Source organism: Pseudomonas sp. KH_046_1 (assembly GCF_057839025.1).
On the sequence record NZ_CM174481.1, the window covers coordinates 342,392 to 573,077 of the forward strand.

Annotated in this window: 197 protein-coding genes, 1 tRNA gene, 3 pseudogenes and 1 riboswitch (2 of these 202 cut by a window edge); of the genes and pseudogenes, 105 read left to right on the plus strand and 96 right to left on the minus strand. The window is 60.6% G+C overall.

What is annotated here, in order from left to right; translation table 11 throughout:
• On the plus strand, positions 1-1,124 hold the 3' portion of the coding sequence (locus AC3IT9_RS01520) for an acyl-CoA dehydrogenase C-terminal domain-containing protein (protein WP_489271802.1). It extends 655 nt beyond the left edge of the window; the window shows 1,124 of its 1,779 coding nt (coding positions 656-1,779); the start codon falls outside the window, past its left edge; its stop codon occupies positions 1,122-1,124.
• A 78-nt stretch (positions 1,125-1,202) separates the two neighbouring features.
• On the plus strand, positions 1,203-3,323 hold the full coding sequence (locus tag AC3IT9_RS01525; protein ID WP_489271804.1) for a 3-hydroxyacyl-CoA dehydrogenase NAD-binding domain-containing protein: 2,121 nt from the start codon (positions 1,203-1,205) through the stop codon (positions 3,321-3,323).
• 742 nt (positions 3,324-4,065) lie between these two features.
• Here AC3IT9_RS01525 and AC3IT9_RS01530 read toward each other — a convergent pair.
• The 15 genes from AC3IT9_RS01530 to AC3IT9_RS01600 all read right to left on the minus strand — a co-directional run bounded on the left by AC3IT9_RS01530 (position 4,066) and on the right by AC3IT9_RS01600 (position 15,415).
• The gene (locus tag AC3IT9_RS01530; RefSeq protein ID WP_489271805.1) at positions 4,066-5,871 is read right to left on the minus strand and encodes a DUF927 domain-containing protein; all 1,806 of its coding nucleotides are present in this window, start codon (positions 5,869-5,871) and stop codon (positions 4,066-4,068) included.
• Positions 5,858-6,820, minus strand: coding sequence for a toprim domain-containing protein (locus AC3IT9_RS01535; RefSeq protein ID WP_489271806.1), 963 nt, complete (start codon positions 6,818-6,820; stop codon positions 5,858-5,860). The genes AC3IT9_RS01530 and AC3IT9_RS01535 overlap by 14 nt, the downstream gene beginning before the upstream one ends.
• Positions 6,821-6,823: 3 nt before the next feature.
• On the minus strand, positions 6,824-7,132 hold the full coding sequence (locus AC3IT9_RS01540) for a hypothetical protein (RefSeq protein ID WP_489271807.1): 309 nt from the start codon (positions 7,130-7,132) through the stop codon (positions 6,824-6,826).
• Complete coding sequence (locus tag AC3IT9_RS01545; RefSeq protein ID WP_489271808.1) at positions 7,129-7,371, minus strand: hypothetical protein; 243 nt, start codon at positions 7,369-7,371, stop codon at positions 7,129-7,131. The genes AC3IT9_RS01540 and AC3IT9_RS01545 overlap by 4 nt, the downstream gene beginning before the upstream one ends.
• The gene (locus AC3IT9_RS01550) at positions 7,368-7,577 is read right to left on the minus strand and encodes a hypothetical protein (protein WP_223473849.1); all 210 of its coding nucleotides are present in this window, start codon (positions 7,575-7,577) and stop codon (positions 7,368-7,370) included. Before AC3IT9_RS01550 ends, AC3IT9_RS01545 begins: the two co-directional genes overlap by 4 nt.
• A gap of 296 nt (positions 7,578-7,873) precedes the next feature.
• Positions 7,874-8,350 carry a Rha family transcriptional regulator gene (locus AC3IT9_RS01555; protein WP_489271809.1) on the minus strand — a complete coding sequence of 159 codons (477 nt, stop codon included), beginning with the start codon at positions 8,348-8,350 and terminating at the stop codon, positions 7,874-7,876.
• Positions 8,347-8,652, minus strand: coding sequence for a helix-turn-helix domain-containing protein (locus AC3IT9_RS01560; protein WP_489271810.1), 306 nt, complete (start codon positions 8,650-8,652; stop codon positions 8,347-8,349). Before AC3IT9_RS01560 ends, AC3IT9_RS01555 begins: the two co-directional genes overlap by 4 nt.
• Positions 8,653-8,877: a helix-turn-helix transcriptional regulator gene (locus AC3IT9_RS01565; protein WP_353741894.1), complete on the minus strand. Its 225-nt coding sequence runs from the start codon at positions 8,875-8,877 to the stop codon at positions 8,653-8,655.
• A 113-nt stretch (positions 8,878-8,990) separates the two neighbouring features.
• Positions 8,991-9,791 (minus strand): hypothetical protein, encoded by an 801-nt coding sequence (locus AC3IT9_RS01570; protein WP_489271811.1) that lies wholly within the window; start codon positions 9,789-9,791, stop codon positions 8,991-8,993.
• Positions 9,788-11,014, minus strand: a complete 1,227-nt coding sequence (locus tag AC3IT9_RS01575) for a tyrosine-type recombinase/integrase (protein ID WP_489271812.1) — start codon at positions 11,012-11,014, stop codon at positions 9,788-9,790. The genes AC3IT9_RS01570 and AC3IT9_RS01575 overlap by 4 nt, the downstream gene beginning before the upstream one ends.
• A gap of 174 nt (positions 11,015-11,188) precedes the next feature.
• Positions 11,189-11,264: transfer RNA gene (locus AC3IT9_RS01580), tRNA-Phe, on the minus strand.
• Between the two features lie 103 nt (positions 11,265-11,367).
• Positions 11,368-11,640, minus strand: a complete 273-nt coding sequence (locus AC3IT9_RS01585; RefSeq protein WP_007989188.1) for an oxidative damage protection protein — start codon at positions 11,638-11,640, stop codon at positions 11,368-11,370.
• Entirely contained in the window at positions 11,637-12,704 is a 1,068-nt protein-coding gene (gene mutY, locus AC3IT9_RS01590; protein ID WP_150755631.1) for an A/G-specific adenine glycosylase, read from the minus strand. The genes AC3IT9_RS01585 and mutY overlap by 4 nt, the downstream gene beginning before the upstream one ends.
• A complete protein-coding gene (locus AC3IT9_RS01595) occupies positions 12,701-14,932 on the minus strand; it encodes an AsmA family protein (protein WP_150755632.1) in 2,232 nt (743 codons plus the stop codon). Before AC3IT9_RS01595 ends, mutY begins: the two co-directional genes overlap by 4 nt.
• A gap of 78 nt (positions 14,933-15,010) precedes the next feature.
• Positions 15,011-15,415, minus strand: coding sequence for an acetyl-CoA sensor PanZ family protein (locus AC3IT9_RS01600; RefSeq protein ID WP_150726515.1), 405 nt, complete (start codon positions 15,413-15,415; stop codon positions 15,011-15,013).
• 232 nt (positions 15,416-15,647) lie between these two features.
• Here AC3IT9_RS01600 and AC3IT9_RS01605 point away from each other — a divergent pair, with 232 nt between their 5' ends.
• The 7 genes from AC3IT9_RS01605 to AC3IT9_RS01635 all read left to right on the plus strand — a co-directional run bounded on the left by AC3IT9_RS01605 (position 15,648) and on the right by AC3IT9_RS01635 (position 21,461).
• Entirely contained in the window at positions 15,648-17,312 is a 1,665-nt protein-coding gene (locus AC3IT9_RS01605) for an OFA family MFS transporter (RefSeq protein ID WP_489271814.1), read from the plus strand.
• A gap of 269 nt (positions 17,313-17,581) precedes the next feature.
• On the plus strand, positions 17,582-18,175 hold the full coding sequence (gene hisB, locus AC3IT9_RS01610) for an imidazoleglycerol-phosphate dehydratase HisB (protein ID WP_003218037.1): 594 nt from the start codon (positions 17,582-17,584) through the stop codon (positions 18,173-18,175).
• On the plus strand, positions 18,175-18,813 hold the full coding sequence (hisH, locus tag AC3IT9_RS01615; RefSeq protein WP_057712412.1) for an imidazole glycerol phosphate synthase subunit HisH: 639 nt from the start codon (positions 18,175-18,177) through the stop codon (positions 18,811-18,813). The genes hisB and hisH overlap by 1 nt, the downstream gene beginning before the upstream one ends.
• A complete protein-coding gene (locus AC3IT9_RS01620; RefSeq protein ID WP_489271816.1) occupies positions 18,814-19,074 on the plus strand; it encodes a DUF2164 domain-containing protein in 261 nt (86 codons plus the stop codon).
• A gap of 42 nt (positions 19,075-19,116) precedes the next feature.
• Positions 19,117-19,854: a 1-(5-phosphoribosyl)-5-[(5-phosphoribosylamino)methylideneamino]imidazole-4-carboxamide isomerase gene (hisA, locus tag AC3IT9_RS01625; RefSeq protein WP_027617356.1), complete on the plus strand. Its 738-nt coding sequence runs from the start codon at positions 19,117-19,119 to the stop codon at positions 19,852-19,854.
• A gap of 9 nt (positions 19,855-19,863) precedes the next feature.
• On the plus strand, positions 19,864-20,634 hold the full coding sequence (hisF, locus tag AC3IT9_RS01630; RefSeq protein WP_007972752.1) for an imidazole glycerol phosphate synthase subunit HisF: 771 nt from the start codon (positions 19,864-19,866) through the stop codon (positions 20,632-20,634).
• A gap of 71 nt (positions 20,635-20,705) precedes the next feature.
• Complete coding sequence (locus tag AC3IT9_RS01635; protein ID WP_150755634.1) at positions 20,706-21,461, plus strand: substrate-binding periplasmic protein; 756 nt, start codon at positions 20,706-20,708, stop codon at positions 21,459-21,461.
• A 3-nt stretch (positions 21,462-21,464) separates the two neighbouring features.
• Here the strand turns inward: AC3IT9_RS01635 and AC3IT9_RS01640 are convergent, their stop codons facing one another.
• From AC3IT9_RS01640 to gpmI, 5 genes are all read right to left on the minus strand, one after another.
• A complete protein-coding gene (locus tag AC3IT9_RS01640) occupies positions 21,465-22,700 on the minus strand; it encodes a trypsin-like serine peptidase (protein ID WP_150755635.1) in 1,236 nt (411 codons plus the stop codon).
• Positions 22,701-22,804: 104 nt separating this feature from the next.
• On the minus strand, positions 22,805-23,596 hold the full coding sequence (locus tag AC3IT9_RS01645) for a divergent polysaccharide deacetylase family protein (RefSeq protein WP_489271817.1): 792 nt from the start codon (positions 23,594-23,596) through the stop codon (positions 22,805-22,807).
• 1 nt (position 23,597) lies between these two features.
• On the minus strand, positions 23,598-24,917 hold the full coding sequence (locus AC3IT9_RS01650) for a S41 family peptidase (protein ID WP_150726520.1): 1,320 nt from the start codon (positions 24,915-24,917) through the stop codon (positions 23,598-23,600).
• Positions 24,918-24,948: 31 nt separating this feature from the next.
• Positions 24,949-26,244 (minus strand): murein hydrolase activator EnvC family protein, encoded by a 1,296-nt coding sequence (locus AC3IT9_RS01655; protein ID WP_150726521.1) that lies wholly within the window; start codon positions 26,242-26,244, stop codon positions 24,949-24,951.
• A gap of 252 nt (positions 26,245-26,496) precedes the next feature.
• Positions 26,497-28,026 (minus strand): 2,3-bisphosphoglycerate-independent phosphoglycerate mutase, encoded by a 1,530-nt coding sequence (gene gpmI / locus AC3IT9_RS01660; protein ID WP_150755638.1) that lies wholly within the window; start codon positions 28,024-28,026, stop codon positions 26,497-26,499.
• 152 nt (positions 28,027-28,178) lie between these two features.
• Here gpmI and AC3IT9_RS01665 point away from each other — a divergent pair, with 152 nt between their 5' ends.
• From AC3IT9_RS01665 to secB, 3 genes are read left to right on the plus strand one after another with little or no spacing between them, the layout of a single operon-like run.
• A complete protein-coding gene (locus tag AC3IT9_RS01665) occupies positions 28,179-28,592 on the plus strand; it encodes a rhodanese-like domain-containing protein (RefSeq protein ID WP_008047735.1) in 414 nt (137 codons plus the stop codon).
• A 1-nt stretch (position 28,593) separates the two neighbouring features.
• Positions 28,594-28,848 (plus strand): glutaredoxin 3, encoded by a 255-nt coding sequence (gene grxC, locus AC3IT9_RS01670; RefSeq protein ID WP_150726523.1) that lies wholly within the window; start codon positions 28,594-28,596, stop codon positions 28,846-28,848.
• Positions 28,849-28,904: 56 nt separating this feature from the next.
• Positions 28,905-29,390 (plus strand): protein-export chaperone SecB, encoded by a 486-nt coding sequence (gene secB / locus AC3IT9_RS01675; protein WP_057397192.1) that lies wholly within the window; start codon positions 28,905-28,907, stop codon positions 29,388-29,390.
• Positions 29,391-29,522: 132 nt separating this feature from the next.
• Here secB and AC3IT9_RS01680 read toward each other — a convergent pair whose 3' ends face one another.
• Positions 29,523-29,978: a tRNA (cytidine(34)-2'-O)-methyltransferase gene (locus AC3IT9_RS01680; protein WP_150755639.1), complete on the minus strand. Its 456-nt coding sequence runs from the start codon at positions 29,976-29,978 to the stop codon at positions 29,523-29,525.
• Between AC3IT9_RS01680 and AC3IT9_RS01685 the strand changes: the two genes are divergently transcribed.
• A complete protein-coding gene (locus AC3IT9_RS01685; RefSeq protein ID WP_489271818.1) occupies positions 29,977-30,417 on the plus strand; it encodes a hypothetical protein in 441 nt (146 codons plus the stop codon). The genes AC3IT9_RS01680 and AC3IT9_RS01685 overlap by 2 nt on opposite strands.
• Before the next feature lie 555 nt (positions 30,418-30,972).
• Here the strand turns inward: AC3IT9_RS01685 and ntrC are convergent.
• The 6 genes from ntrC to glnA all read right to left on the minus strand — a co-directional run bounded on the left by ntrC (position 30,973) and on the right by glnA (position 36,885).
• Complete coding sequence (gene ntrC, locus AC3IT9_RS01690; RefSeq protein WP_046040882.1) at positions 30,973-32,409, minus strand: nitrogen regulation protein NR(I); 1,437 nt, start codon at positions 32,407-32,409, stop codon at positions 30,973-30,975.
• A complete protein-coding gene (gene glnL / locus AC3IT9_RS01695; RefSeq protein ID WP_057712404.1) occupies positions 32,406-33,491 on the minus strand; it encodes a nitrogen regulation protein NR(II) in 1,086 nt (361 codons plus the stop codon). Before glnL ends, ntrC begins: the two co-directional genes overlap by 4 nt.
• Before the next feature lie 228 nt (positions 33,492-33,719).
• Positions 33,720-34,340 carry a DUF4124 domain-containing protein gene (locus tag AC3IT9_RS01700; RefSeq protein WP_489271819.1) on the minus strand — a complete coding sequence of 207 codons (621 nt, stop codon included), beginning with the start codon at positions 34,338-34,340 and terminating at the stop codon, positions 33,720-33,722.
• Positions 34,337-34,852 carry a DUF4124 domain-containing protein gene (locus AC3IT9_RS01705; protein WP_489271820.1) on the minus strand — a complete coding sequence of 172 codons (516 nt, stop codon included), beginning with the start codon at positions 34,850-34,852 and terminating at the stop codon, positions 34,337-34,339. Before AC3IT9_RS01705 ends, AC3IT9_RS01700 begins: the two co-directional genes overlap by 4 nt.
• Before the next feature lie 25 nt (positions 34,853-34,877).
• Entirely contained in the window at positions 34,878-35,300 is a 423-nt protein-coding gene (locus AC3IT9_RS01710) for a cupin domain-containing protein (RefSeq protein WP_150726634.1), read from the minus strand.
• Positions 35,301-35,478: 178 nt separating this feature from the next.
• Positions 35,479-36,885 (minus strand): type I glutamate--ammonia ligase, encoded by a 1,407-nt coding sequence (gene glnA / locus AC3IT9_RS01715; RefSeq protein ID WP_008002929.1) that lies wholly within the window; start codon positions 36,883-36,885, stop codon positions 35,479-35,481.
• A 328-nt stretch (positions 36,886-37,213) separates the two neighbouring features.
• Here glnA and thiI point away from each other — a divergent pair, with 328 nt between their 5' ends.
• Together thiI and typA are read left to right on the plus strand one after the other, a co-directional pair.
• Entirely contained in the window at positions 37,214-38,668 is a 1,455-nt protein-coding gene (thiI, locus tag AC3IT9_RS01720) for a tRNA uracil 4-sulfurtransferase ThiI (RefSeq protein ID WP_489271822.1), read from the plus strand.
• 139 nt (positions 38,669-38,807) lie between these two features.
• The gene (gene typA / locus AC3IT9_RS01725; protein WP_046041316.1) at positions 38,808-40,628 is read left to right on the plus strand and encodes a translational GTPase TypA; all 1,821 of its coding nucleotides are present in this window, start codon (positions 38,808-38,810) and stop codon (positions 40,626-40,628) included.
• A gap of 220 nt (positions 40,629-40,848) precedes the next feature.
• On the opposite strand, the gene AC3IT9_RS01730 is transcribed toward typA, so the two are convergent.
• The gene (locus tag AC3IT9_RS01730; protein WP_489271823.1) at positions 40,849-41,286 is read right to left on the minus strand and encodes a YkgJ family cysteine cluster protein; all 438 of its coding nucleotides are present in this window, start codon (positions 41,284-41,286) and stop codon (positions 40,849-40,851) included.
• 256 nt (positions 41,287-41,542) lie between these two features.
• On the opposite strand from AC3IT9_RS01730, the gene AC3IT9_RS01735 reads away from it, so the two are divergent.
• From AC3IT9_RS01735 to AC3IT9_RS01755, 5 genes are all read left to right on the plus strand, one after another.
• On the plus strand, positions 41,543-43,993 hold the full coding sequence (locus tag AC3IT9_RS01735; protein WP_489271825.1) for a glycogen/starch/alpha-glucan phosphorylase: 2,451 nt from the start codon (positions 41,543-41,545) through the stop codon (positions 43,991-43,993).
• Between the two features lie 171 nt (positions 43,994-44,164).
• Positions 44,165-47,356 (plus strand): DUF2339 domain-containing protein, encoded by a 3,192-nt coding sequence (locus tag AC3IT9_RS01740; protein ID WP_489271827.1) that lies wholly within the window; start codon positions 44,165-44,167, stop codon positions 47,354-47,356.
• Positions 47,353-48,726: a DUF3999 domain-containing protein gene (locus AC3IT9_RS01745; protein ID WP_489271828.1), complete on the plus strand. Its 1,374-nt coding sequence runs from the start codon at positions 47,353-47,355 to the stop codon at positions 48,724-48,726. The genes AC3IT9_RS01740 and AC3IT9_RS01745 overlap by 4 nt, the downstream gene beginning before the upstream one ends.
• A gap of 274 nt (positions 48,727-49,000) precedes the next feature.
• A complete protein-coding gene (locus AC3IT9_RS01750; protein ID WP_015093094.1) occupies positions 49,001-50,011 on the plus strand; it encodes a class 1 fructose-bisphosphatase in 1,011 nt (336 codons plus the stop codon).
• A gap of 3 nt (positions 50,012-50,014) precedes the next feature.
• Entirely contained in the window at positions 50,015-50,617 is a 603-nt protein-coding gene (locus AC3IT9_RS01755; RefSeq protein ID WP_489271830.1) for a DUF924 family protein, read from the plus strand.
• A 117-nt stretch (positions 50,618-50,734) separates the two neighbouring features.
• Here AC3IT9_RS01755 and AC3IT9_RS01760 read toward each other — a convergent pair whose 3' ends face one another.
• Together AC3IT9_RS01760 and AC3IT9_RS01765 are read right to left on the minus strand one after the other, a co-directional pair.
• Entirely contained in the window at positions 50,735-51,499 is a 765-nt protein-coding gene (locus AC3IT9_RS01760; RefSeq protein ID WP_371318464.1) for a methyl-accepting chemotaxis protein, read from the minus strand.
• Between the two features lie 93 nt (positions 51,500-51,592).
• Positions 51,593-52,699: pseudogene (locus AC3IT9_RS01765) on the minus strand (HAMP domain-containing protein); the annotation flags it as partial.
• A gap of 208 nt (positions 52,700-52,907) precedes the next feature.
• Between AC3IT9_RS01765 and AC3IT9_RS01770 the strand changes: the two are divergent.
• Positions 52,908-53,162, plus strand: a complete 255-nt coding sequence (locus tag AC3IT9_RS01770) for a hypothetical protein (RefSeq protein ID WP_007975531.1) — start codon at positions 52,908-52,910, stop codon at positions 53,160-53,162.
• 31 nt (positions 53,163-53,193) lie between these two features.
• Entirely contained in the window at positions 53,194-53,763 is a 570-nt protein-coding gene (locus AC3IT9_RS01775) for a lipocalin family protein (RefSeq protein ID WP_150726537.1), read from the plus strand.
• Positions 53,764-53,884: 121 nt separating this feature from the next.
• Here AC3IT9_RS01775 and AC3IT9_RS01780 read toward each other — a convergent pair whose 3' ends face one another.
• Positions 53,885-55,249, minus strand: coding sequence for a formimidoylglutamate deiminase (locus AC3IT9_RS01780; protein WP_489271831.1), 1,365 nt, complete (start codon positions 55,247-55,249; stop codon positions 53,885-53,887).
• A gap of 146 nt (positions 55,250-55,395) precedes the next feature.
• Between AC3IT9_RS01780 and hutC the strand changes: the two genes are divergently transcribed.
• The 18 genes from hutC (at position 55,396) to mdoH (ending at position 78,588) form a co-directional block, all read left to right on the plus strand.
• Positions 55,396-56,106: a histidine utilization transcriptional repressor HutC gene (hutC, locus tag AC3IT9_RS01785; RefSeq protein ID WP_173677901.1), complete on the plus strand. Its 711-nt coding sequence runs from the start codon at positions 55,396-55,398 to the stop codon at positions 56,104-56,106.
• A complete protein-coding gene (locus tag AC3IT9_RS01790; RefSeq protein ID WP_489271832.1) occupies positions 56,103-56,672 on the plus strand; it encodes a HutD/Ves family protein in 570 nt (189 codons plus the stop codon). The genes hutC and AC3IT9_RS01790 overlap by 4 nt, the downstream gene beginning before the upstream one ends.
• A gap of 475 nt (positions 56,673-57,147) precedes the next feature.
• The gene (gene hutU, locus AC3IT9_RS01795) at positions 57,148-58,830 is read left to right on the plus strand and encodes a urocanate hydratase (RefSeq protein ID WP_150726540.1); all 1,683 of its coding nucleotides are present in this window, start codon (positions 57,148-57,150) and stop codon (positions 58,828-58,830) included.
• Positions 58,831-58,986: 156 nt separating this feature from the next.
• On the plus strand, positions 58,987-60,456 hold the full coding sequence (locus AC3IT9_RS01800) for a purine-cytosine permease family protein (RefSeq protein ID WP_353741910.1): 1,470 nt from the start codon (positions 58,987-58,989) through the stop codon (positions 60,454-60,456).
• A 69-nt stretch (positions 60,457-60,525) separates the two neighbouring features.
• Entirely contained in the window at positions 60,526-61,494 is a 969-nt protein-coding gene (locus AC3IT9_RS01805; RefSeq protein WP_353741911.1) for an ABC transporter substrate-binding protein, read from the plus strand.
• 70 nt (positions 61,495-61,564) lie between these two features.
• Positions 61,565-62,416, plus strand: coding sequence for an ABC transporter permease (locus AC3IT9_RS01810; RefSeq protein ID WP_150726542.1), 852 nt, complete (start codon positions 61,565-61,567; stop codon positions 62,414-62,416).
• On the plus strand, positions 62,413-63,243 hold the full coding sequence (locus tag AC3IT9_RS01815) for a quaternary amine ABC transporter ATP-binding protein (RefSeq protein ID WP_007975542.1): 831 nt from the start codon (positions 62,413-62,415) through the stop codon (positions 63,241-63,243). The genes AC3IT9_RS01810 and AC3IT9_RS01815 overlap by 4 nt, the downstream gene beginning before the upstream one ends.
• A 150-nt stretch (positions 63,244-63,393) precedes the next feature.
• On the plus strand, positions 63,394-64,917 hold the full coding sequence (hutH, locus tag AC3IT9_RS01820; protein WP_489271833.1) for a histidine ammonia-lyase: 1,524 nt from the start codon (positions 63,394-63,396) through the stop codon (positions 64,915-64,917).
• A gap of 113 nt (positions 64,918-65,030) precedes the next feature.
• The gene (gene hutH, locus AC3IT9_RS01825; protein ID WP_150726544.1) at positions 65,031-66,563 is read left to right on the plus strand and encodes a histidine ammonia-lyase; all 1,533 of its coding nucleotides are present in this window, start codon (positions 65,031-65,033) and stop codon (positions 66,561-66,563) included.
• Between the two features lie 88 nt (positions 66,564-66,651).
• On the plus strand, positions 66,652-68,058 hold the full coding sequence (locus AC3IT9_RS01830; RefSeq protein ID WP_150726545.1) for an amino acid permease: 1,407 nt from the start codon (positions 66,652-66,654) through the stop codon (positions 68,056-68,058).
• A 17-nt stretch (positions 68,059-68,075) separates the two neighbouring features.
• Positions 68,076-69,281, plus strand: coding sequence for an imidazolonepropionase (gene hutI / locus AC3IT9_RS01835; RefSeq protein ID WP_489271835.1), 1,206 nt, complete (start codon positions 68,076-68,078; stop codon positions 69,279-69,281).
• Between the two features lie 10 nt (positions 69,282-69,291).
• Complete coding sequence (gene hutG / locus AC3IT9_RS01840; RefSeq protein WP_489271836.1) at positions 69,292-70,095, plus strand: N-formylglutamate deformylase; 804 nt, start codon at positions 69,292-69,294, stop codon at positions 70,093-70,095.
• Positions 70,096-70,361: 266 nt separating this feature from the next.
• Positions 70,362-71,318, plus strand: a complete 957-nt coding sequence (locus AC3IT9_RS01845) for a choline ABC transporter substrate-binding protein (RefSeq protein WP_489271838.1) — start codon at positions 70,362-70,364, stop codon at positions 71,316-71,318.
• Between the two features lie 155 nt (positions 71,319-71,473).
• A complete protein-coding gene (locus AC3IT9_RS01850) occupies positions 71,474-72,379 on the plus strand; it encodes an alpha/beta hydrolase (protein WP_489271840.1) in 906 nt (301 codons plus the stop codon).
• A 104-nt stretch (positions 72,380-72,483) separates the two neighbouring features.
• Entirely contained in the window at positions 72,484-73,455 is a 972-nt protein-coding gene (gene pip / locus AC3IT9_RS01855; RefSeq protein WP_150726550.1) for a prolyl aminopeptidase, read from the plus strand.
• Positions 73,452-73,889 (plus strand): D-aminoacyl-tRNA deacylase, encoded by a 438-nt coding sequence (dtd, locus tag AC3IT9_RS01860; RefSeq protein WP_223446469.1) that lies wholly within the window; start codon positions 73,452-73,454, stop codon positions 73,887-73,889. Before pip ends, dtd begins: the two co-directional genes overlap by 4 nt.
• 321 nt (positions 73,890-74,210) lie before the next feature.
• Positions 74,211-76,025: a glucan biosynthesis protein G gene (locus AC3IT9_RS01865; protein ID WP_489271842.1), complete on the plus strand. Its 1,815-nt coding sequence runs from the start codon at positions 74,211-74,213 to the stop codon at positions 76,023-76,025.
• Positions 76,018-78,588, plus strand: a complete 2,571-nt coding sequence (mdoH, locus tag AC3IT9_RS01870) for a glucans biosynthesis glucosyltransferase MdoH (protein WP_489271843.1) — start codon at positions 76,018-76,020, stop codon at positions 78,586-78,588. Before AC3IT9_RS01865 ends, mdoH begins: the two co-directional genes overlap by 8 nt.
• A 191-nt stretch (positions 78,589-78,779) precedes the next feature.
• Here mdoH and AC3IT9_RS01875 read toward each other — a convergent pair whose 3' ends face one another.
• From AC3IT9_RS01875 to ubiE, 12 genes and pseudogenes are all read right to left on the minus strand, one after another.
• A complete protein-coding gene (locus AC3IT9_RS01875; protein WP_489271845.1) occupies positions 78,780-79,628 on the minus strand; it encodes a PI-PLC domain-containing protein in 849 nt (282 codons plus the stop codon).
• Positions 79,629-80,077: 449 nt separating this feature from the next.
• The gene (locus tag AC3IT9_RS01880; protein ID WP_435827128.1) at positions 80,078-80,950 is read right to left on the minus strand and encodes a methyl-accepting chemotaxis protein; all 873 of its coding nucleotides are present in this window, start codon (positions 80,948-80,950) and stop codon (positions 80,078-80,080) included.
• Positions 80,933-81,994, minus strand: a pseudogene (locus AC3IT9_RS01885) (methyl-accepting chemotaxis protein); the annotation flags it as partial. The gene AC3IT9_RS01880 and the pseudogene AC3IT9_RS01885, both read right to left, overlap by 18 nt.
• Positions 81,995-82,130: 136 nt before the next feature.
• Positions 82,131-82,838, minus strand: coding sequence for a 16S rRNA (uracil(1498)-N(3))-methyltransferase (locus AC3IT9_RS01890; RefSeq protein WP_489271847.1), 708 nt, complete (start codon positions 82,836-82,838; stop codon positions 82,131-82,133).
• A complete protein-coding gene (gene tatC, locus AC3IT9_RS01895; protein ID WP_103397258.1) occupies positions 82,835-83,629 on the minus strand; it encodes a twin-arginine translocase subunit TatC in 795 nt (264 codons plus the stop codon). The genes AC3IT9_RS01890 and tatC overlap by 4 nt, the downstream gene beginning before the upstream one ends.
• Positions 83,626-84,078, minus strand: a complete 453-nt coding sequence (tatB, locus tag AC3IT9_RS01900) for a Sec-independent protein translocase protein TatB (RefSeq protein ID WP_150755665.1) — start codon at positions 84,076-84,078, stop codon at positions 83,626-83,628. Before tatB ends, tatC begins: the two co-directional genes overlap by 4 nt.
• 10 nt (positions 84,079-84,088) lie before the next feature.
• Positions 84,089-84,361 carry a twin-arginine translocase TatA/TatE family subunit gene (locus AC3IT9_RS01905; RefSeq protein ID WP_150726557.1) on the minus strand — a complete coding sequence of 91 codons (273 nt, stop codon included), beginning with the start codon at positions 84,359-84,361 and terminating at the stop codon, positions 84,089-84,091.
• Positions 84,362-84,386: 25 nt separating this feature from the next.
• Positions 84,387-84,719: a phosphoribosyl-ATP diphosphatase gene (locus AC3IT9_RS01910; RefSeq protein ID WP_007975564.1), complete on the minus strand. Its 333-nt coding sequence runs from the start codon at positions 84,717-84,719 to the stop codon at positions 84,387-84,389.
• Positions 84,712-85,113 carry a phosphoribosyl-AMP cyclohydrolase gene (gene hisI / locus AC3IT9_RS01915; RefSeq protein WP_007989281.1) on the minus strand — a complete coding sequence of 134 codons (402 nt, stop codon included), beginning with the start codon at positions 85,111-85,113 and terminating at the stop codon, positions 84,712-84,714. The genes AC3IT9_RS01910 and hisI overlap by 8 nt, the downstream gene beginning before the upstream one ends.
• A gap of 92 nt (positions 85,114-85,205) precedes the next feature.
• Positions 85,206-86,810, minus strand: a complete 1,605-nt coding sequence (gene ubiB / locus AC3IT9_RS01920) for a ubiquinone biosynthesis regulatory protein kinase UbiB (protein ID WP_489271849.1) — start codon at positions 86,808-86,810, stop codon at positions 85,206-85,208.
• On the minus strand, positions 86,807-87,430 hold the full coding sequence (locus tag AC3IT9_RS01925; protein WP_007989283.1) for a ubiquinone biosynthesis accessory factor UbiJ: 624 nt from the start codon (positions 87,428-87,430) through the stop codon (positions 86,807-86,809). Before AC3IT9_RS01925 ends, ubiB begins: the two co-directional genes overlap by 4 nt.
• Positions 87,430-88,200 (minus strand): bifunctional demethylmenaquinone methyltransferase/2-methoxy-6-polyprenyl-1,4-benzoquinol methylase UbiE, encoded by a 771-nt coding sequence (gene ubiE / locus AC3IT9_RS01930; RefSeq protein ID WP_007975568.1) that lies wholly within the window; start codon positions 88,198-88,200, stop codon positions 87,430-87,432. Before ubiE ends, AC3IT9_RS01925 begins: the two co-directional genes overlap by 1 nt.
• A gap of 155 nt (positions 88,201-88,355) precedes the next feature.
• Here ubiE and AC3IT9_RS01935 point away from each other — a divergent pair, with 155 nt between their 5' ends.
• The 3 genes from AC3IT9_RS01935 to AC3IT9_RS01945 all read left to right on the plus strand — a co-directional run bounded on the left by AC3IT9_RS01935 (position 88,356) and on the right by AC3IT9_RS01945 (position 90,044).
• Positions 88,356-88,631 (plus strand): polyhydroxyalkanoic acid system family protein, encoded by a 276-nt coding sequence (locus AC3IT9_RS01935; RefSeq protein ID WP_150756793.1) that lies wholly within the window; start codon positions 88,356-88,358, stop codon positions 88,629-88,631.
• A 158-nt stretch (positions 88,632-88,789) separates the two neighbouring features.
• Positions 88,790-89,212, plus strand: coding sequence for a phasin family protein (locus AC3IT9_RS01940; RefSeq protein WP_150726562.1), 423 nt, complete (start codon positions 88,790-88,792; stop codon positions 89,210-89,212).
• Positions 89,213-89,222: 10 nt separating this feature from the next.
• On the plus strand, positions 89,223-90,044 hold the full coding sequence (locus AC3IT9_RS01945) for a phasin family protein (RefSeq protein ID WP_150726563.1): 822 nt from the start codon (positions 89,223-89,225) through the stop codon (positions 90,042-90,044).
• Between the two features lie 193 nt (positions 90,045-90,237).
• Here AC3IT9_RS01945 and AC3IT9_RS01950 read toward each other — a convergent pair whose 3' ends face one another.
• The 10 genes from AC3IT9_RS01950 to AC3IT9_RS01995 form a co-directional block, all read right to left on the minus strand.
• Positions 90,238-90,858, minus strand: coding sequence for a TetR/AcrR family transcriptional regulator (locus AC3IT9_RS01950; RefSeq protein WP_150726564.1), 621 nt, complete (start codon positions 90,856-90,858; stop codon positions 90,238-90,240).
• Positions 90,859-90,917: 59 nt separating this feature from the next.
• Entirely contained in the window at positions 90,918-92,600 is a 1,683-nt protein-coding gene (gene phaC / locus AC3IT9_RS01955; RefSeq protein ID WP_489271851.1) for a class II poly(R)-hydroxyalkanoic acid synthase, read from the minus strand.
• A 115-nt stretch (positions 92,601-92,715) separates the two neighbouring features.
• On the minus strand, positions 92,716-93,570 hold the full coding sequence (gene phaZ / locus AC3IT9_RS01960; protein ID WP_150726566.1) for a poly(3-hydroxyalkanoate) depolymerase: 855 nt from the start codon (positions 93,568-93,570) through the stop codon (positions 92,716-92,718).
• Between the two features lie 164 nt (positions 93,571-93,734).
• Positions 93,735-95,414: a class II poly(R)-hydroxyalkanoic acid synthase gene (gene phaC, locus AC3IT9_RS01965; RefSeq protein WP_150726567.1), complete on the minus strand. Its 1,680-nt coding sequence runs from the start codon at positions 95,412-95,414 to the stop codon at positions 93,735-93,737.
• Positions 95,415-95,673: 259 nt separating this feature from the next.
• The gene (locus tag AC3IT9_RS01970; protein WP_046039629.1) at positions 95,674-96,051 is read right to left on the minus strand and encodes a gamma-butyrobetaine hydroxylase family protein; all 378 of its coding nucleotides are present in this window, start codon (positions 96,049-96,051) and stop codon (positions 95,674-95,676) included.
• A gap of 154 nt (positions 96,052-96,205) precedes the next feature.
• The gene (hslU, locus tag AC3IT9_RS01975; protein WP_150726569.1) at positions 96,206-97,543 is read right to left on the minus strand and encodes an ATP-dependent protease ATPase subunit HslU; all 1,338 of its coding nucleotides are present in this window, start codon (positions 97,541-97,543) and stop codon (positions 96,206-96,208) included.
• 54 nt (positions 97,544-97,597) lie between these two features.
• Positions 97,598-98,128: an ATP-dependent protease subunit HslV gene (hslV, locus tag AC3IT9_RS01980; RefSeq protein WP_046031180.1), complete on the minus strand. Its 531-nt coding sequence runs from the start codon at positions 98,126-98,128 to the stop codon at positions 97,598-97,600.
• 231 nt (positions 98,129-98,359) lie between these two features.
• Positions 98,360-99,067 (minus strand): SPOR domain-containing protein, encoded by a 708-nt coding sequence (locus AC3IT9_RS01985; RefSeq protein WP_150726570.1) that lies wholly within the window; start codon positions 99,065-99,067, stop codon positions 98,360-98,362.
• A gap of 1 nt (position 99,068) precedes the next feature.
• Positions 99,069-100,805: an arginine--tRNA ligase gene (argS, locus tag AC3IT9_RS01990; RefSeq protein ID WP_489271853.1), complete on the minus strand. Its 1,737-nt coding sequence runs from the start codon at positions 100,803-100,805 to the stop codon at positions 99,069-99,071.
• Positions 100,806-101,044: 239 nt separating this feature from the next.
• A complete protein-coding gene (locus AC3IT9_RS01995) occupies positions 101,045-103,264 on the minus strand; it encodes a primosomal protein N' (protein WP_150754719.1) in 2,220 nt (739 codons plus the stop codon).
• A 294-nt stretch (positions 103,265-103,558) separates the two neighbouring features.
• On the opposite strand from AC3IT9_RS01995, the gene rpmE reads away from it, so the two are divergent.
• The 3 genes from rpmE (at position 103,559) to AC3IT9_RS02010 (ending at position 106,055) form a co-directional block, all read left to right on the plus strand.
• A complete protein-coding gene (gene rpmE, locus AC3IT9_RS02000) occupies positions 103,559-103,789 on the plus strand; it encodes a 50S ribosomal protein L31 (RefSeq protein WP_053153366.1) in 231 nt (76 codons plus the stop codon).
• Between the two features lie 14 nt (positions 103,790-103,803).
• Positions 103,804-104,604: a thermonuclease family protein gene (locus AC3IT9_RS02005; RefSeq protein ID WP_353741922.1), complete on the plus strand. Its 801-nt coding sequence runs from the start codon at positions 103,804-103,806 to the stop codon at positions 104,602-104,604.
• 182 nt (positions 104,605-104,786) lie between these two features.
• Positions 104,787-106,055: a malic enzyme-like NAD(P)-binding protein gene (locus tag AC3IT9_RS02010; RefSeq protein ID WP_056725708.1), complete on the plus strand. Its 1,269-nt coding sequence runs from the start codon at positions 104,787-104,789 to the stop codon at positions 106,053-106,055.
• Positions 106,056-106,320: 265 nt separating this feature from the next.
• On the opposite strand, the gene AC3IT9_RS02015 is transcribed toward AC3IT9_RS02010, so the two are convergent.
• Positions 106,321-108,759 carry a penicillin-binding protein 1A gene (locus AC3IT9_RS02015; RefSeq protein ID WP_412070949.1) on the minus strand — a complete coding sequence of 813 codons (2,439 nt, stop codon included), beginning with the start codon at positions 108,757-108,759 and terminating at the stop codon, positions 106,321-106,323.
• A gap of 217 nt (positions 108,760-108,976) precedes the next feature.
• Between AC3IT9_RS02015 and AC3IT9_RS02020 the strand changes: the two genes are divergently transcribed.
• The 23 genes from AC3IT9_RS02020 to AC3IT9_RS02130 all read left to right on the plus strand — a co-directional run bounded on the left by AC3IT9_RS02020 (position 108,977) and on the right by AC3IT9_RS02130 (position 135,984).
• Entirely contained in the window at positions 108,977-110,041 is a 1,065-nt protein-coding gene (locus AC3IT9_RS02020) for a pilus assembly protein PilM (protein WP_489271856.1), read from the plus strand.
• The gene (locus AC3IT9_RS02025) at positions 110,041-110,607 is read left to right on the plus strand and encodes a PilN domain-containing protein (protein WP_150756786.1); all 567 of its coding nucleotides are present in this window, start codon (positions 110,041-110,043) and stop codon (positions 110,605-110,607) included. Before AC3IT9_RS02020 ends, AC3IT9_RS02025 begins: the two co-directional genes overlap by 1 nt.
• Positions 110,604-111,227 (plus strand): type 4a pilus biogenesis protein PilO, encoded by a 624-nt coding sequence (pilO, locus tag AC3IT9_RS02030; RefSeq protein WP_150756785.1) that lies wholly within the window; start codon positions 110,604-110,606, stop codon positions 111,225-111,227. Before AC3IT9_RS02025 ends, pilO begins: the two co-directional genes overlap by 4 nt.
• Complete coding sequence (locus AC3IT9_RS02035; protein WP_489271858.1) at positions 111,224-111,751, plus strand: pilus assembly protein PilP; 528 nt, start codon at positions 111,224-111,226, stop codon at positions 111,749-111,751. The genes pilO and AC3IT9_RS02035 overlap by 4 nt, the downstream gene beginning before the upstream one ends.
• 13 nt (positions 111,752-111,764) lie before the next feature.
• Positions 111,765-113,834 (plus strand): type IV pilus secretin PilQ, encoded by a 2,070-nt coding sequence (locus AC3IT9_RS02040; RefSeq protein WP_489271859.1) that lies wholly within the window; start codon positions 111,765-111,767, stop codon positions 113,832-113,834.
• 4 nt (positions 113,835-113,838) lie between these two features.
• The gene (gene aroK / locus AC3IT9_RS02045; RefSeq protein WP_489271860.1) at positions 113,839-114,357 is read left to right on the plus strand and encodes a shikimate kinase AroK; all 519 of its coding nucleotides are present in this window, start codon (positions 113,839-113,841) and stop codon (positions 114,355-114,357) included.
• A gap of 151 nt (positions 114,358-114,508) precedes the next feature.
• Complete coding sequence (gene aroB / locus AC3IT9_RS02050; RefSeq protein ID WP_150754728.1) at positions 114,509-115,609, plus strand: 3-dehydroquinate synthase; 1,101 nt, start codon at positions 114,509-114,511, stop codon at positions 115,607-115,609.
• 10 nt (positions 115,610-115,619) lie between these two features.
• Complete coding sequence (locus AC3IT9_RS02055) at positions 115,620-117,209, plus strand: AAA family ATPase (RefSeq protein ID WP_489271861.1); 1,590 nt, start codon at positions 115,620-115,622, stop codon at positions 117,207-117,209.
• Positions 117,210-117,559: 350 nt separating this feature from the next.
• Positions 117,560-122,005, plus strand: coding sequence for a glutamate synthase large subunit (gene gltB, locus AC3IT9_RS02060; RefSeq protein ID WP_489271862.1), 4,446 nt, complete (start codon positions 117,560-117,562; stop codon positions 122,003-122,005).
• 32 nt (positions 122,006-122,037) lie between these two features.
• Positions 122,038-123,456, plus strand: coding sequence for an FAD-dependent oxidoreductase (locus tag AC3IT9_RS02065; protein ID WP_007997363.1), 1,419 nt, complete (start codon positions 122,038-122,040; stop codon positions 123,454-123,456).
• Positions 123,457-123,708: 252 nt separating this feature from the next.
• The gene (hemE, locus tag AC3IT9_RS02070; protein ID WP_353741926.1) at positions 123,709-124,776 is read left to right on the plus strand and encodes a uroporphyrinogen decarboxylase; all 1,068 of its coding nucleotides are present in this window, start codon (positions 123,709-123,711) and stop codon (positions 124,774-124,776) included.
• A gap of 294 nt (positions 124,777-125,070) precedes the next feature.
• Positions 125,071-126,537 (plus strand): N-acetylglucosamine-binding protein GbpA, encoded by a 1,467-nt coding sequence (gene gbpA / locus AC3IT9_RS02075; RefSeq protein WP_489271864.1) that lies wholly within the window; start codon positions 125,071-125,073, stop codon positions 126,535-126,537.
• A gap of 58 nt (positions 126,538-126,595) precedes the next feature.
• Entirely contained in the window at positions 126,596-127,150 is a 555-nt protein-coding gene (locus tag AC3IT9_RS02080; RefSeq protein WP_224789017.1) for a type II secretion system protein N, read from the plus strand.
• 8 nt (positions 127,151-127,158) lie between these two features.
• On the plus strand, positions 127,159-129,075 hold the full coding sequence (gspD, locus tag AC3IT9_RS02085) for a type II secretion system secretin GspD (protein WP_489271865.1): 1,917 nt from the start codon (positions 127,159-127,161) through the stop codon (positions 129,073-129,075).
• Between the two features lie 4 nt (positions 129,076-129,079).
• Positions 129,080-130,552 (plus strand): type II secretion system ATPase GspE, encoded by a 1,473-nt coding sequence (gspE, locus tag AC3IT9_RS02090; RefSeq protein WP_489271866.1) that lies wholly within the window; start codon positions 129,080-129,082, stop codon positions 130,550-130,552.
• Between the two features lie 3 nt (positions 130,553-130,555).
• Positions 130,556-131,764, plus strand: coding sequence for a type II secretion system inner membrane protein GspF (gspF, locus tag AC3IT9_RS02095; RefSeq protein WP_489271868.1), 1,209 nt, complete (start codon positions 130,556-130,558; stop codon positions 131,762-131,764).
• 3 nt (positions 131,765-131,767) lie between these two features.
• Positions 131,768-132,223 carry a type II secretion system major pseudopilin GspG gene (gspG, locus tag AC3IT9_RS02100; protein WP_353741930.1) on the plus strand — a complete coding sequence of 152 codons (456 nt, stop codon included), beginning with the start codon at positions 131,768-131,770 and terminating at the stop codon, positions 132,221-132,223.
• 3 nt (positions 132,224-132,226) lie between these two features.
• Positions 132,227-132,694 (plus strand): type II secretion system minor pseudopilin GspH, encoded by a 468-nt coding sequence (gene gspH, locus AC3IT9_RS02105; protein ID WP_489271869.1) that lies wholly within the window; start codon positions 132,227-132,229, stop codon positions 132,692-132,694.
• Positions 132,687-133,070: a type II secretion system minor pseudopilin GspI gene (gene gspI / locus AC3IT9_RS02110; protein WP_353741932.1), complete on the plus strand. Its 384-nt coding sequence runs from the start codon at positions 132,687-132,689 to the stop codon at positions 133,068-133,070. Before gspH ends, gspI begins: the two co-directional genes overlap by 8 nt.
• Entirely contained in the window at positions 133,063-133,605 is a 543-nt protein-coding gene (locus tag AC3IT9_RS02115; protein ID WP_353741933.1) for a type II secretion system protein GspJ, read from the plus strand. Before gspI ends, AC3IT9_RS02115 begins: the two co-directional genes overlap by 8 nt.
• A complete protein-coding gene (locus AC3IT9_RS02120; protein WP_353741934.1) occupies positions 133,602-134,453 on the plus strand; it encodes a type II secretion system minor pseudopilin in 852 nt (283 codons plus the stop codon). Before AC3IT9_RS02115 ends, AC3IT9_RS02120 begins: the two co-directional genes overlap by 4 nt.
• Positions 134,450-135,556 carry a type II secretion system protein GspL gene (gene gspL, locus AC3IT9_RS02125; RefSeq protein WP_489271871.1) on the plus strand — a complete coding sequence of 369 codons (1,107 nt, stop codon included), beginning with the start codon at positions 134,450-134,452 and terminating at the stop codon, positions 135,554-135,556. Before AC3IT9_RS02120 ends, gspL begins: the two co-directional genes overlap by 4 nt.
• Positions 135,553-135,984: a type II secretion system protein M gene (locus AC3IT9_RS02130; RefSeq protein ID WP_489271872.1), complete on the plus strand. Its 432-nt coding sequence runs from the start codon at positions 135,553-135,555 to the stop codon at positions 135,982-135,984. The genes gspL and AC3IT9_RS02130 overlap by 4 nt, the downstream gene beginning before the upstream one ends.
• Here the strand turns inward: AC3IT9_RS02130 and AC3IT9_RS02135 are convergent.
• Entirely contained in the window at positions 135,977-137,257 is a 1,281-nt protein-coding gene (locus tag AC3IT9_RS02135) for an MFS transporter (RefSeq protein WP_489271873.1), read from the minus strand. The two genes, AC3IT9_RS02130 and AC3IT9_RS02135, sit on opposite strands and share 8 nt — an antisense overlap.
• Before the next feature lie 118 nt (positions 137,258-137,375).
• On the opposite strand from AC3IT9_RS02135, the gene AC3IT9_RS02140 reads away from it, so the two are divergent.
• Complete coding sequence (locus AC3IT9_RS02140; protein ID WP_223447451.1) at positions 137,376-138,278, plus strand: LysR family transcriptional regulator; 903 nt, start codon at positions 137,376-137,378, stop codon at positions 138,276-138,278.
• Positions 138,279-138,801: 523 nt separating this feature from the next.
• Positions 138,802-139,068 (plus strand): DUF6124 family protein, encoded by a 267-nt coding sequence (locus AC3IT9_RS02145; RefSeq protein WP_423502353.1) that lies wholly within the window; start codon positions 138,802-138,804, stop codon positions 139,066-139,068.
• Positions 139,069-139,321: 253 nt separating this feature from the next.
• On the opposite strand, the gene AC3IT9_RS02150 is transcribed toward AC3IT9_RS02145, so the two are convergent.
• Genes AC3IT9_RS02150 through AC3IT9_RS02245 form a run of 20 tightly spaced genes read right to left on the minus strand, consistent with a single transcriptional unit; the run spans position 139,322 to position 157,534 of the window.
• Entirely contained in the window at positions 139,322-140,548 is a 1,227-nt protein-coding gene (locus tag AC3IT9_RS02150) for a beta-ketoacyl-ACP synthase (RefSeq protein WP_489271874.1), read from the minus strand.
• On the minus strand, positions 140,548-141,276 hold the full coding sequence (gene fabG, locus AC3IT9_RS02155; RefSeq protein WP_489271876.1) for a 3-oxoacyl-ACP reductase FabG: 729 nt from the start codon (positions 141,274-141,276) through the stop codon (positions 140,548-140,550). Before fabG ends, AC3IT9_RS02150 begins: the two co-directional genes overlap by 1 nt.
• On the minus strand, positions 141,273-141,734 hold the full coding sequence (locus tag AC3IT9_RS02160) for a hotdog family protein (protein WP_007997352.1): 462 nt from the start codon (positions 141,732-141,734) through the stop codon (positions 141,273-141,275). The genes fabG and AC3IT9_RS02160 overlap by 4 nt, the downstream gene beginning before the upstream one ends.
• Entirely contained in the window at positions 141,731-142,927 is a 1,197-nt protein-coding gene (locus tag AC3IT9_RS02165) for a beta-ketoacyl-[acyl-carrier-protein] synthase family protein (RefSeq protein ID WP_489271877.1), read from the minus strand. The genes AC3IT9_RS02160 and AC3IT9_RS02165 overlap by 4 nt, the downstream gene beginning before the upstream one ends.
• Positions 142,924-143,556: a hypothetical protein gene (locus AC3IT9_RS02170; RefSeq protein WP_489273474.1), complete on the minus strand. Its 633-nt coding sequence runs from the start codon at positions 143,554-143,556 to the stop codon at positions 142,924-142,926. Before AC3IT9_RS02170 ends, AC3IT9_RS02165 begins: the two co-directional genes overlap by 4 nt.
• Positions 143,556-144,281 carry a class I SAM-dependent methyltransferase gene (locus tag AC3IT9_RS02175; RefSeq protein ID WP_489271878.1) on the minus strand — a complete coding sequence of 242 codons (726 nt, stop codon included), beginning with the start codon at positions 144,279-144,281 and terminating at the stop codon, positions 143,556-143,558. Before AC3IT9_RS02175 ends, AC3IT9_RS02170 begins: the two co-directional genes overlap by 1 nt.
• On the minus strand, positions 144,278-145,525 hold the full coding sequence (locus tag AC3IT9_RS02180; RefSeq protein WP_489271880.1) for an NAD(P)/FAD-dependent oxidoreductase: 1,248 nt from the start codon (positions 145,523-145,525) through the stop codon (positions 144,278-144,280). The genes AC3IT9_RS02175 and AC3IT9_RS02180 overlap by 4 nt, the downstream gene beginning before the upstream one ends.
• Positions 145,512-146,672: a sodium:proton antiporter gene (locus tag AC3IT9_RS02185; RefSeq protein ID WP_489271881.1), complete on the minus strand. Its 1,161-nt coding sequence runs from the start codon at positions 146,670-146,672 to the stop codon at positions 145,512-145,514. Before AC3IT9_RS02185 ends, AC3IT9_RS02180 begins: the two co-directional genes overlap by 14 nt.
• Positions 146,669-149,008, minus strand: coding sequence for an MMPL family transporter (locus AC3IT9_RS02190; RefSeq protein ID WP_489271882.1), 2,340 nt, complete (start codon positions 149,006-149,008; stop codon positions 146,669-146,671). The genes AC3IT9_RS02185 and AC3IT9_RS02190 overlap by 4 nt, the downstream gene beginning before the upstream one ends.
• Entirely contained in the window at positions 148,992-149,696 is a 705-nt protein-coding gene (locus AC3IT9_RS02195; RefSeq protein WP_489271883.1) for an outer membrane lipoprotein carrier protein LolA, read from the minus strand. The genes AC3IT9_RS02190 and AC3IT9_RS02195 overlap by 17 nt, the downstream gene beginning before the upstream one ends.
• Entirely contained in the window at positions 149,693-150,118 is a 426-nt protein-coding gene (locus AC3IT9_RS02200; protein ID WP_150754754.1) for an acyl-CoA thioesterase, read from the minus strand. The genes AC3IT9_RS02195 and AC3IT9_RS02200 overlap by 4 nt, the downstream gene beginning before the upstream one ends.
• A complete protein-coding gene (locus tag AC3IT9_RS02205; RefSeq protein WP_489271885.1) occupies positions 150,111-151,655 on the minus strand; it encodes an HAL/PAL/TAL family ammonia-lyase in 1,545 nt (514 codons plus the stop codon). Before AC3IT9_RS02205 ends, AC3IT9_RS02200 begins: the two co-directional genes overlap by 8 nt.
• Positions 151,636-152,577 carry a lysophospholipid acyltransferase family protein gene (locus AC3IT9_RS02210; RefSeq protein WP_423502363.1) on the minus strand — a complete coding sequence of 314 codons (942 nt, stop codon included), beginning with the start codon at positions 152,575-152,577 and terminating at the stop codon, positions 151,636-151,638. The genes AC3IT9_RS02205 and AC3IT9_RS02210 overlap by 20 nt, the downstream gene beginning before the upstream one ends.
• Positions 152,574-153,308, minus strand: a complete 735-nt coding sequence (locus AC3IT9_RS02215; RefSeq protein WP_353741949.1) for a glycosyltransferase family 2 protein — start codon at positions 153,306-153,308, stop codon at positions 152,574-152,576. The genes AC3IT9_RS02210 and AC3IT9_RS02215 overlap by 4 nt, the downstream gene beginning before the upstream one ends.
• Entirely contained in the window at positions 153,301-154,980 is a 1,680-nt protein-coding gene (locus AC3IT9_RS02220) for an ApeI family dehydratase (protein ID WP_489271887.1), read from the minus strand. Before AC3IT9_RS02220 ends, AC3IT9_RS02215 begins: the two co-directional genes overlap by 8 nt.
• On the minus strand, positions 154,977-155,522 hold the full coding sequence (locus AC3IT9_RS02225; RefSeq protein ID WP_150754759.1) for a COG4648 family protein: 546 nt from the start codon (positions 155,520-155,522) through the stop codon (positions 154,977-154,979). The genes AC3IT9_RS02220 and AC3IT9_RS02225 overlap by 4 nt, the downstream gene beginning before the upstream one ends.
• Positions 155,519-155,773 carry an acyl carrier protein gene (locus AC3IT9_RS02230; protein ID WP_007992314.1) on the minus strand — a complete coding sequence of 85 codons (255 nt, stop codon included), beginning with the start codon at positions 155,771-155,773 and terminating at the stop codon, positions 155,519-155,521. Before AC3IT9_RS02230 ends, AC3IT9_RS02225 begins: the two co-directional genes overlap by 4 nt.
• A 9-nt stretch (positions 155,774-155,782) precedes the next feature.
• Positions 155,783-156,043 carry a phosphopantetheine-binding protein gene (locus tag AC3IT9_RS02235; RefSeq protein ID WP_150726617.1) on the minus strand — a complete coding sequence of 87 codons (261 nt, stop codon included), beginning with the start codon at positions 156,041-156,043 and terminating at the stop codon, positions 155,783-155,785.
• Positions 156,024-156,833 carry a lysophospholipid acyltransferase family protein gene (locus AC3IT9_RS02240; RefSeq protein WP_150754760.1) on the minus strand — a complete coding sequence of 270 codons (810 nt, stop codon included), beginning with the start codon at positions 156,831-156,833 and terminating at the stop codon, positions 156,024-156,026. The genes AC3IT9_RS02235 and AC3IT9_RS02240 overlap by 20 nt, the downstream gene beginning before the upstream one ends.
• Positions 156,809-157,534, minus strand: coding sequence for a beta-ketoacyl synthase chain length factor (locus AC3IT9_RS02245; protein ID WP_353741951.1), 726 nt, complete (start codon positions 157,532-157,534; stop codon positions 156,809-156,811). Before AC3IT9_RS02245 ends, AC3IT9_RS02240 begins: the two co-directional genes overlap by 25 nt.
• Positions 157,535-157,889: 355 nt before the next feature.
• Between AC3IT9_RS02245 and AC3IT9_RS02250 the strand changes: the two genes are divergently transcribed.
• Positions 157,890-158,660: a ParA family protein gene (locus tag AC3IT9_RS02250; RefSeq protein ID WP_116262928.1), complete on the plus strand. Its 771-nt coding sequence runs from the start codon at positions 157,890-157,892 to the stop codon at positions 158,658-158,660.
• A 128-nt stretch (positions 158,661-158,788) separates the two neighbouring features.
• On the opposite strand, the gene trxC is transcribed toward AC3IT9_RS02250, so the two are convergent.
• The 6 genes from trxC to AC3IT9_RS02280 all read right to left on the minus strand — a co-directional run bounded on the left by trxC (position 158,789) and on the right by AC3IT9_RS02280 (position 167,127).
• Entirely contained in the window at positions 158,789-159,223 is a 435-nt protein-coding gene (gene trxC / locus AC3IT9_RS02255; RefSeq protein ID WP_077432334.1) for a thioredoxin TrxC, read from the minus strand.
• Between the two features lie 73 nt (positions 159,224-159,296).
• The gene (gene selO, locus AC3IT9_RS02260; RefSeq protein WP_353741952.1) at positions 159,297-160,760 is read right to left on the minus strand and encodes a protein adenylyltransferase SelO; all 1,464 of its coding nucleotides are present in this window, start codon (positions 160,758-160,760) and stop codon (positions 159,297-159,299) included.
• A gap of 48 nt (positions 160,761-160,808) precedes the next feature.
• A complete protein-coding gene (gene mscK / locus AC3IT9_RS02265; RefSeq protein ID WP_489271888.1) occupies positions 160,809-164,159 on the minus strand; it encodes a mechanosensitive channel MscK in 3,351 nt (1,116 codons plus the stop codon).
• Between the two features lie 34 nt (positions 164,160-164,193).
• Positions 164,194-165,936: a potassium/proton antiporter gene (locus AC3IT9_RS02270; protein WP_489271889.1), complete on the minus strand. Its 1,743-nt coding sequence runs from the start codon at positions 165,934-165,936 to the stop codon at positions 164,194-164,196.
• A gap of 317 nt (positions 165,937-166,253) precedes the next feature.
• Positions 166,254-166,679, minus strand: coding sequence for a M10 family metallopeptidase C-terminal domain-containing protein (locus tag AC3IT9_RS02275; RefSeq protein WP_150754765.1), 426 nt, complete (start codon positions 166,677-166,679; stop codon positions 166,254-166,256).
• Positions 166,680-166,893: 214 nt separating this feature from the next.
• Positions 166,894-167,127: a hypothetical protein gene (locus AC3IT9_RS02280; RefSeq protein ID WP_489271891.1), complete on the minus strand. Its 234-nt coding sequence runs from the start codon at positions 167,125-167,127 to the stop codon at positions 166,894-166,896.
• 130 nt (positions 167,128-167,257) lie between these two features.
• On the opposite strand from AC3IT9_RS02280, the gene AC3IT9_RS02285 reads away from it, so the two are divergent.
• The 4 genes and pseudogenes from AC3IT9_RS02285 (at position 167,258) to AC3IT9_RS02300 (ending at position 169,804) form a co-directional block, all read left to right on the plus strand.
• Positions 167,258-167,467 (plus strand): hypothetical protein, encoded by a 210-nt coding sequence (locus tag AC3IT9_RS02285; RefSeq protein ID WP_095943263.1) that lies wholly within the window; start codon positions 167,258-167,260, stop codon positions 167,465-167,467.
• The gene (locus AC3IT9_RS02290; RefSeq protein WP_353741955.1) at positions 167,464-167,766 is read left to right on the plus strand and encodes a cell division protein ZapA; all 303 of its coding nucleotides are present in this window, start codon (positions 167,464-167,466) and stop codon (positions 167,764-167,766) included. Before AC3IT9_RS02285 ends, AC3IT9_RS02290 begins: the two co-directional genes overlap by 4 nt.
• Positions 167,767-167,911: 145 nt before the next feature.
• A pseudogene (locus AC3IT9_RS02295) lies at positions 167,912-168,940 on the plus strand (HAMP domain-containing protein); the annotation flags it as partial.
• A 132-nt stretch (positions 168,941-169,072) separates the two neighbouring features.
• Positions 169,073-169,804, plus strand: coding sequence for a methyl-accepting chemotaxis protein (locus AC3IT9_RS02300; protein WP_489273475.1), 732 nt, complete (start codon positions 169,073-169,075; stop codon positions 169,802-169,804).
• Between the two features lie 144 nt (positions 169,805-169,948).
• Here the strand turns inward: AC3IT9_RS02300 and AC3IT9_RS02305 are convergent, their stop codons facing one another.
• Complete coding sequence (locus tag AC3IT9_RS02305; protein WP_489271892.1) at positions 169,949-171,751, minus strand: acyl-CoA dehydrogenase; 1,803 nt, start codon at positions 171,749-171,751, stop codon at positions 169,949-169,951.
• 257 nt (positions 171,752-172,008) lie between these two features.
• Positions 172,009-175,959, minus strand: coding sequence for a trifunctional transcriptional regulator/proline dehydrogenase/L-glutamate gamma-semialdehyde dehydrogenase (putA, locus tag AC3IT9_RS02310; protein ID WP_489271894.1), 3,951 nt, complete (start codon positions 175,957-175,959; stop codon positions 172,009-172,011).
• Positions 175,960-176,420: 461 nt separating this feature from the next.
• Between putA and putP the strand changes: the two genes are divergently transcribed.
• The 3 genes from putP (at position 176,421) to AC3IT9_RS02325 (ending at position 179,620) form a co-directional block, all read left to right on the plus strand.
• Positions 176,421-177,905: a sodium/proline symporter PutP gene (putP, locus tag AC3IT9_RS02315; protein WP_150754772.1), complete on the plus strand. Its 1,485-nt coding sequence runs from the start codon at positions 176,421-176,423 to the stop codon at positions 177,903-177,905.
• 436 nt (positions 177,906-178,341) lie between these two features.
• Positions 178,342-178,665: a hypothetical protein gene (locus AC3IT9_RS02320; protein WP_489271896.1), complete on the plus strand. Its 324-nt coding sequence runs from the start codon at positions 178,342-178,344 to the stop codon at positions 178,663-178,665.
• 115 nt (positions 178,666-178,780) lie between these two features.
• Entirely contained in the window at positions 178,781-179,620 is an 840-nt protein-coding gene (locus AC3IT9_RS02325; protein ID WP_489271897.1) for a 23S rRNA (adenine(2030)-N(6))-methyltransferase RlmJ, read from the plus strand.
• 158 nt (positions 179,621-179,778) lie between these two features.
• Here AC3IT9_RS02325 and msrA read toward each other — a convergent pair whose 3' ends face one another.
• The 5 genes from msrA to aceE form a co-directional block, all read right to left on the minus strand.
• A complete protein-coding gene (gene msrA, locus AC3IT9_RS02330; protein WP_353741960.1) occupies positions 179,779-180,444 on the minus strand; it encodes a peptide-methionine (S)-S-oxide reductase MsrA in 666 nt (221 codons plus the stop codon).
• Positions 180,445-180,661: 217 nt separating this feature from the next.
• A complete protein-coding gene (locus AC3IT9_RS02335) occupies positions 180,662-183,355 on the minus strand; it encodes a putative bifunctional diguanylate cyclase/phosphodiesterase (RefSeq protein ID WP_489271898.1) in 2,694 nt (897 codons plus the stop codon).
• 229 nt (positions 183,356-183,584) lie between these two features.
• A complete protein-coding gene (locus tag AC3IT9_RS02340) occupies positions 183,585-184,979 on the minus strand; it encodes an alkaline phosphatase D family protein (RefSeq protein WP_489273476.1) in 1,395 nt (464 codons plus the stop codon).
• Between the two features lie 272 nt (positions 184,980-185,251).
• Complete coding sequence (gene aceF, locus AC3IT9_RS02345; protein ID WP_489271900.1) at positions 185,252-187,213, minus strand: dihydrolipoyllysine-residue acetyltransferase; 1,962 nt, start codon at positions 187,211-187,213, stop codon at positions 185,252-185,254.
• An 11-nt stretch (positions 187,214-187,224) separates the two neighbouring features.
• Positions 187,225-189,870 (minus strand): pyruvate dehydrogenase (acetyl-transferring), homodimeric type, encoded by a 2,646-nt coding sequence (gene aceE / locus AC3IT9_RS02350; protein WP_353741964.1) that lies wholly within the window; start codon positions 189,868-189,870, stop codon positions 187,225-187,227.
• A gap of 383 nt (positions 189,871-190,253) precedes the next feature.
• Here aceE and glnE point away from each other — a divergent pair, with 383 nt between their 5' ends.
• From glnE to AC3IT9_RS02425, 15 genes are all read left to right on the plus strand, one after another.
• On the plus strand, positions 190,254-193,193 hold the full coding sequence (gene glnE, locus AC3IT9_RS02355) for a bifunctional [glutamate--ammonia ligase]-adenylyl-L-tyrosine phosphorylase/[glutamate--ammonia-ligase] adenylyltransferase (protein WP_489271902.1): 2,940 nt from the start codon (positions 190,254-190,256) through the stop codon (positions 193,191-193,193).
• Positions 193,194-193,500: 307 nt separating this feature from the next.
• Positions 193,501-194,535 (plus strand): lipopolysaccharide heptosyltransferase II, encoded by a 1,035-nt coding sequence (gene waaF / locus AC3IT9_RS02360; protein ID WP_489271904.1) that lies wholly within the window; start codon positions 193,501-193,503, stop codon positions 194,533-194,535.
• 1 nt (position 194,536) lies between these two features.
• Positions 194,537-195,598, plus strand: coding sequence for a lipopolysaccharide heptosyltransferase I (waaC, locus tag AC3IT9_RS02365; protein WP_223447530.1), 1,062 nt, complete (start codon positions 194,537-194,539; stop codon positions 195,596-195,598).
• Complete coding sequence (locus tag AC3IT9_RS02370; RefSeq protein WP_489271905.1) at positions 195,598-196,719, plus strand: glycosyltransferase family 4 protein; 1,122 nt, start codon at positions 195,598-195,600, stop codon at positions 196,717-196,719. Before waaC ends, AC3IT9_RS02370 begins: the two co-directional genes overlap by 1 nt.
• Positions 196,720-197,526: a lipopolysaccharide core heptose(I) kinase RfaP gene (rfaP, locus tag AC3IT9_RS02375; RefSeq protein WP_150727931.1), complete on the plus strand. Its 807-nt coding sequence runs from the start codon at positions 196,720-196,722 to the stop codon at positions 197,524-197,526.
• A complete protein-coding gene (locus AC3IT9_RS02380; protein ID WP_150754782.1) occupies positions 197,526-198,260 on the plus strand; it encodes a lipopolysaccharide kinase InaA family protein in 735 nt (244 codons plus the stop codon). The genes rfaP and AC3IT9_RS02380 overlap by 1 nt, the downstream gene beginning before the upstream one ends.
• Entirely contained in the window at positions 198,257-199,009 is a 753-nt protein-coding gene (locus tag AC3IT9_RS02385; RefSeq protein ID WP_150754783.1) for a lipopolysaccharide kinase InaA family protein, read from the plus strand. Before AC3IT9_RS02380 ends, AC3IT9_RS02385 begins: the two co-directional genes overlap by 4 nt.
• A complete protein-coding gene (locus tag AC3IT9_RS02390; protein WP_489271907.1) occupies positions 199,009-200,460 on the plus strand; it encodes a lipopolysaccharide kinase InaA family protein in 1,452 nt (483 codons plus the stop codon). The genes AC3IT9_RS02385 and AC3IT9_RS02390 overlap by 1 nt, the downstream gene beginning before the upstream one ends.
• A gap of 227 nt (positions 200,461-200,687) precedes the next feature.
• Entirely contained in the window at positions 200,688-201,023 is a 336-nt protein-coding gene (locus AC3IT9_RS02395; protein ID WP_150727927.1) for a YceK/YidQ family lipoprotein, read from the plus strand.
• 165 nt (positions 201,024-201,188) lie between these two features.
• A complete protein-coding gene (locus AC3IT9_RS02400; RefSeq protein WP_150727926.1) occupies positions 201,189-202,946 on the plus strand; it encodes a carbamoyltransferase family protein in 1,758 nt (585 codons plus the stop codon).
• Positions 202,930-204,060 carry a glycosyltransferase gene (locus tag AC3IT9_RS02405; protein WP_489271908.1) on the plus strand — a complete coding sequence of 377 codons (1,131 nt, stop codon included), beginning with the start codon at positions 202,930-202,932 and terminating at the stop codon, positions 204,058-204,060. Before AC3IT9_RS02400 ends, AC3IT9_RS02405 begins: the two co-directional genes overlap by 17 nt.
• Entirely contained in the window at positions 204,060-204,956 is an 897-nt protein-coding gene (locus AC3IT9_RS02410; protein WP_150756755.1) for an antimicrobial resistance protein Mig-14, read from the plus strand. Before AC3IT9_RS02405 ends, AC3IT9_RS02410 begins: the two co-directional genes overlap by 1 nt.
• An 8-nt stretch (positions 204,957-204,964) precedes the next feature.
• Positions 204,965-206,407 (plus strand): PIG-L family deacetylase, encoded by a 1,443-nt coding sequence (locus tag AC3IT9_RS02415; protein WP_353741968.1) that lies wholly within the window; start codon positions 204,965-204,967, stop codon positions 206,405-206,407.
• Positions 206,404-207,558, plus strand: a complete 1,155-nt coding sequence (locus tag AC3IT9_RS02420; protein ID WP_489271910.1) for a glycosyltransferase family 4 protein — start codon at positions 206,404-206,406, stop codon at positions 207,556-207,558. The genes AC3IT9_RS02415 and AC3IT9_RS02420 overlap by 4 nt, the downstream gene beginning before the upstream one ends.
• On the plus strand, positions 207,555-208,439 hold the full coding sequence (locus tag AC3IT9_RS02425) for a glycosyltransferase (protein WP_223447547.1): 885 nt from the start codon (positions 207,555-207,557) through the stop codon (positions 208,437-208,439). The genes AC3IT9_RS02420 and AC3IT9_RS02425 overlap by 4 nt, the downstream gene beginning before the upstream one ends.
• Positions 208,440-208,507: 68 nt before the next feature.
• Here AC3IT9_RS02425 and AC3IT9_RS02430 read toward each other — a convergent pair whose 3' ends face one another.
• A complete protein-coding gene (locus AC3IT9_RS02430) occupies positions 208,508-209,728 on the minus strand; it encodes an acyltransferase family protein (RefSeq protein WP_489271911.1) in 1,221 nt (406 codons plus the stop codon).
• Positions 209,728-211,590 carry a bifunctional O-antigen ligase/aminoglycoside phosphotransferase family protein gene (locus AC3IT9_RS02435; RefSeq protein ID WP_150727919.1) on the minus strand — a complete coding sequence of 621 codons (1,863 nt, stop codon included), beginning with the start codon at positions 211,588-211,590 and terminating at the stop codon, positions 209,728-209,730. The genes AC3IT9_RS02430 and AC3IT9_RS02435 overlap by 1 nt, the downstream gene beginning before the upstream one ends.
• A 154-nt stretch (positions 211,591-211,744) precedes the next feature.
• Here AC3IT9_RS02435 and msbA point away from each other — a divergent pair, with 154 nt between their 5' ends.
• Positions 211,745-213,547, plus strand: a complete 1,803-nt coding sequence (gene msbA, locus AC3IT9_RS02440) for a lipid A export permease/ATP-binding protein MsbA (RefSeq protein WP_150727918.1) — start codon at positions 211,745-211,747, stop codon at positions 213,545-213,547.
• A gap of 204 nt (positions 213,548-213,751) precedes the next feature.
• Complete coding sequence (gene hldE, locus AC3IT9_RS02445) at positions 213,752-215,173, plus strand: bifunctional D-glycero-beta-D-manno-heptose-7-phosphate kinase/D-glycero-beta-D-manno-heptose 1-phosphate adenylyltransferase HldE (protein ID WP_150727916.1); 1,422 nt, start codon at positions 213,752-213,754, stop codon at positions 215,171-215,173.
• Positions 215,174-215,237: 64 nt separating this feature from the next.
• Here the strand turns inward: hldE and AC3IT9_RS02450 are convergent, their stop codons facing one another.
• The 4 genes from AC3IT9_RS02450 to AC3IT9_RS02465 all read right to left on the minus strand — a co-directional run bounded on the left by AC3IT9_RS02450 (position 215,238) and on the right by AC3IT9_RS02465 (position 218,748).
• Positions 215,238-216,203 (minus strand): metal ABC transporter ATPase, encoded by a 966-nt coding sequence (locus AC3IT9_RS02450; RefSeq protein WP_223461495.1) that lies wholly within the window; start codon positions 216,201-216,203, stop codon positions 215,238-215,240.
• Between the two features lie 32 nt (positions 216,204-216,235).
• Positions 216,236-217,048, minus strand: coding sequence for an aldo/keto reductase (locus tag AC3IT9_RS02455; protein WP_489271914.1), 813 nt, complete (start codon positions 217,046-217,048; stop codon positions 216,236-216,238).
• Positions 217,045-218,220 carry an NAD(P)/FAD-dependent oxidoreductase gene (locus AC3IT9_RS02460; RefSeq protein ID WP_489271916.1) on the minus strand — a complete coding sequence of 392 codons (1,176 nt, stop codon included), beginning with the start codon at positions 218,218-218,220 and terminating at the stop codon, positions 217,045-217,047. The genes AC3IT9_RS02455 and AC3IT9_RS02460 overlap by 4 nt, the downstream gene beginning before the upstream one ends.
• A gap of 195 nt (positions 218,221-218,415) precedes the next feature.
• Positions 218,416-218,748, minus strand: a complete 333-nt coding sequence (locus AC3IT9_RS02465; protein ID WP_126048879.1) for a DMT family transporter — start codon at positions 218,746-218,748, stop codon at positions 218,416-218,418.
• 103 nt (positions 218,749-218,851) lie between these two features.
• Between AC3IT9_RS02465 and AC3IT9_RS02470 the strand changes: the two genes are divergently transcribed.
• Together AC3IT9_RS02470 and waaA are read left to right on the plus strand one after the other, a co-directional pair.
• The gene (locus AC3IT9_RS02470; protein ID WP_423502373.1) at positions 218,852-219,754 is read left to right on the plus strand and encodes a LysR family transcriptional regulator; all 903 of its coding nucleotides are present in this window, start codon (positions 218,852-218,854) and stop codon (positions 219,752-219,754) included.
• A gap of 11 nt (positions 219,755-219,765) precedes the next feature.
• Complete coding sequence (gene waaA / locus AC3IT9_RS02475; RefSeq protein WP_489271918.1) at positions 219,766-221,043, plus strand: lipid IV(A) 3-deoxy-D-manno-octulosonic acid transferase; 1,278 nt, start codon at positions 219,766-219,768, stop codon at positions 221,041-221,043.
• Between the two features lie 84 nt (positions 221,044-221,127).
• Here the strand turns inward: waaA and AC3IT9_RS02480 are convergent, their stop codons facing one another.
• The gene (locus AC3IT9_RS02480; protein ID WP_150727909.1) at positions 221,128-222,567 is read right to left on the minus strand and encodes a TolC family outer membrane protein; all 1,440 of its coding nucleotides are present in this window, start codon (positions 222,565-222,567) and stop codon (positions 221,128-221,130) included.
• A 204-nt stretch (positions 222,568-222,771) separates the two neighbouring features.
• A riboswitch (TPP riboswitch) is annotated at positions 222,772-222,877 on the plus strand.
• Between the two features lie 165 nt (positions 222,878-223,042).
• Between AC3IT9_RS02480 and thiC the strand changes: the two genes are divergently transcribed.
• Both thiC and cytX read left to right on the plus strand, forming a co-directional pair.
• A complete protein-coding gene (gene thiC, locus AC3IT9_RS02485; protein ID WP_150754796.1) occupies positions 223,043-224,932 on the plus strand; it encodes a phosphomethylpyrimidine synthase ThiC in 1,890 nt (629 codons plus the stop codon).
• Positions 224,933-225,084: 152 nt separating this feature from the next.
• Complete coding sequence (gene cytX, locus AC3IT9_RS02490) at positions 225,085-226,377, plus strand: putative hydroxymethylpyrimidine transporter CytX (protein WP_489271920.1); 1,293 nt, start codon at positions 225,085-225,087, stop codon at positions 226,375-226,377.
• On the opposite strand, the gene AC3IT9_RS02495 is transcribed toward cytX, so the two are convergent.
• Positions 226,346-227,092, minus strand: a complete 747-nt coding sequence (locus AC3IT9_RS02495) for an RsiV family protein (protein WP_150727906.1) — start codon at positions 227,090-227,092, stop codon at positions 226,346-226,348. The two genes, cytX and AC3IT9_RS02495, sit on opposite strands and share 32 nt — an antisense overlap.
• A 226-nt stretch (positions 227,093-227,318) precedes the next feature.
• Here AC3IT9_RS02495 and AC3IT9_RS02500 point away from each other — a divergent pair, with 226 nt between their 5' ends.
• The 5 genes from AC3IT9_RS02500 to parE form a co-directional block, all read left to right on the plus strand.
• Positions 227,319-227,936: an NUDIX domain-containing protein gene (locus AC3IT9_RS02500; protein WP_489271922.1), complete on the plus strand. Its 618-nt coding sequence runs from the start codon at positions 227,319-227,321 to the stop codon at positions 227,934-227,936.
• The gene (locus AC3IT9_RS02505; RefSeq protein WP_007977461.1) at positions 227,927-228,379 is read left to right on the plus strand and encodes a DUF1249 domain-containing protein; all 453 of its coding nucleotides are present in this window, start codon (positions 227,927-227,929) and stop codon (positions 228,377-228,379) included. The genes AC3IT9_RS02500 and AC3IT9_RS02505 overlap by 10 nt, the downstream gene beginning before the upstream one ends.
• 112 nt (positions 228,380-228,491) lie before the next feature.
• The gene (gene cpdA, locus AC3IT9_RS02510) at positions 228,492-229,307 is read left to right on the plus strand and encodes a 3',5'-cyclic-AMP phosphodiesterase (protein WP_489271924.1); all 816 of its coding nucleotides are present in this window, start codon (positions 228,492-228,494) and stop codon (positions 229,305-229,307) included.
• A 203-nt stretch (positions 229,308-229,510) separates the two neighbouring features.
• The gene (locus tag AC3IT9_RS02515; protein ID WP_150727903.1) at positions 229,511-230,119 is read left to right on the plus strand and encodes a YqiA/YcfP family alpha/beta fold hydrolase; all 609 of its coding nucleotides are present in this window, start codon (positions 229,511-229,513) and stop codon (positions 230,117-230,119) included.
• Between the two features lie 50 nt (positions 230,120-230,169).
• On the plus strand, positions 230,170-230,686 hold the 5' end (the start) of the coding sequence (gene parE / locus AC3IT9_RS02520; RefSeq protein WP_489271925.1) for a DNA topoisomerase IV subunit B. The gene runs 1,388 nt beyond the window's last position; only the first 517 of its 1,905 coding nucleotides appear in the window; its start codon is at positions 230,170-230,172; its stop codon lies off the right edge, out of view.

Here is a 230,686-nt window from a genome sequence, read left to right on the forward strand (position 1 = left end):
CGGATGCACCGGCCGGGCCGAAAGGCATCTCGCTGTTTCTGGTGCCGAAAGTGCTGGTCAACGCCGACGGCTCGCTGGGCGAACGCAACGCGCTGTCCTGCGGCTCCATCGAACACAAGATGGGCATCAAGGCTTCCGCCACCTGCGTGATGAACTTCGATGGCGCTACCGGCTGGATCGTCGACGCACCAAACAAAGGCCTGGCGGCCATGTTCACCATGATGAACTACGAACGTCTGGGCGTGGGCATCCAGGGCCTGGCGCAGGGCGAGCGTTCGTACCAGAACGCCGTCGCCTACGCCCGTGACCGCCTGCAAAGCCGCGCACCGACCGGCGCGCAGCACAAGGACAAAGCGGCCGACCCGATCATCGTGCACCCGGACGTGCGCCGCATGCTGCTGACCATGAAAGCCTTGAACGAAGGCGGCCGTGCGTTCTCCAGCTACGTGGCCCTGCAACTGGACATCGCCAAGTACAGCGACGACGCACCGACACGCCAGCGCGCGCAGGATCTGGTATCGCTGCTGACCCCGGTGGCGAAAGCATTTCTCACCGACATGGGCCTGGAAACCACCCTCCACGGCCAGCAGATCTTCGGCGGCCACGGCTACATCCGCGAATGGGGCCAGGAGCAGTTGGTGCGCGATGTGCGCATCACGCAGATCTACGAAGGCACCAACGGCATCCAGTCCCTGGACCTGGCGGGTCGCAAGATCGTTGGCAGCGGCGGGGCACTCTACAGGCAGTTTGCCGACGAGATTCGCCAGTTCACTCTGAGCACCAGTACCGACCTGAGCGAGTTCATCCAGCCGTTGAGCGCTGCCTTGGATACGCTCGACGAGTTGACTGCATGGCTGCTGGATCGGGCACAAAACAACCCGAACGAAATTGGCGCCGCGTCAGTCGAGTACCTGCAGGTGTTTGGCTACACCACTTACGCCTACATGTGGGCACTGATGGCTAAGACGGCCATGGGCAAACAGGCCGAGGATGATTTCTACGTCAGCAAGATGGGCACGGCACGTTTCTATTTCGCTCGCTTGCTACCACGTATCCACTCGCTCAGCGCCTCGGTCAAGGCTGGCAGTGACAGCCTCTATTCGCTGGATGCCGCACAGTTCTGATCATGATCAGTAGCAGTTTCAGGAAGAACCAACCGGGTGAAAACAGCTTATTTGTTTCATCCGACAGAGAGACTACATATGAATAGCTTAATCAATTATCGCTGCGAAGGTCCGCTGGCCTTGATCGGCCTCGCTAGTGCCCCCGTCAACGCTCTCAGCCATGCCTTGCGCGAACAATTGCTGGAGGCCTGTGAGCGCGCCGCTGCAGATGCCAGCGTGAAAGCGATTATTCTCCACGGTGAAGGTTCTGTGTTTAGCGCCGGCGCTGACATATCCGAGTTTGGTAGCCCGGCGTCCTTCGCCAAGCCGGATCTGCCTAGTCTTCTGACCCGTCTGACCGAGTTCGACAAACCGCTAATCGCCGCCATCGGTGGGCTGGCATTGGGCGGTGGGCTTGAGCTCGCCATGGCCTGCGGCTACCGGGTGGCTGAAGCCGGCGCGCGCCTGGGCTTTCCGGAAATCAAGCTTGGCTTGCTGCCCGGCGCTGGTGGTACACAGCGTTTGCCGCGTCTGATTGGCGCCGCTGCGGCGCTGAAATTTATTGCGTCCGGCGAGCCGATCGGCACCCATCGAGCACAGGTGCTGGGGCTGCTAGACTGGGTGGCACCCACCGCGGATAGTTTGCTCGAAACGGCCAAGGCATTGGCCGCAGCACTGATTCCCAGACAGGCGCCGGGCCGCCCGAGCCGCCCGAACTGGCCGCACCCAAACCCGGGCACAGCCTTGCTGCCGGGCTATTTCGCCGACTATCGCGCGGCGAGTCAGTCGCGCTGGAAAGGCCAGAGCGCACCGCAGCGGGTGGTGGCGGCGATTGAAGCAGCCTGCAACCTGCCATTGGCCGAGGGCCTGGCCAGAGAGGGCGAACTGTTCAAAGAGGCCGAGGCTTCCGCCGAGTCAGAGGCACTGCGCCATGTGTTCTTCGCCGAGCGTGAAGTCGGCAAGCTGCCAGGGCTGGACGCTGCTACGCCGATCCGGTCGATTACCCGGGTCGCGGTGATCGGCGCTGGCACCATGGGCGGCGGGATAGCCATGAACTTCGCCAATGCGGGCATGGCGGTGACGCTGCTGGAGCTCAAGGCCGATGCCCTTGAGCGCGGCCAGGCACTAATCCGCAAAAACTACGAAACCAGTGTCCAGCGCGGCAAGTTCACAGCCGAGCAGATGGAGCAGCGACTGGCACTGATCCACGGTACTCTGAACTACGCCGATATTGCCGACGCTGACCTGGTGATCGAAGCCGTGTTCGAGAACCTGTCCATCAAGCAGCAGGTGTTTCGTACCCTGGACGAGGTGTGCAAGGCCGGCGCGATTCTCGCCAGCAATACCTCCACTCTGGATGTCGACACCATTGCCGCCGTCACACGCCGACCACAGGACGTCGTCGGTCTGCACTTCTTCAGCCCGGCCAACATCATGCGCCTGCTCGAAGTGGTGCGCGGCACGGCCACGGCCCCCGATGTCCTGGCCACTACGCTGAAAATCGCCAAACGCATTGGCAAGATCCCGGTGGTTTCCGGGGTGTGCTTCGGCTTCATTGGCAACCGCATGCTCGAACCCTATTCCCGCGAAGCTCACCGCCTACTGCTGGAAGGCGCCACCCCTGCGCAGATTGACAAGGTGCTCACCGGGTTTGGCTTGGCGATGGGGGTCATGGCCATGCACGATCTGGCGGGCATCGATGTCAGTTTCCTGGTGCGCGAATCGCGCCATGACGTCATCGCCCACGATCCCGGCTACTGCAAGCTTGCCGATGCGCTTTACGCACTGGGCCGTTTTGGCCAAAAGACCAGTCACGGCTATTACCGCTACGAAGGCCGTGAGCGCAAGGATGACCCTGAAGTGGTCGCACTGGCCGGGCAGATCGCTGGCGAATTGGGCATCCAGCGCCGCGTCATCAGCGATCAGGAAATTCACGACCGCTGCCTGTTGATGCTGATCAACGAGGGTATCCAGTTGCTCGACGAAGGCATCGCCCAGCGCAGCAGCGACATCGACCTGGTGTGGATCAACGGCTACGGCTTCCCGGCCTGGCGCGGCGGCCCATTGCACTACGCCGAAGGGCTGGGGCTGGCACAGGTACTGGAACGAATCGGCCATTACCGAGAATCACTTGGAGCCTATGGCACCATGTGGTTCCAACCAGCACATTTGCTGGAACGCCTGGTCGCGTCTGGCAAGACCCGCGTCGAGCGTACCTGACCTTTACGGCCATTTGGCGGCCATCGAAAAATGGCCGTCCATCGCTTTTTCAGGGTAATCCAGCACAGAAAGTATCGTGGGGCATACGAGAAAGTCGGCCGTAGTAGCAGTGCATACACTCGGCCAGGGTAGTGCGCGGTCAGTACCTGCGCCGCCCATTGCGCCTTTTGCTCGGTGGAAAACGGACGGGTCATACTCCGCTCACCGCCTGACTTTACTGCCTCCCAGCAGACTACCGACCAGAACACGATCTTCTTGCCCACGGTTCGAAGCCGCGGCACAACGGTCGCTCGGCGGCACACTGGAGGCTATTGAGCGTTTCCCGCAACAGCTCGATCTGCGCCTTGAGCGCTTTATGTTGACGCTCCAACTCGGTTTCCGGTTTTCCGGCTCTCCAGCTCTCCAGCTCTCCAGCTCCTTCAGCAATTTTGTGCTGTTTGGTTTTGTGGCTTGAGTGTTTTCAATCATGGATGGTTCTCAAAAAAATAATAAAGTGAGGTGGATCGGCGGCTGGCCCAGCCCTATGTACCGAGCACCTCCAGCTGAACCAGGTCCCGCGGCAACTGCAGCCAAACAAGGCCAGGCAGCGCCTTTTATAGAAACAGGTGTGTGTTCCCCCTGTTCCCCAACATCTCTATAAGGGGGAACGCCCCAAGGCCCCGGAAACATTGGCTGTTCCCACTGTTCCCCGTGTTCCCCACAAAACTAGGTTCCTGTGAAGTCGGCCATGGATGTTGAGTGGTCATACATGGGCGGCCTCCAGGTCCATGGCTTCGGCATCGACGACATACAGGCGCGCTGATCCGCCACCGGGCAGGCGATATTTTTTGGTCTTGCGACTGTCTCTATCGGTGTCGCGCTTGGCGAACGCGCCCACCCCATCCAGCGCCTTTACCACACGACTCAGGCCGTAGCCGTTGGCCGCTTCGACCAGCGCCGACTTGTTGAACAGGTACAGGCGTTTGCCCAGTGATACTTCCCAATACCCGGCGCGGTTGAACACCTTGGAGTCGGGTGTGTGGTCATCCACATCGGAGAAGCGGCTGCTGCCGTGCTTGTCGATGAAGTCGAGGATGCCGGCGAGGATCTGGCGGTCTTCGGCATTGCCGCTGCCGACCCGCGACAGCCACTCGCCATACAGCAACTGGCAGTCGCTCAGGGCACTGCCCGGTGCCCAGGGCAACAGGCCGTAGGCGATGGCCATTTCCCCGGCCAAGGCAATTACGGCAAAGCGGTCGGCCACACGGCCGGCCTGTGCGTTGTCCTCGACAAACTTGGCGCGCACGTTGGCGAAGTTTTCCAACAGGCCGGGGCGGTCGTCGCTGGCGAGCAGTTGCTCGACGAACGCAGAGCCCAAATGACCATGGTGGGCACTCACAGCCACGGTGAGCAGGCGGTGAAAGTCGGCACCCTCCAGTCCATGCAGCTCATCGAAGGCGCGATGGGCGCGAGTGCCGGCGTTCACGTCGACCATGCGCAGTTCAGCGCCGGCATGGGCAGCATTACCGGAAATGGCGGCGTGCTCGGAGAGGGAGCGTTCGCCACTGGACAGAGTGAGCAGGCGCCAGCTCAATTTGGCCCGACCTTCACGCTCGCGGGTCATGGTGCCTTTGCCCTGACCATTGGCCAGTGAGTAGGCCATCTCCTGCACACGCTTGGGATCGGCGCGTTTGATTTCGTCCAGCGGCAACAGGGTGTCATTGCGCCCGGCCGCCTCGATCTCCAAGCCACCTTTGGTCATGTCCCAACTGGCGGCGAACACGCCCGGGTCACCCCACACCGAGGAGCCAATCAACTGCGCCAACGACTTACCGCTGGAGCTGTCGCCCACCAGGTGCACGCCGCCGCCGAGCACGCCAACCAGACTCAGCAGTGGTCCGGCCAGTGCACAGCCAATTGCCAACGTCAGCACCGGATTGCCCGCGCACTTGGCGGCGACTTCGCGTTGCCAGAGCGCCAGCTCGCCACGCACGCTGAACAGGTTTTGGCCTTTACCGCTGGCCTGATAACGTACCTTGTCGCTACCGAGGGTGCGTCCCGGCAAGACAAAGGCGCCGGACTCATGCCAGCCCGGGCGGCTGGTGGTGGCGAAAACTTCTTCGGGCCGCTGCTCCAGCAAGTACTCCATGAAGGCGGCGCGTTTTTTCAGCGCGATGATGACGCCCATGCCGAACAACTGACGGCGGGCATCCTCGCCACTGCCACCGAACACTTCCATGGGAATGATCCATTCCTTGATGCCGCTGTCGGTGCACAGGCGCAGCAGGCGTCCCTCGCTGCCGTCATCGCTGTTGGTGGTTCGCGCGGTGACGGTCACCGGGCTGGCGATCCATTCATCAATGATCGGGCGGTCGTTGGTGTCGTTGTCGGCGTCGTCCTCATCTTGGCCCGCTGCGCGTTTAAACCCGTGGCGGTACACCCCCGGACGGAGCTTGCGGCCCTTCTCATTCGTCACCCAGTGCTCGTACACCGCCCAGCAAGGACGCTCAGGCGCAATGGTTGGCGCATCAGGCCGAAGGCTGATGACGTTGCTGTCAGGCAGGGACATGGGCGCGTTTCCAATTGGCGAGGTCGTTGAAGTCGGTGAGGTCGGTGGGGGCGTCCTCTGGCCAGTCTGGGAATGCGACTTGGCCACCCACCAGCGCGGCGGCGGCATTGGCAGCGGTACGTCCGGGGTTACCGTCACTGAGCCGGTCGTCGTCGCCGGCGATGAGGATGGGCTGCTCTGGGTAGCGAGTGCGTAGCGCCAGAGCGACCAGCTTGAGGTTGCCGCTGTTCATGGCGCAGGCTACGGCGTAGCCGTGCTGATGCAACGTGGCGCCCGTGGCCCAACCCTCGCAGATGCACAGCGGTTGGCCTGGGACGATGACGCCCAAGGGCGAATAGCTGCCCTTGATCCGGCCACCCGCAAGAAAGCGTTTGCTGCCGTCGCTGGCAATGCGCTGCAAGTTGACCAGTTCGCCCGCCACATACAGCGGCACTAGCAAGGCGTCACCACTCTGGCGCAGGCCATGCGGACGGACGCCTTTGGCGATCAGGTACAGGTGGGCAGGATCAGCGCGGCGCGCATCGCGCCACCAACGCTGAGCACGGATCGCTGCCTTGAGCTGGCGCTGTTGTTGCTCGGCTTCGCGTTGGCTCTTGGCTTGCTCGATGCGCTGACGTACTTCGACTGCTTCGCGATGATCGACCGGTTCACGAGAGCACCAAGTGCGCGCCCCGCCATTCTTCCAGCTGCCGAACGCACCCGACGCGATGCCGTCCAGGTACAAGACATACCAGCCGTTTTCGCTGCCCTGTTTGTCACCGGGAACGTGAAAGCGATGAATCAAACCGTCTGGCTCCGGCAGCCAATCGAGTGGGCCATACACGGACTGAAGTGCTTCACGGAAAAGGACTGGTGCGGCCTTGTGAAGGGTGACATCAGACGGCCCGGAAACATTCTTCAGGCAAGCCGAGGGCGGCACCGCCGATTGGCAGTGTTGAAAATTCGTCATCAGTTAGCCCCTCAGTTCAGAGTGGCAGCGAAACATCTGCTGGCTGGCTTCACCGCGCACACAGACATGCCCGAACAACGCTTTGTTGGTGGCGTAGCAATCAGTTAACCAACGGTCATGATCCGAGGCAGACCCGACTTCTTGCTCTTTCACCCAATACGGCAACTCACCGCGGCAGCGCATTTCGTTGAGCATCGTCCACCAGCGGGAAGCGTGACTGCGCTCAACTTCAATGAGGTTAATCAGCGTGCGGCGTTGCTCAGTGTTCAGGTCGACTATTGGTGTCACGGGTGTGCAGTTGAGGGCATTCATAGCGACACCTCGGCCGCATCCAGCTGGTCGCGCAAGCGCTTGGCTTGGCCGTCCAGATAGTGGTCCCAATCGCTGCTCAGGTACTGGCCCAAACCGGTCAGCTTTTCGAGGTCGCGACCCTTGTTGTGTTTGGCGTCGGCACGAATGGCCGTCATCAGGGCGGTCAGCCAGCCAATGTGATCGTGGGTGGCGTCAATCAGATTAAGTGCTTCGTCGGCGATGTGGTGGGGGTTGTTCATGGCGCCTCCCCTTCAATCAGGGTGGTGGCGAGTGTGGCGCGGTCGGTGCTATTCAGTGCGCCGAGGGTATCGGCCATCTGCACCAGGCCAAGAAGGTGGGCGCGTTGCTCGGGCAAGCGGTTGATGCGATAGGCGATCAGTTCGGCGCCGATGATGGCGATGGCCAGGCTGTTGCTGGACGAATTGAGGGCGTGAATGTGCTGCATCGGTGTAGCTCCAAGTTTGATTAGGAGCTGCCACGGTCCGCGACCAAGCGAATTAGGGTGGCAGCTGTGCGCAGGTTGGTCGACCGGGAACTTGGGACCCGGCATACCCGAAGGTATCCCACGCACAGCCACCATAAAGCGAAACGGCGGGCACAAAAAAAGCGCCTGCTGTCGAATGGGGCGCTGTTGCGCCAAGTTGCTCGGGCGACCAAACCCGGTCGCTGAATTTGCAGCGACGAACAAACCATAACGCTTACGGGAATGCATCGCAAGGGGAAGGAGTGCTTGTGCGGTAATCACGGGCGCACATCCTCCAGGCCGAGGGTAAGCTGCAGTTGCTCCCGCAAGTGCGCGACGTGTTGATAGGCCCCCGGTTTTTCATAGCGCCAGAGAGCCAGCCGGCGACCACTCTGACTTGCTTCCTGTTTGCGAGTTTCCAGCGCTTGGCAGGCCATGCCGTAGCGTGCTTCACGAAATGCCAATACCAGACTCGACTTCAGCTCTACAACGCGCTCGGTGTTGCGTGACAGGGCGAGCAAAAAGTACGACTGATCCTCGTTGAGCAGGGCATACCGCTGATGCTTTGTACCGCGAGCGCCGGGCTTTTTCACTGCCTCCGTTTGAAACGGAAGCAGTCCAAATTGCTGAATCTTGCCGGCGTAGCGCTCGATCAACTCCATGGTGTTTTTGTGTTGAATACCTAGCCGCTCAGCAAGCACACGACTGTCGGCACGAGCCTCGCCTTGGGACTGGATCAGGGAAATGGTGTTCATGCTGCCACCTTCCCTGCTGGCTCACCGATAAGGGTGTACAGCGCGATATTGCTGTGGGAGCGGCCCTGCTCGTCAGTGATCGTGATGCGCTGGGTGTGGAATGAGTAACCCTGATTTTTCAGTTCTTTGATGCGTGAGGCAGGCATCAAAATATTGAGGTCGCGGCGGGCGGTGAGGGTGTCGATTGGGCCACTGTTGCGCATCCAGTCGAGCAACCAACGCCGCTGTGCCGAACCGATGCTATCGATGAGGTGTGATTTATTCTGGCTGGCCATTTGGTTGGTCTTTTCTATGTAGAGCATTTACGCGGCCTCACCACGGCATTCGGCGATGCGCTCATCACACCAGGCTAGTATTTCGGCCTCGATCCAAACGACACACTTTGGGCCGAGGGTGACTTGCTTGGGGAAAGTGTCGGCAGCGACACGGCGGTAGATTTCGGTGCAGGACAGGCCAGTGATCGATTCAACTTCCTGGCGTTTGATGAATCGGCGAGTGATTGAGTTGGAGCTGGTTGTGTTTGCCATCGTCTGCGCCTCCTAGGGCGTTGTGGGTAACTGACGATGCAATGTTGTCGGCCGGCAACCATCGAGTCATTGCAACTGCAAAAACCAGTTTTTCAATTGCAATCGAGTTGGGCTCAGATTTTGGCGGTCTTTCGCAAGCGGGTAAGCTCGGCGTTGGAGTCACTGAAGTGTTTTTGCAATGAGCTTTCACTCAGCCCGCGAATGCCTTTGTTGCGCTCAAGAATTGACTCAATTAATGACGTTTGCGTGTGGTTTTTTCGCTCGCTTGTCGCGGCTTCCAGCAACGCAGCAACAGTTATTCTCAATGATGGAGGGGGCACTTCTTGAGTGCTGGTAGGGGAGGGCTCTGGCAGATTTTGTGTCTCAGTTACTGCGAAGTTAAAAATGGCTTGGTCTATCAATATGCATTGATCGTTAGCCATGATTTCGACTGTTGGTTTTTCTGGCACGGCATTCATGTTTGCTTTTTCAGCAAGTGAATATAAATCAGCGGTCACCGCCATTACCCTTACATTATCTGGATCGTCCTCGTTGTCATGCGGGGACAAATATTCATCAGTTTGAATATCTCTTATTGCGTAAAGGCCGCCGTTTGCATCGCGTACAGCGTAAGACTTGCGTGATGCAATTTGAACTGAATCGCAAGGTAGGTAAAAGCCATAGGAAACACCGGCAAGGTAATCGCTTTCCATAAAATAGCGTCCGTCTCTCGCGTGTTGCTCGTGAGTTTCGGCGTCGAATATTGGTTTGAGTTTAACGATTTCACCATGGCACGGACGAAATAGTCTTAGCCATCCACCTTCATAAAGAGACATTAAATCGTTAACGTCGACTTTTTCACCGATTAAATCTGAAAGTAATTTGGTAGCTGCAACCATTGGTATCACGGATTTGAATTTGCTTAGTTTGCTCATCGAGCGGCGCTCCGAATTGAAACCACATCTGCTCCAGCACATAGCGCGTCGATTGAGTCAGCCCAGTCCTGCATCATTACCCGGCGTTGCTCCAAGTAGTTGGCGTGGTTGTAGGTATCGCGGATGCCGTCGGAGTCTCCGTGCGCCAGTTGGCGCTCGATCCAGTCCTTGTTGTACCCGCGCCCGTTCAGCTCAGTGGACAGTAGATGGCGAAAGCCGTGGCCGGTCTGACGACCCTCGTAACCCATTACTCGCAGTGCTTTGTTGATGGTGTTCTCGCTCATGGGGCGGTCGGGGTTTTGCTGACCGGCAAACACAAGCGGATATTTGCCTGTGATCGGTTTAAGCAGGCGCAGGATCTCAACGGCCTGATTCGGTAGGGGGACGGCGTGAGGGCGGCGGGCCTTCATGCGCTCCTTGGGAATTGTCCAGGTTGCAGCGTCCAAATCGAACTCTACCCAAGGCGCAGCTCGCAACTCGCCAGGTCGAACTGCGGTAAGCGCCAGCAGGCGAATGGCACAGCGGGTCAACAGGTTGATGTTGGCGCTGTCGCATTTGGTAAGCAGTTCGGGCAACTCGGACATGGCGACGTGGGGATGGTGGCGGGGCGCTTTCGTGGGGGCGGCCACAACATCCAGATCGGTGGCAGGGTTCGCCTCCACAACACCTTTGGCCAACCCATAACGGAATATCTGGTGCAGCCACTGGCGAATTTTGCCGGCAGCATTCAGCGTCCCCCGGGCCTCGACTTTGCGAACCAAGTCCACCAGATCGGGACGAGTAATGCTTTTCAGTGTTCGAGAGCCAATGCCTGGTATCAAATCATTCTCAAGGTACAGCTTGGCTTTGTAGGTGGTGCTTTCTGCCCAGCGAGGTGCGTTATAAGCAAACCACTCCCGTGCAAGCGTCTCAAATGTCAGCCCATCCACCTTCTGCGCTCGTCTGGTGGATTTGCGTTCATGCGAAGGGTCTTTGCCCTCTGAGATCAGTTGTCGTGCCTCAGATCGCTTTTTGCGAGCTTGCACCAACGTGACTTCTGGGTATGAGCCAAATGCCAATCGATTTTCTTTGCCGAGGTGACGATATTTGAGGCGCCAGAGCTTTGAGCCGGAGGGCATGATTTCGAGATACAAGCCTTCACCGTCGGCGAGCTTGTAAGGCTTCTCCCGAGGTTTGGCTGCTTTGAGAGCGGAGTCGCTCAGGGGCGTGACTTTCAGGGCCATGAAGCACCATTTTGGGGGCATGCGAGATGACCGAACCGGTCATGCCCCCAACTCTGCCCCCAAAACTTTGGGCTGCCTAGGTCAATTTGGGCAACCATAGACAACAAAAAGCCCGCACTAGGCGGGCTTCGTGTGGGCTTTCGGGTGATTTTGGCACCACCTGAAATTAATTAGTGGTGCCCAGAGACGGAATCGAACCGCCGACACGGGGATTTTCAATCCCCTGCTCTACCGACTGAGCTATCTGGGCAACGGGGCGCATTAAACGGGTTTTTCAGGGGGTCGTCAAGCAAGTTTTCAAAAAAATTTTAATTATTACCGTCGCTTACGTTCCGACCCCCGATAAATCGGGGTTATTCCGACGGCGGCACGTAGCCTTCGGCCTTGGCGTAATCCTCGCCGGAGAAGTACTTGTCCATCTCGCCCTGAAGATATTTGCGATCTTCGGCGTTCATCATGTTCAGGCGTTTTTCGTTGATCAGCAGGGTCTGGTGCTTCTGCCAGTCGGCCCAGGCCTTTTGCGAGACGTGGTCAAAAATGTCCTGGCCTTTGGCGCCCGGGAAGGGAGCGCGCTCCAGGCCTGGCAATTCTTCTTTGTACTTGCGGCACATGATGGTGCGGGTCATGACGACTCTCCTGCGTTCAATACGGCGGCCGCGCGTTCGAGCAAGGTTTTGACCGGGGCGGCAAGGCCCAGGCGCGGCGGGGTGGCGAGGTTATACCAGAGCCAGTCAGCCTCGGCCACGTGATGGCCGGACTCCTGGACCTGAACCAGCCAGGGTTCGATGGATAATTGAAAATGGCTGAAGGTGTGCACCAGGCTCGGCAGCGATTGTTGCGCGCCCAGTTCCAGCGAGTGCTGCGATGCCAGATGCGGCAGGTCGTCGAGGTCGTCGAGTTCCGGCAGGCTCCACAAACCGCCCCACAGGCCCGTGGACGGGCGACGGTAAAGCAGGATCGCACCCTCGCCGTTGGCGAGCATCGGCATCAGCGTGCGTTTCTGCGGGATGGCTTTGCGCGGCTTTGGGATCGGGTAGCGGGTTTCCAGGCCGAGCATGTGCGCCTCGCAGCCCTTTTCCAGCGGACACAGCAGGCAGCTCGGTTTGCTGCGGGTGCAGAGCGTGGCGCCCAAGTCCATCATCGCCTGGGTGTAGGCGTTGACGCGGGTCTGCGGCGTAAAGCGCTCAGCGTTGGCCCAGAGCTGTTTGGCGACCTTCGGCTCGCCGGGGTAGCCCTCTTGCGCGGTAAATCGCGCCAGCACCCGTTTGACGTTGCCGTCGAGGATCGGTGCGCGCAGGCCCATGCTGATGCTGGCAATGGCGCCAGCGGTGGACAGGCCGATCCCCGGCAGATCAGTGAGCTTTTCCACGTCCCGGGGGAATTCGCCGCCGTACTGCTCGACGACGATCTTCGCGGTCTTCTGCAAATTGCGCGCGCGGGTGTAGTAACCCAGGCCCGTCCACAGGTGCAGCACTTCGTCTTCCGGTGCCGCCGCCAGGGCTTCGACCGTTGGCAACGAGGCCATGAAACGGTCGAAGTAGTTCAGCACGGTGCTGACCTGGGTCTGCTGCAACATGATTTCCGAGACCCATACCCGATACGGGTTGATGTCTTGCTGCCAGGGCAAATCGTGCCGGCCGTGGCGGTCGAACCAGTCCAGCACCGCCGTTGAAAACTGCTCGGCTCTCATCGCTTGAACAGCTCCTTGAGCGCGTCTTTCATTTTCGGGTCGACCTTGTCGCCCCATTTCTCGTCGATTTTTTCGCTGATCCTGTCACCAGCCAGTTTGGCCGCGACCTGGCTCATGCGGTCGTTATCCAAACGGCAAGCCTTGGCGCCCAGTTCCAGCGGGCCGCGGCAGCGCAGTGGCCACTCGACGCCGACAAACTTGTCGCCAACCTGACAGGCCGGGTCCGGCATGGCGCTGGTATCGCCTTCGACGATGATGCCGACGCGGTAGTCCATGCCCAGCACTCGCAGATCGATGTCACCGTCACCGTTGACGGTCATGCCCGGGATGCGCGCTTTCAGGTCGGGGTTGCTGGCCACGCCGTTACGCAAGGTCAGGTTGCCCTTGAGCTCCTGGAACGGTGTGTCCTTGCCCCGCGGCTCACCGTTGAGGGATTTGCGGTTGAGCGTGGCGATGCCTTTGCACAGCTGTTGCTCAAGGTTGGCGTTGAGCAGCACGCCATTGTTGATGACGAAACTGGCGTTGCCGTTGAGGGTTTCGATCAAGGCTTTCTGGCTGTTGCCGCTACCGGTCAGGCTGCTGTTGAGCGTGACCAGGCCTTTGACCGGCGGGTTCTTGCCCTGGCTTTCGAGGATTTTTTCTGCCGGTACCCGGCTGATCTTCGTCTGCAGGTTCAGCGCCGGCACTGGCTGGCGTACATCGAGAGTGCCGGTGGTTTCGAAGTTGCCCTCATACAGATCGCCGCGCAGGTTGGCCAGTGTCAGCAGGCCGCCCTGGCCGGTGGCCTTGAGCGCGGCGTTATGGATCGGCAGTTTTTGCAGGGTCAACTGGCCGAAGGTCAGGTCGGCGTCCACATCGAGCTTGCTCAAGCGTTCCACGGGCAACAGGCGCTCGCTGCTCCACGCGTCCTTGGTCGGCGCGGGTGGCAATGGAGTGCTGCCGGCACCGGCCATGGCATTGGCTTCGGTGCTGGCGACTTCGGCCTGGCGTACTTGTGTCGCGCTATTGGCCTCGGCGGATTTTGGCGGCAGGTAACGGTCGATGTTGAAGGTGTCGGCCTTGAGTACTGCGCGCAGCGATTGCTTGGCGAAATTTTCGACGGCGATACGGCCGCTGAAGGTGCTGTCGTCGACTTTCAGGTTGAGGTCGTCGAGCGCCAGGCTGGTGGGTGTTGCTGCCAGACGGCTGACCAGTTCGACCTTGCTCAGGCTGCCTTCGGCCATGGCCGGGAGTTTCTGGCCGACGCTTTCAACGAATTTCGCCAGGTCGAACTGGGCAATCGAGATGCCGCCGCTGACTTGTGGGGTCTTGTCGAGGTCGTTGACCTTCAGTTCACCCAGTGCCCGCAGTTGGTTGGCGGAGATCTTGATGCCGGTCCACTCGGCGACATTGGCGGCCCTGTCCAACACCAACTGGCCCTGAGCGGAGAACGTCATGGTCTTGCCTTGCAATGGGTCGCCGGTCACTTCACCGGACAACTTCATGTCTTCGAGCTGATAGCGCTGCAGTGCACGTGCGATGCGCACCTCACCGTTGAGCTCGGTACGCACTCGCACTGCCGGCTGGTTGGCTGACAGGAAAGCCGTGAGCTTGAGCGGAATGTTGACGGAGTCGTGAACCGCACCGGTGCTCAACTGAATGCTTTCGGCGCTGAAGCTCTTGCCGGTTTTTTCGTCGCTGTATTCGACCCGTGCGTTGTTCACGGTCAGGCTGTCGATGTCCAGGCGAATCGGCTGAGCCGGTTTTTCCGCCGCGACGCTGGCTTCGGGCGCAGGTTCGCCAGCGGCCGGCGGGGTGCTGGTCGCGTCGGAGTTGGCCGCTGCCGGCAGCTTGCCGACGTCTTGCCAATTGCCGTGGCCGTCCTTGTCGCGGATCAGGCGCAGGTTCAGGCCCTCGACGCGCACGTCGCTCATTTGCACTTCACGGCGCAGCAGCGGCAGTACGCGCACCGACAGGCCGAGCATCTGCAAGTCGGCAAACGGTTCGGCCGGCTTGATCAGGGTCGCCACACTGGCGTCGTGCAGTTCCAGGCCCAGCCACGGGAACAGGCTCCAGCCGATATCGCCATTGAGCGTCAGCTCGATGTGGGCCTTGTCGCGGGCAATCTGGCGAATCTCGTCTTTGTAGTCGTTGGGATCGAAGAGGTGGGTCAGGGCAAAGCCCAGCGCCACAATGATCAGCAACAGCCCGAGAAGTACCAGACCCAGGATTTTGCCGAACGCTTTCATGGGCGAGTCCTTGTAGTTAATCGAATTCAAAATTTAGCCGAGGAGTATAGCGCCCCCGAACAGACGACCGGTCAGTGATCACGCCGGCAATACGTCCAGCGGCAGTTTCAGCTTGGCGGCCAGCGCCTGAGCCTCCAGATGCCCGGCAGGCGCCAGCAGGCGCAGGGTCATGCCCGATTGCGCGGCCATTTTCTGGGCTTCGGCGACCAGTCGCTCGGCAACACCACGGCGACGGGTAATTTTTCGCACACATATTTGGGACAAGTGCCAGGCGTCTTGGTGCCTTTGCAAGCGGGCCGCGCCCAGCAGGCGATCATTGAAGCGTCCGGCGATCAGTGTGCCGTCGCGCAAACAGTCCTCGATCAACTGCGCTTCCCCGGAAAACGGCGCGAACAACCAGTCTGGGGCGTCGCGGTAGATCTTCTGCAGATCCTGCCGATCCTGGGCAGTGGCGTGGTTCAGCGGCTCGACAATGATCGGCATGGTGATTCCTGTGAGGTCATGAAGCGATGGAGATCAGATGACGTACAAAACGTGATGTCAGTTTGGTTTTTCTGCCACTTGCAGATGGTAACCTTTGCCCGTTCGTCCGTCCTTCTGCGACCTGTTGTCGCACAACTAGGCGCTCCACCGAAAAAAACGGTCATGCCTGCGTGCATAAAGGCCGGGAGTGAACTGTGGCTGGCGAACCATACTGATAATTGGGGGATACACAATGACCACGAGCATCACGGCGGACGGCTTCAGTGCCGACCAGCCTGCGTTCCTGTCCAAGGAGCGGATCATCGCCAAGCCCGGTTTCAACCGTTGGCTGGTGCCACCGGCCGCGTTGGCCATCCACTTGTGCATTGGCATGGCCTACGGCTTTTCGGTGTTCTGGTTGCCGCTGTCCAAGGCGCTGGGCATCACCGCTCCAGCGGCCTGCGCACCGGACATGAGTTTTATCGCACAAGTCTTTTCGTCCCAGTGTGACTGGCCGATCTCGATGCTCGGCTGGATCTACACCCTGTTCTTCATCTTCCTGGGTTGCTCGGCGGCCATCTGGGGTGGCTGGCTGGAACATGCCGGACCGCGCAAGGCGGGTGTCGTATCGGCACTGTGCTGGTGTGGTGGCCTGCTGATTTCGGCGCTGGGGGTGTACACCCACCAGATCTGGCTGATGTGGATCGGCTCCGGGGTCATTGGCGGTATCGGCTTGGGCCTGGGCTACATTTCGCCGGTGTCGACCCTGATCAAGTGGTTCCCGGACAAGCGCGGCATGGCCACCGGTATGGCGATCATGGGCTTTGGCGGCGGCGCAATGGTCGGCGCTCCGCTGGCGGCGGCGCTGATGGGGCATTTCGCCTCGCCAACCAGCGTCGGCGTGTGGCAGAGCTTCCTGGTGATGGCCGCGATCTACTTCGTGTTCATGATCGGTGGCGCGCTGTCCTACCGCGTTCCGCCAACCGGCTGGAAGCCGGAAGGCTGGACGGCCCCGGCGAAAAAAGCCTCGAACGCGATGATCACTCATCGTCATGTTCACGTGAATGTGGCCTGGAAGACGCCGCAGTTCCGTCTGGTGTGGCTGGTGCTGTGCCTGAACGTATCGGCCGGTATCGGCATCCTCGGCATGGCGTCGCCGCTGTTGCAGGAAGTGTTCGCTGGCAAGTTGCTGGGCAATGACCTGACCTTCGGTCAACTGGACGCCTCGCAACTGGCTTCGATTGCCGCCATCGCTGCCGGGTTCACCGGTTTGCTCAGTCTGTTCAACATCGGCGGGCGTTTCTTCTGGGCTTCGTTCTCGGATTACCTGGGCCGTAAAAACACTTACTTCGTGTTCTTCGCCCTGGGCTTTGCCCTGTACGGACTGATTCCGAACCTTGGCCACCTGGGCAGCATCGCGCTGTTCGTGGCAGCGTTCTGCATCATCCTGTCGATGTATGGCGGTGGTTTCGCGACTGTTCCGGCATATCTGGCGGACCTGTTCGGTACGCAAATGGTCGGTGCGATTCACGGTCGTCTGCTGACGGCGTGGGCGGCTGCCGGCGTGCTCGGCCCGGTGCTGGTGAACTATCTGCGTGAATATCAGCTGAGCATCGGCGTCGAGCGTGCGGCGGCCTACGACATCACCCTGTACATCCTCGCCAGCCTGCTGGTGCTGGGTTTCCTGTGCAACCTGCTGGTGCGTCCGGTGGCGGACAAATACTTCATGACCGACGCCGAACTGGCCGCCGAACAGACGCTGGGCCATGACAAAGGCGCTGACAGCAGCACCGTGCTGGAGTGGAAAGCCGCACCGGGCAGCAAGCCGCTGGCGATTGCGGCGTGGCTGGTGGTGGGCATTCCGCTGGCGTGGGGTGTTTGGGTGACCTTGCAGAAGACGGCGGTGCTGTTCCACTAAAATCAAGGTAAGCCGCAGCCCCTGTGGGAGCGGGCTTGCTCGCGAAAGCGGTGTGCCAGTCAACACATTTGTTGAATGTGACTGCCTCTTCGCGAGCAAGCCCGCTCCCACATTTTGTTTTGTGGTGTGCCAAATGGCTTGTATGGACATGTCTATCGCCGACACCCCCGAATTCACTCCGTCAGGGATATCACCTCGCGTGTTTCTGTTTGGCGCCCGCACGCCTATAATGGCTGCCTTTTTCGCCCAATGATTTTGCGGAGCTGGTGATGGCCGAACGTAAGGCGTCTGTCGAGCGCGACACTCTGGAAACCCAGATCAAAGCCTCGATCAACCTCGATGGCACCGGAAAGGCCCGATTCGATATCGGTGTTCCTTTTCTTGAGCACATGCTGGACCAGATCGCCCGTCACGGGTTGATCGACCTGGATATTGTCAGCAAGGGCGACCTGCATATCGATGACCACCACACGGTGGAAGACGTCGGTATCACCCTCGGCCAGGCGTTTGCCAAAGCCATCGGCGACAAGAAAGGCATCCGCCGCTACGGCCACGCCTACGTGCCGCTCGATGAAGCGCTGTCGCGCGTGGTGATCGACTTCTCCGGCCGTCCAGGCCTGCAGATGCACGTGCCGTACACTCGCGCCACCGTCGGCGGCTTCGACGTTGACCTGTTCCAGGAGTTCTTCCAGGGCTTCGTCAACCATGCATTGGTCAGCCTGCACATCGACAACCTGCGTGGCACCAACACCCACCACCAGATCGAAACTGTGTTCAAGGCTTTCGGCCGCGCCCTGCGCATGGCCGTCGAGCTCGATGACCGCATGGCCGGGCAAATGCCATCGACCAAGGGCGTCCTGTAATGCAGACAGTCGCGGTTATCGATTACGGCATGGGCAACCTGCACTCGGTGGCCAAGGCCCTCGAGCACGTCGGTGCCGGCAAGGTCCTGATCACCAGCGATGCCAACGTGATTCGCGAAGCCGACCGGGTGGTTTTCCCCGGCGTCGGCGCGATTCGCGATTGCATGGCGGAGATCCGTCGCCTCGGCTTCGATTCGCTGGTGCGTGAAGTCAGCCAGGACCGTCCGTTCCTTGGCATCTGCGTCGGCATGCAAGCCTTGCTCGACACCAGCGAAGAGAACGACGGTGTCGACTGCATTGGCCTGTTCCCGGGCGCGGTGAAGTTCTTCGGCAAAGACCTGCATGAAGACGGCGAACACCTGAAAGTCCCGCACATGGGCTGGAACGAAGTGAAGCAGAAGGTCAGTCACCCGCTGTGGCACGACATTCCGGACCTGGCGCGGTTCTACTTCGTGCACAGCTACTACATTGCTGCCGCCAACGCGCGGCAGGTGGTGGGTGGCGGTCACTACGGTGTCGATTTCGCCGCGGCGCTGGCCGAAGGCTCGCGTTTCGCCGTGCAGTTCCACCCGGAGAAAAGCCATACTCATGGCCTGCAGTTGCTGCAGAACTTCGCTGCGTGGGACGGTCGCTGGTAAATGGCAATCAAGAAATCCAAGCCGCCGATTCTGACCCTCACTCCCGAGCAGGAGAGCGAGGCCAATCGCAAGATCAAGCGTTTCATGGAAGACCGCTTCGAACTCGACCTCGGCTCGTTCGAGGCGGCGGAGATTCTTGAGCTGTTTACCCGTGAAATTGCTCCGCATTATTACAACAGGGCGATTTTCGATGTGCAGGCGCACCTCAAAGAGAGGTTCGAAAGCATCGAAAGCGACCTGTGGGCGCTCGAGAAAAACTGATTTCCGAGCCAAGCTGAACATTCAAATTTGAAGGTTTGCCAGATGCTGATTATTCCCGCTATCGATCTTAAAGACGGTGCCTGTGTTCGTCTGCGCCAGGGCCGCATGGAAGATTCCACAGTGTTCTCCGATGACCCGGTGAGCATGGCTGCCAAGTGGGTGGAGGGCGGTTGCCGTCGTCTGCATCTGGTCGACCTGAACGGCGCGTTCGAAGGCCAGCCAGTCAACGGAGAAGTGGTCACCGCCATCGCCAAGCGCTACCCGAACCTGCCGATCCAGATCGGCGGCGGTATCCGCTCCCTGGAAACCATCGAGCACTACGTGAAAGCGGGTGTGAGCTACGTGATCATCGGCACCAAGGCCGTGAAAGATCCAGCCTTCGTCGCCGAAGCCTGCCGCGCGTTCCCGGGCAAAATCATCGTGGGTCTGGATGCCAAAGACGGTTTTGTCGCCACTGACGGCTGGGCTGAAATCAGCACCATCCAGGTGATCGATCTGGCCAAGCAGTTCGAAGCCGACGGCGTGTCTTCGATCGTTTATACCGACATCGCCAAAGACGGCATGATGCAGGGCTGCAATGTACCGTTCACCGCCGCACTGGCTGCTGCAACAAAGATCCCGGTGATCGCTTCCGGCGGCATCCACAACCTGGGTGACATCAAGACCCTGCTCGACGCCAAGGCGCCGGGCATCATCGGTGCGATCACAGGCCGTGCGATCTACGAAGGCACCCTCGATGTCGCTGAAGCGCAAGCTTTCTGCGATTCGTACAAAGGCTGAGGACTGATCATGGCGCTGGCCAAACGCATCATCCCTTGCCTGGACGTGGACAACGGCCGGGTGGTCAAGGGTGTGAAATTTGAAAACATCCGCGACGCCGGTGACCCGGTGGAAATCGCCCGTCGCTACGACGAGCAGGGCGCCGACGAGATTACCTTTCTCGACATCACCGCCAGCGTCGATGGCCGCGACACCACGCTGCACACCGTTGAGCGCATGGCCAGCCAGGTGTTCATCCCGCTGACCGTGGGCGGTGGCGTGCGCACCGTGCAGGACATCCGCAATCTGCTCAATGCCGGTGCGGACAAGGTCTCGATCAACACTGCAGCGGTGTTCAACCCGGAGTTTGTCGGCGAAGCCGCACAGCATTTCGGTTCGCAATGCATCGTGGTGGCCATCGACGCGAAGAAGGTTTCCGGGCCGGGCGAAACCCCGCGCTGGGAAATTTTCACCCATGGCGGTCGCAAGCCAACCGGCCTCGACGCCGTTGAGTGGGCGAAGAAAATGGAAGGCCTGGGTGCCGGCGAAATCCTGCTGACCAGCATGGACCAGGACGGCATGAAAAACGGTTTCGACCTGGGCGTTACCCGAGCGATCAGCGATGCGCTGGGCATTCCGGTGATCGCCTCCGGCGGTGTCGGCAACCTGCAACACTTGGCCGACGGCATTATCGAAGGCCACGCCAGCGCGGTACTGGCGGCGAGTATTTTCCACTTCGGCGAATACACGGTGCAGGAAGCCAAGGCCTATATGGCCCATCGCGGAATCGTGATGCGTTAAACAACAGGCCAGTGGACACCATGGCGTACCCAAGGCACTCTTGGGTACGCCATGGATTTCGGTAGCCAGACATGCTTAAACGCTTTCTTCTCGTTCTCGCCAGTGCTTCTCTATTGCTCATCAACGGGGCGCACGCTGCCGAAAGCCCCGATACCGATCTGGTGTTGCTGACGGAGAACTTCCCGCCGTATAACATGGCGAAGAACGGCAAGAACTTCGCTCAGGACGAGAACATCAATGGCATCGCCACCGATATCGTCCGCGAGATGTTCAAACGCGCCGACATTACCTACAGCCTGACGCTGCGTTTCCCTTGGGAGCGAATCTACAAACTCACCCTGGAGAAACCCGGTTACGGCGTATTCGTCATGGCCCGGTTGCCGGATCGCGAGAAGCTATTCAGGTGGGTCGGCCCGATTGGCCCGGACGACTGGATCATGCTCGCCAAGGCTGACAGCAAGATCACCCTCGAAACCTTGAATGACGCGCGCAAATACAAGATCGGCGCCTACAAGGGCGATGCGATTGCCGAGACCCTGGCCAAGCAAGGCCTCAACCCGATCGTTGTGCTGCGTGATCAGGACAACGCCAGGAAGCTGGTCAACGGCCAGATCGACCTGTGGGCCACCGGTGACCCGGCCGGGCGCTATCTGGCGCGCCAGGAAGGGGTTAACGGGTTGAAAACCGTACTGCGTTTCAACAGTGCCGAACTTTACCTGGCACTGAACAAGGACGTGCCGGACGAGACGGTGGCCAAGCTCCAGGCGGCGCTGGATCAGATGCGCAAGGAAGGCGTGGTGGACGACATCATGGCGAAGTATCTGTAACCATCACTTCGATACAACCTGAGACGGAGCGGCTGGCGTAGCGCTCAAGTACACGGCACTTGTAAACACGTTATTCAATGTCGCCCTTGTCAGGTGCTGTTCCCCGGAACTGATGCCGATAATGCAAAGTGCATGTGCGCCGCTTTGTGGCCCGATTTCTGTATTGATGTAAGCGTCTTCAGCGCTGATGGCGGCGCTGTAATTGTCGGGAGCATAGCAGTCCCTGGCGTTATGGGCCGTTTTGTAGCGGTAGAAGGGCGCCTCGAGGGAGAACCTGAAGTCCCACGTAGGCAATACGATCTGCCCATCCGGGTTTTGCGTTCTATGAACGTATGACTTGAGCTTCCAGGGCTCCGTGACGGTCAGCTCGACCGGCTCCAACGAACAGTTTGCCCCATCGCTGGTGAAGACACCGTCAATAAAGCACTTGTGCAGGAAGTTGGCAGAGTAGCTGTAGTTGAAGCGGGCGGCCCTGCAAGACGTCGAGTGCTCACAGCCAGGCGGCGCTGGTGTATTGCGCGAAGCCACGACTTTACTGACGATGCCGGTGATTTCGTTGGTGCGGCGGTTCAGCATCGGACTACCGGAGCTGCCAGCGTGAAGATCGCAGCTGTTTTTCATGGCCAAAGGGAACACCCCAGGGTGATCGATGAATGTTCCGGCGGTTTGTTCAGCACAGGCGCTCAATCGAAGCCCGTGTTCGGTAAAGCCGTTCGGCGCGCCAATGTTAAGCGCATCCTGACTCTCGTAGGTTTGATGGGACGCCAGCTTGAGCGGATTGACCCCTGCCTGGATCAGCGACGCCAATGTCGCGTCGACCTCGAGTACTGCAAGATCGGTCCCGACCAGACTGCTCCATCGGGCGGTCCGGATGGCGTATCGGCGCTTACGCTGAGGCGTGTCATGAAAGTAGTGGAAGGTGACGCTGGCTTTCAAAGGCAGATTGGTCCGCGCCGAACCGTACTGAAAGAATACGCAATGACCACTGGTGAGCAGATAAGCAGGGCCAGTGGCTCGGCCTTGTCTGTTCCGCGTATCCAGTAGAACGGCGCTGCAGGTCTCGCCCGATTGGAGGCTGAGTCGTCCCACACCGCTCCAGATTTCATAAAGATGTTCGCTGTTTTGCAAAGCTCTCGACGGTGAATCATTGACGGCGCCTTCGCCCAGGTCGCGAGCCTGCACTGCGGAAATAGCCAGCAGGCCAATCAGGCCTGCGAAGAAGAAGCTGAGATATTTCATGTCCATTCCTTGGTGATGAAATTCAGGGTGAGCGCCATCGTGGCACGCATCCGTGTACCGACAGGTATAAATAGTTATCGCGAAATGGAGTGGGCTGCGAGGAATTACCGGGTGGTCGGGAGGCGGTACTGGCCATCCTTGCCATGCGCAGCCGTCGCCCGATTGCCACGCACACTGATCATCTGCCGGATATCAATCCACTCGATCCCCTGAGCCTTGAGCTTGGGTAGTTCGCGTTCCAGCACCGCCAGCGTCTGTGGATACGGATGCCCGATCATCACCGCCGAACCTTGCTTGTGCGCGAGACTGATCGCTGTCTGCAACTGGGTCAAAATCGCTGCTTCAGTACGCTCATCGTCGAGAAACACATCCCGCGAAACGCTCGCCAAACCGATCTTCTGCGCTTGGGCAGCGGCCACGGTCTGGGCGCTGGTGCGACTGTCGACGAAGAAATTATGCCGGTGCTGCAAATCCGCCATCAACCACGCCATGGCGGCTGGCTGTGCGGTCATGCGGCTGCCCATGTGATTGTTGATGCCGCTGGTGTACGGGACCATTTTGAACGCAGCGTTCAGGCGTTTTTCCAGCTCGTCGACGGGCAACTCAGGATGCCAGGCGAACGGTCCGGTGGCCGGATCCATGGGCATGTGCAGGATGACGATCTTGCCGGCGCGATGGGCTTCGCGGGCGAATTCGGTGGCGTGGGGCGTGTCGGGCATGATTGCCGTGGTCACCGGGCCGGGCAGGGCGAGCACGCGGCGATCCCGGGGCAGGTTCTGCCCCAGGTCATCGATGATAAGGCTCAGGTAGGCTTTGTGGGGTGTCGATCCGGCGGGTTCTGCGTGAGCAACACCCGCCAGACAACACAACAGACCGATCAGCAACCGCAGAAGCATCTCAACGGCCGGACGTGATGCTCAGCCCTTTGAGCAGGCTCAGGGCCTGGGCCAATTGGTAATCATCGTCCTGTGGCATTGGTTTGGCCTTGCCGCTGGTGCCGGTCGGTTTGTCGGCGCCGCCGTTGCCATTGCCCAGGTGACCCTGCAAATCAGCTTCCTTGAAGTAATCGCTGTCCTGCTCGCTGGTGATCTTGGCCTTGCGTACTTCGATATCCGGCACGATGCCCTGGGCCTGGATGGAACGGCCGTTCGGCGTGTAATACAGCGCCGTGGTGATCTTCAATGCGCGCTCGTTGTTAAGCGGCAGAACCGTCTGAACCGAGCCTTTGCCGAAACTGGTAGTGCCCATCAGCACGGCGCGTTTCTGGTCCTGCAGGGCGCCGGCGACAATTTCCGAAGCCGAGGCGCTGCCGCCGTTGATCAGCACGACCATTGGCACGGCTTCGCTTTCGTCCTTGCCGGTGGCAGAGAAACGCAACTCGGAGTTGGCGATGCGGCCCTTGGTGTAAACGATCAGGCCCTTGGTGATGAAGTGGTCGACCACTTCCACCGCCGCTTGCAACACGCCGCCCGGGTTGTTGCGCAGGTCAAGGATGATGCCCTTGAGCTTCTTGCCGTTGTCCTTGCGCAGCTTGGCCAGGGCCTTGGAAACCTCTTCACCGGTCTTGACCTGGAACTGGGTGATGCGGATGTAGCCATAGCCCGATTCCAGCAACTGGCTCTTCACGCTCTTCACTTGAATGACGGCGCGGGTCAGGGTCACGTCGAACGGCGTGCCACCGTCGCGCACCAGGGTCAGGGTGATTTTCTGGCCGATCTTGCCGCGCATCTTGTCGACGGCTTCGGTCATGCTCTGGCCGCGAGTCGGCTGGCCGTTGATCTTGACGATGAAGTCGCCGGCCTGAATGCCGGCCTTGGAGGCTGGAGTGTCGTCAATGGGCGACACCACCTTGATGAAGCCGTCTTCGGCACCGACTTCGATGCCCAGGCCGCCGAATTCACCGCTGGTGCTTTCCTGCAACTCGGCGAAATCTTCAGGGCCCAGGTAGGCCGAATGCGGGTCGAGGTTGCTGAGCATGCCCTTGATGGCGTTTTCCAGCAGGGTCTTGTCGTCCACCGGTTCGACATATGCGGCCTTGATCCGGTCCATCACCTCGGCAAAGGTGCGCAACTCATCCAGCGGCAGTGGCGCCTTGGTGGTCGCAGCAGTGCCCGCAGGCGCAACCGCCGGGGCTGGTTGAGCGGCAAACGCCAGAGGCGCGCCGATCACCAGGGCGATCGTCAGGGCCAGCGAGGTAAGGCGGGACAAATGCAGCATGTCTAACAAACTCCTGAATTAGGTAACGCGCTTATCCTTGCGCGCGGCACCATTGTGCCGGATCACTCGGGTGACCCTGCTGACGAATCGCGAAATACAATGCCGGTGTATCTTGTCCGCCACTGCTACCCACAGTGGAGATGGACTCGCCGGCTTTTACCACGTCACCCGCAGACTTGAGCAGCGTCTGGTTGTGACCATAAAGACTCAAAAAACCGTTGCCGTGGTCGAGGATCACCAGCAACCCGGCGCCTCGCAGCCAGTCGGCAAACACTACGCGACCTCCATGCACCGCATGCACGGTGCTGCCGGCAGATGCGCCGATCATCACGCCATCCCACTTGGTCCGGGCATCGTCGCCACGGCTTTCACCGTAGCGCGCCAGCAGTCGACCATCGACAGGCCAGGGAAGTTTGCCGCGGGTTGACGCAAACGGGCCGCCAAAGGTCTCGCCGGAACTGGAAACCAGTGCGCCAGGTGTCGACCTGACCGGTTTGCGTGGGGCGTCGTCGCTGGCATCTGCCTGCGCCTGGGCCTCACGTAAACGCTTTTTTTCGGCTTCCTGCTGGGCAATCAGCGCTTTTTGTCGCGCTTCTTCTGCCTCACGAGCCTGGCGTGCCAGGGTTTCTTCAATGGTTTTAAGGACTTTAGACAGGTCTGCTTGATCCTGCTCGCGCGCCGCCAGTTTCTGATCGCGAGCCTTTACGTCGTCATTGAGCTTGGCCAGGACTTGCTGGCGCTCCTTGCGGACTTTCTCGAGCTCGTCACGCTGGGTGTCGAGGCTGCTTTGCTGCACCAGCAATTGCGCCTGCTGCATGGCGATGTCTTTCTCGACATTGGACAGTTGGCGCAGGGTTTCGTTGAAATTCTTCAACTGCTCCAGGCGAGCCTGGCTCAGGTAGTCGTAATAGGTGAGGGTGCGGGCGAATCTTTCCGGATTCTGCTGGTTGAGCAGCAGCTTGAGGTATTCCTGGCGACCGTTCTGGTAGGCCGCCCGGGCCTGAATGGCGATCAGTCGTTGCTGTTCAATGCGCGCGCTCTGGAGTTTTTTTTTCTCCGCATCGAGTCGCTGCAGCTCGGCTTCGCTTTTCTTCAGCTCTTTTTGCAGGGCATCGACCTGCTTCTCGAGCTTGCCCATTTCGGTTTCGGTGCCCTTGAGCTCTTTCTGCACACCGGACTTTTCTTCCTGCAGCTTGCCCAGCAGCTTCTTCAGCTCGGCAATGTCCTGACGCGTGGCGTCCAACTGTTGTTGGGTATCTGCGCGCTCGTCAGCGAAAGCCGGTTGGAGCAGGCAGGTCAGGGCTAGGGCAGTCAGGATGCGGAGCATAGGGGCGGGCGGCACCAGGGAAAGGGACGGCCTAGTATGCCCGCCATGGGCGGCAAAAAAAATGCCCATTTCTGACTGTGTGATGACTGGAGCAAGCGACAGACTGAATTCCATTTCGAAAACTCCATAAACCACTGTGGGAGCGAGCTTGCTCGCGATGGCGTCCGATCATTCAACATAGATGTTGGCTGTCAGATTGCTATCGCGAGCAAGCTCGCTCCCACAGGGTATTGGGGTGTTTGATCGGTCGGGTTACACCAGAATCGAAGTCCCGGTCATTTCCGCCGGTTGCTCAAGGCCCAGCAGCTTCAGCATGGTCGGCGCCACGTCCGCCAGCACGCCGCCTTCGCGGACCTTCAGGTCGCGCTTGCCGACATAGATGAACGGTACCGGCTCAGTGGTGTGCGCAGTGTGCGCCTGGCCAGTGGTTTCATCGGACATTTGCTCGACGTTGCCATGGTCAGCGGTGATCAAGGCTTCGCCGCCGACTTTTTCCAGGGCATCGACGATGCGACCCACGCACAGGTCCAGGCATTCAACGGCCTTGACCGCCGCTTCGAACACGCCGCTGTGGCCAACCATGTCGCCGTTGGCGTAGTTGACCACGATCACATCGTAACGCTGGTTTTCGATCGCATCGACGATGCGGTCGGTGACTTCCGGCGCGCTCATTTCCGGTTGCAAGTCATAGGTGGCGACTTTCGGTGACGGAATCAGGATGCGCTCTTCGCCCGGGAACGGTTCTTCGCGGCCGCCGGAGAAGAAGAAGGTCACGTGGGCATATTTTTCGGTTTCGGCGATGCGCAGCTGGGTCTTGCCGTTTTTCGCCAGGTAGTCGCCCAGCACGTTTTCCAGGCTGCCGGCAGCGAAAGCCGACGGCGCAGGGATGCTGGCGGCGTATTGGGTCAGCATGACGAAACCGGCCAGTTTCGGTTGGCGGGCACGCTCGAACTCACTGAAGTTGTCTTCGACGAACACGCGGGTCAGCTCGCGGGCACGGTCGGCGCGGAAGTTCATGAACACTACGGCGTCGCCGTCTTCGACTTTTACCGGCTCGCCGATGGAGGTGGCTTTGACGAATTCGTCGCTCTCGCCACGCTCGTAGGCCGCTTGCAGGCCTTCCTGAGCAGTGGCGGCGTTGAATTCGCCCTGGCCATCGACAATCAGGTTGTAGGCCTGGGATACACGGTCCCAACGGTTGTCGCGGTCCATGGCGTAGTAGCGGCCGATGATGCTGGCGATCCGGCCTTTGCCCAAGGCCTGGAAGGTCGCGTCGAGCAGTTCGATCGACGACTGCGCGCTTTTCGGCGGGGTGTCGCGGCCGTCGAGGAAGGCGTGCAGGTAGATGTTCTGGGCGCCGCGCTTGAAGGCCAGTTCGGCCATGGCGACCAGGTGATCCTGGTGGCTATGTACGCCGCCATCGGACAGCAGCCCCATGAAATGCACGGCTTTGCCGGCGGCGACGGCTTTGTCTACGGCAGCGCAGATGGTCGGGTTCTCGAAGAACTCGCCGTCGCGGATCGATTTGGTCACGCGAGTGAAGTCCTGATACACCACGCGGCCGGCGCCCAGGTTCATGTGGCCGACTTCGGAGTTACCCATCTGGCCATCCGGCAGGCCGACGTCCATGCCGCTGCCCGAGATCAGGCCGTTCGGTACGGTGGCCCACAAACGGTCGAGTACGGGCTTCCTGGCCGCATAGATGGCGTTGGATTCGGGGCTGTCACTGTGACCGAAGCCGTCGAGAATCATCAGGACCAAAGGTTTAGGCGTGGTAGTCATGGAATCCACTCGTGGCTGAGGTAAAAGGGGTAATGGAAAAAGGAGTCGCAGTTTAAAGCGAAGTTCCAGCCACGTCACCGCCGGACGGGGTTTGGCCCACCATAGTGGCTGTGTATACTGGCCGACATTTTAACGCCCTGGAACCTCCTTCGATGGTTGCTAACCTGATTCAATTCGCCACTAACCACTACATTCTCGTCGGTATCTTCGTCGTTCTGCTGGCGTTGCTGATTGCCTATCAAATGCAGGGCGGCGGCCGCAGCCTGAGCACCGGCGAACTGACCGGCCTGGTCAACAAGGACGCAGGCGTAGTGATCGACATTCGTCCGACCAAGGATTTCGCCGCCGGTCACATTGTCGGCGCGCTGAACATTCCTCAGGACAAACTGACCGCCCGCGTTGGCGAGCTGGAAAAGCACAAGGCCAAGACCATCATCCTGGTCGACGCCATGGGCCAGACTGCTGGCACCCACGCCCGCGAATTGATGAAATCCGGTTTCACCGCCGCCAAGCTGTCCGGCGGTATCTCCAGCTGGAAAGCCGACAATCTGCCGTTGGTGAAGTGATATGAGTAGCGTCGTCGTCTATTCCAGCGATTACTGCCCTTACTGCTCACGAGCCAAGTACCTGCTCGAGAACAAAGGCGTGGCCTTCGAAGAGATCAAGGTCGATGGCAAGCCGCAGGTGCGCGCTGCGATGGCCCAGAAGGCCGGGCGTACGTCCGTGCCGCAAATCTGGATTGGCAGCACTCACGTGGGCGGTTGTGATGATTTGTTCGCCCTGGACCGCGCCGGCAAGCTCGACGCGCTGCTCAGGGCCTGACGGCAATACCCCAAACAAGCAAACCTAAATGAACACTGGATCAAGAAGGATCTGCGATGACTGACCAACAGAACACTGCTGCGAACGAAGAAGAAACTGCACCGCAATTCTCCTTGCAGCGCATTTATGTGCGTGACCTGTCCTTCGAAGCTCCGAAAAGCCCGGCGATCTTCCGCCAGCAGTGGGAGCCGAGCGTTGCTCTGGATCTGAACACCCGTCAGAAGACGCTGGAAGCTGACTTCCACGAAGTCGTGCTGACCCTGTCGGTTACCGTGAAAAACGGTGACGAAGTGGCATTCATCGCTGAAGTGCAACAGGCCGGTATCTTCCTGATCAAGAACCTGGACGACGCTTCGATGAGCCACACCCTGGGTGCGTTCTGCCCGAACATCCTGTTCCCGTACGCTCGCGAAACCCTGGACAGCCTGGTGACCCGCGGTTCGTTCCCGGCACTGATGCTGGCTCCAGTGAACTTCGATGCGCTGTACGCTCAAGAGCTGCAACGCATGCAGGCTGCTGGCGAGACTCCGACCGTTCAGTAAGCATTTCTGAACGTCGAAGCAAGTCCAATGTGGGAGCGGGCTTGCTCGCGAAAGCGGTTTTTCAGTCGACATTCATGTTGAAGCTGATGACCCCTTCGCGAGCAAGCCCGCTCCCACATTTTTTATGCGGTGTTATTTGAAGTCGTTCTGACGCCAGGCTTCGTAAACGGCCACCGCCACGGTATTCGACAGATTCAGGCTGCGGCAGCCCTCGCGCATCGGCAGGCGCAGGCGTTGCTCGCCGGGCAGGGCGTCCAGCACTTCGGCGGGCAAGCCACGGCTTTCCGGACCGAACAGGAACGCGTCGCCCGGAACGAAGCTGGCATCGTGGAACGGCCGCGAACCCTTGGTGGTGAAGGCGAACAGCCGTGGATGGCCGAGGCTCTCCAGGCAGCTGGCAAGGTCCGCGTGGCGTTGCAGGGTGGCATACTCGTGGTAATCGAGACCGGCCCGGCGCAGACGCTTGTCGTCCATCTCGAAGCCCAGCGGTTCGATCAAATGCAGGTGGCAGCCACTGTTGGCGCACAGCCTGATAACGTTGCCGGTATTCGGCGGAATTTCTGGTTGGAAAAGGATGACGTGAAACATGCACGGCTCCGAAGGTAAAGATGACGCGCATTCTACGCCGCAAGCCGGCGTGCGTTCGAAACTATTCCTGCGGGTGATGGGCTCGCTGGCAATTGTCGGGGTGATGGTCGGGATGATGATCGGTCGCCTGACCACGCCAGACCCCAGTCAGTTGCAACAGGTGGAAGTGACGAACGACGGGCTGGTGGTGTGGTTCAACAACGAACCCAAGACCCACGGCGAGATGGTTGATGGCAGTGTCGCGCTGCTGTTTGGCGCCGAGGGCAAGGCGCAGAAAGGTCAGCTCAAGCTCGGCGGCAAGGACGTGAACTGGCGGGTACGTTTGAGCGATGGGGGGTTGTTGCTGACACTGGTGGCGGCCCGGCCTCTGCACGGCCAATGGGCTGGTAGCGAGGTCGATGACCGCTGGCGGCTGGAGATCCATCTCCGGGAGCAATAAAAGAGGGAATCCCCGGCCTGCCTGTACCAAGGTTCCCGAAACGGGAGGCTCGTCGCGAGTGCGGTGTGAGCCTGGTGTAAAGAGGGAACCCCTGACCTGCCTGTATCAAGGGCCCCAAAACGGCTGGGCTCGTCGCGGGTGCGGTGTGAGCCGATGTAAAGAGGGGAATCCCCGGCCTGCCTGTACCAAGGTCCCCGAAACCGGGTAAGTGAACTGATTCACTTGAAAGGGTTATTGCAGGGGGCGTGCCAGGTTTTAACAGTTTGGAACAAAAAATCGCTTTGATGCGCTGAAAGCCCTGGGATTCGGGGGTTTCGTGTTCTTTCGAAAGGGATTCGATTGCGAAAGCAGGCGGGGATTCGAAGCTGTTTTTGTGCGCGATTGCGGTTCACGGTGCATTCAGTCGGTGCATTGATGGCTCTAAAAGCATCGCGAGCAGGCTCGCTCCCACAGGGTTCAATGGTGTCTACACGATAGTGAGAACACCGAAAATCCACTGTGGGAGCGAGCCTGCTCGCGATTGGATGTAACTGACAGCGAAGTACTAAAGGCTGTTTAGCCCTCATCCCCCTCATCATCATCCCCGCCATCAACCTTCATCCCCAATTCCTTGATCTTGCGGGTCAGGGTATTACGTCCCCAGCCCAGCAAGACGGCGGCATCGCGGCGGCGACCGGCGGTGTGTTTGAGGGCGGTCTCGATCATGATCCGCTCGAAGGCCGGCACGGCGCTGTCGAGCAGGCTCGACTGACCACGGGCCAGCGCCTGGTCAGCCCACTGACGCAGGGCCTGTTCCCAGTTGGTAACCGGTGCCGAGTCCTGCGGCAGGCTCAGCAGCTCCGGCGGCAGGTCGCCGATGTGAACTTCGCGACCCGAAGCCATCACCGTGATCCAGCGGCAGGTGTTCTCCAGCTGACGCACGTTGCCGGGCCACGGCAAGTTCTTCAGGTATTCCTCGGTTTCGCTTTTCAGCAGCTTCGGCTCGACTGCCAGCTCCTGGGCGGCGCGGCCGAGGAAGTGCTTGGCCAGGGTCGGGATGTCTTCGCGACGGTCCGACAGGCGCGGGATATGGATGCGGATCACGTTGAGGCGATGGAACAAGTCCTCACGGAATTTCCCGGCGTGCACCAGGGTTTCCAGATTCTGGTGAGTCGCGGCGATGATGCGCACATCGACCTTCACCGGCACATGGCCGCCGACGCGGTAGAACTCGCCATCGGCCAGTACCCGCAGCAAGCGGGTCTGGGTGTCGGCTGGCATGTCACCGATTTCATCGAGGAACAGTGTCCCGCCATCCGCCTGTTCGAAGCGCCCGCGTCGCAGGTTGGCCGCGCCGGTAAATGCGCCTTTTTCATGGCCGAACAGTTCGGATTCCATCAGGTCTTTGGGGATCGCCGCCATGTTCAACGCAATAAACGGCGAAGCGGCGCGCGGGCTGTGGCGATGCAGCGCGTGGGCCACCAGTTCTTTACCGGTACCCGATTCACCATTGATCAGCACGGTGATGTTGGAGTGGCTCAAGCGTCCGATGGCGCGAAACACTTCCTGCATCGCCGGCGCTTCGCCGATGATTTCCGGGGTGCGGGTCAGGGTCGGGGCAACTTCCAGGCCTTGTTGTTCCTGGGCGTGCTGGTTGGCGCGCTTGACCAGGGAAACCGCTTCGTCGACATCGAACGGTTTGGGCAGGTACTCGAAGGCGCCGCCCTGATAGGACGCGACAGCGCTGTCCAGATCGGAATGAGCGGTCATGATGATCACTGGCAGCCGTGGGTGCTGTTCGCGAATCCGCGCCAGAAGCTCCAGGCCGCTGGCGCCGGGCATGCGGATGTCGGAAATGATCACGTCCGGTTGCTGGCGCGCCAGACGGCTCATCACGCCATCGGCGCTGTCGAAGCTTTGCGTGGTCATGCCTTCCTGTTGCAAGGCTTTTTCCAGGACCCAACGGATAGAACGGTCGTCATCGACGATCCACACGGTTTCACTACGGCTCATGTCGATGTGGCTCCTTGTTCCAGTGGCAGAAAGATCGAGAAGGTGGTGTGGCCGGGGTGGCTGTCACATTCGATCAGGCCCTGGTGCTGGCTGATGATGTTCTGGGTAATGGCCAGGCCCAGCCCGGTACCGTCCGGACGACCGCTGACCATGGGGAAGAATATGGTTTCCTGAAGTTCTGCAGGGATGCCCGGACCGTTGTCGATGATCTCGATCTTGGTCACCAGGCGATGGCGCACGTGGCCGATGGTGAACTGGCGCATGGCGCGGGTGCGCAGGCTGATGCGGCCCAGGCGCAGTTCGTTCTGGCTGCTGATGGCCTGCATGGCGTTGCGCACGATGTTCAGGACAGCCTGAATCATTTGTTCGCGATCGATCAGGACGTCGGGGATGCTTGGATCGTAGTCGCGCACCAAGGTGATGCAGCCCTGGCTTTCGGCCTCCACCAGATGGCACACACGCTCAAGCACTTCGTGGACATTGCACATGGCCAGCGACGGCAGCTTGTTGGAGCCGAGCATGCGATCGACCAGATTACGCAGGCGGTCGGCTTCTTCGATGATGACGTTGGTGTAGTCGCGCAGGCTTTCTTCCGGCAGCTCCCGGGCGAGCAATTGTGCCGCGCCGCGAATCCCGCCCAAGGGGTTCTTGATTTCATGGGCAAGGCCGCGCACCAGCATCTTGCTGGTTTCCTGTTTCGATAGCTGTGCTTCTTCCTTGGTGATCCGCAGCAGGCGGTCACGGGGGTGGACCTCGAGCAGCAGCATTGTGTCGCCATTGCTCAGAATCGGCGTTACCGCGTAGTCGACGGTCAGGGTCTGGCCGGTGAGGGCGGTGAGCATGGCCTCGCGCTTGGTGAACGGATGCGCCTGTTCGACGGCCTGGCGCAACGAGTTCAGCGCCTCGGTCGATTCGGTAAACAACTCACTGATGAATTGCCCATGGCTGCGCTGGCCGCTGATGGCCAGCAGCATCTCCGCCGCCGGGTTCATGTACTCGAGGCGCAGTTCGGCGTCGAGCAGGATGGTGGCAGTGGTGAGGTTGTCGAGTAGCAAACGGTGGAGTGCGTCGCTAATGGTCATCTGGACCTCTTTTAGGGCAGAGCATGCGCAAAAAAAACGCTGGTACGGGCAAAATGCAAAAACCAAACCAAGGCTCCGAAAAGAAGCGTTCAGCGCCTGAAACAGGCGTTTGACGCTCGTTTGCGTGGCGTTCTGCCAGCCTCTGCGGGTACTTTCGAACCAAAATGGGTTGGAATGTGAGTACGGTGCAAGCAATTGCACCAATATAGTGCGCAAAGCTGAGTGAGGTTAGAAAAGTCGCAGGAAAGGATTTTTTTCTTCGCCGGGTTTGTCGCTGAGCGGGCATTCCGGCCGCTGGCCGTAGTCTTCGAGAGTGCAGGGTTTGATCCTGCGCTTCTGGGCGAGAGACGTGCGCTGCATGTGGAAAGGTTGGCTGGCGGTGCGTTCGACGATGCGCCCCTGTTCGTCGAGGATTTCCACGGACAGGGTATGGCTGCCGCGATCGATGTTGCTCAAAGCGAACACCGGGCTCAGGCCGGGTTCGGCGGTGGGCTGACCGTCGAGCAGCAATCGGTAGCGGTGACCGGGTTGCAGGGCGGGTTCGTTGGTGGCGCTGACGATGACTTCTCCGGTGTTGCTGCGGATGGTTGCGTCGGGTTCCGGGATCAGGATGCGCAGCACCTCATAGTGGAACAGCGCTTGTACTTCAGGGCTGCTCTGGGCAAGCAGCGGCGCTGCACTGGTGGGGTTGGCCGCTATTCGATTGCTCGTTGTCAGCGGTACACGCTTGGCGTTGCCGGATTTTGGCTGGTCGGTGAAAACCCGATTGCCTTGGGCGTCGACATACATGAAGACCTCTGCCGACACGGGCAGGGCGATCAGGCTGGCGATCAGTAGCCAGGCCTTCAAGGCTTGTGCACCCGCTGTACGGTGAATGTCACAGCGGGACTCTGCTGCACAACGTTTTCACCATCGATCACTTGCACGGCGAGGCGGTGTTCGCCGCGATCGATGTTCACCAGTTGCAGGGTCGGCACGTTGCCTGGCTGGCCGTAGGGCTGACCGTCCAGCAGCAGGCGCAGCAGGTGGAGACCTTGCAGGCGCGGCTTGATCAGTACGTTTATCGTGAAGGTGCCATTGTTGGCGCGTAACGCTTCTGTTGTGGGCAGGCCGGTGAGTTCCAGTTTTTCGTACGCACCGTGGATTGGCTCGGCGTCATTACCTGCCTGAGGTTGTGCAGGAGCGCTGGGCGGTTGGCGTTCGATGCTGTTGAGCGGCGGCAAATCAACCGCCCGGACTTCAACACCAGCGGGCGGTTGATTGCTGTAGGCGGTATTACCGGCGGCATCGGTGTATTTGTAGATTTTGGCCATCACGGGAAAATTGAAGGACAGCAGTAGAAGTAATAACAGTGGCCGCATTCGGACTCCCTGTGTGAAGCAAAGACTACTCCGCCAATGGAATACCCTCGCTCCCAGCATAGAACACAACAAGTTCTACCGGTTCATCGCCGGTGACGCCGCGATGAGTGATATTGACCATTTCGGCCAGCGCTTCGCCTTGTTTGATGCGCCGGGTCTGGCCGCTGTTCCTGTCTTCGACGGTTAGCTCGCCAGAGAGGATGTAAGCCGCGTTGGGAATCGGATGGGTGTGCCAGGGGAGTTTGCTATTGGCAGGGATCGTGAGTTTGAGCACTGTCAGCTCGGGCGCGGCATCCGGGTAGCGAACGTAAGGTGTGCTATCCCACGACTTGCTGCTTTGAAGCAGGATTTCCCGTTTGATTTCTGTCGATGGGGGTTTTGTGGTGCAGCCCAGAAGGGCGAGGGCGGTGAGAGCGGCCAGTAGCGTCTTGAGTGGGAAGGTTTTCATCATTCCATCCGTTGATTGCAGGTAGTGAACAGGCTACGAGTCATTCAAGTTGGTTGATGCCGGACGATGCTGTGTGTGCCCGAGGAGATGTCGAGTTTCATTGTCGGAAGTTGCCCACAAAAAAGGCCTCCCGAAGGAGGCCTCTTTTTGTCACGCCGTGTGTTGCGGCGCTACCGGATCAGCAGCTGTAGTACAGCTCGTATTCCAGTGGGTGTACGAAGGTACGTACCTTGATTTCTTCTTCGCTTTTCAGGGCGATGTAAGCGTCGATGAAGTCGTCGCTGAAAACGCCGCCTTTGGTCAGGAACGCACGACCTTTGTCCAGCTCTTCCAGGGCTTCTTTCAGGCTGCCGCAAACTTGTGGGATCTCTTTGGCCTCTTCAGGCGGCAGGTCGTACAGGTTTTTGTCAGCGGCATCGCCAGGGTGGATCTTGTTCTGGATGCCATCCAGGCCAGCCATCAGCAGTGCGGCGAAGCACAGGTACGGGTTGGCAGCCGGATCCGGGAAGCGTGCTTCGATACGGCGGGCTTTCGGGCTCGACACGTAAGGAATACGGATCGAAGCGGAGCGGTTGCGAGCCGAGTAGGCCAGCATCACTGGAGCTTCGAAGCCTGGAACCAGACGCTTGTAGGAGTTGGTCGCCGGGTTGGTGAAGCCGTTCAGGGCCTTACCGTGCTTGATGATGCCGCCGATGAAGTACAGGGCGGTGTCGGACAGGCCGGCATAACCTTCGCCTGCGAAGGTGTTCTTGCCATCTTTCCAGATGGACATGTGAACGTGCATGCCCGAACCGTTGTCGCCGTACAGTGGCTTCGGCATGAAGGTCGCGGTGCGGCCGTAAGCGTCAGCAACGTTGTGTACAACGTACTTCAGGGTTTGGGTTTCGTCGGCTTTCTTCACCAGGGTGTTGAACTTGACGCCGATTTCGTTCTGGCCGGCAGTCGCCACTTCGTGGTGGTGAACTTCGACGGTCAGGCCCATTTCTTCCAGTGCGTTGCACATGGAGGTACGGATTTCGTGGTCGTGGTCGAACGGTGGAACCGGGAAGTACCCACCTTTGACGCCTGGACGGTGGCCTTTGTTGCCGCCTTCGATGTCCTGGTCGGACATCCACGAACCTTGTTCAGAGTAGATCTTGAACATGGAACCGGAAATGTCGGACTTGAACTTGACCTGGTCGAAGATGAAGAACTCTGGCTCTGGACCGGCGTATACGGTGTCACCGATAGCGGTGGCTTTCAGGTGCTCTTCGGCGCGCTTGGCGATCGCACGTGGGTCGCGGTCGTAGCCTTGCATGCTCGAAGGCTCGATGATGTCGCAGACCAAGATCAGGGTCGGTTCTTCGGTGAACGGATCCAGGACAGCGGTGGAGTCGTCCGGCATCAGGATCATGTCGGAGGCTTCGATGCCTTTCCAGCCAGCGATGGAGGAACCGTCGAACATTTTGCCGACTTCGAAGAAGTCGTCATCCAGCGCATCGCGAGCCGGCATGGTCACGTGGTGCTGAGTGCCTTTGGTGTCCGTGAAGCGCAGATCAATCCACTTGACGTCATGATCTTTGATGAGTTGAACCGACTTCGACATAGTGTCCTCCGGGTGGCTTCGGGCTAGTAATGGATGCCCTTAAATGTGGGTGATGCCGGCGCGAATACTCTGCCAAGGCAACCTGCCTCACAAGGGAGCAAATTGCATGCCAGTGCCCCAGCATGGGTTTTTTGCCCCAATTTCACGCCTGTCAGGCGGAAAAGTACCTTAAAGCGGAAAATCCCGCCCTACAATGTGGCGTTCATTTCAATAAATGACCTGTTTTGGTGCGCGCAAAACCTTCTGCACATTAACTGGTTAAACCTTGAGCAATTTCCGCTATAATCCGCGCCCCCCTTTTTCGGCAGGCCATGCGCGCGCTGTTTCCATGAAATTAATCGTAAAAGTCTTCCCCGAGATCACCATCAAGAGCCGCCCGGTACGGATGCGTTTCATCCGTCAATTGGCCAAGAACATCCGTGCCGTGCTCCGCGATCTGGACCCGGCCGTGGTGGTGAACGGCGTGTGGGACAACCTCGAGCTGGAAACCCGCGTCAGCGACCCCAAGGCCTTGAAGGAGATGGGCGAGCGCCTGAGTTGCATGCCGGGCATCGCGCATTTCCTGCAGATCGATGAGTACCCGCTGGGCGATTTCGACGACATCGTTGAAAAGTGCAAGCAGCACTACGGTGATGCACTGGCCGGCAAGATCTTCTCGGTGCGTTGCAAGCGTGCCGGCAAGCACCCATTTAGCTCCATCGATATCGAAAAATATGTCGGCAGCCAGTTGCGCCGTCAGTGTGGTGCCGCCGGGATCGACCTGAAAAAGCCGGAAATCGAAGTCCGGATCGAAGTTCGCGACCAACGGTTGTTCGTGATCCACAGCCAGCACAACGGCATCGGCGGATATCCGCTGGGCGCGCTGGAGCAGACCCTGGTGCTGATGTCCGGCGGCTTCGATTCCACCGTAGCGGCCTACCAGATCATGCGCCGCGGCCTGATGGCGCATTTCTGCTTCTTCAATCTGGGCGGACGTGCCCACGAACTGGGCGTCATGGAAGTCGCGCATTTCATCTGGAAGAAGTACGGCAGCTCCCAACGCGTGCTATTTGTCAGTGTGCCGTTCGAAGAAGTGCTGGGCGAAATTCTCGGCAAAGTCGATAACAGTCATATGGGCGTAGTATTGAAGCGTATGATGTTGCGCGCTTCGTCCCAAATTGCCGATCGACTGCACATCGACGCACTGGTCACCGGTGAGGCGATCTCCCAGGTGTCGAGCCAGACGTTGCCGAACCTGTCAGTGATCGACTGCGTGACCGAAAAGCTGGTACTGCGCCCGCTGATCGCCAGCCACAAGCAGGACATCATCGACCTGGCCAACGAAATCGGTACCGCCGATTTCGCCCGGCACATGCCGGAATACTGCGGCGTCATCTCGGTCAATCCGAAGACTGCGGCCAAGCGCTATCGCGTCGAGCATGAAGAGAAAGAATTCGATATGGCGGTACTCGAGCGTGCGCTCGAAAACGCCAAGCTGGTGCCGATCGATCGCGTGATCGATGAATTGGGCCAGGACTTGCAGATTGAAGAAGTCAGCGAAGCGCTGGCCGGTCAGATCGTCATCGACATCCGTCACCCGGATGCCGCTGAAGACGACCCGCTGGAACTCGCTGGCATCGAGGTACAAACGATGCCGTTTTATGCAGTGAACGCTCGTTTCAAGGAACTGGACCCTACTCGCCAGTACCTGCTGTATTGCGACAAAGGCGTGATGAGTCGCCTGCATGCCCACCATTTGCTCAGTGAGGGGCATGCCAATGTGCGCGTTTATCGACCGAGCTAAGTGCCCGGGGCTGTTTGCCTGTGGCCTGCGTCACCGGCCCCCCGATGCCACCGTCAAGCTGTAACGGCTTTCACGGACGCTACTGTTAATCGCTGCCAAGACTTGTCAGCACACCGAATCCTCTGATCGAGATACACAAGTGATCGAAAATCTACGCAACATCGCCATCATTGCCCACGTTGACCATGGTAAGACCACCCTGGTAGACAAACTCCTGCGTCAATCCGGCACCCTGGAGCGCAACGAGCTCAACGACGAGCGCGTGATGGACTCCAACGACCAGGAAAAAGAGCGCGGTATTACCATTCTGGCGAAAAACACCGCCATCAACTGGAACGGCTACCACATCAACATCGTGGACACCCCGGGCCACGCCGACTTCGGCGGCGAAGTTGAACGCGTAATGTCGATGGTCGACTCCGTTCTGCTGCTGGTTGACGCTCAAGACGGCCCTATGCCGCAAACCCGTTTCGTGACCAAGAAGGCTTTCGAAGCCGGCCTGCGTCCAATCGTGGTCATCAACAAGGTTGACCGTCCAGGCGCGCGTCCGGACTGGGTTCTGGACCAGATCTTCGACCTGTTCGATAACCTGGGTGCCACCGAAGAACAGCTGGACTTCAAAGTCGTCTACGCCTCGGCCCTGAACGGTATTGCCGGTCTGGACCACACCGAAATGGCTGAAGACATGACCCCGCTGTACCAGTCGATCGTCGACAACGTACCAGCGCCGAAAGTCGACCGTGACGGTCCGTTCCAGATGCAGATCTCCGCACTGGACTACAACAGCTTCCTGGGTGTGATCGGCGTTGGCCGTATCGCTCGTGGTCGCGTCAAGCCGAACACTCCGGTCGTGGCTATCGACGCTGACGGCAAGAAGCGCAACGGTCGTATCCTGAAGCTGATGGGTCACCACGGCCTGCACCGCATTGACGTTGAAGAAGCTTTGGCTGGCGACATCGTCTGCATCAGTGGCTTCGACCAGCTGTTCATCTCCGACACCCTGTGCGACCCACTGAACGTCGAAGCGATGAAGCCGCTGACCGTTGACGAACCAACCGTTTCCATGACCTTCCAGGTAAACGACTCGCCTTTCTGCGGTAAAGAAGGCAAGTTCGTGACCAGCCGTAACATCAAGGAACGTCTGGACAAGGAGCTGCTGTTCAACGTTGCTCTGCGCGTTGAAGAAGGCGACACCGCCGACAAGTTCAAAGTCTCCGGTCGTGGTGAGCTGCACCTCTCGGTACTGATCGAAACCATGCGTCGCGAAGGCTTCGAAATGGGTGTTGGTCGTCCGGAAGTGATCATCCGTATGGTTGATGGCGTCAAGCACGAACCGTACGAAAATGTGACCATCGACCTGCCGGAAGAATCCCAGGGCGCGATCATGGAACAGATCGGTATCCGTAAAGGCGACCTGACCAACATGGTTCCGGATGGCAAGGGCCGTGTGCGCCTTGAGTACAACATCCCGGCCCGTGGTCTGATCGGTTTCCGTAACGAGTTCCTGACCCTGACCTCCGGTGCAGGCATCCTGACCTCGATCTTCGACCGTTACGACACCATGAAGTCCGGTGACATGTCCGGCCGTCAGAACGGCGTGCTGGTATCGGTTGCTACCGGTAAGGCACTGACCTACTCGCTGGAAACCCTGCAGTCGCGTGGCAAGCTGTTCATCGAACACGGCCAGGACATCTATGAAGGTCAAATCGTTGGTCTGAACAGCCGCGACAACGACCTGGGTGTTAACCCAACCAAAGGCAAGAAGCTCGACAACATGCGTGCTTCGGGTAAAGACGAAACCATCGCTCTGGTTCCGCCTGTACGCTTCACTCTGGAGCAAGCTCTGGAATTCGTACAAGAAGACGAGCTGTGTGAAGTCACGCCTAAGTCCATCCGTCTTCGCAAGAAGATCCTGGGCGAAAGCGAGCGTACCCGCGCTGCCAAGAAGTCCGGTAACTAAGTCATTTAGTTAGCTGACAAAAAAACGCCCCCGACCGCAAGGCCGGGGGCGTTTTTGTTTGTCTGGGGTTTGTGTGGCGCTTGTACTGGCCTCATCGCGAGCAAGCTCGCTCCCACAGTGTTCGAGGTGAACCACAAATTGTGTGAACACCACAGAACCCCTGTGGGAGCGAGCTTGCTCGCGATGGCGGCCGATCAGCCGCCACTGGTTTCAGGAAATATCAGAACCGCTCGATACTCCGCGAACTCCGCTCGCGCTCCACTTCCTTGGGCTTGTACGCGCAATACCCCGGCCGCGGGCCGATTTTCGGGTGATTGCGGCAGGTATCCGGGCGTTTTTCATAAATAGTGCACAGACGGCTCTTACGATCCAGGTAGTAGCAATCGTTGTTGCTCATGCGCTGGAGGGTAAAGATTCCAGACTTCTGGTTGAAACGTTCGACCAGGCCTTCCTTTTGCAGACGCTTGGCGATGTTCTTCGGCGGATCGCCCAGCTCGAACTCATCGACCACACCGATGCGGATCAGATCCTTGATCTTGACTTCGACGGGCAGGGTGCAGCAGCTGGACATGCACGAGCCGCACATCGGGGCAGAGTACTTGGCCCAGGTATCGAGGCGGTCGATCTCTGCGGCAGCGATCAGGTTCGGCTTCATCATCGTTTGTTACCAGCGTGTGCATCAGGGCGCGCGATCATACCGGGACTGGTGGATTTTTGAACAACCTTTCGCCAGATTTTTTCACGGGCGGCGCAAACAACCGGAAAATAGGCACGAGCCCTGCATTGATTCAGGCACAAGACAACGCAATGTCGATCCAGCTCGCATTCAAAGGAAAAACTGCCGAACCAGAGCCTCTACCGCCTGTCAGACCGTCTAGGCTCAGACAACTCCAAGCTCGCTCGAGGTCCTATCGATGACTCAAGAACCACTTGTTCGCGAAGCAGAGGTGGCCGCATTCCGCGACGCCGTCTTGACCAAACTCACTTATGCAGTGGGTAAAGACCCGGATCACGCCTTCGACCACGACTGGTTCGAAGCCATTGCCCTGGCCGCGCGGGATCACATGGTCGAGCACTGGATGGACCACACGCGGCAGATCTACCGCAAAGGCCAGAAGCGCGTTTATTACCTCTCCCTGGAGTTCCTCATCGGCCGGCTGCTCTACGACAGCCTGAGCAACCTCGGCCTGCTCGACGTGGCCCGCGAAGCCCTGACCGAACTCGGCGTCGACCTTGAGCGCATCCGCCTGCTGGAGCCCGATGCGGCGCTGGGTAACGGGGGCCTCGGACGTCTGGCGGCGTGTTTCATGGAAAGCATGTCGACCCTCGGCATCGCCGGTCATGGCTACGGTATTCGTTACGAACACGGCTTGTTCCGCCAGGCCATCGTCGATGGCTGGCAGCAGGAGCAGACCGAACACTGGCTGGATTTCGGCAACCCATGGGAGTTCGAGCGCCCGGAAGTGGCTTACACCATCGGTTTCGGCGGCGGTGTCGAGACCCTGACCGACGACACCGGCAAAACCAGACAAGTCTGGTCCCCGGCGGAAACCGTACGCGCCATTGCGTATGACACGCCGGTGGTCGGTTGGCGCGGGGCAAGCGTCAACACGCTGCGTTTGTGGCGCGCCCGGGCCATGGAAGATCTGCATCTGGAGCGTTTCAACGCTGGCGACCACCTGGGCGCCGTGGCCGAAGTGGCCCGGGCCGAAAGCATCTCCCGGGTGCTGTACCCGGCGGACAGCACCGAGGCCGGCCAGGAATTGCGCCTGCGCCAGGAGTATTTCTTCGTCGCCGCCTCGTTGCAGGATCTGCTGCGCCGCCATCGCAACATGCACACCTCGGTGCTGACCCTGGGCGATCACGCTTCGATCCAGCTCAACGACACCCACCCCTCGATTGCCGTGGCTGAACTGATGCGGCAGCTGGTCGACGTCTATGACGTGGCGTGGGATGCGGCGTGGCAGGTCACCGTCGATACGCTGTCCTACACCAACCACACATTGCTCCCCGAAGCGCTGGAAACCTGGCCGGTCGGTTTGATGGAGCGCATGTTGCCGCGGCACATGCAGATCATTTACCTGATCAACGCCCATCACATTGACTCGCTGCGGGCCAAAGGTATTCACGACTTCGACGTGTTGCGCGCGGTGTCGTTGATCGAGGAAGACAACGGTCGTCGGGTGCGCATGGGCAACCTGGCGTTTCTCGGTTCCCACAGCATCAACGGTGTGTCCGGGTTGCACACGCAACTGATGCGCCAAACAGTATTCTCCGAACTGCACAAGCTCTACCCGGAGCGGATCAACAACAAAACCAACGGCATCACCTTCCGCCGCTGGCTGTATCAGGCCAACCCCGAGCTGACCTCGATGCTGGTCGATGCTCTCGGGCCTGAAGTACTGGATAACCCGGAATCGCGGTTGCTCGCCCTCGAACCGTTCGCCGAGAAAAGTGCATTCCGCAAGGCGTTTGCCGAGCAACGCCTGCACAGCAAGAAAGCCCTGGCGTATCTGATTCATGAGCGGCTGGGCGTGGCGGTCAACCCGGCGGCGATGTTCGACGTGCAGGTCAAGCGCATCCACGAATACAAACGCCAGTTGCTCAACCTGATGCACACCGTGGCGTTGTACCAGGCGATTCGCGCGGAACCTGAAATCGACTGGGTGCCACGGGTGAAAATCTTCGCCGGTAAGGCGGCCGCGAGTTATCACCAGGCCAAACTGATCATCAAGCTGACCAACGATATCGCCCGAGTGGTGAACAACGACCCGACCGTGCGCGGCTTGCTCAAGGTGGTGTTCCTGCCCAACTACAACGTCAGCCTGGCGGAGAGCATTATTCCGGCGGCGGATTTGTCCGAGCAGATATCCACCGCCGGGTTCGAAGCGTCAGGCACCAGCAACATGAAATTCGGCCTGAACGGCGCGCTGACCATCGGCACCCTGGACGGGGCCAACGTGGAAATGTGCGACCGCATTGGCGCCGAGCACATGTTCATCTTTGGCCTCAGCGCGCAGCAGGTGGAGGCGCGCAAGCAGAACCATGAGTTCAGCGCGGTGCCGGATATTGCCGCGTCCCATCGTCTGAACGATGTGCTGCAAGCGATTCGTGGCGGGGTGTTCTCGCCGGATGATCCGTCCCGTTATGCCGGGTTGATCGATTCGCTGGTGGACTACGACCGCTTCCTGGTCTGCGCCGACTTCGATTCCTACTGGCACGCCCAGATGCGCGTCGAAGCCCATTGGCACGATTCGAAGGAGTGGTGGCGTTCAGCGGTGTTGAGCACTGCGCGGATGGGCTGGTTCTCGTCGGACCGGACCATTCGCGAGTACGCCACGGAAATCTGGAAGGCGCTGGAGTAAGTCTTCAGGCAGGTGGATATACTGGCGCGCCGGAAAAGATCGCAGCCTTCGGCAGCTCCTACAGGATCGCGTAGTACCGTGACTATGTAGGAGCTGCCGAAGGCTGCGATCTTTATGGACACGGCTGAGCTAATCTTTCCGGATTGGCCAATGCGCTCAGGGATATCGACCATGCAATGGATGTTCATGCTGATCGGGCTGCTGCTCGGCTGGATACTCGACGAGTCATTCAGTGATGCGCTGCTGGGCGCATTACTCGGATTGGGGATCGGCCAGGCCGTTCGCATGGCTCGCATGGACCTTCGGGCAGTCGAGCAGCAGCGCCTGCTGGAGCAGGCGCAGGTAGCGCTGCAAGCGATCGATCAACGGCTGGCACTGTTCGAAGCATCAGACGTCAAGGCGCCGGAAACCCGTGAATCGCTTGTATCGCCTGAAACCCTCCTTGATGAAGTACCTGCCGCAGCCCCGGAATTGATCTGGGAGCTGCCGCCCGAACTCGAGCCAATCCCCGCAGCGGCCAGCGAAATCGCCGATGCCTGGAAACCTGAACCAACCGCTCGCGAAGCACAACCGCCTGTCACACCCCGTGGCCCGAACCTCATCGATCGCGCCATCAGCCGTGCCCGCGCCTGGTTGTTTGGCGGCAATACCGTGTTGCGGGTCGGCGTGGTGCTGCTGTTCCTCGGCCTGGCCTTTCTGCTGCGCTATGCCACCGAAGGCGTGGTGGTGCCGGTTGAATTGCGTTACGCAGGTGTCGCGGCGGCAGCCTTGGGGTTGCTCGGGCTGGGTTGGTGGTTGCGAGCGCGCAACAGCAGTTATGCGTTGATCCTGCAAGGCGCCGGGATCGCCGTGTTGTACCTGACGGTGTTTGCCGCGATGCGCCTGCATCCGCTGCTCGATCCCTCGGCGGGGTTTGGCCTGCTGGTGGCGGTGACGGTCTGTTCGGCGATTCTAGCCATTAGCCAGGACTCCCTGGGGCTGGCCGCCGCTGCCGCACTGGGCGGATTCGCCGCGCCGCTGCTGGCCTCCACCGGCGCCGGCAGCCACGTCGCGCTGTTCAGCTACTTTGCCCTGCTCAATGCCGGCATCTTCGCCATCGCCTGGTTCAAGGCCTGGCGGCTGTTGAATGTCATCGGGTTCACCGGCACCTTCGGCATCGGTTTCGCCTGGGGCCTGCGCTCCTACTCGCCGGAGCAGTTGTGGAGTACCGAGCCGTTTCTGATTTTGTTTTTCCTGATGTACCTGGCCATTGGTTTGCTGTTTGCCCGGCGCAGGCTGCTGGAGATGGGCGATGCACCGGCAGAGGGCAGTCGCGAATCGCTGCTGCAGTGGTCGGCGCGCAAGGGCGACTATGTCGACGGCACGCTGCTGTTCGGTCCGCCGCTGGTGGGTTTCGGCTTGCAGTTCGCCTTGGTGCAGCATCTGGAGTTCGCAGCGGCGTTCAGTGCCTTGGCGCTGGGCATGATTTACATGGGGCTTGCCCGTTGGCTGATGGCCGGGCGCACGCTGTTGCTGGGGGAAACCTGCCTGGCCCTGGGCGTGATCTTCGCCAGCCTGGCGATTCCGCTGGGACTCGATGCACGCTGGACGACAGCGGCGTGGGCGGTGGAGGGCGCGGGGATCTTCTGGCTCGGCCTGCGCCAGCAAAGGCCTTTGGGTCGGGCGTTTGCCTTGCTCCTGCAACTGGGCTCGGCGCTGGTGTTTCTCAGCGAGCTGCACGACAGCGAAAGCAGCCTGCTCGGCGGTGTACCGCTAGGTGCGCTGTTACTGGGCGTCGCGTTGCTGTTCAGCTTCTACCAGTTGCGTAAAGCCTTGCCGGAACAGATCAGGCCTTGGGAACTGAAAGGCCTGCCAGTCCTGGCTAGCCTCGGGCTGGCGTTTCTCTATTTGCTGGCGCCGTTGTTTTTCTTCAGCCACGGCACGGTGATCAGTTGGGCCCTGGCCGGGGCGCTGACGTTGTTGGTTGGCTTGCGCCTGCCATCGCGCACCTTCGTGTTCACCGCGCTCGCTGTGCAACTGTTGGGTGGCGCGCTGTTCCTGGCGACGGGGCCGCAACTCAGTGAAGGGCTGAATCCCTTGGCACATGCTGGATTCTGGGCACCGCTGGTGCTGGGGCTGGCGGCGATGGTCGGGGCCTGGCGTTTGCAGGTTGGTCATTCGCTCGGAGCGTTGGAAGGGCTGAGTCTGTTGCGATTGTCCCAGGCGTTGCTGGCGTGGGGAGCGGGCTGGTGGGCGTTGGCTTGGGTTATCGAAGTGCTGCATTTTGCGCCGCTGCCGACGCAGGCGACTTTGTTGTTGGGCATCGCTGCCGTGAGTGTGGCGCTGTGGACGGTATTGGCTCTGCGCCTGAAATGGCCGTCTCTGGGGGTACTCGGCACGGTATTGATTCCCGTGGCGGCGCTGGTGCTGCTCGCGGCCTGGCACTCGCGTTATCACCCGGCGGCCAACGTCGGCTGGCTGGCGTGGGCCGCCGTGTTCGTCGTGCATTTCACGTCCCTGCGACGCCTGGCGCCCATGTTGCCGGCGCGCGTGCCGAGTGTCGCCCATGTGCTCGGCTGCTGGCTAATGATGGGTGTACTGGCTCTGGAGTTGCGTTACGGCTTGCTGGTGTTGTCCGAGCAATACAACGCCTGGCGCTGGTTGGGTTGGGCGATTCTGCCAGGTCTGTATCTGGTGTTGATGGCGGCACCTCGCGCGTGGCTGTGGCCAGTGTCGGCGTATCCGCGCGAATACCGTGTATACGCCGCCGTGCCGCTGGCGTTGTTGATGCTCGGCTGGTTCTGGCTGGCGAATATCGCCAGTGACGGCAACGCCGAGCCACTGCCTTACCTGCCATTGATCAACCCGCTGGAGCTGGGCCTGCTGTTTGCGTTGTTCGGCGTCTATGTCTGGTCCCGCAGCGCCATGACACAACTGGCGCTCCGCGAGGATTACGCCGTCATCGCCACGCAAGGGGTCGCGGGTGCCTCGCTGTTCGTGTTCTTTACGGCATTGGTGATGCGTACGGCGCACCATTGGAGCGGGGTGCCGTTCGAGCTGGACCTGTTGCTGGCGTCGATGCGGGTGCAGGCCGGCCTGTCCATCGTCTGGACCTTGATGGCCCTGAGCCTGATGATCGGCGGCCATTTGCGTCGCCGCCGCGAAGTCTGGTTGATCGGCGCCGCCTTGATCGGTGTGGTCGTGGCCAAGCTGATCTTTGTTGAATTGAGTAATCGCGGCGGGCTGGCGCGGATCGTGTCGTTTATCGGTGTCGGTGTGTTGCTGCTGGTGGTGGGCTATTTCGCCCCGTTGCCGCCCAAGCGCGCCGAAGCTGTGCCGGATATCGAGAAACCGGTCCCGGAATCCGAAGGAGTGTCGTCTTGAGTCAGAAGCTGAACCTGGGTTGGCTGGGCGCTGTTGCCATGGGCGTGGTGTTGTCGGCGGTTGCCCAGGAAAAGCCGGCGGACTTCACTACCCAAGTGCCTTTGTCGGTAACGGGCGAAGGCCCCTGGTATCGCCTTGAACTGCCCCTGAACGTACAACTGAATGCACAGCAGGCTGACCTGAGCGACGTGCGTGTGTTCAACGCCGTGGGCGAAGTTCAGGCTTATGCCTTGGCTCGGGAATCGGCGCGGAACAATGAAACGCGCACCTTGACCGAGGTGAAATGGTTTCCGCTGTACAACTCGGTGGACGCCACTGAAACCGCGCCGAGCGTGCGGGTGCAATCGAACACCAACGGCACATTGGTCCAGGTGCAGCCCTCCAGTCAGTTGGAGGCGGGTGAGGAGGAGCTGCGCGGCTGGTTGCTCGACGCTTCCGCCATCAAGGCGCCGTTGCAGCAATTGATTCTCGACTGGACTAGCGAGCGCGACGGCTTCCAGCGTTTCACCGTCGAAGCCAGCGATGATTTGCAGCATTGGCAGTCCTGGGGCGAAGGGCAGGTGGCGCGCCTGACCTTTTCCGACGAGCGGGTCGAACAGCATGAAGTCAACCTGCCGGGCCAGTCGGCGCGCTACCTGCGGTTGCTGTGGATCACCCCGCATTCGGCACCGACACTGACTTCGGCGCAACTGCAGAGCGCCAGTACCCGCAGCCTGCCGCTGCCGTTGGTCTGGTCCCAGGCATTGGCCGGCAGCAGCGTGAAGGCGGGTGAATACACCTGGCAGTTGCCGATGGGGCTGAATGTCGAGCGGGTGCAGGTCGAGTTGAGCCAGCCCAACAGCCTGGCGCCAGTGAGCCTGGCCGGCCGGCGCGACAGCAGCCTGCCGTGGCAGTCGTTGGGGAGCGGTTTGCTCTATCGCCTGACCCATAACGGTCAGGATGTGGTGCAAAACCAATTGCAGCTGTCTGGGCAAATCGTCCAGCAATTAAAACTGACCGTGGACGAACGCGGCGGCGGCCTGGGTGATCAGGCGCCGACGCTGAAGTTTGCCGTGCGCGCCACGCAACTGGTGTTCCTGGCGCGCGGGCCGGGGCCTTACACGCTGGTCGTGGGCAATACGACGGCGAAGGCGGCGAACTTGCCGCTGTCGACGCTGATTCCGGATTACAGCCCGGCGAAGCTCGCGACCTTGGGCCGGGCCATGGTGGATGTCGGGGCGGTGGTCTCGAATGCATCGACAGAGAAAACGTTGGCGACGACGGACACCCAGTGGAAGAAGTTCGGCCTGTGGGCGGTGTTGTTGCTCAGTGTCTTGTTCCTGGCGGCAATGGCGTTCAGCTTGTTGCGCAAGCCCTCTGTCAAATCCTGACAGTGGGTGCTGCGCACCCAATCGCGAGCAGGCTCGCTCCCACAGTTGGAATGCGTACCCCTGTGGGAGCGAGCCTGCTCGCGAAAGCATTCGCCCAGTCACTGAAAATGCCGAAATCACCGCAGTTCCCAGGCTCACATCCCGTCCATTTCCTACTACGCTCATCCCCGCGCATGAACTCTCTTCAGCCGATCACGTCTGATAGGAGGAAATGCGCCCCGACTCGCGTTAAACTGCGCGGGTTTTTAGCCCCCCCATTCCACCGGAGCCTTCCATGTCCCGCGTTACCTTGAGTCGCTATTTGATTGAGCAGACCCGCAGCAACAACACTCCTGCCGATCTGCGCTTCCTGATCGAAGTGGTGGCGCGTGCCTGCAAGGAGATCAACCACGCCGTGTCCAAAGGCGCCCTGGGTGGCGTTCTGGGCAGCATGGGCACTGAAAACGTCCAGGGCGAAGTGCAGAAGAAGCTCGACGTGATCTCCAACGAGATCCTGCTCGAAGCCAACGAATGGGGCGGTCACCTGGCCGGCATGGCGTCCGAAGAAATGGACAATGCCTACCAGATCCCGGGCAAATACCCGAAAGGCGCGTACCTGCTGGTATTCGACCCGCTGGACGGTTCGTCGAACATCGACATCAACGCCCCGGTCGGCACTATCTTCTCGGTACTGCGTTGCCCGAACGAATACCTGAGCCAGAACGAGCCCTTGAATGAAAAGGCCTTCCTGCAGCCAGGTACTCAGCAAGTGGCCGCCGGTTACGCGATCTACGGTCCGCAGACCATGCTGATCCTGACTCTGGGTGACGGCGTGAAAGGCTTCACCCTGGACCGTGAAATGGGCAGCTTCGTACTGACCCACGAAAACATCACCATTCCTGAAGCCACCCAGGAATTTGCCATCAATGCGTCCAACCAGCGTCACTGGGAAGCACCGGTACAGCGCTACGTCGGCGAATTGCTGGCAGGCGATGAAGGCCCGCTGAAAAAGAACTACAACATGCGCTGGGTTGCCGCGATGGTCGCCGACGTGCACCGCATCCTGACCCGTGGTGGCCTGTTCATGTACCCACGCGACAGCCGCGAGCCGTCGAAGCCGGGCAAACTGCGCCTGATGTACGAAGCCAACCCGATGTCGTTCCTGGTGGAACAAGCGGGCGGCGCGTCCACCGACGGCCACCAGCGCATCCTCGACATCCAGCCGGAAGGCCTGCACCAGCGTGTTGCGGTGTTCCTCGGTTCGAAAGAAGAAGTTGCCCGCGTCACGGCTTACCACAAGGAATAAACCATGACCGCGCCCTGGCAGCCGTTGCTTGATTGGTGGTTCGGAAGTTCCGGGTCAGCGAGCGAAGTGGCGGCGCAGAAGGGCAAGTTATGGTTTGGCAAGCGCGACAGCCAGGACCTCGAAGCGCGTGAGCGTTTCGGGGACCAGGTCGAGCAGGCACTGGCCGGCGGATTGACCGAGTGGATGCAACGTCCCGAAGGTTGGCTGGCCCTGGTGCTGTTGCTCGATCAAATCCCGCGAATGATCTTTCGCGATACTCCCAAAGCCTTTGCAGGCGATCTCCGGGCGCAAAAGCTGGTAGCCCAAGGCATTGCTGCGGATTTCGATCGGCAGTTGCAGCCGATTCAGCGGGTGTTCATCTATCTGGTGTTCGAGCACAGCGAAAACCTCGCGGTGCAGAACGAAGGTGTCTCGCGTTACATCGAACTGGTGGCGCAGCAGCCGGAAATCGATTGGGCACTGTTCAGCGATTACCTGGACTATGCCGAGCGGCATCAGAGGGTGATTGCGCAGTTTGGGCGGTTTCCGCATCGCAATGCGGTGTTGGGAAGGGAGTCTACGGCTGAGGAGTTGGCGTTTCTGTCCAAGCCGGGGTCAAGGTTCTAATTTTGCGCTGTTGCTGAATCCGTCATCGCGAGCAAGCTCGCTCCCACAGGGATCTTTGTCGCACTGGAGATCTACTGTGGGAGCGAGCTTGCTCGCGATGAGGCCAGTGAGGTTGCCTCAGATCCTGAAACTACCCACCAACTGCTTCAACCGCGCCGCCTGCTGCTCAAGATCGGCACACGCACGCAAGGTCGACTGCAGGTTCTCCACACCTTCCTGGTTCAGCGTGTTGATCTCGGTAATGTCGACGTTGATCGACTCCACCACCGCCGTTTGCTCTTCAGTGGCGGTGGCGACCGACTGGTTCATGCCATCGATCTCGCCGATGCGCTGGGTCACGCTGCCCAGGCGTTCGCCCGCCTGGTTGGCGATACCGACGCTGCTTTCGCTCTGGCGCTGGCTGTCGGTCATGATGCCCACCGCTGCCCGGGCGCCGACTTGCAGCTCTTCGATCATCGTCTGCACTTGCTGCGCCGAGTCCTGGGTGCGGTGAGCGAGGTTGCGCACCTCATCGGCCACCACGGCAAAACCACGGCCGGCCTCGCCAGCGCGGGCCGCTTCGATGGCTGCGTTCAGTGCCAGCAAGTTGGTCTGCTGGGAGATGCTGGTAATCACTTCCAGAATCTGCCCGATGTTGACTGTGTTGCTGTTGAGGGTTTCGATGTTACCGCACGAATCGCTGATCTTGGCCGACAGCTGCTGCATCGCCGCGATGGTTTTATCCACCACCTGTTGGCCGTCTTCGGCCAGGCTGCGGGCATCACTGGAATGTTGCGAGGCGAGGGCGGCGTTCTGGGCGATTTCCTGGGCGGCGGCACCGAGCTGGTTGATCGCTGCGGCCACGCTGCTGGTGCGCGAGGCTTGTTGGTCTGAGTTGAACATCGACGAGTTCGAGGCGGCGACTACCCGCAGCGCCACTTCGTTGACCTGTCCGGTGGCTGAGGACACTTCGATGATCGAAGTATGAATGCGCTCGACGAAGCGGTTGAACGACAGTCCCAGCGCGCCGAATTCGTCGTGGCCGTGAATGGTCAGGCGTTTGGTCAGGTCCCCTTCGCCTTCGGCGATGTCGTGCATGGCGCGGCCCATGGTCAGCAGCGGCTGCATCAACAGGCTGATCAGCATGCCCAGCAGCACAATGATGATCACTACGGCAATCACCATGGCAATGATCGCCGAGGTGCGGAATTCGCTGAGCATCGAGAACGCGGTGTCCTGGTCGAGCACCAGCGCCACGTACCAGTCCGCCGAGGGCACGCCGTTGACGTGGGTGAAGGAGATGAACTGGCGCTTGCCGTCGATCTCGACTTCTTTCATGCCCGGGCTGACTTTTGGCGCACTGTTGGGGTAGGCCTCGGTCAGGTTCTTGAGTACCAGCTTGCTGTCCGGGTGAATCAGGATCTTGCCGTCGGCACCGACGATGAACGCATGGCCGTGACCGCCGAAGTTCAGCGAATTGATGATCGCACTGACGCTGGACAGGTCGATGTCGGCACCGGCGACACCGATCATCTGGCCCTGGTGCTGCACCGGGGTGGCCACGGTGATCACCAGTTTGCCGGAGGAGGCGGCGATGTAGGGTTCGGTGACGATGGTCTGTTGCGCGCTGTTGGCCGCCTTGTACCAGCCGCGGGCGCGCGGATCGTAGTCCGCCGCGCGGTTGCCCGCCGGGACCGAGAACATCACGCCGTCGGCACCACCGAAGTAACTCAGCTGGAAGTTGCCGGTGTAGGCGGGCAGGTCGATGATCCGTTTCAGGCTGGCGGGAGTATTGCCATCGGCGGAGACCTGTTGGGCCATCGACTGCAGCAGTTGCATGCGGCTTTCCAGCCAGGTCTGGATGTTGCTGGTGGTCAGGCTGCCGAGTTCCTGCATCGAGGCTTCGGTACTGTTGCGCAAGGTTTCGCGCTGGCGATAGTCGTTGAACAGGATGAAACAAGCGAATGCGACGGCCACCACGAGGGCGGCAGCCAGCAATATCTTGTGGCTGAACTTCATGTTTCTGGTCATGGATGAGCTACCGCAGAGGGGCTGTTCTACAAAATGGGGAGCAAATGCCACCGACGTGGCTTTGCGTTGCATTTATGTCGACTGAACGGCGCCAAAGATTAGGCGCAATCTCTGAAAAACGACGAAATGCCCGGTAAATAAGCAAAGTGGCTGATTTTCGGCAAAAGGTAGACGAGTGGCCCGATAAATAGCCTGCCGGGCAGGGAACCTGACAGGGGTTTTCTCTTCTAAGCTTCAGCTTGGCAGCCATGCCAATCCCCTACGCCCCCGGAGTTTCACCATGTCGTTGCGTTCCATCGCCCTGCTTTCGTTCTGCGTATTGCTCGCTGCCTGCAGCAAGGTCAATCAGGAAAACTACTCGAAGCTCTCTGCCGGCATGGCCAAGGCCGACGTGGAGACCCTGTTGGGCAAACCCGCCGATTGTTCAGGCGCGCTCGGCATGTCCAGTTGCACCTGGGGCGACAAGAACAGCTTTATCAGCGTGCAGTTCGCCGGTGACAAAGTGCTGATGTTTTCCGGCCAAGGCCTGAAGTAAACCGGGGCGAATTGCCCTCGGGAGAAAAATAATGAAGCGGTTATTGATCATCCTTTTTGCCGGCCTGGTGTTGGCCGGCTGTGCCACGTCTGGCCAGGACCCATTGGCCCCCAAGACGGTCAAAAGCGTCAACCTCAAACGCTACCAGGGCACCTGGTACGAGCTGGCCCGCATGCCGATGTACTTCCAGCGCGACTGCGCGCAATCCGAAGCTCATTACACGCTCAAGCCCGACGGCAACGTCGCCGTGTTGAATCGCTGCCTGACAGCGCAGTGGCAATGGGAAGAGGTCAAGGGCACGGCTTATCCACAGGAGCCCGGCAAGGGCGACAAGCTGTGGATCGAGTTCGATACCTGGTTCTCCAGGCTGATCCCGGGTACGGCGAAGGGCGAATACTGGGTGCTGTACGTCAGCGATGACTACAAGACCGCCATTGTCGGTGATCCGAGCCGGAAGTATTTGTGGCTGTTGTCGCGCACACCGACCGTGAACGGTGTGGTGCGTGAGGAGCTGCTGAGCAAGGCGCGTCAGCAGGGTTACGACACCACGCGGCTGATCTGGCGAGCGTCGGAGCAGCAGATGGCGGAAACCTCGAACTAACAGTCAACACCGATCAAATGTGGGAGCGGGCTTGCTCGCGAAAGCGGTGTATCAGTCAACAAGTCTGTCGACTGACACGCCCTCTTCGCGAGCAAGCCCGCTCCCACATTTTGTTTCAGTGTCAGCCCAGGAGTTCGCGCAGGACCTGAGTGAAGGCGCGGCTGCTTTCTTCCTCGTCAGCATGCCGCCCGTCACGCACCACCCACTGACCATTCACCAGCACATCCCGCACCTGGCGATCGCCACCGGCAAACAACCAGCGGTTGAGAATCCCGTCGCCGCTGGCCGTTGCCAGGTACGGGTCGTTGCCATCGAGCACCAGCCAGTCGGCGCGCTTGCCGACTTCCAGAGCGCCAATCGGCTGACCCAGCGCCTGGGCACCGCCATCCAGCGCGGCATCAAACAGCGTGCGCCCGACCATCGGCTGATCCGCGCCATACAAACGATTTCGTCGCTGGTCGCGCAGTCGCTGGCCGTATTCCAGCCAGCGCAATTCTTCCACCACGCTCAACGACACATGGCTGTCGGAACCAATGCCCATGCGGCCGCCCTGGGCGAGGAAATCCACCGCCGGGAAAATCCCGTCGCCCAGGTTGGCTTCGGTGGTCAGGCACAGGCCGGCAATGGCGCGACTCTTGGCCATCGACGTGACTTCTTCCGGGTTGGCGTGGGTCGCGTGGACCAGGCACCAGCGCTGATCGACGTCGATGTTTTCGTACAGCCATTGCAGCGGACGACGACCGCTCCAGGTCAGGCAGTCGTCGACTTCCTTCTGCTGCTCGGCGATGTGGATGTGCACCGGGCATTGCTTGTCGCTGGCCGCCAGCACTTCGCTGATCTGCTGCGGCGTGACCGCGCGCAGCGAGTGGAAACACAGGCCCAGGGCTTGCGCCGGTTGCTGCGCCAGCACCGGTTGCAGACGCGATTGCAGCTTGAGGTAGTTTTCAGTGCTGTTGATAAAACGACGCTGACCGTCGTTCGGCGCTTGGCCACCGAAACCGGAGTGGCTGTAGAGCACTGGCAGCAGAGTCAGGCCGATACCGGCGGAACCTGCGGCCTGGCTGATACGCAGTGCCAGCTCGGCCGGATCGGTATAAGGTTGGCCATTGATGTCATGGTGTACGTAATGAAATTCCGCCACCGATGTGTAACCGGCCTTGAGCATTTCGATGTACAGCTGACGGGCGATAACGCCGAGTTGTTCCGGGCTGATTTTTCCGACGAGGCGATACATCAGATCGCGCCAGGTCCAGAAACTGTCGTTCGGATTGCCCGCCACTTCCGCCAGCCCGGCCATGGCCCGCTGGAAGGCGTGGGAGTGCAGGTTCGGCATGCCAGGCAGCAGCGGACCGCTTAACCGTTCGGCGCCATCTGCGTTGGAATCGGCCTGAATATGGGTCAAAACGCCGTCGGCGCTGACCTCAAGACGTACATTGTTGGCCCATCCACTAGGCAGCAGCGCGCGTTCGGCAAAGAAGGCGGACATGGTTCAGCACCCCATCGTGTGTTATTTGTATATACATATACAGACGTTTGCCTGCCCGGTAAACTCCGGCAAGCTAGCGACATCAATCAAATGACCAAGGATTAACCGTGCCGACTCCGCCTCCAGTCTCTCCGTTGGCCGCGAACATGGGCGACAGTCCGGCGCCCTTGTACGCCCGCGTCAAACAAATGATCACCCAGCAAATCGACAGTGGAAACTGGCCGCCGCACTACCGCGTTCCGTCGGAAAGCGAGTTGGTCAGCCAGTTGGGCTTCAGCCGCATGACCATCAACCGCGCCCTGCGCGAGATGACCGCCGATGGCCTGCTGGTGCGCATGCAAGGCGTCGGCACGTTCGTCGCCGAGCCGAAAAGCCAGTCCGCCCTGTTCGAAGTGCACAACATCGCCGACGAAATCGCCTCTCGCGGTCATCGCCATACCTGCAAGGTCATCACCCTTGAAGAAGAGGCCGCCGGCTCCGAGCGCGCCCTGGCCCTGGACATGCGCGAAGGGCAGAAGGTGTTCCACTCGCTGATCGTGCATTTCGAGAACGATATTCCGGTGCAAATCGAAGACCGTTTCGTCAATGCGCTGGTGGCGCCGGACTACCTCAAGCAGGACTTCACCCTGCAAACGCCCTACGCCTATCTGAATCAGGTCGCGCCGCTGACAGAAGGTGAGCACGTGGTCGAGGCGATCCTGGCCGAGTCGTCCGAATGCAAATTGCTACAGATTGAAAAGGGCGAGCCGTGCCTGCTGATTCGTCGCCGCACCTGGTCCGGTCGTCAGCCAGTGACCGCTGCTCGCTTGATCCACCCCGGTTCCCGTCATCGTCTGGAAGGTCGGTTTCATAAATGAATCAGTTGAAGGTTTTACGCGCCAAAGATTACCCACGCATGCCGTGGAAAAACGGCGGCGGCAGCACCGAAGAAATCACCCGCGATGCCGGCACCGGCCTGGATGGCTTTGGCTGGCGCCTGTCGATTGCCGACATTGGCGAATCGGGTGGTTTTTCCACCTTCGCCGGTTACGAGCGAGTGATCACCGTTTTGCAGGGCGACGGTATGAGCCTGACGGTGGATGGCCAGGACGCGCGGCCACTGTTACCGCTGGACCCGTTTGCCTTTAGTGGCGAGAGCAAGGTTTCCTGCACATTGCTCGATGGGCCGATTCGCGATTTCAACTTGATCTATGCGCCGCAGCGTTACAGCGCGCGGTTGCAGTGGCTGGCGGGTGAGCAGCGGTTTTTCAGCTCGGCGGGCACGGTGTTGGTGTTCAGCATCAGCGAGGCGCTGGAAGTGGTGGTCGGTGACAGCGCTTCGCAACTCGGCCGGCATGATTGCCTGCAACTGGACGGTAACACCGGCCTGCTGGAAATCTCAGTCAACGGGCCATGCTGTGTGATTGAACTGTCCGCACACTGATCCAAAACTCAAGCGACACAATCGCGGGCAAGCCCGCTCCCACAGGTTTCGAGCTGGATTGTATATTTATGATCCAACCGCGATCACTGTGGGAGCGGGCTTGCCCGCGATGCTTTTTGTCACTTTGAATTCGTTCCCGAATGCGCACCACGTTGTTACCGAACGCCCCAGCGTGGCGCAAAACCACGCTCAAGTAACAAAAACCCTTCGCCACAAAAATCCCCCGGAAAATATTTCATCTTCGCCACAACCCTTGTTCCAGGCGCTCTCCAGCCGTTTCAGAATTTTTCTTGAATGCTCATCCAACAAGTTGGCCGCTTGATTGCATATGCTTGTATGTACAAGTAAAGACGTATGCGTATGAGTCACGAGGACTCAACCATCGTCCACTGATTCGCCGGTGTGCACTGATGCCCATTGGCTTGCTCGCCCACTGCCTGGGTTGGTTTGGATTGATTGCTGAGGAGTCTTTTTCGTGACTGACATTAAACCTACTAAGTTTCGTGACGTTGAAATCCGTGCCGCACGCGGTAACAAGCTGACCGCCAAGAGCTGGCTGACTGAAGCGCCGCTGCGCATGCTGATGAACAACCTCGACCCGGAAGTCGCCGAGAACCCTAAAGAACTGGTGGTTTACGGTGGTATCGGTCGCGCTGCACGTAACTGGGAATGCTACGACAAGATCGTCGAAAGCCTGACCAACCTGAACGACGACGAGACCCTGCTGGTGCAATCCGGCAAGCCGGTCGGCGTGTTCAAGACCCACAGCAATGCCCCGCGCGTACTGATCGCCAACTCCAACCTGGTGCCACACTGGGCGAGCTGGGAACACTTCAACGAACTGGACGCCAAAGGCCTGGCCATGTACGGCCAGATGACCGCCGGCAGCTGGATCTACATCGGCAGCCAGGGCATCGTCCAGGGCACCTACGAAACCTTCGTCGAAGCCGGTCGCCAACACTACAACGATGACCTCAAAGGCAAGTGGGTACTGACCGCTGGCCTGGGCGGCATGGGTGGCGCACAGCCGCTGGCTGCAACCCTGGCCGGCGCTTGCTCGCTGAACATCGAATGCCAGCAGGTCAGCATCGACTTCCGTTTGAAAAGCCGTTATGTCGACGAGCAGGCTACTGACCTCGACGACGCTCTGGCCCGCATCGCCAAATACACTGCTGAAGGCAAGGCGATTTCCATCGCGCTGCTGGGCAACGCCGCTGAAATTCTTCCAGAACTGGTCAAGCGCGGCGTGCGCCCGGACATGGTCACCGACCAGACCAGCGCCCACGACCCGCTCAACGGCTACCTGCCGGCCGGCTGGACCTGGGACCAGTACCGCGCTCGCGCCAAGACTGAACCTGCCGCTGTGATCAAGGCCGCCAAGCAATCGATGGCCGTGCACGTCAAAGCGATGCTCGACTTCCAGAAAATGGGCGTACCAACCTTCGATTACGGCAACAACATCCGTCAGATGGCGCAAGAAGAAGGCGTGGAAAACGCATTCGACTTCCCGGGCTTCGTACCTGCCTACATCCGTCCGCTGTTCTGCCGTGGCATCGGCCCGTTCCGTTGGGCTGCACTGTCGGGCAACGCTGAAGACATCTACAAGACCGACGCCAAGGTCAAAGAGCTGATCCCGGACGACGCCCACCTGCACAACTGGCTGGACATGGCCCGCGAGCGCATCAGCTTCCAGGGTCTGCCGGCACGAATCTGCTGGGTTGGCCTGGGCCTGCGCGCCAAGCTGGGCCTGGCGTTCAACGAAATGGTCCGTAGCGGCGAGTTGTCCGCGCCCATCGTGATCGGCCGCGACCACCTGGACTCCGGTTCGGTATCGAGCCCGAACCGTGAAACCGAATCGATGCAGGACGGTTCCGACGCTGTTTCCGACTGGCCACTGCTCAACGCCTTGCTCAACACCGCGAGCGGCGCGACCTGGGTTTCCCTGCACCACGGCGGCGGCGTCGGCATGGGCTTCTCCCAGCACTCGGGCATGGTGATTGTCTGCGACGGTACTGACGAAGCGGCCGAGCGTATCGCTCGCGTGCTGCACAACGACCCGGCCACTGGCGTTATGCGTCACGCCGATGCCGGTTATCAGATCGCCATCGACTGCGCCAAGGAACAAGGGCTGAACCTGCCGATGATTACCGGCAAGTAACGCAGATTGCTTTACCTGTGGGAGCGGGCTTGCTCGCGAAGAGGCCGGCACATTCAACATCTGTGCTGGCTGATCCACCGCTTTCGCGAGCAAGCCCGCTCCCACAAAAAAGCAGTTCCACAATGGCTTCCCATAACAATCCACAGAGGTTGAACCATGGCTGTTAACAGCGAACGTGCAGGCAACAAACCGTTGATCGAGAAGCGCTCGATCGACTACATCCCGGAAGCGGAAAGACACGGTCGTCTGTTAAGCCAGTTCACCCTGTGGATGGGTGCCAACCTGCAAATCACCGCGATTGTCACCGGCGCATTGGCCGTGGTCCTTGGCGGTGATGTGTTCTGGTCATTGATCGGTCTGTTGATCGGTCAATTGCTGGGCGGCGGCGTGATGGCGCTGCATGCGGCGCAAGGCCCCAAGCTTGGCCTGCCGCAGATGATTTCCAGCCGGGTACAGTTCGGCGTATACGGCGCGGCCATCCCGATCGTGCTGGTCTGCTTGATGTACCTGGGCTTCACCGCAACGGGAACCGTGTTGTCCGGCCAGGCGCTGGGCCAGTTGTTTGGCGTCAGCGACACCGTCGGCATCCTGCTTTTCGCCAGTGTCATCGTGCTGGTCACGGTGCTCGGCTATCGGGTGATCCATTGGATCGGCCGTGTGGCCAGTGTCATTGGCGTGATTGCCTTTGTTTACCTGTTCAGCCGTCTGATGAACCAGGTTGACGTTGGCGCACTGTTGCAAATCCGCCACTTCAGCTGGAGCAGTTTCTTGCTTGCGGTGTCGCTCGCGGCGTCCTGGCAGATCGCCTTCGGTCCTTATGTGGCTGACTATTCTCGCTACCTGCCGAGCAAGACTTCCGCGGTGAAAACCTTTTTTGCCGCAGGTGCAGGCTCGGTCATTGGTGCGCAGGTGGCGATGGTCCTCGGTGTGTTCGCGGCCGCTTCGGCCAACGGGCAATACGCCGGCCACGAAGTGGCCTATATCGTGGGTCTGGGGGGTACCGGTGCCACCGCTGCGCTGCTGTACTTCAGCATCGCGTTCGGCAAGGTCACCATCTCTACGCTGAACTCCTACGGCAGCTTCATGTGCATTGCGACCATCATCAGCGGTTTCCGTGGCGACCTGAAGGTAACGCGCTTGCAGCGTCTGGTCTTCGTGCTGGCCATCGTCGGTGCTGCGACCCTGATGGCGTTGCTCGGTCAGCACTCGTTCCTCGGCGCGTTCAAGTCTTTCATCCTGTTCTTGCTGGCGTTCTTTACTCCCTGGAGCGCGATCAATCTGGTGGACTACTACTGCATCACTCGCGAGCGCTATGACGTCCCGGCCCTGGCCGATCCGAAGGGTCGCTACGGTCGTTGGAACCTGCTCGGTATCAGCGTCTATGTGTTCGGTGTGCTGGTACAACTGCCGTTCATCTCCACCAAGTTCTATACCGGTCCGCTGGTGGCGGCCCTGGGTGATGTGGATATTTCCTGGGTCATCGGCCTGGTGGTTCCCGCCGCCCTGTATTACCTGTGTGCGAAAAAATGGCACGGCACAGTGCCTGATCGTTTGATCCTGCCGGTCGAGCAGGGCGCGGTCACCGAACAAAAGCTGAATGTGGGTCGCGCTGCGGCGCAGGCCTGATTGGACGTGGACAGGGCTGGATGCCTCTTGACTGCCGTAAGCCAATTCATGATTAGGAGCGTCACAACAATGAAATCGAACAAGACCCTGCTGACCACGTTGCTTTCCATGGGCCTGCTGGCCAGCGCCGGCGCCACTCAGGCGGCGGGTTGGTGCGAATCGGGCAAGCCGGTGAAGTTCGCCGGCCTGAACTGGGAAAGCGCCATGCTCCTGACCGACGTGATGCAAGTCGTGCTGGAGAAAGGCTACGACTGCAAGACTGACAGCCTGCCGGGCAACTCCATCACCATGGAAAACGCCCTGGGCAGCAACGATATTCAAGTGTTTGCCGAAGAGTGGGTCGGCCGTAGCGAAGTCTGGAACAAGGCCGAGAAAGCCGGCAAGGTCGTCGGTGTCGGCGCGCCGGTTGTTGGCGCAATTGAAGGCTGGTACGTGCCGCGCTACGTGATCGAAGGCGACGCCAAGCGCAAGCTGGAAGCCAAGGCCCCAGACCTGAAAAACATTGCTGACCTGGGCAAATACTCCGCGGTGTTCAAGGACGCCGAAGAGCCTTCCAAGGGCCGTTTCTACAACTGCCCGGCCGGTTGGACCTGTGAGCTCGACAACAGCGAAATGCTGAAGAGCTACGGTCTGGAAAGCACCTACACCAACTTCCGCCCGGGCACCGGTCCGGCGCTGGATGCCGCCGTGCTGTCGAGCTACAAGCGCGGCGAGCCGATCCTGTTCTACTACTGGTCGCCAACGCCGCTGATGGGCCAGATCGACGCGGTAAAACTCGAAGAAAAACCAGGCGTGAACAAGACCGTGACCATCAAGGTCGGCCTGTCCAAGACTTTCCACGACGAAGCGCCTGAATTGGTGGCCGTGCTGGAAAAGGTCAACGTGCCAATCGACCTGCTGAACCAGAACCTTGGGCGTATGAGCAAAGAGCGGATCGAATCACCAAAACTGGCCAAGATCTTCCTGAAGGAACATCCTGAAGTCTGGCACGCGTGGGTGAGCGAAGACGCAGCCAAGAAAATCGACGCGGCCTTGTAGGTTGAGCTTCTCCGGCTGTCGGCAGCGGCAGTCGGATGCTTGATCGCAACCCCTTGATTGAGAGTCTCTTATGTTTCCCGAAAGCTTTACCTTTTCCATCGCCGACTGGGTCAACGGTTGGGTCGATTCGCTGGTTACCAACTACGGCGATGTGTTCCGCAGCATCTCCGACACCTTGCTGTGGGCCATCGTCAATCTTGAAGGCCTGCTGCGCGCTGCACCCTGGTGGCTGATGCTGGCGATCGTGGCCGGTGTGGCCTGGCACGCGACCCGCAAGGTCGTGACCACCGCCGTCATCGTTGGTTTGCTGTTCCTGGTGGGTGCGGTCGGCCTCTGGGACAAGCTGATGCAGACCCTGGCGCTGATGATGGTGGCGACGATCATCTCGGTGTTGATCGGCATTCCGCTGGGCATTCTCTCGGCGCGCAGCAACCGCCTGCGTTCGATACTGATGCCGTTGCTGGACATCATGCAGACCATGCCGAGCTTCGTGTACCTGATCCCGGTGCTGATGCTGTTCGGCCTGGGCAAGGTCCCGGCGATTTTCGCCACGGTGATCTACGCCGCGCCACCGCTGATCCGCCTGACCGATCTGGGCATTCGCCAGGTCGACGGCGAAGTGATGGAAGCGATCAACGCCTTCGGTGCCAATCGCTGGCAGCAACTGTTCGGCGTGCAACTGCCGCTGGCCCTGCCGAGCATCATGGCCGGGATCAACCAGACCACCATGATGGCCCTGTCGATGGTGGTGATCGCCTCGATGATCGGTGCCCGTGGCCTGGGTGAAGACGTGCTGGTGGGGATTCAGACCCTCAACGTCGGACGCGGCCTTGAAGCCGGTCTGGCGATCGTGATTCTGGCTGTGGTGATCGACCGCATTACACAGGCGTACGGTCGCGCACGGCATGAGGTGAGCAAATGAACAACGCAACCGTGAGCAAGATCGAAGTCAAGAACGTCTTCAAGATTTTCGGCAACCGTGCCAAGGATGCGCTGGCCATGGTCGGCCAGGGCAAGACCAAGGACCAGGTGCTGGCCGAAACCGGCTGCGTGGTCGGCGTGAACGACCTGTCGCTGAGCATCGGCAGCGGCGAGATCTTCGTGATCATGGGCCTGTCGGGTTCCGGCAAGTCGACCCTGGTCCGCCACTTCAACCGCCTTATCGACCCGACCAGCGGCGCGATCCTGGTGGACGGCGTGGACATCCTGCAATACGACATGGAAGCCCTGCGCGAATTTCGTCGGCGCAAGATCAGCATGGTGTTCCAGAGCTTCGGCCTGTTGCCGCACAAGAGCGTGCTGGACAACGTCGCCTACGGCCTGAAAATCCGTGGCGAAAGCAAAGCCATGTGCGCCGAGCGTGCGCTGCACTGGATCAACACCGTGGGCCTCAAGGGCTACGAAAACAAATACCCGCACCAGCTCTCCGGTGGCATGCGTCAGCGTGTGGGCCTGGCCCGCGCCTTGGCGGCGGACACCGACATCATCCTGATGGACGAAGCGTTCAGCGCCCTCGACCCGCTGATCCGCGCCGAGATGCAGGACCAGTTGCTGGAGCTGCAAAAGACCCTGCACAAGACCATCGTCTTCATCACCCACGACCTCGACGAGGCCGTGCGCATCGGCAACCGCATCGCGATCCTCAAGGACGGCCGCCTGATTCAGGTCGGCACGCCGAGAGAGATCCTGCATTCGCCGGCGGATGAGTATGTCGACCGCTTTGTGCAGCGTCGGGCGGCGGTGGTTTAAAAGGTTTGTGCCGGCTGTGCTGGCCCCATCGCGAGCAAGCTCGCTCCCACAGTGGATCCCCGGTGTTCACAAAACCTGTGGGAGCGAGCTTGCTCGCGATGAGGCCGGAAAAGCTGCATCAAAATTCAGGTTTGTACGCAGAGGTTGAAGATGTCCCAGGCTGAAAAAATCGTTATCACCGAGGCGCAGGTCACCTGGCAGGACGTGGTCGCCGTTGCTCGTCATGGCGCACAGCTTGAGCTGTCGGCGCCGATCTGGGCACGCATCGAAAACGCGCAGGCCATCGTCCAGCGCATCGTCACCAGCGGCGAACGTGCCTACGGCATCAACACCGGCCTGGGCGCGCTGTGCAACGTCTCGCTGCAGGACGAACAACTCAGCCAGTTGTCGCGCAACACCTTGCTCAGTCACGCCTGTGGCATTGGCGCGCCACTGACCAACGAGCAGACCCGCTCGATCATGTGTGCCGCCGTCGTCAACTACAGCCATGGCAAATCGGGCCTGCACCGTCAGGTCGTCGAAGCACTGCTGGCGCTGCTCAACCGTGGCATCACCCCGCAAGTGCCGTCCCAGGGTTCCGTGGGCTACCTGACCCACATGGCCCACATCGGCATCGCGCTGCTGGGTGTCGGCAATGTCAGCTATCGCGGCCAGGTCGTTTCCGCGCAGCAAGCGCTGGCCGAAGAAGGCCTGCAACCGGTCAAGCTCGGTGCCAAGGACGGTTTGTGCCTGGTCAACGGTACGCCGTGCATGACCGGCCTGAGCTGCCTGGCGATTGCCGATGCCACGCGCCTGCTGGAATGGGCCGATGTGATTGGTGCCATGAGTTTCGAAGCCCAGCGCGGGCAGATCGACGCCTTCGATGCCGAGATCATCGCGCTCAAGCCGCACCCGGGCATGCAGCAGGTCGGGATCAACCTGCGGGCCTTGCTCGACGGCAGCGAAGTGATTGCCCAGAGCAAAGGCATCCGTACCCAGGATGCCCTGAGCATTCGCTCGATCCCGCAGGTGCACGGCGCCGCTCGCGACCAATTGGTACACGCGACCAAACAGATCGAAACCGAACTCAACGGTGCCACCGACAACCCGCTGGTACTGGGCACCGCGGACAATTACCGCGTGGTCTCCCAGGCCAACCCGCACGGCCAATCCGTGGCGATGGCCGCGGATTTACTGGCGATTGCCATGGCGGAAATCGGCTCCATCGCCGAGCGTCGCCTGGACCGTTTGATCAACCCGCACGTCAGCGGTCTGCCGGCGTTCCTGGTGGCTAACCCGGGGGTGAACTCCGGGATGATGATCGTGCAATACGTCGCCGCTTCGCTGTGCGCGGAAAACCGTCAACTGGCACAACCGGCGGTGCTGGATAACTTCGTGACGTCTGGCCTGCAGGAGGATCACCTGAGCTTGGGCACCAACGCCGCGCTCAAGCTGCATCGCGCGCTGGAAAACTGCACGCAGATCCTCGCCATCGAGTATTTGCTGGCGGCCCAGGCGTTCGAGTTCCTCAAAGAACAACGCTTCGGCGCGGGCACCGATGCTGCCTGGCGTCTGCTGCGCGAGCACGTTGCCCCCTACGACCAGGATCGCTGGTTGGCACCGGACATCGCCGCCGCTGCCGCGGTATTGAAAGACCCGATTTTGCTGCACAACGCTTTTCCAGAACTGAACTGATTTCAATAACACCAGCGTGCCAAGGCGCGTCTCCCCAAAAGGCAGACGCGACGGACAACGGACATCTCCGGAGCGTCTGGTGAGTTAATAACAACTCTCAAAAGGAGCACAAAATGACTGCGCTAAACCTGATTCCCGGCCAACTGACCCTCGCCCAACTGCGTGACGTCTATCAGCAGCCGGTGAAACTGACCCTCGACCACAGCGCCTCGGCCCAGATCGAAGCCAGCGTTGCCTGCGTGGAACAGATCCTCGCCGAGAACCGCACCGCCTACGGCATCAACACCGGTTTCGGCCTGCTGGCCTCGACCCGCATCGCCAGCGAAGACCTGGAAAACCTGCAGCGCTCGCTGGTGCTGTCCCACGCCGCCGGTGTCGGCCAGCCGATCAGCGATGAGCTGGTGCGATTGATCATGGTGCTCAAGGTCAACAGCCTGAGCCGTGGTTTCTCCGGCATCCGCCGTGTGGTGATCGACGCGCTGATCGCCCTGATCAACGCCGAGGTTTACCCGCACATTCCATTGAAAGGTTCGGTCGGTGCTTCCGGTGACCTGGCGCCTCTGGCCCATATGTCGCTGGTGCTGCTGGGCGAAGGCAAGGCGCGCTACAAAGGCGAGTGGATGGAAGCCACCGAAGCGCTGAAAGTTGCCGGTCTGACCCCGCTGACCCTGGCCGCGAAAGAAGGCCTGGCGCTGCTCAACGGCACTCAGGTGTCCACCGCTTTTGCCCTGCGTGGCCTGTTCGAAGGCGAAGACCTGTTCGCCGGTGCCTTGGCACTGGGCGGCCTGACCGTTGAAGCGGTCCTGGGTTCGCGTTCGCCGTTCGATGCCCGCATCCACGCTGCCCGTGGCCAGAAAGGCCAGATCGACGCCGCCGCCGCTTATCGCGATCTGCTGGGCGAGCGCAGCGAAGTCTCCGACTCCCACGAAAACTGCGAGAAGGTACAAGACCCGTACTCCCTGCGTTGCCAGCCACAAGTCATGGGTGCCTGCCTGACCCAGTTCCGCCAAGCGGCCGAAGTGCTGGCGATCGAAGCCAACGCCGTTTCCGACAACCCGCTGGTGTTCGCCGCTGAAGGTGACGTGATCTCCGGTGGCAACTTCCACGCCGAGCCGGTGGCCATGGCCGCTGACAACATGGCCTTGGCCATCGCTGAAATCGGTTCTCTGAGCGAGCGCCGTATCTCGCTGATGATGGACAAGCACATGTCGCAACTGCCGCCGTTCCTGGTGGCCAACGGTGGCGTGAACTCCGGTTTCATGATCGCCCAGGTGACCGCAGCGGCACTGGCCAGCGAGAACAAGGCGTTGTCCCATCCGCATTCGGTGGACAGCCTGCCGACTTCCGCCAACCAGGAAGACCACGTTTCCATGGCGCCGGCGGCTGGCAAGCGTCTGTGGGAAATGGCCGAGAACACCCGTGGGATTCTCGCGGTGGAATGGCTGGCGGCCGTTCAGGGCCTGGATCTGCGCGACGGCCTGAAAACCTCGCCGAAACTGGAAAAGGCTCGGGCCATTCTGCGTAACGACGTGCCGTTCTATGAGAAGGACCGCTTCTTCGCGCCAGACATCAATGCGGCGTCTGAACTGTTGGCCTCGCGTTGCTTGAACGAGCTGGTGACGGCGAAGTTGCTGCCTAGCCTGTAAGGGCCCCTCGCTGGCAAGCCAGCTCCTACAGGAGCTGGCTTGCCAGCGATTCGATTTTGCGTCGAATAACAATAATTAGGGACGAGAAATGCAACAGGCAGAAAAAGGTTTGAAACGCGGGCTCTCTGCCCGACATATTCGCTTCATGGCGCTGGGGTCGGCAATCGGCACCGGGCTGTTTTATGGATCTGCCTCGGCCATACAAATGGCCGGGCCTGCGGTACTGCTCGCTTACCTGATCGGTGGCGCGGCGGTGTTCATGGTCATGCGTGCCCTTGGTGAGATGGCGGTGCACAACCCGGTGACCGGCTCGTTCGGCCAGTACGCCAGCACCTACCTGGGGCCAATGGCGGGCTTCGTCCTCGGTTGGACCTACGCATTCGAAATGGTCATCGTCGGCATGGCCGACGTCACGGCATTCGGTATCTACATGGGCTTCTGGTTCCCGGAGGTTTCCCGCTGGATCTGGGTGCTGGGTGTCGTTTCCATCGTTGGCGGCCTGAACCTGTGCAACGTCAAAGTCTTCGGTGAAATGGAGTTCTGGCTGTCGCTGCTCAAGGTCGCGGCCATCGTCGCGATGATCCTGGGTGGTTTCGGCATCATGTGGTTCGGCATCAGCTCGGCCCCTGGCCAGGCGACCGACATCAGCAACCTCTGGAGCCACGGCGGCTTCATGCCCAATGGCATGGGCGGTCTGATTGCTTCGTTCGCGGTGGTGATGTTTGCGTTTGGCGGTATTGAAATCATCGGCGTAACGGCAGGTGAAGCCAAGGACCCGCAGCACGTGCTGCCCCGGGCGATCAATGCTGTACCGTTGCGGATCCTGCTGTTCTACGTGCTGACGATGCTGGTGCTGATGTCGATCTTTCCATGGCAGCAGATCGGCAGCCAGGGCAGCCCGTTCGTGCAGATCTTCGACAAGCTGGGGATCGGCTCGGCGGCCACCATCCTCAATATCGTGGTGATCACGGCGGCGATTTCGGCGATCAACAGTGACATCTTCGGCGCTGGCCGCATGATGTTCGGCCTGGCCCAGCAAGGGCATGCACCCAAGGGCTTCGCCCGCCTGTCGCGCAATGGCGTGCCATGGATGACGGTCGTGGTGATGAGTGCCGCACTGTTGCTGGGCGTGTTGCTGAATTACCTGATCCCGGAAAACGTGTTTCTGTTGATCGCTTCCATCGCGACCTTTGCCACGGTATGGGTCTGGCTGATGATCCTGGTGACCCAAGTGGCCATGCGCCGGTCCATGAGCGCCGAGCAGGTCGCACAACTGAAATTCCCGGTACCGCTCTGGCCCTATGCGCCGGCGGCGGCGATTGCCTTCATGCTGTTCATTTTCGGCGTGCTGGGCTATTTCCCGGACACCCAGGCAGCGCTGATCGTCGGCGTGGTCTGGATCGTGTTGCTGGTGCTGGCTTACCTGACGTGGGTGAAACCGGCGGCGGGCCAGGCAGCTCTGGTGACGCAGGATCCTACTTTTTCTCATCGATAACCTAATGGAGGCCAAGGATGAAAACGCTCTGGCAACACTGTCACGTCGCAACCATGGCACAAGGCGTCTACTCGATCATCGAGGACGCGGCCATCGTGACGTCAGGAGCGCACATTGAGTGGATCGGCCCGCGCGGTGAGTTGCCGGCGGGCGAGTACCCGGCCGTCAATGATTTGAACGGGGCCTGGGTCACGCCGGGCCTGATCGACTGCCACACCCACACGGTGTTCGGCGGTAACCGCAGCGGTGAGTTCGAACAGCGCCTGCAAGGCGTCAGCTACGCGCAAATCGCCGCCAGCGGTGGCGGCATCGCCAGCACTGTGCGCGCCACCCGTGCCGCCAGCGAAGACGAGTTGTTCGCCAGTGCCGCCAAACGCCTGAAAAGCCTGATGCGTGATGGCGTCACCAGCGTCGAAATCAAGTCCGGCTACGGCCTGGACCTGGCCAACGAGCGCAAGATGCTGCGCGTGGCCCGTCGCCTCGGCGCCGAACTGCCGGTCAGCGTGCGCAGCACCTGCCTGGCGGCTCACGCCCTGCCACCGGAATACGTCGATCGCGCCGACGACTACATCGATCACATCTGCGCCGACATGCTCCCGGCCCTGGCTGCCGAGGGATTGGTGGACGCGGTGGACGCGTTCTGCGAGTACCTGGCGTTCTCCCCGGCGCAGGTCGAGCGGGTGTTCATAACCGCCCAGGAACTGGGCCTGCCAGTGAAGCTGCACGCCGAGCAGTTGTCGTCGTTGCATGGATCGAGCCTGGCGGCGCGTTATCACGCGTTGTCCGCCGATCACCTGGAGTTCATGACCGAGGATGACGCCATTGCCATGGCCAAGTCCGGCACGGTTGCGGTGCTGTTGCCCGGCGCCTTTTACTTCCTGCGCGAAACCCAATTGCCGCCGATGGACGCCTTGCGCAAACACGGCGTGAAAATCGCCATCGCCAGCGACCTCAACCCGGGCACCTCGCCGGCACTGTCATTGCGCCTGATGCTGAACATGGCTTGCACCTGTTTCCGCATGACCCCGGAAGAAGCCCTGGCCGGCGCGACGATTCATGCCGCCACCGCGCTGGGCATGGCCGACACCCATGGCTCACTGGAGGTCGGCAAGGTTGCGGATTTCGTCGCCTGGCAAATCGATCGTCCGGCCGACCTGTGTTACTGGCTGGGCGGCGACCTGGAAAAACGCGTCGTGCGCCACGGCGTCGAATCAAGTCTGTAGGAGATCTGTTGTGGATAAGGTTCTGAACTTCAAACAAGGCCGCGTACCGCTGCTGATCAGCATGCCCCACGCCGGTGTGCGCCTGACCCCGGCAGTCGAAGCCGGGTTGATCCCTGACGCGAAAAGCCTGCCGGACACCGACTGGCACATCCCGCAGCTGTACGACTTCGCCGCCGAACTGGGCGCCAGCACCTTGGCTGCCGAGTACTCGCGGTTCGTCATCGACCTGAACCGGCCGTCCGACGACAAGCCTTTGTACGTGGGCGCGACCACCGGTCTGTACCCGGCGACACTGTTCGATGGCATTCCGTTGTTCCGTGAAGGGCTGGAGCCGTCGAAAGAAGAACGTGCGACCTATCTGGAGCAGATTTGGACGCCGTATCACAACACCTTGCAGCAGGAACTGGCGCGTTTGAAAGCCGAGTTCGGCTACGCGCTGTTGTTCGATGCGCACTCGATCCGCTCGATCATCCCGCACCTGTTCGACGGCAAGTTGCCGGACTTCAACCTCGGCACCTTCAACGGCGCCAGTTGCGACCCACAGCTTGCGACCCGACTGGAAGCGATCTGCGCGCTTCACGACAATTACACCCACGTACTCAACGGGCGCTTCAAGGGCGGGCACATCACCCGCCATTACGGCAATCCGGCCGAGAACATCCATGCGGTGCAACTGGAACTGGGGCAGTGCACCTACATGGAAGAATTCGAGCCGTTCCGTTATCGCCCGGGCCTGGCGGAGCCGACGCGGGTGGTGCTCAAGGAGTTGCTGCAAGGGTTGTTGGCTTGGGGCGAGAAGCACTACAACCGTTAATACTGTCGCAAAACCCTGTGGGAGCGAGCTTGCTCGCGATGGCGTACTGTCAGGCAACATTAATGTCGGATGTTATGGCCTCATCGCGAGCAAGCTCGCTCCCACAGGTTTTCATATGCCTCAACATCTGCACATGACAGTCGCCACCGTGCAAAACACGGTCGCCACAGTTCGCTTTCACCACTCGTCTGCTGCGTAATGTTCTGGCCACGGTGCACAAAGACACCGCCCCGACAATAATCCGCTGCCGCACGAGAATGCTATCCATGACAAGCCCCAAAGGTCTGTTCACCCGCTGTCTCTCAATCTTCTGCGGTACCGCTCTGTTGAGCGCCGGCGCCATGGCCGCGGACGACGGCTCCTGCAAAACCGTGCGCATGGGCGTGGTCAACTGGACCGACGTGATCGCCACCAGTGGCATGGCCGATGTGCTGCTCAACGGTCTGGGCTACGAAAGCAAGCAAACCAGCGCCGTGCAGCAAATCATCTTCGCCGGCATCCGCGACAAGCGACTGGACATCTTCCTTGGTTACTGGAAACCGGCGATGGATAAAAACATCGCACCCTTCGTGGCTGCCAATCAGGTCAAGGTCATGGACAAACCGAGCCTGGCCGATGCCCAAGCCACGCTCGCGGTCCCTGACTATGTGGCAGCGGCCGGCCTGAAAACCTTCTCCGACATCGCCAAATTCAAGGATCAGCTCGGCGGCAAGATCTACGGCATCGAGCCGGGCAGTGGCGCCAACACCACGATCAAGACCATGATCGAAACCAATCACTTCGGCCTCAAGGACTTCAAACTGATCGAGTCCGGTGAAGCCGGCATGCTCGCGGCCGTGCAGCGGGCAGTGAACCGCAAGGAGTTCGTGGTGTTCGTCGGCTGGACCCCGCACCCGATGAACATCAACATGAAGATCGACTACCTGACCGGCAGCGAAGACGTCTACGGGCCGAATGAAGGCGCCGCGACGGTCTCAACCGTGACTGCGCCGGATTACGCCCAGCGCTGCCCGAACGTCAATCGGCTGCTGGAAAACCTGACGTTCACCGCCGCCCAGGAAAGCCAGTTGATGGTGCCGATCATGGAGCGCCAAACGGCTCAGGATGTCGCGAAAAAATGGCTGCGTGACCATCCAGAAGACTTGCAGCGCTGGTTGGCCGGTGTCAGCAGTTTCGATGGCAAGGATGGCGTGGTCACGGTTCAGGCCAGCCTGAAGAATTGACCCTCGTCTGATCTGTGCAAGACCTGTGGGAGCGAGCCTGCTCGCGAAGGCGGTTTGACAGTCAACATTGATGTTGGATGTGCCGGCCTCTTCGCGAGCAGGCTCGCTCCCACAGGGTGGGGTCCCACACATTTCCCTGAACGAGCACCAGGCTCATGGCTCCTTACCCGCTTTCCAGGCAAATGACGGCATTCGTCGACAAAACCCTGAGTTTCAACAGCGCCGACAGCAGTATCACCGGGTTGCGCCAGGCCTACAGCGATATGTGCCGGGCGTTTACCCCGGCACGCCCCGCCGGGTTGCATGTGGTCGATTTCGAGTTGGCCGGTGTTGCTGTTCGTTCCTATCAGCCACCGGTCAGCGGTGCGTCGTGTATCGTTTATCTGCATGGCGGCGGCTGGGTGGTGGGGGACCTGGATTCCCACGATTTCATCTGCGCCGAATGGGCATCGACACTCGGTGTACGGGTGATCGCCGTCGATTACCGCCGGGCACCGGAGCATCCGTTTCCCGCCGCGTTCGATGATTGCCTGAAGGTCTGGCGAGCACTGCGCACCGGGCCGTTTCAACTCGATCCTGCGCGTACGCTGGTCGCCGGCGACAGTGCCGGTGGCAACCTCGCGGCGGCGTTGTGCCTGGCGTTGCGCGATGCCGGCGAGCCGCTGCCGTGCGCGCAGGTGCTGATCTATCCGGGGTTGGGTGGCGATCACCGGCTGCCGTCGCGCAGCGAGTGCATCGACGCGCCGTTACTCAGCAGCAGTGACGTCGATTGCTATCACGCGCTTTACCTGCAAGGCACCCGTCATCCGAACGCCTACGCCATGCCATTGCTCGCCACGGATTTCAGCGGACTGCCACCGGCATTGATCGCCGTGGCGCAATTCGACCCGTTGCGTGATGACGGCGTGCTGTATGCCGAGCGACTCAATGCCTCGGGCGTGGTTGCCACGCTGTATGTCGGCGAGGGCTTGGTCCATGGCTGTTTGCGGGCCCGAGGGCAGGCAGCCGAGGTCGATGCGCTGTACGAAACCTTGTTCGGATATCTGTCGGCAAAACTCTGACTCTGCACGGGCATGCTCATTGACGTAATTCGGGTTTATGATGCCGGACGGCAGAATAATAGAAGTCCCCCCAGGGATGACCTCGACCCCTTACGGAGTGCGCAATGCAGACTTTGTACCCGCAGATCAAACCCCACGCCCGGCACGATCTGGCCGTCGACGAAACCCACACGTTGTATGTCGACGAAAGCGGTTCACCGGAAGGTTTGCCGGTGGTGTTCATCCACGGCGGCCCCGGTGCCGGATGTGATGCCCAGAGTCGTTGCTTCTTCGATCCCAACCTCTACCGCATTGTCACTTTCGATCAGCGCGGCTGCGGTCGCTCCACGCCCCATGCCAGCCTGGAAAACAACACCACCTGGGATCTGGTCGCCGACCTGGAGCGGATTCGACAGCACTTGGGCATCGACAAATGGGTGCTGTTTGGCGGCTCCTGGGGTTCGACCCTCGCGCTGGCCTACGCGCAAACCCATCCTGAGCGGGTACACGGCCTGATCCTGCGCGGGATCTTTCTCTGCCGTCCGCAGGAAATCGAATGGTTCTACCAGGCCGGCGCCAGCCGCCTGTTCCCCGATTACTGGCAGGACTACATCGCGCCGATCCCGCTGGACGAGCGCGACGACTTGCTCACCGCGTTCCACAAGCGCCTGGTCGGCAACGACCAGATCGCCCAGATGCACGCGGCCAAGGCCTGGTCCACCTGGGAGGGCCGCACCGCGACCCTGCGTCCCAACCCGCTGGTGGTCGACCGTTTCTCCGAGCCACAACGTGCGTTGTCGATTGCCCGCATCGAATGCCATTACTTCAGCAACCACGCCTTCCTGGAGCAGAACCAGTTGATCCGCGACATGGGCAAGATCGCCCATTTGCCTGGCGTGATCATCCATGGTCGATATGACGTGATCTGCCCGCTGGATAACGCCTGGGAATTGCATCAGGCCTGGCCGAACAGCGAACTGCAGGTCATCCGCGATGCCGGTCATGCCGCTTCCGAGCCTGGCATCACCGACGCGCTGGTACGCGCCGCCAATCAGATGGCCCGGCGTTTGCTCGACCTGCCGCCTGAAGAAGCATGAAGGGCCTGCTGCAACGGGTGCGCGGCGCACGAGTCGAGGTCGCGGGCGAGATCGTGGGTGCCGTCGATCAGGGATTGCTGGTCCTGGTAGCCGTCGAGCCCGACGATACGCGGGCCAGCGCCGACAAACTTCTTAATAAACTGCTTAACTATCGGGTATTCAGTGACGCTGAGGGCAAGATGAATCTGTCCCTGGCGGATGTGGGTGGCGGGCTGCTGCTGGTCTCTCAGTTCACTCTGGCTGCCGATACCAAAAGCGGGCTGCGTCCGGGTTTCTCGACCGCGGCCCCTCCGGCGCTGGGCGAGGAACTGTTCGACTATCTATTGAACAAAGCGAAACAGGTGCATGGCACTGTGGCGTCAGGTAGATTCGGCGCGGATATGCAGGTGCACCTGGTCAATGATGGCCCGGTAACCTTCCTGTTACAGACCTGAAAGCGTTTGAAACAAGTTTTTACGTTCATTTCGACTGAAAACAGGGCTTTTTCGCGATAAATACTTTGTTACCCCTGATGCGTTGTAACGCGGCCTACTAGATAATCCCGCGCTACGGGGATCAGCGTTCGTTGGTCCATTTTGACTTAGGTAGAGACTTGTCCGGATCCGATTGGGGAATCATTTCGCCCCAGCGGAGTCGGAACAATGCTCGCCAACTTGGCAAGAGTGGTTTGCAAGGGCGGTTTTTTCATACCGTACACCGTGCAGGCCCTTTAACTGGCCGTTGGTTTTTTGATCTGTTTTCGGCGAGGGTTGCTCGTGATTGTTAGTCCCTGTAACGCACCAAAATTGTCTGCCAAACGGTTACGCAGCGCCCTGGTAGCGGGTTCTGCACTGCTCTGCCTGCTCAGCGCCGGTCAGCTTTGGGCATTCAGTCTGGATGATGTATCGGCCAAGGCAAAAGAGCTGGCCGCGCAGAAATACGAAGCGCCGCGCAGTAACCTGCCGAACGAGTTCCGCGACATGAAATTCGCGGACTATCAGAAAATTCGTTTTCTGACGGAAAAAGCCGAGTGGGCCGATCAGAAGACGCCGTTCAAGCTGTCCTTCTATCACCAGGGCATGCATTTCGATACGCCGGTGAAAATCAACGAAATCACCGCGAACACCGTCGACGAGATCAAGTACGACCCGAGTCGTTTCGATTTCGGCGACATGCAGTTCGATCCCAAGGCCACTGAACAACTGGGTTATGCCGGTTTCCGTGTGCTGTACCCGATCAACAAGGCCGACAAGCAAGACGAAATCATGACCATGCTCGGCGCGAGCTACTTCCGCGTCGTCGGCAAGGGTCACGTCTATGGTTTGTCCGCTCGCGGCATGGCGCTTGATACCGCCTTGCCGTCTGGCGAAGAATTCCCGCGTTTCCGCGAGTTCTGGATTCAGCAGCCCAAGCCAGGCGACAAGCACCTGGTGATCTTCGCCCTGCTGGACTCTCCGCGTGCCACCGGCGCCTACCGCCTGACCCTGCGTCCGGGCAGCGACACCATCGTCGACGTCAAGGCGCAGATGTTCCTGCGTGACAAGGTCGGCAAACTGGGCATCGCTCCGTTGACCAGCATGTTCCTGTTCGGCGCCAACCAGCCGTCGAAAGTACTGAACTACCGTCGCGAGCTGCACGACTCCAGCGGTCTGGCGATCCATGCCGGCAACGGCGAGTGGATCTGGCGTCCGCTGAACAACCCGAAACACCTGGCCGTGAGCAACTTCAGCGTGGAAAACCCGCGCGGCTTCGGTCTGCTGCAACGTGGCCGCGACTTCAGCCACTACGAAGACCTCGACGACCGGTACGACAAGCGCCCAAGCGCCTGGATCGAACCGAAGGGTGACTGGGGCAAGGGAACAGTCGACCTGGTCGAAATTCCGACCGCCGACGAAACCAACGACAACATCGTTGCCTTCTGGAACCCGGAGAAATTGCCGGAACCTGGCCAGCCGCTCGATGTCGCTTATCGTATGCACTGGACCATGGATGAAGCCTCGATTCACGCGCCGGACAGCGCCTGGGTCAAACAGACCCTGCGTTCCACTGGTGACGTCAAACAGTCCAACCTGATTCGTCAGCCGGACGGCAGCGTTGCCTACCTGGTGGACTTCGAAGGCCCGTCCCTGGCGGCATTGCCGGCCGATACGGAAGTTCGCAGCCAGGTCAGCGTCGGCGACAACGCCGAGCTGGTGGAAAACAGCGTGCGCTACAACCCTGAAACCAAGGGCTGGCGCCTGACCCTGCGGATGAAGATCAAGGATCCGAGCAAGTCCACCGAGATGCGTGCCGCGCTGGTGCAGAACATCGTGCCGGCGGATCTGTCAAAGACTTCGATTCCGTCGTCGAACTCGTCGGTTGCCAAGGCCGACAAGGTTGCCGCCAAGCAACAAGAGAAAGCGGACAAGGAAGCCAGGCAAGCGGGGGCCAAGCAGGCCGAAGCGAATCCTGTAGCAGATGCCAAGGACAAGGCCAATCAAGACGCCAAGCAGCCTGCCGCTGCCGACGCGGCCCCAGCCACACCGGAATCGGCCCCGACTGAAGAAGTCCTGACCGAGACCTGGAGCTATCAGTTGCCTGCCGATGAGTAACTCACAAGTACGGCCAGAAACTCTTTCCGAGTATCTGGCGCATCTGCCGATGACCGACCAGCAGCGCGCGGAACTCGCGGGCTGCCAGTCTTTCAGCGAATTGCATGAACGCCTGTCATCGTCGACGTTCGACGCCCCGACCGAAGCCGCCCAGGCTTCGGTGGGCAAACGCCTGACGCTGAGCACTGCCGAAGAGCTGCAGGACGCGGAAATGCTGGTGCTCGACGCCAACGGCCGGGTCTGCCTCAAGGCGACTCCGCCGATCCGGCGGACCAAGGTTGTGCCGGAGCCGTGGCGCACCAACATTCTGGTGCGTGGCTGGCGCCGGATGACCGGTCGTACCAACCCGCCGAAGCCGCCGAAGGACGAACGTGTGCTGCCGGCCGCGCGCTGGCGTACCGTGGGTTCGATCCGTCGCTACATTCTGTTGCTGCTGATGCTTGGCCAGACCATCGTCGCCGGCTGGTACATGAAAGGCATCATGCCGTACCAGGGCTGGTCGTTCGTCGACCTCAACGAAGTGCTGCACCAACCGCTGCTGCAAACCGCCACGCAAGTGCTGCCGTACGCCTTGCAGACCAGCATCCTGATCCTGTTCGGGATTCTGTTCTGCTGGGTATCAGCCGGTTTCTGGACCGCGCTGATGGGCTTCCTCGAATTGCTGACCGGCCACGATAAATACCGTATCTCCGGTAAAAGTGCCGGCAACGAGCCGATTCCGAAGGATGCGCGCACCGCCCTGGTGATGCCGATCTGCAACGAAGACGTGCCACGGGTATTCGCCGGCTTGCGGGCGACTTTCGAGTCGGTGGCGGCCACGGGTGACCTGGACCGCTTCGACTTCTTCGTCCTCAGTGACAGTAACGACGCCGATATCTGTGTCGCCGAGCAACAGGCCTGGCTGGACGTCTGCCGTGAAGCCGGGGGTTTCGGCAAGATCTTCTATCGCCGCCGCCGTCGTCGCGTAAAACGTAAAAGCGGCAACCTCGACGACTTCTGCCGTCGCTGGGGTGGTGACTACAAGTACATGGTCGTACTCGACGCCGACTCCGTGATGAGCGGCGAGTGCCTGACCAGTCTGGTGCGCCTGATGGAAGCCACGCCGGATGCCGGGATCATCCAGACCGCGCCACGGGCGTCGGGCATGGACACCCTGTATGCGCGCATGCAGCAGTTCGCCACTCGCGTGTATGGCCCGCTGTTCACCGCCGGCCTGCACTTCTGGCAACTGGGCGAATCGCACTACTGGGGCCACAACGCGATCATCCGCATGAAGCCGTTCATCGACCACTGCGCCCTGGCGCCGTTGCCGGGTAAAGGCGCGTTCTCCGGCTCGATCCTGTCCCACGACTTCGTTGAAGCCGCGTTGATGCGCCGTGCCGGCTGGGGTGTGTGGATTGCCTATGACTTGCCGGGCAGCTATGAAGAACTGCCGCCAAACCTGCTGGACGAACTCAAGCGTGACCGTCGTTGGTGCCACGGTAACCTGATGAACTTCCGCCTGTTCCTGGTCAAGGGCATGCACCCGGTGCACCGCGCGGTGTTCCTGACCGGCGTGATGTCCTACCTGTCGGCGCCGTTGTGGTTCTTCTTCCTGGTGCTGTCGACCGCGCTGCTGGCGGTCAACACGCTGATGGAGCCGCAGTACTTCCTCGAACCGCGCCAGCTCTATCCGCTGTGGCCGCAATGGCACCCGGACAAGGCGATTGCGCTGTTCTCGACCACCATCGTGCTGCTGTTCCTGCCGAAACTGTTGAGCATCATCCTGATCTGGGCCAAGGGTGCGAAAGAGTTCGGCGGCAAGTTCAAGGTGACCCTGTCGATGCTGCTGGAGATGCTGTTCTCCATGCTGCTGGCGCCTGTGCGGATGATCTTCCACACCCGTTTCGTCCTCGCCGCGTTCCTCGGCTGGGCTGCGACCTGGAACTCGCCACAACGTGACGACGACTCCACGCCATGGAGCGAAGCGGTCAAGCGCCACGGCCCGCAAACGCTGCTGGGTTTCTTCTGGGCACTGCTGGTGATCTGGCTGAACCCGAGCTTCCTGTGGTGGCTGGTGCCGATCGTCGGTTCGTTGATGCTGTCGATCCCGGTGTCGGTGATTTCCAGCCGTGTCGGCCTGGGTCTGAAGTCCCGTGACGAGAGCCTGTTCCTGATCCCTGAGGAATACAATCCGCCGCAGGCCTTGCTGGCCACCGACCAGTACACCCACGAAAACCGCTGGCATGCGCTGAACGACGGCTTCGTCCGTTCGGTGGTCGATCCACAGCAGAACGCCCTGGCGTGCTCGCTGGCGACCTCGCGGCACAATCAGGCTGAGCCGATTGAATGGTTGCGGATCGAGCGGGTGCGGCACGCGATGAAAGTCGGGCCTGAAGGCCTGACCAATAACGAGCGTGTGCAACTGCTGAGCGATCCGGTGGCCCTGGCCCGCTTGCATGAGCAGGTCTGGAGCGAAGGTCACGCCGAGTGGCTGGGTGCCTGGCGCAAGTCGGTGAAGGCCGATCCCCATGCACCGTTGCTGCCGCTCAAGCCATTGGGCGTGCAGGCCCAGCCGGCCTGATGAAAGCCCCCCCCGCTCCGACTCTGGAGCGGGGATGTTGATCAAGAAAGATCGCAGTCTTCGGTCGCTCCTGCAGGTGTACGCAAACTCTGCAGGAGCGGTCGAAGGCTGCGATCTTTTGCTTTGTATTCCTCAAGCCAAAGAATGCCGCAGCGGTGTGCCCGCCGCTTACTGGCCAGACCTGGCCAGATTCAACGCAATGCATTGCTCAACAATGCCCGTATCCTGAAAGAAGTCGGCGTTGATGATGTTGAACACCTGATGCTGGGGTTGAACACCTCTGCCCACACCGTGGTATTACGCGGGAGACGTACGGGCCCTCCGATGGGGTCGTAAACGGTAGCCGACAGGGATGTCATGGCTGAGGTCGAGACCTCTTTCCTGGCTGTGTTCACAATAAAGCTTTCGAGGTCTGCCCTGGACGTGAGGTTTTTGCCGGTCCACAAATGCCTGATGTTGTCCCAGTACGCTCCGCCATTCCAACAAATGATCACGTTATTATTGGGATAATTCCGTTTGATTTCGGCCAGGGTAAGTTGACGGGCGGCCGGAGGAATAAGCAGGTGATTGAGTTGGCTTAACTTTTTTTTGAAGCGCTCCAGGCTGTTTTTCAGATTTCTGCCTGTGTCGAAACTGTGGATGTCCAGTATTACCAGTTCACCGTAATTATTTTCTGCGAAAGAGCGGACGGCTGAAATGCATGGGTCGATATTTCTGCCGTCGAGTACATGATTGCATTGAAATAATTCGGTGAATTTGTAGCTCGGCATTTTGCCTCCGCCAGTATCCTTTTTGTAACTATTGTCGACAATGCGTAAATCCAGAACGCGGGCGCCCTGATTGAGTTGAGTCAGAAAAATATTATCCTGGCAGGCCGCCCAATGTCCGCCAATGGGATCCACCGACCCGCGGTCCATGCCGGAATTATGCGCAGAGGGTAATGCGAGTTGATGAACCCGCATGTTTTTGATTTTTTCGTAAATGGATGTCATCCAGGCGTTGTTGGGGATGCTGTTGGAGGTGATCGGGGAGATGTTCATACTTCACTCCTTGTGAAATAAGTCGACCGTATCTGCTGCTGAATAATTAGTAAGTTGCCAGGCAGTGCAAAGAGTGCGGTCGATGTTGTTAATTGAGAAGTTAAACTAGCATGCAGATAAAAATGTTGTGAGGTGGTTAGTTTTTCTTGAGGTTTTTAGAAGATGACTTTTCCGTGGTGCTAAAAGTATGGTCGCGAAGGAAAATTTAGAAATTCAAATTTAAAGTCGATGCATTTGTGCGGATGATGCGGGCAGGATAAGGAGTCTTGATTTGGAGGGGTGTACAGTTGTCAGGGCTGTTAGTAGTAATGGGTATTTATTTTTATGGGTTTGGTAAGTTTGACTTGCGGTTTGGCAAATTGATTTATCGGGCTCTAAACATAAAAAACCGGTCGGCGCGGGGAGCGCCGACCGGCTCATATCGACACGTGGCGAAGCTGCAAGGTTTTTTAAACTTTGAACCGCCCTACCAGCATCTGCAAATGCGTCCCCAACCGCGCCAGCTCAACGCTGGACGCCGCCGTCTCTTCACTCGCCGCCGATGTTTGATCCGACACATCCCGCACGTTCAGCACACTACGGTTGATCTCCTCAGCCACAGCGCTTTGCTGTTCGGCCGCCGCAGCAATCTGCTGGTTCATCGCCTGAATCGCCGACACCGTGCGGGTAATGCTTTCCAGTGAGCCACCGGCGCGGCGGGTCAGTTCGACACTGCTGTCGGTCAGGCTGCGGCTGTTGTCCATGATGGTCGCCACTTGCTGGGTGCCGTTTTGCAGGCCGACGATCAGCTCTTCGATCTCTTCGGTGGACTTCTGGGTGCGCTGGGCCAGGCTGCGGACTTCGTCGGCGACCACGGCAAAACCACGTCCGGCTTCACCGGCGCGGGCCGCTTCGATGGCCGCGTTGAGCGCCAGCAGGTTGGTTTGCTGGGCCACGGACTTGATGACGTCGAGCACGCTGCCGATCTTGTCGCTTTCGCGCTGGAGTTCGCCCATGGCTTCGGTGGAGTGGCCGACTTCCTTGGCCAGGCGTTCGATCTGGGCGATGGCTTCACCGACCACTTTGTCGCCCTCACGGGCTTGCTGGTCGGCGGCGACGGCGGCTTCGGAGGCTTCTTCGGCGTTGCGCGCAACTTCCTGCACGGTGGCGGCCATTTCGTTCATGGCAGTGGCGACCTGATCGGTCTCGACCTTCTGGCTGTTGACTCCGGCGCTGGTCTGCTCGGTGACGGCAGACAACTCTTCGGCGGCGCTGGCGATCTGCGTGACGCCATCGCTGATGCCGCCGATCAGTTCGCGCAAGCCCTGGGTCATGCTCTGCATGGCACGCTGCAACTGGCCGAGTTCGTCGCGGCGCTGCGACGTCAGGTTGTGGGTCAGGTCGCCACTGGCGACGCGCTGTGCCACGACCAGGGTCTGGTTCAACGGAATGATGATCTGCCGGGTGATCGCCCAGGCGGCCAGCAAGCCGAAGGCGATGGCCAGAGCGGTGGCGAGGGTCAGCATGTTCTTGGCGTGGGCGGCGTCGGTGTCGCGCACGACGGTTTGCGAGACGGTGAGTTTCTGGCTCATGTCCACCAGGATGTCGCCTTGGGCAGACATGCGTACCAGGGCCTTGGCGCTGGCCACCTGGGAGTCGCGGAACTGGCTGACGGCGGCACGGTAGGCCTTCAGTGAATCAGTCGCCTGTTGCAGGTTGGCGATGTGTTCTTCAGGCAGTTTGGCCGGCAGGCTCTCGAGGTTCTTCAGGGCGTTGTCGATCGCGTCGAGGGCTGGCTGTTCGGCTTCGCTCTTGCCGCTGTAGGTGTAGCCGCGAACCTGGAAACGCGCCTGCTGGATCAGTTTGCTCAGGTCGATCACGCTGTTGAACGCCGCCACGCTGTCACCTTGCAGCATGGATTTTTCCACGTCGGCGACGCGGGCCACGGCATTGTCGGCGGTGGCGCCGAGTTTGCTGCGGGCGTCTTCACGCTGGGCGCCGGCCTGGCTCATATCGCTGAAGGCACGACGGTATTCGGCGACAGCGGCCAGTTGTTGATCGACCATGGCCGTATCGGCCGGTTGCTCGATCAGGCCACGGGCAGTCTGCAGGCCGCTTTCGAGCTTGCCCAACAGATCGTTGACGGCGCCGGGACCCTGTTCACCGCGACGCATCTCGTAATCCAGGCGGGCAATGCGCAGGTCTTTGGTCAGGTCGTTGAGACTGGCGATGAACCCCAGTTTATCGCCACGGCTGGTCACGCCGCTCAGGCCGCTCCAGCCGGTGAAGGTGATCAACAGGGTCAGTAACAGCACCAGACCGAAGCCGATCCCCAGCTTGCGTTTGACGCTGACGTTTCCCAGATTCTCGGCTAGCCATTGATACATGCTGAAACTCCCTGGACCACAATTTGGTTTTATGGGGGATGTATCGGCTGGACTGTGCGGTTCTGTAGGCGCTGCCCGATGGATGGGCGAATTGCTATCTCGGGTAGAAGTCGAACCTGTGGGAATGTGTCCGGGGTTAGAAAAGTCGTGCGAGCAGCGCGGTCACGGCGGTTTCGACGCGCAGGATGCGCTCGCCCAGTTGCACCGGTTGCAGGCCGGACTTGCCCAGCAGGTCGATCTCATAGGGAATCCAGCCACCCTCGGGGCCGATGGCCAGGGTCACGGGTTCACTCAAGGCGCGAGGGCAGGGCGGGTAATTGCCCGGATGCCCCACCAAGCCGAGGGTGCCTTCGGTAATCGCCGGCAGGCGGTCTTCGACGAAGGGCTTGAAGCGCTTCTCGATGACGACTTCCGGCAGCACGCTGTCCCGGGCCTGTTCGAGGCCGAGGATCAACTGTTCGCGAATTGCCTCAGGCTCCAGGAAGGGGGTCTGCCAGAAGCTCTTCTCGACGCGATAGCTGTTGACCAGCACGATCCGTGGCACACCCATGGCCGCCACGGTCTGGAACACCCTACGCAGCATCTTGGGGCGTGGCAGGGCCAATATCAGGGTCAATGGCAGCTTGGCTGGTGGTGGCTGGTCGAGGGTGACGCGTAATTCCGCTTCGGCGGCGTCCAGGCGCAGCACTTCGGCCGAACCCATCAAGCCGCCGATCCGTCCGACGCGCATGCTGTCACCGACTTCACAGCGGTGGACTTCCTGCATGTGGGTCAACCGGCGGTCACGCAGGACCACGCGGTCGGCCGCAATGAAGTCGGCATCGATGAGGAGCAGCAGGTTCACGCTTGGGTCGCTGGCGGCTGGTCGTTATGGTCGTCAGCCGGCTGATCATCCGGGTGCTCGCCACGTTTGCTGATCAGGCTGCCAAACAGGATGCCGATCTCGAACAACAGCCACATCGGCACGGCCAGCAGGGTCTGCGAGAAGATGTCCGGCGGCGTCAGGATCATGCCGACCACGAAGCAGCCGATGATCACGTACGGGCGGATTTTCTTCAGATATTTGACGTCGACCACGCCGATCCACACCAGCAGCACCACGGCCACCGGGATTTCGAACGCCACGCCGAAAGCGAAGAACAGCGTCATGACGAAATCGAGGTAGCTGGTGATATCGGTCATCATTTCCACGCCGGCCGGGGTGGCGGCGGCGAAGAACTTGAAGATCAGCGGGAACACCAGGAAATAGGCGAACGCCATGCCGGCGTAGAACAGAAAGATGCTGGAGACCAGCAAGGGCACGGCGATGCGCTTTTCATGCTTGTACAGGCCCGGAGCGATGAAACCCCAGATCTGGTGCAGGATCACCGGGATGGCCAGGAACAGCGAGACCATCATCGTCAGCTTCAGTGGCGTCAGGAACGGCGACGACACATCGGTGGCAATCATCGTCGCGCCGGCGGGCAGGTAAGCACGCAGCGGCGTGGAGACGAAGGTGTAGATCTGCTGGGTGAAGGCGAACAGCCCGGCAAAGATGATGAAGATCGCCGCTACGCAGCGCAGCAGACGGGTACGCAACTCGGTGAGGTGCGAAACCAGCGGCATGTGCTGGTCGTTTTCAGGAAGATCGCTCATGGGGCTCGCGGCGGCAGTGTTGGGTCATGAGGGGCCGGCGCAACGGGCGCAGCCGCAGGTGTAACGGGTTCAACCGGAGTGGCTGCAACAACGGGCGCAGGTTCGACAGGCGCGACAACGGGCGCAGGTGTCGGGTCGACAGCAGCGGCAGGCGCATGAATCGTCTGCGCGCCCACGTGCTCCACCGGCGTCGGCTCCTGCTGGGTCGGCGTGAAGATCTTCCGCGCCTCCTGCTCAAGCGACAGGATGTGCTCGTTGTGCAGTTGCCGACGAATCTCGTCGGCACCGATTTCACGTTCAACTTCCTGTTTGATTGCGTTGAAGCTGCGCTTCAGGCGCCCGACCCACAGGCCAGCGGTGCGCGCAGCGCCCGGCAAGCGCTCGGGACCCAGCACCAGCAGGGCGACGAGGCCGACGAGCAGCAGTTCAGAGAAGCTGATACCAAACATTAGTCAGTGCTCACACGTCTTTGCGGATCGGCTCTTCGACTTTCTGTGCCTGCACATCGATGGTGTGCGGCTGGTTCACGGATGCCTGTGGCTGAACCGGAGGAACCGGTTGGGCCGGGGTCGCATTCGGGTCGGCCGGCTTTTCGTCGTCGTTCATGGCTTTCTTGAAGCCCTTGATCGATTCGCCGACGTCGGTGCCGAGGTTTTTCAGTTTCTTGGTGCCGAATACCAGTACCACGACCACCAGAATGACGACCCAGTGTTTCCAGTCAAAAATGCCCATGCTGCTGCTCCTCTCTAATAGTTATTCAGGCGGACGGGCGCGAGGCTTTCTCGGCGTGTCCGGAGAGACCGAAACGACGGTCCAGTTCATCGAGTACAGCCTGTGGATGCTGCCCCAATTGGGCGAGCATGACCATGCTGTGGAACCACAGATCGGCGGTTTCGTAGATCACATCGCTGCAGTCGCCGCTGACGGCGGCGTCCTTGGCGGCAATGATGGTTTCGACCGACTCTTCGCCGACTTTTTCCAGAATCTTGTTCAAGCCCTTGTGGTACAGGCTGGCGACGTACGAGCTGTCGGCGGCGGCGCCTTTGCGCTCCTCCAGTACCTCGGCGAGGCGGGTGAGAGTGTCACTCATGTTTATGCCCTGCGGAATAGATGGCGTGCGGATCTTTCAGGACCGGGTCGACGGTTGTCCAGTCGCCGTTCTCATAGACGCGGTAGAAGCAGCTCTGGCGGCCGGTATGACAGGCGATGTCGCCGATCTGCTCGACCATCAGGATGATGACATCGGCGTCGCAGTCCAGGCGCATCTCGTGCAGGGTTTGCACATGGCCAGACTCTTCGCCCTTGCGCCACAACTTGCCACGGGAGCGAGACCAGTAAATGGCGCGGTTCTCGGCAGCGGTCAGTTCCAGTGCTTCGCGGTTCATCCAGGCCATCATCAGGACACGCCCGGTCTTGTGATCCTGGGCGATGGCCGGCACCAGGCCGTCAGCATCCCACTTGATCTCGTCCAGCCAGTTTTTCATCTACGACTCCGATACGGGCCCGCACTTCAATAATCGGCGGGCCTACGTTCAATGCAGCGTCCAAACAGTGTGCCAGCGTGTTGCGCGACTGGCTATCGGCGCACGACCAGATACAAACCGACCGCCATCATGATGCCAGCTGGCCAATAGTCCAACTGATTCAGCGGTCCGCCCGCGGCAAGGACGGCACCACCGGCCAGATGGGCCGTACCGAGCAGGCGCAGGAACCAGTCGTCACGGCGTCGATGCCACGCTGGCGGCGGGACGTAGGCGTGGGGTTGGGACATGCGTTCGAGCAGGTCGCGGGCCATGTTGGCCAGGTGCGGGATCTGTTCGAACTGGCTGTGCACGTTGCCGAGCAGGGCTTTGGGGCTGACCCGCTCGCGCATCCAGCGTTCGAGGAACGGCTGCGCGGTGTTCCACAGATCGAGGTCCGGGTACAGCTGGCGGCCCAGGCCTTCGATGTTCAACAGGGTTTTTTGCAGCAGGACCAGTTGCGGCTGCACTTCCATGTTGAAGCGGCGCGCGGTCTGGAACAGGCGCATCAGCACCTGACCGAAGGAAATATCTTTTAACGGTTTTTCGAAGATCGGTTCGCACACGGTACGGATCGCTGCTTCGAATTCGTTGAGTTTGGTTTCCGCCGGCACCCAGCCCGAATCGATGTGCAACTGCGCCACGCGACGGTAATCGCGCTTGAAGAAGGCGAACAAGTTGCGCGCCAGGTAATCCTGGTCTTCAGGGGTCAGGCTGCCGACGATGCCGCAGTCGATCGCAATGTATTGCGGGCTCCACGGGTTCACGGTGCTGACGAAAATGTTGCCGGGGTGCATGTCGGCGTGGAAGAAGCTGTCGCGGAACACCTGGGTGAAGAAAATCTCCACGCCACGTTCGGCGAGCATTTTCATGTCGGTGCGCTGGTCGGCCAGGGTCGCCAGATCGGTGACCTGGATGCCGTAGATACGCTCCATCACCAGCACTTTCGGTCGGCACCAGTCCCAATAGACTTGCGGTACGTACAACAACGGCGAGCCGTCGAAGTTGCGCTTCAACTGGCTGGCGTTGGCCGCCTCGCGCAGCAGGTCGAGTTCGTCGTAGATGGTTTTTTCGTAATCGCTGACCACGTCCACCGGGTGCAGCAGGCGCGCATCGGCCGAGAGTTTTTCGGCGGCGCGGGCGAGGATGAACAGCCACGCCAGGTCCTGGGCGATCACCGGTTTTAGGCCCGGGCGGATCACCTTGACCACCACTTCTTCACCGGTTTTCAGTTGCGCGGCGTGCACCTGCGCCACCGAGGCCGAGGCCAGCGGTTCGACGTCGAAACGGCTGAACACGTCGCTGATTTTCTTGCCCAGCTGTTCTTCGATCAACTTGACCGACACTTGCGAGTCGAACGGCGGCACGCGGTCCTGCAGCTTCATCAGTTCGTCGGCGATGTCTTCGGGCAGCAGGTCGCGACGGGTGGACAGGATCTGCCCGAACTTGATGAAGATCGGCCCCAGGTCCTGCAACGCCAGGCGCAAGCGCACGCCACGGCTCAGGTCCAGGGCCTTGCGCGGGAACCAGCGCCACGGTAAAGCATAACGCAGCGCCCGCAGGAACCAGGGCAGCGGCAGGGCGAACAGCAGGTCATCGAGGCGGTAGCGGATCACGACGCGCTGGATGCGCAACAAACGGCGGACGGCAAGCAGCTTCATGCGTTATCGCTTGGGTCGAGGGATCGGGAAAGGCGCTCGAAACGCGCCTCGAGACGTTCCAGATCGAGCTTGATCTGGTCCAGTTCACTGAATCGGGCTTCGGCTTCGCGCTGGCCGACGAGGGTGCGCGATTCTTCGGCCAGGTATTCGCCCAGGTTCTGGCCCAGGCTGGCGAAGCCTTGCTGATACCAGCGGGCGCGGCTGCGCAGGTGACCACCGACCAGTTGCGTGGCCACCGGGCCCAGCCAGCGCGAGAGTTCGTACTCCCAGTCCAGCTCGAGGTCCTGGAGGATCGCCGCCAGTTCCAGCAGCACGCCGCTATCGCCGTCGAGTTCGACTTCAGGGCTGTGCAGGACCGAGGTCTTGTCCTTGCTCATGGCCAGTTTCAGCAGGCTCGAGGCCGGTGCGCGCAAGGTGCAGTCGGCGCCGGTTTCCCACTGGGAGGCGAGCATCAGGCCTTCGTCGCTGGGCAGGATGAACAGTTGCAGCGCCGGGCTGCGGCAGTCGACGGCAATCACTCTGCCGCTCAAATGCGCCAGCCGCGGCAGCGCCGTGCTGTCGAGACGCAGCACCCGGTTCAGGCCGAGTTCAACGCTGGCGAGCAGGCCGGCGAGCAGCATCAGGGCTTGATGCCGCGGTGCAGGGCAACGATGCCTGCGGTCATGTTGTGATAGGTCACGCGGTCGAAACCGGCCTCGACCATCATCGACTTCAGGGTTTCCTGGTTCGGGTGCATGCGGATCGATTCGGCCAGGTAGCGATAGCTTTCCGAATCGTTGGTGATCAGCTTGCCCATCAGCGGCATGAAGGCGAACGAGTAGGCGTCGTAGGCCTTGGACATCAGTGCGTTGGTCGGCTTGGAGAATTCCAGCACCAGCAAACGGCCGCCAGGCTTGAGCACGCGCAGCATCGAGCGCAGGGCGTCTTCCTTGTGGGTCACGTTGCGCAGGCCGAAGGCGATGGTCACGCAGTCGAAATGGTTGTCCGGGAACGGCAGCTTTTCCGCGTCGGCCTGGACGAATTCGACGTTGCCGGCCACACCGAGGTCCAGCAGGCGGTCACGACCGACCTTGAGCATGGATTCGTTGATGTCGGCGAGCACCACCTGGCCGGTCGGGCCTACCAGATGCGAGAACTTGCGGGTCAGATCGCCAGTGCCGCCGGCGATGTCGAGCACGCGGTTACCGGCACGAACGCCCGACAGTTCGATCGCGAAACGCTTCCACAGACGGTGCATGCCGCCCGACAGGAGGTCGTTCATCAGGTCGTACTTCGCGGCTACCGAGTGGAAAACCTCAGCGACTTTTTCCGCTTTCTGGCTTTCCGGAACGTTTTTGAAGCCGAAGTGAGTGGTGGGTTCGGCATCGCTGCCTTTGCGCTGATCAGTCATATCGCTGTCACCAAAAGAGAATGCGCGACATTCTAATCCCCAAGGCATGCTTTGTCTTGGCAAGGCTGAAGGTAAGATGGGCAACCATCGGGACGTTTTGACGCAGCAGAGGTCAAGATGCCTCGGGAAAGCATCCATAAAGCAGGAGTCATTCGATGGCCCGTATTAGTGTTGAACGTGCCCATGGCCTGGGTAAGGAAGCGGCTCGCGAAAAGGCCGACAAGCTGGCGCAGAAACTTTCCGACCAGTATGGCCTGGAGCCGCAGTGGTCCGGCGATACCCTGAACCTCAAGCGCTCGGGTGTGAAGGGCGCAGTGCATATCAGTGAAGACTCGATCAAGGTCGACGTGGAGCTGGGCCTGATGATGTCGGCCATGAGCGGCATGATCAAAGCGGAAATCGAAAAGGCGCTGGATAAGGTCCTGGTCTGACTTTCTGGTTGAAATGAGATCCCACATTTTGGTTTGTGGTGTGACCAAGGCTTTATGTCATTTGTTAGGGTGCCGTTTCTAATTTTTCTCCCTACTTTGTGCCAGAGCCCGACACTTACCCGGGCAGTTCCTCAAACCTTCTGCGCGTGAGGTGCACCATGGCCAAAGTTATTTTGAAGAAAAAAATCGACCCGTCGACCGGCACGCTGAGCGACGTCAAATCCTATGCCCGCAAGATCTGGCTGGCAGGCCTGGGTGCCTACACCAAGGTCGGCCAAGAGGGTAGCGAGTACTTTCAAGAGCTGATCAAAGCGGGTCAGGTTGTTGAAAAAAAAGGCAAAAAGGTAGTTGCTGAGAAACTTGAAGCGGCCAATGCCGAGATCGATGAAGCCAAGAGTGAAGTCAGTACTTTCAAAGGCCGCGTCGAAGTTCAACTCGACAAGGTCGAGAAGGCGTTTGACACGCGTGTCGCAAGTGCCTTGAATCGTATCGGTATTCCGTCTAAACATGACGTTGAGGCACTCTCTGCTAAGCTCGATGAGCTGACGGCATTGCTCGAACGTGTCGCGCGTAAATCTTAAGGAGAACGGGATGGCTGTTAAAAAGAACACCGAAAAAGAAGGCAGCTCGTGGATCGGGAAGGTTGAAGATTACTCCCGAAAAATCTGGCTGGCTGGTTTAGGCGTGTACTCGAAGATCGACACTGACGGCAGCAAACTCTTCGATGCATTGGTTAAGGACGGCGAGAAAGCCGAGAAGCTCACCAAGAGCGCTGTTGGCAAGACTGTTGACGCCGCCAAGGACTCCGCTTCTTCGGCCAAGTCGCGTATCAGCGGCGTGAAAGATCGCGCACTGGGCAAGTGGGATGAGCTGGAAGGTGCTTTCGACAAGCGTCTGAACAGCGCCATTTCGCGTCTGGGCGTACCGAGCCGCAACGAAGTCAAGGCACTGCACAGCAAGGTCGATACCCTGACCAAGCAAATCGAAAAACTGACCGGTGCCAAGGTTGCGCCTGTTGCGGCGAAAACCGCGGCAGCCAAGCCTGCTGCCAAGCCGGCCGCCAAAACCGCAGCCAAGCCACTGGCAAAAGCAGCGGCTAAACCTGCTGCCAAGCCTGCGGCTAAAACTGCAGCCGCCAAACCGGCCGCCGCAAAAGCCGCCGCCAAACCAGCGGCTAAACCGGCCGCCAAGCCTGCAGCGAAAACTGCAGCGGCCAAACCCGCTGCGGCGAAAAAACCAGCGGTGAAAAAGCCGGCCGCTCCAAAAGCCGCCGCGCCAAAACCAGCAGTGGCAGCTGCCAAACCGGCAACGCCGGCAGCTCCGGTCAGCGCATCGAACTCCGCTACCGCACCGACCCCTGCTGTCACCCCGACTGTCGCGCCGGCTCCATCGACGCCAACCAGTCAGTCCTGATTCTCAGGGCTCAAGAAAGCGCCCGGCCTGTGAAGGCCGGGCGTTTTTGTTTGTGCGCGATTATGTAGACGCTGTAGTGCCCCTGTGGGAGCGAGCCTGCTCGCGATGACGGAGTGTCAGGCAGCAAATAGGTTGGATGATGGACCGCCATCGCGAGCAGGCTCGCTCCCACAGGGGTTAGATGTACTCAGGGTTATTCGTGGTCTTTCAGATACTCCATCGCCATCTGTTCGGTCGCAGCCTTCATCGACGGCAGCAGATGCGGCGCCACAAGCATCATGATCTGGTAGACCACCAATCGCACCTCGCCCTGACGATCAAGAATCCGCTGGTAATCCAGCGAGAACAGCAGGGTCATGGTGATCTGTTCCACCAGTTGCCCCAGTGCCTGGGTATCGCTGACCAGCAGCCCTTGCGCCTGCAATCGTGCCAGCAGCGATGCCAGTGTGCGCTTGAGTGCATTGAGCAGGTTGCGAATGCCCTTGGCCAGTTTCGGCAGGCGCCCGGCGAGGTTCGACAGGTCCTGGAACAGGAACCGGTAATGGGACAGGCGTTCGACGATCAGGTGCAGGAACAGCCAGTATTCTTCGGGTGCCAGTTCAGCATCGGCCGGCGGATCGAGCAAGGGCGCCAGTTCGCCCTGAAAACGCTCGAACAGCCCGAGAATCAGCGGTTCCTTGCCGTGGAAGTGGTAGTAGAGGTTGCCCGGGCTGATGCCCATTTCATTGGCAACTTCCATGGTGGAGACATTCGGTTCGCCCTTTTGATTGAACAACTGCAGGGCACATTCGAGGATCCGGTCGCGGGTTTTCATCCAGTCTTCTTAATGATCGAGTCTTGCCACGACCGGCAGAGGCCGTGGCTCGTTGAACGTCAGCGCACGCGCACGTAAGTACCGGGTGCTGCCTCCATCGGTGGATAGTTCTGGTTGCCGAGCGCCATGTGGGTTTCCTTCTGCGCGCCGGAACGTTCCTGAATCCAGCTCAGCCACTGGGTCCACCAGCTGCCATCGACACGCTTGGCGTCGTAGTACCAGGCTCGGGGGTCGCTGCTCAGTTTGCCGTTCTCGACGTAGTTGGCTTTCGGGTTGCTCGGCGGGTTGAGGATGCTTTGCACATGACCGCTGTTGGACAGCACGAAGCGGCGCTCGCCACCGAGCAACAGCGTCGAGCGATACACCGCGTCCCACGGCGTGATGTGATCGTTGATGCCGGCGACGCTGAAGCTGTCGACGGTGACCTTCTGCAAATCGATCGGTGTGCCACACACTTCCAGGCCGCCCGGGTGAGTCAGCGGGTTGTGCTTGAAGAAGTCCAGCAGGTCGCCATGCAGGGCGGCCGGCAGGCGTGTGTTGTCGTTGTTCCAGTAGAGAATGTCGAACGCCGGTGGCTCCTTGCCCAACAGGTAGTTGTTGACGAAGTAGCTCCAGATCAAATCGTTGGGGCGCATCCAGGCGAAGACCTTGGCCATGTCGCGGCCGTCCAGTACACCTTTCTGATAGGAGCGGCGCTTGGCAGCCTCCAGAGTCTGCTCGTCGGCGAACAGCGTCGCGGGGCTGTCCATCTGACTGTCGAGCAGGCTCACCAGATAAGTCGCGCTGGACACCCTGCGCAGCTGCCGCTTGGCCTGCAGGTGTCCTTGCAGCGCGGCTATGGTCAGCCCGCCGGCGCAGGCGCCCATCAGGTTGACCTCGCGTGCGCCGGTGATCGCCCGGCAGACATTCATGGCTTCTTCCACGGCTTCCACATAGGTCGAGAGCCCCCATTCACGGTGACGCACATCCGGGTTGCGCCAACTGATCATGAAGGTTTGCAGGCCGTTTTTCAGGGCGAACTGGACGAAGCTGTTGTGGGGGCTCAGGTCGAAAATGTAGTACTTGTTGATTTGCGGCGGCACCACCAGCAGGGGCTTGGAATACTGCTTTTCGCTCATCGGCTTGTACTGGATCAACTCCAGCAGCTCGTTGCGAAACACCACGGCACCGGTGGTGGTGGCGACCGTCTTGCCAACCTCGAACGCTTGCTTGGTGACTTGCCGGGGCAGGCCATCGTTGTGCAGCAGATCGTCCACCAAATGACTGATGCCACGGACCAGGCTGTTACCGCCGGAATTGAAGAGCTCCTTGACCGCCAGTGGATTGAGCAGGGTGTTGGAGGGCGATACGGCGTCGTTGAGCAAGGCGAACGCGAAGTGGGCGCGGGCGCGGTCGTCCGGGCTCATGTCGCTCTCGTCGATCCAGCTCTTGACCTGTTTCTGCCAGCTCAGATAGGCCTGCAGGCTACGGCGATAAAACGGGTTGAGGCTCCACGCCGGATCGGTGAAGCGAGCGTCTTGCGGATTGGTCGGGTGCAGGGTTTCGCCCAGCAGCACACGGCCAAGCTGACCGCTGAGTTTGAGGGCATGTCGGGCGCTGTGTACCGGATTGCGCAAGCCATGGGCGGCCACACTGCGCAGGGTCGACAATAGATCCCGACCGCGCAGGCCGGTAATCGCACTCTGTGCATTGATGAACGCGGCGGGAGTCGGTAGGGAATCCCTCGCTGGTTTCTCGCGCATGAGTCAACACTCCTTCGTCTTCAGGCTAAAAACAAACACACCGAACCAGAACACCATAGACGCTGTAACGGGTTGTTGCGCGGTGTGGCGTCCTGCCGACCGCTGAGGCAGCGGTTTAGCTGCCCAATGGCGCCGGACGCGGATGCATCACCGCGCGCTGGCGCTCCTCTTCCAGGAATTTCATGATGATCGGAGCCACTGCTTCGGCCCGGGTAATCAGGAACAGATGCCCGTCATCGATGATGTGCAGCTGGGCGTTGGGAATCCGCCAGGCCAGCAAGCGCATGTTGACCAGCGGGATCAGTGGGTCATCGTCGCCGGCCAGTACCAGGGTCGGCTGGCGGATCTTGTGCAACCAGTGAATGCTGGTCCAGCCGAGGCCGGCGAACAGCTGCCAGTAGTAACCGAGCTTGCCCGCTGAACGCACCTTGGCCGCATGGCTGGCGGCCAGCGTCGGGTCGCGACGGAACGCCCCACCGTAGATCATCGGCGCAATGCGGATCACGTGGGACGGCTGGATGTAACGTCGCGGGCTGGCCATCATCCACAGCACTTTCGGTTTGCCCGGCACCATCACCGCACCCGCCGCCGTTGCGGCCAGCACGAGTTTCTTGCAGCGCTCCGGATAGTCGAAGGCGAACTGCTGGGCCAGGGCGCCACCCCAGGACACGCCAATGACGTTTACCTGCCCGTAGTCGAGATAGTCGAGCATCCGCGCCGTGAGTTTCGCCAGGCTCGGAAAACGATACGGCCGGTTCGGTGTCGACGAACCGCCGACGCCGGGTACGTCGAAGGCGATGACTTCCAGGTCCGGGTCCAGCGCCGCGATGAACGGAAACACCAGCTCCAGGTTGGCGCCGATGCCATTGAAAATCAGCAGGGGCGTCAAGTGAGGCTTGCCGGGGCGTACCGCCGTGCGGAGCGTCTGGCCATCCAGATCGACGGTACGGAATATGAAGGGTTGCGGCATGCTTCTGGCCCTGTGGGTCGCTATCTCAAATTCTTCCTCGATCCCCTGTAGGAGCGAGCTTGCTCGCGAAAAACGCAAAGGCAACGCATTTATCCAGACAGCACGCGTTATCGTTGACGTTCATCGCGAGCGAGCTCGCTCCTACAAGGGGCGAGGTGTGTCAGTTACCGCTCATGCACATAGGTGCCTGGCGCGGCTTCACCCGCTGGATAGGCCTTGTTGCCCAATTTCAGCGGAGCTTTTTTCAGGTTGCCCGCACGCTGTGCGTGCCACGCCTGCCAGTGCAGCCACCAGGAGTCGGCGTGCTTGGTCGACTCTTCTTGCCAGTCATCGGCATTGGCGGGCATTTCGGTGCTGGTCATGTAACGCGATTTCGGATTGCCCGGCGGGTTCAGGATGCTCTGGATGTGCCCGCTGCTGGACAGCACGAATTCAACGTTGCCGCCGAACAATTGCGCCGACTTGTAGCAGGAACGCCACGGAGTGATGTGATCGTTGGTGCCGGCCAGCGAGAAGATGTCGGCGGTGACCTTCTTCAGATCGATTGGCGTGCCGCACACTTCCAGTGCATCGGCACGGGTCAGTGGGTTACTTTTGAACATCTCGATCAAGTCGCCATGGAACGCGGCGGGCAACCGAGTGGTGTCGTTGTTCCAGAACAGAATGTCGAATACCGGCGGTTCGTTGCCCAACAGGTAGTTGTTGACCCAGTAGTTCCAGATCAGGTCGTTGGGGCGCATCCAGGCGAAGACTTTCGCCATGTCGCGGCCTTCGAGGACACCGGCCTGGTAGGAGTGACGCTTGGCGGCTTCGAGGGTTTGCTCGTCGACGAACAGGGCCACGTCGCTGTCCAGGGTGGTGTCGAGCACGCTGACCAGCAGGGTCAGGGCGTTGACCTTGTTCTCGCCGATTGCCGCGTAGTGGCCCAGCAGCGCGGTGCAGGTGATGCCGCCGGAGCAGGCACCGAGCATGTTCACGTCTTTGCTACCGGTGATCGAGGTGACCACATCAACCGCTTCCTTGAGCGCTTCGATGTAGGTCGACAGGCCCCACTCGCGCTGCTCCTTGGTCGGGTTGCGCCAGCTGACGATGAAGGTCTGCACGTTGTTGCGCAGGCAGAACCGCGCCAGGCTCTTTTCCGGGCTCAGGTCGAAAACGTAGAACTTGTTGATCTGCGGCGGTACCACCAGCAGTGGGCGTTCATGCACCTGTTCGGTGATCGGCTTGTACTGGATCAACTCCAGCACGTCGTTGCGAAAGACCACTGCACCCTCGGTCACGCCAAGCGTCTTGCCGACCTCGAATGCGCCCATGTTGACCTGGCTCGGCATGCCGCCGTTATGCACCAGGTCCTTGGCCAGATGCGAGAGGCCATCGAGCAGGCTTTTACCACCGGTTTCGAAGAAGCGCTTGACCGCCGCCGGGTTGGCCGCCGTGTTGGTCGGGGCGAAGGCCTCGGTCATGAGGTTGATCACGAAGTGCCCGCGGCTGACGTCCTTGGCCGGCAGGTTGCTGTCGTCGATCCAGTCGTGGAGTTCCTTGCGCCACGCCAGGTAGGTTTGCAGATAACGTTTGTAGAGCGGGTTCTGGCTCCAGGCCGGATCCGCAAAGCGACGGTCATCGCTGCCCGGTTGCAGCTCGGATTTGCCGAACAGCACGTTCTTGAGTTCAAGGCCGAAATGAGCGACATGTTTGGCGCTGTGAATCGGTTGTTTGATGGCCTGCCTGAGCACCATTCGAGCAGAAGCCAGTAGATCCTTTCCACGCAGTCCAACGACAGGATTCAGCCCCAAGGTGTTTTCCGAGGCTTGACTCTTCAAGTCATCGTTATTCTTGTTACTCATCTACGACGCTCCATTGTCCTGAGACGAGTACCGGGTCCTGCTGTGTAGTCACACAGCCAATGCCAGGTACTACTGCTCGGGGTGACCGTTAATACTGCATCGCTGCTTTTTTAATGCAGAGAGCACTGCAGGGAACTTGCCAGTTCCATTGGTTACCCGAGTTTAATTTTTTTCGCAAGCAGGCCAATCGGCGGCCCTGAAGCGGAGCATTCAAACAGATGAAATTAGAAAATGCCCTCTAAAGAGCAAGAGGCTCGGATTAGAGCATCAGCTTGACGACGGATTCGTTCGGATCGCGGGTTTTTCCGGCGGCTTTGAGCTCGGCCAGATAATCTTCCCAGAGTGCGTCATAACGTCGCCCCAGCTCGTACAGATATTCCCAGGTGAACAAGCCGCTGTCGTGGCCGTCGTCGAAGGTCAGTTTCAGTGCGTACTGACCGGCCGGTTCTACCTTGGTGAGGCCGACGTTGATCTTGCCGAATTGCAGGATGGGTTTGCCGTGGCCCTGGACCTCGGCGGAAGGCGAGTGCACGCGCAGGAACTCGGCGGGCAGGGTGTATTCCTCGCCGGACGCGTATTTCAGCGACAGGGTTTTCGAGGCTTTGTGCAGCTTGATGTCGGTGGGGAGTTGGGTCATGAGCGGATGTCCGATTGTGTGTGGGACCCCGATTCAAATGTGGGAGCGGGCTTGCTCGCGAAGGGGCCTTAACATTCAACAGTGATGTTGATTGTCAGACCGCTTTCGCGAGCAAGCCCGCTCCCACAGGGTCCGTCATCGTTGTAAGTATGGCTTACAGGATATAACGGGACAGGTCTTCGTTCTGCGCCAATTCGCCCAGGTGGCTGTTGACGTAGTCGGCGTCGATCTGGATCACCTTGTCGTCATGGACGCTGGCCAGGTCGCCGGCGCTGAACGACACCTCTTCGAGCAGGCGCTCGAGCAGGGTGTGCAGGCGACGGGCACCGATGTTTTCGGTTTTCTCGTTGACCTGCCAGGCGATCTCCGCGATGCGCTTGATGCCGCTAGGCTGGAACTCGATGCCCAGGCCTTCGGTTTTCAGCAGGGCGCAATATTGCTCGGTGAGCGAAGCGTGAGGCTCGCTGAGGATGCGTTCGAAGTCTTCCGGGGTCAGGGCCTTGAGTTCGACACGAATCGGCAGGCGGCCTTGCAGCTCGGGCACCAGGTCGCTCGGCTTGCTCAGGTGGAAGGCACCGGAAGCAATGAACAGGATGTGATCGGTCTTGACCATGCCCAGTTTGGTATTGACGGTGCAGCCTTCGATCAGCGGCAGCAGGTCGCGCTGCACGCCTTCACGGGACACATCGACGCCACCGGAATTGCCGCGCTTGGCGACCTTGTCAATTTCGTCGATGAACACGATGCCGTGCTGCTCGACCGCTTCCAGGGCCTTGGCCTTCAACTCTTCATCGTTGACCAGGCGGCTGGCTTCTTCGTCGCGTACCAGCTTGAGCGCTTCCTTGACCTTGAGCTTGCGGGCTTTCTTCTTGCCCTTGCCCATGTTGGCAAACAGGCTTTGCAGCTGGTTGGTCATTTCTTCCATGCCCGGTGGCGCGGAGATATCGACACCGGCCATTTCGGCGACCTCGATTTCGATCTCCTTGTCATCCAGCTGACCTTCGCGCAGGCGCTTGCGGAACAGCTGGCGGGTGTTGGAGTCGGCAGTCGGGGCGTCGTCGTTGCTGAAACCCATGCGCGCCGGTGGCAGCAGGGCGTCGAGGATGCGCTCTTCGGCGGCGTCTTCGGCGCGGTGGCGAACCTTGACGATTTCCTGCTCGCGCAACAGCTTGATCGCGGCATCGGCCAGGTCACGAATGATCGATTCGACGTCGCGGCCGACATAGCCGACTTCGGTGAACTTGGTCGCTTCGACCTTGATGAACGGCGCATTGGCCAGTTTTGCCAGGCGACGGGCGATCTCGGTTTTACCGACACCGGTCGGGCCGATCATCAGGATGTTCTTTGGCGTTACTTCAACACGCAGCTCTTCAGGCAGCTGCATGCGGCGCCAGCGGTTGCGCAGGGCAATGGCGACGGCGCGCTTGGCATCGTCCTGGCCGATGATATGGCGATTGAGTTCGTGGACGATTTCACGGGGAGTCATGGACATAGTATTTAGCGGACCTCAAGCAAGAATGAGCCGTGGCGCGGGGCCGAAACAGGCTTACTCGGCGCAGTCCTGCTCCTCAATGGTCTGGGTGTGGTTGGTGAATACGCAGATGTCGGCGGCGATGCCGAGGGCGGTTTCGACGATTTCCCGGGCCGACAGATCGGTTTTCTTCAGCAGCGCGCTGGCAGCGGCCTGGGCGTAACCGCCGCCGGAACCCATGGCGATCAGGCCTTCTTCGGGTTCAACCACATCGCCGTTGCCGGTGATGATCAGGGAGGCGTCTTTGTTGGCGACCGCGAGCATGGCTTCAAGGCGGCTCAGGGAGCGGTCGGTACGCCATTCTTTGGCGAGTTCGACGGCGGCGCGCACCAGGTGGCCCTGATGTTTTTCAAGCTGACCTTCGAAACGTTCGAAGAGGGTAAAGGCGTCGGCGGTGGCACCGGCAAAACCGGCAATGACCTGGCCGTGGTACAGGCGGCGAACTTTTTTCGCGTTGCCTTTCATCACGGTATTACCAAGGGAAACCTGGCCGTCGCCGCCCATGACGACTTTGCCGTGGCGGCGAACTGAAACGATGGTGGTCAAGGGGAGAGTCTCCACGCAGCGGGGCGAAAATGCCTTATGCCCATTCATATGGGGGTGCTGGAGAGGATTTCAACCGCGTAGCGGAAGAGGGGACGGGCGGCGTGTTACAAATGGGGATATGTGGTGTTGGATATGACGCCATCGCGAGCAAGCTCGCTCCCACAGGGTTAGCGTAAATCCTGTGGGAGCGAGCCTGCTCGCGAAAAACGATGACGCGGTGTTTCTGAAAGATCAGCGGCTTTGGCGTTGTTGTAACAGCAAGTTGCTGAAGCCTGCGCCCGCCAGTTGTTTCTGGGCGGTAGTCAGTTGTTCGCGGTTGCTGAACGGACCGACCAGCACCCGATACCAGGTTTCATCCTTCACCGTGCCCGATTCAACCGCTACAGCCTGACCCAGCAGGATGATCTGCGCCCGAACCTTGTCCGCATCGGTCTCTTTGCGGAACGAGCCAGCCTGCAGGAAAAACTTCGTCACCGGCGCAGCCTTGACCGGTGGCGCAGGAGGCGGAGTAATCCCGGCCAAGGCAGCCTGGGCGCGCGCGGTGTCGATCTTCGCCGCTTCGGCCGGGGTGACCGGCGTGGTCGGGATGGCCGGCACTTGCGGCGTCGGCAGGGTCTTCTCCGGCACGGCATCCGGCGGCACGATGACTTCCGATTCCGGCAGCAAGGTATAGAAGTCGTACTTCGGCTTCACCGGTTGCGTAGGGCTCGGCGGGGTCTTGTTGGCCTCGGCGATCTTGCTGGCTTTCTGCTGTTGCTCGACTTTTTCACGCTTGACCGTGTCGCTGCCCTTGCCCGGCTCCAGTTTCATCAAAAACACCAGGAAGGCGCCGACCGTGAGGCCGATGACCATCCACAACCAACCCGGAATCGGTTGCTTTGCAGGAGCTTGGTAACGGCTGGCGCCACGCTTGGGTGCAGGTTTTTTCTTGGCAGCCAACTTACATACGCTCCAGAGTTTCCAGGCCCAAGAGTTCCAGGCCTTGCTTGAGAGTGCGTCCGGTCAGCGCGGCGAGGCGCAGGCGGCTCTGCATTTGTGCCGGGGTATCGGCGGCGAGGATCGGGCAGTTCTCGTAGAAGCTGGAGAACAGGCCGGCGACGTCGTACAGGTAGGTGCAGAGGATGTGCGGGGTGCCTTTTTCGGACACGTTGTTCAGGATCTCGCCAAACTGCGCGAGCTTCGCCGCCAGTTCGTGTTCGTGCGCCGCTTCGAGAACGATCTGGCCGTCGACTTCGCTGAAGTCCTTGCCGAGCTTGCGGAACACGCCGGCCACGCGGGTGTAGGCGTACAGCAGGTACGGTGCGGTGTTGCCTTCGAAGTTGAGCATCAGGTCGAAGTTGAAGCTGTAGTCACTGGTGCGATGCTTGGACAGGTCGGCGTACTTCACTGCGCCGATGCCCACCACCTTGGCGATGTTGCGCAACTCGGCTTCGGCAAGTGTAGGGTTCTTGTCCTTGACCAGGGTGTAGGCGCGCTCCTGGGCTTCGGTCAGCAGGTCGATCAGCTTCACGGTGCCGCCATCACGGGTCTTGAACGGACGGCCGTCCGCGCCGTTCATGGTGCCGAAGCCCATGTGTTCCATTTCCATCGGATGGGTCACGAAACCGGCCTTGCGCGCCACGGCGAACACTTGCTGGAAGTGCAGGGCCTGACGCTGGTCGACGAAGTACAGCGCGCGATCGGCCTTGAGCTTGCCGCTGCGGTAGCGCACGGCCGCCAGGTCGGTGGTGGCGTAGAGGTAGCCGCCGTCGGCCTTGACGATGATCACCGGCAGCGGGTCGCCGTCGGCGTTCTTGAACTCGTCGAGGAACACGCACTGGGCGCCGTTGCTCTCGACCAGCATGCCTGCGGCCTTCAAGTCGTTGACCACGTTGATCAGGTCGTCGTTGTAGGCGCTTTCGCCCATCACGTCGGCCATGGTCAGTTTGACGTTGAGCAGTTCGTAGATCTTCTGGCAGTGGGACAGCGAGATGTCCTTGAACTTGGTCCACAGCGCCAGGCAGTCGGCATCGCCGGCCTGCAACTTGACCACCAGGCCACGGGCGCGGTCGGCGAACTCTGCGGATTCGTCGAAGCGTTGCTTGGCGGCGCGGTAGAAGTTCTCCAGGTCCGACAGCTCGTCGCTGGTGATCGGGTTTTCCTGCAGGTAAGCCATCAGCATGCCGAACTGGGTGCCCCAGTCGCCGACGTGGTTCTGACGGATCACGGTGTCGCCGAGGAATTCCAGCACACGGGCCACGCCGTCGCCGATGATGGTCGAGCGCAAGTGGCCGACGTGCATCTCCTTGGCCAGATTCGGCGCCGACAGGTCGACCACGGTGCGCTGCACCGGACCGGTCTTGCGCACGCCGATGTGGGCGTCGGCCAGGGCGGCGTCCAGGCGGGTCGCCAGGGCGTCGGTGTTCTGGAAGAAGTTCAGGAAGCCGGGACCTGCGATTTCGGTCTTGGCGACGTTTTCGTCAGCCGGCAGCGCGGCGATGATTTTTTCCGCCAGATCGCGGGGCTTCATGCCGGCCGGCTTGGCCAACATCATGGCGATGTTGCTGGCGAAATCGCCGTTCTTCTTGTCGCGGGAGTTTTCCACCTGGATCGCCGGCGACAGGCCTTCAGGCAACACACCTTCGTTGACGAGTTGGGTGATGGCTTGTTGGATCAGCTGGCGAATGGTGTCTTTCATGGTCTTCTCTTTCGACCGCAGGTGCGGCGGCGCATCATGCGCTGGTGGAAAAACTGGGCATTATCCGTTGCGAAGACGGGCTTGCCAACCTTAGCAGGCAGGATGTGGATGTGTGGTGACAATTAGGGCCTCTTCGCGAGCAAGCCCGCTCCCACGGTAGATCCTGGGTGTGCATAGGTTCTGCATTCAGCACAAATCCCCCTGTGGGAGCGGGCTTGCTCGCGAAAGCGAGCTCAAAATCAATATAGATCTACGGGATCGACATCCAAAGACCAGCGCACCGCCCGCCCGCTCGGCATCTGCTCCAGTACCAGCAACCAACTGGCCAGCAATCGATGCAAGGGTGCCCGCGCCGTAGCCTGTACCAACAGTTGCGCACGATAACGCCCGGCCCGGCGCTCCATCGGTGCCGGCACCGGTCCCAGCAATTCAATGCCGGTCAGATTCTGCTCGCCCAGCAAACGCTCCGCCTCGCTGCAAGCCTCATCCAGGAAGCCTTCGGCCTGACCCGGTTTATGCGCCTCGGCCCGCAGCAGCGCCAGGTGCGCAAACGGCGGCAACCCGGCCGCGCGGCGTTCGCTCAAGGCCTGTTCGGCGAAGGCGAAATAGCCCTGTTCGGTCAACTGCACCAGCAGCGGGTGGTCGGCCAGGTGCGTCTGGATAATCACCTTGCCCGGCTCTTCGGCGCGGCCTGCGCGGCCAGCGACCTGCACGATCAGTTGAGCCATGCGCTCGCTGGCTCGGAAGTCGCCGGAGAACAGGCCGCCGTCGGCGTCGAGGATCGACACCAGTGTCACCCGTGGAAAGTGGTGACCTTTGGCAAGCATCTGCGTGCCGATCAGGATGCACGGCTGGCCTTTTTGAATGGTCGCGAACAGCTGGTTCATCGCGTCCTTGCGCGATGTGCTGTCGCGGTCGACCCGCAGCACCGGATAGTCCGGGAACAGAATCGCCAGGCGCTCCTCGGCCCGTTCGGTGCCGGCGCCAACGGGGCGCAGATCGACCTTGTTGCACTTCGGGCACTGGCGCGGCACACGTTCGACGTAGCCGCAATGGTGGCAGCGCAGCTCGCCGTGACGCTGATGCACGGTCATCCGCGCGTCACAGCGCTGGCACTCGGACATCCAGCCACAGTCATGGCACAGCAGGGTCGGGGCGAAGCCGCGGCGGTTGAGGAACACCAGGACTTGTTGTCCGGCGGCCAGGGTCTGGCCGATGGCTTGTTGCATCGGCCCGGAAATGCCGCTGTCCAGCGGGCGGCTTTTGACATCCAGACGCAGGAAGCGCGGCTGTTTGGCGCCGCCGGCGCGCTCGTTCAAGCGCAGCAGCCCATAGCGGCCGGTGTAGGCGTTGTGCAGGCTTTCCAGCGAAGGGGTGGCGGAGCCGAGGACAATCGGGATGTTTTCCTGTCGCGCCCGCACCAATGCCAGGTCGCGAGCGTGGTAGCGCAAACCTTCCTGCTGTTTATAGGAACCGTCGTGTTCTTCGTCGATGATGATCAGGCCGGGGTTCTTCATCGGTGTGAACAGGGCCGAGCGGGTGCCGATGATGATGTCGGCCTCGCCGTCCCGGGCGGCCAGCCAGGCCTCGAGGCGTTCGCGGTCATTGACCGCCGAATGGATCAGCGCGATACGGGCATTGAAACGCTGTTCGAAGCGCGCCAGGGTCTGCGGGCCGAGGTTGATTTCCGGGATCAGCACCAGCGCCTGCTTGCCGGCCTCGAGGGTTTCGCGGATCAACTGTAGATAGACTTCGGTCTTGCCGCTGCCGGTGACGCCGGCCAGGAGGAACGCGTGATAACTGTCGAAGCCGGCGCGAATCGCCTCATAGGCGGCGCGTTGCTCCGGGTTCAGCGGGAGTTCCGGTTGCGCCAGCCAGTGTTCGTGGCGTGCACCCGGGGCCTGCCGGCGGATCTCGACCTGCACCAGATCCTTGGCCAGCAGCAAATCCAGGCTGTCCTTGCTCAGCATCAGTTTGCTCAGCAATTGATGGGCGACGCCGTGGGGATGCTGGGCCAGCGTGGCCAGGGCTTCGCGCTGGCGCGGGGCGCGGGCGATGCGCGGATCATCGAGGCTGGCCCCCGGCGCGGCGGACCAGAAACGCTCCTGGCGCGCTTCGGCCAGCTCGCCCTGGCGCAGCAGCACCGGCAGCGCCCAGCTCAAGGTGTCGCCGAGGCTGTGCTGGTAATACTGGGACGTCCACAGGCACAGCTTGAACAGCGCCTGTGGCAGCGGTGGCGTAGCGTCGAGCAGGGCAAGGGCTGGCTTGAGCTTCTCGGCCGGGACTTCGCTGGTGTTGGTGACTTCCACCAGAATACCGATCATCTCGCGCCGGCCGAATGGTACCCGCAGGCGCATGCCGGGGTGCAGCTGGGTGCGCAGGACGCCGGCCGGAGCGCGGTAGTCGAACAGGCGGCGCAGCGGCGAAGGCAGGGCGAGGCGCAAAATGGCGTCGGGCACGCGGGGGGATCTCGATTGGCAGGCAACAAAAGAAGGGGTGGACGCGGATCAATTGTGGGAGCGGGCTTGCTCGCGAAAGCGGTGTGTCAGTCAACGCATTTATCGCCTGACACACCGCTTTCGCGAGCAAGCCCGCTCCCACATGGGAATGCGCTTGAAGCCGGGAGCCTAGCAGACGGTCGGTCTCAGCGACAGCTTGCGTGATTGGCATTGTCTGGTAGAATCCGCGGCCTAATTACGTGCGGTATTCAACAATAGTGTTGGGTGGCGGCACGCTAGCCTGAGGAAGACACCATGAAAGCTGATATCCATCCAGAATACCCGGCAGTTGCTGTTACCTGCAGCTGCGGCAACAAGTTCGAAACCCGTTCGACCTTCGGTAAAGCCCTGGCGATCGACGTTTGCAACGAATGCCACCCGTTCTACACCGGTAAGCAGAAGACTCTGGACACTGGCGGCCGCGTTCAGCGCTTCGCAGACCGTTTCGGTGCTTTCGGCAAGAAAGCTCCAGCTGCTGCAGAGTAAGGTTAAAAAGCCTTATGGGCTTTTCCTTGCTGTTAAAAAAGGCGTCCCTTGCGGGCGCCTTTTTTGTGTCCGCGATTTGGCTCTCCGGCGCCCAGGCTTTCTGCCCGGCACCCGAGGGGCTGGCCTCTGTCGCCGTGGAGCGGGTGGTCGATGGCGACACTCTGCGCCTGGACGATGGCCGCAACGTGCGCATGATCGGCCTTAATACGCCGGAGCTGGGCAAGAAGGGCCGTTCCGACGAACCGTTCGCAGTGGCGGCGCGCAAGCGTCTCGAAGCGTTGGTGGCGGCCAGCGACGGGCAGGTCGGTTTGTTGCCCGGTAAAGAAAGCAAGGATCGCTACGGCCGCACCCTGGCCCACGTCTATGGTGCAGATGGCGCTAACCTTGAGGCGCAAATGCTCGCCGAGGGCCTCGGTTTCCTGGTGGCGGTAGCGCCGAATGTCGATCTGGTCGCGTGTCAGCAGGCGGCGGAGCGTAGCGCCCGTCAGGCCGGACTCGGTGTGTGGCGCCAGTCACCTGTACTGAAGGCGGATCAGATCAGTGCGTCCGGGTTTGCCGTGCTCAGTGGTCGTGTGAGCAAGGTTCAACGCAATCACGGCGGGGTTTGGATCGAGTTGCAGGATTCGGTTGTATTGCGTGTTGCACCCAATCAACTGGCGCGATTCGATATCGCCTCGCTGGAACGCTTGGAAGGCAAGCAGGTCGAGGCGCGCGGCTGGGTCCTGGATCGTTCGCGGCGTGGCGGTCTCAAGGAGGGTCAGGCGCGCTGGATGTTGCCCTTGACCGACCCGGCGATGCTTCAAGTCGTGCAGTGATAAAGAATTGTAGACATTTTTTCTGTCGATTGTGAACAGTCAATCCCTTGTGTTCCGTGGCTCTTGGCCCAAAGTCGTAGGGCCGGGTGCTTGACAGGGGTGACCGGTCAGTCTTGTGGGGACTTTGCGAGGCGCGTATCCTCGCTGACCAGTCTGTCCAACAGTAAAAGCGGAATGCCAAAATGTCTGATCTGAAAACTGCCGCTCTCGAATATCACGCCAATCCTCGTCCAGGGAAGCTGAGTGTCGAGCTCACCAAGGCCACTGCTACCGCTCGCGACCTGTCGCTGGCGTACAGCCCGGGCGTAGCCGAACCAGTACGCGAGATCGCCCGCGATCCTGAACTGGCCTACAAGTACACCGGCAAAGGCAACCTGGTTGCAGTCATTTCCGATGGCACCGCGATTCTCGGCCTGGGTAACCTCGGCCCGTTGGCTTCCAAGCCAGTGATGGAAGGTAAAGGCGTGCTGTTCAAGCGCTTCGCCGGCATCGACGTTTTCGACATCGAAGTCGACTCCGAAAGCCCGCAAGCCTTCATCGACACCGTCAAGCGCATCTCCATCACCTTCGGTGGCATCAACCTGGAAGACATCAAGGCACCAGAGTGCTTTGAAATCGAACGCGCTCTGATCGAGCAGTGCGATATCCCGGTATTCCACGATGACCAGCACGGCACCGCTATCGTGACCGCGGCCGGCATGATCAACGCCCTGGAAATCGCTGGCAAAACCCTGCCGGAAGCCAAGATCGTCTGCCTGGGTGCCGGCGCTGCCGCTATCTCCTGCATGAAGTTGCTGGTGAGCATGGGCGCCAACATCGAAAACATCTACATGGTCGACCGTACCGGCGTGATCCACTCCGGCCGTGACGACCTGAACCAGTACAAGGCTGTGTTCGCTCACGCGACCGACAAGCGCACCCTGGCTGACGCCCTGCAAGGCGCTGACGTGTTCGTTGGCCTGTCCGGCCCGAACCTGCTGAGCGCTGAAGGCCTGTTGTCGATGGCGCCTAACCCGATCGTGTTCGCCTGCTCCAACCCGGATCCGGAAATCTCCCCGGAACTGGCGCACGCCACCCGTAACGACGTGATCATGGCCACCGGTCGTTCCGACTACCCGAACCAGGTCAACAACGTACTGGGCTTCCCGTTCATCTTCCGTGGTGCCCTGGACGTTCGCGCCAAGCGCATCAACGAAGAAATGAAAGTGGCTGCGGCCAACGCCCTGCGTGAACTGGCCAAGCTGCCAGTACCTCAGGAAGTGTGTGACGCCTACGGCGGCATCAAGCTGGAATTCGGTCGTGAGTACATCATTCCGAAGCCAATGGATGCCCGTCTGATCACCCTGATCTCCGATGCCGTGGCTAAAGCCGCGATCGAGACCGGTGTGGCGACCCTGCCGTATCCGAAGAACTACCCGCTCAAAAGCGTGGATGACGTGTTCAACGGCTAAGCCCTTGTAGCGCTTCAGCGAAAAGCCCCGGCTTGTGAGAGTCGGGGCTTTTTTGTACCTGACAGTTTTGTGCCGCCTGTGAGGGCCTCTTCGCGAGCAAGCCCGCTCCCACAGGGTTAGAAGCGTACATAAAACCTGTGCTCGCCATCGCCCAATGTGGGAGCGGGCTTGCCCGCGAAGAGGCCGGACCAGACAACATCAAAACCGGCAGGCAAAAAAAGCCCCGCACTTCTTTCGAAGGCGGGGCTTTTCAGTGCTGCGGCAATCAGAACAAATCGATCGGCGCCGCTTCATCCGCTGGCAGCGGGCTGCCAGGTGCCAAGCCGTTGCCCAGTTCGTTCCCCGACGGTGGCGTATCTTCCACCTTGAACAGTTCGAAGTAGGCCCCCGGCGTGCCCGGGCTGGCTGCGCGGCCGCTGATCGGGTCGACTCGCAGGCTGAGGATGCCTTCCGGCTCCTGTTGCGTATGCGGCGGTTTGCCTTTGAGCGCGGCGCCCATGTAGTTCATCCAGATCGGCAGCGCGACGGTGCCACCGAACTCCTTGCGACCCAGGCTTTCCGGCTGATCGAAACCGGTCCACACGGTGGTCACGTAATCGGCGTTGTAACCGGAGAACCAGGCGTCCTTGGATTCGTTGGTCGTACCGGTCTTGCCGGCAATGTCAGGGCGGCCCAAGGCCAGTGCGCGGCGACCGGTACCGAGCTTGATCACGTCCTCAAGCATGCTGTTGAGGATGTACGTGGTGCGCCCGTCAACGATGCGTTCGGCCACGGCGGGAGCTTGTGGCGCCTGCGTAGCGCCCGGGGCTTCGCCTGGCGTTGCGTTGACCGTGAAGGCTTGAGGGGCGGGCACGGCAATGCCATCGCTGGCCGCACCGCCCTGAGGCACGCTCCGCGGGTTGGCGACGAACAGTGTGTCGCCGTTGCGGCTTTCGATCTTGTCGATGATGTACGGGGTGATCTTGTAGCCGCCGTTGGCGAAGGTACTCCAGCCAGTGGCGATTTCCATTGGCGTCAGGGTCGCGGTGCCCAGCGCCAGGGACAGGTTGGGTGGCAGGTCCTGTTTGTTGAAGCCGAAACGCGTGATGTAGTCGATGGTCTTGCCAACGCCCATCGCTTGCAGCAGGCGGATCGATACCAGGTTGCGCGACTTGTACAGCGCTTCACGCAGGCGGATCGGGCCGAGGAAGGTGTTGGTGTCGTTCTTCGGCCGCCAGACCTTGTCCAGGTACTCGTCGACGAACACGATCGGTGCGTCGTTCACCAGGCTGGAGGCGGTGTAGCCGCTATCCAGTGCAGCGGCGTAGACGAAGGGTTTGAAGCTCGAACCCGGCTGGCGCTTGGCCTGCAATGCGCGGTTGTAGTTGCTCTGCTCGAAGGCGAAACCGCCGACCAGCGAACGAATGGCGCCGTTCTGCGGATCCAGGGATACCAGCGCGCCCTGGGCCTGCGGGATCTGGCTGAACTTCAGCGAATTGTCCGGCTGACGCTGCACGCGAATCAGATCGCCGACCTGGGCCACGTCCGAGGGTTGTTTCGGGTTGGCGCCCATGCTGTTGGTATTCAGGAACGGCCGGGCCCACTTCATGGTGTCCCAGTTCACGTGTTCCTGGCCGGTGCGGGTCAGCACTTGCAGGCCGTTCTTGTCGACCTGGGTCACGATGGCCGGTTCCAGGCCACTGATGGTGCGTTGTTTGGTCAGTTCGGTGGCCCAGGCTTCGCGAGTCTTGCCCGGCAGCCGCGACTCTGGCCCGCGATAGCCGTGGCGCTGATCGTAGGTCATCAGGCCTTCATGGACCGCAGTGTTGGCCAGTTCCTGGAGGTCGCTCGGCACCGTGGTGGTGACGCGGAAGCCTTCGGTATACGCCTCGCTGCCATAACGCCCGACCATTTCGGCACGGGCCATTTCGGCGATGTACGGGGCGTTCACTTCCGGGGTCGGCACGTGATAGCTGGCGTTCAGCGGCTCGTTGACCGCAGTGTTGTAGTCGGCCTCGCTGATTTTTCCGAGCTTGTACATGCGTCCCAGGATCCAGTCACGACGCTCCTTGCTGCGCGCCGGATTGGCCAGCGGGTTGAAACGCGACGGCGCCTTGGGCAGGCCGGCGATCATCGCCATCTGCGCCAGGCTGACATCGCGGATCGATTTGCCGTAATAGACCTGTGCCGCCGCCTCGATGCCGTAGGCACGGTTACCCAGATAGATCTTGTTGACGTACAGCTCGAGGATCTCGTCCTTGGTCAGTTGCTGTTCGATCTGCAGGGCCAGCAGGATCTCGGTGGTCTTGCGCGAAAAGCTGCGTTCGCTGGTCAGGAAGAAGTTCTTTGCCACCTGCATGGTGATCGTGCTGCCGCCGGACTGGATGTGTCCGCTTTTGATCAGCTGTGTCGCGGCACGCATCAGGCTGCTCGGATCGACGCCGTAGTGGTTGGCGAAATTGTCGTCTTCAGCACTTAGTAACGCATTGATGAAGTTGGGGGGAATGTCGGCGAAACGGATCGGTGTGCGGCGCATTTCGCCGAACTCTGCGATCAACTTGTTATCGCTGCTGTAGACCCGCAAAGGGATCTGCAACTGGATGCTTCTCAGCGCCTCCACGGACGGTAGTCCGGGACTAAGGTAAAGGTACGCCCCGCTCAGACCCAGAAGGAGTCCGCAGAAAACCGCGACGATGGACCAACCGAAAAACTTCAGCAGACGAATCAAGGCTTTTGGATATCCAGGGTAAAAATGAATTGGGCAACAGGGTTCAGGCTAAATGAGAACGACCTGCGCTTGAGCAAATGCGGAAAAAAAACGTTGGGCATTATAAGCATTTTTCTGATCGGGAGCGTCATTGGCGCTGCTGTCAAGACGGGTGGATTGAACGCAATGGATATTGCAGAGTCCGTAACTCACGGAAAGTCATAGGGAATTGGTAGTGCTAGGACTCTTCAACAAAAAATCCAATACGCTCCTGGGAATCGACATCAGCTCTACCTCGGTGAAACTTCTTGAGTTGAGCCGTCAGGGTGAGCGTTTTCGAGTTGAGGCCTATGCGGTCGAGCCGTTGCCGGTCGGCGCGGTGATCGAAAAGAATATCGCTGAGCTTGAAGGCGTGGGGCTGGCCCTCGCGCGCGCGCTGGCCAAGGCCAGAACCGGCCTCAAGAACGTGGCCGTGGCCGTGGCGGGCTCAGCGGTGATCACCAAGACCATCGAGATGGATGCCGGTCTTTCCGAGGACGAGATGGAAAGCCAGTTGAAGATCGAGGCTGATCAGTACATTCCTTATCCCCTGGATGAAGTCGCGATCGACTTTGAAGTCCAGGGCACCTCCGGGCGCAATTCGGAGCGCGTCAACGTGCTGCTCGCCGCTTGTCGCAAGGAAAACGTCGAAGTCCGCGAGGCCGCCCTGGCCCTGGCGGGGCTGACCGCCCGCGTGGTTGATGTGGAGGCCTACGCGCTGGAGCGTTCATTCGAATTGCTGGCCAGTCGGCTCGCGGTTTCCGGGAAGCCTTCGACGGTCGCAGTGGTGGACATCGGCGCCACCATGACCACCCTGAGCGTGCTGCACAACGGGCGGATTATCTACACCCGCGAACAACTGTTCGGCGGTCGGCAACTGACCGAAGAAATCCAGCGTCGCTATGGCCTGACGCTGGAGCAGGCGGGGCTGGCGCAAAAGAAGGGCGGTCTGCCGGATGACTATGCCGCTGAGGTCTTGCAGCCATTTCGAGAGGCACTTGTGCAGCAGGTGTCGCGTTCGTTGCAATTCTTCTTTGCCTCAGGCCAATACAGCGCCGTCGACCATGTCCTGCTGGCCGGCGGTACCGCGTCGATCCCGGGGCTGGACCGTTTGATCGAGCAGCAATTGGGTACGCCGACCCAGGTCGCGAATCCTTTTTGCAAAATGACTCTGGGCAGCAAGGTCAATAGTGCTGCCCTGGCGAGTGATGCCCCGGCGTTGATGATCGCCTGTGGTCTGGCCCTCAGGAGCTTCGACTGATGGCACGGATCAACCTTTTACCTTGGCGTGAGGAGCGGCGTGAAGTCCGTCGCAAGCGCTTCCTGCTGGTCCTGGTGGCCGTGATGGTGGGCACGATGGGCGCGGTGCTGGTCGCGAACCAGGCCATCAGCGGTGCCATCGACCGGCAGGTCGCCCGTAACGATTACATCGGCAAGCAAGTCGCCGTGGTCGATGAGCGGATCAAGCAGATCAATGATCTCAAGGCGCGCCGCCAGCAACTGGTCGAGCGCATGCGCATCATCCAGGACTTGCAAGGCAATCGCCAAATCAGCGGGCGAATATTTGACCAATTGGCGCGAGCCCTGCCCGACGGCGTGTATTTCACCGAAGTGAAAATGACCGCAAAGACCTTGTCCATCACCGGCGCTGCGCAATCCAACAACCGTGTTTCAGACTTGATGCGCAACCTCGAGGCATCAGACTGGTTCGATGCGCCGAGCCTGACCGAAGTCAAGGCCACAGCTGCCGGCCAGGTGGTGCAGGCCAACGTCTTCCAGTTGACCGTTCGCCAGACTCAGCCCGCAACGCCGGAGGGGGGCAAATGAGTCCGTCCGAATGGTTCGAAGGGCTGCGCAAGATCGACATCAATGATCTGGATACCAGCAACATGGGTTCCTGGCCGCCGGCGATCAAGTTTCTGGTGGCCGGGTTGCTCATGTTTCTGGTGCTGGCCCTGGGCTACAACTTTTCCAGTCGCGACCTTGTGAGCCAGCTCGATCTCAAGCGCGAGGAAGAGTCGACACTCAAGGAACAGTTCGCCGACAAAGCCCGCATGGCGGCGAATCTGGATCTCTACACCCAGCAGTTGAAGGAAATGGAGAACGCCTTCGGCGTGCTGTTGCGGCAACTGCCCGGCGACACCGAAGTGCCCGGCTTGCTGGAAGACATCACGCGTACGGGCCTGGGCAGTGGCCTGGAGTTCGAAGAGATCAAGTTGCTGCCGGAGGTCGCCCAGCCGTTCTACATCGAATTGCCGATCCAGATCACGGTCACCGGGGATTACCACGACCTGGCTACCTTCGTCAGTGGTGTGGCCGGGTTGCCGCGAATCGTCACCTTGCACGATTTCGATCTTGCGCCCGTCAGCCCCGAAGGTGGTCCGAAGCTGCGCTTGACCATCCTCGCCAAGACCTACCGCTACAGCGACAAGGGACAGCATCAATGAGCCCGGCACATTGTTTTTCGGTGGTGGTGTTGCTGTCTGCCCTGTCCGGTTGTGGCGCAGGCGATGACTACACCGATCTGGATGCGTACATGAACGAAATGCGCCTGCATGGGCCGGGGAGGATTGAAACAACGCCGGTATTCCGGTCTTACCCGGCATTCACTTACAACGCGGCGAATCTGCGCAGCCCGTTCTCACCGCAGATCAGCACTGATCTGGCGGCTCAACGCAGGGGCTCACGTAACGTCAAACCCGACCCGGGACGGGTCAGGCAATACCTCGAAGGCTTCAACATCGAGCAGTTTGAAATGGTCGGCACCCTTTCCAATGCAACGGGCTCCTATGCCCTGCTGCGCGGGGCGGGTGGGGTGCACCGGCTGAAAGTCGGCGATTACCTGGGGCGTAACGACGGACGGATCGTTGCGATCAGCGGCTCTCAAGTCGATGTGGTTGAAATTGTCCCTGATGGTCAGGGCGCGTGGCTGGAGCGTCCCCGGACCATTTCCTTGAAAGAGCACTCATAGTGGAACTCCAATAATGAACAGGATTCTTTCCACCGTCGGCCTTTCGCTATGGATAGCGTTGTTGTCGCCGATGGTACAAGCGGCCAATCTCAAGGCGCTGGATGTCGCTGCGCTGCCGGGTGACCGTGTCGAGTTGAAGTTGTCGTTCGATGCGCCGCCCCCGGTGCCCCGCGGCTACACGACGGATTCGCCGGCCCGGATTGCCCTGGATTTACCGGGTGTCGCCAGTCAGCTGGCCAGCAAGACTCGCGATCTCGGCAATGGAAATGCCCGCAGTGCGACGGTAGTGGAAGCCCGGGACCGTACGCGGTTGATCATCAACCTGACCCAGCCGGCCCCGTATGAGTCGCGAATTGAAGGCAACAATTTGCTGGTAGTTGTCGGGCAGGGAGTCAAGCCGTCGACATCCAGGCCGGCTGCCACAGCGACGCCGGTTCCGGCACGAGCCGCCGCGACGACAGGCAAGGCCATTCGGGGTGTGGATTTCCAGCGGGGAACCCAGGGCGAAGGCAACGTGGTGATCGACTTGTCGGATCCATCGATTGCGCCCGACATACAAGAGCGCGACGGCAAGATCATCGTCGGCTTTGCCAAAACCCGATTGCCCGAGCCGTTGCGCGTGCGTCTGGACGTGAAGGATTTCGCCACACCCGTGCAGTTCGTCAATGCCAGCGCGAGCGGCGATCGAGCCGTCATCAGCATTGAGCCCGGCGGCACGTTCGATTACTCGACCTATCAGACTGACAATAAGCTCACGGTCAGCGTTCGCCCGGCGACGGTCGACGAGCTGCAAAAGCGCAATGCCGGGCAACAGGCCTATAGCGGCGAGAAGCTGTCGCTGAATTTCCAGGACATCGATGTGCGCTCGGTGCTGCAACTGATCGCCGATTTCACCAACCTCAATCTGGTGGCCAGCGACACGGTTCAGGGGGGAATTACCCTGCGCTTGCAGAACGTTCCGTGGGATCAGGCGCTGGATCTGGTGCTGAAAACCAAGGGGCTGGACAAGCGCAAGGTCGGCAATGTCCTGCTTGTTGCGCCGGCCGATGAAATTGCTGCCCGTGAGCGTCAGGAGCTCGAATCACAGAAGCAGATTGCCGATCTGGCGCCGTTGCGTCGGGAGCTGTTGCAGGTCAATTACGCCAAGGCGGCGGACATCGCCAAGCTCTTCCAGTCGGTGACCAGTGCCGAAGCGAAACCCGACGAACGGGGGTCGATCACCGTCGATGAGCGCACCAACAACATCATTGCCTATCAGACCCAGGACCGGCTGGACGAGCTGCGCAGGATCGTCACGCAGCTGGATATCCCGGTGCGTCAGGTGATGATCGAGGCGCGCATTGTCGAAGCCAACGTCGACTATGACAAAAGCCTCGGCGTGCGCTGGGGCGGTTCGATACAGAACAAGGGCAACTGGAACACCTCCGGCGTCAGCAATGGACTGAATGGGTCATCGACCATCGGCACGCCCGGCAGTACCAGCACCAACTCACCGTTCGTCGACATGGGCGTAGCCAACAACACCTCGGGAATCGGCATCGCGTTCATCACCGATAACGTCTTGCTGGACCTGGAACTGACGGCGATGGAGAAAACCGGTAACGGGGAAATCGTCTCACAGCCCAAGGTGGTCACCTCTGACAAGGAAACCGCGAAAATCCTCAAGGGCACCGAGATTCCTTATCAGGAAGCCAGTTCCAGCGGCGCGACTTCGGTGTCGTTCAAGGAGGCTTCGCTGTCGCTGGAGGTGACGCCGCAGATCACGCCCGACAACCGGATCATCATGGAGGTCAAGGTCACCAAGGACGAACCGGACTTCCTGAACAAGGTCCAGGATGTACCGCCCATCAAGAAAAACGAAGTCAACGCCAAGGTCCTGGTCAACGATGGCGAGACCATCGTCATTGGCGGTGTTTTCTCAAATACTCAGAGCAAGGTTGTAGATAAGGTGCCATTTCTTGGCGATGTGCCGTATCTTGGCCGCCTTTTCCGGCGTGATGTGGTTTCGGAGAAAAAATCCGAGCTGTTGGTATTCCTCACTCCGCGTATCATGAATAATCAGGCGATTGCTGTGAGTCATTGATTCTGTGCGAAATTTGATTCTTGTTGGACCGATGGGTGCTGGAAAAAGCACCATCGGCCGGTTGCTGGCCAAAGAGCTGCGCCTGCCATTCAAAGATTCCGATAAGGAAATTGAATTGCGCACGGGCGCCAATATCCCTTGGATCTTCGATAAAGAAGGCGAACCGGGCTTTCGTGATCGCGAGCAGGCAATGATTGCCGAGCTGTGCGCTTGCAACGGTGTGGTGCTGGCGACAGGCGGGGGCGCGGTCATGCGCGAAGCCAATCGTCGGGCACTGCATGCCGGTGGGCGGGTGGTTTATCTGCATGCGTCGGTCGAGCAGCAGGTCGGCCGCACGTCCCGCGACCGCAATCGGCCATTGTTGCGTACCGCCGACCCGGCCAAGACCCTTCGGGATCTGTTGGCGATCCGCGATCCGCTTTATCGGGAAATTGCCGACCTGGTGGTCGAAACCGATGAGCGCCCGCCACGAATGGTCGTACTCGACATTCTAGAGCGCTTGCAGCAGTTGCCACCCCGTTAAAGCGCCGCGCGAAATGCGCTATCCTCGGCGTCCCTCCATGACCGCTCAAGGTTGTGGCGGATGGCTACCGAACGGCGTCACACCAGCAGAGGCCGTGGATATTCGTTAACTCAAGGCAGAACGCCTGATTCCATCTTCACTGTGGGGACACATGCAGACACTCAAGGTCGATCTAGGCGAGCGCAGCTACCCGATTCATATTGGCGAAGGTTTGTTGGATCAGCCCGAACTGCTGGCCCCGCACATTCGCGGACGGCAAGTAGCGATCATCTCCAACGAGACTGTTGCGCCGCTCTATCTCGAGCGTCTGACCCGCAGCCTGGCGCAGTTCTCGGTGATTTCCGTGGTACTGCCCGACGGCGAAGCCTTCAAGACCTGGGAAACCCTGCAACTGATTTTCGATGGTCTGCTGACCGCCCGGCATGACCGCCGCACCACGGTGATCGCCCTCGGTGGCGGTGTGATCGGTGACATGGCCGGCTTTGCCGCCGCCTGCTACCAGCGCGGCGTCGATTTTATCCAGGTTCCGACCACGCTGCTGTCGCAGGTCGACTCCTCGGTGGGTGGCAAGACCGGGATCAACCATCCGCTGGGCAAGAACATGGTCGGCGCCTTCTATCAGCCGAACGTGGTGCTGATCGATACCGCCAGCCTCAATACCCTGCCGGCGCGCGAACTGTCCGCCGGGCTGGCCGAAGTCATCAAGTACGGGCTGATCTGCGATGAGCCGTTCCTGACCTGGCTCGAAGACAACGTTGATCGCCTGCGCAGTCTGGATCAGCAAGCCCTGACCTATGCCATCGAGCGCTCCTGCGCGGCCAAGGCGGCGGTGGTCGGTGCCGATGAGAAAGAGACGGGCGTTCGTGCCACATTGAACCTGGGCCACACGTTTGGCCACGCCATCGAAACCCACATGGGCTATGGTGTATGGCTTCATGGTGAGGCGGTGGCTGCTGGCACTGTAATGGCGCTGGAAATGTCCACGCGACTGGGCTGGATCAGCGAGCAGGAACGTGATCGCGGCATTCGTCTGTTCCAACGTGCGGGGCTGCCGGTCATTCCGCCGCAAGAGATGACAGAAGCCGATTTCCTCGAACATATGTCCATTGATAAAAAAGTGATCGACGGTCGTTTGCGCCTGGTGCTGCTGCGCCACATGGGTGAAGCGGTGGTGACCGACGATTATCCGAAAGAGGTTCTACAGGCCACGCTGGGGGCAGACTACCGCGCCCTGGCCCAGCTTAAAGGTTAATAAGAACACGATGACTAGTTTGCATGCCGACGAGGCTTTCCTCGGCCATTACCAGTTGAGTCATGACCCTTTTGCTCCACGGGTGCCTGGCTTCAAATTTTTCCCGGCCCAGCGCAAACCCGTGCTGGGGCAACTGCATCACCTGGCGCGTTATAGCCAGTTGTTGCTGGTGGTCACTGGCCCTCAGGGCAGTGGCAAGACTCTGCTGCGCCAGGCCCTGGTGGCCAGCACCAATAAGCAATCGGTACAGAGTGTGGTGGTTTCCGCCCGTGGTGCCGGTGATGCGGCGGGCATCCTGCGCCAGGTCGCCCAGGCGCTGAACGTGGCCCACGCCGAGATCGACACGATCCTGGGTCAGGTGGTGCAGCTTGCGCTTACCGGTCAGGAAGTCTATTTGCTGGTGGATGATGCCGAGCAGCTCGACGAATCTGCGCTCGAAGCCTTGATGGCCCTGGCTGCTGGTGCGCCGGAAGGGCGACCCCATGTGTTCCTGTTCGGCGAGTCGTCGCTGATCGCTCAGCTTGATGCTTTGCACCTTGAGGAAGAGCGTTTTCACGTCATCGAGTTGCAGCCCTACACCGAAGAAGAGACCCGCGAATATCTGGATCAACGGCTTGAGGGGGCAGGTCGGGGGATCGAACTTTTCACCGCGGATCAGATCTCTGATATTCACGAAAGCTCCGACGGTTGGCCTGGCAACATCAACCAGGTTGCCCGCGATGCAATGATCGAAGCCATGATTGCCAGCCGCTCAGCGGTGAAGCGTCCAAAAATGGGGTTCAATATGCCGAAGAAACACGTATTGGCGATTTCCGCCGTCGTCGTGGTCGCGGTAGCTGCCGCCTGGTTGATGCCGGGTCGCAACAAGGCACCGACCACAGGTGCACCGGCCAACGAACAGGCGCAATTGCCGCTTGGTCAGGGGCAGCCAACAGCAAATGGTGGTGCTCCGGCCGTCGAATTCGCCGGCAACACGCAGCCGATGCCATTGCCGTTGGTCGGTAACTCGCAACCGGTCATGCGCGGTCCGCTGGCTGAAGCCGCGGGTGGCATTACCGAGGGCGACGACGGCGTGCCGGTTGAGGGCTCCAGCGCCACACCGCCGACGGTAACCACCACTGCGCCGCCTGTGGGCGTTCCTGCCGGCCCTGCGCCAACGCCAGCGGCCAAGCCGGTGCCTGCGCCGACTCAGGTCGCCACCGCCAAGCCAGCGCCTGCTCCAGTGGTCAAACCTGCTCCAGCCCCAGCCAAGCCAGCCGTTGCTGCGGCGGCCAAGCCTGCCGAGAAACCGGCTCCGGCGGCCAAGGCTGCAGGCGGCACCTGGTACGCCGGTCAGGCACCGGGTAACTACGTGGTGCAAATCCTCGGCACCAGCTCCGAAGCGTCCGCACAAAACTTCGTCAAAGAGCAGGGCGGCGAGTACCGTTACTTCAAGAAAGTCCTCAACGGCAAGCCGCTTTACGTCATCACCTACGGTAACTTCGCCAGCCGCGATGCAGCCGTAACCGCCATCAAGGCCTTGCCAGCGAAGGTTCAGGCTGGTAAACCTTGGCCTCGCACTGTCGCCAGCGTCCAACAGGAACTGGCAACAACTCGCTGAAGATTCGGCGGCCTTACCCAGGCCGCCTCTCCAAGCACCTCAAAATTTCTACAAGTGCGCGCCGCCTTCCGGGCTGCGTGCCTTGTGGTGTCTGCGTCATAGTAGCTTTTGAGTCGTAGCGGTCAAAATTAAAAAAAGTTTTGACTAGCACAGCAGATCGCTTTAAACCTTTCACAAATGCGACATAGATTTGCGACATTTCGTCGTCAAATTTGTGGGGCCAAGTGTCGGTGTGTACAATGACCTCCCTTTTGCTCCCGCAAAGCTGGCGTACGTTCGGCGCGGATGGCAAGTGGTTGAATTGAAAAGAAATTTGCCTCGTAAAGAGGCAGCCTGGTGAGAAAGTGTCTATGAAAGCAGGTCTGTACCAACCAGATGAATTCAAGGATAACTGCGGTTTCGGCCTGATAGCCCATATGCAGGGCGAGCCCAGTCATACCCTTTTGCAAACGGCCATCGAGGCCCTGACCTGCATGACCCACCGCGGTGGGATTAATGCCGACGGCAAGACCGGTGACGGTTGCGGTCTGCTGATTCAAAAGCCGGACGTGTTCCTGCGAGCCATCGCCCAGGAAACCTTCGGCGTCGAAATGCCCAAGCAATACGCTGTGGGCATGGTCTTCTTCAACCAGGACCCGGTCAAAGCCGAAGCCGCTCGCGAGAACATGAACCGCGAGATCCTGGCTGCCGGTCTGCAACTGGTCGGCTGGCGCAAAGTGCCGATCGACACCAGCGTCCTCGGCCGCCTGGCCCTTGAGCGCCTGCCGCAGATCGAGCAGGTGTTCATCGGCGGTGAAGGCCTGAGCGATCAGGACATGGCCGTCAAGCTGTTCACCTCCCGTCGTCGCTCGTCCGTGGCCAACGCCGCCGACACCGACCACTACGTCTGCAGCTTTTCGCACAAGACCATCATTTACAAAGGCCTGATGATGCCGGCGGACTTGACCGCCTTCTATCCGGACCTGAGCGATGAGCGCCTGCAAACTTCGATTTGCGTGTTCCACCAGCGTTTCTCCACCAACACCCTGCCGAAATGGCCGCTGGCTCAACCGTTCCGCTTCCTGGCGCACAACGGCGAGATCAACACCATCACCGGCAACCGCAACTGGGCCGTGGCCCGTCGCACCAAGTTCACCAACGATCTGATGGACCTGGAAGAACTGGGCCCGCTGGTCAACCGCGTGGGTTCCGACTCCTCGAGCATGGACAACATGCTCGAGTTGATGGTCACCGGTGGCATCGACCTGTTCCGCGGCGTGCGGATGATCATTCCGCCTGCGTGGCAGAACGTCGAGACCATGGACCCGGATCTGCGTGCGTTCTACGAATACAACTCAATGCACATGGAACCGTGGGACGGCCCGGCCGGCGTGGTAATGACCGACGGTCGTTACGCGGTGTGCCTGCTCGACCGTAACGGTCTGCGTCCGGCGCGTTGGGTCACCACCAAGAACGGTTTCATCACCCTGGCTTCGGAAATCGGTGTCTGGAACTACCAGCCTGAAGACGTGATCGCCAAGGGCCGTGTGGGACCTGGCCAGATCTTTGCCGTGGACACCGAAACCGGTCAGATCCTCGACACCGATGCGATCGACAACCGCCTGAAGTCCCGTCATCCGTACAAGCAATGGCTGCGCAAGAATGCCCTGCGCATCCAGGCGACCATGGAAGACAACGACCACGGTTCGGCGTTCTACGACGTCGATCAGCTCAAGCAATACATGAAGATGTACCAGGTCACGTTCGAAGAGCGCGACCAGGTGTTGCGTCCACTCGGCGAACAGGGCTACGAAGCCGTGGGCTCGATGGGCGACGATACGCCGATGGCCGTGCTGTCCCAGCGCGTGCGCACGCCGTACGACTATTTCCGCCAGCAGTTCGCCCAGGTGACCAACCCGCCGATCGATCCGCTGCGTGAAGCCATCGTCATGTCGCTGGAGATCTGCCTCGGTGCCGAGCGCAACATCTTCCAGGAGTCGCCGGAACACGCCTCGCGCGTGATCCTCAGCTCGCCGGTCATTTCCCCGGCCAAGTGGCGCTCGCTGATGAACCTCGATCGTCCGGGCTTCGAACGCGCGATCATCGATCTGAACTACGACGAAAGCGTCGGTCTCGAAGCGGCGATCCGCAACGTGGCCGATCAGGCTGAAGAAGCCGTGCGTTCTGGTCGTACCCAGGTCGTGCTGAGTGACCGTCACATTGCCCCGGGCAAGTTGCCGATCCATGCTTCGCTGGCCACCGGCGCGGTGCACCATCGCCTGACTGAAAAAGGCCTGCGTTGCGACTCCAACATCCTGGTGGAAACCGCGACCGCTCGCGATCCGCATCACTTCGCCGTGTTGATCGGTTTCGGAGCCTCTGCCGTCTATCCGTTCCTGGCCTACGAAGTGCTGGGCGACCTGATCCGTACCGGTGAAGTACTGGGCGACCTCTACGAGGTGTTCAAAAACTACCGTAAAGGCATCACCAAAGGCTTGCTCAAGATCCTGTCGAAGATGGGCATTTCGACCATCACTTCGTACCGTGGTGCGCAGTTGTTCGAAGCCATCGGCCTGTCCGAGGAAGTCTGCAACCTGAGCTTCCGTGGCGTGCCAAGCCGCATCAAGGGTGCGCGTTTCGTCGACATCGAAGCCGAGCAGAAAGCACTCGCTACCGAAGCCTGGAGCCCGCGCAAGCCGATCCAGCAAGGTGGTTTGCTGAAGTTCGTCCACGGTGGCGAATATCACGCGTACAACCCGGACGTGGTCAACACCCTGCAAGCCGCTGTGCAGCAGGGCGACTACAGCAAGTTCAAGGAATACACCTCGCTGGTGGATAACCGCCCGGTGTCGATGATCCGCGACCTGCTGAAAGTCAAAACCCTCGACACTCCATTGGATATCAGCGAGATCGAACCGCTGGAATCGGTGCTCAAGCGCTTCGACTCCGCCGGTATCTCCCTGGGCGCTCTGTCGCCGGAAGCTCACGAAGCCCTGGCCGAAGCCATGAACCGCCTCGGTGCGCGTTCCAACTCCGGTGAAGGCGGCGAAGACCCGGCGCGCTACGGCACCATCAAGAGCTCGAAAATCAAGCAGGTTGCCACCGGCCGTTTCGGTGTGACCCCGGAATACCTGGTCAACGCTGAAGTGCTGCAGATCAAGGTCGCCCAGGGCGCCAAGCCCGGCGAAGGCGGTCAACTGCCAGGCGGCAAGGTCAACGGTCTGATCGCCAAGCTGCGTTACGCAGTGCCGGGCGTGACCCTGATTTCGCCACCGCCGCACCACGACATCTACTCGATCGAAGACTTGTCGCAGCTGATTTTCGACCTGAAACAAGTCAACCCGAAGGCACTGGTCTCGGTGAAGCTGGTAGCAGAAGCGGGCGTCGGCACCATCGCCGCCGGTGTAGCCAAGGCCTACGCGGACTTGATCACCATCTCCGGCTACGACGGCGGTACCGGTGCATCGCCGCTGACCTCGATCAAATACGCGGGCGCTCCGTGGGAACTCGGCCTGGCCGAAACCCACCAGACCCTGCGCGGCAACGACCTGCGCGGCAAAGTCCGGGTACAGACCGACGGCGGCCTGAAAACCGGCCTCGACGTGATCAAGGCGGCCATCCTCGGCGCTGAAAGCTTCGGCTTCGGCACCGCGCCAATGATCGCCCTGGGCTGCAAATACCTGCGTATCTGCCACCTGAACAACTGCGCCACCGGCGTTGCGACCCAGAACGAGAAGCTGCGCAAGGATCACTACATCGGTACCGTCGAGATGGTGGTGAATTTCTTCACCTACGTCGCCGAAGAAACCCGTGAGTGGCTGGCCAAGCTGGGCGTGCGTTCCCTCGAAGAGCTGATCGGCCGTACCGATCTGCTGGAAGTCCTCGAAGGCCAGACCGCCAAGCAGCATCACCTGGACCTGACCCCCTTGCTGGGCAGCGACCACGTGCCGGCGGACAAGCCACAGTTCTGTGGCGTTGAACGCAACCCGCCGTTCGACAAAGGCCTGCTGGCCGAGAAAATGGTCACCATGGCAACCTCGGCGATCAATGACCTGAGCGGTGCCGAATTCGACCTGGAAATCTGCAACTGCGACCGTTCCATCGGTGCACGGATCTCCGGCGAAATCGCGCGCAAGCACGGCAACCAGGGCATGGCCAACGCGCCGGTCACGTTCCGCTTCAAAGGCACGGCCGGGCAGAGTTTCGGCGTGTGGAACGCCGGTGGCCTGCACATGTACCTGGAAGGCGACGCCAACGACTACGTCGGCAAGGGCATGACCGGCGGCAAGCTGGTGATCGTTCCGCCGAAGGGCAGCGTCTACCGCACTCAGGACAGTGCCATCATCGGCAACACCTGCCTGTACGGCGCCACTGGCGGCAAGCTGTTCGCCGCTGGTACCGCGGGCGAGCGTTTCGCCGTGCGTAACTCCGGTGCCCACACCGTCGTGGAAGGCACTGGCGATCACTGTTGCGAGTACATGACCGGTGGTTTCGTCTGCGTATTGGGCAAGACCGGTTACAACTTCGGCTCTGGCATGACCGGTGGTTTCGCCTACGTGCTCGACCAGGACAACAGTTTCGTTGACCGGGTCAACCACGAACTGGTGGAAATCCAGCGGATCAGCGGCGAGGCGATGGAAGCCTACCGTAGCCACCTGCAACGCGTGCTGAACGAGTACGTCGAGGAGACCGACAGCGAGTGGGGTCGTGAACTCGCCGAGAACCTCGATGATTACGTGCGCCGTTTCTGGCTGGTCAAGCCCAAGGCTGCCAACCTGAAGTCGTTGCTTTCCAGCACCCGTGCCAACCCGCAGTGATATGCGCCTGAAGAGTTTGATGAGGTTTTAAAATGGCTGAACGTCTGAATAATGACTTCCAGTTCATCGAGGTCGGGCGCAAGGATCCGAAGAAGAAACTGTTGCGTCAACGCAAGAAAGAGTTCGTGGAAATCTACGAACCCTTCAAACCCCAGCAGTCGGCCGACCAGGCCCACCGCTGCCTGGGTTGCGGTAACCCGTATTGCGAATGGAAGTGCCCGGTGCACAACTTCATTCCCAACTGGCTGAAACTGGTGGCCGAGGGCAACATCCTCCAGGCCGCCGAGCTGTCGCACCAGACCAACACCCTGCCGGAAGTCTGCGGTCGGGTGTGCCCGCAGGACCGTCTGTGCGAGGGTGCCTGCACCCTCAACGACGGCTTCGGCGCGGTGACCATCGGCTCGGTGGAGAAGTACATCACCGACACCGCGTTCGCCATGGGCTGGCGCCCAGACATGTCCAAGGTCAAGCCGACCGGCAAGCGTGTCGCGATCATCGGTGCCGGGCCTGCGGGCCTGGGCTGTGCCGACGTGCTGGTGCGCGGTGGCGTGACCCCGGTGGTGTTCGACAAGAACCCGGAAATCGGCGGTCTGCTGACCTTCGGCATCCCCGAGTTCAAGCTGGAAAAGACCGTGCTGAGCAATCGTCGCGAAGTCTTCAGCGGCATGGGCATCGAGTTCCGCCTCAACACCGAGGTCGGCAAGGACGTGACCATGGAGCAACTGCTCGAAGAATACGATGCGGTATTCATGGGCATGGGCACCTACACCTACATGAAGGGCGGCTTTGCCGGGGAAGACCTGCCGGGCGTGTACGACGCGCTGGACTTCCTGATCGCCAACGTCAACCGCAACCTGGGCTTTGAAAAGTCGCCGGAAGATTTCGTCGACATGAAAGGCAAGAAGGTCGTGGTACTCGGCGGCGGCGACACGGCGATGGACTGCAACCGCACCTCGATCCGTCAGGGCGCCAAGTCGGTGACCTGCGCCTATCGTCGTGACGAAGCGAACATGCCTGGCTCGCGCAAAGAGGTGAAGAACGCCAAGGAAGAAGGCGTGAAATTCCTCTACAACCGCCAGCCGATCGCCATTGTCGGTGAAGACAAGGTCGAAGGCGTGAAGGTGGTCGAGACCCGTCTCGGCGAGCCGGACGCCCGTGGTCGTCGCAGCCCCGAGCCGATCCCGGGCTCCGAAGAGATCATCCCGGCCGACGCCGTGGTCATCGCTTTCGGTTTCCGCCCAAGCCCGGCGCCGTGGTTCGAGCAGTTCGAGATCCAGACCGACAGCCAGGGCCGCGTGGTGGCGCCGGAACAAGGTCAGTACAAGCACCAGACCAGCAACCCGAAAATCTTCGCCGGTGGCGACATGGTGCGCGGTTCCGACCTGGTGGTGACGGCGATCTTCGAAGGCCGTAATGCGGCGGAAGGGATCCTGGATTACCTGGGCGTGTAACTACTTTCCAGAAATGGAATGCAGTCAAAATGTGGGAGCGGGCTTGCTCGCGAAGGCGGTTTGTCAGTCAACATCTATGTTGAATGTGACGACCTCTTCGCGAGCAAGCCCGCTCCCACATTGGTTTTGCGGTGTTGCGGAAACCGCATTTAACCGCGACAAATTGACCGGATAGACAAAAGGCTGACCTGCAACCGTGCCTTTTGCGCCCGGCTCTGAGAAAATGCCCTCACTTTTTTTCCGGATGCCGACATGACTGCCCTGAAGAACGACCGTTTCCTGCGCGCCCTGCTCAAGCAACCTGTAGACGTCACCCCCGTGTGGATGATGCGTCAGGCCGGTCGCTACCTGCCTGAATACCGCGCCAGCCGTGCCAAGGCCGGCGATTTCATGAGCCTGTGCATGAACCCGGCGTTCGCTTGCGAAGTCACGATGCAGCCGCTCGACCGCTACCCACAGCTGGATGCGGCGATCCTCTTTTCCGACATCCTGACCATCCCCGATGCCATGGGCCAAGGCCTGTACTTCGAAACCGGCGAAGGTCCGCGCTTCAAGAAAGTCGTCAGCACCCTGGCCGACATCGAAGCCTTGCCGATTCCTGATCCGCAAAAAGACCTGGGTTACGTGATGGACGCGGTCAGCACCATCCGCCGCGAACTGAACGGCCGCGTGCCGCTGATCGGCTTTGCCGGCAGCCCATGGACCCTGGCCACCTACATGGTCGAAGGCGGCTCGTCGAAAGACTACCGCAAGACCAAAACCATGCTCTACGACAACCCGCAAGCCTTGCACCTGCTGCTGGACAAGCTCGCGCAGACGGTCACCAGCTACCTCAACGGCCAGATCATGGCCGGTGCCCAAGCGGTGCAGATCTTCGACAGTTGGGGCGGCAGCCTGTCGGCGGCGGCGTACCAGGAATTCTCCCTGGCCTACATGAAGAAAATTGTCAGCGGCCTGATCCGCGAGCACGAAGGGCGCAAGGTGCCGGTGATCCTGTTCACCAAGAACGGTGGCCTGTGGCTGGAAAGCATCGCCGACGCCGGTGCTGATGCATTGGGTCTGGACTGGACTTGTGACATCGGCAACGCCCGCGCCCGTGTCGGCGACAAGGTCGCGCTGCAAGGCAACATGGACCCGACCGTGCTCTACGCCAAACCGGAAGCCATCCGCGCAGAAGTCGGGCGCATCCTGGCCAGCTACGGTAAAGGCAGCGGCCACGTGTTCAACCTCGGCCATGGCATCACGCCGGAAGTCGATCCGGAACACGCCGGTGCATTCCTGCGTGCCGTGCATGAGTTGTCGGCGCAATATCACGAATAACGGTCAGCGCCGTTTTACAGAAGCCTGTCCCGCCTCGTGCCGGACAGGCTTTTTTATTTCCTGCAGAAACACGGCCCGGATAAAGCGTTTCTTCCTGTAAGAGTGTTTCCTTTCTTTGTCGGAAAACCGAAGGCGCAGACTATTCCCGCCTGGTTCGATGATTACTCCTACATAGAACTCTTCGTCATCCCCGTAAGGTTCCAGACCCCTGTTCAGCGCAATTCTGAACAATAACGAAGGGAACATCGCCGCCTGCAAGGTGCGTTGTTTTCGATAAGCAGTCTGGAATACGTCATGAAAATAACTTTTGATAAAAGAAGTGCGCTAACCGCCTGCACTTCATCGATGGTCCTGTTATCGGCAATGCTGGCCTCTCAAACCGTTTCCGCCCATGGCTATCTGGACGTGCCACCGTCCCGTGCTCTGCTGTGCCAGAAAGGGGTCAACACCAACTGCGGCGACGAGCAGTTCGAACCGCAGAGTGTTGGTGAAACCTTCAAAGGCTTTCCGGCGGGCGTCGGTGGTGCTCCATTGCAAGGACCGGTCGATGGCAAGATTGCCAGCGGTGGTAACGCCCGTTTCTCAACCTTGGATGCCCAGTTCGCCACCCGTTGGCACCTGACGGAAATCAGGGATCGCAACATCGATTTCCAATGGCGTTACACCGCGGTTCACCCGGCCACCAAGCACGAGTATTTCATCACCCGCAACGGCTGGAATCCGAATGAATCGCTCAAGCGCGCCACCTTCGAAAGCACGCCGTTCTGCACCATCGACGGTGGCAACCAGAAACCGTCCAACAGCGACAAACACAACTGCACCATTCCAGCTGACAAATCCGGCCACCACGTCGTCCTGGCCATCTGGACCGTGGGCGATACCGATGCCGCGTTCTACAACGCTACGGATCTGAACATCTTGGCAGAGCCTGAGCTGCCTGGCGGTTGGTCCTCTGTAGGCAGCATTGCGCCATCGACCACGTTGCTGATAGGCGACAAGGTCAAGGCCCGCGCGTTCACCGCCAATGGTGAGAGTCCGGACTACAGCGTAGAAATCAGTATCGATAACGCCGAGGAAGGCACACCGCAAAACTGGGCGTTCAAGCTGGCCGAAAAAGTCAACCAGACCCACACCCTGGTTCGCGCCGGTATCCGTGACGAGAGCGGCAATGTTGTCCCGGTCAAAGGCACCAATCGCCTCTACGCGCAAAAAGAAAGCGGCGTAGTCCGCTACGAAGTGCAGCTGGACATGAAGGAAGACACCGCTGCCCGCATGTCGGTGGCCTCGCAGCAAGCCGAATACGTTCTGGATAAAGGCCGGGCCAAGGTCGAGTTCAGCATGATTTCGAACCGCCCGATGAACGTCGAAGCCACCTTGTTCGATCAGAACAACAAACCGGTTGGCACCACGTCGGCTCAAGTGGCCAGTGGTTCCACCTCGCTGTCCATGGATGTGCGTAGCAACCCGGGCGTGCACACACTGACCCTGGTCGGCACCACGCTGGATGGTCGCACTACCCGTCAGGATACTCAGGCCACCCAGATGACCGGTGAAGGCGCTGGCATCGAATACGACTTCGTGTTCCCTGATGGCTTCAGCGGCTACACCGCTGGTACCAAGGTGTTGCAGCCGAAGACCGACGAAGTCTTTGAGTGCAAGCCGTTCCCTGAGTCGGGTTACTGCAAGCAGTACAGCCCAACCGCCAACGGCTTCGAGCCGGGTGTTGGTGCTCACTGGCACATGGCGTGGGACAAGTTGTAAGTCCTCGCAACTGGCTTCAGGTGGCCTCAAAAAGGTCGCCTGAAGCCGGGCGCCTCTGTTGAGTATCGAGTTAAAAATGAAGGTTTCGAAATTCTCCGGACAACGCTTTCGGGCGTGCCTGAGCAGCGTTTGTTGGCTCGCGTTGCCAGTGGGCGGCGCAGTGTTTCTGGCGTGGCAGGAAATGGAGTTTCGCGAGCATCTGGCTTCACCGTCGCCCGACATTGCAACCCGAGTGCCGGTGCCTGTACGTGAACCGCTCGAAACAGCATCGATTGCCATTGTGTTCGGCCTGACGACGGAGGCCACACCGCAGCCCAGCTCCGAGCCGATGACTTTGCAAGCGAGCTTTGTCAGCAACGGATTATCCAAGGCACTGCTGGCCAATGCACAAGGCTCTCGTCTCTATCAGGTGGGTGAGCGCTTGCCTGGCGGCAGCGTCCTGCGTCGTATCGAGACCCACCAGGTTGCACTGTGGAACAAGGGGCGAGAAGAGCTGCTAACGCTCGTGCCTTCTGGCGCACGTTTTCTGAAGGGACTCGAATCATCCGTCGATTCTCAACCGGTTACCACGACCACGCGTTTTTTACGCCCGCTCTCCGGGCAACCAGAGTGATGAATTTCATGAACAGCTTCGTCGGTGTGCATTGGTTGCGCTCCATGTTTCTGCTTGCCGTTTTGGCGGCTGCAACCTTTTCGGGCACGCTTCGCGCTGAAGAAAAATGGCAGCTGGCGATGAACAACGCTGAGCTGCGCGACATCGTCGAAGAGATCTCCGGCATTCTGGGAACCACCGTGGTGCTGGACCCCAAAGTCTCCGGTCGTATCACCGTCATGTCCCGGCAGGCCCTCGATCGTGAGGGGGTGCGTCGGTTGTTCTATTCAGTGCTCGACGCCCACAACTTCACGGTGATCGACGAGGGCGACCGGATTCTCATCACCCCGGTTGCCGAGGCCAAGACCCGGGCCGGCCAGGGCACGGTAAAAACCACCACGGCGTCGCAGTTCGTGACCGAAGTCATCGGCTTGAACACCAGCAGTGCCTCCGATATTGCCGGGCTGGTGCGACCGTTGGTGTCTGCCAATGGTTATGTCGGCCCTTCGGTGTCGGCCAACGCGTTGGTGCTGACCGATACGGCTGCCAATGTGAAGCGCATTGCCCGGGTGATCCGCGAGCTGGACTCCGGGCAGAACAACCTGCACGCGGTGGTTCAGCTCAAGCATGCCCAGGCGGGCGATGTCGCGCCGGTGATCGAGGCCTCCATGGGCAAGCGCAATGCCGATTCAGCGATACAGGTACTGGCCGACACCAGGACCAATCGCCTGATTTTCATCGGCCCGCCGGTCGTTCGCCAGCGCTTGATCGAACTGGCCCGAGGTCTCGATACGCCGGCCACCACGACGCTCGACAATGCCCGGGTGATTCGCCTGCGTCACAGCGATGCCAAGCAGTTGGCCGAGATCCTGGAGTCGATGGGGCAGGGCAGAAAGCAGACATCCGCCGTCGGCAGCGTTAAGGACACATCTGGCGCTGCAACCTTCATGATCAAGGCCGACGAAAGCCAGAACGCGCTGGTGCTGATCGCCGAGCCGGCGCAGGTGCGGACCATCGAAAACATCGTGCGTCAGCTGGACCAGCCACGGGCCCAGGTGTTGATCCATGCCGCCATCGTCGAAATCTCCGGCGACATCGCCGAGGCCGTCGGCGTGCAGTGGAACCTCAGCACGGGTGACGCCAAGGGCTTCATCAACTTTCCCGGCACCGACATTCCGATTGTGGGCGGGCTGAAGTTCGACGAGAAAAGATCGGCGCCGGAAGGGGCGATCCTGCAACTGGGCAGCGACCGCTTCGGCGCGCTGATTTCAGCCCTGGCCAGCAATACCCACAGCAACCTGCTGTCCACGCCGAGCCTGTTGACCCTGGACAATCAGGAAGCCGAAATCATCGTCGGCCAGAATGTGCCGTTCAAGACCGGCTCCTATGCCACCAACAGCAACGGCGGGGAGAATCCGTTCACCACTGTCGAGCGCAAGGACGTCGGCATCAGCCTGAAGATCAAGCCTTACATCAACGAAGGCTCGACGTTGCGCCTGGAGGTCGAACAGGAAGTGTCGGACATCGCACCGTCAGTGTCGGGGATCGACTCCTCGGACCTGATCACCAACAAGCGAGCGCTCAAGAGCACCATCCTCGCGGACGATGGCGAAATCATCGTGATCGGCGGCCTGATCCGGGACAGCGTGCGCACCCAGAAAAGCGGCGTGCCGCTGCTGCGTGACATTCCCTACCTCGGCGCGTTGTTCCGCTGGAGCCGCGACACCCAGACCAAAAGCAACCTGATGGTGTTCTTGCGCCCGACCATCGTGCGCAGCAAGGAAGACCTGTCCCAGGTCAGCCAGCAGCGTTACAACGCGCTGCGTGACTTGAGCAAATCAGGGGCAGGGGAAAACAACTCGCTGTTGCTGCCATCCGAGGCGCGCGGGTTGTTCGAACCGGCCAGCGATGCGCCAGTGTTCGATTTGCGCGGCAAGGCGCAGTAATTCCATGGGTGAATTCTGCGAACAATTGCCCTTCGGTTTCGCCCGGCGTTTTGGTGTGTTACTCGAGCATGACGGCGACGACCTGTGCCTTGTCCTGCGTGTCGATGCGCCGCTCACTGCATTGGCGGAAGCGCGCCGGGTGTGTGGGCGGGCATTGCCGTTTCAAATCGTCGGGGCCGATGAGTACGCCTCGCGCCTGGCGGCGGCCTATCGCGAGGGGCACAGTGCGGTGGAGCAAGTTGCCCAGGGACTGGACGAAGAACTGGACTTGCTCAGCCTGGTCGATCAGGTCCCGCAAACCGCCGACCTGCTGGAGCAACAGGGCGACGCACCGATCATTCGCCTGATCAACGCGCTGCTCGGTGAAGCGGTGCGTGAGCATGCCTCGGATGTGCACCTGGAAACCTTCGAGCAGTACCTGTCGGTGCGCATGCGGGTGGATGGTCAACTGCGTGAAATGCTCAGGCCCAAGCGCGAACTGGCGACGCTGCTGGTGTCGCGGATCAAGGTCATGGCGCGCCTGGACATTGCGGAAAAACGCGTGCCCCAGGATGGACGAATGGCCTTGCGCCTGGCCGGGCATGAAGTCGATGTGCGGGTCTCGACGCTGCCTTCGGCCCATGGCGAACGGGTGGTGCTGCGCCTGCTCGACAAGCAGGCCGGGCGCCTGGACCTGCATCGGCTGGGTATGCCGGACGATACCCTCGCGGCCCTGCACCAGTTGTTGGGCAAACCCCACGGCATCCTGCTGGTGACCGGGCCGACCGGTTCCGGCAAGACCACCAGTCTGTACGCCGCGCTGAGCAGTCTGAATGACCAGACCCGCAACATCCTGACGGTCGAAGACCCGATCGAATATCACCTGCCGGGCGTCGGTCAGATGCCGGTCAATCCGAAAGTCGACATGACCTTCGCCCGGGGCCTGCGGGCGATTTTGCGCCAGGACCCGGACGTGGTGATGGTCGGCGAAATCCGTGACCGCGAAACCGCCGAGATCGCTGTCCAGGCGTCCTTGACCGGGCATCTGGTGCTCTCGACCCTGCACACCAACAGCGCGGCAGGCGCGGTCACGCGGCTGGTAGACATGGGCGTCGATGCCTATCTGCTGGCGTCCTCGCTGGTGGGCATTCTGGCCCAGCGCCTGCTGCGCACCTTGTGCCCCCATTGCAAGGTTTCGTACCTCGCCGACGCGGCAGCCTGCCAGCGCCTGGGGCTCGACACCGCCACGCCGCACACCCTGTTCAAGGCCTCGGGCTGTGAACAGTGCCAGCACGGCTATCGCGGCCGCATCGGCATTTACGAACTGATCAGCGTCACACCCGCCGTCTCGGCGCTGATCCATCAGGGCGCCCGCGAGCAAATCCTCGTCGACGAAACACGCAAGGTCTCGCGCAGCCTGTTCCAGGACGGGCGCCAGCGGGTGCTGGAAGGATTGACCAGCCTTGATGAATTGCTGCGCGTGACGCAGGAGAACTGACCGGTGCCGACCTTCGACTACCGCGCCCACGACGCCCAGGGACGGTCCTGCAGGGGACGACTGGAGGCCGATGGACCCCGCCATGCGCGACAGTTGTTGCGTGAGCGCGGCTTGTGGCCGCGTGTGTTGACCGAGGTTCGGGTTGGCAGCGGTGCGGACAAGCAGTCGCGAGGTGGGCGCCTGAGTGCTGCTGATCTGGCGCTGTTGACGTTGCAATTGTCAACGCTGGTTCAGGCCGGACTTCCCCTGGAAGAAGCGCTCGATGCGGTGGCGAAGCAGAGCTCAAAGCGCAAGGTGGCGGGCTTGCTCTCGGCGGTCAGGAGCCGGGTGATGGAAGGCCACGCCCTGGCCTCGGCGCTGGGGCAATTTCCCAGGGCCTTCCCTGAGTTGTTCCGCGCCACCGTTGCCGCTGGAGAACGCTCGGGGTATCTGGGCCATGTGCTGGAGCAACTGGCGGCCTACACCCAGGCCCGCCAGGCCTCGCGGCAAAAGATCCAGATGGCCCTGGTGTACCCGTTGATCCTGATGTTGGCCAGCTTGGCAATCGTCGGTTTTCTGCTCGGTTATGTGGTGCCGGATGTGGTGAAGATCTTCGTCGACAGCGGCCAGCCGTTGCCCTGGCTGACCCAGGCGCTGATCGGCATGAGCAACGGCCTGCGCAACCATTTCCTGTTGTTGATCAGCGTGCTGGCGACGCTGTTCGGCCTGTGGCGCTGGAGCTGGCAGCAGCCGCAGTGGCGCCTGCGCTGGCATCGTTGGGTGCTGAATGCGCCAGTCATTGGTGAAGTGCTGCGTGCCATGGAAGCCGCACGGTTTGCCAGCACCCTGGCAATCCTCGGCAAAAGTGCCGTGCCGTTGGTGGACGCACTGGAGATTGCCGCCGCGGTCATCGGCAACCTGACCATTCGTGCGCGGATGGTCGATGTCGCCCGCTCTGTCCGCGAAGGCGGAACGCTGACCCGTGGCCTGGAACTGAGCGGCGACATCCCGCCGATGATGCTGCACATGATCGCCAGCGGCGAACGTGCCGGCGAACTCGACCGCATGCTGGCCCGGGCCGCCGAACAACAGGAAAACAGCCTCGCCGCGCGCATTGCGCTGGTGGTGAGCCTCTTCGAGCCGGCGATGCTTGTACTGATGGGCGGCGTCGTGCTGCTGATCGTCATGGCCATCCTGCTCCCGATTCTCAGCCTCAACCAATTGGTGAATTGATCCATGCAACCTGTCCGTAAAAACCTTTCTCGCGCGCAACGCGGTTTTACCCTGATCGAAATCATGGTGGTGGTGGTCATCATCGGCGTGCTGGGGGCTATCGTGGTGCCACAGTTCATGAGCCGCCCCGATCAAGCCAAGGTCACTGCCGCCAGAATCGATATCCAGGCCATCGCCACCGCCCTGGAAATGTATCGCCTCGACAACGCCCATTACCCCTCGACCCAGCAAGGCCTGGAAGCGTTGGTCAAACGTCCCTCCGGACTGCCCGCGGCACGGGGCTGGAACCCTCAGGGTTACCTCAAGAGCATGCCGGTCGACCCGTGGAGCACGCCTTATCAGTACCTCAATCCGGGGGTGCGATCGGTAGATGGCGCTTACGACCTGTATTCCCTGGGCGCTGATGGCGTAGCAGGCGGTGAAGGGTTTGCAGCCGAAATCGGCAATTGGGGCCATTGATCCGTGGGCTACCACTGCCGGGGGTTTACGTTATTGGAGCTGATGATCGTGATTGTCGTGGTTGGCGTCTTGCTGGGCATGGTGAGCTTTGTCGGTGGGGGCAGTCCCGCGCGCGAGGTCAGGCAGGAAGCCGAAGCGATGGTGCAGGTGATTCATCAATTGCGTGAGCGTGCGGTGTTCGAGGGGCAGGAATATGGCTTGCGGCTGGGTACCGATGGCCACCGGGTGATGCGCCGGGGTGTTGGCGGGTGGGAGCCGGTGAATGAACTGACTGCCTGGCCCCTGAGCGTGCAAGTACGTTTGCAGCAGGACGGCTATGTGGTAGGGCTGGACGCTGACGAAGGACCGCCACAGCTGCTGTTGCTCAGCAACGATGAAACCAGTGCCTTCACGCTGGCATTCGAGTCCGGCAACAGGACCTGGCTGAGCCTGTCCGGCGATGGCATCGGCGAGGTGGCGATCGATGACTAGCCGGCGATCCTTGTCGTCCATGGGCGGCTTCACGCTGCTGGAGATCATGGTGGCCCTGGCGGTCTTCGCGACACTGGCGGCAGCCGTGCTGTCGGCCAGTCAATACGCGGTGAAGCAGCGCGGCGCTGTTGAGGAGCGACTGTTTGCGGCGTGGCTGGCGGACAACCGGTTGAACGAATTGCGCCTGCAATCCGGCTTGGCGGCCGGTCAGCAACAACAGGTCGTGTCTATGGATCAGCGTGACTGGGTGCTGCAACAGCACATCAGCGCCACCCGCGATCCGCGTTTGCTCCAGGTCGACATTCAGGTCAGCCCGGCGAACAGTGCACACGCCTTGCATCGTGCCAGCGGCTGGATACTCGCGGTTCATGAATAAGCAGCGCGGGTTCACCTTGCTGGAGCTGGTCATCGCCATGGCCATCTTCGCCGTGCTGGGGTTGGCCAGTTGGGGCTTGTTCGATAGCGTGCTGCGAGTGCAACAGGGCACGACGGCCCACGAGCGAGCACTCAGGAGCCTGCAACGAGCGGTGGCGGTGATCGAGCGGGATCTGCTGCACGTCAGCGCACAGCCGATGGTGCTCGTACCGGCGCTTTTGCAGTTCCAGCGCAGTCACTGGCGCAATCCTCTGGACCAACCGCGCAGTGAGCGTCAAACGCTGACCTATCGACTCGATGGCGGCGTGCTGTGGCGCGAAAGCCAGGGCGAAGGTACGGAGTTCGTGCAGCGGCAAAAACTGCTCGAAGACGTTCGTGAGTTGCGCTGGCACCTGTTCGACAGTCAGTCCGGCTGGGTTGCTCATTGGCCGGCCGGGAAGGACGCGAAGGCGCCCATGGCGCTGGAAGTGCAAGTGTCGGTCGGGCGCTTCGAATCGATTCGTCGGGTGTTGCCGATGCCGGGTGCATTGCCATGAACGGGCGCCAACGCGGCATTGCGTTGATCAGCGTATTGCTGGTCATGAGCCTGGCACTGCTGATCATTGGTGGCGTGTTGCGCAGCCATCACCTTTCGCTGCAAAGCAGCGGGCAACAGTTGCAGCAGATACAGCTGCGGCAGCTCGCATCGGGCGGGGAAACCTGGGCGTTGTTGCTGTTGCGCGACGCGTTACAGGACGCGAAAAAACCCGTCGAGCGGATTCAAGGCTGGACGGCCATGGCACCGGGTTTCGAGGTTGAAGATGCGCAGATCCGAATCGATATCGACGACCTCGCCGGGCGCTTCAATCTCAATGCGTTGTTGCGCCAGGGGCAGGTGGATCAGGTCACCCTCAACCGTTGGGCGCGCCTGCTCGAGCTGCTCGAACTGCCTCCTCTGCAACTGAGCCAGGTCGGGTCGCTGGAGGAACTGAGCCAGCTGCGCTTGCTGCCTGGCATTGACGCTCGCCTGCTGCAGCGGCTGGAGCCCTGGGTGGCGCTGTTGCCCACCGACGCGGCCTTGAACATCAACACCGCACCGGCGCTGCTGTTAAGAACGCTCGGCGAGATGGACGCCGCGACCGCTGATGCGCTGGCGAGTCAGGCAGCAATAACGCCCTGGGCGAGCGTCCAGGCGTTTAGCCAGGACCCGTTGCTCTCCGGGCAGGGCCTGAGCAATCACGGACTTGGTACCCAAAGCCGCTGGTATCGGATAAGAGTGCAGGTGACCCGGGGCGGGGGCGAACTGCACCTGGCCACGGATGTCGGGCACGACCCCAAGACTCGACAACTGACGGTGCTGCAACGACGTTTTCTTCCCATGAATAGCCACGAGAGGCCGCGATGAACACTTGGCTTTACCTGACCGCCGAAGGGCACGACGCGCCATCCAGCCTTTGGCCTTGCGTCCTGTGGTCACAAGTCGGTCAACGCCAGCCGATGCCACTGAATCAAGCGACCTCGGCATTGCAGGGGCAGGCGGTTGATGTGCTACTGCCCATGGAAATGTGTAGTTGGGTACGCAGCGAGCCATGGCCGGCGCGGCGTAAACCCGAGGCCCAAGCCATAGCCTACGCCGTGGAAGATCAACTGAGTGAAGCGCTGGAGAGGGTGCATCTGAGTGTTGGCGCTCGTGATCGTGACGGCTGCTACCCGGTCATTGTCATTGGTCGCGAACGGTTGGCCGCCGTGCTCGACTTGCTGCGCGAGGCGGGTATTGAGGTGCGCGGGGTGTTCGTCGATGCTGATGTGTTGTCCGGCGATCAGCCGTGCGGCGCATGGTGGTTCGGTCGCTGGTTGTTGGGGGCAGGCTTGCCTGCGCGCCTGGCATTGTCGCAAGACCACCTGGCGCTGCTCGCCCCGTTATTACCCAAGGACATGCAATGGCTGGATGAGCGTGAGGCCCCCGCTGTCATCGATCAATGCCTGACCCGCCGTCCAACCCGGGCCATCAATCTGCTGCAAGGCGCATTCGCCCCACCGGGCAAGCGTCTGCCTTGGCGTGCCGGCGGGTGGGCGTTGTTGATGCTGGCGCTGTTGACCTGGGGTGCCAGCGAGACGCGGATCCGCTTCCTCGACAGCGAAGCCCACCGCCTCGCCACCCAGAATGAACAGCGATTCAAGGCGCTTTACCCGGAGCAAAGCCGCATCGTCGATATGGCAGCGCAACTCAAGGCCCTGCAAAACCAGCCTGTGGATTCGCAAAACACCCGTATTGCAGGGCTGCTCCAGTTGATTGAGCAGGTGATCGGTGCCAGTCCGGTCGAGGTCCAGCGCATCGAGTTTCGAGCAGGCGAAGGTTGGAAAATCCAGCTGACCGCCAGCGGCTTTACCGAGCTGGAGCAGTTGCGGGAACGCGGACGACAACAAGGCATGCCCGTCCGGCTCGACAGCGCGAACAAAGCCGCTGACCGGGTGCAAGCCACCCTCACCGTGGAGGACGAGGCATGAAGCAGGCATGGCGACGCATTTCCGCGCGCGAACAACGGCTGTTGCAGGTATCGGGGGCTTTTTTGTTGGCGGTCGTGGCTTTCAGCCTGATCTGGCAACCAACCCGGCAGCGGCTGGAAACTGTCGAGCGACAATACCAACAGCAGGCAGGGCTGGCCGCGCAACTGCAGCGGGCATTACCGCGCAGCCACGTCCCCGTCGACACCGAAAAACCGCTATCGCTGCGCATCAGCGAAAGTGCCACGGCGGCGGGGCTGGAAATCCGTCAGATGGAGAGCGACAGCGATCTGCTGCGCGTGACCCTCAATGGCAATGCGCAGCCCTTGATACAGTGGCTCGACGGCATGGAGCGCAACGGTGTCGCGTTGCAATCGCTGACCCTGGAAAAACGCGACGATGCCCTGGAGGCGCGGCTGGTGCTCAGGTAGCCGAGGTGTGCTGTGGCAACAACGGCAACTTCGCCAGCTTCAACGCGACCAGCAGCGCAATCACCAGCAGCGTGCCGATGAACAACCCGATGCCGTTCCAGCCGCCCAGGTGCCAGAACACGCCACCCGCCGTACCGGCGATGCTTCCCCCGGCGTAGTAGCTGAACAGATACAGGGACGATGCTTGCCCCTTGGCCCTGGTGGCGCGGCGGCCGATCCAGCTGCTGGCCACCGAGTGGGCGCCAAAGAAGCCGAAGGTAAAGATCAGCATGCCGATGATCACCAGCGGCAATGGCGTGAACATCGTCATGGCCAGGCCACCGATCATCAGCGAGATGGTGCTCCAGAGCACTTTGCGGCGACCGAGTTTGTCGGCCAGCGAGCCGATTTTCGCTGAGCTGTAGATGCCCGACAGGTACACCACCGACAGCAACCCGACGAAGGCCTGTTCCATGTGGTACGGCGCGGCCAGCAGGCGATAGCCGATGTAGTTGAACAGCGTGACGAACGCGCCCATCAATACAAAGGCTTCAAGAAACAGCAGCGGCAGGCCGGCGTCGCGAAAGTGCATGGTGAAACCGTCGAGCAGGCTGCGCGGGTGCAGCGAGCGGGCGCGGAAGTTGCGTGATTCCGGGAGGATTTTCCAGAACACCGCTGCGGCAATCAGCGCCAGGCCACCGATCACCAGCATCGCCGTGTGCCAGCTGACGAAGTCGATCAATACCCCGGTGATCAAGCGTCCGCTCATCCCGCCAATCGCGTTGCCACTGATGTACAAGCCCATGGCGAGGCCGATGTGCTGTGGGTGGATCTCTTCGCTCAAGTAAGTCATCGCAACCGCCGCCAGACCGCTCAACGACAACCCAATCAGCGCACGCATCAGCAGCACACCGTGCCAGCTCGGCATCATCGCACTGGCCATGGTGCACAGCGCTGCGGCGAACAGTGCGGCCACCATCACCGGTTTACGCCCGATACGGTCGGAAATCGGGCCGGTGATCAGCAGGCCGATGGCAAGCATGCCGGTGGCGATAGACAGGATCAGGCTGCTCTGCGCCGCGTTGATGGAATACTCGTCGGACAGCAGCGGCATCATCGGCTGCACGCAGTAGAGCAGGGCGAAAGTCGCGAAGCCGCCGCAGAACAATGCCAGCACCGTGCGCATGAACGCCGGGGTACCTTTTTCGATGTAGATTTCCGCCAGTTCAGCGGCAATAGCGTCCGGTGCTGCGGGAGGCACTTCATGGGCGAGAGGGGCGAAAGCAGTTTTCACGTTGGACCTCGGAGGACGCAGCCGGTCAGGCAATGAAAAAAGCATATAGCTGGCTAATGATTCAATCCAATATATTGTTCGACCTGTTTGATAGCTTTAACGACCTAATGGGGTTTTCATGGAATTGCGTCATCTGCGCTACTTCATCGCCGTCGCCGAAGAACTGCACTTCGGCCGCGCCGCACAGGTGCTGGGCATCTCCCAGCCGCCGCTGAGCCAGCAGATTCAGGCGCTGGAACAGGAAGTCGGCGCGCGGTTGTTCGAGCGTACCAATCGTCGGGTCGAGCTGAGCGAGGCCGGTCGGCTGTTTCTGCAAGAGGCACGGCTGGTGCTGGCGCAGGTCGACAAAGCGGCGGATGTCGCGCGACGGGCGCAGCTGGGCGAGTTGGGTGAACTGAAAATCGGCTTCACCTCGTCGGCACCGTTCAACTCGACCATTCCCCAGGCGATTTTTTCGTTCCGCCAGCGCTTCCCGGCAGTGCACCTGAACCTGCGGGAAATGAGCAGTACCCAGGTGGCCGATGCGCTGGTGGACGAGTCGATCGAGGTCGGCATCATGCGCCCGCTCGGGCTGCCGGACTGCCTCAGCGTGGTCGAATTGATGCGCGAGCCGCTGGTCGCGGTGCTCAGCTCCAAGCACCCGTTGGTAGAGGGCAGCGAGGAGGGCTTGTTTCTGTCAGCCCTGGCGCTTGAGCCCTTTGTGTTTTTTCCGCGCAGCTATGGCAGCGGCCTGTATGCGCAGTTGCTCAGCCTGGCCCGGGATGCCGGCTTCACTCCGCATTTTGCACAAGAGGCTGGCGAGGCGATGACCATCATCGGGTTAGTTGCAGCGGGGCTCGGTGTGTCGGTGATGCCGGCGTCCTATCAGCGGATGCGTATCGATGGAGTGGTCTATCGACCGTTGCTGGATCCAGCGGCGGTGTCGGCGGTGTGGCTGGTGCAGCGCAAGGACCAGAAATCGGCGATGGCGCGGGCGTTTGTGGAGTTGTTGACTAGGAAGGTCGAGCCGTTAGAGGCGTGACTGCTGCGCAGTCAATCGCGAGCAAGCTCGCTCCCACAGTGGGTGGGTGGTATGGCGAGCATTGTGTTCACAGCGCTGAACCCTGTGGGAGCGAGCTTGCTCGCGATGGCGTCCGAGAGAACACCAAAAAAACAGCTGTATGGAACAAGACGCATCAACCCTGCCGGATGCTTTACCACCCACTGTGGGACATTTCCGAAATCCCTCGCATCGGCTACAGCGCCTTGCGGCGATGCCTACAACTACTCCAGAATCCGCCGGCTTGTGCGCTTTAAGGGGCATCGCTAACTTGATTCGTGTCACTGATGGTCAGTGATCGGGTTTAGCAGCCCGTGTTCTCGCTAGGTGCATTTGCGCTCCTGATAGGCAGGTATGTCCATACCTGCCCTTGACGGTAGCTGTGCGCAGGGCGCCTTCGGGCGCGCCGGTTTGGCGAAGACCCGGTCTGCTAACCTGCGTACAGCTGCCACCCTTTTGATTTGTAGCGACTCGGTGTCGGCTCCTCTTTTCTGGGCACTGAATCATGACCAATAAAGCAAAAAATCGGTCGGACACCGATCCGGATACCTCACGCCAACCCAGCAAAATCTTTCTAGTCGCTCCTGAAGTCGACAACCACACTCTGCTGGAGTACGCATGTGTGTCACTGGCATCTGCGAATGCCATGGCGAGCGACTTCGCGAGGAGTCTGAACGGAGCGCAGAGCAACACCCTGCTGGGCATTCAGCAGTCGATCATGCTGGGGGAAATGGCGGTGAATCGGGTGTTGGATAACCTCGACTCGCGCTAGTAAATCTCTGGTAACTGATCGTCCCCGAAAGGGGCTTGTGAGACTCTGAGGATCCTGGGCAACCAGCCATCGCAGAGCCAGACAGGTCGATGCTGAGTCGACCTGTTTGAGAAAAACCCTATTGTGGCGAGGGAGCTTGCTCCCGCTGGACTGCGCAGCAGTCCCCTTTTGGGGCCGCTACGCGACCCAGCGGGAGCAAGCTCCCTCGCCACAGGTTATTCATTGCTTACCGGTAATTCTTCAAATTGCCTTGTTACAACCAGCGCTTGAAAATCAGCGAAGTATTCACCCCGCCAAACGCAAAATTATTGTTCATCACGTACTGGTTGCTCATCTGCCGAAACTCGCCGCGCAGGTAGTCGAGCTTGCCGCAGTGCGGGTCGACTTCGTCGAGGTTGAAGGTGTGGGCGTACAGATCGCGGTTCATCATTTCAATGCTGAACCAGGACTCCAGCGCACCGCAGGCGCCGAGGGTGTGGCCGAGGAAGCTTTTCTGCGAGCTGATCGGCATGTGTTCGCCGAACAGGCTGCTGGTGGCCAAGGTTTCGGCGATGTCGCCCTGTTCGGTGGCGGTGCCGTGACCGTTGACGTAGCCGATGTCCGAAGGTTTCAGCCCGGCGTCTTCCAGGGCCAGTTCCATGGCCCGGCGCATGGTGACTTGTTCGGGACGGGTGGTGTGCTGGCCGTCGGCGTTGCTGCCGAATCCGACGATCTCGGCATGGATGCGCGCGCCACGGGCCAGGGCGTGTTCCAGTTCTTCGAGCACCAGCATGCCGCCGCCTTCGCCGATCACCAGGCCGTCGCGTGCGCTGTCGTAAGGGCGCGGGCTGCGTTGTGGGGTGTCGTTTTTCAGGCTGGTGGCGTAGAGCGCGTCGAAGACCATGGCTTCGGTCGGGCACAGTTCTTCGGCACCGCCGGCGAGCATCAGTGGCAGGCGCCCGAACTTGATCGCCTCGTAGGCATAGCCGATGCCCTGGCTGCCGCTGGTGCAGGCGCTGGAGGTGGGAATCAGGCGACCGGTGAGGCCAAAGAAGATGCTGATATTGGCCGCGGTGGTGTGCGGCATCATGCGCACGTAGGAGTTGGCGTTCAGGCCTTCGGCCACCGAGTTGAGCAGCATGTTGCCGAACGCCTTGATCTCGTCGGTGCTGCCGGTGGAGGAGCCGCAGGCAACGCCCATGCGCCCGTCCTTGATCGACTCGTCGCCCAACAGGCCGGCGTCGGCCAACGCTTGCTCGGCAGCGCCCACAGCCAGCCGTGAGACCCGGCCCATGCTGCGCAGTTGCTTGCGGGTCCAGTGGCTCGGCACCTTGAAGTCATCGATGGGGCCAGCCAGGCGAGTGTTGAGCTCGGTAAAACGATCCCACTCGTCCATCCGGCGGATGCCGCTGCGGTTGGCCGCGAAGTTGCCGGCGATGGTCTCCCAGTCGCTGCCCAGTGAGGTGATGCCGGCCATGCCGGTGACGACGACGCGCTTCATCAGCACAGGCCTCCGTTGACGGCCAGAACCTGCCGGGTGATGTACGAGGCTTCCGCCGACATCAGGAAATTCACCGCGCCGGCCACCTCTTCAGGGGTGCCCATGCGTTGTGCGGGGATCATTTTCATCAGTTCTTCCACCGGCACGTTTTCGTCGAGCATGGCTGTGTCGATCAGGCCGGGTGCGACACAGTTAACGGTGATTTTGCGCTTGCCCAGCTCGATCGCCAATGCCTTGGCCGCGCCGATCAAACCTGCCTTGGAGGCGCTGTAGTTGACCTGGCCACGGTTGCCGATCAGCCCCGACACCGAAGTGATGCAGACAATCCGCCCGGCGGCGCGACGACGGATCATCGGCATCATCACCGGGTGCAGCACATTGTAGAAACCGTCGAGGTTGGTGCGCATCACCACATCCCAATCCTCCTCGCTCAGGGCCGGAAAGGCACCGTCGCGGGTCAGGCCGGCATTGAGCACCACGCCGTAATAGGCGCCGTGGGTCTCCACGTCGGCTTCGAGAGTTTCCTTGCAACGGGCACGGTCGGATACGTCGAACTGCAGGATGCGCGCACGACGGCCCACGGCCTCGACTTCGGCCTTGACGGCTTCGGCGTCGGCCAGGCCGCTGCGGCAATGCAATACGATGTCGTGCCCGGCCTGTGCCAGGCGCAAGGCAATGGCGCGGCCGATGCCACGGCTGGAACCGGTGACCAGTACGGATTCAGTCATGACTGGACTCCTTCGGGTTCATGGAGATATTGAGCGGCCTGGGGTGGGCGGAACACGTTCAGACGGGCGGTAACGTGGATCCCGGGGGCGTTGATGTGGCACTCGAACACGCCCATGCCGTTATCGTCTTCCAGGGAGCGAATCCCGTGGATGGTCAACTCGGTACCGGCCGGAAAACTTTCGACGTTGCATTCGAATTTGCGGCTGCCGAGCAGGAAGCCCAATTCCACCGCATCACCGCGCTGGCGCGCATGGCAACCGGCGAAGGCGGCCACGCTCTGGGCCATCAGTTCGATACCGACCCAGGCCGGCAGGCTGCCGTCGGGGAGATTGAACAGGCCATCGGGCTTGACGGTCAGGCGCGTGTGAATCTGCTCTTCATCGAACGCCAGGATCTGATCGATAAGGATCATGTCGCCAGCGTGGGGCAGCAATTCGGCGAGCGGCCAGTCAATCATGGGGCGTCTCCGATAATCAGGCTGACGTTGTTGCCACCGAAGGCAAAGGAATTGCTCATCAGGTAGCGGGGTGCAATGGACGTCAGGCGCGTGGCCGGGGTCACCCATTGCAGCGGCGGCAGTTCGGGGTCGGGCTGTCCGTCCCAGACGTGCGGCGGCAGGGCATGCTCGCGATTGTCCGGGCTCAGGCTCAACCAGCAGAACGCCGCTTCCAGCGCCCCGGCGGCACCGAGGGTGTGGCCGGTCATGGGTTTGCTCGACGAACAGGGCACGCCGGCCGGGAACAGCGTCGCCACGGCCTGGCTTTCCATGGCGTCGTTGTGCTGGGTGGCGGTGCCGTGCAGGTTCAGATAAGCGATCTGCTCCGGTTGCAGGTTGGTGCGGCCCAAGGCTTTGCGCATCGCTTGCAGGGCGCCACGCCCGCTCGGCTCTGGGGCGGATATGTGATGCGCATCGGAACTGGCGCCGCTGCCGAGTAAGGCAATCGCTTGGCTGTCGCCTGCACGCCTGGTCATCAGGAACAGCACCGCCGCTTCGCCAATGTTGATGCCATTGCGGTTCACCGAAAACGGATTGCAGCGTTGTTCCGAGACCGCTTCCAGTGCCGAGAAACCGTTGAGGGTCAGCTTGCACAAGGTGTCGACACCGCCACACAGCACCGCGTCGCAAATGCCCAGGTCCAACAGGCGCTGGGCGCTCATCAAGGCCCGGGCGCTGGAGGTGCAAGCCGTGGAAATGACATAGGCCGGCCCGCTCAATTGCAGCCACTCGGCGAGGAAGTTCGCCGGTGCCCCGAGTTCCTGTTGCTGATAGTCGTACTCGGCAGGGAACTGCTTTTCGCGCAGGTAATGCGCCAGGCCCTGGCTGGCCTCGTCGATGCCCGAGGTGCTGGTGCCCAGCACGACACCGATGCGGTCGCGGCCGTAGGTCTGGATCGCGCTGTCGATGTCCGGGCGGATTTGCAGCGTGGCTTCCAGCAACAACTGATTGTTGCGACTGTGATGGCGCGACAGGTCGGCTGGAATGCTTGCCAGTTTGCCCTGGACCGCACCGACCGGCAGCGTGCGTTGCGGTACCCACCCGGCTTGTTCGCGCATGCCGCCGCAGTCGCCGGCAAACAGGTTGCGGGCAACTTCCTGCTTGTCGCGGCCCAGCGCGCAGACCAATCCGAGGGCGTTGAGGTAGGCCGTCATGGCGTTTCACCGCTCAGGGGGGTGACTTGATAGCTCGGACCACGCGGTAGCTTCAATTCAAAATTTTGCGGTTGTGCGTAGCGGATGTCCCAGCGCTCGGGCAGGTACCGTTGCCTGCCGTGCTGCCAGGCGCCGGGATAGTTGGCCGCCAGTTCATCTTGCGGCGTCAGCGCAAACAGCAGCGCCGCGAACAGCTCCCGGGCTTGCGGATTGGGCGGCAAGAAACCATCGGACTCCCAGGTTTTATCGATCAATTTCTGGCGGGCCTGGGGAATGCCCAACAGGTCCATCATCGACCAGCGAATACCCGATTCCTCGCGCTGGATCACCAGTACCCAGTCCTGGCGGTCGTCGGGCTGTAAGAGCTGGATGTGCAGTTGCAGCGGCAACGGCAGATCCGGATTTTGCTCGGGCAGCGGTGCCCGGCCGGCGCAGGCGCTCAGCAGCAGGGTTGCGGCGATTAACAGAAATCGCAATGCACCGGTTACCCCTGTGGGAGCGGCGGTGCGACGATTCGACTTGCTCGCGAAGACGGCAGTACTTTCAACGCTGATGTCGGCTGACCCACCGCTTTCGCGAGCAAGCCCGCTCCCACAGGTTTGGTGTTCCAAGCGACTGGCAATGAACATCACACAGTTCCTTCAAAAGGTTTGCGCGCCACCACATTGACCAGGGTTTCTTCCCGTTGGCCAAAGGGTTTTGGCTTGCACACACCCAAGTGTTCGAGCAGGCCGAAATCCTTGGCGCGACTCCACCACAGGTACGGATAAGACACGTTTTGCGCGCTAAATTCGAAGCCCTGCTGGCGAATCATTTGCAGGTACTGCGCCGCGCTTTTCTGCACGTGCATCGGGTGGCGGAACAACCAGCGGATTACCCAGGTATCAATGTAAGCCTCGGTGGATTCGGCGAACAGCAGATAACCGCCGGGTTTAAGCACCCGGTAGAACTCGGCCAGTGCCTGTTCCTGCTCCACCAGATGATGGAAGGTCTGGTGACAGAACAGAAGGTCGATACTGGCGTCCGGCAGGTTCAGGCTGGCGCAGTCGCCGCCGATCAACTCCACTTCCATGCCCTGGCGGGCCGCTTCTGCGCGGCTCTGGTCCAGGCTCTGGGGATCAGCATCGACGCCAATCAGGCGAGCGGGCGCAAAGGCCTGGCGCAGCAGCGGGAATGACTTGCCCTGGCCGCAACCGGCATCCAGCAGCACCGGGGTGACAGGCAGCGCTTCGCTGAACAGGTTGCGCAAATCGTCGATCGCCAACCGCAGCACATAGTGTTGCCAGATCTGGCTGCGCAGGAACCACAAACCGAAACGGGTTTCTTCGACGTAGTGGTCGCTCAAGTAGTTCATGACGCATCCATCGCACAGAACTCCGATATCACCTTCAACCGGCGTCTGGCTTCGCTGACGAACGGGTTGCTTTGATCCCAGGCATATCCGGCAAGTATGGAGCTGATCATCCTGCGGATTTCCGGCGAGCTGCCTTCATGGAAAATCACGTCCTGGAAGGTCCCGGCGTACCAGCCTTCGACATAGCAACGGAACGTGTCGACGCCGCGCTTGAGCGGTTCGGCGAACTCGCTTTGCCAGTCGACGGCTTCGCCTTGCAACTGACGGTGCAAGACCCCGGCGGCCATGCTCGCCGAACGCATGGCGATGGTCACGCCGGAGGAAAACACCGGGTCGAGGAATTCCGCGGCATTGCCCAGCAGCGCGAAGCCCGGACCGTGCAGGGTTTTGACGTTGGCCGAGTAACCGCCGATGGTTCTGGCCTCGGTGTCCCACTGCGCATTTTGCAACACGCTGGCCAGGCTTGGCGTCTCGGCGATAAAGCCGCGCAGGCACTCGTCCAGATTGTCGCTGCGGCCGGCGAAACGCTCCTCTGCGGCGACCACGCCGACCGAGCAGCGCCCGTTGCTGAAGGGGATGGTCCAGAACCATACGTCGCGCAGGGTCGGATGAGTGGTCACGAGGATCTTGCTGCGGTCGAAGGCCGGGAGGTCGATACGGTCTTCGACGTGAGTGAATACGGCCTGACGCACCGGGAAGTTCGACGGCGCCTCGAGGTCGAGCAAGCGCGGCAGCACGCGGCCATAACCACTGGCATCGAGCAGGAAATCGGCTTCGACGCGATACTCGCTACCGTCTTCGCGGCGCACGCCGAGCTGCGGTTTTCCCGGGTCGATGTCGACGCTGGCGATGGTTTCGCCATAGCGGATCTCCACGCCTTGCAGCGTGGCCTGATCGGCCAGCAGCTTATCGAAATCGGCGCGCTGGACCTGAAACGTCGTCGATTTGCCGTCACTGAACGTCTCGCCGAAATCGAACGCGCTGTAGCGCTCGCCCCAGGCAAACGCGGCACCGGTTTTCAGCTGGAAGCCGGCGGCGTTGACGGCGTCGAGCATGCCCGCTTCTTCGACGAAATCCAGGCAATGGGCCAACAGGCTTTCACCGATGGAAAACCGTGGAAAATGCTGGCGCTCGATCACCAGCACATCGTGTCCCTTGCGCTTGAGCAACGCGGCGGCGATGGCCCCGGAGGGCCCGGCGCCGATGACCACGACCTGACGACATTCCATTTCAACGGTTGGCATGGGGGCTCCTTGCCGGGACAGCGGCTTTCAGGGGGATTCGGTGCATGCCGGTCAGGGCTGGCAGCAGTGTAGCGATCAAGCCCATCAGCATCAGGGCAAAGTACAGCGGCGGGCTGATGAGTTGCTGCTGCAGCAGCAGGTTGAGAAAAACGATCTCGCTCAAGCCGCGGATGTTCAGCAGCACACTTTCCCGCCAGCGGCTGGCGCCCTGGAACGAGGCCCCGGCCCAGCCGAGGCCGAGCCAGTTGCCCAGCAGTTTGCTCAGCATCGGCAACAGCAACAGGGCGACCAGTTGCACCCAGCCGAGACTGTCCAGCGCGCTGTGCACGTTGATCTGCACGATGCCGAACGTGAGGATCAACGGGATGGCGATGTACGTCTGCAAGCGGCCCATCCACACGGCCGGCAGCGGCAGGACCAGTGGGGCTTTCAGCGCGGCCATGATCAACACATAGCCGATGCCGAAAATCAGCGCATTGAGCTTGTAGTGTTCGGCGACGACCAGCAGGGCGAAAAAGCTCAGACTGTAGAGCCACGTCTGGCGCAAGCCGAGCAACCGCAGCAGCACCGGCAGGCACGCGCCGGCCAAGGGCAGAAGCAGGCTGCTCAGGTGCAGGCTGCCCTGGGCGATGCCGAACAGGGTCCAGCAGGCAAGGTCGATGAGGATCGCGGTTTGCACCAGTCGCCGGGTGGCGGCGGGTGGGTAATCGATGTGCCGCAGGTACAGGTACAACACCGGAATTGCGGTGATGGCGAACAACAGGCCGACGGCCAGCGAACTGATCCACGGTTGCGCCGGCAACAACCAGACCGCCGTGGCCAGGCCGCAGGCAAACGGAATGCAAAAGCTGGGCAGGGCGATTTTCAGGCTTTGGCGATCCAGTTGCAGGTCGATCACATCGCTGAGGATGTAGCCCAGCAACAGGGCAAAGCTCAGGCTGTAGAGATTCTTCAGCCAGCCCGGCGACACCAGCAGCGCACCGCTCAATTGCCATTGGGGCTCGATCCAGAAATACATCAACAGCGGCAAGCCGAGGGTCGCCAGCAACAACTGGCTGACGATGGGAATCAGGCCGAAATGCCGGCCGACACGGGTCGCCACGGTGAACAACACCAACGCCATCGCCCAGAACAGAACGACCATCATGTTGCCCGCTCCACGGCCGTGGGCTCATGCACCTGTCGACCGGCCCACGGCGCGAGCAGGAAGCTGAAGATCAGGCCGAGGCTCACCGACAATCCGAAATTGCTCACCGCCGGGGTGCTCGACACCGCCAGCAGGCCGAACGACAGCCAGGTGGTCAACGCCGCCAGCAGGGTGCCCAGCAGGCTCACGGCCGCGCCGCCGACCTGTTCGCGCATCAGGATCGCGTAATCGACGCTGATCGCCGTCACCAGCAGCAGGCCGAACAGACTGAACAGGGTCAACGGCTGCCCCAGCCAGCCGAGGCTGGCCAGGCTGCACAACGCTGCCAGCAGGGGGAGGGACACGATACGCAACGCGCCGCCGAGGCCGAATGGCAGGATCAGCACCAGCACGATCAACACGCAGGAGGCGAGTTTCAGTTCTGCGGCACTGATTTGGGTGGCCGCGAAGACGTTGTTCAATTCACCCAGTCGATCCACCAGTGTCACACCGGGTAAATCCTCACCCTGGAGCCGCAGCAGGGCCGGGTTGTTGATGCCTTGCAGGCTGACTATCGCCGCCACGCCGCCATCGGTCGGCCCCAGCCACAGGGGCCGGTAGGGTTCTGCCAATGGGCCGCTGAGCGCTGCGTCGATGTCCACGGTCGGCAATGCCTGTAGCTTCGCAAGCTCGGCTTGCAGCGCCTCGGCCGGTACGCCGATGTCAAGCAAGGGTTGCCAGTACGATGGCAGTTTGCTCAGCGCGTCGCGCACCTGTTGCTGTTCGTTCGGCGGGCTGACCAGTTGATTGAGCGACAGATAACCCTGGAGCTTTTCCAGGCCAATCAATTGATCCAGTCGCTCTCTCAAGGCGGTTTGGCGTTCGAGCAACTGCTGCTGATTGGCGGCGCGTATCAGGAAGAACTGACTGGTGGGTTGATAGCCGGTGATCCGTGCAATGGCCTGGGCTTCGTCGGTCAATTGTTGCGGCGCGCTGATCCACTGGCGGATGTCGTTTTTGCTGCCCAGTTGCAACAGGCCGCCCACGCAAAAGGCGATCAGCAGCGCCAGCAAGACAGGCGTTTTCAGCTGTTTGAGCAGCGCTTCACGACAGTCCAGCAAAAGCTCGCAAATGCGCAATGGCCACTGCGCCGGGCGCGGGTCTACGCCCTTGAGCAATGCCGGCAACAGGCACACGGCGGACAGATAGGCACCGAGCAAACCGGCGGCAGAGAATGCGGCAATCTGGGTCAGCGCCGGGAAGGGTGTCCAGGCCAGGGCCAGATAACCGATGCCGCTGGTGATCAGGCTCAGGGTCAAGCCGGGCAGGGTCAGGCGCAGGGCCGGCCAGCTGTGCCAGGGTTTCAGGCTCCAGCTCTTGGACAGGTAATGCAGCGGGTAATCGACCGCAACACCGATCAGGCTCGAACCCAGCACCAGCGTCATCACGTGCATATGGCCGAACAACGCCACGCAGGCCACCGCACCGAAGAGCATGCCCACCAGCACCGGCACGAACGCCAGCAAGACGCGCCAGCGCCGGAAGGCCAACAGCAGCAACAGCAAAATCCCGACTGTGGCACCGCCGCCGACCCAGGTCATCTCCCGGGCAGCCTGCTGTTGCCCGCTGGCCGCGTACAACAGGCCGCTGGCGGCGAGCAGTTGCACGTCGTGCCGGGCGGCTTCTTCACGGCTGTGCTCGAGCAGGTCGGCCACTTGCAGCGGCAGGTTCATGTCGAAGGCGTTGCCGGTGGTGCGCGCGCGCAGCAGCACCCAGCTCTTGCCATCGGCATCGGCGACCAGGGCACCGCTGCCGATGTCCAGTTGCACCGAACCGCGTTGTGGCTGGCTGTTCTGGATGCGCCCGGTCAGGCCCAGCCAGTCGTCCTGGCTCGGCACCAGGCTGTAACCGTTGAATGGGTCGAACAGCGCCTGCACCCGTTGCTGGATAAAGGTGTCGGGGTGCTCGATCAGCAGTTGTCGGTCCGCCGCCTGGAGCATCGCCAGGCGACCTTGCAGCAATTGCGTGCGCAACGCCGGCAAGTCGGCTTGCAGGGTCCACTGGACCTTTTCGAACAAGCCGCTGGCCTGCCATTGCTCGCCGAGTGTCTGCGCCATGACGACGGCCTGCTGGCGATCGCTGTGGCCGACCAGCACCAGCATTTCGCGGTTCAGCGGTTCCTGCATGCGTTGTTCGGCGCGCAGTTCCAGGGCATCGGGCGCCGTACCGGGCACCAGCTCCATCAGGTTGGCCGACAGCGGCGCGGCGCCACGCCATTGCCAACCGGCGAGCGCCAGTACGGCCAGCAGCAGGAGCAGAAACAGCCGTGGCAACCACCGTTCACTCGGCAAAGTCATGTTGCTCCGCGTCGCTCAACGGTTGGGTGCTGGTGCTGTCCTGCATGCGCAACAACGTACTGTCGCCCTGGGTCTCGAGCAGTTCGATGCTGTGCACCAGTTCTGAGCCGGTAATGTTGATCTGGTTGAACACCTGCTTGAGCAGCATCGAGCGCGGCAGCAGCGTGAGCTTCCAGTTCTGCGCGTCGCCGCTCAGGGACAGCTCGAAATCCCGTTGCAGGCCACTGCTGTCGCCTTGCAGCACGGCGAGGAACAAACGGTTCTGCTCGGCACCGGCGCTTTTGCCCGGCAGCATTTGCCAGACACTGCCGTCACGCCGGGCAATGCCTTTGGAAGTGATGCGATAGTCCTGTTGCAACGGCGTTTTCAGCAGCCACAACAGGCCGTGGTTTTTTGCCAGCACGAACGTGCCCTTGCTGGTCAGCGGTTGGGGCAGGGCGCGCAGGTGTTTTTCCTGGATGAAACTGCCGTGGATCACCTCGGGCCGGGCCAGTTGATCGCTGAGTTGTTGCAGGTCGAAGGCTTTGGCCAGTCCTGGAATGCCCAGTAACACGCAGAACACTGTAGGAGCGAGCTTGCTCGCGAAAAGCCTGAGGGCGCCGCGGACTGTCAGGTGCCCAGCGTCATCGTTGACGACCATCGCGAGCAAGCTCGCTCCTACAGGGGAGCGGGAGGGGCAGAAAATCATCGCAGAGCTCTCTCTACGGCGTCAGTGAACACCTTCGGCGAGGCCAGTTGCATCTCTCGGCTGGCGATGTCGACGGCCACCTGTACCGACATGGCCCGGGTCAGGCGCTCACCGGTTTGCAGGTCGCTGATCAGGTAGTTGATCTTCAGGCGGTTCTCCCACTCAACCAGGTTGGCGCGCACATTGAGTTTCTGGCCGAACACCGCACCGCGCACGTAGCGCAATTGCAGGTCGATCACCGGCCAGGCATAGCCGGATTCGTTCATCGCGGTGTAGTTGTGGCCGATCTTGTCCAGCAGCGCACAGCGGGCCACTTCCAGGTATTTGACGTAATGGCCGTGCCAGACCACGTGCATGCTGTCGACGTCAAAGAACGGTACGACGATTTCCGTGTCGGTGTAGAGAAATCCCTTGCTACGCATGCAGCCTCCAGTGTTGTTCGGCGATGCGTTGCAGGCACAGGCGCAATTCGCCTTCCAGCGCGCGGTCTTCGATGACCGGTGGGAAGTCCTTGGCCAAGGCTTCATGCATGGCGGCCAAGGCGGGTGGCAGTGGTCGTGCATCTTCGGCCTGGCCGCGCAGCCAGACGCCCTGATTGGCCGCCAGCAGCGTGGCGGCCGCCACCTGTTCGGTGAGTTCCAGCACGCGGATCGCATCCCGGGCGGCGATGGTGCCCATGCTGACCTTGTCCTGGTTGTGGCACTCGGTGGAGCGCGAGAAGACGCTGGCCGGCATGGTGTTCTTCAGCGCTTCGGCGGTCCAGGCACTGGTGCCGATCTGCACCGCCTTGAAGCCGTGGTTGAGCATGGCACGGTCGGCCGTGGCGCCGGACAGGTTGCTCGGTAAGCCATGGTTGTAGCGCTCGTCCACCAGCAGTGCGAGTTGCCGATCCAACAGGTCGGCGACGTTGGCCACGAGGTTTTTCAGGCTGTCCATGGCGAACGCGATGTGGCCGCCGTAGAAGTGCCCACCGTGCAGCACGCGCTCGGCCTCGGCGTCGATGATCGGGTTGTCGTTGGCGCTGTTGAGCTCGATCTCGATGAACGAACGCAGCCAGTTCAGGCTGTCGGCCAGCACGCCCAGCACATGGGGCGCGCAGCGCAGGGAATAGCGGTCTTGCAGGCGATGCAGGGGGGCGGTCGGCGCGTCGATGGCCAGATCCTCGCGCAACCACGCGGCGACCTGCATCTGCCCCGGGTGTGGCTTGGCGGCGAACAGGCGCTCATCGAAGTGCTCCGGGTTGCCTTGCAGGGCGACCACGTTCAATGCAGTGATGCGCGTAGCCAGATGCAGCAGGTAATCGGCGCGGGCGTACGCCAGGCAAGCCAGACCGGTCATCACCGCGGTGCCGTTCATCAGCGCCAGGGCTTCTTTCGGACGCAACACCAGCGGCTGCCAGCCGAGTTCGCGGTGCACATCGACGGCTTGCCGGCGTTCGCCACGGAACATCACCTCGCGTTCGCCCGACAGCGTGGCGGCAACGTACGAAAGCGGCGTCAGGTCACCACTGGCGCCCACCGAGCCTTCTTCCGGAATCAGCGGCAGTATGTCGTGTTCAAGGAACGCCTGCAGGCGCTCCAGCAGCTCCACTCGCACCCCGGACACGCCGTGGCACAACGACTGCAAACGCGCGGCCAATACGGCGCGGGTGGCTTGGGCGTCGAGCAGCTTGCCCAGGCCGCAGCCGTGGAAGGTGTACAGGTGGCGGGGCAGCGCCTCGACGTGATGCAGCGGCACCGCGACCACGCAGGAATCGCCGTAACCGGTGGTCACGCCGTAGATCACGCCTTCCTTGTCCAGCAGAGAGTCGAGAAAACGCGCGCCCTTGGCGATGCGCTCGCGGTAGGCGGGATCGCTTTGCAACTGCGTCGGCACTTTGCGGTTGGCCAGTGCCAGCACGTCTTCAATGCGCAAAGGGCGTTCGCCGAAGGTTACCGGCTCAAGCGTTGGCGTCGTCATCGGTCTTCCAGAAAGGGTAAAAGTTGAACCATTGTTGGGGCGCTTCAAGGCAATAGTGACCCAAGCGTTCGGCGTAGCGGGAGGCCCACTGATGAATGACCTGTTCGCGGTCGCTGCGCTTCCAGGTGATTGCGTCAGCGAAGGGCTCAATGGTCAGTCGATAGTCGCCGTCGGGTTTTTTCAGGCACAGCAGCAGATTGACCGGGCATTTCAGCAGGCCGGCCAGCAGCCACGGGCCCTGGGGGAACCTGGCCGGATGGCCGAGGAAGTCCACGGTCGCGCAGCGGCCGCCATGCAGCGGCACGCGGTCGCCGGCAATCGCCAGCCACTCGCCACGCTCCAGGCGCTCGCTCAGTTGCAGCATGATCCCGGGGTCCAGTTCGCTGACCTGGATCAAGCGCAAATTGGTCGCCCCGGCTTCGCCCAGCAAACGGTTGAACTGTTCGGCGTGCTTGGTGTGCACCAGCACGTTCATCGTGACTTTTTCGCCGATCTCCGCCAGTGCGCGGCAGACTTCCAGATTACCCAGGTGTGCGCCCACCAGCATTTGCCCGCGGGCACCGCGCAACTGGTCACGCAGCAGCGCCGGGTCGATGATCTCGATCTGTTCGATGCTCAGCTTGCCGTTCCATACGTCGAGTTTGTCGAGCATCGAATCGGCGAAAGCCATGAACTGGCCGAACACTCGCCAATGGCTCGGGCGCAGTTCGCTGCGCCCGCTCCAGTCGGTCAGGCGTTGCTGGTATTGCCAGGCACTGTGTCGGGCGCTGCGGCCGAACAGGAAAAAGTACAACACGATGCCATACAACACTGGGCTCAGTACCCGACGGCCTAGCACTTTGGCGCCGAACGCGGTGAGCTTCATCAGCCAGAAACTGCCACGCTCTTCGCGGTCGGCCCAATGCTGCTTGTCTGTACTCATGCCCGCCACCGACGCCAGAGGATCACTGGCGCACGCAGCAACATGCCGAAGAACAGCCGCGTGTGCATGCTGGAAATCAGCACGTTGTCGTGGAACATCCGAAAATGCGAAACGCCATCCAACGGGTAATGGACTTTGGTTTGCAGCCATTGCATCGGCTGATTGCGCCAGGCCAGGCGCACCAGGATGTCCGAGTCGAAGTCCATGCGCTTGCCGATTTTCGCTGACTCGATCAACGCCAGAACCGGCGGCAACGGGTAAACCCGGAATCCGCACATGGAGTCGCGAATCTGCAACGACAAGGTGTTGATCCAGACCATGACGTGAGTCAGGTAACGCGCATACAAACGGCCTTTCGGTACGCTGGCGTCATATTGCGGATAACCGCAAATCACCGCCTGTGGGTGGCGGCGTGATTGTTCGATGAAGCGTTGGACGTCCTGCAAATCGTGCTGGCCATCGGCATCCACCTGCAAAGCATGGCTGAAACCCAGGCGCGAAGCTTCGCGCAAACCGGTCATGACCGCGCCGCCCTTGCCCTGGTTTTCGGCGAGGCGGATCAGGTAAACCATGTCACGTCGGGCCAGGCGATCCAGCACCCGGGAGCAGGACGGGCTGCTGGCATCGTCCACCAGAATGCACGGCAGATGGCTGGCGATCAGCGCATCGACCACCGTGGTGATGGCTGTTTCGTGGTTGTACACCGGGACGATGGCGCAGGGGCTATGCATGCGCCGCCTCCAGCAAGATCCGCCCGCTGGAGCAGGTGGCGGTTTCGTTGCGATAGGCGAAATACAGTTTGCCACGCGCCGGGTCGAAGCGCAGGTGCAGCTGGATTTCATCCCCCGGACGCACCAGTTGCTGGAACTTCAAGACCTCCATGCCGGCGAATTTTTTCGGCAGGTTCATCAGTTGCTGGCCCAGGCTCAGCGCCCAGTCCACCTGCACCACGCCAGGCAACACCGGCGCCTTGGGGAAATGACCGCTGAAATAGGCCAGGTCCGGTGGCACGGCCAGTTGCAGGCTCCACTCGCCATTGCTTTCGACCTGCTCCAGCACCTCGGGCGCTTTGGGGCGCGCCGCCAACAGCAGGGCGTCGACGTCGGCCTGGGGCAGTTTGCCTTGAGTGTTCAGCGGTAGTTGTCGCAGCAGGCGCCAGCGTCTTGGCAGGGCCAGGGCTTCGCAGTGTTGACTCAGGTGCTGGCGCAATTGCTCGGTGAGGCTGCGTCGGCCCTGATTGCGCAGCACATGCAAACCGGCCTCGCTCAACACCAACAAAGCCCCCAGGGAGGCGCGGTTTTCCTGAACGACGCCGAGCCGCGCTTCGACGACCCATTCATGGGCCGTCAGCGCCTGTTCCAGCATCGGCAGCGAGATGCGTTTTTCTTCCAGCTTGACGATCCGGTCGAGTCGCCCAAGCAATTCGAAGCGGCCATCGACGGCGATGCGTGCTGAATCGGCAGTGTGTTCGACATGGCCATTGGGCAAATACGGCGAAGCGATCAGCAGGGCACCCTCACTGTCTTGGGTCAGCGTGACATCGGCAAAGGGCTGCCAGAGTTCCGTGCCCTGACGCCAGGCGATGCCGCCGGTTTCCGAACTGCCAAAGATTTCCGTTGGCCATTGCCCCAGACGCTCATGCAGGCTCTGTGCGGCCTCGACCGGCAATGCGCCGCCGGAGGAAAACACCCGGCGTACGGAGCTCAAGGCCGGCCAGTCGAGGTTGTCGCTCATGCGCTTGAGTAGCGCCGGGCTGGCCACCCAGGCGAAGGCCGGGTACTCGCGGCTGGCGCGTTGCAGGTCTTCCGGAAAGGCCAACTGCCGACGTACGAACGGGCGCCCGGCGCACAGCGGCCACAGCACCCGAAACAGCAGGCCGTAGATGTGCTGGGTGGCGACGCTGCCAATGATGCACGCCGGGCCAAGATCCGCGCCCCACAGCTGTTCCAGGGCTTCGACTTCATTGGCCAGTTGGCGCAGGTTTTTTTCGATGCGCTTGGGTTCGCCACTGGAGCCAGAGGTGCACAGGCTCAACCGACAGTTATCCAGATCCAGCGCAGCGGCACTGAGCGGCGGCTGCTGGAAGTCGCCAAGGTGCGCGTCGTCGGGCTGATCGGTCAGCCACATGTCGACGTCATTCGACCAGCGTTGGCGAGTCTGCGGTTGCAAGTCAGACGGCAGCAGCACGCTGACCCCGGCACGCCAGGCGCCGAACAGGGCAATCGCCAGGTCGGCGGCATCCTCAAGGTGCACGGCCATCTGCCGCACACCCCGGGCTTGCAGGCCGGCGGCAAGGCGCAGCGCCTGTTCGCACAGTCGGGCGTGATCCAGTGCCGGAGCGGTCGTTACGGCGCGCTCAGGCTGAGCCTTGAGCAGCAGGTGCTCAAGTTTTATCCAATTCATGGGCGGCCTCGTACCCTTTGTCGTATGAGCCATTCAATGGCAAACATCAGGCCTATCAATCCGTAGGAAATCAGGCCGGTGTACAGCGTCCACCAGCTCAGCGGCGCCCAGAGGGTCAGGGCGGCGGCACACAAACCGTTGCATAGAAAAAAAACGCTCCAGGCGATGGTCACCTGACGGGTATAGCGAATGCCCTCGGCCGGCAATTGCGGCTCGCGTACCCGGGCCAGGCGTTCAACGATCGGTGGGCCGAATGTCAGGCTCGATCCGAACAGCACCAGCATGAAGCTGCTGATCAACACCGGATACCAGCGCAACAGCGCCGGGCTGTCGAACAGCGCCAGCAACAGACAGAACACTATGGCCACCGTGGCCATCCACAGGCTGCCAGGCCGTCGTTGGCCGGTCAGCGCCCGGGCCAGCCACAGTCCGCCCAGCAGCAGCCCGAATTGCCACGGGGCGAAATGCTCCATGCCGAAATACACCGCAAAGGGATACAAAAGGCCCGCCAGCAGCAGGCCGAGGCCAATCAGTCGATTCATGCGGCCGGTTGAACCAGACGGTAGACCGCCTCGACCACGTCACTGACGGTACGCACCGATTTGAATTCTTCGGCGGCGATTTTCTTGCCGGTCTGACGTTTGATGTGATCAATCAGGTCGACCGCGTCGATGCTGTCGATTTCCAGGTCCTGATACAGGTTGGATTCCAGGCTCACACGCTCAGGGTCCAGCTCGAAAAGCTCGACCAAGGCATCGCGCAGGGTGTTGAAAATGTCGTCACGAGTTTGCATGGTCCGGTCTCAAGCTGCCTGTTTTGCGGTGACGAACGCCACAAGGCTCGCCACGTTACTGAAGTGATTGCGTGTGTCCTTGGCATCGGCGTCGATTTTGATGCCGTACTTTTTCTGGATGGCCAGGCCCAGTTCCAGGGCGTCCACCGAGTCCAGGCCCAGGCCTTCGCCGAACAGGATCTGGTCATTGCCGATGTCGTCGGCACTGATGTCTTCCAGGCCAAGGGCGTCGATGATAAGCATTTTGATATCACGGTGCAGATCGCTCATCTTCGGCGAGCTCCTTAATAAAGTAAGAATGTAGATAATCGTTGAGCTTGCGCGAGGCCTGCGGAGCCGGCCCCTGCGTGGCGAAGGTCTGTGGGTCTATATCGGCCCCGACCCGGAAACTGAAGTGCACGCGCCGCTTGGGGATGCGATACCAGGGTTCGGCCTTGGTCAATGTGGTCGGGCTGACCTTGATAATGACCGGGGTGAGGATTTTCGCACCACGCAGGGCGATTGCCGCGCCTCCCCGATGAAAGGCCGGTGCCTGGCCGGGTTGGGTGCGCGTACCTTCGGGGAAAATGATCAGGGTCTGGCCGTCTTTCAGCGCGTCGGCAGCGGCGTCGAGCATGTCCATGCTGCCGTCGTTGCTGATGTATTCGGTGCAGCGCAGTGGTCCGCGGGTGAAAGGATTTTCCCAGAGGCTTTGCTTGACCACGCAGTTGGCGTGACGCACCAGGCCGATCAGAAAGACCACGTCGATCAGCGATGGGTGGTTGGCAATGATCATTTGCCCGGGACGACCGAGTTTTTCCGCGCCTTCAATGTTGTAGGTCAGCACCCCGGTACGGGCCATGAAGCGCACAAAAATCCAGAAACAGCGGCTGACCGTTTGCCGGGCCCGCAGTCGATGGGTCCGGGCGTCGCCCGGCAGGCAGTTCAGCAAAGGGAAAATCACCAGGCGCAGGCACAGCCCGCCCAGCCCGAACAGGGCAAAGCTCGCGGCGGTGGCCAGCAAGCGCCAGTAATAGGCGTCGCGGTTTTTCTCGGTCACGGGTTGCGTTGCCAGGTCCATACACGATTTTTCCAGGCATGTTGGCAGGTGGTTTGCTGGCCGAGCAGCGCACACAATAGATTCAGCGCGTGGGGCCAGCGGGATTTGGACAACGCATCCGAGGGGCTGTTCAGGGACAACTGCCAGTCGGTGCCGGGTGTGATCAGCAGGCCGACGGCATAAGGGAACGGCACGTCGTCGATCCAGGTCGAGTAAGCCTCGGGCGGCTGCTCTTCGGTGACCACCAGCAGTACCGCGCCAGCGCCGTCAGCCAGCAGCGCGGCAGCTTCGAGCATGCCATGTTCCAGGCCATCGCCTGCGGCGGCCAGGGCGGTCATTTCGCTGGTTTCACCACGCATGATCGACCACAAGCCAATGATCGCGTTATGCACGGACAAGCTGAACTGGGTTGGAGATAGTGGCTGGTCGGCGGCCAGATCACTAAGAATGTCGACCGTGCGGGGCGTTTCGCCATGACGGGACACAAAGACCAATGGCAAATCCTGCCGACCTTCGGCCAATGGCCAGCCGACACTGAATGCCATGCGCGCCAGACGGCTGAGCCGCCGACGCTGCATGGCGGGCAGAAAGGAAACGTCGGGAACGGCATCGCTGTCCGGCAGCACGACCGGTTGTCGGCACCAGGCCTGCCAATCGGTCACGCTATCAAGCCCCGGGGCCCAGGCGCGCCATTGGGCGATGTTGAAGTTGATCACAGACATTCATCCCACCCTCACGGGCTTACTTGACGCGGGGAGTGGCCGGGAGCCGGGACTTACCCTGCGTGGCGTTTGGCGCCGAGTGGCGCGCATTATCCCGGTGCCGGGAACGTGTAGCAAATGCTGGTTACATTTTGCTCAGCAAGATGAAGCGGCTGGCTCGCAAAATTTGAACGATTGGTAATTATTCACAGAATTATTACTCCGTCTGTCGGTTCTGGCGTTGAATCACCGAGCCGTTCAGGGCTTTTCAAGCAGGAGAAGGCAACTGACTGTGTAGTCCCTTTGCCGACAAGGTAGCGAAGCAACGCGGTGGACCACTACACTCGGTCATTCTTTGATACACGGAGGTTTTGACATGCGGCGCGTGGTGTTCAATCAGAAAGGTGGTGTTGGCAAATCGAGCATTGCCTGCAATCTGGCGGCAGTCAGTGCCAGCGAGGGCTTTCGCACCTTGTTGGTGGATCTCGATGCCCAGGCCAACTCCACTCAGTACCTGACGGGGCTCACCGGTAGCGATATCCCGATGGGCATCGCCGATTTCTTCAAGCAGACGCTGTCTTCCGGGCCGTTCTCCAAAAAGAATCAGGTCGACATCTACGAAACCCCCTTCGATAACCTCCATGTTGTTACCGCCACCGCCGAGCTGGCGGACTTGCAGCCAAAGCTTGAAGCCAAGCACAAGATCAACAAGCTGCGTAAGTTGCTGGAAGAGCTGAGCGAAGACTACGACCGGATTTACCTCGATACCCCGCCAGCGCTGAATTTCTATGCGGTTTCAGCGTTGATTGCCGCCGATCGTGTGTTGATTCCCTTCGATTGCGACAGCTTTTCACGCCAGGCACTGTACGGCCTGATGGCGGAAATCGAGGAGTTGAAGGAAGACCATAACGAAGGTCTGGAAGTCGAAGGCATCGTCGTCAACCAGTTCCAGGCCCGCGCCAGCCTGCCCCAGCAAATTCTCGATGAACTGATCGCCGAAGGCCTGCCGGTGTTGCCGGTGTACCTGGCCAGCTCGGTACGCATGCGCGAATCCCACCAGGCCAACACGCCGCTGATCCATCTCGACCCGCGGCACAAGTTGACCCAGCAATTCGTTGAGCTGCACAATCTGCTGGAAAACGCCTGATCTTTCAGGCGACACAAAACCCTGTGGGAGCGGGCTTGCTCGCGAAGGCGTCGTGTCAGTCAACTTAGATGTTGAATGTAACGGCCTCTTCGCGAGCAAGCCCGCTCCCACATTGATTGTTGGTGGTTTCAGATGCCTTGGCTACGCAACCAGCTCATCAGTTGCGGTAACGGAAAGGCCCCGCTCTGCCGGGCGACTTCCCGGCCGTTCTTGAACAGGATCAGGCTCGGAATCGAGCGAATCCCCAACTGCGCCGACAACTGCTGGTTCGCCTCGCTGTCCAGTTTGGCCAGCCGACACTTGCCCGCCAGTTGCCCGGCTGCCTGCTCGAACACCGGTGCAAACGACTTGCACGGCCCGCACCAATCCGCCCACACATCCACCAACAACGGCAGATCGCCCTTGATCTGGCTGGCGTAGTCGCCTTGCTTCAACTCAAACGGTTTGCTCAGCAGGACTTCGGCCTTGCAGCGTCCGCATTTCGGGTGGTCGTTGAGGCGCTCGGCGGGAATGCGGTTGAGGCCGTTGCAGTGGGGGCAGGGTATGAGGAGTGGGTCGGTCATGACAAATCGTCCAGTCGAAAGCGAATGAGCCTTATCTGGAGACATCACTCCAGATTTTCAATTGTGCAGTGCCTCACGACGAACAACTGATCTCCAGATGCTTGCCCCATTCCGGTGGTCGCTCGGCGTAGCTCTCCATCCCCGGTTGCTCCTCGAACGGATTGCTCAGCACTGCGTGTAGCCGGCGGACTTCCGAGTAGTCGCCGCTCTGCGCCGCTTCGATAGCCTTTTGCGCCAGGTAGTTGCGCAGGATGTACAGCGGGTTGACCGCGTGCATCCGCTGGCGGCGCTGCTCTTGATCAAGCGTGCCTTCACGGGCCACCCGGGCGACGTAGAGTTCGCCCCAGGCATCAAAGCCCTTGAGGTCGACAAAGTCGTCACGCAAGCGGGTGATGGCCTGTTCCGGTGCTTCATCACCCAGGCGGCGAAAAAACAGGCTGTAGTCGACGCCGCTGTTTTGCATCAGTTGCAGCAGGTTCTCCAGCAATTTCTGGTCGTCATCCTCCGCCGTGGTCAGGCCGAGTCGGCGGCGCATCAGGTCCAGGTAATGAGCCTGGAACAGCGGCAGGTACAGGCCGAGGGTTTCGCGCAGGGCTTCGACGCTGATGAACGGCGTCAGTGCCTGGGCCAACGCGCTGAGGTTCCACTGGCCAATCGGCACCTGGTTGTTGAAGGAGTAGCGGCCCTGGTCGTCTGAGTGATTGCAGATGAAGTTGGCGTCGAAGTCGTCGAGGAAGGCGAACGGGCCGAAATCGAAGGTGATGCCCAGGATCGACATGTTGTCGGTGTTCATCACTCCGTGGCAGAAGCCATAGGCCTGCCACTTGGCAATCAGCTCGGCATTGCGCTCCACCACTTCGCGGAACATCGCCAGGTAAGGCTCCGGTTGTTCCAGGCACTGCGGGAAGTGCATGGCCAGCACGTGATCACCCAGCTCTTTCTGCTGCTCGGGGCGCTTGGTGTAGTAGAAATATTCGAAGTGCCCGAAGCGCACATGGCTCGGCGCCAGGCGCAGGACCATGGCCGCGCGCTCCTGTTTTTCACGCCACACCGGGGTATCGGAGCCGATCACGCACAGGGCGCGGGTAGTCGGGATGTTCAGGGCATTCAGGGCTTCGGAAGCGAGGAATTCGCGGATCGACGAGCGCAGTACCGCCCGGCCATCGCCCATGCGTGAAAACGGCGTCTGGCCGGCGCCCTTGAGGTGCAGGTCCCAGTGTTCGCCGGCCTCGTTGTACACCTCGCCGAGCAACAGGCCGCGACCGTCGCCCAGTTGCGGGTTGTAGGAGCCGAACTGATGCCCGGAATAGACCATCGCCCTTGGAATCGCGTCGGCCCAGAGCTTGTGGCCGCTGAACAGTTCGGCGAACTCCGGGGTTTCGGCCACGGCCGGGTCGAGGTCCAGCAACGCCATGGCGGCGGGGCTGGCCACGACCAGGCGCGGATTATCGATGGGCTCAGGCAGTACATGGGCGGAAAACGCATCGCCCAGGCGGTCGAAGCGGTTATCGAAGGTGAGTTCGTCGAGGGCTTTCAAGGGCCGGCTCCAGCAGAATGTCCGAGCATTCTGCTGGGGAAAGGCCGGTTAGTCGAGTTTGGCGGCCGGCGGTTGTTGCGACGACTTGCCGTCGACGATCGGCACGATGGTTTTCGCTTCCGGCTCGATCGGCACCATCTTGTATTCCTGGCCGTGCAGGTTCTTGAGGTAGACCTCCATCTGCCGGAACGAGATATTGATGTGCTGCTTCTTGAACTCGCGGTTGATGAAGCGGTTGACCTCGTCGAGCACCGGGTTGCGGTCGCCGAGGTCGCGCACGTGCATGCGCAACTCGTGGTCGAGGGTGCTTTCGCCGAAATTCAGGAAGTACACGTGCGGTTCCGGGTCTTTCAGCACGCGCGGGTTATCGCGTGCGGCCTTGAGCAACAGCTCTTTCACCAGGTCCAGGTCCGAGCCGTAGTCGACGCCGAGCTTGAGGGTCACCCGGGTGATGGTGTCGGTCAGCGACCAGTTGATCAGTTGCCCGGTAATGAACGTCTTGTTCGGGACGATGATGTCCTTGCGATCGAAGTCGGTGATGGTCGTGGCACGGATGCGAATCTTGCTCACCGTGCCCGACAGGTTGCCGATGGTGATGGTGTCACCGATCCGCACCGGACGTTCGAACAGGATCATGATGCCGGAAATGAAGTTGGCGAAGATTTCCTGCATGCCGAAGCCGAGGCCGACCGACAGCGCCGCTACCAGCCATTGCAACTTGTCCCAGCTTACGCCGAGGGTCGACAGCGTCGAGACAAAACCGACGCCGGCGATCACGTACGACAGCAACGTGGTGGTCGCGTAGGCGCTGCCCTGGGCAAGATTGAGCTTGGACAGCACGAACACTTCGAGCAAGCCCGGCAGGTTGCGCGCCAGCGCGAAGGTGATGCCGATGATGATCAACGCGCCAAGCATGTCGCCGATGCTGATCGGCACCATGCTCATGTTGGCGCCGGTACCGCTGGTGTATTCGTAGAGGGTGACGTTGTCCAGGTACGAGAACACCGTGATCAGGTCGGCCCAGACCCAATACAGTGCCGCCATGAAGCCGCCGAGCAGTGCCAGGCGGATCAGGCGCAGGGACTGTTCGTTGACCTTCTCGATGTCCATCGTCGGTTCTTCGATCACCGCTTCGCCATCGCCGGCCTCTTTGGCGGCCAGCCGCTTGGCCAGGGCGCGCTGGTAGGCCAGGCGCCGGGCCGCCACACTGAGGCCGCGCACGAAGGTGGCTTCGATCACCAGCCAGAACATCAGCAGGTACAGGGTGTTGATCAAACGGTCGCTGAGCTTCAGCGCGGTGTAGTAGTAGCCGAAGCACACCGCCACGAACAGCGCGACAGGCAGGGCGGTGAACAGGATCCCTACCAGTTTGCGGAACAGCGAAGCGTTTTCGTGGGTCGGGCTGCTGATGAGCAGGCGGCTGAGCAGCAAGGTCATCAAGGCGTAGCAGATCAGCACCACCGGCATGCCGAGCACGTCATCAGCCAGTGCCGCCGGTTGCAGTTCGGCAACGGCGACGACAGTCACCAGTGCCATGACCACGATGCCGAGGCGGCGGATCCATCTGCGCAGGAATTCCACCTGGGGCTTTTCCCAGCGGAAATGCAGTTCCGCCACGCCACCCGGCGCGAGGATCCGGTAGGCGGTGTAGAACACCAGCCAGGCCCCGGCCATTTGCAGCAGCGCCGCGCCCATATTGGCGTTCTGCCCACGGGCGTCGATTTGCAGGGCCAGCCCGCACAATGCGAGGCCCAGGGAAACCGGCATCGCCAGCAAAATATTGATCAGAATCGCCTGCGGCGTATGCCACTGGCTATCGCGCTTGAAGTGACCGATGTCCTGGTGAACCTTGATCAGTCGCGTGTACAGATTCTTGCGCCGCCACAGCAGCGCACCGATCAGCAGGGCCAGTGGCAGGAACAGCAGAGGGCGCTGGGTCAGGCCATCGGTCAGTTCGCTCAGGCTTGAAAGTACCGGCAGCGAATCGAGTTGCCGCTCGAGGCGATCCGGCACACTGTGAATCCACTCCAGGTCCAGCGGCTTGTTGCTGGGAATCCAGAACATCTGCTCATCGAGGGTCGCCCGCAGGCTTTGCGCGGTGCTGAGCAGTTGTTTCTGGTTCAGTTGCAGGGTGATGGATTCATTGAGCACCGCGCTCAGTTCGCGGTTCAGTCGCTCCAGCAGGTCGGCGCGGGTGGTGGCCAGTTCCATCAGGCTTTTGCGCAGCTGCGCCGTGACTTGCTCGGGGGGTTGGGTCGACAGCAGGTTTTCGACGTAGGTGGCCGGATTACTCAGCAATTCCCGCTGCTGGCTGACTTCGAACTGATACAGGCGAATGTCGGCGATCTGGTCGGCCAGGTTGCGGTCGAGCCGCAGGCGCGGCAACGCCTGTTTCTGTTTGTAGAGAATCTTCGAGAGCAGCAGGCTGCCTTTGAGCACGTTGATTTGCTCGTCCAGGGCCGAATCGCTCTGGGTCAGGCTGTCCAGCTGTTGCTTGGTCTGCAGGTTCTGCTGGGTGACTTCGTTCAGGCGGTCGGTGCTTTTGAGCAGGTAGTCCGAGAGCTTCAGGTTGGCCGCGCTTTCGGTGGCCAAAAGGCTGCTGCCGCCGGCTTTCTGCGCTTCGATGGATTGCTGGGTGACCGTTTCCTGGGACAACGCCAGACGCTTCTGGTTGATCAGGGTTTGCAGTTCCTGGATTTCCCGATCCAGGCGGTCGGACCGCTCCGACAACAGGTCATGCTGGCTGCTGCCGAGGTCCTGCAATTGGGTATTGCCGGCCAGCTCCTGGCGCCGCAGCGGGATCAGCGCGTTCAGCGCTGCAAGCTCGGCATTGAGCTGGTCGCGCTGCTCGGGGCTCAGGGTCTTGCCGGCGTCCTTGCCGTTCTTGAGGATGGTGTTGATCTGCTGAATGCGCGTCTGGCTGCTGGAGATCTCCGCCTGGGCGCGCTCGGGGCGGGTCTGGGCGGTGATGATCAGGCTGTTGGCATCGGCCAGGGCTTTTTGCAGGTCGCTTTGCTGGGTGGAACGCTCGGTGAGCAATTGTTCCAGCTGCTGGATCGGTTCCTTGGCGAAACGCTGCGCCACCGGCACCACGGAACTGGCCTTGAGGCGGGTCAGTTCACGCTGGTTCTCGATGGTCTGTTTGGGTGCACTGCTCAATTGCTGCTTGAGCGCGACCAGCTTCTGCTCGTAGTCACGCTTGTTGTTGAGCTGGCTCAGCGTGCCTTGCAGGACGGATTGCAGGGCCTTCTGATCGGCTTCCGGCAGTTTGCGGTCGGCAATCTTGTCCAGGCTCGATTGCACGGCTTCGCTGGAAGGCGGTTCGGCCGCTTGCAAAGTACTGACAGAGAGACTCAAACCTAGCAGGGCGATGGCGAAAATGGAGCGCAGATTAGGCATAAAGACCGGTCAAGCAAGTGATAGTGGAAGCAGTTTAGAGGAAGAGTCCGGGACCCGGGCGACTTCCTTCGGGGAATCTGACGCCCACTTTACCGATCTTGTTCCCGTCCATGACAGCCACGGTCCAAATGGTGTTGTTCCATTCCACCTGGTCACCCACCACCGGCGCGCCGCCGACCTTCTGGGCAATGAAGTGGGCCAGGGACATGTCCGGATCGATGCCTTCGACCTTCAGGCCATACAGGGCCGCAACTGCGGCCAGCTGGGCGTCTCCTTCGAGTACGAAGTCGCCGAAGAAGCGCAGATCGAGGCCCCGTTGTGGCGCCTGGCTGAAGAGTTTTCCGAGGGCCGGCAGGTTGTGTTCATGGCCGATGACACAGAGCAAATCATCGACTTCGAGCACCGTACTACCCGACGGATGGAGCAATTGTTGGCCGCGAAACAGGGCGGCGATACGGGTGCCTTCGGGCATTTTCAGCTCGCGCAGGGGCGAACCGATGCACCATTTTTCCGCGCCGAGGCGATAGACGAACAGCTCCCACTCGCTGGTGACGTGCACTTCCAGGGCCGAGCGGGAGATGGGTGCAGGCTCCGGGGGCACCGTCACCTTCAGCAGCTTGGCGACCCACGGCAGGCTCGTGCCCTGAACCAGCAGCGACACCAGCACGATAAAGAACGCGAGGTTGAAGTACAGCTGGGCGTTGGGCAGGCCGGCCATCAGCGGGAACACCGCGAGAATGATCGGGACCGCGCCGCGCAAGCCGACCCAGGAGATGAACGTTTTCTCGCGACCATGGAATGCCTTGAACGGCAGCAAGCCGACCATCACCGACAGTGGCCGGGCAAACAGAATCATCCACAGCGCCAGGGCCAGTGCCGGTAAGGCAATTGGCAGCAGATCGTGAGGCGTCACCAGCAGCCCCAGCACCAGGAACATGCCGATCTGCGCCAGCCAGGCCATGCCGTCGAGCATGTGCAGGATGCCGTGGCGGCTGCGCACCGGACGGTTGCCGATCACCAGGCCGCAGATGTACACCGCCAGGAAGCCGCTGCCGTGCAGGGCGTTGGTCAGGGCAAAGACGACCAACCCGCCAGCGATGACCAGAATCGGATACAAACCGGTGGCCAGATTGATGCGATTGACCAGTTGCAGCATCAGCCAGCCACCGCCCAGGCCGATGACGCCACCGATACCGAACTCGCGGATCAGATGTGTCAGCAGGCTCCAGTGCAGGCCGGTCTGGCCGCTGGCGAGCATGTCGATCAGGGTGACGGTGAGGAACACCGCCATCGGGTCGTTGCTGCCGGATTCGATTTCAAGGCTGGCGGTTACCCGCTCGTTCAGGCCTTTGCCACCCAATAGCGAGAACACCGCCGCGGCGTCGGTGGAGCCGACGATGGCGCCGATCAGCAGGCCCTGAATCAGGTTCAAGTCGAACAGCCACGCGGCCGCCATGCCGGTCAGCCCGGTGGTAATCAGTACCCCGACCGTGGCCAGGGACAACGCCGGCCATAACGCCACGCGGAAACTCGACACCCGGGTGCGCAAGCCGCCGTCGAGCAGGATCACTGCCAGTGCGAGGTTGCCGACCAGATAAGCCGTGGGGTAGTTATCAAAAAGAATGCCGGCGCCATCGACACCGGCCGCCATGCCGACGGCCAGGATGATCACCAGAATCGGGATGCCGAGACGGGACGACAGTGAGCTCACCAGAATGCTCGCACCTACCAGCAACGCGCCGATCAAGAACAGGCTGTTGATGGTCGTCGCATTCAAAGGCAGTACTCCAGAAAGCTGAAAGGCGGGCGCAAACTGACCATGCAGTCTGCGTGCCAGCGATTCTAACCTGTTGAATTGCGTCGCTGTCAAAAAAGGTTTTGAGGGCGCCTGCTCAGGTGCTGTCTCTTGATTGGCTTACTGTTGCGTCGATGAAGGCTCCATTCGAGCGGGATATAGTTTTTCCACCCAGGATTTAATTTGAGTTGGATTTCTAATTGGCGATAGTCAATAGTTTTTCAAGAATGAAGCGATTGTCTTGCTGGATCTTTGAGTCCGCTTTTGATAAGTGTTGGCAGGTTGTTTTCTACGATGTGTCAGGACCATCCAGAATCGACGATATCTCCCAGGCGTACGAGGCCTGTCACCGAAATGACCATCATTGATTTAGCGCTTTGACTTTTTACGAGAATATTGCTCTGGTTGTTGTGAGGTAAGTAATCCAGAAATGCATCGCCTGGGTTCTTGAATTCAGAGATGTCCGAAAGATTAAAATTCAAAGAGCCAACTCCAGCATTTTTTAGGGCTGTTGACATGTCGATGCGGTCTTTACCTGTTTCGAAGTTAGAGATGTATTGAGATTTTCTGGATCCTTCGAGAAATTCGACGATGCCATAGGTGACGCCGCCTCTATCGTTTGGTGTCAAGGTAATGCCAGGGCTTGTTGCGGTAGCAGTGTGCTGTGGAGCGGGGTCTGCAGTTACTAAAGTAGGAGGGGTGAAGTTTTTTTGATTGTCTATCATGATGAATCAACTCTCGTTGGGTATGTAAATAAAGTTTTTTTGATGATTTTTTAGTTTGATCCGCTATCCGGCGGTGAATAAATTATTCCATAGTCTGAATTGTCATTGCGAGCGCGGGTTTTATTCGAGGTGTTTCTTGGTTGTTTTATTGTGTTAGTGGGTGGTGTGAATGCTTATTTAAGTTTGTCGGGGCTTGTCTGAAGTGTGGAGTTCTTCAGTGTGCTATTTTATTTATATTGAATTGGCGTTGTGGCGTCGAATAGAGGTAAGTTGGATGGGGTGAAATGAGGGTGTGGGTATATTTATTGATTTCGTTGTCCGCCGTGGCGTCCCGTTCGATTTTATTGTTCTGCCGGGTCAGAGAGGCCAAATGGAGGGAGGCGGAAATCCGCAGCAGGGGTATCGCACAAACGTCACGGCGACGAAGTGCAGGAACCAGATCGGCCAATCACAGTCTCTACAGTTCGCGAGAAAGGTCACTCGTCAGCAAAATCAAGGCTTTGCGCCTGTATAACCCTGGCATCCAGGGTGACTTTTCTTTATCGTACGCGCCCTTTGAAAAAGCCCGGAAAATCAAAATGTTGGAAGCATCCCTAAGCCAATTGGAACAACTGGTCAGCGACCTGGTGCAACAGAACCAGAACCTGACCGCGGAACTGGCCCAGGCCAAAGATGAAAACGAAAGCCTGCAACTGAGCCTGATGGAACACGAAGAGAAGCAAGGCGCCACGGCGGCTCGCATCCAGGCCCTGGTTGAGCGCGTCAGCGCAGGCCCTGTCAGCGCATGAGTTACAACGCCGCAGGGGTAAAAGTCGTCTCGATCCTGGGGGAGGACTATTCGATCAAGGCACCGGTCGGGGAAGAACAAACCCTGCTGGACGCCGCGATGATGTTGAAGGCAGCCCTGGCCGAAACCAAGAGGAAGTACCCGACGCTGATCGGTGACCGACTGCTGGTGCTGGCGGCGATGAATCTGTGCTCCCAGCAGATCGAAATGCAGAAACAGCACAAGCTCGACCTCGACCGTTACCAAGAGCAAGTCAGCGCCACGGTTGAAGTGATCTCCAAGACGATCAATCAGGCCTGATCGGCTTTGCGCACAACCAAAGAATAGATTGTCGGTTGGTTTGTATACAATCGGCACGGCTGTTGCAGTGTTTCAGCCTCTTATTCTTTGGGGGTGCTCCATGCAGTTCTGGCGACGCAGTATTCAATGGCAGTTGATCCTGAGTATGGGCACCGCCCTGCTCGTCAGTATCCTGATCGTGGTTGGCATTTATACCCTGGTGGTCAACCGCCTCGCCCAGAGCTATCTGGTCGAGCAAGCCTTGCCGTCGAGCATCGAAGCGATGCGCAACGACATCGAACGGATCCTCGTTCAACCCCTCACCGCCGCCAAGGACATCGCCAGCAACAGCATGGTGCGCGACTGGTTGGCCGGGGGTGAAGACAGTGCCCAGGCTGGCACGTTTACTACCTATCTCGAAGGTGTTCGCGCCGAGCACAAGGCCTTTACCGCGATTATTGTCGGCACTGCGTCCAACCATTATTTCACCGAAAAAGGCCTGGATCGGACCCTCAGTCGTTCCAATCCGAAAGACGCCTGGTTCTACTCCTTTCTCGACAGCAACCAGCCGCGCACCCTCAATATCGACAATGACACGGCGACCGGAGAATTGGCGCTTTTCATCGACTTCAAAGTCGAGCAGGCCGGTAAAGTCGTGGGTGTTGCCGGGCTTGGCCTGAGCATGAAAGAGCTGTCGGAGCTGATTCACAACTTCAACTTTGGGGAGCGTGGCAAGGTCTATCTCGTGCGTTCCGACGGTTTGATCCAGGTTCATCCCGAGGCGCAATTCAGTGGCAAACGCAACCTTACGGAGCAAATAGGCGCTGCGGCGGCACAATCGGTGATGAGTCAAAAAGCTGCCACCAGCAGCGGCTTCCAGCGTGACGGCGAAGACTTCCTCGCGTTAAGCCTGCCATTGCGCGATCTCGGCTGGACCCTGGTGGCCGAAGTGCCGCAATCACAGATCTACGCCGAAGCCCGCCGCGCCATGTGGATGAGCAGTGGCATCGGCCTGGCGGTGGCGATTGTGTGTCTGCTGCTGGTGGTGTTGTTGGCCCGTGGGTTGGTACGACCGATTCGTCAGGTAACAGCGGCACTGGTTGCCATCGGTAGCGGTGGTGGAGATTTGACCCGACGGTTAGATTCCAGTCGCGCCGATGAGCTGGGCGATCTGGCTCGCGGTTTCAATCGGTTCCTGGATAGCCAGCGCGACATGATCGGCGAAGTGCTGACCACCAGCGAACGTTTGCGCACGGCTGTGGGGCAAGTGGCCAGAGTTGTGGACAACACCGCTGAACGCTCCGGCCGCCAGCAGGAAATGACCGACATGGTGGCCACTGCTGTCCATGAAATGGGCCTGACTGTTCAGGAAATCGCCCAGAACGCCGGTAATGCGGCGGTCGCATCGCAAACGGCTCGGGATGAGGCGATGCAGGCACGGGAAGCGGTGGGTGGCTCGATCCGGCATATTGAAAGCATGTCCGACGAAATCGGTGTCGCCGCCAGCGCTGTGGGTGAATTGGCGCATCAGGTGGCGTCGATCGATCAGGTGCTGGCGGTGATCCGCGGGATTTCCGAGCAGACCAATCTGTTGGCGCTCAATGCCGCCATCGAAGCGGCGCGGGCCGGGGACATGGGCCGTGGGTTTGCCGTGGTTGCCGATGAAGTGCGCACCCTGGCGCGACGTACGCAATCGTCCACCGATGAAATCCAGCAGATGATCGGCAGCCTCAAGCAAGGTGCGGAAAACGCGGTGTCGTCGATGCATTCCGGGCAAGCCGCGACGGGCACGGGTGTCGAGTCGAGCCAGCGTACCGGCGCCTCGTTGACTGCGATTACCGGGCAGGTTGAGCGCATCAGCGACATGAACCATCAGGTAGCGACGGCGACGGAAGAGCAATCGGTGGTTACCGAAGAGATCAATCGCAATGTTCAGGGCATTTCCGATCTGGCTCGGGCGACGGCGGGGGAGGTCAGGGCCTGTCGGGATGATTGCCAGACGTTGCAGCGGTTGGCGGATGATCTGGCGCGGCAGATGGGTGGGTTCAAGTTGGGGTGATGTGGCGTCTGTGCGGACGCCTTCGCGAGCAAGCCCGCTCCCACACTGATTCAGGGTGCTCACCTATTATGTGCTCAACCCTGAACCAGTGTGGGAGCGGGCTTGCTCGCGAATGGATCTAAGCAGCACTACAAATACTTGGGGTTAGAACCACTCATCCTGCATCCCCAGGCACACATCATCCCGCGCCTCAAGAATCGTCAGCTCATGGTGACAACCCGGCACTTCCCACGTCAGGAAATACCGCGCCGCCTGCAACTTGCCTTTATAGAAGGCCACATCCGCCGCATTCCCCTTGGCCAGGCCTTCCTCGGCACGGACCGCCTGCTCCAGCCAGCGCCAGCCAATCACGGTGTGACCAAACACCTTCAGGTATAGCGCCGAGTTCGCCAGGCTGCTGTTGACCTTGCCTTGTGCCAGATCAGTCAGCAGGCCGATGGTCACGGTTTGCAGGCGCGCCACCAGTTTCTCCAGCGGTTCGCGCAGCGGCGTCAGCGAATCAAACGCCTGGGCGCGCTCGGCGGTGTCGGCGATCAGGCGGATCAGTTGCTTGAGCCCCGCACCGCCGTTCTGCGCCAGTTTGCGCCCCAGCAGGTCCAGCGACTGAATGCCGTGGGTGCCTTCGTGGATCGGGTTCAGGCGGTTGTCGCGGTAGTACTGCTCCACCGGGTATTCGCGGGTGTAGCCGTGGCCGCCGAGGATCTGGATCGCCAGTTCGTTGGCCTTCAGGCAGAACTCCGACGGCCAGGATTTGACGATCGGCGTCAGCAGGTCCAGCAGTTGATGGGCCTGCTTGCGTTCGGCTTCAGTCTCGAGCGTCGTGGTGTCATCGAACAAGCGTGCCGCGTACAGGCCGAGGTCGAACGAGCCTTCGACGTAGGCCTTTTGCGTCAGCAGCATGCGTTTAACGTCGGCGTGCTGAATGATCGCCACCGGCGCGGTGTTCGGGTCCTTGCTGTCCGGCACGCGGCCCTGCGGACGTTCGCGGGCGTACTCCAGCGAATACAGATAACCCGCGTAACCAAGCATCACGGCACCCATGCCGACGCCGATCCGCGCCTCGTTCATCATCTGGAACATGTAACTCAAGCCCTGGTGCGGCTTGCCCACCAGATAGCCGACGCACTTACCGTTATCGCCGAAGTTCAGCGCCGTGGACGTGGTGCCACGCCAGCCCATCTTGTGGAACAGCCCGGCCAGCAACACGTCATTGCGCTGACCGAGGCTGCCATCGTCGTTGACCAGGAACTTGGGCACGATAAACAGCGAAATCCCCTTCACCCCGGCCGGCGCGTCCGGCAGCTTGGCCAGCACCATGTGCACGATGTTTTCCGACAGCGGATGATCGCCGCCGGAGATGAAGATCTTGTTGCCCTTGAGGCGATAAGTGCCGTCGGACGCAGGTTCCGCGCGGGTACGAATATCCGACAGCGACGAGCCCGCGTGGGGTTCGGTCAGGGCCATGGTGCCGAAGAAACGGCCGTCGATCATCGGCTGCAGGAAGCGGCGTTTCTGCTCATCGGTGCCGAAGCTTTCGATCAGGTTCGCCGCGCCCATGGTCAGGAACGGATACGACGTCGAAGCCGCGTTGGCCGATTGAAAGTGCGCGAAGCAGGCCTGGGACAGCAGCGTAGGAAGCTGCATGCCGCCAGCGTCGAAACTGCGCGCGGCGTTGAGGAAGCCGGCTTCGAGGAAGGCGTCCACCGCCGGTTTCACTTCCGGAATCAGAATCGCCTGACCGTTCTCATAGCGCGGCTCGTTCTCGTCGCCCTTGCGGTTGTGCGGGGCGAAGAACTTCTCGGCGATGCTGCGGGCGGTGCCAATGGCCGCATCGAAGGTTTCGCGGTTGTGCTCGGCGAAACGCTCACGCTGGGTCAGGCCCTCGGCATCAAGGACTTCATACAGCTCGAAAGCCAGATTGCGGGAACTGAGCAACGTCTCGGACATGGCGGCCTACCTTTTGTTGGAATGGGCCGAGTCTAGGCTGGTGAATTTATACTGAATAGCATGATTGATGAGCGTGATGGTGGGGCAGAGCAGCGACTTAGCAGGCACCACAAAACAAATGTGGGAGCGGGCTTGCTCGCGAAAGCGGTGAGTCAGACAACATTGAAGTCGACTGACACTCCGTCTTCGCGAGCAGGCTCGCTCCCACAGGGGGATTGCATACCGGGCAACCATTGCAGCAGCCCGGTTTATCGGGTTTAACCGATCGTCATCAAACTGGCATTACCACCCGCCGCAGCGGTGTTAACGCTCAACGCCCGCTCGATCACCAGGCGTTCCAGCGCAATGTTGGATTCGCCTTGCGACAGGCCCTGCACGCCAACGATGGCGCCGGCACGCTTGGCAACCTGCTGGCACACCGCACGCAACTGGTCGGAATGGCCGTGATGCACAACCGCATCAAACACCACTTCGTCCTTGTTCCAGTCGGAAACCAGCTTGATGCGTGCCTGAATGTCCTTCGGCAGGCGTGCGAACAAGGCCTTGGTCATGTCAGCTTCCGGCCACACCGCCGAACCACCGACTGCCAATACCGCTGCCAGTTGAGTCAGCAGATCGCCTTCGACTTCCGCCAGGCACAGCACGTGTTCCCGTGGCAGGATCGCGTAGCTGTTGCGCTCGCCGGTCGGGCCGGCCAGGAGGCGGGTGATGCCGCTTTGCGATTGCGCGGCGAACTGCACGCACAGGGTGCTCAGGTCGGCGAACTTGTGGCTGTCGGCCCAGGCTTTCAGGGCGGTCAGCGGCTTGCTCATGGCGTCGCGCAGACGAACGTCCGGTGCTGCGGCAGCATCACCGCGAGCGAAGGATTGTTCGATCGCATCCGCAGGGCGGGTCGACAACAGGCGGTACAGGTACAGCGGGCCACCGGCTTTCGGGCCGGTACCCGACAGGCCTTCGCCGCCGAACGGTTGAACGCCGACCACGGCACCGACGATGTTGCGGTTGACGTAGACGTTACCGGCGTTGACGTTGTCGATCACCTTGGCAATGGTCTCGTCGATGCGGGTGTGCACGCCCAGGGTCAGGCCGTAGCCGGAAGCGTTGATCTGTCCGATCAGTTGATCGATGTCCTTGCGCTTGTAGCGGACCACGTGCAGCACCGGGCCGAAGATCTCCCGCTGCAACTCGTCGAAGCTTTCCAGTTCGATCAGCGTCGGCATCACGAAGGTGCCGCGTTTGACTTCTTCGGCGTCGGCGATGGCCACCTGGTACACGCTGCGACCTTTGTCGCGCATGGCCTGGATGTGCTTCTCGATACCAGCCTTGGCTTCGGCGTCGATCACCGGGCCGATGTCCACGGACAGTCGCTCAGGGTTGCCGAGACGGCTTTCAGCCATCGCGCCCTTGAGCATTTCGATGACGCGCTCGGCGGAATCTTCCTGCAAGCACAGTACACGCAGGGCCGAGCAACGCTGGCCGGCGCTGTCGAATGCCGAGGAAACCACGTCGATGACAACCTGTTCGGTCAGTGCCGAAGAGTCGACGATCATCGCGTTCTGGCCACCGGTTTCGGCGATCAGCGGGATCGGACGACCCTGGCTGTCCAGGCGGCCGGCGATGTTGCGTTGCAGCAAGCGCGCGACTTCGGTCGAACCGGTGAACATCACGCCTTTGACGCGATCATCACCCACCAGGCCGGCACCGACGGTTTCGCCACGACCCGGCAGCAATTGCAGCACGCCTTCCGGGATGCCGGCTTCGAGCAGCAGGCGCACGGCTTGAGCTGCAACCAGTGGAGTCTGTTCCGCAGGCTTGGCCAATACCGGGTTACCGGCGGCGAGGGCAGCAGCCACTTGACCACTGAAAATCGCCAGCGGGAAGTTCCACGGGCTGATGCACACCACTGGGCCTAGCGGACGGTGAGCGTCATTGGTGAAATCGTTGCGAGCCTGCACCGCGTAATAACGCAGGAAGTCCACGGCTTCACGCACTTCGGCGATAGCGTTGGCGAAGGTCTTGCCGGCTTCACGAGCCAGAAGGCCCATCAGCGGCTGGATCTCGGCTTCCATCAGATCGGCAGCACGTTCCAGGATCGCGGCGCGCTCGGCGGGCGGGGTGGCCTGCCAGATCGGCGCAGCGTTGAGGGCGCACTGGATCGCGTTGTCGACGTCTTCGACGGTCGCTTCCTGCACATGGCCGACCACGTCACGCAGATCGGACGGGTTCAAGACCGGTGCCGGCGCTTCGGTGCTGGAGGCGCAACCGAGCATCGGCGCCGCTTTCCAGTGGTTGTGTGCGGTAGCGAGCAGCGCGCAGGACAGCGAAGCCAAACGATGTTCGTTGGCCATGTCGATGCCGCTGGAGTTGGCGCGCTCGGAGCCATACAGGTCACGCGGCAGTGGAATGCGCGGGTGCGGCAGGCCGAAACCACCTTCCACGGTCGCCATCTGCTCGATGCTGGCTACCGGATCGGCCACCAGTTCCTGGATGGAAATCGACTGGTCGGCGATGCGGTTGACGAACGAGGTGTTCGCGCCGTTTTCCAGCAGGCGACGCACCAGGTAGGCCAGCAGGGTTTCGTGGGTGCCGACCGGGGCGTACACGCGGCACGGACGGTTCAGCTTGCCTTCGGAGACTTTGCCTACAACCTGTTCGTACAGCGGTTCACCCATGCCGTGCAGGCACTGGAACTCGTACTGGCCCGGGTAATAGTTCTGACCGGCGATGTGATAAATGGCCGACAGGGTGTGGGCGTTGTGCGTGGCGAACTGCGGGTAGATGACTTCCGGCACCGACAGCAGTTTGCGGGCGCAAGCGATGTAGGACACGTCGGTGTACACCTTGCGGGTGTAGACCGGGTAGCCTTCCAGGCCTTCGACCTGGGCGCGCTTGATTTCGCTGTCCCAGTACGCGCCTTTCACCAGACGGATCATCAGGCGATGACGGCTGCGGCGAGCCAGGTCGATCACGTAGTCGATCACGTAAGGGCAACGCTTCTGGTAAGCCTGGATGACGAAACCGATGCCGTTCCAGCCAGTCAGTTGCGGCTCGAAGCACAGGCGCTCGAGCAGATCCAGCGACAGCTCCAGGCGGTCGGCTTCTTCGGCGTCGATGTTCAGGCCGATGTCGTATTGCTTGGCCAGCAGGGTCAGCGACAGCAGGCGCGGGTACAGCTCGTCCATCACGCGCTCGTACTGGGCGCGGCTGTAGCGTGGATGCAGGGCGGACAGCTTGATCGAAATGCCAGGGCCTTCATAGATCCCGCGACCGTGGGAGGCTTTGCCGATCGAGTGGATGGCTTGTTCGTACGAGGCCAGGTACTTCTGGGCGTCGTGCTCGGTGAGTGCGGCTTCACCCAGCATGTCGTAGGAATAGCGGAAGCCCTTGGCTTCGAACTTGCTGGCGTTGGCCAGGGCTTCGGCGATGGTTTCGCCGGTCACGAACTGCTCGCCCATCAGGCGCATGGCCATGTCGACGCCCTTGCGGATCATCGGCTCGCCGCTCTTGCCGATGATGCGGCTCAAGGACGAAGTCAAACCCGCTTCGTTGTGGGTCGACACCAGTTTGCCGGTCAGCAGCAAGCCCCAGGTGGCAGCGTTGACGAACAGCGAAGGGCTGTTGCCCAGGTGCGGGTGCCAGTTGCCGGTGCTGATCTTGTCGCGGATCAGTGCGTCGCGGGTGCCTTTGTCCGGGATGCGCAGCAGCGCCTCGGCCAGGCACATCAGCGCCACGCCTTCCTGGGAGGACAGGGAGAATTCCTGCAGCAGGCCCTGAACGATGCCGGCACGGCCGCCAGCGCTCTTCTGGTTGCGCAGTTTTTCAGCAATCGAAGCGGCGAGTTTGTTGGTGGCTTCGGCCATCGGTGCTGGCAGGCGTGCCTGCTCGATCAGCATCGGCACGACTTCCGGCTCAGGGCGACGGTAAGCGGCGGTGATCGATGCGCGCAGTACCGATTGCGGCAGGATGCTTTCGGCGAATTCCAGGAAGCACTGGTGGGCGTGATCCAGAGGCGCGTCGACGCTGTCGTCGGAATCCTTGGTCAAACCGCTCAGCTCGGTCAGGGTTGCACCACCCTCGAGTTTTTCCAGGTAATTGAAGATTGCCTGCTTGATCAGCCAGTGCGGCGTGCGATCAATCGAGGTCGCGGCGGCCTTGAGGCGTTCGCGGGTCGGGTCGTCAAGTTTGACCCCAAGGGTGGTGGTAGCCATGTTTTTATCCTCATGTTTGCCACGACTGCGTGGCATCAGCTGGCGGCAAGATTAGCCGTGAGACTGTTGAGGTGCAACCGGGTGCAACCCTTTTTTTGTCGGAATATTACGCAGCTCGTCAGGAAATAAATTCTGGTACGGCTGTGCTGCATTTGCTTGGTGCTTTTCTGGTGAGTTAACACTCGTTTTTGCTCCGAAAAGGAGCAAAAAACGATTTTTAACGTTTATTTCCGACTAGGTGCAACTTATTCCCAAGAAACTGGTTGCACCTTATTTGCTTTGTTGAATAGCATTCGCGCCCAAGGTGCAACCAGGACAAAATCCGGGTGCTCCGGCTGATGGCTTTCCTGGGGAAACATCAGTCATAAATGCGCGGGAATCCGGATCGTCTGTCAAACGTATGCGTTTGCGAGCGGTTCACCAGCCGCCGCTACATAAAAACAAAGCCAGGGCGTAACTTAATGAGCGTAAGCAATCCAACCCTGATCACGTTCGTGATCTACATCGCAGCAATGGTGCTGATCGGCTTGATGGCCTATCGCTCCACCAACAACCTTTCCGACTACATTCTGGGCGGCCGTAGCCTGGGCAGCGTCGTGACCGCACTGTCCGCCGGTGCCTCCGACATGAGCGGCTGGTTGTTGATGGGCTTGCCCGGCGCGATCTACATGTCCGGCCTTTCCGAAAGCTGGATCGCCATCGGCCTGATCGTCGGCGCCTACCTGAACTGGCTGTTCGTCGCCGGCCGTCTGCGGGTGCAGACCGAGCACAACGGTGATGCACTGACCCTGCCGGACTACTTCGCCAGCCGTTTCGAAGACAAAAGCGGCCTGCTGCGGATCATCTCCGCGGTCGTGATCCTGGTGTTCTTCACCATCTACTGCGCTTCCGGCATCGTGGCCGGCGCCCGTCTGTTCGAAAGCACCTTCGGCATGTCCTACGAGACGGCGCTGTGGGCCGGTGCTGCGGCGACGATTGCCTACACCTTTATCGGCGGATTCCTGGCCGTGAGCTGGACCGATACCGTACAAGCCACCCTGATGATCTTCGCGTTGATCCTGACGCCGGTTATCGTGCTGCTGGCCACTGGCGGCGTCGACACCACTTTCCTGGCCATCGAAGCGCAAGATCCAAGCAACTTCGACATGCTCAAGGGCACCACTTTCATCGGCATCATCTCGCTGATGGGCTGGGGTCTGGGCTACTTCGGACAGCCGCACATCCTGGCGCGTTTCATGGCTGCCGATTCGGTTAAATCGATCGCCAAGGCCCGTCGCATCTCCATGACCTGGATGATCCTGTGCCTGGGCGGCACCGTGGCAGTCGGCTTCTTCGGTATCGCCTACTTCTCGGCGCACCCGGACATGGCGGGCGCAGTCTCCGAGAACCACGAGCGTGTGTTCATCGAACTGGCCAAGATCCTCTTCAACCCATGGATCGCGGGTATCCTGCTGTCGGCCATTCTGGCTGCGGTGATGAGCACCCTGAGCTGCCAGTTGCTGGTGTGCTCGAGCGCCCTGACCGAAGACTTCTACAAGACCTTCCTGCGTAAATCCGCTTCCCAGGTTGAACTGGTGTGGGTCGGCCGTGCCATGGTGCTGTTGGTGGCTCTGGTTGCGATCGCCCTGGCGTCCAACCCGGAAAACCGTGTACTGGGTCTGGTGAGCTACGCCTGGGCCGGTTTCGGTGCCGCATTCGGTCCAGTCGTGCTGATCTCCGTGATCTGGAAAGACATGACCCGCAACGGCGCACTGGCCGGTATCCTGGTCGGCGCGATCACCGTGATCGTCTGGAAACACTTCGAACTGCTGGGCCTGTACGAAATCATCCCTGGTTTCATCTTCGCCAGCCTGGCGATCTACTTCGTCAGCAAAATGGGCACGCCGACTGCCGGCATGTTCCAGCGTTTTGCTGCTGCAGAGAATGATTACCGCCTGAACAAGTGATGAGTGATGGGTTGAACTCTACCCATCCCTGATAAAAGAACGGCTCGCAGCTTTAACAGTGCGGGCCGTTTTTTTTTGCTTCTCCGATATCCGTGGTGCGAATTTTCCGGGCAGGGTCCTCGGACGTTTCCTTCAAAACGTAGCGGTTTTCATGAACTGGTGCGATGCGAGTTCCGTCGATAGTCTTTTGCGGTCACTGACAATTCAGTGGTGGGGTGTAGGAACCTCTCAAGGCCGATGGGAAGCACTTAGCGTCAATACTTGGTTTGCGGTCGTTTACATGCGCCCGTAAGATCAGTTGCGGCAGCTATGCGCGGGCACGCTTCGGCGTGGTCGGGTTTTCCCAAAGGTCTCGATATTCCTACCCCGCGCTTAGCTGCCACCCTGGCCTGTAGGAAGGCTGATGGCAGCTCCGATTCATCTTTGGGAGCTACTAATGAAAACAATTCACCCTGACCCACCTTACAAAAAACCAATCCCCCATCCCGACAACCGCTTCATGGCATTGACCAGCAACTGCACCGATATGCCCACCCTGTTCGTCGACACCCACGCGCCACTCGACATCCTCACCGACGCTGCCAACTATAGAATCCGCGCAGTCACCCAAGTGCTTGAGAACCTGTCCATGCGCGGTTCGATCGAGTGCGAGTCCTTCATCCTCAGCGATTTCGCCTTGCTCTGCGCTATTACGTTGCGCGATGGCTGTGATGTGCTGGATGTGGTTGGGCGGCGGTTGCGGGCGCAGACGTCGGCTTAGCGCAGAAGGCTTTTGTGGTGAGGGGGTGTGCAGTGCCTCAACTGGCCGCTTGGCTGCCAACCCCTGACTTGCCGGCCGGTAAAAGGTAAACTCCCCGGCCTTCGCAGGAGCAACCATGAATTATCGTCACGCCTTCCATGCCGGCAATCACGCCGATGTGTTCAAACACCTGACCTTGACCCGCCTCATCGCCCTGATGTCGCGCAAGGAGCAGCCGTTTGCCTATCTCGACACCCACGCTGGCATCGGTCTGTATGACCTTCAGGGTGACCAGGCCAACCGTACCGGTGAGTACCTGGAAGGCATTGCGCGTTTGTGGGATCAGACGGATCTGCCGATCCTGACCGCTGATTACATGCAAGTGCTGCACGAGATGAACCCTGATGGCCAGTTGCGCTATTACCCGGGGTCGCCGGAGTTGGCGCGACGTCTGACTCGTCCGCAGGACCGTGTGTTGCTCAACGAGAAACACCCGGAAGACGGCGTGCTGCTCAAGGACAACATGGCCGGTGATCGCCGGGTCAAGGTGCACCTGGGCGAGGGCTGGCATGTGCCGCGGGCCTTGTTGCCGGTGCCGGAGAAGCGTGCGGTGATGTTGATCGATCCGCCGTTCGAGAAGCTCGACGAGATGCAGCGCTGTGCCGCGTCGTTGAAGGAAGCGATTGGCCGGATGCGCCAGACCGTGGCGGCTATCTGGTACCCGGTGAAGGATCAGCGCGCGCTGCGCCGCTTCTATCAGGACCTGGCCGGTACCGGCGCGCCGAAGTTGTTGCGGGTGGAGTTGCTGGTGCATCCGCTGGATACGCCCAACAGTCTGAACGGTTCCGGGCTGGCGATTGCCAATCCGCCGTGGGGGCTGGAGGAAGAGTTGCGTGAGTTGCTGCCGTGGTTGTCTGAGAAGCTGGGGCAGACCCAGGGTGGGTGGCGGATGGATTGGTTGATTGCCGAGAGTTGATCAGCAATCAACAACCTGTGGCGAGGGAGCTTGCTCCCGCTGGGGTGCGAAGCACCCCTAAAAACCGGTAACTGCGTTCTTTCAGTAAGAACCGGTTCTCCGGTTTTGCGATTGCTGCGCAACCGAGCGGGAGCAAGCTCCCTCGCCACAGTTCAGGGTTAGTTACCCGCCAGGCTCGGTGGCATGCACACGCCGGTACCGCCGATCCCGCAATAGCCTTCCGGGTTTTTCGCCAGGTACTGCTGGTGATACGTCTCGGCAAAGTAGACGGTCGGAGCCTGGTCGATTTCGGTGCTGATTTCACCGAGACCAGCCTTGGACAGCTCGGCCTGGTAGGTTTCCTTGCTCTTGAGCGCCGCGTCCAGTTGTTCCTGGCTAGTGGCGTAGATCACCGAACGGTACTGGGTGCCGATGTCATTGCCCTGGCGCATGCCTTGCGTCGGGTTGTGCAGTTCCCAGAACATCACCAGCAGTTCTTCGTAGCTGACCTTGGCCTTGTCATACACCACCAGCACCACTTCGGTGTGGCCGGTCAGGCCCGAGCAGACTTCTTCGTAGGTCGGGTTCGGCGTGAAACCGCCGGCGTAGCCGACCACGGTGCTGACCACGCCCTCACGCTGCCAGAAGCGGCGTTCCGCGCCCCAGAAGCAGCCGAGGCCGAAGATCGCGAAGTCGACATCTTCGAAGAACGGGCCGAGCAAGGGGGTGTCTTTAAACACAAAGTGCTTTTCAGGCAGGGTCATCGCGGTTTCGCGACCAGGCAGAGCTTGTTCTTTAGTAGGGAGCACGTTTTTGTTCACCAGAATTTCCGAGCGCAGAACCATGATCAGTCCTCTCAGTCAGGTTGGGTTGTAAATAAACAGACCGTCAGTGTGCCCAATACCTGCCCGATACGCACTACCTTGTGGGAGCGGGCTTGCTCGCGATGAGGGCATAACTTTCAGTATCAATGTCGACTGATCCACCGCTATCGCGAGCAAGCTCGCTCCCACAGTTCTTTGCCTGCCACAGAATCTGTGTCTGCCGCAGGTTCTGTGTTTGTCAGACGATTGGGCCGCGCGGGTAGCGTTTGAGCTTGTCGATCAGCTCATTGCCCGGGATCGGGCGGTCGAACAGGTAGCCCTGGCCGACGTCGCAGCGGTGACGGCGCAGGAACGACAACTGCTCGGCGGTTTCGATGCCTTCAGCCACGACCTTGATTTTCAGGTTGTGCGCCATGGCGATCACCGCGGAGGTGATTTCCATGTCGTCCTGGTTGTCCGGGATTTCGTGGATGAAGCTTCGATCGATCTTGATGATGTCGATGGGGAATTTCTTCAAGTAACTGAGCGACGAGTAACCGGTGCCGAAATCGTCCATGGCCAGGGTCAGGCCCAGGCGCTTGAGCTGGTCGAGCTGCAAGTGGGTGTCTTCGGTGGCTTCCAGCAGCAGGCCTTCGGTCAGCTCCAGCTCCAGCAAATGAGCTGGCAGGGCTTCTTCCTTGAGGATGTTGGCAATGGAGGCCACCAGGTCCGGATCGGAGAACTGCTTGGGCGACAGGTTGATCGCCACTTGCAGGTTGCCCAGGCCGGCGGCGGTCAGCGCTTTGCTCATGCGGCAAGCCTGGCGGGCGATCCATTTGCCGATCGGGATGATCAGCCCGGTTTCTTCAGCGACGCTGATGAACTGATCCGGGCGGATCATGCCCTTTTCCGGATGGTCCCAGCGCAGCAGGGCTTCCATCCCCAATAGGCGCCCGCTGCGCAGGCACAGTTTTGGCTGATAGAACACGTCGAGTTCGTTCTGGGTCAGGGCGCGGCGCAGGTTGTTCTCGACGAACAGCTTGTAGCTGGCCTCGGCGTTCAGCGCTTCGGTGAACACTTGCACCTGGTGCTTGCCGTTGGCCTTGGCCTTGTGCAGCGCCAACCCGGCGTTGCGCATCAGGGTTTGCGGGTCGCGCCCGTGCAGCGGCGCGCAGGCCAGGCCCACAGAGCCGGTGACGCTGATCAACTGGTTGTCGACGAACATCGGTTTGTCGAGGGTCGCCAGCAATTGATTGGCCACTTGCTGGCCGACCGTGAGGTCGCTGTTGTCCAGCAATACGGCGAATTCGTTACTGGCGAATCGCGCCAGGCTGCCGCTCGGGATCAGGCTGTTGCGCAGGCGCCGGGCCAGGCTGATCAGCAGTTTGTCGCCGGTCTGGTGGCCGAGGCTGTCGTTGATCCGCTTGAAGTTGTCGATGTCCACCAGCAACAGGCTGATCGGCGCGTCGCTGTCCCGGGCGAAGCGTTCATCGAGGTTGCGGATGAACGCCGGGCGATTGCCAAGGTTGGTCAGGTTGTCGGTGTAGGCCAGGCGCTCGATGCGTTGCTGAGCGAGCTTGGTCTGGGTGATGTCTTCGTAGATGCCGATGTAGTGGGTCAGCTCGCGGTTGTCGCCGTAAACCTTGGAGATCGACAACTGGCCCCAATAGGGTTCGAGGTTTTTCCGGCGGCTCTTGAATTCGCCCTGCCAACTGTTGCTCTTGGCCAGTGCTGAAGGCGCGTCGAACAGCAGTTCGCTGAGGTTCTCCAGGGCCGGTAGTTCTGACAGGCGCTGGCCGTGCACTTCTTCGGTGGAATATTGGGTGATCGCAGTGAAGCTCGGGTTGACGTATTCGACAACGCCGTCGCAGTTGACCAGCAAAAAGGCGTTGGCACTTTGTTCGACTGCCCGCTGGAACAGGTGCAGGGCGCTGGTGGCGGTTCGCCGGTTGTGGTTGCTGATGACCTGGGCAAACTGGTCTGCCAGCTCTCCGGCGAAGGCGATTTCATCTGACTGCCAGGCGCGGGTCGCACCGGTCTGCTCCAGGCACAAGACACCGACCACCTGACCATCGACGCGGATACTGGCGTCGAGCATTGCGTTGACGTCACGCGGGCGCAGGCTTTCGGCCATCTCCCGGGTGCGCGGGTCACGCATGGCGTTATGGGCGTCGATGGCGCGGCCGGTGTGCAAGGCGTCGAGGTAATCGGGGAACACACTGACGTCGATTGGCTGCGGCAGCAGGTATTCCTGAGTCGTGCGGTGATAGGCCGAGATCGGCACCAGCATCGAGCCTTCGAGGTGCCACAGGCTGGCGCAGTCGATTTCGTAAATGTCGCAGGCGCTGCGGGTGATCAGCTCGGCGGCTTCGCGCAAGGAGTTGTTGCTGCTGTAGCGTTGACGGGTGAGCAGCAGGATCAGGTCCTGCTGGGCACGCACCCGGTCCAGATGCAGCAGTTGTTCCTGCTGGGCACGCTGATTGAGTTCCAGGGCGATTTGCAGGCGCGAGTTCTGGGTTTCCAGATCCAGGGCCGGTTGCAGCGGGTCATCCTCGAACAGGCCGTCGATGACCAGCAGGTAGCCGCGTAACAGGTGTCGATTGTGTTGTTTGTAGGCTTCGCCCAGCTCCAGCAGATTCAGGGAGCCAGAGGCGGTGTGCAGGGTGTAGCGGATCAGGTAGTGCGTGCTTTCGCTCAGTTGCTGCTGGATCGCGTCGTGCAGTTCATAGCGCGCTTGCGGCTCCATCAGGCTGGCGTAGGGCGAACCCACCAGCGCACACAGCTCCACGGCTGGCAGGCCGAACTGGCGCTCGCAATTGGGATCGAGAAACAGCAGCGCCCAGCTGGGTTCATTAAGCCGTTCGAAACGCAGCATGCCGAGCCGCGAGGGCACAGGCAACTGCGTCACTACCTCGGCCACCATACGGCTGGCGGCATCGGGTTGGCTTTTCATGGAGGGAAACTCGCTTCGAATATGCTGAACGCGCTGGGCTCTCGCCCTCTTGACTGTTGCCTGCGGCAAGGTTGCATCATTGCGACACCGACTGACAAGAGAGATGAAGGCCAAGTGCTATAAGAATATGTCGGCAGGCGTGAAGATTTCTGCAGTTCCTGGCAGAAAGTATTGTTATTGATCAGATCGCAGCCTTGGGGGGTGTCCCGAAGGCTGTGATTTTTTGCCATCAGCGCAAATTGATGCCTGTCGATTGCAGCAACTTGCCATCCCGATCGTGGTAATTCACCTGAATGCGCTTTGTATCGATGACCAGGTGCGCGAAGTTATCCTGACTGATGACTTTGCCGGTCAATTCCTGTCGATATTCACCTGCATCGTTGCGTGCCAATGGCCGGTCGAGGATAAAGCTGGATCGACTGGCATAGGGCATCAGTTTGATGTTGCACAATGGCGACGACACGATGGTGTGCACCTCAAAGTCCGGGTCTTCGCTGTGGGTCAGTCGACTGGTCAAGGAGCCGTGAACGTCACCGGAAACGAAAATGACATTCTTCAGCCGGTGCGAACGAATGGTCTCCAGCAACCGCAGCCGTTGCCCGGGAAAACCGGCCCAGGCGTCATCCCCGTTTTGCCTGGCATCGGGGAAGAACATCACGCTGGTGACCACCAGTTTGACCCGCGCCGGGCTGCGGATCAGCCATTGGCACAGGGCATATTCCTGTTCGGTATCAAGCAGGCGGCGATCATCGGCGGATAGATTGCGCCGGGTGCGACTATCGGTGACAAACCATTCGATATCGCCATCGGTGAACTGATACCAATAGTGCTTCGGATGCCGGCGGATCCGCCCATCGTCAAGTAATTCAAATGCCGGGCTGTGGCTGGCTTGATATAACTCATAAGCAGTGATGGCGTTTTTATATAGAACATCATCGCCTGATCTTTTCTTGGCCGGCCAGTTATCTTCAATTTCGTGATCGTCGAGGATCATGTAAGTCGATAGGTTGGCCATTAACCTGGAAATATGCGGCTGGGAGAAAGCTGCACGGTATTTTGCGAGAATTTGCTGATATTCGCGGTCAGGCGCGAAAAAATTCAAATCATCGACATAGATCTGATCGCCAGTCATCAACATCGCGCTGACCGGCGGGTCGGCTTGCTGTGCCAGTTGTGTAATCGAGGCAAATATCCGGTCGCCCAGGTGTGGCGCCGACGGGATGCCGGCGGTCATCCGCAAGTAACGACATGAGCCAACGAAATAGGCTCGTGGCGTGCCGAGCGTGCCGGATCGGGTGCGCAAGCGATAGAGTTCTTGCGGCCATTGCAGCGGCAGTTCTTGCAGCGAATCCACAGAGTGTCCGGCACTCGTGGTACTGAACCAGCCGGCCTGGTATTCGTATTCGGTATCGGCCGCCAGGTTATTGAGAGTAATGACATCGGACATGTCTTGCAGGTTTGTCAGCCTTGCAAAGGTAGTTTTAAGCCATTGTTCATGCCCGGACTGCCGATAACGGATGCCGGCAAATACGGGTGCATCTTTTTGCGCTTTGCCGCACACAAAGATACGCGCGTGATCAGTTGTAGTGTGCCCAACTATTGGGCCGACAGAGAGTTTTAGCATGTTCGAATCCATTCGAATAATGAACTAATCAACCAGTGGCTTTAAACGTTGCCATCGTAGTTTTGGGCTTTAAGGCTAAGTGTTTGCAGGCGGGAAAATATCGGGCAAAAAGGGATGGGGGGTGTGGGGCAATCAAATCAGGCATGTAGGACATTGCCTGCGTTTCGTGCAGGCAAAAAAAGCCCCGCCAAATTGGCGGGGTTGAGGTACGAGCGTGGCGCTCGGAAACGTGGAACGCGATCGGCCCTCCGGTGAAGGAGGGCCGGTCGGTGTTACAGGAGCATGGTGCGGATGTCGCCCAGCAGATCGCTCAGACGCTTGGTGAAGCGTGCAGCAGCGGCGCCGTTGATCACGCGGTGATCGTAGGACAGCGACAGCGGCAGCATCAGTTTCGGCTGGAAGGCTTTGCCGTCCCAGACTGGCTGGATGGTTGCCTTGGAGACACCGAGGATCGCCACTTCCGGCGCGTTGACGATCGGCGTGAAGCCGGTGCCGCCAATGTGGCCGAGACTGGAAATGGTGAAGCAGGCGCCTTGCATCTCGTCCGACGAGAGCTTCTTGGTCCGGGCTTTTTCAGCCAGGGAAGCAGCCTCGGCGGCCAGTTGCAGCAGGCTCTTCTGGTCGACGTTCTTGATGACCGGTACCAGCAGGCCATCCGGGGTGTCGACGGCGAAGCCGATGTTCACGTACTTCTTGCGGATGATCGCTTTGCCGCTTGGCGCCAGCGAGCTGTTGAAGTCCGGCAGTTCCTTGAGCAGGTGCGCGCAGGTCTTGAGCAGCAACGGCAGGATGGTCAGCTTGACGCCGGCCTTCTCTGCAACGGCTTTCTGGGCAACACGGAACGCTTCGAGCTCAGTGATATCCGCCGAGTCGAATTGCGTCACGTGCGGCACGTTCAGCCAGCTGCGGTGCAGGTTGGCGGCGCCGACCTGCATCAGGCGGGTCATCGGCACTTCTTCGATCTCACCGAAGCGGCTGAAGTCCACGACCGGAATCGGCGGGATGCCCGCGCCACCGGTTGCGCCAGCAGCAGCGGCCGGTGCTTCCTTGGCCTTCTGCATCATGGCCTTGACGTAAACCTGCACGTCTTCTTTCAGGATGCGACCGTGCGGACCGCTGGCACCCACTGCGTTCAGCTCGACGCCGAATTCACGGGCCAGTTGACGCACGGCAGGGCCGGCGTGAACTTTCGCGCCAGGCTTGGCTGGAGTAGCAACCGGGGCAGCAACAGGTGCGGCGGCGGCAGGAGCAGCAGCTGGAGCCGGAGCGCTCGGAGCAGCAGCGGCAGGTGCCGGTGCGGCGGCCGGTGCAGCGCCTTTGACTTTCAGCTTGAGGATCAGGTCGCCGGTACCGACTTCGTCATCGAGCTTGATGGAAACGCTTTCCACCACGCCAGCGGCTGGCGACGGGATTTCCATGCTCGCCTTGTCGGATTCCAGGGTGATCAGCGACTGGTCGGCCACAACGGTGTCGCCGGCCTTGACCAGGACTTCGATGATCTTGGCCTTGCCCGCCGAACCGATGTCCGGAACGTGGATGTCCTGAACGCTGTCGGCAACCGGTGCAGCCGGAGCTGCTACAGGAGCAGGCGCAGCGGCGGCAGTTGGAGCTGCAGCCTGGGCCGGAGCAACGGCCGGTGCAGCAGCACCTGCCACTTCCAGATCCAGGATCAGGTCGCCGGTGCCGACTTCGTCATTGAGCTTGACGCTGATGGCCTTGACCACGCCAGCGGCAGGCGACGGGATTTCCATGCTCGCCTTGTCCGACTCCAGGGTGATCAGCGACTGATCAGCCGCGACGGTGTCGCCGACCTTGACCTGGATCTCGATGATCTGGGCCTTGCCCGACGAACCGATGTCCGGCACGTGCACTTGCTGAACGCTGGCAGCAGCCGGCGCAGCAGCAGGGGCGGCAGCAGGAGCTGCAGCCGGTTTGGCTTCAGCCTTGGCCGCCGGCGCAGCGGCAGCCGCAGGGGCCGCCGCAGGGGCCGCAACAGCGGCACCTTCGACTTCCAGCTCCAGCAGTTCGTCGCCTTCTTTCAGGCGATCGCCCAGCTTCACTTTCAGGCTCTTGATGATACCGGCCTTCGGCGCAGGCACTTCCATGCTCGCCTTGTCCGACTCAAGTGTCAGGATGCTCTGGTCGGCTTCGATACGGTCGCCGACCTTCACAAACAGTTCAATTACTTCACCTTCACCGCTGCCGATGTCAGGTACGCGAATGAGTTCGCTCACAGAATCTCTCCTCAGCAGTCCAGTGGGTTGCGTTTTTCCGGGTTGATACCGAACTTGGCAATGGCCTCGGCCACAACCTTAGGTTCGATGTCGCCACGGTCAGCCAGTGCTTCCAGGGCTGCCAACACCACGAAATGACGGTCGACTTCGAAGAAATGACGCAGTTTCTTGCGGCTGTCGCTGCGGCCGAAACCGTCGGTGCCCAGGACTTTGAATTCCTTGGACGGTACCCACTGACGGATCTGCTCGGCGAACAGTTTCATGTAGTCGGTAGACGCGATGACCGGACCTTTACGGCCGTTCAGGCACTCTTCGACGTAGCTCAGCTTAGGCTTCTGGCCAGGGTGCAGACGGTTGGTGCGCTCAACGGCCAGGCCGTCGCGACGCAGTTCGTTGAAGCTGGTAACGCTCCACACGTCGGCGCCGACGTTGAACTCTTCGCGCAGGATCTTCGCCGCTTCACGGACTTCACGCAGGATGGTGCCGGAGCCCATCAGCTGAACGTGGTGCGCCGCTTCGCGGTTGTCTTCTTCGAGCAGGTACATGCCTTTCTTGATGCCTTCTTCGGCACCGGCCGGCATGGCTGGCTGCTGGTACGACTCGTTCATCACGGTGATGTAGTAGAAGACGTCCTGTTGCTCTTCGGTCATCTTCTTCATGCCGTCCTGAATGATCACCGCCAGCTCGTAGCCGTAGGTTGGATCGTAGGTGCGGCAGTTCGGGATGGTCGAGGCCAGCAGGTGGCTGTGACCGTCTTCGTGTTGCAGGCCTTCACCGTTCAGGGTGGTACGGCCGGCGGTGCCACCGATCAGGAAGCCACGGGTGCGGCTGTCGCCGGCGGCCCATGCCAGGTCGCCGATACGCTGGAAGCCGAACATCGAGTAGAAGATGTAGAACGGCAGCATCGGCTGGTTGTGGCTGGAGTACGAAGTACCGGCAGCGATGAAGGAGCTCATGGCGCCCGCTTCGTTGATGCCTTCCTCGAGGATCTGGCCCTTCTGGTCTTCCTTGTAGAACATCACCTGGTCTTTATCGACTGGCTCGTAGAGCTGGCCGACGGAGGAGTAGATGCCCAGCTGACGGAACATGCCTTCCATACCGAAGGTACGGGCTTCGTCCGGGATGATCGGCACGATGCGCGGGCCGATTTCCTTGTCCTTGACCAGTTGCGCGAGGATCCGCACGAAGGCCATGGTGGTGGAGATTTCGCGGTCGCCCGAGCCGTCCAGGATCGCCTTGAGGGTGTCCAGTGGCGGAGTCGGGATGTTGAAGCTCTTGGCGCGACGCTGAGGTACGAAGCCGCCCAGTGCGGTACGGCGCTCGCTCAGGTAACGGGCTTCGGCGCTGCCTTCTTCCGGTTTGAAGAATGGCAGGTTTTCCAGTTCATCGTCCTTGACCGGGATGTCGAAGCGGTCGCGGAACAACTTCAGGCTTTCGACATCGACCTTCTTGGTGTTGTGCGCGGTGTTTTTCGCTTCGCCGGCACCGGTGCCATAACCTTTGATGGTCTTGGCCAGGATAACGGTCGGTTGTTCTTTGTGGTTGACCGCTTCGTGGTACGCCGCGTAGACCTTGTACGGGTCGTGGCCGCCACGGTTGAGTTTCCAGATCTCGTCGTCGGACAGGTCTTCGACCATTGCCTTGAGTTCAGGCGTGTTGAAGAAGTGTTCACGCACGAACGCGCCGTCTTTGGCTTTGTAGTTCTGGTACTCGCCGTCGATGACTTCGTCCATACGGCGTTGCAGGATGCCGTCGACGTCCTTGGCCAGCAGTGGGTCCCAGAAACGGCCCCAGATGACTTTGGTCACGTTCCACTGAGCACCGCGGAACACGCCTTCGAGTTCCTGGATGATCTTGCCGTTGCCGCGAACCGGGCCGTCGAGGCGCTGCAGGTTGCAGTTGATGACGAAGATCAGGTTGTCCAGCTTCTCGCGGCCGGCCAGGGAAATTGCGCCCAGGGATTCCGGCTCGTCGCACTCGCCGTCGCCCAGGAAACACCAGACTTTCTGTTTGCCTGGCTGGATGAAGCCGCGGTGTTCCAGGTACTTCATGAAGCGTGCCTGGTAGATCGCCTGGATCGGGCCCAGACCCATGGATACGGTCGGGAACTGCCAGAAGTCAGGCATCAGCCAAGGGTGCGGGTAGGACGACAGGCCCTGACCGTCGACTTCCTGGCGGAAGTTGTTCATCTGGTCTTCGGTGATGCGGCCTTCCATGAATGCACGGGCGTAAACGCCTGGCGAGGTGTGGCCCTGGAAGTAGATCAGGTCGCCGCCGTGTTCGTCGCTCGGGGCCTGGAAGAAGTAGTTGAAGCCAATGTCATACAGGGTCGCACTGGAGGCGAAGCTGGAGATGTGACCGCCGAGGTCAGAATCTTTCAGGTTCGTACGCATTACCATGGCCATCGCGTTCCAGCGTACCAGCGAGCGAATGCGGCGTTCCATGAACAGGTCGCCAGGCATGCGTGCTTCGTGGGTTACCGGGATGGTGTTGCGGTAAGGCGTGGTGATGGCGTAAGGCAACTGCGAACCGCTGCGGGTCGCCAGTTCACCCATACGGGTCATCAGATAGTGAGCACGGTCTTCGCCTTCTTTGTCGAGAACCGATTCCAGGGCGTCCAGCCATTCCTGGGTTTCGACGGGATCGAGGTCTTGCATGGCTTGCTCCAGGGCGGAAAGGCTTCCAGAATCGGTTGCCTGAGTTTGCGACTGGCCTTGTGGGCAGACGATATAAATTCTTGGATTGCCGATAGGTTGTTCCGGCGGCGTGTAGTTTTACTACAAATCTTCCGGCATTTCAGCCCGGCTAATGTATATACGAGTAGTAAAACTACAGAAGAGCGGCTTGTGGCCACCGGCTGCGTTGTGAGAATAATCGTTAAGGTTGGTCTTTTTCCAACTACAGAAGGTAAAAGCTTGATGCTGGCTGCCAAAATTAAAGAAATTTCAGCTATTTCTAACTTTTGTTCGACACTCCCTCAGGTAGTGGGTTTTCGCAAACCACTACATGCAGTCCGTTGTACGCCGATCAAGGATAGACCATGAGCCTCCCTTCGCTTGCCGAACTGCCCGCCATTCTCCTGCCGTTTGTCACCCGCGCCGAGCAGTCGTTCCGGGCTGCCGTCGCCGCCCTGGACGATGACCACGGGCTGTCTGCCTGGACGCTGGAACGCTGGGCGCAATTTGCCCGCGTCACCGCCGCCAGCGATTTCGTGATTGAACAGTGTGTTCGTGACCCTTTGATGTTGCTGGAGCTGGTGCAGTCCGGCGAACTGGACCGCGGCTTCGCTCCCGGCGAGTTGTGCGGGCAGATCGCGGCCGCCGTGAGCGTGGCCGAGACCGACGATCTGCTTGGCCGCGCCTTGCGCCGCCAGCGTGCGCGCCATCAGGTGCGGATCATCTGGCGCGACCTGACCCGCCAGGCCGATTTGATCCAGACCTGCCGTGACCTTTCGGACATGGCCGATGCCAGCATCGATCAGGCCTATCAATGGTTGTACACGCGACATTGCCAGCAGTTCGGCGTGCCGACCGGCCGGCGCAGCGGCGAGCCGCAGCAGATGGTCATCCTCGGCATGGGCAAGCTCGGTGCCGTGGAGCTGAACCTGTCGTCGGACATCGACCTGATTTTCGCCTATCCCGAGGGTGGCGAAACCGTCGGCGTCAAACGCGCGCTGGATAACCAGGAATTCTTCATTCGTCTGGGTCAGCGGCTGATCAAGGCCCTGGACCCGATGACCGTCGACGGCTTTGTATTCCGCGTCGACATGCGCTTGCGTCCCTACGGTTCGGCGGGTGCGCTGGTGCTGAGCTTCAACGCGCTGGAGCAGTATTACCAGGATCAGGGGCGCGACTGGGAACGCTACGCGATGATCAAGTCGCGGGTGGTGGCCGGCGATCAAGTGGCCGGGGCGCAACTGCAAGACATGCTGCGGCCATTCGTTTACCGGCGTTACCTGGACTTCTCGGCCATCGAAGCGCTGCGCACCATGAAGCAGCTGATCCAGCAGGAAGTGCGGCGCAAGGGCATGGCCGACAACATCAAGCTTGGTTCCGGCGGTATTCGCGAAGTCGAGTTCATTGCCCAAGCGTTCCAGCTTATCCACGGCGGCCGCGATCTGAGCTTGCAGCAGCGTCCACTATTAAAGGTGCTGAGCACGCTGGAAGGCCAGGGTTACCTGCCGCCGGCCGTGATCAGCGAGCTGCGTGAAGGTTACGAATTCCTGCGTTACACCGAACACGCGATTCAGGCGATTGCCGATCGCCAGACGCAAATGTTGCCCGTTGGCGAGCAGGATCAGGCGCGCATTGCCTTTATGCTGGGTTTCGCCAACTGGACGGCTTTCCACGAGCAACTGATGTACTGGCGCGGTCGAGTGGCCTGGCACTTCGGGCAGGTGATCGCCGATCCCGACGAAGAGCAGGGCGCCGAAAGCGAAGTGGTGGTCGGCGGTGAGTGGTTGCCGCTGTGGGAAGAGGCCCAGGACGATGAGGCCGCTTGCCGCCAACTGGAGGAGGGCGGTTTCAAGGATGCTCCCAAAGCCTTGAGAGCCCTGGCTGGCTTGCGCGGTAGCCCGCAATTGAGGGCAATGCAGCGTCTGGGGCGCGAACGTCTCGATGCTTTTATTCCGCGTTTGCTGGCACAGGCCGTGGAACATGACAATCCGGACCTGGTACTGGAACGGGTGCTGCCGCTGGTCGAAGCCGTGGCCCGTCGTTCCGCGTACCTGGTGCTGCTGACCGAGAACCCCAGTGCGTTGCGGCGGTTGCTGACGCTGTGCGCGGCGAGCCCGTGGATCGCCGAGCAAATCACCCGTTTCCCGTTGTTGCTGGACGAATTGCTCAACGAAGGCCGGCTGTTCAAGCCGCCACTGGCGCCAGAACTGGCGGCCGAGTTGCGCGAGCGCCTGACGCGGATCCCCGAGGACGACCTCGAGCAGCAAATGGAAGCCCTGCGTCATTTCAAGCTGGCGCACCGCTTGCGGGTGGCCGCCTCGGAAATCGCCGGCAGCCTGCCGCTGATGAAAGTCAGCGATTACCTGACCTGGCTCGCCGAAGCGATCCTGGAGCAGGTGCTGGCACTGGCCTGGCGGCAAACCGTGGCCAAGTACGGCACGCCGCTGCGCACCGACGGCACCTTGTGCGATCCCGGCTTCATCATTGTCGGTTATGGGAAAGTCGGCGGTCTGGAACTCGGGCATGGTTCGGACCTGGACCTGGTGTTCATCCACGACGGCGATCCGCAGGCTGAAACCGATGGCGTCAAACCCATCGATGGCGCGCAATTTTTCACCCGGCTGGGGCAGCGGATCATTCACTTGCTGACGGCGCAGACCAACTCCGGGCAGCTGTATGAAGTGGACATGCGTCTGCGGCCGTCCGGTGCGTCGGGCTTGCTGGTGAGCTCCCTGGGGGCGTTTGCCCGTTATCAGGAGAACGAAGCCTGGACCTGGGAACACCAGGCGCTGGTACGGGCGCGGGTGTTGGTGGGCAGTCAGGATGTCGGCCAGGCCTTCGAGAAAGTCCGCGCTGCGATATTGGGCAAGACGCGTGATCTGCCGACCCTGCGCCAGGAGGTCAGCGAGATGCGCGCCAAGATGCGCGATAACCTCGGCAGCAAGAGCACCGCGGCCGGCACCGGGGCAAATGCCTTCGAAGCCACGGCGCCGTTCGATATCAAGCAGGACGCCGGAGGTATCGTCGATATTGAATTTATGGTGCAATACGCGGCTCTGGCGTGGTCCGAAACACACCCGCCATTGCTGCGCTGGACGGACAATATCCGCATTCTGGAAGAGCTGGAGCATGAAGGGCTGATGCCCGTCGAAGATGCCAGCCTGTTGCGTGAAGCGTATAAAGCGTACCGCTCCGCCGCCCACCGGCAGGCCTTGCAGAAGGACCCGGGGGTGATACCGGGCGACCAGTTCACGGACGAACGGCGGCAGGTCATGCGGATCTGGCGTGAGCTGGGGCTAAGCTGAAACGGGATATTTGATACGCCCAATATCCCCTGTGGGAGCGAGCTTGCTCGCGATGGCGGAGGTACAGTCACCATTGATGTTGGATGTGACGCCCTCATCGCGAGCAAGCTCGCTCCCACAGTAAATCTGCAATGTCATGCAGATAGATGTACATAAATACCCAATGTGGGAGCGAGCCTGCTCGCGATAGCGGAGTGACAGTCGACAGCAATGTTGAAGGTGATGACCCATCGCAAGTCGCCGTGCTCCCGCAGAGATTCTCGAGGCGGGGAGGCGTAGGCCTCCCCGGTTCGTTTATGGAAACCACATGAAAATTCTGATCGTTGGGCCCAGTTGGGTCGGTGACATGGTGATGGCGCAGACACTTTTCCAGTGTCTGAAACAACGCCACCCGCAATGCGAAATCGACGTGCTGGCCCCCGAATGGAGCCGGCCGATTCTTGAGCGCATGCCCGAAGTTCGCCAGGCCTTGAGCTTTCCGCTCGGTCACGGTGTCCTGGAACTGGCAACGCGTCGGCGCATCGGCAAATCCCTGGCTGGCCAGTACGACCAGGCGATCCTGTTGCCCAACTCCCTGAAGTCGGCGCTGGTGCCGTTCTTTGCCGGCATCCCGAAACGCACCGGCTGGCGTGGCGAGTTTCGCTATGGCCTGCTCAATGACGTGCGTACGCTGGACAAGGATCGTTATCCGCTGATGATCGAGCGCTTCATGGCCCTGGCTTACGAGCCGGGCGTTGAACTGCCAAAACCCTATCCGCGTCCGACACTGCAGATCGACCCGGTTACCCGCGAAGCGGCGCTGGCCAAATTCGGCCTGACCCTCGACCGCCCAGTGTTGGCCCTGTGCCCCGGTGCCGAGTTCGGCGAGTCCAAGCGCTGGCCATCCGAGCATTACGCCAAGGTTGCCGAAGCGAAGATCCGCGAAGGCTGGCAAGTCTGGCTGTTCGGTTCGAAAAACGATCACGCCGTGGGCGAAGACATCCGCGCGCGGCTGATTCCCGGTCTGCGTGAAGAGTCAGTGAACCTCAGTGGCGGCACCTCGCTGGCCGAAGCCATCGACCTGATGTCCTGCGCCGATGCGGTGGTGTCCAACGACTCCGGCCTGATGCACGTCGCCGCCGCGCTGAACCGTCCGCTGGTCGCGGTCTACGGGTCGACGTCGCCGGGTTTCACGCCACCGTTGGCCGAGCATGTCGAAATCGTACGCCTGGGCATCGAGTGCAGCCCGTGCTTCGACCGCACCTGCCGTTTCGGCCATTACAACTGCCTGCGCCAACTCATGCCGCAAGCGGTGAACGAAGCCCTGCAGCGGTTGCAAGGCACTCCGGTCGAGGTCAAATAGCTTGCGGGTTCTGTTGATCAAGACTTCTTCGCTGGGCGACGTCATTCACGCGTTGCCGGCGTTGACCGACGCGGCGCGGGCGATTCCCGGCATCAAATTCGACTGGGTGGTGGAAGAAGGCTTTGCCGAGATCCCGACCTGGCATCCGGCGGTGGGCAAGGTGATTCCGGTAGCGATCCGTCGCTGGCGCAAAAACATCTGGCAGACCATCAAGAGCGGTGAGTGGAAGCGCTTCAAGCAAAGCGTTCGCGCCACCCAATATGACTTGGTGATCGACGCCCAGGGCTTGCTGAAAAGCGCCTGGCTGACCCGTTACGTCAAGGCCCCGGTGGCCGGCCTCGATAAAAACTCGGCGCGCGAGCCCATCGCTGCGCGCTTTTACGATCGACGCCTGGCCGTTGCCCGTGGGCAGCACGCGGTGGAGCGAGTGCGTCAGTTGTTCGCCATCGCGCTGGGCTATGACTTGCCCAAAGGCCTGGGCGATTACGGACTGAATATCGAGCGTCTGGTGGAATTGCCGCGCAAGAATCCGTACGTGGTGTTTCTGCATGGCACCACCTGGGACACCAAGCACTGGCCCGAAGCCTACTGGCGTGAGCTGACCGAACGGGTCGGCTACCTGGGTGTCGGGGTGAAGTTGCCGTGGGGCAATGCCCTGGAGAAAGCCCGGGCCGAGCGCATCGCTGCCGGTTTCAAACACGCCGAAGTGTTGCCTAAACTGAACCTGGCCGGTGTCGGCAAGGTGCTGGCGGGCGCACAGGCCTGCGTGGCGGTGGACACCGGCCTGGGCCATCTGGCCGCCGCACTGGATGTGCCGACGCTGTCGCTGTTCGGCCCGACCAATCCGGGCCTGACCGGCGCCTATGGCAAAGTGCAGATTCACATGGCCAGCGACTTCCCTTGCGCGCCGTGCCTGCAAAAGAAATGCACTTACCAACCGACGGCCGAAGATGGCCGTCAGTTTGACCTGAAACGCGAGTGGCCCCTGTGCTTCACGCGTCTGAATCCCGAGCGTGTCGCCAGCCGACTGAGCACGTTGTTAATGGCTGAGGAGCTGCGCTGATGCAATTGGCATTTGTCCTGTACAAATACTTTCCCTTTGGTGGCTTGCAGCGCGATTTCATGCGCATTGCCCTGGAGTGCCAGAAGCGCGGCCATCAGATTCGCGTCTACACGCTGATCTGGGAAGGCGACGTACCGCCGGGTTTCGAAGTGCTGGTGGCGCCGGTCAAGGCGTTCTTCAACCATCGCCGCAACGAGAAGCTCAGCGAGTGGATGGAGGCGGACCTGGCCAAGCGCCCGGTGGACCGCCTGATCGGCTTCAACAAGATGCCGGGCCTGGACGTCTACTACGCCGCCGACGGCTGTTTCGAAGACAAGGCGCAGAACCTGCGTAACTCGCTGTATCGCCGTTGGGGCCGCTATCGCCACTTCGCCGAATACGAGCGGGCGGTGTTCGCCAAAGAGGCAAAGACCGAAGTGCTGATGATTTCCGAAGTCCAGCAGCCGTTGTTCATCAAGCATTACGACACGCCGCTGGAACGCTTCCACCTGCTGCCGCCGGGCATTGCCCAGGATCGTCGCCGACCGGCCGATGCCGATGAAATTCGCGCAGGGTTCCGTTCTGAATTCGATCTCAAGGACGACGAACTGCTGCTGGTGCAGATCGGCTCCGGGTTCAAGACCAAGGGCGTGGATCGCAGCCTCAAGGCATTGGCGGCATTGCCCGCTGATCTGAAGAAGCGCACTCGCCTGTTTGTAATCGGCCAGGACGACCCCAAGTTATTCCAGATGCAGAGTGCGACATTGGGTCTCGGCGACAACGTGACGTTCCTCAAGGGCCGCAGCGATATCCCGCGTTTCCTGTTGGGTGCCGATCTGTTGATCCACCCGGCGTACAACGAAAACACCGGCACGGTTTTGCTCGAAGCCCTGGTGGCCGGCCTGCCGGTGCTGGTGAGTGCAGTGTGCGGTTACGCCCATTACATCGCCGAGGCCGATGCGGGCCTGGTGCTGGACGAACCGTTCGATCAGGCACAACTGACGCAGTACCTGACTGGCATGTTGAACGACGTTCAAGCAAGGGCGGCCTGGAGCCGCAATGGTCTGGCCTTCGCCGAAACGGCCGACCTCTACAGCATGCCGCAGCACGCGGCCGATGTGATTCTGGCGGAGCACGCTTAAATGAAGTTGATGCTGGCTGAACCGTTCAAAAGCCTCTGGGCCGGACGCGACCCGTTCGCCGAAGTCGAGGGGCTCAAGGGCGAGGTGTACCGCGAACTGGAAGCGCGCCGGACATTACGCACGGAAGTCGACGGCAACGGATTTTTCGTGAAAATCCACCGTGGCATCGGCTGGGCCGAAATCTTCAAGAACCTGCTCACTGCCAAGCTTCCTGTACTGGGTGCCGGTCAGGAGTGGAAGGCGATTCAGCGCCTGCAGGAAGTCGGCGTGCCGACCATGACCGCCGTCGCGTATGGCGAAAAGGGCAGCAACCCGGCCGACCAGCACTCGTTCATCGTCACCGAAGAGCTGGCGCCCACGGTCAGCCTCGAAGACTTCAGTATCAACTGGACCCAGCAGCCGCCCGAGCCAAAACTCAAGCGCGCGCTGATCGCCGAAGTCGCACGCATGACCGGCATGATGCACCGCGCCGGGGTCAACCACCGCGACTGCTACATCTGCCATTTCCTGCTGCATACCGACAAGCCGGTGACCTTTGATGACTTCAAGCTTTCGGTAATCGACCTGCACCGCGCTCAGACCCGCCCGACGATCACCTCGCGCTGGCGTAACAAGGATCTGGCGGCCCTGTACTTTTCGGCCCTGGACATTGGCCTGACCCGCCGCGACAAGCTGCGTTTCCTCAAGGGCTATTTCCAGCAGCCGCTGCGTCAGATCCTGAGCGAAGAAGCTGGGCTGCTGAGCTGGCTCGACGGCAAGGCCAACAAGCTCTACGAGCGTAAACAGCGATACGGGGATGCGCTCTGATGTCGGGTTGGAAACTGGATCCGGCCTACAGCGAGCTGGCCGATGACTTTGGCAGCCTTGAGGCTGTGTTTGCGCTGCAAGGCGAGCGTTTGACCAGTGACGTGCTCTCGGAGGTCATCCGTGTCGAGCGCAATGGCGTCAACTATTACGTCAAACGGTATGTGGGCGCTGGCAAAGGCTTGCGGCGTTACCTGGGCAAGCCTCGGGTGAAGATGGAATGGCAGAACCTCAAGCGCTTCGCCAAGTGGGGCATCCCCACTGCCGAAGTGGTGGCCTGGGGACTGGAACGACGCGGTGCGGCCTACGCTCGCGGCGCGATGATTACCCGGGAGCTGCCGCGTACCGAAGACTTGTCGGCATTGGCCGAGCGGCGCGATCCGAAATTGTCGGATCGCGCCTGGGTCGATACCGTCAGTCGTCAGCTGGCCCAATACACCCGGACCATGCACGACCACCGCTTCACCCATAATGATTTGAAGTGGCGCAACCTGCTGATCGACGATGAGGCTCGAGTATTTTTGATCGATTGCCCCAACGGCGATTTCTGGCGCGGTTTCTGGCTCAAGTACCGTATTACCAAGGATCTGGCGTGCCTGGACAAGGTCGCCAAGTATCAACTGTCGGCTACCCAGCGCCTGCGCTTTTACCTGCAATACCGCAACCGGACCCGGCTCAATGCTTCGGACAAGAAACGCATCCGGCACGTGGTGAGATTTTTCGAGGGACGCGAATGACTGATTTTCTGGCCGCTGAAGACCGTGCGCTGCTTGAGCGCCATGGCCTCGGCACGTTCGAGGCGCTCTGGGCCAAACAGCTCGATGCGGTGGACGAACCCAACACCGGTCGCGGCGGCTGGAGCAGCGTGTTTCGGCTGGATCTGGAAGGTCATGGTTTCTACCTCAAGCGTCAAAGCAACTACCTGACCCGCACCTTGCGCGCGCCGTTCGGCGAGCCGAGTTTCGCTCGCGAGTTTCGCAACATCTCCCGTTACCGGAAGATGGGCATTCCGGCGCTGCAAGCGGTGTTCTACGGGGAGCGCAAGGTCAATGGCGAGGTCCGCGCGATCCTGCTGACCCGCGCCCTGGACGGTTGGGACGACCTCGACTCGCTGTTGCAGCGCTGGACTCAATTGAGCCCTGAGCAGCACTCGGAAATCCTCAAGGCCAGTGGCGAACTGGCCCGGCAACTGCACGCCGCACGCCAGGTGCATGGTTGCTTCTATCCCAAGCACATTTTCATGCGCGCCACCGGCAATGGCTATCAGGCTCAATTGATAGATCTGGAAAAGACCCGGCCGCTGCTGTACGGGCAGCGTGACCGAATCAAGGACCTGGAACCGCTGACGCGTCGCGCGCCCGAGTGGGGCGAGTCGCAACTGCGGCAATTGCTGGCCGCCTATCTGGATCAACCGCAGGACAGCTCGCTGATCGACAGCTGGCTGCAGCGTTTGACCGCGCGGCGCAGCCAGAAGAGGCCGCGCTGATGCGTTTATCCGAACTGAAGTCTGCCGGCCGCACCCCAAGCTTGCCGTTGAACGTTTCGCTGGCCGACGCCGCCGGCCCCGCCGAGCTACAACTGCTGAGCCTGTTGCGGGTGTTGCCGGGGCAGCGTTATGTCGGTGCCGGCGTCTGGCGTGGCCGGCCGGTGTTGGCCAAGTTGCTGGTTGGCAGCAAGGCCGCACGGCATTTTCAGCGTGAGCTGGACGGCGTGCGCCTGCTCTCTGCTCAAGGGCTGACCACGCCGCAGCTGTTGGCTGATGGTCTGAAGGATGGCGAGGGTGGCTGGCTGCTGTTTGATTTCCTTGAGCATGCCGAAAGCTTGGGCGACACCTGGAAGCAGGTTGAACAGCAGCCCGTACTGTCCGATGGGCAAGGCGCGGTGCTGGCCGAGGCGCTGGGTGCGATCGGTCAGATGCATCGCAAGGGCCTGTGGCAGGAAGACTTGCACCTGGACAACTTGCTGCGCCAGGGCGGTCGCCTGTACCTGATAGATGGCGCGGGCATCTGCTGTGAGACGCCGGGCCAGCCGCTGTCCCGGCAGAAGGTCCTGGAAAACCTCGGGGTGTTCTTCGCCCAGTTGCCGAAGTCGATTGAACCCTTCATTGAAGAGTTGCTGGTGTATTACCTGCTCAGCAACGGCGAGCACGCCTTGCCCATGGAGGCGTTGCAGAAGCAGATCGACAAGGTCCGCAACTGGCGTCTCAAGGACTTCCTGATCAAGGTTGGTCGCGAGTGCACGCTGTTCAGCGTCCAGCGCGGGGCCTTCGGATTGCGGGCGATCCGTCGCGAGGAAGTGTCGTCGATGGTGCCTGTGCTGGAGCAGGCCGATGCCTTGCTCGATCAGGGGCATCTGTACAAGACCGGCGGTGCGGCGAGCGTCGGCAAGGTCGAGGTGGATGGCCGCACGCTGGTGATCAAGCGCTACAACATCAAGGGTTTTGCCCACTGGCTCAAGCGTTTCTGGCGCCCGAGCCGGGCCTGGCATTCATGGCGCGAAGGCAATCGCCTGGCGTTCCTCGGGATTGCCTCGCCCAAGCCGCTGGCGTTGCTGGAAAAGCGTTTTCTGTGGCTGCGCAGTCGGGCTTACCTGATCACCGAGTACCTGCCGGGGCCGGACATCATCGAGCGTTTTGCGCCGTATGTTGAGCGTGGCGATGCACCAGAAGCCGAGCTGGTGGCGCTGGATCATCTGTTTGCCGAGTTGATTCGCGAACGCATCAGCCATGGCGACTTCAAGGGGCATAACCTGTTCTGGCAGCAGGATCACTGGGCGTTGATCGACCTCGATTCGATGTGCCAACACGGCTCCCTCGGCAGCTTCGCCCCGGCGTATGCAAGGGATCGCGCGCGGTTCATGCGCAATTGGCCTGAAGGCAGCGCCCTTTATCAGGTCATTGATCGGCGGTTGCCGAAGGACATCTCCAGCGCTGGCTGAATCCTTTTCGCGAGCAGGCTCGCTCCCACAGGGATTGGTGGTGAACACAAAACCTGTGAACACCTCAGTCCAAATGTGGGAGCGAGCCTGCTCGCGAAGAGGCCCGCAAGGCCAACCAGAAAAGCAGACAGGTTCTTGTGAACCGTCCTACGCGATCTTCGGAAGTCATGACCTGTGGCCCGAATCGCCCCGATGCTAGTTTGCCTGACGTTCTCGGAGGTCAGGCTGTGACGATCAAAATGGCAGTTTCATTGGGTGTTTTATCAGTGTCGCTAATGGGCTGCGGAACCGCCGCCACCGTCCTGCAGGATGAAGCCGACGCAGCGCAGGGGCTGCGCCGGCAAAAGACCTATTGCCAGTCCATTCCCCGGGTCTACAGCGGCCTGGCTTACGACTTCTGTGTATTAAATGCGCCGCCAGACCCTACGGGTTTCCTTGTACCACTCATATTGGTGGACCTGGCCCTGTCTGGCGCGCTGGATACCGTTGTCTTGCCATACACGATTTACCGGCAAAGCGTGGACGGCAATATTTCCATCTATTGGCGACCTGCGCGCGGATAAAAATGCCGCGAGGTTCCCGCCGCAGTTGCTGGCCGCTTGCGGCTAGAGGCTTGCCGCTGCTTTTACGCTATAATCCCGCCCTTTAGCTGTCTCTCGCCCCTTGCGAGGGCACATTAATTTTTGAGGCGCTTGCGCCTGCATGCAGACTAAAGAGGCTAGACCCCTGTGGCATTGACGATTCTTGGCCTGTCCGGCGCCCTTAGCCATGATCCTTCCGCAGCCCTGTATATCGACGGCAAGCTGGTCGCGGCGGCTGAAGAGGAGCGCTTCGTACGCGATAAACATGCAAAGAACCGCATGCCCTACGAATCGGCGAAATTCTGCCTGGAACAGGCCGGTATCAAGCCGTCCGATGTCGACGTGGTAGCGATTCCATTCGCACCGATCAGCCTGTTCGGCAAGGCCCGCTGGCAGTACGCCAAGCGTTACTGGTACGCCCCGGACCGTGCACTCGACGCGATCCTGATGGGCAACCGTCGCTACAAGCGCTATCGCAACAAGATCGTCTGGTGCCTGGAGCAACTGGGTTTTGATCCGAAGAAGATCAAGATCGAGCCGGTCGAACACCACCTGGCCCACGCCTCCAGCGCTTATCACTGCTCCGGTTTCAAAGAGAAAACCGCGATCCTGGGCATCGACGGCAAGGGCGAGTACGCCACGACTTTCTTCGGTTATGGCGAAAACGGCAAGATCCACAAGATCAAGGAATTCTTCGATCCGGACTCCCTCGGCGGCCTGTATGGTGCGATCACCGAGTTCCTCGGCTTCGATATGCTTGACGGTGAGTTCAAGGTCATGGGCATGGCGCCGTACGGCGACGCCAGCAAATACGATTTCTCGCGCCTGGCCTCGTTCGAAAACGGCGAGCTGGTGATCAACACCGACTACGCCAACGTCATCGGCCTGCGTCGCTACAAAGAGAAGGGCAAGGGTTACTACTTCTCGCCGAAGCTGATCGAGTGGCTGGGTCCCAAGCGCGAAGGCGACATCGCCGATGAGCCTTACATCCACTATGCCGCCAGCATTCAAGCGCTGTTCGAAAAAATTTCGCTGCAGATGATCGACCACTACCTGGGCGACGTGCTCAAGGAAACCGGCAAGCTGGCCTACGCCGGCGGCTGTGCGTTGAACGTCAAGCTCAACCAGAAAATCATTGCCCGTGACGACGTCAAAGAGCTGTTCGTACAGCCTGCGTCCGGCGACGCCGGTACCGCAGTCGGCGCGGCGGCGTATGTGTCCCACGCCCGTGGCGTACCGGTCGAGAAGATGGAGCACGTCTACCTCGGCCCGTCGTACAGCAACGAAGACGTGATCGCGGCCTGCGCCCGTCACGAGAATAAACCAACCTGGCGCAAGCTCGACAACATGCCGGAGCAGATCGCCAAAATCATGGTCGATGGCAACCCGGTGGCCTGGTTCCAGGGCCGCATGGAGTTCGGTCCGCGTGCACTGGGCGGGCGTTCGATCATCGGTTGCCCGAGCATTGCGGGCGTGGCTGACCGGATCAACCACCAGATCAAGTTCCGCGAGCGCTGGAGGCCTTTCTGCCCGTCAATGCTCGACACCGTGGCGCCGCAGATGATCAAGATCGATCACCCGGCTCCGTTCATGACCTTCACCTTCGAAGTGGCGGAAGAGTGGAAGACCCGCGTGCCGGAAGTTGTCCATGAAGACGGAACCTCCCGCGCCCAGGTGCTCAAGCGCGAATACAACCCGCGCTACTACGACATGATGAAAGCGCTGGAAGTGCTCACCGGCAACGGCGTGTCGCTCAACACCTCGCTCAACCGTCGCGGCGAACCAATGATCTGCTCGCCGACCGATGCGCTGAACATGTTCTTCGGTTCGGATCTACAGTATCTGATCATGGAAGACATCCTGGTGGTCAAAGAGGGCGCGAACGCCTATGACACGTTCGGCTGAACGTCATGTGCTGCAGTTCTGCCACGGCTATGACGGGCCGTTCCTGGACTGCGCACGGCAGTACGCCAGCCTGTTCGCGGGGACCGGTTATCGAGTGACCACGGTGTTTCTCACCGGGGTTGCCGATGCCGAAGTCGCCGCGGGTTGTGCTTCCGATGAAGTGCTGTTCATGGAGTACAGCTCCAAGGCCATTCGTGGCCTGAAGCTGGGGGCCATCGGCGATCTGCGCAAAATCGCCGCGTCGCGCAACTTCAGTTTCTGCGTCGCCCACCGCTTCAAGCCGATCTATATCGCCTTGCTCGGCACGTCGTTGCCGGTGATTGGCGTGCATCACGCTTTTGACGATTACAAGCGTGGCAGCCGCAAACTGTTCGCGCATATATTCCGCAAGCGTCTGAGTTTGCTCGGCGTGTCCGACGCCGTGCGCGACGACATGCGCCAATGCCTGCCGAAGTGGCCGGCTTCGCGGATCCAGACCTTGTACAACCGTATCGATGTGGACGCCTTGCAGGCGAACCAGGTGTCGGCTCGCGAGGCCCGGGAAACCCTCGGTTTGGCGGCAGATGCGTGGATCGTCGGCAACGTCGGACGACTGCATCCGGATAAGGACCAGGCCACATTGCTGCAGGGTTTCGCCGAGGCGTTGCCGGGGTTGCCGGCCAACAGCCAGCTGGTGATTCTCGGCAAGGGGCGCCTGGAGGAGAACCTCAAGGCACAGGCCCGGGAGCTGGGCATCGGAGACCGGGTCCTGTTCCTCGGTCAGGTGCCGGATGCGCGTAACTACTTCCGGGCCTTCGACGTATTCGCCTTGAGTTCCGATCACGAACCGTTCGGCATGGTGCTGCTGGAGGCCATGGCCGCTGGTGTTCCCTTGCTGGCCACAGCGTGCGGTGGAGCGAAAGAGGTGGTCGAAGGCGTGGGCATTCTGTTCCCGTTGGGCGATGCCGAGCGTCTGGCCCAAGGGCTGCAACATCTGGTCGGCATGGATGATCAGCAGCGCCGGCAGTGTGCCGAGTTGATGCTCGAGCGCTTGCGCGAACGTTTCTCCGATCGCGCAGTGCGCGATGCTTTCTGGCACTTGCCGCACGTTACCGAACTGGCACAGAGGGGCTGATGCTCAACCGATTTCAAGGCTGGCGCGAGCGTGGCTGGGCGGTAGTCGACGCCTCGACTTACGCCGAAACCTGGCAGCGTTATGGCGGCAGCGTCGCGACTCATCCCGTGGTGGTCGAGCGGCTGGCGCAACTGGCCGACATTCCGGTGCGTTACCTGGCCTGGGTGCAGGGTGATGAGGTCAAGGCGGCGATCCCGACCTGGGGCCGCGACCTGGCCTTGTCCAAGGACGTGCTCAAGCGTCGCGGCAAGAAAGGGCTGTTCGACCTGGGCAACGCCGAGATCATCCTGCCGGCCGCTGCCGATACCCAGGCGCCTTTGCGCCATCGCGCGCGGTACCTGTCGGCGCTGAACGAAGGCCGTTTCACTGGCATCAAGTTGCAGACCGAACAACTGGCCATGGCCCGCACACCCGAAGAACTGTCGAAAAAATTTCGCTATAACCAGCGCCGCGAATTGCGCTTGCTGGAAGAGGCCGGTGGCGTAGTGCGGCCAGTGTCCGAATTTTCCAGCACTGAGCTGGCGGCGATTTACTGCGACCTGTTCCAGCGCCGCTGGGGCTTCCCGGCGACGGGTGCCGAACGCATGGCCGAGGTCATCGAGTTGCTGCGCGAGTTGCTGATCGGCTCGGTGATTTTCCTCAACGATGCGCCGATTGCGATTCAACTGGTGTACCGCGTCGAAACTCCGCAGTGGATCAGCGTCGAGTACATCAACGGCGGAGTCGATCCCGAGACTCGCGAGTTCAGCCCTGGCAGTGTGTTGAGTTTCCTCAATACCCAAAGCGCCTGGGAGCATGCCCGGGCGCAGGACAAACCGTTGCGCTTTTCCTTCGGTCGCGCCGACCGTGAATACAAGGATCGCTGGTGCAACCCCGTGCCGGTCTTCACCGTATGAGCCAAGCCATGAGCCGCAAACAGCAACTGCTCAAGCGCCATCGGCGCAATAAACGTATCGGCCTGCTGATTGCGTTGGTGCTGTTGATCGTCATCGGTGTGCTGGTGGCCTGGTGGTTACCGCTGGTGCTGGCGGTTCTGGGCTGGATTGCCCATGAAGCCTGGTTTGCCGACCATCTGTTCTACTCACCGAAAGACGATTACCAGTACAGCTTTCCCCCCTACACGCCCCAGCCCAAGGTGCACCTGAACGGTGAACAGTTGCGGCTGGACGAGGGCGTGATGCTGGTCGACGACGCGACACTGGTGCTGGCCCTGCGGGTAAAAAGCACCTGGCTGGGTCGTTTTTTCGATCCGGTGGTCGAGTTGGCGGGGGGCGAAAACCCGGACCGACAAACCTTCGAACGGGGTGTAAACGGCCTGCGTTACCTCAATCTCAGTGGTCAGGCTCAGGCGCTGTCCCGTGGTGACCTGCGCTTGCGCGGGCGTTTCTGTCGGGTGTTCGGTGAGCCTGTGCTGTGGGCACTGGAGCATCCGGATTACCGGCGTCAGCGGGTGATGGTCATCGCGCCCCACGCCGATGACGCCGAGTTGGCGGCCTACGGTTTGTACAGCCAGGCCGACGAAACCTGGATCGTCACGCTGACAGCGGGCGAAATCGAAGCCGAACACTATCGGCAGATGGGCCTGAACAAGGTCGATGCAGCCCGCTTGAAAGGCCGTCTGCGCACCTGGGACAGCATCGCGGTGCCACGTTGGGCCGGTGTCCCCGAGGCCCGTTGCGTACAGCTGGGTTATTTCTGCCTGCAACTGGCGAGCATGCAGGCCGCTCCTGCGGTGGCGGCGGGATCGCGGGAAGCTGACCTGAGCGACACCCGGTTGTTCCGTCAGTTGAATCCTTTCGCGCTGCCCGGTGATGCCGATGGCGCGCCGACCTGGAACAACCTGCTGGCGGATCTGCGTGAGTTGCTGCTGCTGGCCCGACCCGAAGTTATCGTCCTGCCGCATCCGACCCTGGATCCGCATCCCGATCATATCTGCGCCCAGGCAGCAGTCCTCGAAGCCTTGCAAGGCCTGGACTGGCAGCCGACCACGCTATTGGGCTATGCCAACCACCTGCACGACAACGACCGCTGGCCGATGGGCGATACCGGTGATGGCATCGCCTTGCCGCCTGCCTTCGATCCGGCCCAACCGATGCAGCCTTATTGCCTGCCCTTGCCGCTGGAGCAACAGCGAGACAAGGCCATGGCGTTGGGCATGATGCACGACCTGCAGCCGGCGATGCCGTTCAAGCGTCGCTTGCGTCGGTTGATACAACGCGTGTTGGCCGGCCGGTTGCCGCCCACCTATGGCGAGAACGAATTCTTTCGCAAGGCAGTCCGGCGCCACGAGCTTTTGTGGTCCCTCAAGCACACACCAGGCAACGTTTCTCAGCGGGGAGAGTTATGAGTCAGCGGTCAAAGGTCCTGCAACTGCAGCCTGACTACAACGTCAAAGCCCATGATTTCGCCGACCTCGCGGAGCAAATCGTCAAGGCCCTGCCCGGTGATCGCTATGAAGTGACCGCTGCGTTTTTGCGCGGCAAGCCCGAGCCGGGCGAAGCGGTGAGTCGAGCCGACCATTCGGTGTACTTCGAATTTTCCGACAAGTCCCTCAAGGGCATGCGCCTGCGGGCCATGTGGCAGCTGTACAAGTTCTGCCGTCGGGAAAAATTCGATGTGGTGATCTGCAACCGCTTCAAGCCGGTGAACATGATGCTGGCGCTCAACCGCTGGTTGAAAGTGCCGTTGTGCATCGGTATTTCCCACGGCTTTGGCGAGTACGACCGTTTTTACCGGCGCCGCCAGACCCAGCGCCTGATCGATCGTCACTGGCGCTTCGTTGGTGTGTCGCCAGCGGTGAAACAGTATCTGCTGGACTGTGACTGCGGCTTCACCGACCAGAACACCTATGCCATCACCAATGCCATCGACATCGAGCAAGCCGAAGGTCTGCAACACAGTCGTGAAAAGGCCCGTGAACTGTTGGGCATCGATCCATCGGTGCGGCTGATCGGTGCGTTGGGGCGACTGGTGCCGGTCAAGGGGCATATCTATTTGCTGCAGGCCTTTGCCGCGCTCAAGGACAAATACCCCAATACCCAGTTGGCGATCATCGGTGCCGGCCGCGAGGAGTCGCGTCTGGCCGCGGAAATCGACCGCCTCGGCCTCAGCGGTCGCGCCCATTTGCTGGGGTTCAAGGAAATTGCCCTGCAGTACATTCGCGCTTTCGATATCTGGACCATGCCTTCTTTGGCCGAAGGTCTCGGGCTGGCGCTGCTCGAAGGCATGAGCGGGCATTTGCCGGTGATCGCCTCGAACGTGCCGGCCATGTTGCCGCTCATCGAGGGGGCCGGCGGCCTGGCGATTACGCCGAAGGATGTGCCGACGCTGCAGGCGGCGCTGGACACTTACCTCGGGCTGTCGGATGACGAGCTCAAGGCCAAGGGCGAGCAGTCCTTCCGTTATTTGCAGCAACACCATGACATCGAGGAGTTCCGTCGCGAATACCTCAATCTGATCGACTCCGGCCTGGAACAGGCCCGCAAGGAACAGCCATGAACGACGCGCAACCCATCGTCACGGTCATTATCGCGTCGTACAACCACGCCGCTTACATCGAGGAAAGCATTCTCAGCGTCCTCAACCAGACCTACCAGAATATTGAGTTGCTGGTGGTCGACGATGGCTCGAAAGATGACAGCGTCGAGCGGATCAAGGCGTTGCAGGCCATCCATGGTTTCGACTTCCGGGTCCAGGAAAACCAGGGGCTGACCAACACCCTCAACGGTGCGATTGCCCGGGCCAAGGGCAGCCTGATCGTGCCATTCGGTTCGGATGACATCATGCTGCCGGAGCGAATCGCCACCCAGGTCGCGCATATGGACGGCAAGCCCGAGGTCGGCATTTGCGCCGGTAACATCGAGCTGATCGATGCCGACGGCAACCTCTACCCGGAGAAGCGCCAGCGCCGGGATGTGCCGTTCCGTCGCCTGGACTTCGATGACATGTTCCTGGAGCGCAAGCCCTATCCTCCGGCTCCCACCCTGATGATCCGTCGCGAAGCACTGGAGAAGGTGGGCGGTTTCGACCCGACCATTCGCCTGGAAGACTTGCTGATCGAGCTGAAGGTGACCCATGCCGGTTACTTCATCGACGGTCTGGGCGTGTTGATGGCGCGTTATCGCAAGCACGCCACCAACTCCTACAAGAACCACCGCTTCATGATCGACAGCATCCTGCGCACCTACGCGCTCTTCAGCGATCACCCGCTGTATGACGAGGTGCGCTACAAGTTTCTCAATTCCATGTTCCTCAAGACCGCCAACCGTGATCGCAAGCTGGCGCGGGAGTTGCTGGCGCAGATTCCGTTCAAGGCCTGGAACAAGAAAACCTGGCGTGGGTTGGGCCGGATGTATTTCTCACGGCTGGAGAAAGACTGAGCCAAAGGCTGGATTCAAGGGGGGCGGAAGGCGGGGCATTGTCCTCGAAGATATGCCCCGGCAATGGCTCAACGTTGTTGAGCCGTCTCCTCCGGAAGTTCTTTGCTCGGCTTCCTGTTCTGGCGCAACCAGTGCAGGGTTTTCCTGCCGGCATTGATACCGGGCTTTTCGAGGTACAGATAAGTCAGGCTGCTGATGATGATCAGCAGGCAACTGCACACGGCCATCAACGGCAGGAAGACCCAGGCTTGCCGGGCGTCAAGATGCAATACCGGCGGCAGTCGCTGCACCAGTACCCAGAGCACGAAACCGTGCAGCAAATACGTGCTGTAGCTGATTTCCCCCAGCCAGCGGATGCTGCGTGGCCTCAGGGCGCCGAACAAGGTATTGCCGGACGCCACGATCACAAAGAAGAGTGAAAGCAGCAGCGCTCCCAGGTTGAATGCCCGGTTGAACACCGTAAAAGCGATCGCCAATGCGAGCAGGGCGATGATGCCCGCCAGCGGAGACAGGCTCCAGGCGACCCATTGTGGACGGCGAACCCAGTACGCCGCAGCGATGCCGCCGAGGAAACTGGCCAGGAAGTGCTTCTTCAGCGAGTGTTCCCAGCCGACCACCTCGTACAAGGCGTAGATGCCGATCAGGCACAGCACCGCCTGCATCCAGCCGCCGCGATAAATGAACACCATGGCGGCCAGTGGCAGGGCCAGGTAGAAAAACAACTCGTACCCCAGCGTCCAGGTGACGTTGGAGATCAGCATGCCGGTCTGGTGGTACTGGTTGACGTCTGGACGGTCGAAGATCAGCCAGGCCAGGGTCTGGCCAATGAGCTGGGTGCCGGAGTCCTTGAGTTCCCAGTCCTGCAAATAGAACACACAGACAAACACGGTCAACATCAGCGGCAGGTAGAGCGGGTAGAGGCGAAACAGCCGGGATACCGCAAATGCCAGCCAGTCGTGTTGCTGACCGTGGGTGAGCAAGCGGTCCCAGAACAGAAAGCTGGTGATCATGAAAAAGAGGGCGACGCTACCCTGGCCCAGCTGCGAGTAGAAGTTGCTCGGCGGAAAATCGATCACGCCGGTTTGCAGAAAGATCCAGGTAATGATCGAGTGGTGCACGAACACGCCGAAGGCCAGATACCCGCGTAAGCCGTCGATGCCGGCAAAGCGGCTTTCACCGCAATGCTCCAGCTGTCGGGTGAATCTCGGCACGCTACGCAACAGTAGCGCGGCCGTCGCGATGGCGAGCAGGTAGGCCGTCATCGCGATAAGCGGGTTGGTTTCTATCATCAGTGAGCCTGGGCTGGAGGACTCCCGGCCAGCACGTGCCTGTGCAAATTATCCACGTCGGCTTTCGAAGCCGCCGCGGCGTATCCTTGCAGCAGCGCTTCGAAGTGATCCTCGAACAGCCAGCGCCGATCTTCTGCGTAGCGCTGCATGTGGCGCAGATTACGCCGACGCAGGGAAGGGCTCAATGATGAAGGGTAAGTTCGCAGGTCGGCCAGATCGATCAGGCCGAACTCGCCGTCCTCCAGCACCAGCACATTGCCCAGGTGCAGGGAGCGGAAGTAGACCCCTTGCTGATGCAGTTGAGCCATGAATTTGCCGAAGCGCTCCACCAGTGCCTGGCGCACCGCCGGGGCGGTGATGCCTTGCAGGATCTGGCGCAGCGTGTTGCCCGGCAACGGAGAGTAGTGCACAGCGGTGCTGCCGTCTTCGAACCGGTAGAGGTCGAGGATGTGCGGTGTCGGGATGCCCATGTTGCGCAGTTGCACGCTGTTGATGGCAAAGCGATCGGAATAAGGCGTGAAACTTCCCGAGGTATACCAGCGGCGGCGGCGGAACAGCTTGAGAAAGCTGCCATCGCTCAGGCGCAGGACTTTGGGGCCCAGACCATCCTCTTCGATGATCCGGGCATCGGCAGTCAGCTGTTGCAGGGCGCTAGGTGTCGCGGTCTTGATCGGCGTGTCCAGCAGGCGCCGGGCCCGTTGATTGATGCTCAATGCGGCAATCAGCGCCAAGGGGATCCACAGCAGGAACCAGTGCTCCTTGGGGCGAGAGATGATCCCGCCACCTTCCGTCAGGCCTGCGCCGATACCGAAGGCCAGCCAGGCTGAGGCAATGACAAACAGCGGTTGCACGCGATGGCGCCAGCTACTGATGAAGCTCCACGCGAGGAAGAACAGCCATGGCAGCAGACCGATAATGCCAACGTAGTAGAGCACGCCCAGGGCAAAGCTATGGGGTTCCTGAAGGCTGTAGCCGACGCCGGGGTCCAGGGTCAGTCTGGCGTTGTAGCCGTGCCCGATCCATGGGTGCTCAGCGATCCTGCCCAGGGTCAATTGCCAGAGCTCGATGCGGAAGGAACTGCCTCTTTCGATGATCTTGTCCGCAAACAACGCGAAAGTCGCCGTACCGGCGATGAACATGGCGCCAAGCATGAAGACCGAGCGTCGATTCCAGCAGATGAAACACAGCCATAGCGCAGCCAGCGTCAGTGCAACCAGTGGGGTCCTGGAACCGGTGGCCAGCACTGTGGCGAACATGATCGCCATCGCCGGTATGCTCAACCAAAGTATCTGGCGTCGCCTGCAGGTCATGCTCAGGCTCAGCCAGTAGGTACAGAAGAAGCCGAATAGGTGGGAACTGAGCAGTGGATTGTCGAAAGCGCCTACACCGATCAGACGCATTTCCGGTTGGTAGAACTGGTCGAACCTGTACAGGTTGTAGGTAGAGACGACCAGCGCCACCGTCGCGGCGCAGAACAGCAGGGGCTGGATGATTTCGCTGCGATAGCGCACCAGCAGGTAGCAGCCAACGAACAGCATCAGGGTATGCAATGACGGTTTGAAGTGACCAGGTTCGATGTCGTCGCCCGGCCCCCAGTACAGGCTGAGCAGTGCCCACGCCACAAACAACAGAGCTGCGATGACGATCGGTTCGTGCAGCAGTTCTTTGCCGAGCCGCGGTCGCAGGCACAGTGCAATCAGTGCCGGTATGCTGAACAGACCATAGTAAAGCTTGTGAAGCACACTGCGCCCCGGCAGGAAAAACAGCGCGCAAAGCAGCAATAAATAACCGAGCGGAAGGATCCACAGACAAATGAAATCGAAGATTCTATTGGACGTGCTGTTCAAAGCGTTTAATTGCATGCTGAGTAACTTATTCCTGAATTGAGCGACCATACCAAGGCAGGGACATCTGGTGGCTATTTGACGCGCCACAATACACAGACTGTATGCGATTGCCAGAACCCTGGGGAAGCTGTGGTAAAGTCAGCGTCCTTTTCATCGACATTCGCGTGATATGACCGACTCCAGTCTCTGCGCAAGCCCATCGAGCTTGAAAATCTACTTCCGCCTGCTCGGCTATGTCCGGCCGTACATCAGCCTGTTCCTGATCAGCATCGTCGGTTTTCTGATTTTCGCTTCGACGCAGCCAATGCTGGGCTACATCCTCAAGTACTTCGTCGACGGTCTATCCAACCCTGAAGCGGTGCTGTTTCCAACCGTGCCCTACCTGCGGGATCTGCAACTGCTGCAAGCGGTGCCATTGTTGATCATCCTCATCGCCGCGTGGCAGGGGTTGGGGTCGTACCTGGGCAACTACTTCCTGGCCAAGGTTTCCCTGGGCCTGGTCCATGACTTGCGGGTCCAGTTGTTCAACAACCTGCTGGTGCTGCCAAACCGGTATTTCGACAAGCATAACTCGGGGCACCTGATTTCACGTATCACCTTCAACGTGACCATGGTCACGGGGGCGGCAACAGATGCGATCAAGGTCGTAATCCGTGAAGGCATGACGGTGATCTTCCTGTTTGCCTCGCTGTTGTACATGAACTGGCGTCTGACGCTGGTCATGGTCGCCATCCTGCCGCTGATCGCCCTCATGGTGCGCACGGCCAGCAAGAAATTCCGCAAGCAGAGCAAGAAAATCCAGCTGGCCATGGGGGACGTGACGCATGTAGCGTCCGAAACGATCCAGGGCTATCGCGTGGTGCGCAGCTTCGGCGGTGAAAAATACGAAGAGAAACGTTTCTTCCAGGCCAGCCAGGGCAACACCGACAAGCAATTGCGCATGACCCGCACCGGCGCCATCTACACGCCGCTGCTGCAACTGGTGATCTACACCGCCATGGCTGTGCTGATGTTCCTGGTGCTGTTCCTGCGGGGCGATGCGTCCGCCGGCGACATGGTGGCCTACATCACCCTGGCCGGTCTGCTGCCCAAGCCGATTCGCCAGCTGTCCGAAGTCAGCTCGACCATCCAGAAGGGTGTGGCCGGCGCTGAAAGTATCTTCGAACAACTGGATGTCCAGCCTGAAGTCGATACCGGCACCGTCGAGCGTGATGTCGTCAGCGGTCGCCTGGACGTGCGCAACCTCAGCTTTACCTACCCTGACACCGAGCGTCAGGTGCTCAATGACATCAGTTTCTCGGTCGAGCCCGGGCAAATGGTGGCGCTGGTGGGGCGTTCGGGCAGCGGCAAGTCGACCCTGGCCAACCTGATTCCGCGTTTCTATCACCACGACAAGGGCGAAATCCTCATCGATGGCGTCGAAGTGGAGCAGTACAAGCTGTTGAACCTGCGCAAGCATATCGCCCAGGTGACCCAGCACGTGACCCTGTTCAGCGACACCGTGGCCAACAACATCGCTTACGGCGACTTGGCCGGCGCACCCCGCGAAGACATTGAAAAGGCGGCCAAAGATGCCTACGCGATGGACTTCATTGCCCAATTGCCCGAAGGCCTGGACACCCAGGTCGGGGAAAACGGCGTTCTGCTGTCCGGTGGCCAGCGCCAGCGCCTGGCGATTGCCCGGGCACTGTTGAAGAATGCTCCGCTGCTGATTCTCGATGAGGCGACTTCGGCACTCGATACCGAGTCCGAGCGGCATATCCAGGCAGCCCTGGATCAGGTCATGAAAGGTCGCACCACGCTGGTGATCGCTCACCGCCTGTCGACCATCGAAAAGGCCGACCTGATCCTGGTCATGGATCAGGGGAAAATCGTCGAGCGCGGCACCCATGAACAACTGCTGGCGCAAAACGGCTACTACTCGCGCCTCAACGCGATGGGCCTCGACGCCCCGGCCGAAGACATCGCCTGACCCCGAAAGGGCGAGCCTGGCTCGCCCTTTCACATTGATATGCAAGCGATGGAAATGAGCGATGCGTGTCGTCGTCTGACGGATCTGCTGCTCAAAAAATGAGCAATAAACCCCGCCGAATCATCCGGTTGCAGCCACCGCACAAGCCGACACCAACCCTGTGTTAATATCGCGCCCCTGTTCATTCTGTATGTGGGTTGCACCATGAAGTTGTCCATGCCGCGATTCGATCAAGCCCCTGTCTTGGTAGTCGGCGATGTCATGCTCGACCGTTACTGGCATGGTGGTACCTCACGGATTTCTCCTGAGGCACCGGTGCCGGTAGTCAAGGTCGATCACATCGAAGACCGCCCGGGCGGTGCTGCCAACGTTGCCTTGAACATTGCCGCCCTGGGGGCACCGGCCTCGCTGGTCGGTGTCACCGGCGACGATGAAGCCGCCAACAGCCTGGTCAACAGCCTCAAGGGCGCCGGCGTGCGGGCCATCTTCCAGCGCATTGCGCACCAGCCGACCATCGTCAAGCTGCGGGTCATGAGCCGTCACCAGCAATTGCTGCGCATCGACTTCGAAGAACCCTTCGCCACCGACGCGTTGGCGCTGACCGCGCAGGTCGATGAGTTGCTCGAAGGCATCAAGGTGCTGGTGCTGTCCGACTACGGCAAAGGCGCGCTGAAAAACCATCAGGCGCTGATCCAGGCCGCCCGTGCCCGTGGCATTCCGGTGCTGGCCGACCCCAAGGGCAAGGATTTCTCGATCTATCGCGGCGCGAGCCTGATCACGCCAAACCTCAACGAATTCGAAACCATCGTCGGTGGTTGCGCCGATGAGCACGAGTTGGTGAGCAAGGGTGCGCAGCTGATGCACGACCTGGACCTCGGTGCCTTGCTGGTGACCCGTGGCGAGCACGGCATGACCTTGCTGCGCCCGGATCATCCGGCGCTGCACTTGCCGGCCCGTGCCCGTGAAGTGTTCGACGTGACCGGTGCCGGCGATACGGTGATTTCTACCCTGGCGGCCGCGATTGCCGCTGGCGAAGAACTGCCGCACGCGGTGGCCCTGGCCAACCTGGCGGCGGGCATCGTGGTCGGCAAGCTCGGTACGGCGGCCATCAGTGCACCGGAACTGCGTCGTGCGATTCAGCGCGAGGAGGGTTCCGAACGCGGTGTGCTGGGCCTGGAGCAACTGTTGCTGGCGGTCGATGATGCCCGTGCGCACAACGAGCGGATCGTGTTCACCAACGGTTGCTTCGACATCCTGCACGCCGGTCACGTGACCTATCTGGAACAGGCGCGGGCCCAGGGCGATCGCCTGATCGTCGCGATCAACGACGATGCATCGGTCAGCCGCCTGAAAGGGCCGGGCCGTCCGATCAACAGCGTCGACCGGCGCATGGCGGTGTTGGCCGGTCTGGGCGCAGTGGATTGGGTCATCAGTTTCTCGGAAGGCACTCCGGAAAACCTGCTGAGCGCGGTCAAGCCGGATGTGCTGGTCAAGGGCGGCGACTACGGGATCGACCAGGTGGTCGGCGCGGACATCGTGACGGCCTATGGCGGTACCGTGAAAGTGCTGGGGCTGGTGGAGAACAGCTCCACCACCGCGATTGTCGAGAAGATCCGCAAGTCCTGATTGTTGCGTGGGTTTGTTGTGGCCAGGGGGCAAGCCCCTAGCCACAAGAGCCCGCTTGATCTTGCTATCGTGCCGCCTTGCGCGGCACGATTTTCTTCAGCAGCAATTTGGCCTTCCCGCGCAACCGCGCCAACCCTGAATCCTTCACCGGCGGGGTCAGACCCTGCTGCCTCACCCAGTCCTTCCAGCGAATTCGTTCATCACGAACCAGCCAGCCTTCCTGTCGGGCAAAACTCTCGGCCAGATACAGTCCGCGCGTGCTGGCCGGGTAAAGCTGATCCTTTTTCAAGGTGTAGAGCTCAGCCATCGGATGGCCGTCCTGCAAAGGCATCAAGTACAGATCGGGTCGCTTGCGGTCGAGGCGGGCGACGAGTTGATCGCCTTCGAGTCTTTCATCGACATGGAACAGGCTCAGGGATTTGGCTTCCTTGGGAACGTCCAGGCGCAAGTCGTAAATCAGTTGCAGCGAGGCCGTTGGCAAATGCACGTAAGCCCGCGGGCGCTCTATCAGCATCAGGTTGGCGCAACGTACCGGCCGCGCCGAGCCGGACAGTGGCGACAAGCGAAACGGCAGGGCTTCACGGTAATGCAGGGCGGCCGAGTAGGGCGCTGGCAGCCAGGTGTCGTTGAACCGCCCGCCGAGCCAGCCTTCCGGGGTTTCCAGCAGGCATTCTTCGGCTATCTCCTGGATCGCCGTGTGCAAGGGCAGGTTCAGTTCATGGGCCGGCACGTACCCGGAGATCAGCTTGAGCACCACATCGCCACGGTCCTGCCGGCGTTGGCGCACCAGCACCCAATAGTCGCGATTCTGCCAATGCAGGGTCAGGCGCACCGAAACCCCGAGGTTGGCCAGCTCCAGGGCAAACCGTTCGCTGTCGCCGACCGTCACTGGTCGACGACGTTGCAGGGTCTGGGAGAAATTCAGCGGCCTGCCGACGCTCTGATAAGCCAGGCCTTCGGGGGTCGCTTCGACGAATAACGGCAGGGTCTTGAAGTTGCTCGGGTTCTTTCTGATGAGCGTACGCGACATGTCGGCTCCTGCTTAAGGCCGCGTGGGCGGCGTCAGTGGCTACGTAGGACCTGGGCAACGGTCGCGACATTGTGGGCGAGGTGCAGCGGATTGATGGTCCCGACAATAGCGCTGGCAACACCCGGATGTTCAAACAACAACTCGAAACTGGCGCGCACCGGATCCACGCCCGGACTCAGGCAGACATGACCACTGGCGAGGGCTTTTTTGACCAGAATGGCTTTGCCGTGTGCAGCAGCATAGTCAATGACGGCCTTCTCGTTTTGTTCGTTGAGATTGTAGGTGACCATCGCGCAGTCGCCTTGCTCCAGCGCCTTCAAACCGCCTTCGACGGTTTTGCCGGAAAAGCCGAAACCGCGAATCTTGCCTTCGGCCTTGAGCCCGGCGAGGGTGTCGTAGACTTCGCAGTCATTGAGGATCGCCAGGTCATTACCATCGGAGTGCACCAGCACCAGGTCGATGAAGTCGGTTTCCAGGCGTTGCAGGCTGCGTTCCACCGATATGCGTGTGTGTGCGGCGCTGAAATCGTGACGGGACTGGCCGTCGGCAAACTCCTCGCCCACCTTGCTGACAATCACCCAATCCTGACGCTGGCCGCGCAGTAACGGGCCGAGGCGTTCTTCGCTGCGACCATAGGCCGGGGCGGTGTCGATCAGGTTGATGCCCAGGTCGCGGGCGAGTTTGAGCAGCATGCGTGCTTCGTCGTCATCGGGAATCTGGAAGCCGTTGGGGTACTTCACCCCTTGGTCGCGGCCCAGTTTCACGGTGCCCAGGCCCAGGGGGGAAACCAGCAGGCCGGTGCTGCCCAGCGGGCGATGCAAGTCGTGCAGGGTCGGTTGACTCATGGCAGCAGTTGCTCCCAGGCAGGTACGCCCATCGGCGGCTTCGGCAGTTCAGGCAGTGCTGCCGGGTGGCTTGGCTGGATACCGTCGCGGGTCAGGCTGGCGATCACGCGGTCGGCGAAGTCCGGCGCCAGGGCGAGCTTGGTCGGCCAGCCCACCAGCAGTCGGCCTTCCTCGGCCACAAAGGCGTTGTCGGGACGGGTCAGGCCTGATTGCAGCGGTTCGGCGCGATCCACGCGCAAGGTCGCCCATTGCACCGTGCTCAGGTCGATCCATGGCAGCAATTGGCCGAGTTCTTTCTGTGCGGTGGCGATCTGCTCGGCGGGCTCACGGGTCACGCCTTCGGATTCCGCGATATCGCCGCCCAGGTACCAGACCCATTGACCATCTACCGCCGGGTGCGTGGTCACAGTGATACGCGGTTTGGTGCCACCACCCAGGCAGTGGGCGTACAGCGGTTTGAGGCTTGGTCCCTTGGCGATGATCATGTGCAACGGGCGGCGCTGCATGGCGGGCTGGCTCAGCCCCAGCGTTTCAAGCAATGCCGCGGTTCCGGCGCCGGCGCTCAGGACGATGCGCTGGGCACGGATCTCGCGTTCGTCCACCTTCAAGCCGACCAGCACGCCGCCTTCGAGCAGGGGCTCGATCTTCTGCCCAGCGAGCAAGCCATCTCCGGCCAGATCGGCCAGGCGCTGGATCAGGCTCGGCACGTCGACCACCAGTTCCGCCAGGCGATAGACCTTGCCCTTGAAGCGCTTGTCTTGCAGGGCCGGCGGCAATTGCTCGCCCTTGACCTGATCGACGCGACCACGCACGGCTTTGCTGGCAAAGAAACTGGTGAGGTTGCCGGCGAGGGTGCCGGGGGACCAGAGGTAATGGGCTTCGGACAGCAGGCGCACGCCGGACAGGTCCAGCTCGCCGTTACCGGCCAGGGCTTCACGCCAGCGGCGCGGCATGTCGGCGATGGCTTCCGAGGCGCCGGTCAGGGCGCCATGCAGCGCGTATTTGGCGCCGCCGTGGATGATGCCCTGGGACTTCACACTCTGCCCGCCGCCGAGGCTGGCGCTTTCCACCAGCACGGTCGAAAAACCCTGGCGCCGCAGGCGCGCATTCAGCCAGAGGCCGGCGACACCAGCGCCGACAATCAGAACGTCGGTGGAAATAACGGATGGCATTCGGCGACCTCTGTGTTCAAGACGAGGGCGCAGTATACAGACTCGAAGTGGAGGGGATTTACTGGATCAAGAGGTGAACACAAAACCTGTGGGAGCGAGCCTGCTCGCGATGAGGGCGTGTCAGTCGATATCAATGTCGACTGATACACCGCTTTCGCGAGCAGGCTCGCTCCCACAGTGAAATGTGCTTCGGGCTTAATGGCCAGCAGTCTTGGAGAAGAGCTGGATGACCACAACACCCAGCACGATCAACGCCATCCCCAGCATCGCCGGCACGTCCAGCTTCTGCCCATAGATAAACAGTGCCGCGACGCTGACCATCACGATCCCCATGCCGGCCCACACGGCGTACGCCACGCCCACCGGAACGCTGCGCACCACAAGGGTCAGCATCCAGAAGGCAATGCCGTAACCGACGATGACCAGCACCAGTGGCAGTGGGGTGCTGAGGCCTTTGACCGCTTTCATCGAAACAGTGGCAATCACTTCGGCGCAGATGGCAATGGCCAGGTAGTAGTAGGCGGTCATGGGTCAATCCTCGTGTGAAGTGTTGCTCTCTGAGGTCGGCATTCTAGAGATTCGCCAGATGCGGTAAAGTCATTACCTATCTGTTTTGGAGATGGGTTGAGCCATGAGCATGCAATGGAATCTGGAGCAGTTGCGGTTGTTTGTCAGCGTAGCGGAGCAGCGTTCGTTTTCTGCCGTGGCGCGCGGTCAGCGCAAGGCGCAGTCGGCGGTCAGCAGTTCGATAGCGCTACTGGAAGAAGACCTGGGCGTCAGCCTGTTCGACCGCAGCAGCGGCCGTCAGCCAAAACTCACCGAAGCCGGCACGGCTTTGCTGGACGAAGCGCGGGAGGTGTTGCGCCAGTGTGAACGGCTCAACGGCCGGGCATTGGCGATGATGCGCGGGCAAGAAGCGCGACTGCGTGTGGCGCAGGATGAAGCGATGCCTTATCAGCCGATCATCGAAAGCTTCGAAGCCCTGGCGGAAAAATTCCCCAGCCTTGAAGTGCAACTGACCAGCGCCGCCCAAGGCGATGTCGCGCGCAAGCTGGTGGAGCGGCGTGCCGATCTGGGGCTGCTGTTCTTTCACGATCAGATTCCCGAGGCACTTGAGCGGCGGGTACTGGGCAGCGTGGAAATGGTCACGGTGTGCGGCAAGGATCATCCGTTGGCGCGAAAAGGCGCAGTGGATGGCCAACAACTGGCGCAACATCGGCAGCTGCTGATGTCCACGGAGTCGAGCATTTATCCCGGCAGTGATCCCGCCAGCCCGCAGGTGTGGCGCGCCGACAGCTTCTATGTGATGGCCGAATGGCTGGTGCGTGGCCTCGGCTGGGCCTGGTTGCCACGCCACGTGGTGCAGTACCCGACCTATCAGAACCAGATGGTCGAACTGGTCAGCGAATGGACCCCGCCGGCCCTGGTGGTGGAGCTGGTATGGCGCCGGGATGAACCGCTCGGTCCGGCCGCGCGCTGGCTCGCCGAACGTTTTGCCGTGCACTTGCAGACGATTGGTGAAAAAAGCCGATAAACTCCGCCGCCATGAATAGAACTCTCTACACCGCGCTGTTTTATCTGGGGCTGCCGTTGGTAGCGATTCGGCTTTGGCTGCGCGCGCGCAAGGCGCCGGCGTATGCCAGGCGCATCGGCGAGCGCTTTTCCTGCGGGATGCCGGCGATGAAACCGGGCGGCATCTGGGTGCACGCCGTGTCGGTGGGCGAAAGCATTGCGGCCGCACCGATGATTCGCGCCTTGCTGGCGCGTTATCCGGATCTGCCGATCACTGTGACCTGCATGACCCCGACCGGTTCGGAACGCATCCATGCACTGTTCGCCAATGAGCCACGCATCCAGCACTGTTATCTGCCCTATGACTTGCCTTGCGCTGCCCGGCGCTTCCTTGATCGGGTCCAGCCGAAACTGGCGGTGATCATGGAAACCGAGCTGTGGCCCAACCATATCCATCAATGCGCCAAACGCAGGATCCCCGTGGCGTTGGCCAATGCGCGACTGTCCGAGCGTTCGGCCAGGGGATACGGCCGGTTCCCCAAGCTGACCCAGCCAATGCTGGCTGAGATGAGCCTGTTTGCGGTGCAGACCGAAGCCGAGGCCCAGCGCTTGCGCGACTTGGGCGCGCGGACGGAAACCGTCGAAGTGACCGGTTCGATCAAGTTCGACCTGACCATCGACCCGCAACTGCTGGAGCGCGCCGTTGAGCTGCGCGGGCAATGGCAGGCGCTGGAACGACCGGTGTGGATCGCGGCCAGTACCCATGACGGCGAAGACGAGGTGGTGCTGGCGGCCCATCGCCAGTTGTTGGTCAGTCATCCCGATGCCTTGCTGATTCTGGTACCGCGTCATCCGGAACGTTTCAATTCGGTGTACGGGTTGTGCCAGCAACAAGGGTTTGCCACGGTCCGGCGTTCCAGTGGCGATGCGGTCAGCGCGAATACTTCAGTGCTGCTGGGCGACACCATGGGCGAGTTGCTGTTTCTCTACGCCCTGGCTGACAGCGCATTCGTCGGCGGCAGCCTGGTGCCGAATGGCGGGCATAACCTGCTGGAGCCGGCGGCTCTCGCCAAACCGGTGTTGAGCGGTCCGCATCTTTTCAACTTCCTCGAAATCGCCGCGCAGTTGCGCAGTGCCGGGGCGTTGCAGGAAGTGGAAGATGCCGAAGGGCTGGCGGTGGCGGTGCAGCGGCTGTTCGAACTGCCGCGAGATGCGCAGCGCATGGCAGAGGCCGGATTGAACGTGATGCGCGCCAATCAGGGCGCATTGCAGCGCTTGCTGGACGGGTTGGGGCGGTTGATCGACCGTTAAGACCGAGTTGTATTCATTCGCGAGCAGGCTCACTCCCACACTCGAATCACTGTGGGAGCGAGCCTGCTCGCGAAGCTTTTGCTTTTACTGATCAGGTCGCGCTTTCAACTGCTCCTCTGCCGCCTTGGCCAGATCCGGTGGCAGGAAATCCTTGTCCGGGTTGTAGTTCGGGTTGAGCCAGCGTGCCAGCACTTGCAGATCCCCCGGATTCAACGTGCCGGCCTGTTGCTTCAAGCGCAGGTTGTCGAGGATGTAGTCGTAGCGGGTGTTGTTGTAGTCGCGCACCGAGGTGTATAGCGAGCGCTGCGCGTCCAGCACGTCGACGATGTTTCGCGTACCCACCTGATAGCCGATTTCAGTCGCTTCCACCGCGCTCTGGTTGGAGATGATCGATTGCTTGCGCGCCTGTACCTGCTCGACATCGGTGTTCACCGCGCGGTGCAGGTCGCGGGTGTTTTCCACGATCTGCCGGCGCAGGGATTCGCGTTGCTGCTCGGTCTGGTCCAGCTGTGCATAGGACTGACGCACCTGGGAGTTGATCAGGCCACCGCTGTAGATCGGGATGTTCAGTTGCAGGCCCAACGTCGTTTGGTCGACGTTGCCACCGTACGCCTGCGGCAGATTATTCGGGTTGCTGAAGCCCAGTGCGTCGTTGTCGCCCTTCTCGTACTTGGCGACCGCGTCTACCGTTGGCAAGTGCCCGGACCTGCGCTGCTTGAGGGTTTGCTCGGCGGCGCTGACGGCATAGTTGCTGGCCAACAGATTGAGGTTCTGCCTGCCCGCGGTTTCGACCCAGGCCTTGGCGTCGTTCGGTACTGGCGGCAGGATCGGCAAGTTATGGCTGATGCCCCAGATCGAGTTGTACTGGCGGTTGGTCAGGGTGATCAATGCTTCAAAGGCGTCGTCCACCTGGCGTTGCGCAACGATGCGGTTGGCGCGTGCGGTGTCGTAGCTGGCTTGTGAGTTCAATACGTCGGTCTTGTCCGAGAGGCCGACATCGAAGCGCTCGTTGGATTGATCGAGCTGGCGTTTGAACGCCGCTTCTTCGGCCTTGGTCGAGGCCAGGTTGTCCTGGGTGCGCAGCACGTTGAAATAGCTGTCAGCGGTTTGCAGGATCAGGTTTTGCTCGGTCGCCGAGAGTTGCAGGGCGGCCTGTTCGTTGACTTCCTTGGCGGCCTGGAACTGGAACCAGCGATCGGCGCGGAACAAAGGTTGCGCCAGGGTGGCCTGGTACGAATGAGCATCGCGGTTGGTCGTGCCCGAAGGTTGATCGAGCGACGTACGCACCTCGGAAATATTGGCGCCGCCCGAGAGATTCGGCAGCAGCCCGGCACGGGCCTGGGGTACGACTTCTTTCTGCGCGCCGTATTGGGCGATGGCAGCCGCCAGGTCGGCGTTGTTGTTGACGGCTTCCTGATAAACGCTGACCAGGTCCGTCTTGGCCGATAAGGGCACATCTGCTGCCCAGGCCATTCCGTTGGACGCACAAGACACGGCAAGGGCCAGTGAGAGTTTGCGCAGCATAGACGATCCCTAGAATTGATATTACAGAGGTAATTTGAGCGCCAAGGCTAAGGCCCCGCTTTGACAGCGTCAATGCCGGCTCAGCGTAGCGAGTGTAGTTGTGCATTGGGGCGGCAACAATCCTGATACTGCGTGTAATAACGCCATTCATCATGGTCTTTGCAGTGGGGTTGGCGTTCTTTGCCAGTTGTGTCTAGACTGGCCGGGTTCTTGTCGGGGTGCCTTGCTATGAGGCTGAGATCGAATAATTTCGGATCCCGTTGAACCTGATCAGGTTAGCGCCTGCGTAGGGAACAAGATTTCTCGTCACCCGGCGAGTCCTCTTGTGCTTCGTCCGGGATGTTGTTCGACAATCGAACACCCCTCGAGCACTGAGCACAGCACAGCTGGTTTTCCCAGCGCCCGTGCGCCCATTCGTTTACAGGTTCGCTCCGACAAAAATCCACTGCCTGGATGTGTGTCTGGAGAACCCGTGATGACTACAAAAGCAAAAAACGCCACCAACCTGAGTGACTCGGCCAAGGTCGATCAGCAATCGGTTCAGCCGTTTACCCGCTCGCAGAAAATCTATGTTCAGGGCACTCGCCCGGACATCCTCGTGCCGATGCGCGAAATCAGCCTGGACGTAACGCCGACCGACTTCGGCGGCGAGGTCAACGCACCGGTAGTGGTGTATGACACCTCAGGCCCTTACACCGACCCCAATGTCATCATCGATGTGCGCAAAGGCCTGGCCGACGTGCGTTCGCCGTGGATCGAATCCCGTGGCGACACCGAGCGCCTGAGCGGCCTGAGCTCGAATTTCGGCCAGGAGCGCCTTGCCGATCCGGAGCTGACCAAGCTGCGCTTTGCCCACGTCAACAACCCGCGCCGCGCCAAGCCGGGTGCCAACGTCAGCCAGATGCACTACGCGCGCCAAGGCATCATCACCGCCGAGATGGAATACGTCGCCATCCGCGAAAACATGAAGCTGGAAGTGGCCCGCGCCGCCGGCCTGCTGGACCAGCAACACGCCGGCCACAGCTTCGGCGCCAGCGTGCCGAAAATCATCACCCCTGAATTCGTCCGTGACGAAATCGCCCGTGGCCGCGCGATCATTCCGGCCAACATCAACCACACCGAACTGGAACCGATGATCATCGGCCGTAACTTCCTGGTGAAGATCAACGGCAACATCGGCAACAGCGCTTTGGGTTCGTCCATCGAAGAAGAAGTGGCGAAACTGACCTGGGGCATTCGCTGGGGTTCGGACACGGTCATGGACCTGTCCACCGGCAAGCACATCCACGAAACCCGCGAGTGGATCATCCGTAACTCGCCGGTGCCGATCGGTACGGTGCCGATCTACCAGGCCCTGGAAAAAGTCGGCGGCGCTGCCGAAGACCTGACCTGGGAGCTGTTCCGCGACACGCTGATCGAGCAGGCCGAGCAGGGCGTCGACTACTTCACCATCCACGCCGGTGTGCTGTTGCGCTACGTGCCGATGACCGCCAAGCGCGTGACCGGCATCGTCTCCCGCGGCGGTTCGATCATGGCCAAGTGGTGCCTGGCGCACCACAAAGAGAACTTCCTCTACACCCATTTCGAAGACATCTGCGAAATCATGAAGGCCTACGACGTCAGCTTCTCGCTGGGCGATGGCCTGCGTCCGGGCTCGATTGCCGACGCCAACGACGAAGCGCAGTTCGGCGAACTGGAGACCCTCGGCGAGCTGACCAAGATTGCCTGGAAACACGACGTGCAATGCATGATCGAAGGCCCGGGCCACGTGCCGATGCAGTTGATCAAAGAGAACATGGACAAGCAGCTCGAATGCTGCGACGAGGCGCCGTTCTACACCCTCGGCCCGCTGACCACCGACATCGCGCCGGGCTACGACCACATCACCTCCGGTATCGGTGCGGCGATGATCGGCTGGTTCGGTTGCGCCATGCTCTGCTACGTCACGCCGAAAGAACATTTGGGCCTGCCGAACAAGGATGACGTGAAGACCGGCATCATCACCTACAAGATCGCCGCGCATGCCGCCGATCTGGCGAAGGGGCATCCGGGCGCACAGATCCGTGATAATGCCTTGAGCAAGGCGCGTTTCGAGTTCCGCTGGGAAGACCAGTTCAACCTGGGCCTCGATCCGGACACCGCGCGTTCGTATCACGATGAAACCCTGCCGAAGGATTCGGCCAAGGTCGCGCACTTCTGCTCGATGTGCGGGCCGAAATTCTGCTCGATGAAAATCACCCAGGAAGTCCGCGAGTATGCGGCCAACCAGCGCATCGAAACCGTCGACGCCGAAGTCGCCCAGGGATTGGCGGACCAGGCCGAGCGGTTCAAACAGGAAGGCAGTCAGCTGTACAAGAAAGTTTGATCTGACCTGAGGTCGGCGGTGCTTGCACCGCCGCCATCGCGAGCAAGCTCGCTCCCACAAGGGATTTGTGAGCGCCGCAAGTCCCCTGTGGGAGCGAGCTTGCTCGCGATGGCGATCAAAAGAACAACAAATGTCCCTCTGAGATAACACCCTTGAGCATTCAACCCAGCACTTACTCCCCCGATATCGCAGTGCCGACCGACAAACGTGTGTTCGGCGGCCGCGACCTGTTTTCCCTGTGGTTCTCCCTCGGCATCGGTCTGATGGTGTTGCAGACCGGTGCATTGCTCGCGCCAGGCCTGGGCCTGTCCGGTTCGTTGCTGGCGATTTTCCTCGGCACGCTGGTCGGCGTTTTGCTGCTGGCTGCGGTTGGCGTGATTGGCAGTGACACCGGCCTGTCGTCGATGGCCGCGCTCAAGCTCAGCCTCGGTGCCAAAGGCGCGAGCCTGCCGGCGGTGCTGAACCTGTTGCAGTTGATTGGCTGGGGTTCGTTCGAAATCATCGTCATGCGCGATGCTGCCAGTCTGTTGGGCGCAAAGGCCTTCAATGAAGGCAGCCTGTTGTCCAATCCCATGCTCTGGACGCTGTTCTTCGGCGCCCTGGCGACCTTGCTCGCGGTCAGCGGACCGTTGACCTTCGTGCGGCAGATCTTGCGCAAATGGGGTATCTGGCTGCTGCTGGCCGCGTGCACCTGGCTGACCTGGAACCTGTTCGCCAAGGCTGACCTGGCCGCGTTGTGGGCCCAGGCCGGTGACGGTTCGATGCCGTTCGCCGTGGGTTTCGACATCGCCATTGCCATGCCGCTCTCGTGGTTGCCGCTGATCGCTGACTACTCGCGCTTCGGCAAGCGGGCGAAAAACGTCTTCGGTGGCACCGCCATCGGTTTCTTTATCGGTAATTTCTGGCTGATGAGCCTGGGCGTGGCCTACACCCTGGCGTTCGCGCCGAGCGGTGAAGTCAATGCCTTGCTGCTGGCGCTGGCCGGCGCCGGCCTGGGGATTCCGCTGCTGCTGATTCTTCTGGATGAATCGGAAAACGCCTTTGCCGATATTCACTCGGCAGCGGTGTCCAGCGGGATTCTGCTGCGCGCCAAAGTCGAGCACCTGGCCCTGGCCATCGGCGTCATCTGCACGCTGATTGCCTTGCTGGCGCCGTTGGCCCAGTACCAGAACTTCCTGCTGCTGATCGGTTCGGTGTTTGCGCCGTTGTTCGGCGTGGTGCTGGTGGATCACTTCATCCTGCGCAAGCGTAGCGCCCAGGTGGCCTCGGCCGCATTGCGCTGGCCGGCGCTGCTCGCCTGGCTGGGCGGGGTCAGCACCTATCACTTGTTGGCCAACCTGTATCCGGATATCGGCGCCACCCTGCCGGCACTGGTAGTGGCAGGGTTGCTCCAGCTAGTGCTGGGCCGGGCCTTCAGTTACGGCCGGGAAACAGCTCGGGCTTGATGATGCCGTTCAGGCGAGGGTAGGGGATCTTCAGTTCGACATGGCCCAGCGCGTAAGGCGCGATGGTGCTGGTTTCGTACTTGAGGATCACACCGCCGTAGGTCAGCGCCACGTTCTGGGTTTTCTGGAACGGCCAGCTCTTCACGAACTCCGGTTCCTGATCGAGCTTGGTGCTGATCAACCAGCTGTTGTGCGCCACTTGCGCAGCTTTCCAGAACGCGTCTTCCTGCCCTGGCACCAGCATGTCCGACAGCGTCAGCACTTTATGCTGCTGGCGCGAATAGTTGATGAAACCTCGACCTGGGGTGCCATGGGCACCGCCGGTGTCCAGATAGCTGGACAATTCGACGATCACCAAGCCGTCATGCTGCTCGCGTACCTTTGCCTGCAGATAGCTGCTGAAGCGCGGGCCGGCGGTGCGCAAAAACTCTTCGCGATAGGCCGCCAGCGTCGGCGCGACCGGCGCATCAGGGGAAGTCCGGGTCATTTGCAGCAGGCGCTTTTCGATGATGCCGTCCAGTGCAGGCTCGTCCGGGAAGTGCAGGGTGTCGATGTTGACCAGAGGGCAATCCGGGTTGCTGCAACCGGGCTTGAGTTGCTCGGAGGCGTCGCGGGTGGTTTCCAGCGGCGCCCGGTAATTGGGCTGGAACAGGCTCGCGCAAGCGCCCAGGGTCAGGGCGATAGCGGCCACGGAAGCAATTTTGAAAAGCGACATGAGCGTCCTTTCTGAAACAAGGGAAGGCAAAAAGTTACCCGCTTCGACTATCAACGGGGCAGTCAGTTCGCCACTAAGCTAATTAGAGTGGGTTTCGCCCTCACCGTCCATCCCGCTGACGGGAAAGGGGCTGCATCAAACATCACGGGCGCGTTAGGATGGCGCGAAGTCGAGGCCCAGGAAAAAAAGCAGCCTCGAACAGGATTTGCAGTAAAAGAGGATAGTCATGACGGATTTTGCCAACGCCATTCCGACCGCCGTTGATATCGTGCGGCGCGAAAAGTGCTACGAGGGCTTCTACAAACTCGAACGCGTGCACTTGCGCCACGAATTGTTCGCCGGGGGCATGAGCCGCGAGATCAATCGTGAAGTGTTCGTTCGCCATGACGCGGTATGCATGCTGCCTTACGATTCACAACGCGATGAAGTGGTGCTGATCGAGCAGTTTCGCGTCGGCGCCATGGACAAGACCGACAATCCGTGGCTGATCGAACTGGTCGCTGGTCTGATCGACAAGGATGAAGTGCCGGAAGCAGTTGCTCACCGCGAGGCGCAGGAGGAAGCTGGGCTGGTAATCGGGGCGCTCTGGCCGATGACCAAATACTTTCCATCGCCGGGCGGCAGCAACGAATTCGTGCATCTGTACCTGGGGCGTTGCGACACCACCGGGGTTGGCGGCCTGCATGGGCTGGAGGAAGAGGCAGAAGATATTCGCGTCACGGTCTGGGCTTTCGAAGATGCCCTGCAAGCCGTGCGCGACGGGCGTATTGCCAACGCGGCGAGCATCATTGCCTTGCAATGGCTGGCTTTGAACCGCGTTGAAGTGAGGGGGTTATGGTCGTAAACAAGCTGCGCGATCGCTATCGGGTGGACCTGGTGGGGCTGCAAGCATCCTGCGAGGCGAACTACGCGCGCCTGATGCGACTGCTGCCGGACATGCGCAGCGAACCCGCCGCGCGGCGCATCGCCGTGACCCATGGCGACCAGATGCTCGGCGTGCTGGCGCTGGAAGTGCTGCTGACCTGTCCTTACACCACGACTCTGCAAGTGCGTCAGGAACACAGCCTGCCCTGGCTGCCGGTGCCGCAACTGGAAGTGCAGGTCTATCACGACGCACGCATGGCCGAAGTGGTCAGCGCCGAACATGCACGACGCTTTCGCGGCATCTATCCTTACCCGAATGCCTCGATGCACCAGCCGGACGAAAAGGCCCAGCTGAACATGTTTCTGGGCGAATGGCTGAGCCATTGCCTGGCGCTGGGGCATGAGTACGAAGTAGTACGTTAGTTGTGAAGCGCAGTTGTGAACTGCGTCAGGTTCACAGATTTCCTCTTTCGATCGTCCCCTAGCATAATTGCGGCACTTACCCATCCCCGTGATCACGCCCTGGGAGAACGCCTTGCCGAGCGTATCCACATTGACCACCGCCGATCCGGCGTTATTGGTGCAACTCTCCGACAGTCACCTGTTTGCCGAAGCGGACGGCGCGTTGCTGGGCATGAATACCCGCGACAGCCTGCAAAAGGTCATCGAGCTGGTGCGCGCGCAACAGCCGCGGATTGACTTGATCCTGGCCACGGGTGATCTGTCCCAGGACGGGACGCTGGAGTCCTACCAGCAGTTTCGCGACATGACACGCCAGCTCGATGCGCCGGCGCGCTGGATTCCCGGCAATCACGATGAGCCGCGGATCATGGCCGAGGCGGCGGTGCAGAGCGCTTTGCTCGAACCGGTGGTGGATATCGGCAACTGGCGGGTCACACTGCTCGATTCGGCGGTGCCGGGCTCGGTGCCAGGTTATTTGGAAGATGAACAGTTGCAGTTGCTCGCCCGCGCGTTGAGCGAAGCGCCGGAGCGACATCATCTGGTGTGCTTCCACCATCATCCGGTTTCGATTGGTTGCGCGTGGATGGAGCCTATCGGTCTGCGCAATCCCGAGGCGTTTTTTGAAGTGCTGGATCGTTTTCCACAGGTGCGTGCCTTGCTGTGGGGGCATGTGCACCAGGAAATCGATCAATTACGTAACGGCGTACGTCTGATCGCCTCGCCGTCGACCTGCATCCAGTTCGAACCGGGCAGCGAGGATTTCAAGGTTGGCGAACAGGCACCCGGGTATCGCTGGTTGCGGTTGCTGCCCGACGGGCGGCTGGAAACCGGGGTGGAGCGGGTGATCGGGTTCGATTTCACTGTGGATTACGGTTCCAACGGCTACTGACTGTTCACTTTTCAGGTAAACCGGGTCGCGCCTATCGCGAGCAGGCTCGCTCCCACACTGGATCTGCGTAGTTCACACATCCCCTGTGGGAGCGAGCCTGCTCGCGATGGCGTCCGGACAGGCAACTTGAATTTTGTTGATATCCCCGATTCCCCCGGGTCCCTGTAAACTCCGCCTCTTTAGCCGACGCACAGGGAGCTCAAATGTCCGGTTCGATCCTTTATATCCACGGCTTCAACAGCTCGCCGTTATCGAAGAAGGCCTGTCAGTTGATCGAGGTGATGGACCGTCTGGGTCTGAGCGAACACTTGCGCGTTCCGGCATTGCATCATCACCCGCGCCAGGCTATCGAGCAGCTGGAGCAGGCGATTGCCGAGCTGGGGCGGCCACTGCTGGTCGGCAGCTCGCTCGGCGGCTACTATGCCACTCACCTGGCCGAGCGCCTTGGCTTGAAAGCCCTGTTGATCAACCCTGCCGTCAGCCCGCACCGGATGTTCGACGGCTTTCTGGGGACTCAGAAAAACCTGTATACCGAAGAGACCTGGGAAATGACCCACGACCACGTGACGGCCCTGGCCGAACTGGAAGTGCCGGCGCCCCAGGATCCGCAGCGTTATCAGGTATGGTTGCAGACAGCTGACGAAACGCTGGACTATCGCCTCGCCCAGCAGTATTACCGGGCATGCGCCTTGCGTATCCAGGCCGGCGGCGACCACAGTTTCCAGGGTTTTGCCACGCAACTGCCGGCCATGTTGAGTTTTGCCGGCATCGGCGCCGATTTGTATCAGGCAATCGATTTCACCGCATTGTGAGCGATAGCCCCATGAATTCTTTTTTCACCGAACACTGACGACGAGACCCCATGGCCACTCCCAGCGCTAGCTCTTATAACGCAGACGCCATCGAAGTCCTCTCGGGCCTCGACCCGGTGCGCAAACGCCCCGGCATGTACACCGACACCAGTCGGCCGAACCACCTTGCCCAGGAAGTCATCGACAACAGTGTCGACGAAGCCTTGGCCGGGCATGCCACATCGGTACAGGTGATCCTGCATGCCGACCATTCCGTGGAAGTCAGCGACGACGGCCGTGGCATGCCGGTGGACATTCACCCCGAGGAAGGTGTTTCGGGCGTTGAGTTGATCCTCACCAAGCTGCATGCCGGTGGCAAGTTTTCCAACAAGAACTACCAGTTCTCCGGCGGTCTGCACGGGGTGGGTATTTCCGTGGTCAACGCCTTGTCCACCGAAGTGCGGGTGCGTGTAAAGCGTGACGGCAACGAATACCAGATGACCTTCAAGGATGGCTACAAGGCCACCGAGCTGGAAGTCGTCGGTACGGTCGGCAAGCGCAACACCGGCACCAGCGTGTTCTTCGCGC

Excerpts from the sequence above, each read along its gene's own strand:
- AC3IT9_RS02305 (WP_489271892.1), bottom strand. The coding sequence starts at position 171,751 with ATGTCCGAGACGTTGCTCAGTTCCCGCAATCTGGCTTTCGAGCTGTAT.
- AC3IT9_RS02175 (WP_489271878.1), bottom strand. The coding sequence starts at position 144,281 with ATGAACTACTTGAGCGACCACTACGTCGAAGAAACCCGTTTCGGTTTG.
- AC3IT9_RS01850 (WP_489271840.1), top strand. The coding sequence starts at position 71,474 with ATGGCTCCTTACCCGCTTTCCAGGCAAATGACGGCATTCGTCGACAAA.
- gspI (WP_353741932.1), top strand. The coding sequence starts at position 132,687 with ATGACTAGCCGGCGATCCTTGTCGTCCATGGGCGGCTTCACGCTGCTG.
- AC3IT9_RS02240 (WP_150754760.1), bottom strand. The coding sequence starts at position 156,833 with ATGGACCTGGCAACGCAACCCGTGACCGAGAAAAACCGCGACGCCTAT.
- AC3IT9_RS01775 (WP_150726537.1), top strand. The coding sequence starts at position 53,194 with ATGAAGCGGTTATTGATCATCCTTTTTGCCGGCCTGGTGTTGGCCGGC.
- AC3IT9_RS01805 (WP_353741911.1), top strand. The coding sequence starts at position 60,526 with ATGAAATCGAACAAGACCCTGCTGACCACGTTGCTTTCCATGGGCCTG.
- AC3IT9_RS02215 (WP_353741949.1), bottom strand. The coding sequence starts at position 153,308 with ATGCATAGCCCCTGCGCCATCGTCCCGGTGTACAACCACGAAACAGCC.
- phaC (WP_150726567.1), bottom strand. The coding sequence starts at position 95,414 with ATGAGTAACAAGAATAACGATGACTTGAAGAGTCAAGCCTCGGAAAAC.
- hslU (WP_150726569.1), bottom strand. The coding sequence starts at position 97,543 with ATGTCCATGACTCCCCGTGAAATCGTCCACGAACTCAATCGCCATATC.
- AC3IT9_RS01810 (WP_150726542.1), top strand. The coding sequence starts at position 61,565 with ATGTTTCCCGAAAGCTTTACCTTTTCCATCGCCGACTGGGTCAACGGT.
- phaZ (WP_150726566.1), bottom strand. The coding sequence starts at position 93,570 with ATGCCGCAACCCTTCATATTCCGTACCGTCGATCTGGATGGCCAGACG.
- AC3IT9_RS02325 (WP_489271897.1), top strand. The coding sequence starts at position 178,781 with ATGAATTATCGTCACGCCTTCCATGCCGGCAATCACGCCGATGTGTTC.
- putP (WP_150754772.1), top strand. The coding sequence starts at position 176,421 with ATGAGCGTAAGCAATCCAACCCTGATCACGTTCGTGATCTACATCGCA.
- msrA (WP_353741960.1), bottom strand. The coding sequence starts at position 180,444 with ATGGTTCTGCGCTCGGAAATTCTGGTGAACAAAAACGTGCTCCCTACT.
- AC3IT9_RS02150 (WP_489271874.1), bottom strand. The coding sequence starts at position 140,548 with ATGAAGCGCGTCGTCGTCACCGGCATGGCCGGCATCACCTCACTGGGC.
- hutH (WP_150726544.1), top strand. The coding sequence starts at position 65,031 with ATGACTGCGCTAAACCTGATTCCCGGCCAACTGACCCTCGCCCAACTG.
- AC3IT9_RS02390 (WP_489271907.1), top strand. The coding sequence starts at position 199,009 with ATGCGTTTATCCGAACTGAAGTCTGCCGGCCGCACCCCAAGCTTGCCG.
- AC3IT9_RS02385 (WP_150754783.1), top strand. The coding sequence starts at position 198,257 with ATGACTGATTTTCTGGCCGCTGAAGACCGTGCGCTGCTTGAGCGCCAT.
- AC3IT9_RS02430 (WP_489271911.1), bottom strand. The coding sequence starts at position 209,728 with ATGATAGAAACCAACCCGCTTATCGCGATGACGGCCTACCTGCTCGCC.
- AC3IT9_RS02200 (WP_150754754.1), bottom strand. The coding sequence starts at position 150,118 with ATGCGTAGCAAGGGATTTCTCTACACCGACACGGAAATCGTCGTACCG.
- AC3IT9_RS02515 (WP_150727903.1), top strand. The coding sequence starts at position 229,511 with ATGTCCGGTTCGATCCTTTATATCCACGGCTTCAACAGCTCGCCGTTA.
- ntrC (WP_046040882.1), bottom strand. The coding sequence starts at position 32,409 with ATGAGCCGTAGTGAAACCGTGTGGATCGTCGATGACGACCGTTCTATC.
- AC3IT9_RS01970 (WP_046039629.1), bottom strand. The coding sequence starts at position 96,051 with ATGACCCAACTCCCCACCGACATCAAGCTGCACAAAGCCTCGAAAACC.
- AC3IT9_RS02225 (WP_150754759.1), bottom strand. The coding sequence starts at position 155,522 with ATGAATCGACTGATTGGCCTCGGCCTGCTGCTGGCGGGCCTTTTGTAT.
- AC3IT9_RS02185 (WP_489271881.1), bottom strand. The coding sequence starts at position 146,672 with ATGATGGTCGTTCTGTTCTGGGCGATGGCGTTGGTGTTGTTCACCGTG.
- AC3IT9_RS01585 (WP_007989188.1), bottom strand. The coding sequence starts at position 11,640 with ATGACCCGCACCATCATGTGCCGCAAGTACAAAGAAGAATTGCCAGGC.
- AC3IT9_RS01595 (WP_150755632.1), bottom strand. The coding sequence starts at position 14,932 with ATGAAAGCGTTCGGCAAAATCCTGGGTCTGGTACTTCTCGGGCTGTTG.
- rfaP (WP_150727931.1), top strand. The coding sequence starts at position 196,720 with ATGAAGTTGATGCTGGCTGAACCGTTCAAAAGCCTCTGGGCCGGACGC.
- AC3IT9_RS01535 (WP_489271806.1), bottom strand. The coding sequence starts at position 6,820 with ATGACGAATTTTCAACACTGCCAATCGGCGGTGCCGCCCTCGGCTTGC.
- AC3IT9_RS02005 (WP_353741922.1), top strand. The coding sequence starts at position 103,804 with ATGGGCTTTTCCTTGCTGTTAAAAAAGGCGTCCCTTGCGGGCGCCTTT.
- AC3IT9_RS02405 (WP_489271908.1), top strand. The coding sequence starts at position 202,930 with ATGACACGTTCGGCTGAACGTCATGTGCTGCAGTTCTGCCACGGCTAT.
- AC3IT9_RS01950 (WP_150726564.1), bottom strand. The coding sequence starts at position 90,858 with ATGAAAACCCGCGACCGGATCCTCGAATGTGCCCTGCAGTTGTTCAAT.
- AC3IT9_RS01760 (WP_371318464.1), bottom strand. The coding sequence starts at position 51,499 with ATGTTCAACTCAGACCAACAAGCCTCGCGCACCAGCAGCGTGGCCGCA.
- AC3IT9_RS01560 (WP_489271810.1), bottom strand. The coding sequence starts at position 8,652 with ATGCTCTACATAGAAAAGACCAACCAAATGGCCAGCCAGAATAAATCA.
- AC3IT9_RS02190 (WP_489271882.1), bottom strand. The coding sequence starts at position 149,008 with ATGACTTTGCCGAGTGAACGGTGGTTGCCACGGCTGTTTCTGCTCCTG.
- AC3IT9_RS02435 (WP_150727919.1), bottom strand. The coding sequence starts at position 211,590 with ATGCAATTAAACGCTTTGAACAGCACGTCCAATAGAATCTTCGATTTC.
- AC3IT9_RS02420 (WP_489271910.1), top strand. The coding sequence starts at position 206,404 with ATGAGTCAGCGGTCAAAGGTCCTGCAACTGCAGCCTGACTACAACGTC.
- AC3IT9_RS02425 (WP_223447547.1), top strand. The coding sequence starts at position 207,555 with ATGAACGACGCGCAACCCATCGTCACGGTCATTATCGCGTCGTACAAC.
- thiC (WP_150754796.1), top strand. The coding sequence starts at position 223,043 with ATGACTACAAAAGCAAAAAACGCCACCAACCTGAGTGACTCGGCCAAG.
- AC3IT9_RS01735 (WP_489271825.1), top strand. The coding sequence starts at position 41,543 with ATGACTCAAGAACCACTTGTTCGCGAAGCAGAGGTGGCCGCATTCCGC.
- AC3IT9_RS02160 (WP_007997352.1), bottom strand. The coding sequence starts at position 141,734 with ATGATTGACTGGCCGCTCGCCGAATTGCTGCCCCACGCTGGCGACATG.
- AC3IT9_RS02455 (WP_489271914.1), bottom strand. The coding sequence starts at position 217,048 with ATGAGTCAACCGACCCTGCACGACTTGCATCGCCCGCTGGGCAGCACC.
- AC3IT9_RS02275 (WP_150754765.1), bottom strand. The coding sequence starts at position 166,679 with ATGATAGACAATCAAAAAAACTTCACCCCTCCTACTTTAGTAACTGCA.
- AC3IT9_RS02470 (WP_423502373.1), top strand. The coding sequence starts at position 218,852 with ATGAGCATGCAATGGAATCTGGAGCAGTTGCGGTTGTTTGTCAGCGTA.
- AC3IT9_RS02415 (WP_353741968.1), top strand. The coding sequence starts at position 204,965 with ATGAGCCGCAAACAGCAACTGCTCAAGCGCCATCGGCGCAATAAACGT.
- AC3IT9_RS01550 (WP_223473849.1), bottom strand. The coding sequence starts at position 7,577 with ATGCAGCACATTCACGCCCTCAATTCGTCCAGCAACAGCCTGGCCATC.
- AC3IT9_RS01650 (WP_150726520.1), bottom strand. The coding sequence starts at position 24,917 with ATGCTGCATTTGTCCCGCCTTACCTCGCTGGCCCTGACGATCGCCCTG.
- AC3IT9_RS01935 (WP_150756793.1), top strand. The coding sequence starts at position 88,356 with ATGGCCCGTATTAGTGTTGAACGTGCCCATGGCCTGGGTAAGGAAGCG.
- AC3IT9_RS02380 (WP_150754782.1), top strand. The coding sequence starts at position 197,526 with ATGTCGGGTTGGAAACTGGATCCGGCCTACAGCGAGCTGGCCGATGAC.
- AC3IT9_RS01705 (WP_489271820.1), bottom strand. The coding sequence starts at position 34,852 with ATGCGGCCACTGTTATTACTTCTACTGCTGTCCTTCAATTTTCCCGTG.
- AC3IT9_RS02370 (WP_489271905.1), top strand. The coding sequence starts at position 195,598 with ATGCAATTGGCATTTGTCCTGTACAAATACTTTCCCTTTGGTGGCTTG.
- AC3IT9_RS02210 (WP_423502363.1), bottom strand. The coding sequence starts at position 152,577 with ATGAGTACAGACAAGCAGCATTGGGCCGACCGCGAAGAGCGTGGCAGT.
- AC3IT9_RS01600 (WP_150726515.1), bottom strand. The coding sequence starts at position 15,415 with ATGCCGATCATTGTCGAGCCGCTGAACCACGCCACTGCCCAGGATCGG.
- AC3IT9_RS01710 (WP_150726634.1), bottom strand. The coding sequence starts at position 35,300 with ATGAAAACCTTCCCACTCAAGACGCTACTGGCCGCTCTCACCGCCCTC.
- dtd (WP_223446469.1), top strand. The coding sequence starts at position 73,452 with ATGAAGGGCCTGCTGCAACGGGTGCGCGGCGCACGAGTCGAGGTCGCG.
- AC3IT9_RS01790 (WP_489271832.1), top strand. The coding sequence starts at position 56,103 with ATGAATCAGTTGAAGGTTTTACGCGCCAAAGATTACCCACGCATGCCG.
- AC3IT9_RS01880 (WP_435827128.1), bottom strand. The coding sequence starts at position 80,950 with ATGCAGAGCATGACCCAGGGCTTGCGCGAACTGATCGGCGGCATCAGC.
- AC3IT9_RS01655 (WP_150726521.1), bottom strand. The coding sequence starts at position 26,244 with ATGCTCCGCATCCTGACTGCCCTAGCCCTGACCTGCCTGCTCCAACCG.
- glnA (WP_008002929.1), bottom strand. The coding sequence starts at position 36,885 with ATGTCGAAGTCGGTTCAACTCATCAAAGATCATGACGTCAAGTGGATT.
- secB (WP_057397192.1), top strand. The coding sequence starts at position 28,905 with ATGACTGACCAACAGAACACTGCTGCGAACGAAGAAGAAACTGCACCG.
- mutY (WP_150755631.1), bottom strand. The coding sequence starts at position 12,704 with ATGAGAGCCGAGCAGTTTTCAACGGCGGTGCTGGACTGGTTCGACCGC.
- ubiB (WP_489271849.1), bottom strand. The coding sequence starts at position 86,810 with ATGAAGCTGCTTGCCGTCCGCCGTTTGTTGCGCATCCAGCGCGTCGTG.
- AC3IT9_RS01545 (WP_489271808.1), bottom strand. The coding sequence starts at position 7,371 with ATGAACAACCCCCACCACATCGCCGACGAAGCACTTAATCTGATTGAC.
- aceE (WP_353741964.1), bottom strand. The coding sequence starts at position 189,870 with ATGCAAGACCTCGATCCCGTCGAAACCCAGGAATGGCTGGACGCCCTG.
- AC3IT9_RS02500 (WP_489271922.1), top strand. The coding sequence starts at position 227,319 with ATGACGGATTTTGCCAACGCCATTCCGACCGCCGTTGATATCGTGCGG.
- AC3IT9_RS02120 (WP_353741934.1), top strand. The coding sequence starts at position 133,602 with ATGAACGGGCGCCAACGCGGCATTGCGTTGATCAGCGTATTGCTGGTC.
- AC3IT9_RS02040 (WP_489271859.1), top strand. The coding sequence starts at position 111,765 with ATGAACAGGATTCTTTCCACCGTCGGCCTTTCGCTATGGATAGCGTTG.
- gspD (WP_489271865.1), top strand. The coding sequence starts at position 127,159 with ATGAACAGCTTCGTCGGTGTGCATTGGTTGCGCTCCATGTTTCTGCTT.
- thiI (WP_489271822.1), top strand. The coding sequence starts at position 37,214 with ATGAAATTAATCGTAAAAGTCTTCCCCGAGATCACCATCAAGAGCCGC.
- mdoH (WP_489271843.1), top strand. The coding sequence starts at position 76,018 with ATGAGTAACTCACAAGTACGGCCAGAAACTCTTTCCGAGTATCTGGCG.
- AC3IT9_RS02335 (WP_489271898.1), bottom strand. The coding sequence starts at position 183,355 with ATGAAAAGCCAACCCGATGCCGCCAGCCGTATGGTGGCCGAGGTAGTG.
- AC3IT9_RS01665 (WP_008047735.1), top strand. The coding sequence starts at position 28,179 with ATGGTTGCTAACCTGATTCAATTCGCCACTAACCACTACATTCTCGTC.
- hutH (WP_489271833.1), top strand. The coding sequence starts at position 63,394 with ATGTCCCAGGCTGAAAAAATCGTTATCACCGAGGCGCAGGTCACCTGG.
- AC3IT9_RS02010 (WP_056725708.1), top strand. The coding sequence starts at position 104,787 with ATGTCTGATCTGAAAACTGCCGCTCTCGAATATCACGCCAATCCTCGT.
- AC3IT9_RS01940 (WP_150726562.1), top strand. The coding sequence starts at position 88,790 with ATGGCCAAAGTTATTTTGAAGAAAAAAATCGACCCGTCGACCGGCACG.
- msbA (WP_150727918.1), top strand. The coding sequence starts at position 211,745 with ATGACCGACTCCAGTCTCTGCGCAAGCCCATCGAGCTTGAAAATCTAC.
- AC3IT9_RS01530 (WP_489271805.1), bottom strand. The coding sequence starts at position 5,871 with ATGTCCCTGCCTGACAGCAACGTCATCAGCCTTCGGCCTGATGCGCCA.
- AC3IT9_RS01540 (WP_489271807.1), bottom strand. The coding sequence starts at position 7,132 with ATGAATGCCCTCAACTGCACACCCGTGACACCAATAGTCGACCTGAAC.
- hisI (WP_007989281.1), bottom strand. The coding sequence starts at position 85,113 with ATGAAAAACTGGCTGGACGAGATCAAGTGGGATGCTGACGGCCTGGTG.
- hisH (WP_057712412.1), top strand. The coding sequence starts at position 18,175 with ATGCAGACAGTCGCGGTTATCGATTACGGCATGGGCAACCTGCACTCG.
- gspE (WP_489271866.1), top strand. The coding sequence starts at position 129,080 with ATGGGTGAATTCTGCGAACAATTGCCCTTCGGTTTCGCCCGGCGTTTT.
- grxC (WP_150726523.1), top strand. The coding sequence starts at position 28,594 with ATGAGTAGCGTCGTCGTCTATTCCAGCGATTACTGCCCTTACTGCTCA.
- AC3IT9_RS01680 (WP_150755639.1), bottom strand. The coding sequence starts at position 29,978 with ATGTTTCACGTCATCCTTTTCCAACCAGAAATTCCGCCGAATACCGGC.
- AC3IT9_RS02205 (WP_489271885.1), bottom strand. The coding sequence starts at position 151,655 with ATGACGACGCCAACGCTTGAGCCGGTAACCTTCGGCGAACGCCCTTTG.
- AC3IT9_RS02025 (WP_150756786.1), top strand. The coding sequence starts at position 110,041 with ATGGCACGGATCAACCTTTTACCTTGGCGTGAGGAGCGGCGTGAAGTC.
- AC3IT9_RS01525 (WP_489271804.1), top strand. The coding sequence starts at position 1,203 with ATGAATAGCTTAATCAATTATCGCTGCGAAGGTCCGCTGGCCTTGATC.
- aroB (WP_150754728.1), top strand. The coding sequence starts at position 114,509 with ATGCAGACACTCAAGGTCGATCTAGGCGAGCGCAGCTACCCGATTCAT.
- waaF (WP_489271904.1), top strand. The coding sequence starts at position 193,501 with ATGAAAATTCTGATCGTTGGGCCCAGTTGGGTCGGTGACATGGTGATG.
- AC3IT9_RS02505 (WP_007977461.1), top strand. The coding sequence starts at position 227,927 with ATGGTCGTAAACAAGCTGCGCGATCGCTATCGGGTGGACCTGGTGGGG.
- AC3IT9_RS01740 (WP_489271827.1), top strand. The coding sequence starts at position 44,165 with ATGCAATGGATGTTCATGCTGATCGGGCTGCTGCTCGGCTGGATACTC.
- AC3IT9_RS01780 (WP_489271831.1), bottom strand. The coding sequence starts at position 55,249 with ATGTCCGCCTTCTTTGCCGAACGCGCGCTGCTGCCTAGTGGATGGGCC.
- hisF (WP_007972752.1), top strand. The coding sequence starts at position 19,864 with ATGGCGCTGGCCAAACGCATCATCCCTTGCCTGGACGTGGACAACGGC.
- glnL (WP_057712404.1), bottom strand. The coding sequence starts at position 33,491 with ATGACCATTAGCGACGCACTCCACCGTTTGCTACTCGACAACCTCACC.
- AC3IT9_RS02180 (WP_489271880.1), bottom strand. The coding sequence starts at position 145,525 with ATGCCAACCGTTGAAATGGAATGTCGTCAGGTCGTGGTCATCGGCGCC.
- AC3IT9_RS02245 (WP_353741951.1), bottom strand. The coding sequence starts at position 157,534 with ATGTCTGTGATCAACTTCAACATCGCCCAATGGCGCGCCTGGGCCCCG.
- AC3IT9_RS02165 (WP_489271877.1), bottom strand. The coding sequence starts at position 142,927 with ATGACGGCCTACCTCAACGCCCTCGGATTGGTCTGCGCGCTGGGCCGC.
- hutI (WP_489271835.1), top strand. The coding sequence starts at position 68,076 with ATGAAAACGCTCTGGCAACACTGTCACGTCGCAACCATGGCACAAGGC.
- AC3IT9_RS01645 (WP_489271817.1), bottom strand. The coding sequence starts at position 23,596 with ATGCTTCTGCGGTTGCTGATCGGTCTGTTGTGTTGTCTGGCGGGTGTT.
- tatC (WP_103397258.1), bottom strand. The coding sequence starts at position 83,629 with ATGAGCGATCTTCCTGAAAACGACCAGCACATGCCGCTGGTTTCGCAC.
- AC3IT9_RS01570 (WP_489271811.1), bottom strand. The coding sequence starts at position 9,791 with ATGAGCAAACTAAGCAAATTCAAATCCGTGATACCAATGGTTGCAGCT.
- AC3IT9_RS01635 (WP_150755634.1), top strand. The coding sequence starts at position 20,706 with ATGCTTAAACGCTTTCTTCTCGTTCTCGCCAGTGCTTCTCTATTGCTC.
- pip (WP_150726550.1), top strand. The coding sequence starts at position 72,484 with ATGCAGACTTTGTACCCGCAGATCAAACCCCACGCCCGGCACGATCTG.
- AC3IT9_RS01620 (WP_489271816.1), top strand. The coding sequence starts at position 18,814 with ATGGCAATCAAGAAATCCAAGCCGCCGATTCTGACCCTCACTCCCGAG.
- AC3IT9_RS02195 (WP_489271883.1), bottom strand. The coding sequence starts at position 149,696 with ATGATTTTCTGCCCCTCCCGCTCCCCTGTAGGAGCGAGCTTGCTCGCG.
- AC3IT9_RS02235 (WP_150726617.1), bottom strand. The coding sequence starts at position 156,043 with ATGAGCGATCTGCACCGTGATATCAAAATGCTTATCATCGACGCCCTT.
- argS (WP_489271853.1), bottom strand. The coding sequence starts at position 100,805 with ATGAAAGACACCATTCGCCAGCTGATCCAACAAGCCATCACCCAACTC.
- AC3IT9_RS02465 (WP_126048879.1), bottom strand. The coding sequence starts at position 218,748 with ATGACCGCCTACTACTACCTGGCCATTGCCATCTGCGCCGAAGTGATT.
- AC3IT9_RS01800 (WP_353741910.1), top strand. The coding sequence starts at position 58,987 with ATGGCTGTTAACAGCGAACGTGCAGGCAACAAACCGTTGATCGAGAAG.
- AC3IT9_RS02300 (WP_489273475.1), top strand. The coding sequence starts at position 169,073 with ATGGTGGCCACTGCTGTCCATGAAATGGGCCTGACTGTTCAGGAAATC.
- AC3IT9_RS01755 (WP_489271830.1), top strand. The coding sequence starts at position 50,015 with ATGACCGCGCCCTGGCAGCCGTTGCTTGATTGGTGGTTCGGAAGTTCC.
- AC3IT9_RS02230 (WP_007992314.1), bottom strand. The coding sequence starts at position 155,773 with ATGCAAACTCGTGACGACATTTTCAACACCCTGCGCGATGCCTTGGTC.
- gspG (WP_353741930.1), top strand. The coding sequence starts at position 131,768 with ATGCAACCTGTCCGTAAAAACCTTTCTCGCGCGCAACGCGGTTTTACC.
- AC3IT9_RS02320 (WP_489271896.1), top strand. The coding sequence starts at position 178,342 with ATGAAAACAATTCACCCTGACCCACCTTACAAAAAACCAATCCCCCAT.
- AC3IT9_RS02480 (WP_150727909.1), bottom strand. The coding sequence starts at position 222,567 with ATGCTGCGCAAACTCTCACTGGCCCTTGCCGTGTCTTGTGCGTCCAAC.
- glnE (WP_489271902.1), top strand. The coding sequence starts at position 190,254 with ATGAGCCTCCCTTCGCTTGCCGAACTGCCCGCCATTCTCCTGCCGTTT.
- AC3IT9_RS02035 (WP_489271858.1), top strand. The coding sequence starts at position 111,224 with ATGAGCCCGGCACATTGTTTTTCGGTGGTGGTGTTGCTGTCTGCCCTG.
- AC3IT9_RS01685 (WP_489271818.1), top strand. The coding sequence starts at position 29,977 with ATGCACGGCTCCGAAGGTAAAGATGACGCGCATTCTACGCCGCAAGCC.
- mscK (WP_489271888.1), bottom strand. The coding sequence starts at position 164,159 with ATGCCTAATCTGCGCTCCATTTTCGCCATCGCCCTGCTAGGTTTGAGT.
- AC3IT9_RS02055 (WP_489271861.1), top strand. The coding sequence starts at position 115,620 with ATGACTAGTTTGCATGCCGACGAGGCTTTCCTCGGCCATTACCAGTTG.
- AC3IT9_RS01575 (WP_489271812.1), bottom strand. The coding sequence starts at position 11,014 with ATGGCCCTGAAAGTCACGCCCCTGAGCGACTCCGCTCTCAAAGCAGCC.
- AC3IT9_RS01945 (WP_150726563.1), top strand. The coding sequence starts at position 89,223 with ATGGCTGTTAAAAAGAACACCGAAAAAGAAGGCAGCTCGTGGATCGGG.
- AC3IT9_RS01875 (WP_489271845.1), bottom strand. The coding sequence starts at position 79,628 with ATGAACATCTCCCCGATCACCTCCAACAGCATCCCCAACAACGCCTGG.
- AC3IT9_RS02170 (WP_489273474.1), bottom strand. The coding sequence starts at position 143,556 with ATGTTCATTGCCAGTCGCTTGGAACACCAAACCTGTGGGAGCGGGCTT.
- gspL (WP_489271871.1), top strand. The coding sequence starts at position 134,450 with ATGAACACTTGGCTTTACCTGACCGCCGAAGGGCACGACGCGCCATCC.
- ubiE (WP_007975568.1), bottom strand. The coding sequence starts at position 88,200 with ATGACTGATCAGCGCAAAGGCAGCGATGCCGAACCCACCACTCACTTC.
- AC3IT9_RS01845 (WP_489271838.1), top strand. The coding sequence starts at position 70,362 with ATGACAAGCCCCAAAGGTCTGTTCACCCGCTGTCTCTCAATCTTCTGC.
- AC3IT9_RS01925 (WP_007989283.1), bottom strand. The coding sequence starts at position 87,430 with ATGCTGCTCGCCGGCCTGCTCGCCAGCGTTGAACTCGGCCTGAACCGG.
- rpmE (WP_053153366.1), top strand. The coding sequence starts at position 103,559 with ATGAAAGCTGATATCCATCCAGAATACCCGGCAGTTGCTGTTACCTGC.
- fabG (WP_489271876.1), bottom strand. The coding sequence starts at position 141,276 with ATGACTGAATCCGTACTGGTCACCGGTTCCAGCCGTGGCATCGGCCGC.
- AC3IT9_RS01905 (WP_150726557.1), bottom strand. The coding sequence starts at position 84,361 with ATGGGCATTTTTGACTGGAAACACTGGGTCGTCATTCTGGTGGTCGTG.
- AC3IT9_RS01730 (WP_489271823.1), bottom strand. The coding sequence starts at position 41,286 with ATGATGAAGCCGAACCTGATCGCTGCCGCAGAGATCGACCGCCTCGAT.
- AC3IT9_RS01750 (WP_015093094.1), top strand. The coding sequence starts at position 49,001 with ATGTCCCGCGTTACCTTGAGTCGCTATTTGATTGAGCAGACCCGCAGC.
- gpmI (WP_150755638.1), bottom strand. The coding sequence starts at position 28,026 with ATGACTACCACGCCTAAACCTTTGGTCCTGATGATTCTCGACGGCTTC.
- AC3IT9_RS01830 (WP_150726545.1), top strand. The coding sequence starts at position 66,652 with ATGCAACAGGCAGAAAAAGGTTTGAAACGCGGGCTCTCTGCCCGACAT.
- AC3IT9_RS02460 (WP_489271916.1), bottom strand. The coding sequence starts at position 218,220 with ATGCCATCCGTTATTTCCACCGACGTTCTGATTGTCGGCGCTGGTGTC.
- AC3IT9_RS02250 (WP_116262928.1), top strand. The coding sequence starts at position 157,890 with ATGCGGCGCGTGGTGTTCAATCAGAAAGGTGGTGTTGGCAAATCGAGC.
- AC3IT9_RS02450 (WP_223461495.1), bottom strand. The coding sequence starts at position 216,203 with ATGTCGCGTACGCTCATCAGAAAGAACCCGAGCAACTTCAAGACCCTG.
- AC3IT9_RS01605 (WP_489271814.1), top strand. The coding sequence starts at position 15,648 with ATGACCACGAGCATCACGGCGGACGGCTTCAGTGCCGACCAGCCTGCG.
- AC3IT9_RS02115 (WP_353741933.1), top strand. The coding sequence starts at position 133,063 with ATGAATAAGCAGCGCGGGTTCACCTTGCTGGAGCTGGTCATCGCCATG.
- tatB (WP_150755665.1), bottom strand. The coding sequence starts at position 84,078 with ATGTTTGGTATCAGCTTCTCTGAACTGCTGCTCGTCGGCCTCGTCGCC.
- putA (WP_489271894.1), bottom strand. The coding sequence starts at position 175,959 with ATGGCTACCACCACCCTTGGGGTCAAACTTGACGACCCGACCCGCGAA.
- AC3IT9_RS02340 (WP_489273476.1), bottom strand. The coding sequence starts at position 184,979 with ATGCTAAAACTCTCTGTCGGCCCAATAGTTGGGCACACTACAACTGAT.
- pilO (WP_150756785.1), top strand. The coding sequence starts at position 110,604 with ATGAGTCCGTCCGAATGGTTCGAAGGGCTGCGCAAGATCGACATCAAT.
- AC3IT9_RS02145 (WP_423502353.1), top strand. The coding sequence starts at position 138,802 with ATGACCAATAAAGCAAAAAATCGGTCGGACACCGATCCGGATACCTCA.
- waaA (WP_489271918.1), top strand. The coding sequence starts at position 219,766 with ATGAATAGAACTCTCTACACCGCGCTGTTTTATCTGGGGCTGCCGTTG.
- phaC (WP_489271851.1), bottom strand. The coding sequence starts at position 92,600 with ATGCGCGAGAAACCAGCGAGGGATTCCCTACCGACTCCCGCCGCGTTC.
- hemE (WP_353741926.1), top strand. The coding sequence starts at position 123,709 with ATGACTGCCCTGAAGAACGACCGTTTCCTGCGCGCCCTGCTCAAGCAA.
- AC3IT9_RS01910 (WP_007975564.1), bottom strand. The coding sequence starts at position 84,719 with ATGAGTGACACTCTCACCCGCCTCGCCGAGGTACTGGAGGAGCGCAAA.
- AC3IT9_RS02410 (WP_150756755.1), top strand. The coding sequence starts at position 204,060 with ATGCTCAACCGATTTCAAGGCTGGCGCGAGCGTGGCTGGGCGGTAGTC.
- AC3IT9_RS02285 (WP_095943263.1), top strand. The coding sequence starts at position 167,258 with ATGTTGGAAGCATCCCTAAGCCAATTGGAACAACTGGTCAGCGACCTG.
- AC3IT9_RS02495 (WP_150727906.1), bottom strand. The coding sequence starts at position 227,092 with ATGTCGCTTTTCAAAATTGCTTCCGTGGCCGCTATCGCCCTGACCCTG.
- AC3IT9_RS02130 (WP_489271872.1), top strand. The coding sequence starts at position 135,553 with ATGAAGCAGGCATGGCGACGCATTTCCGCGCGCGAACAACGGCTGTTG.
- hldE (WP_150727916.1), top strand. The coding sequence starts at position 213,752 with ATGAAGTTGTCCATGCCGCGATTCGATCAAGCCCCTGTCTTGGTAGTC.
- AC3IT9_RS01640 (WP_150755635.1), bottom strand. The coding sequence starts at position 22,700 with ATGAAATATCTCAGCTTCTTCTTCGCAGGCCTGATTGGCCTGCTGGCT.
- AC3IT9_RS01770 (WP_007975531.1), top strand. The coding sequence starts at position 52,908 with ATGTCGTTGCGTTCCATCGCCCTGCTTTCGTTCTGCGTATTGCTCGCT.
- gbpA (WP_489271864.1), top strand. The coding sequence starts at position 125,071 with ATGAAAATAACTTTTGATAAAAGAAGTGCGCTAACCGCCTGCACTTCA.
- AC3IT9_RS02140 (WP_223447451.1), top strand. The coding sequence starts at position 137,376 with ATGGAATTGCGTCATCTGCGCTACTTCATCGCCGTCGCCGAAGAACTG.
- AC3IT9_RS01565 (WP_353741894.1), bottom strand. The coding sequence starts at position 8,877 with ATGGCAAACACAACCAGCTCCAACTCAATCACTCGCCGATTCATCAAA.
- AC3IT9_RS01815 (WP_007975542.1), top strand. The coding sequence starts at position 62,413 with ATGAACAACGCAACCGTGAGCAAGATCGAAGTCAAGAACGTCTTCAAG.
- hisA (WP_027617356.1), top strand. The coding sequence starts at position 19,117 with ATGCTGATTATTCCCGCTATCGATCTTAAAGACGGTGCCTGTGTTCGT.
- AC3IT9_RS01555 (WP_489271809.1), bottom strand. The coding sequence starts at position 8,350 with ATGAACACCATTTCCCTGATCCAGTCCCAAGGCGAGGCTCGTGCCGAC.
- hisB (WP_003218037.1), top strand. The coding sequence starts at position 17,582 with ATGGCCGAACGTAAGGCGTCTGTCGAGCGCGACACTCTGGAAACCCAG.
- AC3IT9_RS02065 (WP_007997363.1), top strand. The coding sequence starts at position 122,038 with ATGGCTGAACGTCTGAATAATGACTTCCAGTTCATCGAGGTCGGGCGC.
- hutC (WP_173677901.1), top strand. The coding sequence starts at position 55,396 with ATGGGCGACAGTCCGGCGCCCTTGTACGCCCGCGTCAAACAAATGATC.
- trxC (WP_077432334.1), bottom strand. The coding sequence starts at position 159,223 with ATGACCGACCCACTCCTCATACCCTGCCCCCACTGCAACGGCCTCAAC.
- AC3IT9_RS02290 (WP_353741955.1), top strand. The coding sequence starts at position 167,464 with ATGAGTTACAACGCCGCAGGGGTAAAAGTCGTCTCGATCCTGGGGGAG.
- gltB (WP_489271862.1), top strand. The coding sequence starts at position 117,560 with ATGAAAGCAGGTCTGTACCAACCAGATGAATTCAAGGATAACTGCGGT.
- AC3IT9_RS02220 (WP_489271887.1), bottom strand. The coding sequence starts at position 154,980 with ATGAATTGGATAAAACTTGAGCACCTGCTGCTCAAGGCTCAGCCTGAG.